The following is a 162113-nucleotide window of genomic DNA, read 5'->3' on the forward strand; positions in this document are numbered from 1 at the left end:
TTGATGAAGTCCTTGACGAGCGGCTGGATCGCGTCGACCATCTCGTCCAGGTACGCGGGCTCGTACTTGAGGACCGAGGGCTCGCTCAGCCGGCCGAGCATCTCGACCCGGTAGAAGCGGCGCAGCAGCCGGTCCCGGAACTCGCCCGGCTCGGTGTTGTCGACGACGACGTCGAGCACCTCGCGGAGGTTGCCGTAGTAGCCGGACGGTACGAGCTTGGCGGAGCCGGCGTTCTGGCCGTCGTCCCGCTTCGAGTAGTAGTAGCAGGTGTAAGTCCCCAGGATCGACACGACCTTGGCGGGGAAGTACGTCTGCATCATGTAGAGCTGGTCTTCAAGGCGCCGCTTGCCCTCGGGGTACGCGATGTTGTTCTCGCGCAGGAACTCCGTACGGAACATCTTGTGCGGGGTGAGGCTGTCGTACAGGGGCGCGTTGGTCAGGTCGCACTTCTCGCGGTTCGACTTGAACACGCCGTGCGGGACGCCGCGGAAGTTCGAGGCGACCTTGCCGATCACGATGTCCGAGCCGTTGCGGTGGCCCATCTCGTAGAGCCGTCGCAGCGCGTCCGAGGCCATGTGGTCGTCCTGGTCGACGAACTGGACGTACTCGCCCTTCGCCTCCGCCACACCGATGTTTCTGGGCTTCCCGGGCCACCCCGAGTTCGGAATATGGATCACCCGGAAGTGCGGGTGCTCGGCGGACAGCTTGTCCAGCCGCGCGGGGGTGTCGTCCGTCGAGCCGTCGTTGACGAAGAGCACCTCGAAGTCCGCCGCCGGCAGCGTCTGGGCCAGCAGTGAATCGATGCACGGATCGATGTACTTACCCGGGTTGTACACCGGAATGACGACGCTCACTTTTACTGGCATTACTTGAAGGCCCATCTGTGTTGTCGGTGCACGGGGTGCGGTGCGAGTGGGGGGAGGCGCGGCCATCGGCGGAGGGGTGCGGGCGCCGGGCTGCCAGCTTATCTCCGCGGGGGGCTCACGATGTTTCCCGACCGTTCTTACACCTGACAGACTGCTGTCAGGTGTCTCCGGTTGCACCGGCGGCGCGGATTGACGCCGTGTTTCCCGGTCGCCGGGCGGGATCGCCGCCGCCCCTCCCGCGCTCGTCCCGGCGTCGCGGCCCCTCACCTCAGGGGTGTCCCGGCCCCTCCACCTCAGGGGTGTCCCGGCCCCTCCACCTCCGGGTGTCCCGGCCCCTCCACCTCCGGGTGTCCCGGCCCCTCCACCTCCGGGTGTCCCGGCCCCTCCACCTCCGGGTGTCCCGGCCCCCCACCTCCGGGTGTCCCATCCGCTCGTACCCGGGTGTCCCAGCCCCTGAAATGATCCGCCGCCCCGGACGGCCCGCGCGTAGGCTGACCGGCGGGGACATACACCGGTGGCGGGACCGGAGCCCGGTGGCGAGAGCAGAGGCAGAGCGCGTGGCAGCGGCACGGCAGCAAGTGGTGGCACGGCAGGACGCGGTCGAGCGGGCCCGCAGGATCGTCGTCAAGGTCGGCTCCTCCTCACTCACCACCGCCGCGGGCGGGCTCGACGCCGACCGGGTCGACGCCCTGGCCGACGTGCTCGCCGCCGTACGCACCACCGGCGACCGGGAGGTCGTGCTCGTCTCCAGCGGCGCCATCGCCGCCGGGCTCGCCCCGCTCGGGCTCGACCGCCGCCCCCGGGACCTGGCCCGCCAGCAGGCCGCCGCCAGCGTCGGCCAGGGGCTGCTCGTCGCCCGCTACACCGCCTCCTTCGCCCGCTACGGGGTACGCGTCGGCCAGGTGCTCCTCACCACGGACGACACCAGCAGACGGGCCTCCTACCGCAACGCGTACCGCACCCTCGACCAGCTCCTCGGCATGGGCGCGCTCCCCGTCGTCAACGAGAACGACACCGTCGCCACCGACGAGATCCGCTTCGGCGACAACGACCGGCTGGCCGCGCTCGTCGCCCATCTCGTACGGGCCGACCTGCTCGTCCTGCTCTCCGACGTCGACGGGCTGTACGACGGCGACCCCAGCAGGCCCGGCACCTCCCGGATCGCCGAGGTGCGCGGCCCCGCCGATCTGGCGGGCGTCACCATCGGCAGCACGGGCCGGGCCGGGGTCGGCACCGGCGGCATGGTCACCAAGGTCGAGGCCGCCAGGATCGCCGCCGCGGCCGGCATCCCCGTCGTCCTCACCTCCGCCAGCCGCGCCGCCGACGCGCTCGCTGGGCGCGACACCGGCACGTACTTCCACCGCACGGGACGCCGCTCCGCCGACCGGCTCCTGTGGCTCGCGCACGCCTCCACCCCGCGGGGCGCCCTCACCCTGGACGACGGTGCCGTACGGGCCGTCGTCGAGCGCCGCACCTCGCTCCTGCCGGCCGGGATCGCCGCCGTCGAGGGCGAGTTCGGCGCGGGCGACCCGGTGGAGCTGCGGGACACCGAGGGCCGCGCGGTCGCCCGCGGGCTGGTCAACTTCGACGCCAAGGAGATCCCCCAGCTCCTCGGCCGCTCCACCCGCGAGCTGGCCCGCGAGCTGGGTCCCGCCTACGAGCGCGAGGTCGTACACCGGGACGATTTGGTCATCCTGCATCCCTGACCCGCCCCTGAAACGGCTGAAACTCCGGCCATTGAACTGGGACCTTTACCAAAACCGCCCCATCTACCGCCCGGGACTGGTCAACTCTGTCCCAGGGGTTCGAGCGGGTTACAGCACGACGACGCAGCAAACAGGAGGCCGCTGGTGAGACGAGCGCGCCCGGGGGCGGTGCCCCGAGGGACCGGGGGAAGCCCCCACGCCCGGAGGGCCACAGGCGGGCAACGAGCCCTGATCAGCGTCGAAGTGGGGGATCCCACCGATGACACCGCCGCCGGCGCCGACGGTACGGCGGACACCTCCGGCGCGGCCGGGGAGCGGCGCCAGGGGGACACCGCGGCGACGGCGGACGCGCGCCAGGTCTCCAAGCTCTGGCACATCACCCTCAGCGTCTCGGGCCCCGAGAGCCCGCTGACGGAGGTCAGGCGCGGCCTGGAACAGCTCGCGCACGACCATCCCTTCCTGCTGACGAGCAGGTACGCCACCGACCACGCGGAGATCCGCTACTGGGAGGAGGCCAGGGACCTGCACGACGCCGCCGCGGTGGCGCTGCGGCTCTGGGGCGAGCACCGGTCGAGCGCCCAGCTCCCGCCGTGGGTGATCGTCGGGCTGGAGGTCATCGACCGGGAGACGTACCACCAGCGCATCGCGGAGGGGTACGGTCCGCCGCCGGCGGCGCCGGTGGGCGTCCATCCCTTCTGAGACCCATCCCTTCTGAGACCCATCCGTTCTGAGCCCCATCCGTCCCGGGGCCCGGCCGTCCCGGGGCCCATTCGTCCCGTACGGCCTGCGAGGGCGCCGCACGGCGTCTCGCAGTGCGGAATACGTGCGGAATGCCCGCAGGGCGCGCACTACCCTGCGGGCATGACCTCGCTCTCGCCGTACGACAATCTCTCCCCGGTCGTCAGGGCCGCCTACCGGTCCCGCTCCGCCGCCGCCGACCTCGCGCCACTGCCGCGCGCGGCCAAGGACGACGCGCTGCTGGCGATCGCGGACGCGCTGGAGGTCCGTACGCACGAGATCGTCACGGCCAACGCCGAGGACGTCGCGCGCGCCAGGGAAGCCGGCACCGCCGAGTCGGTCATCGACCGGCTGACGCTGACCCCGGAGCGGATGCGGGCCATCGCCGCCGACGTACGGGACGTGGCCGCGCTGCCCGACCCGGTCGGCGAGGTCGTCCGCGGCTCGACCCTCCCCAACGGCATCGACCTGCGCCAGGTGCGGGTCCCGCTCGGCGTCGTCGGGATCATCTACGAGGCGCGCCCCAACGTCACCGTGGACGCCGCCGCGCTCTGCCTGAAGTCGGGCAACGCCGTGCTGCTGCGGGGCTCCTCCTCGGCGCTCTCCTCCAACACCGCGCTCGTACGGGTGCTGCGCGACGCCGTGGGCGGCGCCGGGCTGCCCGCCGACGCCGTACAGCTCGTGCCCGGCGAGGGCCGCGACGCCGTACAGGAGCTGATGCGGGCGCGCGGCCTGGTGGACGTGCTGATCCCGCGCGGCGGCGCCTCCCTGATCCGTACGGTCGTCGAGGACTCCACCGTCCCCGTCATCGAGACCGGCACCGGAAACTGCCATGTGTACGTGGACGCCGACACCGACCTCGACATGGCCGTCTCCATCCTCATCAACTCCAAGGCGAGCCGCCCCAGCGTCTGCAACGCCGCCGAGACCCTCCTCGTCCACCAGGACGTCGCCGCCGCCTTCCTGCCGCGCGCGCTGGACGCGCTGGCCGAGGCAGGGGTCACCGTCCACGCCGACGAGCGGGTACGGGCGTACGCGGCCGGGACGAAGGCCACGGTCGTGGCGGCCACCGAGGACGACTGGGAGACCGAGTACCTCTCGTACGACATCGCCGCCGCGGTGGTGGACTCGCTGGACGCGGCCGTCGCCCACATCCGGCTCTGGTCCTCGGGCCACACGGAGGCGATCGTCACCACCTCGCAGGCCGCCGCCCGCAGGTTCACCCAGTTGGTCGATTCGACGACGGTCGCCGTGAACGCGTCCACGCGGTTCACGGACGGGGGCCAGTTCGGCTTCGGCGCCGAGATCGGGATCTCCACCCAGAAACTGCACGCGCGCGGGCCGATGGGACTGCCGGAGCTGACCTCCACGAAGTACATCGTGACCGGGGACGGACACACCCGGTGAGTACCGGAACGGCGCGGCCGGCGTGTGACGAATACGAAGCGGGATAGTTCGGACTCCGCCTGCCCAAAACCACGTCCCAGGTCTACTCTGAAGAGGTGCCGGACGACGTGGGGGGCAGGCCGTTCCCGGACGGCTGGGAGCCCGACGACGACCGCGGAGGCGCGGATCAGGACTTCGCCTCCGTGGTGTTCGACGAGGACTTCGTCAAGGCCGCCACCATCCACGAACCCTCCGCCGTCGAGCGGCTGCTCTCGGCCGCCCAGGCACGCGCCGAGGCCGAGGCGGCCCGCGCGCGCTCCGGCGGAGGAGCGGACGGGGACGAGCTGTACGAGGAGCTGTACGGCCGGGACGGCGCGTACGGCCCCGACCCCGGCTACGGGGAGCACGACCCGGACGACCCCGACGCGTACGCGGGCCCGTACGGCCGCTACGGCGGCACCCTGCGGCCCTACCGGGGCACCGCGCGCTGGCACCGGCCCGTCGCCTGGCTGCTCGCCCTGCTGATGGGCATCGGGATGGTCGCCCTCGCCTTCACGGCCGTCTACCGGGGCGCCTCCAGCAGCCGCGACGACCAGGTGCCGCAGCCCGCCAGCACCGGGATCGACAATCCGGGGGCGATCGGGCCCTCGGCGCCCGCGACCCGGAGCGCGCCGGAGGTCTCCGCGGTGCCGCGGACGCCGTGAGAGGGACGCCGCGCACACCGTGATCGAGGTGCCGCGCACGCCGTGACGGGGCGCCGCGGACGTCACGGCAGGGCCTCCCGATACCCGAACGGCCGAACGGGTGTCATGCGGAACCTGACGGTCGGCCCGGCGTTTACGTTCGCCTCCGCAGACCTACCCTCAAGGTATGGCAGGGCGTGGAGACCCACCCGAGGGGGAGCATCCTGAGGGGCTCCCCGGAGGCGAGGACGACGAGTACCGCTCGGTCGTCTTCGACGAGTCGTTCATCCGGGCGGCCCGGCTCCAGGAGTACTCCGCGCGGGAGCGCATGGGCGATCACGCCCACGCCGTCCGCAGGCTGCCGCCAGGACCGCCGCCCGCCCCCCGGCGCCGGCGGAGGTTCAGGAACGGCCCGCGCCAGTTCCTGCTGCTCCTGCTGATCCTCGCGGTGGCCTTCGGCACCGCGATCTATCTGGGGCTGCGCAACCCGTACCGCCCGCCAGCCCTCCGCGCCGTCGAGCCGGCCCGCACCTCCGTGATCCCGCTCGCCCCCGAGGGACCCGTACCGGGCGGTGCGCCCGCCGACCTCCTCGCCCGTAGCCCCGCCGCGCAGTTCCGTTCCGGCGCGGCGGGGATCACCCTGCCCGCCGCCCGGACGGTCGGGGACTTCGCGGAGGGCCAGGTGATGGCCGCGCTGAGCATCGTCAAGGACTATCTCGTGGCGTCCTCGCTCGACCCCGACGTCCTCGCGGGGCGCTCCCTGCGACCCGTACGGGTACTTCTCGACCCCGAGCAACTCGCCCAGTTCGACCGCAGCTTCACCGACCCGGCCGACGACGGGCGCCACGACCCGATCGGCTGGCTGGTCCGCTTCGACCCGGCGAAGGTGGCGCGCGCCGACGACCAGGTGCGCGTCCACGGCACGTTGCGGTACGAGGAGACGGACCCCGGGACGCTGGAGGTCAGCACGGACCACGTCTTCGTCTATCCGCTGCGGCCCGCCGCCTCGGTCGGCCACCCCGTACGGGACGCCTCGCTGTTCACCGTCCGGCGCGAGATGCGCTTCCGCTTCGGCGTGGAGGACCTGCCCAGGCATCAGGCGCAGGTGGTGACCAGCGAGGTCCAGGCCGGGCCCCAGTCCTGCTCGGCCGAGCCGCCGCGGACGCTGCGCCCGCTGCTCGCGGGCGAGCGCGCCCGGCCGCACGATCCGGCCGTGACCGATCCGTACGCGACGGGCCCGGCGCATACGGCGCTCTGCGGCGCGCTCTCCCGTGCGGCGGAGCCGAGCCCGTCACCCTGACGGAGGCGGTCCCGGGTCAGTCCTTGACCGGCCCCTTGCCGCTGCCGCTGTCACTTCCGTCGTCGTCGCCGTCCGTGGACGCGCCGCCGTTGCCGTTGCCGTTACCGCCGCTGTTGCCGCCGCCCGTGAACCGGTCGCGCAGCTTGCCGCCCAGGTCGCCCGCACCGCCCGCGATGTCGCCCACCAGCTTCATCAGCGGGTCCTTGCTGTTGCGGACCGTGTCCGCGTAGTGCGAGGCGGAGTCCCGGAACGAGTCCGTGACCGAGGTGTCCTTGTCCTCCTCGCGGCGCGGGTAGTGACCGTCCATGACCCGCTGGTAGTCCCGGCTCTCGGACCACTTCTTCAGCTCGGCGGCCCGCACCGTGGTGAAGGGATGAGTGCGCGGGAGCACGTTGAGGATCTTGAGGACGGAGTCCCGCAGGTCGCCGCCCTCCTCGTACTCCTTGGCCTGCTCCAGGAACGCGTCCACGTTCATCTCGTGCAGGTGGTTGCCGCCGGCGATCTTCATCAGACCGCGCATCGACGCCCGCGTGTCCTGGCCGACCAGCAGCCCGGCCCGGTCCGCCGACAGCTCCGACTTGCGGAACCACTCCCGCAGCGCCGTCACGATCGCCATGATCGCGACATTGCCCAGCGGGATCCAGGCGACCTTGACGGCGAGGCTCGTGAGGAAGAGCAGTATCGTGCGGTAGACGGCGTGTCCGGAGAGGGCGTGGCCCACCTCGTGGCCCACGACCGCCCGCATCTCCTCCTCGTCCAGCAGCTCCACCAGCCCGGTGGTGACCACGATGATCGGCTCGTCCAGACCGATGCACATCGCGTTGGGCCGCGGGTCCTGCGTCACGTACATCGCGGGGACCTTCTCCAGGTCCAGGATGTAGCAGGCGTCCCGCAGCATGGTGTGCAGATGGGCGAACTGGGCCTCGCCCACCCGCACCGAGTCGGAGAGGAAGAGCAGCCTCAGGCTGCGCTCCGGCAGCAGCGCGCTGAGCGCCTTGAACACCGTGTCGAAACCGCTGAGCTTGCGCAGGGCGACCAGCGCCGAGCGGTCCGCGGGGTGTTCGTACGCCCGGGAGGAGATTCCCGGGAAGCGTTTACGCTGCCGGCTGGGCACATTCTCGCTGCCCGTCGCCTCGTTGCGGTCTTCGGTCATGGATATCCCCTGTTCGTACGAGTCCAGAATCCAAGGCTCGTCCCCCCTGACGGCCCCCAGCCTAGGCGCTGGGTCTACCGTGTGGCGGGGGCCTGTGGATGAGGTTGCCGGGGCAGCGCCCGGATCTCAGCCGGAAAGAGACCGAGGAGCACCACCGTCATGCCGGAAACCGCCGCCCTGCTCGCCGCCGTCTCCGATCAGCAGGGGGCGGGCAACACGCTGCGGATCGTGTTGGTCGTTCTGCTCGTGGGAGCAGCGCTGCTCGCCTGGTTCCTGCTGCGCGGATACCGCGACAACGACCACAACGACTGAGTCGGCGTGAGCGTGCCCAGGGGGCCCGCATACGATGTGGGCGAAGTCTCCGCAGACCTCAGGAGAGTCCAGCTCTCCGGAGAATCCAGACCCCCGAGGAAAAGGGCCCGTAGAAGATGAGCCTCACCAGCACCGCCGCCCACCTGGTCACGCTCGCCGAGGGCGCCGAGATGGGCGGCAACCACGAAAGCCTGAATCCGGTTCTCGTCGGCGGCGGCGCCCTCTTCGCGCTGCTTCTGCTGCTGTGGATCACCACGCGCTTCAACCGCGACCGCTGACACCGGGCCGTACGCGTGTGCCAGTAGGCTCTGGGCGTATGGGAGACCAGCAAGCGTCGAGCGGTCGCGGACCGGCAGGGCCGGGCGGACCGGAGCAGGGGCCCGGCCCCGGATCCGAGCGCGGCAGGCGCCGACTCGGCGTCATGGGCGGCACCTTCGACCCGATTCACCACGGACACCTCGTGGCGGCCAGCGAGGTGGCCTCGCTTTTCCATCTCGACGAGGTGGTGTTCGTGCCGACCGGTGAACCGTGGCAGAAGAGCCAGCGCGCGGTGTCACCGGCCGAGGACCGCTATCTGATGACGGTCATCGCGACCGCGTCCAACCCGCAGTTCTCGGTCAGCCGGATCGACATCGACCGCGGCGGCGCCACGTACACGATCGACACGCTGCGGGATCTGCGGTCCCTCAACGACGACGCCGACCTCTTCTTCATCACGGGCGCCGACGCCCTCTCGCAGATCCTGAGCTGGCGGGACCACGAGGAGCTGTTCTCCCTCGCCCATTTCATCGGGGTCACCCGGCCGGGCCATGATCTGACGGACGACGGACTGCCCAAGGGCGGGGTCTCCTTGGTGGAGGTTCCCGCGTTGGCCATCTCGTCGACCGACTGCCGTGGGAGGGTCGCGAAGGGCGATCCCGTCTGGTACCTGGTGCCGGACGGTGTCGTGCGCTACATCGACAAGCGGCAGTTGTACCGCGGCGCCTGAGCCACTGAGAGGGGCACCGGTGAACGACCAGCAGCAGCCGTACGACCCGTACGGCCCCTACTACACGCAGCCCCAGATCGTCGGTTACGACGAGTACGGGCAGCCGGTGTACCAGCAGTCCCCGCAGCAGCAGTACGACGCCTACGGGCAGCCCGTGCCGCAGCAACAGCAGGCACAGCAGCAACAGGGTTACGGCTACGACCCGTACGCCCAGCAGCAGGAGCAGCAGCAACAGATCCCGCAGCAGTACGACCCGTACGCGCAGCAGGTGCCGCAGCAGCAGGCGCCACAGCAACAGGCGTACGGCTACGACCCGTACGGGTATGACACCGGCCAGCAGCAGGCCCAGCAGGCCCAGCAGGCCCAGCAGGCCCCGGGGCAACAGCAGCAGGCCGTGCCGGAGGCCCCGGTCGCCGTCGACCGGCCGCCGACCGCTCGGACACCCGAGCCCGCACCCGCCCCGGCACCCGCACCCGCCGAGCCCGCGCGCGGCGCCGAGTCCGAGCAGCCCGCCGTACCGGGGCAGCCCGCCGTACCGGGGCAGCGGCGTCCCGACGGTGAGGAACGCGACTACAAGACCGAGCAGTTCGCGTTCATAGAGGAGCCCGCCGAGGACTCCGAGGACGTCATCGACTGGCTCAAGTTCACCGAGAGCCGCTCCGAGCGGCGCGAGGAGGCCAAGCGCCGCGGACGCAGCCGCGTGGTGGCCCTCGTCGTCGCCCTCGCGCTGGCGGTCACCGGCGGCGTCGGCTACCTCTGGTCCGCGGGCAAGCTGCCAGGCATGTCCTCGTCGGACGCGCCGCAGACCACCGCCTCGGGGACACAGAAGCGCGATGTGATCGTCGTGCACCTGCGCAGCACCAAGCAGAAGGACACCTCCACGGCGCTGCTGGTCAACAACTCCACGACGGGTCAGGGCACCACCGTCCTGCTCCCCAACGTCCTCTCCATCGCGGGCGACGAGGGAGCCTCGACCACCCTCGGCAAGTCCGTCGACGAGGACGGTTCGGACGGCACCCGCGAGGGCATCGGCACCCTCCTCGGCACCAGGATCGCCGGCACCTGGCGGCTCGACACGCCCTATCTGGAGAACCTGGTCGAACTGGTCGGCGGTATCGAGGTGACCACCGACGTGGAGGTGCCCGCCGCCAAGAAGGGCGACGACCCGCTGGTGCCGAAGGGCGAGAAGGAGACCCTCAACGGACGGGCGGCCGTCGGCTACGCCACGTACCGCGCCCCCGGCGAGGAGGAGGCCAAGCAGCTCACGCGCTTCGGCCAGGTGCTCCAGGGCGTCCTGCGGAAGATCTCGGACGACCCGGGGGCCGCCACCGTCACGGTCGAGACCCTGGCGCAGATCCTGGACCCGTCGCTCACCGAGAAGGATCTGGGCGCGGCCCTGGCCAAGCTCGCCGAGCACGCCAAGGTGGGCGACTACAAGACGACGGTCCTGCCCGTCCAGACCAACGGCACGCTCAGCGAGGAGTCGACCGAGAGCGTGGTGAAGGACATCCTGGGCGGTTCGGTGACCGCACCCGAGCAGGGCGACGCCGTACGCGTCGGCGTGAAGAACGCGAGCGGGAACCAGGACGCGGCGGAGTCCGCCAGGATCGCGCTGGTCAACGGCGGCTACAGCTTCGTGGACGCCGGTACGGCCGACGCCGTGACCTCCTCGCGTGTCACCTACGGCGACGCGGCGAAGAAGGAACAGGCGGAGGAGACGGCCAAGACGCTGGGGCTGCCGGCGAGCGCGGTCGAGAAGGGCAAGGCGGCGGCGAACGCCGATGTCTCCGTCGTCCTCGGGCAGGACTACAAGGTCGACTAGGGCCTTTCGTCGAGGGAGGCACGGGAGGCACGGGAGGCACGGGAGACCCCTGCCGGACGGCCACAGGGCAGGTCCCGGGGCCGTCCGGCAGGGGTCTCCCGGGTGTCGGTCCGCGCCCGGGAGAACGGCTGTGCCGGCTGTCGGTGGTCCGTGAGATCCTGGGCATCTCCACGACCCCCGACGAAAGCCTGCCAGTGACCGCTACTGATCGTTCCATCGAGCTCGTCAACGCCGCCGCCCAGGCGGCCGCGGACCGGCTCGCGCACGACATCATCGCGTACGACGTGAGCGATGTGCTGTCCATCACCGATGCCTTCCTGCTCGCCTCGGCGCCCAACGACCGCCAGGTGAAGTCGATCGTCGACGAGATCGAGGAGCGCCTGCAGAAGGAGCTGGGCGCCAAGCCGGTGCGCCGCGAGGGCGACCGTGACGCCCGCTGGATCCTGCTCGACTACGTCGACATCGTCATCCACGTCCAGCACAGCGAGGAGCGTGTCTTCTACGCGCTGGAGCGGCTCTGGAAGGACTGCCCCGAGCTGGAGCTGCCCGAGGACGCCGTCAAGACGCGCGGCAAGGGCAAGGAGCACGCCGAGACGGCGGGCGAGCACACCGGGATCGCCGGTGACCCGGACGGTGAGCTGAGCTGAACGGCGTGAAGGGCGGCCGTGGCCGCCGTATCGTCCTGTGGCGGCACGGCCAGACCGCCTGGAACCTGGAGCGCCGCTTCCAGGGCTCCACGGACATCGAGCTGACCGAGGAGGGCGTCGGACAGGCCCGCAGGGCCGCCCGGCTGCTCGCCTCCCTCAAGCCGGCCGCGATCATCGCCTCCGACCTGCGGCGGGCCGCCGCCACGGCTCGTGAGCTGACCGCCGTCACCGGCCTCGACGTCGCGCACGACGCCGGGCTCCGCGAGACGTACGCGGGCGCCTGGCAGGGCCTGACCCACGAGGAGATCGTGGGGCGGTTCGGCGACCAGTACGCGGCGTGGAAGCGCGGCGAGCCCGTGCGGCGCGGCGGCGGCGAGCTGGAGACAGAGGTCGCGGACCGCGCGGCGCCCGTGGTGCTCCGCCATGCCGAGAAGCTGCCCGACGGCGGCACGCTGGTCGTGGTCAGCCACGGCGGGACGATCCGTACCACCATCGGCCGACTGCTGGGCCTGGAGTCGCACCACTGGGAAGGGCTCGGCGGGCTCTCCAACTGCTGCTGGTCCGTCCTCGGCGAGGGCGCGCGCGGCTGGCGGCTGCTGGAGCACAACGCGGGCACCCTCCCGGAGCCGGTCCTCGGTGACGACGACTGAGCGTCCGGGGGCCGAGTGCTCGGAGGCCGAGCGTCCGGGGGCCGGCCGGCTGACGACCGGCCGTTCGCCGGCGGGGCCACCGGATTTCGCTTTCCGGCAGGTCGCAGGCTAAAGTTCTTCTTGTTCGCAGCGCGCGGCGCGGGGAACACGAGGGGCTATAGCTCAGTTGGTAGAGCGCCTGCATGGCATGCAGGAGGTCAGGAGTTCAATTCTCCTTAGCTCCACAATCACCGTCACGAACCGGATCCCGTCCCCTGCTGGGGGGCGGGATTTCTGCTGTACGGACGCTGTTTCAGGCTGACCGGCAGTCCTCGGCATGGCAGAATCGGACGACCGGATGGGGGCCGGGGACCGGACCGGGAGGGAGAGCGCGATGTCCGCCAGCAGTGTCGGCCGTCCCTCCGGCGACTCGTCCTCTCCGGCTCACGCGCTCGATGGCCATCGCGGACATTCCTACGTGTGCACGGCCTGCTGTGGCCACATCTGGAGCTGATTGATGGGCGCGCACAGGCGTAAGTGCGACTGGTGCGGCAGCGGTACGCCGATCGTTCGGGACATGGACCCGCTCAACCCCGAGTACCAGTACTGGTGCGAGGAGTGCGCGCGGGCCCTGATCATAAAAGGCGACCCCATCGAGACGTACCGCGAGTTGGAGGGCGAGCCGATCTACGGCCGTCTCCTGGAGGAGCACTGCACGCTCAAGCGGTTCTACTCCTTCGCGACCGCATGATCGACGTCCGGCCGAGGCCTGATCGACGCCGGCCGGGGGCCGGGTCGGCCCCGGCGGAATCGATTTGGTGGTGGGGCACAGGGACCGTTAATGTTGGCCATGCCGCCGAGGGGGAAACCCCGGGGTGGTGGAACACAAGGGGCTATAGCTCAGTTGGTAGAGCGCCTGCATGGCATGCAGGAGGTCAGGAGTTCAATTCTCCTTAGCTCCACAGCAAGCAGTGAAGATCACGAGAAGCGGGCCGTCCGAACAGGGCGGCCCGCTTCTCGTCTGTCTGTCTTCCCCTGTCGCCGAAGCCCTGTCTCCGAGCCCTGTCTCCGAGAGGGCGGGTGGACCGGCGGAACCCCTGACGCGGGGCCCGCCGGTACGTAACCCCTCGCTCAGCCGCGGCCCCGGCCCAGCGCCTTGCGCCCGCCGCCCGGCGGCAGCGCCGCGCGCGAGGGCTCCTGGCGCGGCGGCTGCGGGGGCGCCGTCTGCTCCAGCCGGAGCGCCAGCGCCGGGCACCGCCGTACGGCGCGCTGTGCGGCGCCCTGGAGGTGCATCGGGACATCGGCCTTGGCCGGCGTGGGGAAGCCGTCCGGGCTCATCCGGAACAGCTCGGGGAGGATGTCCGCGCACAGGCCGTGGCCCTGGCAGAGCGTCCAGTCGATGGCGAGCCTGCCGCCGCTCGGGATGGACTCGACCTCGTCCTGGTAGCCGGGGTTGGGCAGTGGCAGCACCCCGGTCGTCTCGCGTCCGCAGCCGCCGTTGAGCACATGCGCCGCGAGGTCGTCGGTGAACGCCGACAGGGTGGAGGAGAAGAAGCGCGCGGAGCCGTCGGGGTGCTGGCACGCGCCGCGCTTCTTGACGGACTGGGTGACCGCGCGCAGCGCCTCCAGCGCCGCCTGGCCGCCGCCGTTGATCACATCGGCGAGACCGCCCGCCGCGGCCGGCAGACCGAGCTTGCAAGGGCCGCACTGCCCGGCGGTCTCGGCCGCGAGCCAGTTCGCGACCCGGAGCGCCTCGCCCAGCGGGCAGGTCTCGGGGCCGATCGGCAGGATCGCGCCCGCGCCCAGCGCGCCACCGAACGACTTGAAGGACTCCTTCGAGATCACGGCCTCGTGGGCGGCGATCGCGTCCATCCAGTTGCCGTGGTAGCCGCCGGTCAGGACGCCCTGGGGCATCGGCGGGGCGCCGGCCATCTGGAGGATGTAGCGCAGCGGCACGCCCGAGGGCGCCTCGATGACCATGGGCCGGGCGACCGCGCCGGAGATGGTGAGCATGACCGTGCCGGGCTCGGTCTCCAGCCCGGTGTGGGCGTAGCGGCGGGCGCCGATCCGTGCGCCGACGGCGAGTTGGGCGAAGGTCTCCGCGTTCGACAGCAGCGTCGGCAGGCCGCCGACGCCGGATTCCGCGGCGCGCTCACGGCGGCCGGGCGGCTTGGCGGGGCCGCCGTTGATGGCGCGGATCACGGACGACGCCTCGCCCGAGACCATGCGCTCGGGCGTACGGATGACCTTGGCCCGCAGTTGCTGGCCGCGCCGGTCGGAGAGGCCGCGCTCGGCGAGCGCCGCCCGGATCGAGACCTCGGTGGAGTTCCTGGTCACGGCGATGACCAGGGTGCGCGCGCCCAGGGCCTCGGCGGCCAGCAGCGCGCCGTCGAGGATCAGGTGCGGCGCCCGGTTGAGCATCACCGTGTCCTTGCGGCAGGGCGGTTCGCCCTCACTGCCGTTGACGACGACGACCGGCCGGACCCCGCGGCTGATCGCCGACTTGGCGACGGCCCGCAGTTTTCTGTGGAAGGGGAAGCCGGCGCCGCCGCGGCCGGTCAGGGATATGTTTTCGGCCAACTGGGCCAGCCGCTCGCCGGTCATCGCCTCCAGCGGCCCGTGCACCTTGAGGTGCATGGGCAGGTCGAGGCGTTCGACGAGATCGAATCCCTGGGTGAGCTGGGGGAGGCCGACGACACGGACTTCGGGGACATCGGGGAGAGGGGCGTTCACGGTCGGTCTCCTGCGGGTGCCTGCCAGGGTTCCCCGGCCGGGGGCGGATAGAGGGGGCCCGGGGTGGCCGCCTCGTCGTAGGGGAAGGAGCCCGGTCCGGGCTGACCGGGTCCTGCCTGCGGCCGGCCGTCGTAGGACTGGCCGTCGTAGGCGGGTACGGAGCCGGTGTCGTACGGGGGGACGGCGCCGGTGCCGTACGCCGGGAGCGAGCCCGTGTCGTACGTCGGAGCGGGGCCGGTGCCGTAGGGGGACGCACCGTCGGGCCCGTAGGGGGAGCCGGTGCCGTACGCGGCGGCGCCGCCCGGATCGAACCCGGGGATGGCCCCGGTGTCGTACTGCGGGTTCTGCTGCCCCTGAGGGGCCATCCCCGGGTTGTACTGAGGGATCGCCCCGGTGTCGTACGGCATGTTCTGGCCACCGTTCTGGCCGCCGTCATAGACGGGGGTGGCCCCGGTGTCGTACGGGGTGTTCGTGCCGTAGCCGGCGTTTGCCCCGGGGTACTGGGGGGTCGCGCCGGTGTCGTACGGCTGGTTCTGGCCGCCGTTGCGGCCTCCGTCGTACGTGGGGATCGCCCCCGTGTCGTACGGGGCCGCCGGGGGCTGGGTGAACGCCTGCGCGGGCCGGGGCGGGGACGGTGCGGGCCAGGAGCCGGGCGGACCCATGGGCTCGTCGGAGATGATCGGCAGTTCCTCGGTCATGGGGATGCGCTCGGCGAACGGGACGTCCCCGCCCTGCTGACCTCCGGCCGCGGGGGAGCCGGGGGGTTGCGCGGGCATCCGGGTGGTCGCGTCCATGGACATGGCGCGGTAGCCGGCCGAGAGCCCGGTACCGCTGTCCTGGCCCCGGTCGGAACCCGGCCCTGAGAAGCCGTCGCCGCCCCGTGGGGCGACGAACGTGTCGGCCAGGGGGTCGGGGGCCCTGAACGGGTCCATGGCCGGTGTCGCCTCGTACAGCGGCGGCGACGGGGCGGCGATCCGCGGTGGCGTGCGGCCCCCGCCGAGCGGGGTGGAGAGCGAGGAGGCCGCGATCGGGTCCTGCTGCGGCCTGGGCTGGTACTCGCGCTGCGGGGGGATGCCGCTGGCGCCCGGGAGCGGGGAGGACGAGAGATCGCGGAGACCGCTCCCGGACTCCGTGGTCTCGGTGGCGGCGCCCGACATCGAGGCGATCCGCTCGGCGACGCGCCGCTGGGTCTGGCGGGGGAGCAGACGCAGCGCGACGACGGAGGCGACCCCGAGCACGGTCAGGGAATACATCACAGTGACGTAGGTAGCCGCGGGACGTCCTGTGAAGAGTCCGTGAATCAGGGCGAAACACCACGCCGGATAGGCCACCATGTGGATCGCCCGCCAGCGGGCGGCGTACTTGCCGGGAAGGGCGAAGACGCTCCGCAGGGCGCCGGTCGTACCGGCCACGATCATCAGCAGTGCGGCGAGGGAGCCGAAGCCGATGAGGCCGTTCGTACCGGAGATGCCCAGGCCGAAGGGGAGCAGGGCGCCGATCAGGGCGACCTTGCCAAGAGTGATCTTGATGGTGACATGAAGCAGCAGGAACCCGATCGAGGCGACGGCGGTCGCTCGATGGATGCCCTGGGCCAGGAGGCGCTGTCGCGGCGCGAGGAGCAGCCGGTCGGTGGCTATCAGACCCCAGACGACCGCCCCGGACAGCGACAGCAGTGACAGCACGCCCGCGCCGAAGTCGATGAAGGCCTGAAAAGCGTCGCCTCCTACGACGGCGAGTAGGGGTACCAGTACCAGTGCTGCGGCGGTCGCGATCCCCTGGGTCTTCCGGCTGTTGCCGGACTCAGGGTTGGGCGACGCGCCGGGCTTGTTTTGAAGGTTCATAGGGGGCAACTCCGAAAGGCTCGGGAAAGCGGTCCCGCTGCCGCATGCTAAGTGGAGCCATACCGGGCAGTACCCGGTTTGAAGGTTTAGCCAGGTGAAGGTGAGTTATCCGACTCCGCTGTTGCCCGGATAGGCCCGATACGCGGAGTAAGGCTGACCGTTGAGCCTCGCCGTGCGGTCGCCCGGCCGCCCTCGCGGACCTGCCCCGTGCGCGTGGATCGGGCACTGCGGTACCCTGACGCCATGCGTGCCGTACGCCTTCTGCTTAGCGGGCCGCGCTGACCAGTCCCGACCGATGACCGATCCGGTCGGAGTCAGCGCGGCGTCCCCTCCTGTGTGAGGGGCATTTTTCTTTCGCTGACCGGTGGACCGGTGCGGCCCTGTGTGCCGCCCGGTACGGCCGGCCCCGCTGGCAGAGACGATCGATGGAGCTTCAGGACATCATGAGCGAGACGAATTCCGCTGCTGCTTCCGGCGCTGCCGAGACGGCAGCGCCGCACCGCTACACCGCGGCCATGGCCGCGGACATCGAAGCGCGCTGGCAGGACTTCTGGGACGCCCGGGGCACGTACGAGGCGCCGAACCCGACGGGTGAGCTGGCCGGTGATCCGGAGCTGGCCGCCCGGCCCAAGAAGTTCATCATGGACATGTTCCCCTACCCCTCGGGCAGCGGACTCCATGTCGGGCACCCGCTGGGCTACATCGCCACCGACGTGTTCGCCCGGCACCAGCGCATGACCGGCCACAACGTCCTGCACACCCTGGGCTTCGACGCGTTCGGCCTGCCCGCCGAGCAGTACGCGGTCCAGACCGGCACGCACCCCCGGGCCTCCACCGAGGCCAACATGGAGAACATGAGGGCCCAGCTCCGCAGGCTGGGCCTGGGCCACGACCGGCGCCGCTCCTTCGCCACGATCGACCCGGACTACTACAAGTGGACCCAGTGGATCTTCGTACAGATCTTCAACTCCTGGTACGACCCGGAGGCGGACCGCGCGCGCCCCATCGAGACGCTGGTGGCGCAGTTCGAGAGCGGGGAGCGCGCGACGCCCGACGGGCGCCCCTGGAGTGAGCTGAGCGCCCCCGAGCGCGCCGACGTCCTGGGCGGCTACCGGCTGGCGTACGCCTCCGACGCCCCCGTCAACTGGTGCCCCGGTCTGGGCACGGTGCTGGCCAACGAGGAGGTCACCGCCGACGGCCGCTCCGAGCGCGGCAACTTCCCGGTCTTCAAGGCGAAGCTGCGCCAGTGGAACATGCGCATCACCGCCTACGCCGACCGGCTGCTGAACGATCTGGACGCCCTGGACTGGCCCGAGGCCATCAAACTCCAGCAGCGCAACTGGATCGGCCGCAGCGAGGGCGCGCGGGTCGACTTCCCGGTGACGGACGCCGTCGGCGGGAGCGCCGCCATCACGGTCTTCACGACCCGTCAGGACACCCTCTTCGGCGCCACGTACATGGTCCTGGCGCCCGAGCACGACCTGGTCGAGAAGCTCGTCCCTGCGGCCTGGCCCGAGGGGACGCACGAGGTGTGGACGGGCGGTCACGCGACCCCCGCCGAGGCCGTCGACGCGTACCGCAAGCAGGCCGCGGCCAAGTCCGACGTGGAGCGGCAGGCCGAGGCGAAGGACAAGACCGGGGTCTTCACCGGCGCCTACGCCACCAACCCGGTCAGCGGCGAGCGCCTGCCCGTCTTCATCGCCGACTACGTCCTGCTGGGATACGGCACCGGCGCGATCATGGCCGTACCGGCGCACGACGGCCGCGACTTCGCGTTCGCGCGCGCCTTCGAACTCCCGATCCGCTGCGTCGTCGAACCCGCGGACGGCCGGGGCACGGACGCCTCGGCGTGGGACGACGCGTTCTCCTCGTACGACGCGCCGATCGTCAACTCGACGAACGCGGACCTCACCCTGGACGGTCTGCGGGTGGCCGAGGCCAAGGCGCGGATCACCGACTGGCTGGCCGCGCGCGGCATCGGCGAGGGCACGGTCAACTTCCGGCTGCGCGACTGGCTGTTCAGCCGCCAGCGCTACTGGGGCGAGCCCTTCCCGATCGTCTACGACGAGAACGGCACGGCGCACGCGCTGCCCGAGTCGATGCTGCCGCTGGAACTGCCCGAGGTCGACGACTACTCGCCCCGTACGTTCGACGCGGACGACGCGGACACCCAGCCGGAGACGCCGCTTTCGCGGAACGCCGAGTGGGTGAACGTCGAGCTGGACCTGGGGCAGGGCGAGGGCGTCAAGCGCTACCGCCGCGAGACCAACACCATGCCGAACTGGGCCGGTTCGTGCTGGTACGAGCTGCGCTACCTGGACCCGCACAACGACGAGAAGCTGGTCGACCCGGCCGTCGAGCAGTACTGGATGGGCCCGCGCGAGGGCCAGCCGCACGGCGGCGTCGACCTGTACGTGGGCGGCGCCGAGCACGCCGTACTGCACCTGCTGTACGCGCGCTTCTGGTCGAAGGTGCTGTTCGACCTGGGGCACATCTCCTCGGCCGAGCCGTTCCACAAGCTCTACAACCAGGGCATGATCCAGGCGTTCGTCTACCGGGACAGCCGCGGTATCGCGGTGCCGGCGGCGGAGGTCGAGGAGCGTGACGGCGGCTACTGGTACCAGGGCGGGAAGGTCAGCCGTGTCCTGGGGAAGATGGGCAAGTCCCTGAAGAACGCCGTCACCCCGGACGAGATCTTCGCGGAGTACGGCGCGGACACGCTGCGGCTGTACGAGATGGCGATGGGTCCGCTGGACGTCTCGCGTCCGTGGGACACCCGCGCGGTCGTCGGCCAGTTCCGGCTGATCCAGCGGGTGTGGCGCAATGTGGTGGACGAGGCGACCGGCGGGGTCACCGTCGTCGACACCGACCCCGCCGACATCGACGTGGACACGCTGCGCGCGCTGCACAAGGCGATCGACGGAATCGTCCAGGACATGGCGGGGCTGCGCTTCAACACGGCCATCGCCAAGGTCACCGAGCTGAACAACCACCTGACCAAGACGGGCGCCCCGATCCCGCGCGCGGTCGCAGAGCCGCTGGTGCTGCTGCTCGCACCGCTGGCCCCGCACGTCGCCGAGGAGCTGTGGCACAAGCTGGGGCACACCGACTCGGTCGTGCACCGGGACTTCCCGGTCGCGGACCCGGCGTACGTCGTGGACGAGGCCGTGACCTGCGTCGTACAGGTCAAGGGCAAGGTCAAGGCGCGGCTGGAGGTCTCCCCGTCCATCTCGGACGAGGAGCTGGAGAAGCTGGCGCTGGGCGACGCCGGCGTGGTCGCGGCGCTGGGCGGGGCGGGCATCAGGAAGGTGATCGTGCGGGCGCCGAAGCTGGTGAACATCGTTCCCGCCTGATGGTTGCCGCCTGATGGTTCCCGCCTTGTTGCGCCTGATCGGGCGCACAAGGCTTCGACCGGGGACACAGGGCTTTCCCCTACGGGCAGGTTGGGGGTTCCGATGGAACCCACAGCCTGCCTGTTCCGTTTACGGTGGAAGGGACACGACCGACTGCGAAGGGGCGCGCTCATGGACGACGTCGCGATCACGATCATGGCGTTGCTCTTCGTCGCCTTCATGGCACTGGGGGTGTACGCGGGAGTCAAGGCGGTCGGCGCCGCCAAGCGGGGCGTGGACCGTACGATCTCGCAGGCCCGCCGCACGGTGGAGGACACGGCCCTCCGGGCGAAGAGTCTGGGCCAGCCCGGCACGGCCGGGGAGCTCGCCCAGCTTCGGCTGAGGCTGCGCACCTCGATGCGCGCCACCCAGGACGCGCTCCAGGCGGGCGTGGCCGAGGACGCCTCGCTGTCCGAGTCGATCGCTCTGTTCGAACGGCTGAGTGTGCACGGCCGGGAGCTGGACGAGGAGCTGCGCCAACTGGAGCGGGACCCCGATCGGAGCAGGGTCGGGCAGCGGCTGTCGGAGCTGCGGGAGCGCACGGACCGGATCACGCACTCCGCGGACTCGCTGCGCTGGGCCGCCCGGGACCGCGCGCGGAAGTTCTCCGAGGACGACCTGTCGTCGCTGAGCGCGCAGATCGATGTGGAGTCCGGGGCGCTGCGGCACTGGTCGACGGAGCCCGCGCCGCCGTCCGCCGCGGGGGAGCGGCCCGAGGCCATCGAGCCGTCCGATCCGCGGCTCAGGACCACGTACCCCTGGCAGAAGCAGGCCAGGCCCGAGACCACGAACTGACCGTGTACCAGGGCCGGAACCGACCAGAGGGACGGGGTCGGGCTGCCGCCCCGTGCCGACGACGGGTAACCTCCGGCTCATGTCCCGCCATGTCGCGATCGTTACCGATTCCACGGCCTACCTGCCGCCGCAGACGATGGAACGGCACGGCATCACCGCGGTGCCGCTGACCGTCGTGCTCGGGGACCGCGCGCTGGAAGAGGGCACGGAGATCTCGGCCCGTTCCCTGGCCCTGGCGCTCCAGAAGCGGACGTCCGTGACCACGTCACGGCCGAGCCCCGAGGTCTTCGCCGCCGCGTACCGCGCCGCGGCGGACGCCGGGGCCACGGGGATCGTCTCGCTGCATCTGTCGGCCGAGTTCTCCGGCACGTACGACGCCGCCGTGCTCGCCGCCAGGGAGGCGCCGGTGCCGGTACGGGTGGTGGACACCGGCATGGTGGCGATGGCGCTCGGATTCTGCGCACTGGCGGCGGCCGAGGCCGCGGAGGGCGACGGCACGCTCGACGAGGCGGTGGCCGCCGCCGAGAAGCGGGCCGCGGGCACCACCGCGTATTTCTATGTCGACACGCTGGACTATCTGCGCCGGGGCGGCCGGATCGGCGCCGCCCAGGCGCTGTTCGGCTCGGCGCTCGCGGTGAAACCGCTGCTCCAACTCGACGGCGGGCGCATCGAACTGCTGGAGAAGGTGCGGACGGCGTCCAAGGCGATCGCTCGGCTGGAGGAGATCGTCGCCGACCGGGCCGGTACCGGCCAGGTGGACATCGCGGTGCACCACCTCGCGGCGCCGGAACGGGCCACGGCGCTCGCCGAGCGGCTGCGTGAGCGGCTGCCGGGACTGGTGGACCTGCATGTCAGCGAGGTCGGCGCGGTGATCGGGGCGCACACGGGGCCGGGGTTGCTGGGGGCCGTGATCTCACCGCGCTGACGGTCCCACAGGGCCCCTCATACCCTCGTTCGGGTGGCCGAGTTTTCCACAACCGGCAGGTTTTCCACCGGAATTCGAGGTGCTCGGCGAGATCGGGCCGGGATGCCTACTGTTCTGTGGCATGGCTCTCCGAACACGCTCCGTAACCAGCGGCCCGGGCCGTTCCCCCGGCTCCGACGGCCGTGCCCGCCACGGTCGCTCCCGTTCCCACTCCCGTCCCCGCGCTCGCGCGGCGGTCCTTACCGGGACGCCGGCCCACCTCCGTGCGCGTACGGCGCTCGCGTCCGCGCCCTCATCCGCGTCTACCTCCGCGTCCGCACCCGTGGCCCCGCCCCTCTCCTTGCCCTTGCCCTTGCCCTCGCCTCCGACGGAGCCGCGTCGGCGGGCGGAGGCGCTCTTCCCCGCCGCTCCCGCCGCTCCCGCGCCTCCTGCCGCCCCGGCCGGTGACGGCCCTGTCGCCGCCCCGAAGCCCCCGTCGCCGCCCAAGGCGGAGCGCGGGCGGGCGTGGAACGGGGCGCTGGCGGCGGTGCGGGAGCGGCTGCCGCTGTGGGTTCAGCTCCGGTGCGGTCTGGAGCTGAGGACGCTGGGCGCGCTCGCGGTGGTGCTGGTGGCGGCAGCCGGGCTCGCCGCCCAGCACTTCTGGACCGGGCGCCCGCAGTCCGTCCGGGCGCCCGACACGGTCCGCGCGGACGCCGCCCCTCCCGACGGCGTGCCGAGAGGGCTGTCCGCACCGCTGCCGAAGGCCGTCGAACCCGAGCCGCCGCCCCCGCCGGAGTCGGCCAGGATCGTGGTGGACGTCGGGGGCAAGGTGCGGGAGCCCGGCGTCCTGCGGCTGCCCGCCGGGTCGCGGGTCGCCGACGCACTGCGGGCCGCCGGAGGTGTCGAGCCGGGCGCGGATCTCACCGGGCTGAACCGGGCCCGATTACTGATGGACGGCGAGCAGGTGGTGGTCGACAGCCCCGCACCGCCGGGCGCGGCCCCGGGCGGCGGACCCGGCGGCGGCAGCGGGGGAGCGGTGGCGGGCTTGGCACCCGGCGCGGGCCCCGGCGGACCGCCGGCCGCGCCCATCAGCCTCAACACCGCCACACCGGACCAGCTCGACACGCTCCCCGGCGTCGGGCCCGTGCTCGCCCGGCACATCATCGACTACCGCACCCAGCACGGCGGGTTCCGCTCCGTCGACGAACTTCGCGAGGTCAACGGCATCGGTGACCGCAAGTTCGCCGACCTCCAGCCTCTCGTACGGCCATGACGCGCCCCGCGGTCCACCGGACGGCCGACCACCGCCTGGGCGCGTCCGATCCACGCCAGGAGGGCCCGGCCGACCTCCGGCTCCTGCCGCCCGCGCTGGCGGCCTGGGGCGCGGCGGCCCTGGCCGTGGGCGCCCCGGGCCGCTGGACCGTGCTCGGGGTGCTGGTCTGTCTGCTGGCCGGCGCGCTGCTCCTGGTGCGGTCGGGCGCCGAGCCCGGGCCCCGCCTCACCGGCGTGGCCGCCGCGGGCGTGCTGCTCTGTGCCGCCGCCGGGGCCGCCTCCGCCGGGCTGCACGGCGCGGACGCCCGACGGGGGCCCGTGCCCGGCCTCGCCGACCGATATGCCTCGGTCACCGCGGAGTTGACGGTCACCTCCGACCCCCGGGCCACCCGTCCCCGGCCCGGGGGCGACGGAACGGCCGGGGGCGGGTTCGTCCTCGACGCGGAGATCATCCGGGTGACGCCGGTACGGGGCGGGGCCACCGCGGTCCGTACGCCCGTGCTGGTGATCGTCCCGCCCGGCGAGCACCCCGGCCGCTGGCAGCGGCTGCTGCCGTCCACCCGGCTGCGGCTGACCGGACGGCTGGCGCCCCCGGCGCACACCGACGACCGCTACGCGGCGACCCTGCGCGTCACGGGAAAGGGCGCGCCGACCATCACCGGCGCGCCCACCCGCGTCCAGCGCACGGCGGGCACGCTCCGCGCCGGGCTGCGCGCGGCGACCGAGGGGCTGCCGCCAGATGCCCGCGCCCTGCTGCCGGGGCTGGTCGTCGGGGACACCGCACGGATCACGCCCGAACTGCACGACGCCTTCGCCGCCACGGACCTGCTGCATCTCATGGCCGTCTCGGGCTCCAACCTGACCATCGTCCTGGTCCTGCTGATCGGCCCGCCGGGGCTGGCGGTGCGGGCCGAACGGCGCGGGCTCGCCCCACTTCTGGGGATCTCGCTGCGGACGACCGCGCTGCTCGGCGGGGCGCTCACCCTCGCGTTCGTGGTCGTCTGCCGCCCGGAACCCAGCGTGCTGCGGGCCGCCGCCTGCGGGCTGATCACCCTCCTCGCCATCGGCACCGGCCGCCGCAGAACACTGCTCCCCGCGCTGGCCGCCGCCGTTCTGCTGCTCGTCCTCCTCGACCCCTGGCTGGCCCGCAGCTACGGCTTCCTCCTCTCCGTGCTGGCCACCGGCGCCCTGCTCACCATCGGCCCTCGCTGGAGTGCGGCGCTGACGCGGCGCGGGGTGCCGCCGAGGCTCGCGGAGGCCCTGGCAGCGGCCGGAGCCGCGCAGGCCGTCTGCGCGCCCGTGGTGGCTGTGTTCGCGGCCCGGGTCAGCCTCGTCGCGATCCCGTGCAACCTCTTCGCGGAGCTCGCGGTCGCCCCGGCCACGGTGCTCGGTTTCGCCGCCCTCGCCCTCGCCCCCGTGGCGCTGCCCGCTGCCGAACTGCTGGCCCGGTGCGCGGGCTGGCCGGCCGGGTGGATCGCGTCCGTCGCACGCGGCGGCGCGGCGCTGCCCGGCGCCCAGACCGACTGGCCCGGTGGCTGGCGGGGCGGGGCGCTGCTCGCCGTCGTCACCGTCCTCGTCGTGGTCGCCGCCCGGCGGATCCCGCGCCACCCCTGGACGGCCGCGCTCTGCGCCGTACTCCTGCTGCTCGCGATCGTGCGGCCCCCGCCGTTCACCCGGATCGTCACCGGCTGGCCGCCGCCGGGGTGGACGTTCGCGATGTGTGACGTCGGCCAGGGCGACGCGACCGTACTCGCCGCCGGGGACGGTTCCGCCGTGGTGGTGGACACCGGCCCCGACCCCGGGCCCGCCGACCGGTGTCTGCGGGAACTCGGCATCACCCGGATCCCGTTGCTGCTGATCACCCACTTCCACGCCGACCATGTCGCCGGGCTGCCCGGCGTGCTGCGCGGCAGAGCGGTCGGCGCGATCCAGACCACGACCTCGCCCGAGCCTCCGGAACAGGCCGCGTTCGTACGGCGCGCCGCCGCGGCGGCGCGGGTGCCCGTCGTCCGGGCCGTCCCGGGGGAGCGGCGCACCACCGGGCCGCTCGACTGGCGGGTGCTCTGGCCCCGGGCCGGGGTGCCACCAGCCGCCACCGAACCCAACGACTCCAGCGTCACCCTGTTCGTACGGGTCGCCCGAGGCCCCACACTGCTGCTCCTGGGCGATCTCGAACCGCCCGCCCAGCGCGGCCTGTTGCGGGACCACCCGGCGCTGCCCCCGGTGGACGTCCTCAAGGTGGCCCACCACGGCTCGCCCCATCAGCACCCGGGGCTGCTCAGGGACGTACGCCCCCGACTCGCGCTGATCTCCGCTGGCCGGGACAACCCGTACGGGCATCCCGCGCCCCGTACCGTCGACGCGCTGCGCGCCGGGGGAGCGACGGTGCTGCGTACCGACCGGGACGGGGCGATCGCGGTGGTGGGGGCCGGGGCAGGACTGCGGGCCGTTCCCCGGGGACGGAGTGGCAATCCGTGATGCCCGCGTTCTCTACCTGTCGGTACGTTTGCCCCGAACAGGGCAAGAGTGATCGAATGCTTATTCGTCATGGGTCGCCGTTCCGACGACGTTCCGCGGTGCGGCCCCGTGGAGCCCGAGCGCACAGGGGTACGCACACCATGATCAGCCGCCTTCTCGGCCGACGGACGGCCGCTCATCAGAGGCCCGGTCCGTTCGCCGGACTCTCTGTACCGCCCGGCGCCGGGCTGCTCACCTGCCGTGTCATCGACCCGGTCAACGAGCCTGTCGGACAGGCCGAGTTCACGGTGAGCGACAGCAACGGCCGCAAGATCGTGAGCGGGGAGACCGACCCGTTCGGGATGATGGTGGCGATGGTCCCCCTCGGGGAGTACCGGCTGGCCATATCCGCCGACAGCTTCACCCCGTTCCGGGGCAACGTGACGGTCGGCGACGCTGCCGAGTCCAGCGGCCCGGGTGACATCACCCTCCAGGTGGCCCCGTCGCTGCCGCTGCCCGCGCCCGGCGACTGGGAGATCGAACCGGCCCACTCCCGGATCGGTTTCATCGCCCGTCACATCGGGCTCGCCCGTGTCCACGGCCGCTTCGACAACTTCGCCGGGGCGATCAGGATCGGCGAGACGATGGAGCGGTCGGCGATGCATGTCGTCATCGGCGCCGCGTCGATCGACACCAGCGTGCAGATGCGCGACGACCACCTGCGCTCACCCGACTTCCTCGACGTGGAGAACTATCCGACGCTGGAGTTCTACAGCGACCGCTTCCTCCACCGCGGCGGCAACAACTGGGGGATCGCCGGGGCGCTCACCCTCCACGGCGTCACCCGCACGGTCACCCTCGACGCCCACTACCTGGGCATCGGCAACGGCATGGAGGGCGAGACCCGCGCGGCCGTCCGCGCCAGCACGGAGCTGCACCGCGAGGACTACACCGTCAACTGGCAGTCGATGCTGGCACGGGGCATCGCGGTCGTCGGCTCCAGCATCAAGATCGAGATGGATATCCAGATCGTCCCCAAGACCTGACCGGGCGGTTCACGGTCTCCCGCCGACTGGAAGAATGCGGCCGTGAGCGATGTGAGACACGTACTGGTGCTGCCCGACCGCGACGCGGCGGAGGAGGTGGCGCAGGCGCTCGGCGAGCGGTTCCCGGTGACCGAGGAGCCCCAGCTCGTACGGGACGCCCTGGCCGGCGAGGACGACGCCGAGGACGCGCAGTGGCTGGTGGTCGTGGAGGACCCCGGGGCGCGGCTGGACTCCGCCGCGCTGGACGCGTTTGTGGCGGACTGGGACGGCTGGCGCGAGGCCCCGTAACGTCCCGCGCTGTCCCGGGAGCTCGGGCCCCGTCCCCGGATACGCGCCCCTCGCTGTCGGTGGGGCGTGAGATCGTGGAGCACGATGGCCACCAGAAAAGCTTCCCCCGACGATCCGCTCGCCCCGCTCACGCTCGCCGTGGGCCAGGAGGACCTGCTGCTCGACCGCGCCGTGCAGCAGGTGGTCGCGGCGGCCCGCGCCGCCGACGCCGACACGGACGTCCGCGACCTCACCTCCGACCAGCTCCAGCCCGGCACCCTGGCCGAGCTGACCAGCCCGTCGCTCTTCGCCGAGCGCAAGGTCGTGGTCGTACGGAACGCGCACGACCTCTCCGCGGACACGATCAAGGACGTCAAGGCGTATCTGGACGCGCCCGCCGAGGAGATCACCCTCGTCCTGCTGCACGCTGGGGGGGCCAAGGGCAAGGGGCTGCTGGACGCCGCCCGTAAGGCGGGGGCCCGTGAGGTCCCCTGCCCCAAGACGACCAAGCCGGCCGAGCGGCTGGGCTTCGTACGGTCGGAGTTCCGCGCGCTGGGCCGCTCGGCCACGCCCGAGGCGTGCCAGGCCCTGGTCGACTCGATCGGCAGCGATCTGCGCGAGCTGGCGAGCGCCGTCTCCCAGCTCGCATCGGATGTCGAGGGGACGATCGACGAGGCCGTCGTCGGCCGGTACTACACGGGCCGAGCCGAGGCGTCCAGCTTCAACGTCGCCGACCGCGCCGTGGAGGGCCGGGCCGCCGACGCGCTGGAGGCGCTGCGCTGGTCGCTGTCGACCGGTGTCGCACCCGTACTGATCACCAGTGCCCTCGCCCAGGGCGTGCGGGCCATCGGCAAGCTCTCCTCCGCTCGCGGCGGCCGGCCCGCCGATCTCGCGCGGGAGCTGGGGATGCCGCCGTGGAAGATCGACCGGGTGCGTCAGCAGATGCGCGGCTGGACGCCGGACGGTGTGGCGACCGCGCTGCGGGCCGTCGCCGAGGCCGACGCGGGCGTCAAGGGCGGCGGCGACGATCCGGAGTACGCGCTGGAGAAGGCGGTCGTCGCGATCGCCCACGCGGCCCGCTCCGGCCGCCAGGGCTAGCCTCCGGCCCCCAGGGTTTACCTCCGGCCCCCAGGGTTTACCTCCGGCCCGCGAGGGCCGGTCCCGGATACCGGGTCCCGGTACGTCGAAGGCCCTGGCCCGTTCTGGGAGAACGGGCCAGGGCCTTCGACGTCAAGCTGTGAAGCTCATGAAGCTGATGAACTCGCACCCGCGTGGCGAACGCAGTCGCGTGCGAGTTCGGGGTTCGCCGGTCAGGAGCGGTAGAGAGGGCCCGCTGAGTCCCTTCCGGCGGTCAAATCAAGGAACCGGGGCTCAGCCCTGGAGGGTGGCGACCTTGGAGGCCAGCGCCGACTTCTTGTTGGCGGCGGCGTTCTTGTGGATGACACTCTTCGAGACAGCCTTGTCGAGCTGACGGGACGCCTCGCGAGAAGCCGCGGTGGCCTTCTCGACGTCACCGGCGGCAGCGGCCTCGCGGGCCTTGCGGATCGCGGTCTTGAGCGACGACTTGACAGCCTTGTTGCGCAGGCGTGCCTTCTCGTTGGTCTTGTTCCGCTTGATCTGGGACTTGATGTTCGCCACGTTATGAGCCTTCTCAGCTTTGATGAATTCGTTTGACCCGGTACAGCATCGTCCGAGGACCACCCGGCCCGGAGAGGGCAGGGTGGAGCCGGACGCAGCTTGTCAGGCTAGCAGCGACCCCGCGACCGGCCCAAACCGGGCGCAGTCCCGTACCCGTGGGACCATGGAGCCTACGTATCGATCCGCGTCCACCCGAGACGAGACGCCGCGCGTCTCAAGAATCAGGACCCTGCGTGCCCGCGACCCCTCTCCACGTGCCCGAGCCGAGCCGTACGGACCCGGCGCTGCTCCGCAACTTCTGCATCATCGCCCACATCGACCACGGCAAGTCGACGCTGGCCGACCGGATGCTCCAGCTCACCGGAGTGGTCGACCAGCGGCAGATGCGCGCCCAGTACCTCGACCGGATGGACATCGAGCGCGAGCGCGGCATCACGATCAAGTCCCAGGCGGTCCGGCTGCCCTGGGCCCCCACCACGGGTGAGGGCCAGGGCACCACCCATGTCCTCAACATGATCGACACGCCGGGACACGTGGACTTCACCTACGAGGTCTCCCGTTCGCTCGCGGCCTGCGAGGGCACCATCCTGCTGGTGGACGCTGCCCAGGGCATCGAGGCGCAGACGCTCGCCAACCTCTACCTGGCGATGGAGAACGACCTCACCATCGTTCCCGTGCTCAACAAGATCGACCTGCCGGCCGCCCAGCCGGAGAAGTTCTCCGAGGAGCTGGCGAACCTCATCGGATGCCAGCCCGAGGACGTCCTGCGCGTCTCGGCGAAGACCGGTGTCGGTGTGGACGTTCTGCTCGACAAGGTGGTCAAGGAGGTCCCGGCGCCGGTCGGCGTCAAGGACGCCCCCGCCCGCGCGATGATCTTCGACTCGGTCTACGACTCCTACCGGGGGGTCGTGACGTACGTCCGTGTCATCGACGGCCAGCTCAACAAGCGCGAGCGGATCCGGATGATGTCCACCGGCGCCACCCACGAGCTGCTGGAGATCGGGGTCTCCTCCCCGGAGATGACCCCGGCCGACGGCATCGGCGTCGGCGAGGTGGGCTACATCATCACCGGCGTGAAGGACGTACGGCAGTCCAAGGTCGGCGACACGATCACCACCCTGCACAAGGGGGCGACCGAGGCGCTGGGCGGCTACAAGGACCCCAAGCCGATGGTCTTCTCCGGCCTCTATCCGCTGGACGGCTCGGACTACCCCGAGCTGCGTGACGCGCTCGACAAGCTCCAGCTCAACGACGCCGCCCTGGTCTACGAGCCGGAGACCTCCGCGGCGCTCGGCTTCGGTTTCCGGGTCGGCTTCCTCGGTCTGCTGCACCTCGATGTGATCCGGGAGCGGCTGGAGCGCGAGTTCGGGCTCGAACTCATCGCCACCGCCCCCAACGTGGTCTACCGCGTGGAGATGGAGGACGGCACCGAGCACACGGTCACCAACCCGAGCGAGTTCCCCGAGGGCAAGCTCGACTCGGTGCACGAGCCGGTCGTACGGGCCACGGTCCTCGCCCCGAGCGAGTTCATCGGCGCGATCATGGAGCTGTGCCAGAGCCGCCGCGGCACGCTGCTCGGCATGGACTACCTCTCCGAGGACCGTGTCGAGATCCGCTACACGCTGCCGCTCGCCGAGATCGTCTTCGACTTCTTCGACCAGCTCAAGTCCAAGACCCGCGGCTACGCCTCGCTCGACTACGAGCCCACCGGCGAGCAGACCGCCAACCTCGTCAAGGTCGACATCCTGCTCCACGGCGACAAGGTGGACGCCTTCTCGGCGATCACCCACCGGGACCAGGCGTACGCGTACGGGGTGCGGCTCGTCGCCAAGCTGCGTGAGCTGATCCAGCGCCAGGCCTTCGAGATCCCCATCCAGGCCGCCATCGGCTCCCGGGTCATCGCCCGCGAGACGATCCGTGCCATCCGCAAGGACGTCCTCGCCAAGTGCTACGGCGGTGACATCTCCCGTAAGCGGAAGCTGCTGGAGAAGCAGAAGGAGGGCAAGAAGCGCATGAAGATGGTCGGCAGCGTGGAGGTCCCCCAGGAGGCGTTCATCGCCGTGCTGTCCAGTGACGATTCCGGGGGCAAGGCGAAGAAGTAGCCGTTCTGATGTCGTTCCGACGGCGCTACGGGCCCTCACACCGCGGTGTGAGGGCCCGTAGCGCCGTCCGGGACCCCCGGAACGTCTCCGAACAGGCGCGGCCTCGTTACCACGTGTACGAAGTGGCTGCCCACGGCCTCTTACGCACCGGGCGGGCGGCCTCTACCCTGAGCGCAGATTCGTAGTTACTCGTCGGTTAGTTACTCGTCGGTCGCATTAGTTACTCGCCAGTCACAATTCAGTCGGCACGCCGGCAGCGCTGCCGCGGGCCCGGAGGATGCCGTGAGCGACACCCAGAACTTGATCGAGAACCGGCCGCCCTCCGTGGCGACCCTCTTCATTGAGCGCGTGGCGGCCACGCCGGACGCGGAGGCCTACCGCTACCCCGTACCGGCCGCCGGACAGGGCCCCGACGAGTGGCGCTCGCTGAGCTGGGGCGAGGCCTCGAAGCGGGTGTACGCCGTGGCCGCCGGGCTGATCGCGCTCGGCGTGGAACCCGAGGAGCGGGTAGCGCTCGCCTCCGCCACCCGGGTCGAGTGGATCCTCGCGGACCTCGGGGTGATGTGCGCGGGCGCCGCGACCACCACGGTCTACCCCTCGACCAACACCGAGGAGTCCGCGTACATCCTCTCCGACTCGCAGAGCCGGGTGCTGATCGCGGAGGACGCCACGCAGCTCGCCAAGGCGCGCGAGCGCCGCGCCGAGTTGCCGGGCCTCGCCCATGTCGTGGTGATCGAGGCGGACGGCGCCGTGCCCGCCGAGGGCGACCCGGAGGGGTGGGTGCTCTCGCTCGCCGAACTGGAAGCGCGCGGCGCCGCGTACCTGGCCGAGCACCCCAAGGCGGTCGAGGAGCGGACCGGGGCGATCACCGCCGAACAGCTCGCCACCCTCATCTACACCTCGGGCACCACGGGCCGCCCCAAGGGCGTACGGCTGCGCCACGACAGTTGGTCGTACATGGCCAAGGCGATCGCCGCCACCGGCCTGATCAGCGGGGACGACGTGCAGTACCTGTGGCTGCCGCTCGCCCATGTCTTCGGCAAGGTGCTGACGTCCGGGCAGATCGAGGTCGGCCATGTCACCGCCGTGGACGGCCGCGTCGACAAGATCATCGAGAATCTGCCGGTGGTCCGGCCGACCTACATGGCGGCCGTGCCGCGGATCTTCGAGAAGGTCTACAACGGCGTGGCGGCCAAGGCGCGGGCCGGCGGCCCCGCCAAGCACAAGATCTTCCAGTGGGCGGCCGGGGTCGCCCGCGAGTACGCCGTCGCCGCCCAGGACAACTTCCGGCGTACGGGCACCAGGACCGTGCCGTTCGCCCTCGGCGCCCGCCACAAGGTGGCCGACGCGCTCGTCTACAGCAAGCTCCGCGAGGCGTTCGGCGGCCGGCTGCGCGCCGCCGTCTCCGGTTCCGCCGCGCTCGCGCCCGAGATCGGCTACTTCTTCTCCGGCGCCGGGATCCACATCCTGGAGGGGTACGGGCTGACGGAGACCAGCGCGGCCAGCTTCGTCAACCCGGGCGAGGCGTACCGTACGGGCACGGTCGGCAAGCCGTTGCCCGGCACGGAGGTACGGATCGCGGACGACGGCGAGATCCTGCTGCGCAGCCCGGGTGTGATGGCCGGATATCACGGGCAGCCCGAGAAGACCGCGGAGGTGCTGGAGCCCGACGGCTGGTTCCACACCGGGGACATCGGCGAGCTGTCCGCCGACGGCTATCTGCGGATCACCGACCGCAAGAAGGACCTGATCAAGACGTCGGGCGGCAAGTACATCGCCCCGGCCGAGGTCGAGGGCCGGTTCAAGGCGGTCTGCCCGTTCGTCTCGAACATCCTGGTGCACGGCGCCGACCGCAACTTCTGCACGGCGCTGATCGCGCTCGACGAACCGGCGATCCTCGGCTGGGCCGCCGAGAACGGCATGGCCGGCCGTCCGTACGCCGACGTGGTCGCCTCGGCGGCGGCCGAGCAGCTCATCGACGGATACGTGAAGCGGCTCAACGAGGGCCTTCAGCGCTGGCAGACCATCAAGAAGTTCCGGCTGCTCTCCCGCGACCTGGACATCGAGCACGGCGAGCTGACGCCCAGCCTCAAGCTCAAGAGGCCCGTCGTGGAGCGGGAGTACAAGCATCTGATCGAGGAGATGTACGAGGGCTCCCGCGAGGCCTGACCGGGGGCATGAGGCCTGACCGGGGGCGTGAGGGCAGCGGGTCTGCCCTCACGCCCCCGGCCGGACGCGCCCTGGGGTCTTTCCCTAGTGGTCCCGCCCGCGCCGGAGTTCGCCCAGCGCGTCCTCGATCCGCTCCAAGTGGCGCCGCAGGTCGGCCAGGTGTTCCGGCGCGTCGCTCCGCAGCGCGTCCTCGATCTTCGCCAGCCGGCCCGCGACCTCCCCGAGCTGTTCCTGCTCGCGCGCCAGGGCCCGCTCCAACTGGCGGTTCTTGCGGTGCAGATCGAGGAAGACGCTGACCTTGGCCCGCAGCATCCACGGGTCGAAGGGCTTGGTCAGAAAGTCCGCGGCGCCCGTGGCGTACCCGCGGAAGGCGTAACCGCTGTCGGAGCCGGGCCCGTTCAGGAAGATGATCGGGATGTCCTTGGCCCGGTCGAGCCGCTTGATCCGGTACGCGGTCTCGAAGCCGTCCATGCCGGGCATCCGGACGTCCAGCAGGACCAGCGCGAACGGCTGGCGCAGCAGCGCCTCCACCGCCTCCTCGCCCGAACGCGCCCGTACGAGCCGCTCGTCCAGCGAGGCCAGCACCGCTTCGAGCGCGGTGAGGTTGTCCTCCATGTCGTCGACGAGCAGGATGCCCGCACGTTCCGTGCCGACCGCTGTGCCGTTCATGTGCTGATCATCCTTGTTGCTCCTTGTCCGGCCCGCGTCTTTCGGCCAGCGAGGCAAGAATGCTCTGTCCGGGGCGGTTTCGCACGCGGTTCCGGTGCTTTGGCCCGGCGTTCGCGCCACCGTCGCGCCACCCCTCCCGCGCCGATGCGCCCCCCCGCGCGGTTTCCGCTGTCAAGACCCGGGGGCAATCTCCGGCGACTTCCATGACTCGGTGCGTAGGAACGCGCTCCGTCTGTCACTCTGTCGGGATCGTAAACGGCACAAACGCCAGAGCGGCACAACGCCAGAACCGGATCAGGAGCCGCAGTGGGGCCCATTCCGATCCCGCGCGATGCCCGCCACCGTCCGGCACCCCAGGTGCCGTTACGGAGGGACGCGCGGTCCATCTCCCGTACCAGTCTGCCCGGCAACCCGCTCGCCCCGTCCGCCGCACGTCGCTTCGCACGCGCGGCGCTCGCGGACTGGACCAGCCTCGGGCTGCTCACCACCTGCACCTTCTGCCAAGGGGAGACAGGCTGCTCCCCGGGCACACACAGCACCGACCTCCTCGCCGACGACGCCGTACTGATCGTCGACGAACTCGTCACCAACGCGGTCGTGCACGCCGGCACCACCGTCGAACTGCTCTGCCGGCTCGAAGTCCCCTCCGAGGACCCCTCGGGGGACATCGCGGGCGCCCAGGCACGCGACGAACCGGCCGCGCTCGTCCTCGAAGTCTCCGACCACCATCCCGCGCGGGCCGTGCGCAGCGACCCGGACGGACCGCAGCCGTCCGGCACCCCCGAGTACGGCCGCGGGCTGCAACTCGTCTCCGCGCTCGCCGAACGCTGGGGCATCACCTACCGCTCCGGCCTCAAGACCGTCTGGGCCCGGCTCCCCCTCGCGGGCCGGGACACGGGCCCCGACGGGGCACCGGCCGAACCCGCCCTGCGCCGAGGACTGCGCGCCGCCGAGATCCTGGCACCAGCCCCCCGCCGTACGGTCCGCGGCGACCCGGAGTGGGCCGGCGGAGGGGCCCTCTCCTTCCTCGCCGAGGCGTCCGAACTGCTCGCGGGACAGCTCGACGAGGACCTGGTCGCGGCGCTCGCCGGCCAACTGCTGGTGCCACGCCTCGCCGAGTGGTGCGCGGTCTGGCTGGACGGCGACGGCGCGCAGACGGGCGCGGCGCCCCGGCTCGCCCGCGTCTGGCACGCCGACGAGTCCCGCATCGAGCCGCTGCGCGCCGCCCTGAAGAAGGAGCCGCCGAGGCTCCCGGGACCACCGCACGGCACGCCGGTGCCGGTGCCCTGGCCGGTCTTCGATACGGCGGGGAGCGACGGCGCGGCGCTCGCCTGCCGGCTCGTCGCGAACGGCCGCGCCCTGGGCACGCTCCTGCTCGGCCGCCCCGGGCAGGGCGCCGTCCCCGACGAGGTGACCTCCCTCGTGGAGGACTTCGCCCGGCGCGTCGCCCTCGGCATCGGCGCGGCCCGCCGCTACACCCGCCAGGTCACCATCAGCCGCGTCCTCCAGCGCGGACTGCTGCCCACCCAGGTGGCGCGCATCCCGGGCGTCGCCAGCTCCCTCGTGTACGAACCGAGCGACGAGGGGCTCGCGGGCGGTGACTTCTACGACGTCTTCCCGTGCCCGCCGGGCGACCGCTGGTGCTTCATGCTCGGCGACGTCCAGGGCAGCGGCCCCGAGGCCGCCGTCGTCACCGGCCTCGCCCGCCCCTGGCTGCGGCTGCTCGCCCGCGAGGGGTACGGGGTGGGCGCGGTCCTGGACCGTCTCAACCGGCTGCTGCTCGACGACGCGACGGAGGCGGCCGAGTCGGCGTCCCTGATGGCCGTAGGGGCGGCCGCGGGTCCCGGCGGACCACCGGGAGTGCCCGCAGGCCCCACGGGGTCGCCGGAGGGCCGCCAGGCCCGTTTCCTGTCGCTGCTGTACGGCGAGCTGATGCCCCTGCCGGACGGCGGCGGCGTACGGTGCACCCTCGCCAGCGCCGGCCACCCCCTGCCGCTGCTCCTGCGCCCGGACGGCACCGTGCGGGCGGCGGCGGAGCCGCAGGTGCTGCTCGGGGTGGTGGAGTCCGTCGCGTACGAGAGCAGCTCCTTCGACCTGGAGCCCGGGGACACGCTGCTCTGCGTCACCGACGGCGTCACGGAGCGCCGCTCGGGCCGCCGCATGCTCGACGACGGCGACGGCCTCGCGCGGGCCCTGGCGGGGTGCGTGGGGCTCACGGCGCAGGGAGTGGCGGAGCGGATACGGCGCGCGGTGCACGAATTCGCGGAGACGCCGCCGGGGGACGATCTGGCGCTGCTGGTGCTCCAGGCGGAGTGAGCACGGGCGCGGCAAGGTGCGGGGCGGACCAGACGGCACCCCGCCCCGCACCGTCCGTCGCGTACGGGACACTGGGGGCATGCCTTCCGCACTGCCCGACGGTGACCCCATGCCCGAGACCGGAGCGCTGCCCCGGCACGCCCTGGCGGGCGCGGCGGACCGGCCGCTCGGCTTCTACCTGCACGTTCCGTACTGCGCGACCCGCTGCGGCTACTGCGACTTCAACACGTACACGGCGACCGAGCTGCGCGGCTCCGGCGGGGTGCTGGCCTCCCGTGACAACTACGCCGACACCCTTGCCGACGAGGTCAGGCTGGCCAGGAAGGTCCTCGGCGACGACCCGCGCCAGGTCCGCACGGTCTTCGTCGGCGGCGGCACCCCGACCCTGCTCGCCGCCGGGGACCTCGTACGGATGCTGGGCACGATCCGTGACGAGTTCGGGCTCGCGGACGACGCGGAGATCACCACGGAGGCGAATCCCGAGTCCGTGGACCCCGCGTACCTCGCCGCCCTGCGGGAGGGCGGCTTCAACCGGATCTCCTTCGGGATGCAGAGCGCCAAGCAGCACGTCCTGAAGGTCCTGGACCGTACCCACACCCCGGGCCGTCCCGAGGCGTGCGTCGCGGAGGCCCGCGCCGCCGGGTTCGACCATGTGAACCTCGACCTGATCTACGGCACACCGGGGGAGAGCGACACCGACTGGCGCGACACCCTCGCGGCGGCCGTGGGCGCCGGCCCCGACCACATCTCGGCGTACGCGCTGATTGTCGAGGAGGGCACCCAGCTCGCCCGCCGCATCCGGCGCGGCGAGGTCCCCATGACGGACGACGACGAGCACGCGGACCGCTACCTCATCGCGGACGAGGTGCTCGCCGAGGCGGGCTTCTCCTGGTACGAGGTGTCCAACTGGGCCACCACGGAGAAGGCACGCTGTCTCCACAACGAGCTGTACTGGCGCGGCGCGGACTGGTGGGGCGCGGGCCCCGGCGCCCACAGCCACGTCGGCGGCGTGCGCTGGTGGAACGTGAAGCACCCCGGCGCGTACGCCCAGGCCCTCGCGGAGGGCCGCTCCCCGGGCGCGGGCCGCGAACTCCTCTCCGAGGAGGACCGCAGGGTGGAGCGCATCCTGCTGGAGCTGCGCCTGGCCGACGGCTGCGAGCTGTCCCTCCTGCGCCCGGTCGGCCGGAACGCCGCCGCCCGCGCTCTGGCCGACGGCCTGCTCGTACCGGAGCCGTACGAGGCGGGCCGCGCGGTGCTGACGCTGAAGGGCCGCCTCCTGGCGGACGCCGTCGTCAGGGACCTGGTGGACTGATCACTCGCCGGGGTGAATCCCCGCGGATTCGGGTGTGGCTGCTTAGGCTGTTTCCCTAGTCTGCCGCTAACAGAAGCGGCGGAATGTGGAGGCTCACGGAGATGACCGCTGTGGATGAGCGACCGATCACCGAAACCGCCGCCGAGCGGCACGAGAGCCTGGAGGCTTCCTACAGGAGCCTTGAGGTTCCCGGGAAGCTCAAAGTGGAACTCCTCAGGGATGAAATCGTGATGATGGCCGGGCCCGACTGGGTCCATAACCTGATCGTGCTGTTCGTGGAGCGACAGATCCCGATCGACAACTGGTATCCGGTCCAGACTCAGGACCTCTCGATCCCGGGAGAGCCCGCCGAGCCACAGCCGGACCTCGTCGTGGTCGAGCACGGTGCTTTCGAGGGACCGGGACGTCTGGTCCCCGCCCCGGCAGTCACTCTGGTGCTTGAGGTCGTCTCCAAGAGCAGCATCGACCGTGACTACGGCGTCAAGCGTTCGATCTACGCGGCGGGCCGTGTCCCGGCCTATCTGATCATCGACCCGACGGAGGCGCGTTGCGCGCTGCTCACCGAGCCGACCGGCAGCGGGGAAGACGCGGACTACCGAGTGGAACGGACCGCCAAGTTCGGTGATCCGCTGCCCCTCGACATGCTCGGGATCGAGCTCGACACCAGCAGGTTCGGGACCCTTCCCCCGGTCAGGACTCACCGCCGGCCGTGACGAAGTCGATCAGCTCCTCCACCCGGCCCAGCAGCGCGGGCTCCAGATCCCGGTAGGAGTGCACCCGGGACAGGATCGCCTGCCAGGCCGCCCCCGTGTTCGGCGGCCAGCCCAGCGCCTCGCACACGCCCGTCTTCCAGTCCTCGCCCCTCGGCACCTTCGGCCAGGCCGCGATGCCCACCGAGGACGGCTTCACGGCCTCCCAGATGTCGATGTACGGGTGCCCCACGACCAGGACGTCCGCGCCGGCCGCCGCCGCGGCGATACGGGACTCCTTCGAGCCGGGGACGAGATGGTCGACCAGCACGCCGAGCCGGGCGTCCGGCGCGGGGCCGAACTCGGCGACCACCGCGGGGAGATCGTCGACGCCGCCCAGGTACTCCACGACCACGCCCTCGATACGCAGGTCGTCGCCCCAGACCTTCTCGACCAGCTCCGCGTCGTGCCGCCCCTCCACATAGATCCGGCCCGCCCTGGCCACCCGCGCGCGGGCGCCCGGCACGGCGACCGAGCCCGAGGCCGTACGGGCCTGGGCGGACGGCCCGGAGGCGCCGCCGGGCCGCGGGCGGACCAGCGTCACCGGGCGGCCCTCCAGCAGGAAGCCGCGCGCCACCAGGGGGAAGACACGGTGCTTGCCGAAGCGGTCCTCCAGGGTGACCGTCGGCCCCTCGGCGGTCTTCTCGCAGCGGATCACCGCGCCGCAGAAGCCCGTCGTCACCTCCTCGACCACCAGATCGGGTTCGGCGGGGACCTCCGGCGCGGGCGTGGGCTTCTTCCACGGGGGCGTCAGATCGGGGCTGTAGCTGCGCATGCGGATGACGATATGCGGGGCTCGACGGCAGGGCTACGAGGGCGCCCCCGACCCGCCGAACCGCGCGGCCAGCGCGTCGCGTTGCGCCCGTACGAACGCCGCGTCCACCACCGCCCCGTGCCCCGGCACGTACACCGTCCCGTCCCCGCCGCCCAGCGCCAGCAGCCGGTCCAGGGCGGCGGGCCAGCGCGCCGGGACCGCGTCGGGGCCCGCCTGCGGCTCGCCCGACTCCTCCACCAGGTCCCCGCAGAAGAGCACCGTAGGGGCGCCGGGAGCCCCCGCCTCGCCGCCCGGCCCCGTCCCTGGCCCTGCCGCCGTCCCCGGCACCAGCAGCGCCAGGTCGTGCGCCGTGTGCCCCGGGCCCGCGTTCGCCAGCACCACCCGCCGCCCGCCGCCCAGGTCCAGCGTCAGCTCCCCGGAGACCGCGTGCCCCGGGGCGACCAGCAGATCCACCGCCTCGGCCGCCTCCGCCTCCGCGACCCCCTCCCGTACCGCCTCCTCGTACAGGCTTCCGCCCTTCCCCGCCCCGTCCCCGGCCAGCAGCTCCGCCAGGCCGACCGCCCCGTACACCGCCACCCCCGAGAACGCCGCCGCCCCCAGCACATGATCGAAATGCGGATGGCTGAGTGCGACATGTGTCACGCGCAGGCCGCCGAGCAGCGCCCGCGTCCGTGCCCGGAGTTCGGCGCCCTCCCGGAGCGTCGACCCCGTGTCGTAGAGCAGCGCGCCCCGCTCCCCGACCACCAGACCGACGGTCGCGTCCCACCCCGGCAGGCGTACGCGGCCCACTCCGGGCGCCAGCCGCTCCCACCCGTGCTCTTCCCAACGGACGTCCATACCGGGACGCTACGGGAGACCACTGACATCCGGTCCGAGGATCCCCGGGTACGGTGGTCGGCCGCCCTTGCTCGCTGTACGTCCTGCGGCCGTACACTGAACCGGGAGCCACTGGCACTCCCGCGGAACGAGTGCCAACGAGGGCCGCGGCGGGCGAAGGACGACGGACGACATCGGGAGGTGTGCGCCATGCTCAGCGAACGCAGACTCGAAGTGTTGCGCGCGATCGTCCAGGACTACGTCGGCACGGAGGAGCCCGTCGGTTCCAAGGCGCTCACGGAGCGGCACAAACTCGGCGTCTCCCCGGCGACCGTACGCAACGACATGGCGGTGCTGGAGGACGAGGGCTTCATCGCCCAGCCGCACACCAGCGCCGGGCGCATCCCGACCGACAAGGGCTACCGGCTCTTCGTCGACCGGCTGGCAGGGGTCAAGCCCCTGTCGCTGCCGGAGCGCCGTGCCATCCAGAACCTGCTGGACGGCGCCGTCGACCTCGACGACGTCGTGGGCCGTACGGTACGGCTGCTCGCGCAGCTCACCCGGCAGGTGGCCGTCGTCCAGTACCCCTCGCTGACCCGTTCGACGGTGCGGCACGTGGAACTGCTGGCGCTCGCGCCCGCCCGCCTCATGCTCGTCCTGATCACGGACACCGGACGGGTCGAGCAGCGCCTCGTCGACTGCCCCGCCCCGTTCGGCGAGACCTCCCTCGCGGACCTGCGGGCCCGGCTCAACAGCCGGATCGTCGGGCGCCGCTTCGCGGACGTCCCGCAGCTCGTGCAGGACCTGCCCGACTCCTTCGAGCAGGAGGACCGCGGGACCGTGTCGGCGGTCCTCGCGACCCTGCTGGAAACCCTGGTCGAGGAGACCGAGGAGCGGCTGATGATCGGCGGAACCGCCAACATCACCCGTTTCGGACACGACTTTCCCCTGACCATCCGGCCGGTGCTGGAGGCGCTGGAGGAGCACGTGGTGCTTCTCAAGCTCCTCGGCGAGGCCGCGGACCCCGGCATGACCGTACGTATCGGGCACGAGAACGCCCACGAGGGCCTCAACTCCACGTCCGTCGTCGCGGTCGGCTACGGTTCGGGCGACGAGGCAGTCGCCAAACTCGGCGTGGTCGGACCGACCCGCATGGACTACCCCGGAACGATGGGAGCGGTACGCGCAGTGGCACGTTACGTCGGACAGATCCTGGCGGAGTCGTAAGTGGCCACGGACTACTACGCCGTACTCGGCGTGCGCCGCGACGCATCTCAGGACGAGATCAAGAAGGCATTCCGCAGGCTCGCGCGTGAGCTGCACCCGGATGTCAATCCCGATCCCAAGACGCAAGAGCGCTTCAAGGAGATCAACGCCGCGTACGAGGTGTTGTCGGACCCGCAGAAGAAGCAGGTCTACGACCTCGGCGGTGATCCGCTGTCCTCCGGTGGGGGCGGTGGCGCGGGAGGGTTCGGAGCCGGCGGCTTCGGCAACTTCTCGGACATCATGGACGCGTTCTTCGGCACGGCGTCGCAGCGCGGCCCGCGGTCGCGGACGCGCCGCGGCCAGGACGCCATGATCCGGCTGGAGATCGACCTCAACGAGGCGGCCTTCGGTACGACCAAGGACATCCAGGTCGACACCGCGATCGTCTGCACGACCTGCTCGGGCGAGGGCGCCGCACCCGGCACCTCCGCCCAGACCTGCGACATGTGCCGCGGTCGCGGCGAGGTCTCGCAGGTCACCCGGTCCTTCCTGGGCCAGGTCATGACCTCGCGGCCCTGCCCGCAGTGCCAGGGCTTCGGTACGGTCGTCCCCACGCCCTGCCCCGAGTGCGCGGGCGACGGCCGGATCCGTTCGCGCCGTACGCTCACGGTCAAGATCCCCGCGGGCGTCGACAACGGCACCCGTATCCAGCTCGCGGGCGAGGGCGAGGTCGGCCCCGGCGGCGGCCCCGCCGGTGACCTGTACGTGGAGATCCACGAGGTCCCGCACACGACGTTCCAGCGGCGCGGCGACGACCTGCACTGCACGGTCACGATCCCCATGACGGCGGCGGCTCTGGGCACGAAGTGCCCGCTGGAGACGCTCGACGGCGTGGAGGAGATCGACGTACGGCCCGGCACCCAGTCCGGCCAGTCGATCCCGCTGCACGGGCGCGGCATCACGCACCTGCGGGGCGGCGGACGGGGCGATCTGATCGTCCACGTCGAGGTGATGACCCCGACGAAGATGGATCCGGAGCAGGAACGCCTGCTGCGCGAACTGGCCCAGCTCCGCGGCGAGGAACGGCCCACCGGTCAATTCCAGCCAGGTCAGCAGGGACTGTTCTCGCGGCTCAAGGACGCGTTCAACGGACGGTAGGCGGACCCGGCGCCGGGTCGGGACGCGTCCAACGGGCGGTGCCCGGGGCAGCGTTCGGGCCTGAACGCTGCCTCAACGGGCAGCGGACGGGCCGGTGGGCCAGGGATCCGGGGGCAGTCCCCGGACCCGCCGTCCCGCCCGGCGCGGTGCCGATTCGGAGGTGCCGTGGCTGACATGGCACCATGCGTGCATGTCCTCCGCACTGACCGATCTCTGCCGGTATCCGATCGTGCAGGCCCCCATGGCGGGCGGCGCGTCCTGCCCGCAGCTCGCCGCGGCCGTCTCCGAGGCCGGGGGTCTCGGGTTCCTGGCCGCCGGGTACAAGACGGTCGACGGCATGTACGAAGAGGTCAAGCAGCTCCGGGGCCTCACCGGCCGCCCCTTCGGCGTCAACCTCTTCATGCCACAGCCGCACTACGCCGACCACGCGGCCGTCGAGGTCTACCGCAACCAGCTCGCCGGTGAGGCCACCTGGTATGAGACACCGCTCGGCGACCCCGAGTCGGGGCGGGACGACGCGTACGAGGCGAAGCTCGCGATCCTGCTCGACGACCCGGTGCCGGTCGTCTCCTTCACCTTCGGCTGCCCGACCAGGACGACCCTCGACGCCTTCGCGGGCGTCGGCACGTACACCGTCGTCACCGTGACCACGGCCGAGGAGGCCCAGACCGCCCAGTGGTCCGGCGCCGACGCCGTCTGCGTACAGGGCATCGAGGCCGGCGGTCACCAGGGCACACACCGCGACGACCCCTCCACCGACGGTGCGGGCTTCGGCCTGCTCTCACTGATCGCGCAGGTCAGGGAGGCCGTCGACCTGCCGGTCATCGCGGCGGGCGGACTGATGCGCGGCGGCCAGATCGCCGCCGTACTCGCGGCGGGCGCCGACGCGGCGCAGCTCGGCACCGCGTTCCTCGTCTGCCCGGAGTCCGGGGCCAACGCCCTGCACAAGCAGGCCATGACCAACCCGCTGTTCGTACGCACCGAGCTGACCCGGGCGTTCTCGGGACGCCCCGCCCGCGGGCTCGTCAACCGCTTCATGCGCGAGCACGGCCCGTACGCCCCGCCCGCCTACCCCGAGGTCCACCACCTCACCTCCGGGCTGCGCAAGGCCGCCGCCAAGGTGGGCGACGCGCAGGGCATGGCGCTCTGGGCCGGCCAGGGCCACCGGATGGCGCGCGAGCTGCCGGCCGGCAAGCTGGTCGAGGTCCTCGCGGGCGAACTCGACGCCACCCGCGCCTCGTTCATGCCCGGCCTCGGCAGCGCCCCGTGACCGCTCCCGTCTTCGTCGTCGCCCCCGGCGCGCTGCGCGAGGGCACGGTCACGCTCGACGGACCCGAGGGGCGCCACGCCGTCTCCGTACGGAGGCTGCGGGTCGGCGAGGAGATCGTGCTGACCGACGGCGCGGGCACCGGCGGGTACGGGACGGTCGCGGCGGTCGAGGGCAAGGACCGGCTGGACATCGCGGTCACCGAGGTACGGACCGAGGCGGAGCCCGCGCCCCGGATCACCGTCGTCCAGGCCCTGCCCAAGGGCGACCGGGGCGAACTGGCCGTCGAGACCATGACGGAGACCGGCGTCGACGCCGTCGTCCCGTGGGCTGCCGCGCGCTGTGTCACGCAGTGGCGGGGCGAGCGGGGCGCGAAGGCGCTCGCCAAGTGGCGGGCCACCGCGCGCGAGGCGGGCAAGCAGTCACGCCGGGTGCGGTTCCCCGAGGTCGCGGACGCCATGACCACCAAGCAGGTCGCCGCGCTGCTCGCCACCGCGGACTTCGCGGCCGTCCTGCACGAGGACCGCGCCGCGGACAGCGCCGCGCTGGCCACCGCGGAACTGCCGGTCGCGGGCTCGATCGTGCTGGTCGTGGGCCCCGAAGGGGGAGTGTCGCCCGAGGAGTTGACGGTGTTCGCGGCAGCGGGCGCGCGCCCGTACCGGCTGGGCGCCAGCGTGCTGCGCACCTCCACCGCGGGTACGGCGGCCACGGCGCTGCTGCTGGGCCGCACGGGCCGCTGGTCCTGACCGCACGTCGGCGTACACACGGCCCGCTCGCGCGCTGCCGCCCCGGTCCTGTCGGTGGCGGCGGATACGATGCGTCCGTACGGACCGATCACCGACCGGTCGGTGACCGGTCACCGACTGACACCAGCTCTGCCGAGGAGGCCGGGACCATGGCCGGAGAAGCACAGGCCGACTGCCTGTTCTGCAAGATCGTCTCGGGGGACGTCCCGGCGACCATCGTGCGCGAGAGCGAGACCACCGTCGCCTTCCGGGACATAAACCCGCAGGCGCCGACCCACGTCCTGGTCATTCCCCGCGCGCACTACCCGGACGCCGCCACTCTCGCCGCGGCCGAGCCGGGCGTCGCCGCGGACGTGCTGCGCGAGGCGGCGGCCGTGGCCGCCGACGACAAGGCGGACTCCACCGGCTACCGCATCGTGTTCAACACGGGCTCGGGCGCCGGCCAGACCGTCTTCCACGCGCACGCCCACGTCCTGGGCGGACGCGGCCTCAACTGGCCCCCCGGGTAGCCGCCTTGTCCGTACGAGAACTGGTCGTGCTGGGTACAGCCAGCCAGGTGCCCACCCGCCACCGCAACCACAACGGCTATCTGCTGCGCTGGGACGGCGAGGGCCTGCTCTTCGACCCGGGCGAGGGCACCCAGCGCCAGATGCTCCGCGCCGGGGTCGCCGCGCACGACATCAACCGGATCTGCGTCACGCACTTCCACGGCGACCACTCGCTCGGCCTCGCCGGGGTCGTCCAGCGCATCAACCTCGACCAGGTGCCGCACGAGATCACCGCGCACTACCCGGCGAGCGGCCGGCGCTTCTTCGAGCGGCTGCGGTACGCGACGGCCTACCGCGAGACCGTCGAGCTGACCGAGGCGCCGATCACCGGCGACGGCGTCCTGGCGCGCACCCCCGCGTACACCCTGGACACCCGCAAGCTCTCCCACCCCGTCGAGGCGTACGGCTACCGCCTCACCGAGCCCGCCGGCCGCAGGATGGACCCCGTGCGGCTCGCCGCCCACGGCCTCGCGGGCCCCGACGTGGGCCGGCTCCAGCGCGAGGGCGTGCTGAACGGCGTCACGCTGGAGCAGGTCAGCGAGGTCCGGCGGGGCCAGCGGTTCGCCTTCGTCATGGACACCCGGCTCTGCGACGGGGTGTTCGCGCTCGCCGAGGGGTGCGACCTGCTCGTCATCGAGTCGACGTTCCTGGACGAGGACGAGCGGCTGGCCACCGACCACGGCCACCTCACCGCGGGCCAGGCGGGCCGCGTGGCGGCGGAGTCCGGCGTACGCCATCTCGTGCTGACGCACTTCTCGCAGCGCTACAGCGACCCGGACGCGTTCGAACGGCAGGCGCGGGCCGCGGGCTTCGAAGGCGAACTGACGGTCGCCGCCGACCTCGTACGGGTACCGCTTCCCAAGCGCTGACAGGGGCGGCCGCCCGGCGTGTCCGGCCGGGCCCCGCCGATCGGGCAGACTGTCCGGATCCGCACGCGATCGGGAGCCCGCCGTGATCACACCCAACGGAGACCCGCTGGACCACCTGGACCACCCGGGGCCCGCCGCCCCGGGGCACACCGCGCTGGAACACTCCGCCCACGTCGATCCGCTGGGCGCGCTGCGCGGTCCGGACGACCCGGAGTGCGACGTCTACCTCACGGGCACGGTCTTCCTCGACATCATCTTCACCGGCCTGGACAGCGCCCCCGTACGTGGCACCGAGTCCTGGGCCAGGGGCATGGGATCCAGCCCCGGCGGCATCGCCAACATGGCCTCCGCGCTGGCCCGGCTCGGGCTGCGCACCTCGCTCTCCGCGGCCTTCGGAGACGACCACTACGGCGAGTACTGCTGGGACGCGCTGGAACAGGGCGAGGGCATCGACCTCTCCCGCTCCCGCACCGTCCCCGGCTGGCACTCCCCGGTGACCGTCTCCATGGCGTACGAGGGCGAGCGGACGATGGTCTCGCACGGCCACGAGGCCCCGCCGCCGGAAGGCGCGCTGCCCGAGTGCCCGCCCCGTGCGCGGGCCGCCGTCGCCGCGCTCACGCCGGGCCGGCGCGACGAGTGGATCGCCCACTCCGCGCACCACGGGACCCGGATCTTCGCCGACGTCGGCTGGGACGACACCGGACGCTGGGACCTGGCGGGACTGGCCGACCTGGAGCACTGCGAGGCGTTCCTGCCCAACGCCGAGGAGGCCATGCGCTACACCCGTACGGACTGCCCCAGGACCGCCGCGCGGGTCCTCGCCGAGCGGGTCCCCGTGGCCGTCGTCACGCTGGGCGCGGAGGGCGCGTACGCCGTGGACGGGGCGACCGGCGAGACCGCCGAGGTCCCGGCGATCGCGGTGGCCGCGCTCGACCCGACGGGCGCGGGCGACGTCTTCGTCGCCGGGTTCGTCACCGGCACGCTGGCCGGCTGGCCGCTCGCCGACCGGCTCGCCTTCGCCGGACTGACCGCCGCGCTCTCGGTCCAGGAGTTCGGCGGGTCGCTCTCCGCGCCCGGCTGGTCGGAGGTCGCGGCCTGGTGGAGTTACGTCCAGGGCTCCCCGGACCAGGACCCGGCGGCGCTGCGGCGCTACGCGTTCCTGGCGGAGCTGCTGCCCGCGCCGACCAGGCCGTGGCCGCTGCGCAGGGCCGTACCGACGATCGGTTTCGGCCGCTCGGGCTGAGCCCCGGCGGCCGGGCGCGGGGGGAGGCGCCGGGGATCGTGAGCAAGGCGCGGCGAAAAGCCCTAGGGCCTTGTCAGTGCGGGGTCGTAGGCTGGGACTCCAGAGGTTGTCGAGCGGCGAGAACCCTGCAACGGGAGGTATGTGCAGGCCACAGGGCCGGCCCATGACTCAGACACCTACAGTCCAGACCCCCGCGTCGGAGCAGGCGCGCGCCCGGTGGACCGTCCCCGCCAAGCACCCCATGGTGACGGTCCTGGGCTCCGGAGACTCCCTGCTGCGCGTGATCGAGAAGGCGTTCCCGGCCGCCGACATCCATGTCCGGGGAAACGAGATCAGTGCGAGCGGCAGCGCGGCGGACGTCGCGCTGGTCCAGCGCCTGTTCGACGAGATGATGCTGGTGCTCCGCACCGGTCAGCCGATGACGGAGGACGCAGTGGAACGTTCGATCGCCATGCTCAGGGCGAGCGAGAACGGCGGCGCGGACGGTCCCGAGACGCCCGCCGAGGTGCTCACCCAGAACATTCTCTCCAGCCGTGGCCGGACGATCCGGCCCAAGACCCTCAACCAGAAGCGGTACGTCGACGCGATCGACCGGCACACGATCGTCTTCGGCATCGGCCCGGCCGGTACCGGCAAGACGTATCTCGCCATGGCCAAGGCCGTCCAGGCGCTCCAGGCCAAGCAGGTCAACCGGATCATCCTGACCCGGCCCGCCGTCGAGGCGGGGGAGCGGCTCGGCTTCCTGCCCGGCACGCTCTACGAGAAGATCGACCCGTATCTGCGCCCGCTCTACGACGCGCTGCACGACATGCTCGACCCCGACTCGATCCCGCGGCTGATGGCGGCGGGCACGATCGAGGTCGCGCCGCTCGCGTACATGCGAGGACGCACGCTCAACGACGCGTTCATCATCCTGGACGAGGCACAGAACACCAGCCCCCAGCAGATGAAGATGTTCCTGACGCGCCTCGGCTTCGAGTCGAAGATCGTCATCACGGGCGACATCACCCAGGTCGACCTCCCGGGCGGCACGAAGAGCGGTCTGCGCCAGGTCCAGGACATCCTGGAGGGCGTGGACGACGTGCACTTCTCCCGGCTCACGTCCCAGGATGTCGTACGGCACAAGCTCGTCGGCCGTATCGTCGACGCGTACGAGCAGTACGACAGCGACAACGGGAAGTAGACCAGAGCGCACCATGTCGATCGACGTCAACAACGAGTCAGGCATCGAGGTCGACGAGCAGGCGATCCTCGACGCCGCCCGGTACGCGCTCACCCGGATGCGTATCCACCCGCTCTCCGAACTCTCGGTGATCGTGGTGGACGAGGCCGCGATGGAGCAGCTCCACATCCAGTGGATGGACCTGCCGGGGCCCACGGATGTCATGTCCTTCCCGATGGACGAGCTGCGTCCGCCGGTCAAGGACGACGAGGAGCCCCCGCAGGGGCTCCTCGGTGACATCGTGCTCTGCCCGGAGGTCGCCAAGCGGCAGGGCGAGGAAGCGCCGACGCAGCACTCCATGGACGAGGAGCTCCAGCTCCTGACGGTCCACGGGGTGCTGCATCTGCTCGGCTACGACCACGAGGTGCCGGAGGAGAAGGCCGAGATGTTCGGCCTCCAGGCCGCCATCGTCGACGGCTGGCGCGCCGAGCGGGGGCTCTCGGGCCCGTCGCCCGCGCCCACGGTCTCGTGACCGCGCAACTGATCGTCGGCGCCGTCGCACTGGTCGTCGTCGCCTGGCTCGCCGCGTCCGCCGAGGCGGGCATCGCCCGAGTCTCCAGCTTCCGGGCGGCCGAGGCCGTACGGTCGGGGCGGCGAGGCGCGGCCAAGCTGGCGCAGGTCGCCGCCGACCCCACGCGCTATCTCAACGTGGCCCTGCTGGTGCGGGTCGCCTGCGAGATGGCGGCCGGGGTACTGGTCACGTACGTCTGTCTGGAGCGCTTCCAGGAGACCTGGGCGGCGCTGGTCGTCGCCATCGGCGTGATGGTCCTCGTCTCGTACGTCGCGGTGGGCGTCTCGCCGCGCACGATCGGCCGCCAGCACCCGCTGAACACGGCCACGGCCTCCGCGTACGTCCTGCTCCCGCTGGCCAGGATCATGGGCCCGATCCCCCAGCTCCTGATCCTTCTGGGCAACGCGCTCACCCCTGGCAAGGGCTTCCGCAAAGGCCCGTTCGCCAGCGAGGCCGAACTGCGCGCCATGGTCGACCTGGCGGAGGCGGAGTCGCTCATCGAGGACGACGAGCGCCGGATGGTGCACTCCGTCTTCGAGCTGGGGGACACCCTCGTACGGGAGGTGATGGTCCCGCGCACGGACCTGGTCTGCATCGAGCGGTACAAGACGATCCGTCAGGCGCTCACCCTGGCGCTGCGCTCGGGCTTCTCCCGCATCCCGGTGACCGGCGAGAACGAGGACGACATCGTCGGCGTCGTCTACCTCAAGGACCTGGTCAGGAAGACCCACATCAACCGCGACTCCGAGGCCGACCTGGTCTCCACGGCGATGCGCCCCGCAGCGTTCGTGCCCGACACGAAGAACGCCGGTGATCTGCTGCGCGAGATGCAGCAGGAGCGCAGCCATGTCGCGGTCGTGATCGACGAGTACGGCGGCACGGCCGGGATCGTCACGATCGAGGACATCCTGGAGGAGATCGTCGGCGAGATCACCGACGAGTACGACCGCGAACTGCCCCCGGTCGAAGAACTGGGCGACGGCTCCTACCGCGTCACGGCCCGGCTCGACATCGGCGACCTCGGGGACCTGTTCGGCCTCGACGAGTACGACGACGAGGACGTGGAAACGGTCGGCGGCCTGCTCGCCAAGGCCCTGGGCCGCGTCCCGATCGCGGGCGCGACCGCGACCGTCGAACTCCCCGACGGCCGCACCCTGCGCCTGACGGCCGAATCCCCCGCCGGCCGCCGCAACAAGATCGTCACGGTCCTCGCGGAACCGGTCAAGGAGGAGGCCACGACCCCGTGACCCCGCGCGCCCTGACAGCGGCGACGGTCCGCTCGTACTGCCTGGACCAGAACGGCACCTCCGAGGAAACCCCGTTCCCCCGCAACCCGGGCCTGACGGTCTTCAAGGTCGGCGGCAAGATCTTCGCCTTCTGCGCACTGGAGGAGACCCCCCTGAAGGTCGCCCTCAAATGCGACCCGGAAGAGGCCCTGCGCCTACGGGAGACCCACCAGGCGATCGTCCCCGGCTGGCACCTCAACAAGCGCCACTGGAACACGGTGACGGTGGCGGAACTGCCGGCGCGGATGGTCCGCGAGCTGATCGAGGACTCGTACGACCTGGTGGTGGCCGGCCTCCCGAAGGCGGAACGCCTCCGCCTGGACCGGCCGTAACGGTGCGGGCGGCCCTGCGGGCGTTCAGCAGCCCGCTGTCCGCAGGGATTCCAGGCCGACGACCGTGAACTCACGCAGCCGCATCACGAGCTGTCCGGCCCGGACCCAGTGGATACGGGGATCGTCGAGAGCCACCCCGACGGCATCCACCGGGACCGGGAACGGATACCCGGGCCGGTAGAGCGCGCCCCGCACGCCCATCGGGGCGAAGCTGCGGACGCGCAGTGCCACACACTGTTCGCGCAGATGAGGGCAGCCGGGTACGGATTTCACCGCGCACGGCGCGCACAACGGCGGGTGAGTCGTGACGAGGTCGTCGGGCCAGGAGCCCCGGTCGGCGGGGTCTTCGCCCAGCATCCACAACACTCCGTCCTCGTTGCGGTCGGCGGGACCGCCGCAGACCTGGCACAGCGTCCGGACCATGGCGCGCCGCTGCCGCAGAGCATGGACTCTGCCGAACTCGGGCCGCCCCTTGCCGGGGAGCGAGGGGATGCGTGTCCACAGCACACCGTCCGAATCGCGGTCGTACGGTTGCTCGTCCGCGTAGCCGATGCCGGGCCCCTTCGCGACGACGCGCGGGGCGGGCGCCCGCCCCGCGCTCCATGAGGCGATGCACGGCACCGGTACCGAACGGCACGGCCCGCTGTATGCAGATGCTCCCCGGCGCCCCATCGTCAATCTCACACTCCCGATTCGTTGACATCTCTAGACATCTTGAGTGAAGGCGACATCTCTAGAGATGTCAACTCTGGATGCCTCGGTGAATCGCGCTGTCACACGGAGGAGCGGGCCGGAATGCGCTGGTACACCTGTGCCCTAGGGTGTCCAGAGAAGAGGGAGGCCCCACGTATGTCGACAACTGGCGGCGGCCGTCAGCCGAAGTACCGGCGTATCGCTGACACCCTTCGAGAGGCGATCAGCGCAGGCGAGTACGGACCGGGGGCGCGACTGCCGGGTGAGAACGACCTCATGGCCGCCCACGGCGTGGCCCGTATGACCGCGCGACAGGCACTGGGTGTGCTCCAGAGCGAGGGGATCGCGGAGTCGCGCAAAGGCGCCGGTGTGTTCGTCCGGTCCTTCCGGCCGCTGAGGCGGCGCGGCGTTCAGCGGCTCTCCGGTGAGGTGTGGGGCGGCGGGCGGTCCGTCTGGTCGGCGGATGTCGAGGACCGGGAACTCGTCGTGGACCGGATCGAGGTGACCGAGGAGCCCGCGCCGGAACGGATCGCGCGCGTTCTGGGCATCGCCACGGGTGACGCCGTCTGCGTACGGAACCGGCGCTTCGTGCTGGACGGCAAGCCGGTTCTGCTGGCCACCAGCTCGCTTCCGGCCGCCCTGGTCGCGGGCTCGGCCGTCACCAGGGAGGACACCGGTCCCGGCGGGATCTACGCCCGCCTCGAAGAACTCGGCCTGAAGCCCGTGCACTTCAGGGAAGAGATCCGCTCGCGCATGCCGTCCCAGGACGAGACGGACCTGCTGGCCCTCTCGGCGGGCACGCCCGTCATGCTCGTCTGCCGCACGGCGTTCGCCGCCGAGGGGCGGCCGGTCGAGGTCAACGAGATGGTGCTCGACTCGGCGTCGTACGTGCTGGAGTACGACTTCGACGCCTAGCCGGGCCGGGGGCGAACAGGCCCCTGACCGGGTTGCCTATGCTCGGAGGCATGACACGGATCACCGACAGCTCTGACAGCGTCGACGCCACCGACCTCGATCCCGAGGACCGCAAGATCATCACCCTGGCCCGTTCCGCGCGAGCCAGGAACGGGGTGCCCGAGGGGGCGGCCGTGCGGGACGAGACCGGGCGGACGTATGTCGCCGGGAGCGTGGAGCTGGACTCCCTCAAGCTGAGCGCGCTGCGTACCGCCGTCGCGATGGCCGTGGCCAGCGGGGCCACCTCGCTGGAGGCCGCGGCCGTCGTCACCGACGCCGGGACCGCGTCCGACGAGGACCGCGCGGCCGTACGGGATCTCGGCGGCCCCGCGACGCCGGTCCTGGTGGCGGGCGTGGACGGTGTGCTGCGCGTGACGGTCAGCGCGGGTTGACGACAGGGCGCGGCGGGGCGGGTGGGGTGTTCACGGGGTCGGCTGGTCGGCGGACGGTGAAGGATCGGGGAGAATGGGCGCCATGAGCGCTCGTACCTCCTCTTCCGAGACTTCTCCCGAGTCGGCCGAAGCCCCCCACCGGGCCGGCTTCGCCTGCTTCGTCGGTCGCCCCAACGCGGGCAAGTCCACCCTCACGAACGCTCTGGTCGGCCAGAAGGTGGCCATCACCTCGAACCGGCCGCAGACCACCCGGCACACCGTGCGCGGCATCGTGCACCGGCCGGAGGCGCAGCTCATCCTGGTGGACACCCCGGGCCTCCACAAGCCGCGCACCCTGCTCGGCGAGCGGCTGAACGATGTCGTACGGACGACCTGGGCCGAGGTCGACGTGATCGGCTTCTGCCTGCCGGCCAACGAGAAGCTGGGCCCCGGCGACCGGTTCATCGTCAAGGAACTGGCCGGGATCAAGAAGACGCCGAAGGTCGCCGTCGTCACCAAGACCGACCTGGTCGACCCCAAGACACTCGCCGAGCAGCTCATCGCGATCGACCAGATCGGCAGGGAACTCGGCCTGGAGTGGGCGGAGATCGTCCCGGTCTCGGCGGTCGGCGACCAGCAGGTCGGCCTGCTGGCCGACCTCCTCGTCCCGCTGCTCCCGGAGAGCCCGCCGCTCTACCCGGAGGGCGACCTCACCGACGAGCCCGAGCAGGTCATGGTGGCCGAGCTGATCCGCGAGGCCGCGCTGGAGGGCGTACGGGACGAGCTGCCGCACTCGATCGCGGTCGTCGTCGAGGAGATGCTGCCGCGCGAGGACCGCCCGGCGGACAGGCCGCTGCTCGACATCCACGCCAACGTGTACATCGAGCGCCCGAGCCAGAAGGGGATCATCATCGGCCCCAAGGGCAAGCGGCTCAAGGAGGTCGGGACGAAGTCCCGCAAGCACATCGAGGCGCTCCTCGGTACGCCGGTCTTCCTCGACCTGCACGTCAAGGTCGCCAAGGACTGGCAGCGGGATCCGAAGCAGCTTCGGAAGCTGGGCTTCTGACCGGTCCGAGGACGACGGCCGGAGGCCGGCGCAGCGGCGCGAAGCCGGTGAGGCCCCTGGGCCGATCCGCGCGAGTGGCGCGTCAGGGAGAGGCTCCGAAGCAGCTTCGGAAGCTCGGGTTCTGACTCCGGGCCTCTGGGGGTTCAGGCGCCTTCCTTGAGGACTCTGGAGATCAGTTCGCGCTGCGCGTCCGTCAGGTGCGGGTCCGCGCAGTGGACCGTACGGCCGTCGATCGTGATCGTGTAGGCGAAGCCGTCCGGGACCCCGGCGCGCGGGGCGGGGCCGCCGCCCGTGAGAGCGCGGTGGGCGAGGGCCTGCCAGTGGGCCGCGTCGGGCAGGGCGGTCGTGTCGATCTCGGCCGTTCGCTCGATGCCGGCGAAGCCGCCCGTACGCCGTACTTGGATACGCATGGGTCCTGTCTAGTACGTGACGGGCGGCGGCGGTAGCCGCCGCCGCCGCCCGTGCCGGTGACGAAGGTGAACGGGACGGTCAGGTCGTGGGGACGCCTACCTGGGACCAGGCCTTGACCACGGCCTCGTGCTCCGCCGCGTCCCCGTAGCGCGCCCGTGCCGCCGCGACCGTCAGCTTGGCGAAGTCCGCGAAGTCCGCCTCGACGTCCAGGTCGCCGCCGGTCAGCACGTCGAACCAGATCTGGCCCGCCCGCTCCCACGCCTTGCCGCCGAGCTGGGTGGCCAGCAGGTAGAACGCGTGGTTCGGGATGCCGGAGTTGATGTGCACCCCGCCGTTGTCGCGGCTCGTCCGTACGTAGTCGTCCATCGTGGCCGGCTGCGGGTCCTTGCCGAGGACGTCGTCGTCGTACGCCGTGCCCGGGGCCTTCATGGAGCGCAGCGCGACGCCCTGGACGCGCGGCGCGAGCAGGCCCTCGCCGATGAGCCAGTCCGCCTGGTCCGCGGTCTGGTCCAGGGTGTACTGCTTGACCAGCGTGCCGAAGACGTCCGACACGGACTCGTTCAGCGCGCCCGACTGGCCGTAGTAGGCGAGGTTGGCCGTGTACTGGGTGAGGCCGTGCGCCAGCTCGTGGCCGATCACGTCGACCGGGAGCGTGAAGTCGAGGAAGATCTCGCCGTCGCCGTCCCCGAAGACCATCTGCTCGCCGTCCCAGAAGGCGTTCCCGTAGTCCCGGTCGTAGTGCACGCTGGCGGTCAGCGGCAGCCCCGCGCCGTCCAGCGAGTCGCGTCCGTACGCCGAGAGCAGCAGCTCGAACGTCGCGCCGAGCCCGCCGTACGCGCGGTTGACGGTGGCGTCCTGTCCCGGGTCCGAGCCCTCCTCGCGGACCTTCGTGCCCGGCAGCGCCGTGCCGTTGCGGCAGTCGTGGATGGTGCGGTGGGGGGTGCCCGTCGCGGCGTCCTCCGACGCGGCGGCGGCCCTGAGCGGGCCCCCGGCGATGGTCAGACGGCGGCGGGTGCGCTGCGCGGAGTCCGCCTCAAGGGTGCGGCGGGCGGGGCCGGAGACCGCGGGGTCGTCGGCCTGCGAGAGCTTGTCGAGTACGTGCGGCGGCACGATGGTGCAGAAGACCGGTGTGATGGCGTCCATGACTGCAATGTGGCAGCCCGTCATCATCCTGTCACCCATCGCGACAGTCTTTCCTGAAATAGAGTGATTCGGGCCGGTACGGCCATGGCGCGTTCCGCATGCTGATACGGAACGGCACGCGCGCCGCGCCTCGGTTACGCTGCTACGCATCATGCGTATCGGGCTGCTTCTCCTTAGCTGCCGCGGCGAGGGCCTGTAGTCGTAGGCCGACCCCCTCCCCGCGGAGTCTGGCGTTGCGGTGATCACGTCCCGTCGGCCGTCCCAGTGGACACACGAGGAGCCCCACGCAATGTCTGCATCGTCCGTCGGTCGCCCCACGCCCCTCACCAACGCGACCCACACCCAGCGTCCTTCCGGGATGCCGATCCACAAGTACGGCCGCTACGAGGCCGTGGACATCCCCGACCGCACCTGGCCGGACAACCGGATCACCGTCGCCCCCCGCTGGCTCTCCACCGACCTGCGCGACGGCAACCAGGCGCTGATCGACCCCATGTCACCGGCGCGCAAGCGCGAGATGTTCGACCTGCTGGTCCGCATGGGCTACAAGGAGATCGAGGTCGGCTTCCCGGCCTCCGGTGAGACCGACTTCGCGTTCGTACGGTCGATCATCGAAGAGGGCGCGATCCCCGAGGACGTGACGATCTCCGTCCTGACGCAGGCGCGCGAAGAGCTGATCGAGCGCACCGTCGAGGCGCTGCGCGGCGCCAACCGCGCCACCGTGCACCTCTACAACGCCACCGCCCCCACCTTCCGCCGGGTCGTCTTCCGCGGCACGAAGGAGCAGGTCAAGCAGATCGCCGTGGACGGCACCCGGCTGGTGACGGAGTACGCGGAGAAGATCCTCGGCCCCGAGACCACCTTCGGCTACCAGTACAGCCCGGAGATCTTCACCGACACCGAGCTGGACTTCGCCCTGGAGGTCTGCGAGGCCGTCATGGACGTCTGGCAGCCCGAGGCCGGCCGCGAGATCATCCTCAACCTGCCCGCCACCGTGGAGCGCTCGACGCCCTCCACGCACGCGGACCGCTTCGAGTGGATGTCCCGCAACCTCTCCCGCCGCGAGCACGTCTGCCTGTCCGTGCACCCGCACAACGACCGCGGTACCGCCGTCGCCGCCGCCGAGCTGGCGCTGATGGCCGGCGCGGACCGGATCGAGGGATGCCTGTTCGGCCAGGGCGAGCGCACCGGCAACGTCGACCTGGTGACGCTGGGCATGAACCTCTTCTCGCAGGGCGTCGACCCGCAGATCGACTTCTCGCGGATCGACGAGGTCCGCCGCACCAGCGAGTACTGCAATCAGATGGAGATCCACCCGCGCCACCCCTACGTGGGTGACCTGGTCTACACCTCCTTCTCCGGCTCCCACCAGGACGCCATCAAGAAGGGCTTCGACGCCCGCGAGGCCGACGCCGCCGAGCGTGGCCTGTCGGTCGAAGAGGTCGAGTGGGCCGTGCCGTACCTGCCGATCGACCCGAAGGACGTGGGCCGCTCCTACGAGGCGGTCATCCGCGTCAACTCGCAGTCCGGCAAGGGCGGTATCGCGTACGTCCTGAAGAACGACCACAAGCTGGACCTGCCGCGCCGGATGCAGATCGAGTTCTCCCGCATCATTCAGGCCAAGACCGACGCCGAGGGCGGCGAGGTCACCCCCGCCCAGATCTGGTCCGCCTTCCGCGACGAGTACCTGCCCAACGCCGAGAACGCCTGGGGCCGGATCCAGCTCCGCTCGGGGCAGTCCACGACCGACACGGACGGCAAGGACACCCTGACCGTCCAGGCTGTCGTGGACGGTACGGAGACGGTGCTGGCCGGCACCGGCAACGGCCCGATCTCCGCCTTCTTCGAGGCCCTGGCGGCGGTCGGGGTGGACGCCCGGCTGCTGGACTACCAGGAGCACACCATGAGCGAGGGCGCGAGCGCGCAGGCCGCCTCGTACATCGAGTGCGCGATCGACGGAAAGGTGCTGTGGGGCATCGGCATCGACGCCAACACCACCCGCGCGTCACTCAAGGCGGTCGTTTCCGCCGTCAACCGCGCGACCCGCTGACGCGCCGGGGCGCCGCCCGGCGCCCCGCGCTGACCTGAGCGTTTTCGGACCCCGCCTCGGTACGCGAGGGGCGGGGTTCGGCCATGTCGTGGCGATCTCACGCCACGGTGCTGACGGCACCTCGAAGATGTGGCTAACATCACGTCAACGCGGCGGCTCTGCACCACGATTCCCCGAACAGGGGGCAGGGACGCGGCGCAGTGCAGCGCAAAGAAGCGTTGCAGGGGCGTGACGGAGGTGCGCGACGTGCTGCCAGCTCAAGGACCACGCGGCCGAAAACCGCGCCTCTGCGGCATTCGTACGTCGTGGACCACGGTCGGCGACGGGGAGTTCTTCTGCCCCGACTGCGGGGGCGACCGCAACTACCGCCGCCGTACCGGGCGTCGCCGCTTCACCGTGCTCGGCATCCCGCTGCTCTCGCGCGGCTGCGCGGGCCCCGTGGTCGAATGCGCCGCCTGCCACGCCCACTTCGGCACGGACGCGCTGGACCACCCCACCACCATCCGGTTCTCCGCGATGCTGCGCGACGCCGTCCACACGGTCGCGCTCGCGGTCCTCGCGGCCGGCGGCACCTCGTCCCGTACGGTCCGGGAGACCGCCGTCCTCACGGTGCGCGCGGCCGGGTTCGAGGACTGCACGGAGGACCGGCTGACGGACCTGGTCGAGGCGCTGGCCGCCGACACCGGCCGCTTCGTCATCGACGCGGGCCCCTTCGGCGCCGCGCTCGCCATCGAACTCCACGAGGCGCTGGAACCGCTCGCGCCGCACCTCGCTCCGGCGGGCCGGGAGTCGATCCTCCTCCAGGGCGCCAGGATCGCCCTGGCGGACGGGGTCTACAGCCCGGCGGAGCGCGAGGTGCTGAGCATCGTCGGCGGCGCGCTCCAGCTCCGCGCGGACGACACGGCGCGCCTGCTGCTGGCGGCGTCGGGAACGCCCTCCTGAGGGCGCGGACGCGCTGAGGGCGGGCGGGAGGCCCCGTACCTCCGGTACCACCCGTACGTGCCGGGAAACCGGCGCCCGCGCATGCGGGAGAATGGCGTCATGAGTCTGTTCCGGGACGACGGCGTCGTGCTGCGCACGCAGAAGCTCGGTGAGGCCGACCGCATCATCACGCTTCTGACCCGCGGCCACGGCCGCGTCCGCGCCGTCGCCCGGGGAGTGCGCAGGACCAAGTCGAAGTTCGGGGCGCGGCTGGAGCCGTTCTCCCATGTCGACGTGCAGTTCTTCGCGCGCGGCAGCGAGCTGATCGGGCGCGGCCTGCCGCTGTGCACGCAGAGCGAGACCATCGCTCCGTACGGTGGCGGGATCGTCTCCGACTACGCCCGCTACACCGCCGGCACCGCGATGCTGGAGACCGCGGAACGGTTCACCGACCACGAGGGCGAGCCCGCCGTCCAGCAGTATCTGCTGCTCGTCGGCGGACTGCGGACCCTCGCCAGGGGGGAGCACGCGCCCCATCTCATCCTGGACGCCTTCCTGCTGCGTTCCCTCGCCGTCAACGGTTACGCGCCGAGCTTCGACGACTGCGCGAAGTGCGGGCTGCACGGTCCCAACCGGTTCTTCTCCGTCGCGGCGGGCGGGGTCATCTGCGGCGACTGCCGGGTGCCCGGCAGCGTCGTACCCTCTGCTGAGGCCGTCGGACTGCTCAGCGCGCTGCTGACCGGGGACTGGGCGACGGCCGACGCGTGCGAGGCGCGCCATGTCAGGGAGGGCAGCGGGCTGGTGTCCGCCTATCTGCACTGGCATCTGGAGCGGGGCCTGCGCTCCCTCAGATACGTGGAGAAGAACTAGCTCGGACAGTGAAGAGCTGAGCGAAGAACCGGCTCGGACAGAGAAGCAACGAGGAGACGAGAAGCGCATGGCACGACGCGGAATCCTGGGACGCTCCCGCCGCGAGTACAAGACGCCGGAGCCGCATCCCTCGGGGGCGGTGCCGCCGAGGATCCCCGGCGAGCTGGTGCCGAAGCACGTGGCCTGTGTCATGGACGGGAACGGCCGCTGGGCCAAGGAGCGCGGGCTGCCGCGCACCGAGGGCCACAAGGTGGGCGAGGGCGTCGTCCTCGATGTGCTCAAGGGCTGTCTGGAGATGGGCGTCAAGAACCTCTCCCTGTACGCCTTCTCGACCGAGAACTGGAAGCGCACGCCCGACGAGGTGCGCTTCCTGATGAACTTCAACCGCGATGTCATCCGGCGCCGCCGCGACGAGATGGACGAGCTGGGGATCCGGATCCGCTGGGTCGGCCGGATGCCCAAGATGTGGAAGTCGGTCGTCCAGGAGCTCCAGGTCGCCCAGGAGCAGACCAAGGACAACGACGCCATGACGCTCTACTTCTGCGTCAACTACGGCGGCCGTGCGGAGATCGCGGACGCGGCGCAGGCGCTCGCGGCCGATGTCGCGGCCGGCAAGCTCGACCCGTCCAAGGTCAACGAGAAGACGTTCGCCAAGTACCTCTACTACCCGGACATGCCGGACGTGGATCTCTTCCTGCGGCCGAGCGGTGAGCAGCGTACGTCCAACTATCTGATCTGGCAGAGCAGTTACGCGGAGATGATCTTCCAGGACGTGCTGTGGCCGGACTTCGACCGGCGGGACCTGTGGCGGGCCTGCCTGGAGTACGCCTCCCGGGACCGCCGTTTCGGCGGGGCGCTGCCCAACCAGGAGGCCGACGTGGACATCCCGGAACAGGGCGAGCAGGCCGAGAAGACCGAGCAGTCCGAGCAGGCCTAGCGGAGACGTACGGACCGACAGACAAGCAGACAGACGGATGGGTGGGGCCCCGGTGATCACCGGGGCCCCACCCATCCGTGCGGTTCAGTTCTTGGCGGCGGCCGCCGCGCACTCCGCGCAGGTGCCGAAGATCTCCACCGTGTGCGCCACGCTCACATAGCCGTGCTGGGCCGCGATCGTCTCCGCCCACTGCTCGACGGCGGGCCCCTCGACCTCGACCGCCTTGCCGCAGACCCGGCACACGAGATGGTGATGGTGGTCACCGGTCGAGCAGCGCCGGTAGACCGATTCGCCGTCGTTCGTGCGCAGTACGTCGACCTCGCCCGCGTCGGCGAGCGACTGGAGCGTGCGGTAGACCGTGGTCAGCCCCACCGAGTCACCGCGGTGTTTGAGCATGTCGTGGAGATCCTGAGCACTGCGGAACTCGTCCACCTCGTCGAGTGCCGCCGCCACCGCGGCGCGCTGGCGGGTCGATCGGCCGCGCACGGGGGCCGCGTTCGATCCGCTGCTGGGCGCAGTCGTCACAGGTGCCTCCTTGCCTCTGCCCGTGTCCTCCGGGCGTTGCCCGCTTGTCTACGGGCCCCATTCTGCCAGTCCGGACACCGGCCGCGGTCATGCCGTGGCGTCCTCCGCGGGCCGCCGCGCGCCGGGGACGTCCCCCGCGGGCGCCGACGACGCCCCGGGTTCGGGCGTCTGCACGAGGCCCGCTTCCGCGTTCCTCAGTACGCGGGCCCGGCGTCTGGCCAGCGGTGTCGCGAGCGCGGTGAGAAGCACGAAGACGCCGATCGCGATCAGCACGATCGTCGCGCCGGGCGGTACGTCCTGGTAGTACGAGGTGACCGTGCCGGCCAGCGTCACCGCCGTACCGATCACGACGGACAGCACGAACGTGACCACGAACGAGCGCGTCACCTGCTGCGCCGCCGCCACCGGCACCACCATCAGCGCGCTGACCAGCAGCAGTCCCACCACCCGCATGGCGACCGTGACCGTCACGGCGGCCGTCACCGCGATCAGCAGGTTCAGGGCGCGCACGGGCAGCCCGGTGACCCGGGCGAACTCCTCGTCCTGGCTGACGGCGAAGAGCTGCCGCCGCAGCCCCACCGTGACCAGCACCACGAAACCGGCGAGCAGGGAGATCGCGGTGACGTCGGAGGGCGAGACCGTCGAGAGCGAGCCGAAGAGGTACGAACTGAGGTTGGCGTTGGAACCGTTCGGCGCGAGGTTGATCAGCAGCACGCCGCCCGCCATGCCCCCGTAGAAGAGCATCGCCAGCGCGATGTCGCCGCGGGTGCGGCCGTACGCCCTGATCAGCTCCATCGTGACGGCGCCGACGACCGCGACGAGCGTGGCCATCCACACGGGGCTGGCGGAGAGCAGGAAGCCCAGGCCGACCCCGGTCATCGCCACATGGCCGATGCCGTCGCCCATCAGGGCCTGGCGGCGCTGGACGAGATAGATGCCGACGGCGGGCGCGGTGACGCCGACCAGGACGGCGGCGATCAGCGCCCGCTGCATGAAGGCGGTCTCAAGGATTTCCATGGTCAGGTCAGCAGTCCTGTACGGAGCGGCTCGCCGGCCGCGTGCGGATGAACGTGGTCGTGGCCGGGCAGGGCGTGCTGGCCGACCGCCTTGGGCGGCGGTCCGTCGTGCATCACGCAGCCGTCGCGCAGCACCACCGCGCGGTCGATCAGCGGCTCCAGCGGGCCCAGCTCGTGCAGCACGAGCAGGACGGTCGCGCCGGCCGCCACCTGCTCGCGCAGGGTCGCCGCGAGGATGTCCTGGCTGGCCAGGTCGACGCCCGCCATCGGCTCGTCCATGATCAGCAGCTCGGGCTCGGAGGCGAGCGCCCTGGCGATCAGCACCCGCTGGTGCTGGCCGCCCGACAGGGCGCCCACGGAGTCCTTGGCGCGGTCACCGAGGCCCACGAGCTCGATGGCCCGCTGAACGGCCGCACGATCGGCCTTGGTGGGCCATCCCAGCCGCAGGGGGCTCGTACGGGAGAGGCGGCCGGAGGAGACGACCTCGCGGACGGTCGCGGGCACGCCGCTCGCGGCGGTGGTGCGCTGCGGTACGTAGCCGACGCGCCGCCAGTCGCGGAAGCGGCGCAGGGGGGTGCCGAAGAGCGATATCTCGCCGTCGCCCAGGGGGACCTGGCCGATCACGGAGCGTACGGCGGTGGACTTGCCGGAGCCGTTGGCGCCGAGCAGGGCGACGACCTCGCCGCGGCGCACGGTGAGGTCGATGCCGCGCAGCACGGGGCGCGAGCCGAGCGTGGCGGTGGCGCCGCGGACGGTGATGACGGGCGGCGGTCCGCCGTTGGTACCGGGGTGCGCCGCGGCGCGTTCCGCCGCCCTGGCGTGGTCGCTCTCCACCGTCGCCATGTCAGGCGCCTCCGTTGCTGGTCTCGTCGCTGATGTCGCCGCTGTCAGGGGAACCACCGCTGCCAGGGGAATCGTTTCGCCCGCTCCGTGTCACGTCATCTCATTTCGCGCCGAGCGCGGTGCGCAGGGCGGCGAGGTTGGACCGCATGACCTCGATGTAGTCACGGCCCCTGGTCTTGTCCGTGATTCCCTCGATCGGGTCGAGGACGTCCGTCCTGAGCCCGGAGTCCCCGGCCACCGTCCTGGCGGTCTTGTCGCTGGCGAGTGTCTCGAAGAATACGGTGGTGACCTTGTCGCGCTTCGCGATGGTCTCCAGTTCCTTCACCCGGGCCGGGCTCGGCTCCGACTCGGGGTCGATGCCGGCGATGGCCTCCTGCTCCAGACCGTAACGCTCGGCGAGGTAGCCGAAGGCGGCGTGGGTGGTGATGAAGGTCTTGGTGCCGGTGTCGGCGAGGTCCTTCTTGAACGACGTGTTCAGGCCGTTCAACTTGGTGACCAGCGCGCTGGTGTTCTTCTTGTACGCGGCGGCGTGGTCCGGGTCGGCCTTCTCCAGGGAGGCACCGACGCCCTGGGCGACCTCGGCGAACCGCACCGGGTCGAGCCAGATGTGCGGGTCCTTGCCGTCGGTGTCCGACTCCTCGTGCCCGTGGTCGGCCTCGTCCGTGGCGGCCTCACCGGCGTGGTCGCCGTCGTGACCGTGGTCGTGGCCGGTCTCCGTGCCGTGGTTCTCCAGGGTGGTGAGGGCCGTCGCGTCGATGACCGTCTTCGCCCCGGACTGGTCGATGGCCTTGTCCACGGCGGGCTGGATGCCCTTGAGGTAGAGGATGACGTCGGCCTCGCCGAGCTGGGCGGCCTGCCGGGGCTTCAGCTCCAGGTCGTGCGGCTCGACGCCGGGCTTGGTGAGGGTGGTGACGGAGACGTGGTCGCCGCCGATCTGCTGGGCCAGGTATTCCATGGGGTAGAACGACGCGACCACCGCGAGCTTGCCGTCCCGGCTCTTCCCGCCGGTTTCGGAGGAGGAGCAGGCGGACAGCGCGACCATGCCGAGCGTGAGGGCTCCGGCGAGAGTGGCGGTGGGTATGAGGCGTCGTCGTACGTTCATGACAGTCATTTTCAACAAAAGTGGAAACGATTGTCAACAAGGGGCGGGTAACGGGCCGGAATGTCCCTTGCTCCGCACCGATTTGATCGAAGGGGTGCGCGCGCCGCTAATCTGAAGCATTCGCCGTTCGTCGTCGTCGTAATGAAGAGAGACCCGTGGCCGCCGACAAGATCGACAGCATCGTCAACCTGAGCAAGCGCCGTGGCTTCGTCTACCCGTGCAGTGAGATCTACGGTGGTCAGCGGGCCGCCTGGGACTACGGGCCGCTCGGAGTCGAGCTGAAGGAAAACCTCAAGCGTCAGTGGTGGCGCTACATGGTCACCTCGCGCGAGGACGTTGTCGGCATCGACTCGTCGGTGATCCTCGCCACGGAGGTCTGGGAGGCGTCCGGCCACGTCGCGACCTTCACCGACCCGCTCACCGAGTGCACCTCCTGCCACAAGCGCTTCCGCGCCGACCACCTGGAGGAGGCGTACGAGGCGAAGCACGGCAAGGCCCCCGCGAGCCTCTCCGAGCTGAACTGCCCGAACTGCGGCAACAAGGGCACCTTCACCGAGCCCAAGCAGTTCTCCGGTCTGCTCTCCACGCACCTCGGCCCGACGCAGGACTCCGGTTCGGTCGCCTACCTGCGCCCCGAGACCGCGCAGGGCATCTTCACCAACTTCGCCCAGGTGCAGCAGACCTCGCGCAAGAAGCCGCCGTTCGGCATCGCGCAGATGGGCAAGTCCTTCCGGAACGAGATCACTCCGGGCAACTTCATCTTCCGCACGCGCGAGTTCGAGCAGATGGAGATGGAGTTCTTCGTCAAGCCGGGCGAGGACGAGCAGTGGCAGGAATACTGGATGGAGCAGCGCTGGAACTGGTACCGCGACCTGGGTCTCCGTGAGGAGAACATGCGCTGGTACGACCACCCGGCCGAGAAGCTCTCGCACTACTCCAAGCGCACCGCCGACATCGAGTACCGCTTCCAGTTCGGCGGCAGCGAGTGGGGCGAGCTGGAGGGTGTCGCCAACCGCACGGACTACGACCTCTCCGCGCACTCCAAGGCGTCGGGCCACGACCTGTCGTACTTCGACCAGGAGGCCGGTGAGCGCTGGACCCCGTACGTCATCGAGCCCGCCGCCGGTGTCGGCCGCGCGATGCTCGCCTTCCTCCTCGACGCGTACAACGAGGACGAGGCGCCCAACGCGAAGGGCGTGCTGGAGAAGCGCACCGTGATGCGTCTCGACCCGCGCCTCGCGCCGGTCAAGGTCGCCGTGCTGCCGCTCTCCCGCAACCCGCAGCTCTCGCCGAAGGCCAAGGGCCTCGCGACGGACCTGCGGCGCAACTGGAACATCGAGTTCGACGACGCGGGCGCCATCGGCCGCCGCTACCGCCGCCAGGACGAGATCGGTACGCCGTTCTGCGTCACCGTCGACTTCGACACCCTGGACGACAACGCGGTGACGGTGCGCGAGCGCGACACGATGAAGCAGGAGCGCGTCTCGCTGGACCGCATCCAGAGCTACCTGGGCGAGCACCTGCTCGGCTGCTGACCCCAGAGGCCCAAGAAGCCCCAGAGGCCCCAGAGGTACGGACAGGCCCCCGGTTCCGCGAAGGAACCGGGGGCCTGCCCGCGCTCCACGGCCGGTCCTTGCGGCACACTGGGCGCTCCCCGACAAGAGAGGAACGGATCATGCCGTCCTCCACCACCAGCAAGGTCAGCCGATGGGATCAGCACGGACGGGAGCATGTCGTCCGCGTGCAGAAGGCGGGTGTGCAGCGGTCGTTGATATGTGACACCTGCGGCTGGCAGAAGGGGGCGCAGTTCCTTCCGTGGCTCAAGGCCGAGGAACACCTCACCGAGGCGCACCAGGCCACGGTGGACCCGACGACGGGCTGACGCCTGCCGGTCGGCCGGAGGGACGGAGGCGGGGGCCGGCTCTCCCGGTCAGGGCCTCAGACCGCGCAGCAGCAGATCGGAGACGGCGGTGAAGTCGGCGTCGATGGTGGGCTTGCGCCACTCCGGGGCGTAGCACGGGTCGTGGAAGCGGGCCGTCGCGACGAAGAGCGCCCCGGCCGCGCCCGCCGGGTCGGGCGCCACGAACTCGCCCGCGCGCACGCCCTCTTCGACGATCCGCGTGAGCTGTCCGGTCAGCTTCGTCAGATGCGCGTCCACCGTGTCGCTGTGCTCCCCGGCGAGCACGGAGTACGTGGCGAACAGCTCGGGGTCGTCGCCCGCCTTGTGGCGCTTGGTGTCGAACAGCGCCAGCAGCCAGCCGCGCAGCTTCTCGGGGCCGGGCCCGGCCTCCCCGTCGACGATCTCCTGCAGCACCCGCTCCGTACGGCTCAGCCAGCGCGCCGTGACCGCCTCGCGCAGCGCCGCCTTCGTCCTGAAGTGCCGGTAGACGCTGCCGTGACTGACCCCGAGCAGCCGCGCCACATCCACCACCGTCGCCTTCGCCGGCCCGTAACGGCGCAGCACCTCCTCGGTCGCTTCGAGGATGCGCTCGGCGGTCAGGGTCTCGGGGGACATGGGGCCCGGCCTTTCATGGCTCGTGCGGCTCGTACGGCGGCGGTAGGTGACCTGGCGTGCCAGCGGTAGGTGACCTGGCGTGCCAGGTGACACTACCGGGGACGCCTGGTCGGACAACCCGACGGGGGAGCCGTCGGTGCCGCCCGTCGGGGCCGCGTGCGGTCCTGCCGCGCCGCGGTCACCGCTCGCTGTCCAGGGCCGACATCTGCCCGGTCGGATAGCGGTCGCCCGCCGCGACGTCCGCCGGGAAGGCCTCGCGGAGGGCGTCGAGATCGGCGGCGTCGAGCGTGACGTCCAGGGCGCCGAGGGCCTCGGTCAACTGGTCACGGCGGCGGGAGCCGACGAGCGGGACGATGTCCTCACCCTGGGCGAGGACCCAGGCGATGGCGATCTGCGCGACCGTGGCCCCCTTCCGCTCGGCCATCTCGCGCAGGAAGCCGACCAGCGCCAGGTTGTGATCGAGGTTCTCGCTCTGGAAGCGCGGGCTCGTCGCCCGGAAGTCGCCCGGGCTCAGCTCGCGGTCGCGGGTGAAGTGGCCGCTGATCAGCCCGCGCGAGAGCACTCCGTACGCCGTGATGCCGATGCCCAGCTCACGGACCGTCGACAGGATGCCGTTCTCGATGGAGCGCGAGACCAGCGCGTACTCGATCTGGAGATCCGCGATCGGGGCGACCGAAGCGGCCCGGCGGATGGTGTCGCTGCCCACCTCGGAGAGGCCGATGTGGCGTACGTGGCCGGCCTGGACCAGTTCGGCGATGGCGCCGACGGTCTCCTCGATCGGGACGTCGGGGTCGACGCGGGCGATCCGGTAGACGTCGATGTGGTCGGTGCCGAGCCGCTGGAGGGAGTAGGCGGCGAAGTTCTTGACGGCGGCCGGGCGTCCGTCGTGTCCGCCCCAGCCGTTGTCGGGATCGCGCAGGGCGCCGAACTTGACGCTGGTGAGCGCCCGTTCGCGGGCCCCCGCGGGCGCGGTCCGCAGTGCCTCCGCGATCAGCAGCTCGTTGTGCCCCATCCCGTAGAAGTCGCCGGTGTCGAGCAGGGTGACGCCCGCGTCGAGCGCGGCGTGCACGGTGGCGATGGACTCGGCGCGGTCCACCTCTCCGTACACGTTGGACATGCCCATGCAGCCGAGACCGAGGGCGGAGACCCGGGGGCCCGTGGCGCCGAGGGGGCGGGTGGCGATGGCGTGGGTGGTCATGGCGGCTTCCTTCGTACGTGAATCCGGACACACCAACGATGACATGACGAGTGACAGATTTCAATATCTGTCACTCGTTCATTTGTCCGGCGTGGTCGTCCGGCGCCGCCGGGCCCCGGAAAATGCGTTACCTCCCGGTCGTGCCCGGTGGTAGCGTCTTGGGCATGTTCTTCCAGATCTACGAGTGAGAGCGCGGCGGCCACCGCACCGCCCCCCACCGACGAATCCGCAGATCACTTCTCATCACTTCGGGAGAACCCCGTGGCAAAGAGCCGCAACAACCTTCTCGGCGTGGGCGGACAGCGCACGAAGCTGACCCGCACGGACCCGCAGTCCAGCGGTCCCGCCCGCGACGCCAACCGCAAGGCCTCCGCCGACCAGAAGCAGGAGCTGCTGCGCAAGATGCGGGAGCGCGCGGCGGCCCAGGGACAGGAGCAGGCCGGTCAGGACGCGGAGCGGAGCGACGCGACCGCCACCCCGGCCACCGGCGAGGACGCGGCGCAGGCCTGACGCCGCCCGCCCGCTGCCGAACAGCGCGTGTGTGGGCCCGGATCACCTCGTGATCCGGGCCCACACCCCTGTCACCGTCAGCCCCCTGTCGCCGTCAGCCGATCGCGCACCCTCAGCCGATCGCGCGCGGCAGCCGCAGGCTGAGCGCCGCCGTCAGGATCACCGCCCCGAGCTGCACCAGCAGCGTCACCGCCAGCGCGTCCCGCATCCCCACCGAGGACGTCAGGGTCAGGAAGAGCGAACCCAGCGTCGCCACTCCCAGCGCCAGCGCGGACTGCTGGGCCGTGACCATCACCCCGCTGCCCACACCGGCCCGTTCGGCCGGTACGTCCGAGAGCACGATCCGGATGATCACCGGGAGCTGGAGCCCCTGGCCGAGACCGGCCAGCGCGATCCCCGGCAGCAGTTCCACCGTGCCGATCGCGGGCCAGTCGCCCCGCACGGTGAGCACCAGCAGCGCCACACCGACCGCCTGGAGCATCGCGCCCGCCGTCACGACGAGGCTGCCGTACCGCCGGATCAGCCGCGGCCCGGCCAGCGACGCCCCGAAGAACGCGACCGCCATCGGCACCAGCGCCACCCCGGCGGCCACCGACCCCATCCCCAGACCCTGCTGGAGCGCGACGGCGATCACGAACATGAAGCCGCCGAAGCCGATCGAGAACGGCACGACCAGCGCGAGCCCCCGCCGCAGCGAGACCAGCGCGAACAGGCTCGGCGGCACCAGCGGCGTACGCCCCCGCCGGTCGGCCCGCCGCTCCACGCGCAGGAAGACGTACGCCACGACCGGGAAGGCCGCCAGCGAGACCCAGGTCCACAGGGGCCAGCCGGCCGCCCGGCCCTCGGTGAGCGGGGCGAGCAGCGTGATCAGGGAGAGCGCCAGCAGCAGCGTCCCCGGTACGTCGACCGGCGCGGGCCGCTGCGAGCGCGTCTCGGGCACCGAACGGAACGCCAGCACCAGGCCGGCCAGCGCGACCGGCACGTTCACCAGGAAGATCGCCCGCCAGCCGGTGCCCGCCAGGTCGGCGGCGACGAGCACGCCGCCGAGGATCTGGCCCGCCACCATCGCCAGCCCCGCGGTCGCCCCGTACAGGCTGAGCGCCTTGGCGCGGCGCGGTCCGGTGGTCGAGGCGTGGATCGTGGCCAGCACCTGCGGCAGCATCAGCGCCGCCGCCGCGCCCTGCGCGACCCGCGCCCCGACCAGCGTCCAGGCGGTCGGCGCGAGTCCGCAGGCCAGCGAGGTGAGGCCGAAGGCCGCCATGCCGGCCAGGAAGAGCCGCCGTCTGCCGAACATGTCCCCGAGCCGGCCGCCCAGGACCAGGAGCACGGCGTACGACAGCCCGTACCCGGCGACGACCAGCTCCAGCAGTGCGGGTCCCGCCGCCAGATCGCGGTCGATGGTCGGCAGGGCGACATTGACGATGAAGAAGTCGATCAGGGGCAGCGCGGCGCCGAGGAGCACGGTGAACAGCCCGAGCGGTCCGAGGACGGAGCCGTGATCGCGTACGACGGGTGCCACCGCGCCGGCCGGGGTGGTGCCGGTGGCGGTGGACGGGGTCGGGAGGGAGGTGGATGATCTGCTCACCTCATCGAGGGTGCTCCTTCTGCGAGCCTGGTACCAGAGTCTCCTTATTCCGGTACCGGTACTACCTGGCAACGGGATGGGCCGTGCGGCACCCTGGAACCATGAACACCCTCGCGCAGACCTCGGCGGACGGACAGGCGACCGACATCCGGCGGCATGAACTCGCGGGGTTCCTGCGGAGCCGCCGGGAGCGCATCACGCCCGAGCAGGTCGGACTCGACCGGGGGGCCCGGCGCCGTACCCCCGGACTGCGCCGCGAGGAGGTCGCCCAGCTCTCCGCCGTCGGGGTCACCTGGTACACGTGGATCGAACAGGCCAGGTCCATCCAGGTCTCCGCCCAGGTCCTGGACGCCCTGGCCCGCGCCCTGCTCCTCGACGCCGGCGAGCGCGCCCACCTCTTCTCGCTGGCCGGTGCGGTCGATCCCGCTCCCGGGACGCCCTGCCCGACCATCACCCCCGCCCTGCGGGAGATGCTGACGCGGCTCGACCCCTTCCCGGCGTGCGTGCAGAACAGCCGGTACGACATCCTCGCGTACAACCGGGCCTACAGCCTGCTCATGTGCGACCTGGACGCCGTGCCGCCCGAGGACCGCAACTGCATGCTGCTCGCCTTCACCAACGAGGAGTGGCGCTCCGCGCTGGGCAACCGGGACGAGACCGTCCGGATCATGGCGGCCAGGTTCCGGGCCGCCATGGCCGAGCATCTCGCCGAGCCGCCGTGGAAGACGCTCCTGGGGCGGCTGCGCGCGGCCTCGCCCGAGTTCCGGGAGATCTGGGAGCGGCACGAGGTGGTGGCCCCGGTGGGCGACCGGACCAAGCGGTTCGTCAACGCGCGCGTCGGCCGGCTCGACCTGGAGCACACCAACCTCTGGCTCGGGCCCGCCTCGGGGCCCCGGCTGGTCACGTACGTACCCGTGGACGAGGAGTCCAGGCTCCGACTGGAGAAGCTGGCGCGGATCCCGAAGGCCCCAGCGGCCCCGAAGGCCCAGGAGGTTCAGGACTCCGCTCCGGTGTCCGCCGGGGTCTGAGCCTTCACCAGGTCCGCCGGAGAGGGCTCGGCCTCCAGGCGTCGCGCCGCGCGCAGCGCAGTCCCCCGCGCCCAGGCGCCGCTGGTCAGCGCGCCCACCAGCAGGACACAGAGCCCGCACGCCGTGATGATCCACCATGCCGTGCCGCTCACGTCGGCGAACCCGCTGCGGTACGCGGCCGAGCCGACCCCGCCCGCCGCGCTCGCGGCGACCCCGCCCGCCAGCACCGCGCCGATCACCGCGACCCCCAGCGTCTGGCCGATCTGGCGGCTCGTGGAGGCGACGGCCGCCGCCACACCCGCCTGGGCGCGGGGCATCCCGGAGACGGCGGTGTTGGTGATGGGGGCGTTCAGCATGCCGAAGCCGAGCCCGAAGAGCACGTACCCGGTGAACATCAGCCCGGTCGTCGTCTCGGCGTCCAGCGTGGCGAAGAGCAGCCCGCTCGCCGTCATCGCCGTACCCGCGACCAGCAGGGACAGCCGCGGGCCACGGCTGCCGACCAGCCGGCCCGACAGCGGGGCGCAGAGGAAGGTCAGGGCCGCCATGGGCAGCATGTAGAGGCCCGCGTGGAGGGCGGACAGGCCGCGGACGTTCTGGAGGTAGAGCGTGTTCAGGAAGAGGAAGCCGCCCAGCGCCGCGAAGCCGCACACGGCGATCACGGTCGCCCCGCTGAACGGCGCGCTGCGGAAGAAACGCAGGTCGATCAGGGGCTCGGCGCGCCTCGGCTCGTACAGGACCAGCCCCACCAGACAGAGGGCGGAGAAGGCGGCGAACGACACGATCAGCGGCGAGGTCCACCCCTCCGCGGGCGCCTCGATGATCGCGTACGTCAGCGCCCCGAGGACGCCGATGACCAGGAGCTGCCCCACCGGGTCGGGGCGGCGCGGCTTCGGCGCACGGGACTCGGGGACGTACCGCCAGGTCAGCAGGAGGGCGGCCAGCCCGATCGGCAGGTTGATCCAGAAGATCGACCGCCAGCCGACCGTGTCCACCAGCACCCCGCCGACCAGCGGGCCCGCCGCCATCGAGATGCCCACGACGGCGCCCCAGACACCGATGGCGCGGGCGCGCTCACGCGGTCCCGTGAAGGTGTTGGTGATGATCGACATCGCGACGGGGTTGAGCATCGAGCCGCCGATGGCCTGAATCATGCGGAACACGACGAGCGAGGTGAGGTTCGGCGCGAGGGAGCAGAGCGCCGAGCCGAGCGTGAAGAGGACGAGACCGGTCTGGAAGACCCGGCGGCGGCCGATCCGGTCGGCGGTGGAGCCCGCGAGCATCAGCAGCGACGCGAGGACGAGGGTGTACGCGTCGATCGTCCACTGCATCCCGGAGACCGAGGCGTGCAGCTCGCGCTGCATGGAGGGGAGGGCGACATTGAGGACGGTGTTGTCCAGGCTGACGATCAGAAGACTCAGGCAACATATCGACAGCACCAGCATTTTCCGCCGGGAACTCAGCTCGGGCATGCCTCGATGGTACGACTGAGTAGTACGGCTAACTAATGAATCCCCCGGTGCGCGACAATGGCCGGATGACCGCCCCACTCACCATCGGCCCGTACCCCGTGACCCCGCCCGTCGTGCTCGCGCCCATGGCCGGAATCACCAATGCCCCCTTCCGCACCCTCTGTAGGGAATTCAGCGGGGGGAAGGGGCTGTTCGTCAGCGAGATGATCACGACCCGGGCCCTGGTCGAGCGCAACGAGAAGACCATGCAGCTCATCCACTTCGACGCGACCGAGACGCCGCGTTCGATCCAGCTCTACGGGGTGGATCCGGTCACCGTCGGCAAGGCGGTCCGCATGATCGTGGACGAGGATCTGGCCGACCACATCGACCTCAACTTCGGCTGCCCGGTGCCCAAGGTGACCCGCAGGGGCGGCGGCTCCGCCCTGCCGTACAAGCGGCCCCTGCTGCGCGCGATCCTGCACGAGGCGGTCTCGAACGCGGGCGATCTGCCGGTCACGATGAAGATGCGCAAGGGCATCGACGACGACCACCTCACGTTCCTGGACGCGGGGCGCATCGCGGTCGAGGAGGGCGTGACGGCGATCGCGCTGCACGGCAGGACCGCCGCGCAGCACTACGGCGGCACCGCCGACTGGGAGGCGATCGCGCGCCTCAAGGAGCACGTGCCGGAGATCCCGGTGCTCGGCAACGGCGACATCTGGTCGGCCCGGGACGCGCTGCGCATGGTGCGCGAGACCGGCTGCGACGGGGTGGTCGTGGGGCGCGGCTGCCTGGGGCGGCCGTGGCTCTTCGGCGACCTGGTGGCGGCGTTCGAGGGTACGGGGACGGTCGCGGCGCCGACGCTGCGCGAGGTCGGCGCCGTCATGCGGCGCCATGCCCAGCTCCTGGGGGAGTGGATCGGGGACGAGGCCCGCGGGGTGATCGACTTCCGTAAGCACGTGGCCTGGTACCTGAAGGGCTTCTCGGTCGGGTCGCAGCTCCGCAAGCAGCTCGCGATCACCTCGTCGCTCGCGGAGCTGGACGAGCTGATGGCCGGGCTCGACCTGGACCAGCCGTGGCCGGACGGTGCGGACGGGCCGCGCGGGCGTACGTCGGGGAACAACCGGGTCGTCCTGCCGGACGGCTGGCTGAAGGATCCGTACGACTGCGCGGGCCTCGGCGCGGACGCGGAGCTGGACACGTCCGGCGGCTGAGCGCTCCGCACGGGGGCGAGGCGTGGGGTGACGCGTGGAGGGCGCCTGCGGAGTGCGGCCGGTGCGTGGGGGCGTCCGCCGAGCGCGGTCGGTGCGTTATCGAAACGTTATATTCCGGTCCACGGATCATCACACTGTCGCAGCAGCGTTCGTCTTTCTCCGACTCTCCGATGAGAAAGACGGGCAGCTTCCATGCGCAGACCCAGCAGACCCCCCGGCTACCGGGCGGGCGCCGTCGCCGTCGCGGTGGCGCTCGCCGCCGGCCTCGCGACCACGGCCGGCGCCGCGACACCGGCGGCACCGGGAGCATCCGCCGGTGGCCAGGCATTAAACCGCGACTCCGCACCCGGCGCGGCCACGGTCACGCTGATCACCGGCGACCGGGTCGACGTGGACCGCCGCGGCAATGTGGCCCAGGTGCGTCCCGCCGAGGGCCGCGAGAACGTACCGATGTCGGTGCGCCGGGAGGGCGACCGTACGTACGTGATCCCGACCGACGCCCAGCGGCTCGTCGGACAGGGCACGGTGGACCGGCGGCTGTTCGATGTGACCGGCCTCGTCGAGGCGGAGTACGACGACGCCCACCGCGACACCCTCCCGCTGATCGTCTCGTACAAGAAGGCAGGCGCCGGTACGGCGAAGTCGCGCGTCGCCGCGGCGGGCGCGAAGGCCGGGCGGAACCTCCCCGCCGTCGACGGCCAGGCCCTCGCGGCGGCCAAGGACGGCACCGACGGCGTGTGGCAGGCGCTGACCGCCGACGCGGGCAAGGCCGAGGCGCGGATCGCGGCCTCCGGCATCAGCCGCGTGTGGCTCGACGGCAAGCGCAAGGTCGACCTGGACAAGAGCGTCCCGCAGATCGGCGCGCCCACCGCGTGGGAGGCCGGGTACGAGGGTGACGGGGTGAAGGTCGCCGTCATCGACACCGGCGTGGACCAGACCCACCCGGACCTCGCGGGTGTGGAGGTCGAGGAGAAGAACTTCTCCGGCTCGGCCGACGCCGTGGACCGGGCCGGGCACGGCACCCACGTGGCCTCGACCATCGCCGGCAGCGGCGCCAAGGCCGGCGGAACGTACCAGGGCGTCGCGCCCAAGGCGCGGATCCTGGACGCCAAGGTCTTCGACGACGACGGGTACGGCTCCGACTCGGCCATCCTCGGCGCGATGCAGTGGGCGGCCGACCAGGGCGCCAAGGTCGCGAACATGAGCCTCGGCGGCTACGACGGCGCGGAGATCGACCCGCTGGAGGAGGCCGTCGACTCGCTCTCCGAGAGCAGCGGCATCCTCTTCGTCGTCTCGGCGGGCAACGCGGGACCCGGCGAGGGCACCATCGGATCGCCCGGCAGCGCGGCGGCGGCCCTCACGGTCGGGGCGGTGGACCGCGAGGACGCCATCGCCGACTTCTCCTCGGTCGGACCGTCCGCCGACGGATCGCTGAAGCCGGACATCACCGCGCCGGGCGTGGACATCGTCGCGGCGAAGGCGGCCGAGGGAACCCTCGGCTCCCCGGCGGGCGACGGCTACGTCGCCATGAGCGGTACGTCGATGGCGGCGCCGCATGTCGCGGGCGCAGCGGCGATCCTCGCGCAGCGCCACCCCGACTGGAGCGGCGAGCGGCTCAAGCGGGCCCTCACCGCCTCGGCCGTCGCCACCCAGGGACTGACGGCGTTCCAGCAGGGCACGGGCCGCACCGACGTGGCGAAGGCGATCACCCAGACCGTCGTCACCGAGGAGACCTCGATCGGGTTCGGCACCCAGCTCTGGTCGGAGGAGGGCGCGGAACCGGTCACCAAGGAGGTCACGTACCGCAACGAGGGGACCGCGGACGTCACCCTCGATCTGGCGGCGGAGGCCGTCGGCCCCGACGGCAGTCCCGCACCCGCCGGGCTGGCCACGACCGGGACACGGCAGGTCACCGTGCCCGCCGGAGGCACGGCGAAGGCCGCGCTGACCCTGGACACCCGCGTCAGCGACCAGTACGGCGCCTTCTCCGGCGCGCTGGTGGCGAAGGAGGCCGGGGCGGCGAAGGCCGGTGGCCAGAGCCTGCGCACGGCCTTCGGCGTCACGCGTGAGGCCGAGTCGTACGACGTCACGGTGAACCTGCTGAACAGGAACGGCGACCCGGCCGAGGCGTCCGTCGCGTTCATCAACCGCGCCACCGCCGCGCAGGCCGGAGCGTGGACCGGCGACGGCAAGGTCACCCTCCGCGTGCCCAAGGGCGACTATCTCGTGGACGCGCCGATCATCACCCCCAAGGACGGCCGGGACGCCGAAGTCTCCCAGTTGATCCAGCAGAAGCTGAGCGTCACCGAGGACATGAGCATCGACTTCGACGGGCGCGACGCCAAGCCGCTCTCCGTCACGGCCCCGGTGGCCACCGAGCCGGTGCAGGCGTCGGTGTCCTGGAACCTCGACATCGGCGACGGCGGCACCTACGGCCTCTTCCTCCTGGACTCGCTGGACGCCTTCTCGACCGGATCGGTCGGCGCGAGCGTGTCGGGCAAGGAGTTCCAGGCCCAGGTCGGCACCATGCTGGCGGACGGCGGGGACACGTACAGCCTGCTCTACACGCGTGACGGCAGCATGTACGACGGCTTCACGCACCAGGCCGACAGGAGTGAACTCGCCGAGATCGAGGCGCTGGTGGGCGCCCCGGCGCCGGGCAAGGTGGGATCGGTCCACCCCATGTGGTGGAACGACTTCATGGGGATCGGCGGAGCGGGCAACCATGTCCCCCTCCCGTACACCTCGAAGCAGTACGTCACCACGCCGCCCGGCTACCGCTGGTCCTTCGGCGTGGGGCAGGCGCCCGCCGACGAGCCCTTCGACGGCGCGTACGAGGTCCTCTACGACCGGGACCAGGGCCGCAGGTACGAGGCGGGCGAGCGCTACGGCGTCACGCTCAACGTCGGTGTCTTCTCGCCGGACGCCCGGGCCGGGGACCTGTTCCGTGTCCAGGACTTCGCGGTCGTCTGCCAGCCGGTGTTCACCGACACCTCGGGCCGCCCGGGTCACTCCGGGCTGGCCGGCGTGAAGGCAACGGTGACGGTGGACGGGGAGATGTTCCAGGAGGGCAATGACCCCTGCGTCCAGATGTCCGGGCTGCCGGCCAAGTCGTCCGCGTACACGGTGAGTATCGAGGCGTCGCGCAAGCCCGAGGTCTCCCGGGTCTCCACCCGGGTCAGCGCCGAGTGGACGTTCACCTCCGCCTCGCCGGGGAACACGCTGGTCGCACTGCCGCTGTCCACCCTCGGCTTCGCCCCGAAGCTGACCCTGGCCAGCTCCGCCGAGGCGGGCACGACGCTGCGGGTCCCGCTCGTCGTCCAGGGCCACGCGGCCAGGAAGGGCATCGGCTCCCTGACGGTCAAGGCGTCCTACGACGGCGGTGCCACCTGGCGGAAGGCGCCCGTCACCACCGAGAACGGTGAGCGCGGCATCACGCTGGACCACCCCGCGTCCGCCACCTCGGTCTCGCTCAGGGGCGTCCTGAAGGACACCGAGGGCAACGGGTACAAGGTGACGGTCACGGACGCCTACCTGCTGACGCCGCAGGCCTCCTGACACCTCCTCCGCACCACCCCTGTGTCCCCGGAGCCCCCGCGGCTCCGGGGACACACCTGTTATGCCCGAGGGAGGAGGCCGATCTCGGGGTGCTGGGCGGGGTGCTGCGCGCTGTGCTGGGCGCGGCGCGCCCGGGAGGCGTGTCGAGGGCGTGATTCTCGCCACGTTTGATGAAGGGGAAGCTCAGATGAGCGGATCTTGAGTGGTGGCGTGATGGCTGTACCTCTGGAAGGGGTGGCACGCCGTGCCACCCCTTCTGTCTTCAAGAAGTGAACTCAGACGTCGATGTCAATGCTCATCTGAGCGCGGGAAGTCATGTCCGGGTCATGCCCGCTTCGAGGCGTGAAGGAGCGGCGCGCGCCCCGTCGCCGCCGGGGCGCTTTCGATCCGGTGGCGGACGGGCGGTTAAGGCCGTATGACAGTTAAGTGGCCGTACCCAGGCACCTTCGATCTGGGTATGTTCCTCGCCAGCCAGGTCAGCCACCGCGTCGTCGAGGAGTCGAGACCGTGCCGGATAACAGTGATTCCCACGTAGCCGCCTCGGAGCGGACAGCCGAACGCTCCGACAAGTACGTCTACGACTTCACCGAGGGCAACAAAGACCTGAAGCATCTCCTCGGCGGCAAGGGCGCCAACCTCGCCGAGATGACCAACCTCGGGCTGCCCGTCCCGCCCGGCTTCACCATCACCACGGAAGCCTGCAACATCTACCTCGACAGCGGTACGGAACCGGCCGCCCTGCGCGACGAGGTCAGCGCCCATCTCGACGCCCTCGAAGCCCGGATGGGCAAGAAGCTCGGCCAGTCCGACGACCCGCTGCTCGTCTCGGTGCGCTCCGGCGCCAAGTTCTCCATGCCCGGCATGATGGACACCGTCCTCAACGTCGGCCTCTCCGACGCCTCGGTCGCCGGGCTCGCCGCCCAGGCGGGCGACGAGCGCTTCGCCTGGGACTCGTACCGCAGGCTGATCCAGATGTTCGGCAAGACCGTGCTCGGCGTCGACGGCGCGCTCTTCGAGGACGCGCTCGACGAGGCCAAGCAGGCCGGGCAGGCCGCCACCGACGTCGATCTGCCCGTGGCCGACCTGCGGAAACTGGTCGAGCACTTCAAGAAGATCGTCACGCGCGAGGCGGGCCGGGACTTCCCGCAGGACCCGCGCGAGCAGATGGATCTCGCGATCCGCTCGGTCTTCGAGTCCTGGAACACCGACCGCGCCAAGCTCTACCGCCGCCAGGAACGCATCCCCGGTGACCTCGGCACGGCCGTCACCATCTGCTCCATGGTCTTCGGCAACCTCGGCCCCGACTCGGGCACCGGCGTCGCCTTCACCCGCGACCCGGCCAGCGGCCACCAGGGCGTCTACGGCGACTACCTCCAGAACGCGCAGGGCGAGGACGTCGTCGCGGGCATCCGCAACACCGTCCCCCTCGCCGAACTCGCCACCATCGACAAGGCGTCGTACGAGCGGCTCCTGGCCATCATGGAGACCCTGGAGACCCACTACCGGGACCTGTGCGACATCGAGTTCACCATCGAACGCGGCCAGTTGTGGATGCTCCAGACCCGCGTCGGCAAGCGCACCGCCGGGGCCGCCTTCCGTATCGCCACCCAGCTCGTGGACCAGGGGCTGATCGACGAGGCCGAGGCGCTCCAGCGCGTCAACGGCGCCCAGCTCGCGCAGCTCATGTTCCCGCGCTTCGACGAGGCCGCCAAGCGCGAACTGCTGGGGCGCGGCATCGCCGCCTCGCCGGGCGCCGCCGTCGGCAAGGCCGTCTTCGACTCGTACACCGCCATCAAGTGGTCGCGCTCCGGCGAGAAGGTCATCCTCATCCGCCGCGAGACCAACCCCGACGACCTCGAAGGCATGATCGCCGCCGAGGGGATCCTCACCTCGCGCGGCGGCAAGACCTCGCACGCCGCCGTCGTCGCCCGCGGCATGGGCAAGACCTGTGTCTGCGGCGCCGAGGAGCTGGAGGTCGACACGAAGGCGCGCCGGCTCACCGCGGGCTCCACCGTCATCGAGGAGGGCGACGTCGTCTCCATCGACGGCTCGACCGGCAAGGTCTACCTCGGTGAGGTCCCCGTCGTGCCGTCGCCCGTCGTGGAGTACTTCGAGGGCCGGATGCACGCGGGCGCCGACGACGCCGACGAACTGGTCGAGGCCGTCCACCGGATCATGGCGTACGCGGACCGCCGCCGCCGGCTGCGCGTACGCGCCAACGCCGACAACGCCGAGGACGCCCTGCGCGCCCGCCGCTTCGGCGCCCAGGGCATCGGGCTCTGCCGTACGGAGCACATGTTCCTCGGCGAGCGGCGCGAGATGGTCGAGAAGTTGATCCTGGCCGACACCGAGGACGAGCGGGAAACGGCACTGGGTGCCCTGCTGCCGCTCCAGAAGAAGGACTTCATCGAGCTGTTCGAGGCGATGGACGGCCTGCCGGTGACGGTCCGGCTCCTCGACCCGCCCCTGCACGAGTTCCTGCCCGACATCACCGAGCTGTCGGTACGGGTCGCCCTCGCCGAGGCCCGCAAGGATCACAACGAGAACGATCTGCGCCTCCTCCAGGCCGTGCACAAACTCCACGAGCAGAACCCGATGCTCGGGCTGCGCGGGGTCCGGCTCGGCCTGGTCATCCCCGGGCTCTTCGCCATGCAGGTACGGGCCATCGCGGAGGCCGCCGCGGAGCGCAAGAACGCCAAGGGCGACCCGCGCCCCGAGATCATGATCCCGCTCGTCGGCACGGTCCAGGAGCTGGAGATCGTCAGGGACGAGGCCGAGCAGGTCATCTGCGAGGTCGAGCGCGCGACCGGCTGCGAACTCAAGCTGGCGCTCGGCACGATGATCGAGCTGCCGCGCGCGGCGCTGACCGCCGGGCAGATCGCGGAGGCCGCCGAGTTCTTCTCGTTCGGCACGAACGACCTCACCCAGACCGTCTGGGGCTTCTCCCGCGACGACGTGGAGGCCAGCTTCTTCACGGCTTACTTGGAGAAGGGCATCTTCGGGGTCTCGCCGTTCGAGACCATCGACCGCGACGGCGTGGGCGCGCTGGTACGGAGCGCCGCCGAGGCGGGCCGTGCCACACGCCCCGGGCTCAAGCTGGGCGTCTGCGGGGAGCACGGCGGCGACCCGGAGTCGGTGCACTTCTTCCACGAGGTCGGCCTCGACTACGTCTCCTGCTCGCCGTTCCGGATCCCGGTGGCGCGGCTGGAGGCGGGGCGCGCGGCGGCGGAGTCGGCCGGCAGCGACTCGCGGTAGGGACCCGGGGCCGCCGTGGCCCCGTACCGGACACCGGGGCCGCTTCCGCGGCTCATCCCTCACCCTCGCCGGGCCGGCGGGGCGGCCCCGGGGTACAGAGGGGGCGGGCGTGCTGTGCGGTGCGCCCGCCCCTGTGACGTCTCCGCTGACGTCCCCGCAGACGTCTCCGTTGACGTCTCCGCAGACATCCCCGTTGACGTCCCCGCGCGGGGAATTCGACAGCGGTTCCCGCACGGCCGGTGAACACGGCCCGGCGTTGGCGGCGTTGAATAACAATCAGCGGAGAGGGGCACGGCCGGAGGATCCCCACCCACCGGCCGTGCCCATTACGCGAGCCGGGCATGGAGCCGCAACCCGTACCGACCGCCGCCGAGCGCGCAAAGCCCCCCACGGCCTTCGTCACGCCTTTTCGGTCGTTCAGGTTTCATGCCCGACGAGGTACAGCTTTTCGCTGGACGAGGGGCCTCCGCGACGCGTTTCAACTGTGGCTGAAACACCGTGGTAACAGCAGGTGATGGCATGCATACTCAGTGATGGGGCGCGATGGTGGACGCAACAGGTGGGGATGAGAAGTGCTGCGTATTCATTTCACCGGCAAAGACCTGGGTGGGGTCAGGATGGCTGCCGGGCCCGATCCGCTGTGGGAGACGATTCTCAGTTTTCATCGAATACGGGATCGGCGCGGACCGCTTGTCTACGGGCAATGGCGCGAGGAAACGCGTACCAGGTTGAAAGGTGAAACAAGCCTGCTCTCGGCGCTCGTTCCGCAGCGTGGCTATTTCCCGGATTTCCTCACCCCCGCGCAAGGCCGCCTCGGCATGGAGGCGGGCCTCGAAGCGCTGCGCGCGACCCCGCAGGAGCGGGTCCGTGCCGAACTGGCCCTGCTCGCCGTCGGCGGAGCCCGCCCGGCGCGCAAGGATCCCGGCCGTCGCCTCGCCCCGCTCGCCGACGGCGGCCCCGGCTGTCTCGCCCGGCTCGTGGAGGTGCTGCGTACGTACTACCGCGTCGCCGTCGAGCCGTACTGGCCGCAGATCCGGGCCAGGGTCGACGGTGACCGCGCGCTGCGCGGCCGGGCCCTGCTCGACGGCGGCGCGGGCCGGCTGCTCGCCACGCTCCCGCCGATGCTGCGCTGGTCCGGCCCCGTCCTGGAGGCCGACTATCCCGTACAACGCGAACTGCGCCTGGACGGACGCGGGTTGCTGCTCCAGCCGTCCTTCTTCTGCCGCTCCACGGCGGTGGTCCCCCGAGATCCCGGGCTGCCGCCCGTGCTGGTCTACCCGGTCACCCACTCCGACGCGCCCGCCGCCGCGGAGCGCTGCGGCCCCACCCTCGGCCGGCTCCTCGGCCACACCCGCTCCGCGGTCCTCCAGGCCATCGAGCAGGGCGCGACCACCAGCGAACTCGCCCGCAGGACAGGCGTGTCGCTCGCCTCGGCCAGCCAGCACGCCTGTGTGCTGCGGGAGTCGGGCCTCGTCGTCACCCTGCGCCACGGCAACGCCGTGCTGCACACGGTGACCCCGCTGGGCACGGCCCTCCTGCGAGGCCGTGCCACGGCGGACGGGCTCTACGCCGGGGGGCCGGTCATCTCGTAGGCGATCCCGCCGGAAGGCCGGAAGGCCGGAAGGCCGGGGAGCCGGTGAGGGACGATCGTGAGGAATCTCCGCGCCTTGACCGGACCCGGCCCCGGAGCCCGTGCCCTCGCGGCGGCCACCGTCAACGCCGCGAGGCGCGGTGCCAGGGCACGCGAGCCCAGCAAGATCCAAACGAGGAGCGGCGGCAACACCGCCCCGGGCGCCTTCACGCTCAACGGCACCGCCTGCACTACGGCGTAGCGGCCACCAGCGCCTCGTCCCGTACCCCCGCCCGTACCCGTACCTCGTACGCCTGGACGGCGACCTCCTCGTCGTCCAGGCAGCGGCCGGTCGCCAGCTCGAAGCGCTGCTTGAGCAGCGGGGACGCCACGAAGAACCGCCCCTCGTGCGTGCCGGTCAGGCCCCGGGAGAGGACATACGCTCCGGAGAACGGATCCCGGTTGGATACGGCGTACGGCCGCCCCGTCCGGTCCAGGAACAGCGCCACCTGACGGCCGTCCGGCAGCAGCGCGGCCACCCCGCGCCCCGGGGTGAGCGTGGACACCCCGCAGACCGGGAACCACGTACCGTCCACGAGCAGTACTTCCAGCGTGTCTGATGCGGTCATCGGGCGGTCGCCCCTTCCAGGGTGAGGAAGACCAGGTCCGGCTTGACCTGATCGCGTTCCGGTACGAACTTCACCGACGGGTCCGGCGCGTCGGGCGCGTTGACGAACGAGACGAACCGCCGCAGTCGCTCCGGGTCGTTGATGGTCTCCGCCCACTCGTCGCGGTACCCGGCGACATGCGCCGCCATCAGCGACTCCAGCTCCGCGCAGAGCCCCAGCGAGTCATGGACCACCACGTCCCGCACATGGTCCAGACCGCCCTCGATCCGCTCCAGCCAGGCGGACGTACGCTCCAGCCGGTCGGCGGTGCGGATGTAGAACATCAGGAACCGGTCGATCAGCCGGATCAGCCCGTCGTCGTCGAGGTCCTGCGCCAGCAGATCCGCGTGGCGCGGGTCGGCGCCGCCGTTGCCGCCGACGTACAGGTTCCAGCCGCTCGCCGTGGCGATGATCCCGAAGTCCTTGCCGCGCGCCTCCGCGCACTCGCGCGCGCACCCCGACACCGCCGACTTCAGCTTGTGCGGCGAGCGCAGCCCCCGGTAGCGCAGCTCCAGGTCGATGGCCATCTTCACCGAGTCCTGGACGCCGTAGCGGCACCAGGTCTGCCCCACACAGGACTTGACCGTACGCAGCGACTTCCCGTACGCGTGCCCCGACTCGAAGCCCGCGTCCACCAGCCGCGTCCAGATCAGCGGCAACTGGTCCACGCGGGCGCCGAACAGGTCGATCCTCTGGCCGCCGGTGATCTTCGTGTAGAGGCCGAAGTCCCGGGCCACCTCCCCGATCACGATCAGCTTCTCCGGGGTGACCTCGCCGCCGGGGATCCGCGGCACGATCGAATACGACCCGTTGCGCTGGATGTTGGCGAGGAAGTGGTCGTTGGTGTCCTGGAGCGCGGCCTGTTCGCCGTCCAGCACATAACCGCTCACCCCCAGCGCCGGGGCGAGCGAGGCGATGATCGAGCCGACGGTCGGCTTGCAGATCTCGCAGCCGTCACCGCCGCGCGCCCCCTCGCGGCCGTGCGAGTCGAGCAGCCCGGCGTACGAGGTGACCCGCAGGGTGCGGACGATCTCGTACAACTCGCTCCGGGTGTACGGGAAACAGCCGCACAGCCCCTGGTCGGCAGGCCCGTTGCCGCTCGCGGCCAGCAACTGGCCGATCACCTTGACGCAACTGCCGCACCCCGTACCCGCCTTGGTGCACTTCTTCACCTCGGGGAGTGATGAACAGGCACAGATGGCGCCCTTGCTGACGTTGTGACAGCTACAGATCACCGCCTCGTCCGGCAGCGCCTCCGGGCCCATCGCCGCCGGTGCGCCGATCCCGGCCGGCACCACCAACTGGGCGGCGGGGACCGGCGGAACGCTCCCGGTGAGCGGGCGCAGCATGCCGTACGCGTCGGCGTCCCCGACGAGCACCCCGCCGAGCAGGGTGCCCGCCCCGTCCACCACCAGCTTCTTGTAGACACCGGCCTGCGGGTCGGAGTAGACGACGTCCAGGGAGCCGGGGGCGGCGCCGTGCGCGTCACCGAACGACGCCACGTCCACGCCCAGCAGCTTCAGCTTGGTCGACAGATCGGCGCCGGTGAAACCGCCCCCGTCCGCGCGGGCCCCGTCCGCCGCGAGGACGTCCGCGACCGTCGTCGCCATCTCGTACCCGGGCGCCACCAGCCCGTACACCCGGCCGTCCGACGCCAGCGCGCACTCGCCGATCGCGAAGACGGCGGGGTCGGAGGTACGGCACTGTGCGTCGACCGCGACCCCGCCGCGCTCGCCGACCGTCAGACCGGCGTCGCGGGCGAGCTGGTCGCGCGGGCGCACGCCCGCCGAGAAGACGACGAGATCGGTGTCGAGCGAGGTGCCGTCCGACAGCGCCATACCGGTGACGGTCCCGTCGGCGTCCGTCGTCACCTCCTGCGTCCCCACGCCCGTGTGGACGGTCAGCCCCATCGACTCGATGGTGCGCAGCAGGGCGGCCCCGCCGCCGTCGTCGATCTGCACGGGCATCAGCCGGGGGGCGAACTCCACGATGTGTGTGGCGAGTCCGAGCCCCTTGAGCGCGCCCGCCGCCTCCAGACCGAGCAGCCCGCCGCCGACGACCGCGCCGGTGCGGGCCGTCATCGCGTACTCCTCGATCGCGAGCAGATCCTCGATCGTGCGGTAGACGAAACAGCCGGTCGCTTCCTTGCCCGGCACCGGCGGCACGAAGGGGTACGAGCCGGTGGCCAGCACGAGCGAGTCGTAGGAGAAGACCCGCCCGGCCCGCGAGGTGACCGTGCGCGCGGCGCGGTCGACGCTCTCGGCCGGGTCACCGACATACAGCTCGATGGAGTGGCGCTCCATGAAGTCCGGCTCCGCGAGGGCGAGGTCCTCGGGCGTACGGCCGTCGAAGTACGAGCTGAGCCGCACCCGGTCATAGGCGGGGCGCGGCTCCTCGCACAACACCACGACCCGGGCCTGCTCGGTCACGCCGCGCTCGGCCAGGGCCTCCAGGAACCGCTGGCCGACCATTCCGTGGCCGACGACCACGATCGTGGGGGTGGACATCTCGGGGGCCTCCATCGGTAGGTCGTGGCTGGAAGCCTGCGCGGCGGCTGTTACCCGGCCGCATCGCCGCCGTTTCCCGGACGGAACGCTGCGCTCAGCGCGGTCGGCGCGCGGGTGTGAGGGCAGGAGTGGGAGGAGGTGGCCGCGGATGTCGTTGGACAGGGCACGTACCCCCTTCATAAGGTCACGACCATGCCCGACATATCGCTGACCGTGCTCGTCCTGCTCTGCCTCGCCGCCGCGGCGGCGGGCTGGATCGACGCCGTGGTCGGTGGGGGAGGGCTGCTGCTCCTGCCGGTGCTGCTGCTCGGCCTGCCGCACACCTCCGCCGCGCACATCCTCGGTACCAACAAGGCCGTGGCCATCGTCGGCACCACGGGCGCGGCGGTCACGTACGCGCGCCGGGCGCCGGTCGATGTGGGGACGGCGGTACGGATCGGGCTCATGGCCCTCGCCGGGTCGATGGCCGGCGCGTTCTTCGCGGCCGGGATCAGCAGCGAGACGCTGCGGCCGGTGATCATGGTGGTGCTGCTGGGAGTCGCCGCCTTCGTGATGCTGCGGCCGTCGTTCGGCCGGGAGCAGGCGGGCGCCCCGGTGGGGCGGCAGCGGACGATCCTCGCGATCGTGCTGGTGGGCGGCGGGATCGGCTTCTACGACGGACTCTTCGGGCCGGGTACGGGAACGTTTCTCGTGCTGGGGCTCACCGCCGTCCTCCATCTGGATCTGGTGACGGCGTCCGCCACCGCGAAGATCGTGAACGTCTGCACCAACGCCGGGGCGCTCGCCATGTTCGCCTACCAGGGCACGGTGCTGTGGCAGCTCGCCGGACTGATGGCGCTCTTCAACCTGGCGGGCGGGATGTTCGGCGCGCGCATGGCGCTCCGCAAGGGCAGCGAGTTCGTCCGCGGGGTGCTGCTGGTGGTGGTGTTCTCGCTGGTCGCGAAGCTCGCGTTCGACCAGTGGACGGCGTGAGGGCGCCTGCTACGGCCGACCTCTGTCGTGGCTCAGATCCGGTCCCACGCCACGCCCTCGTACACCTCGCGCACCGTCTTGACCAGCGCCTCGTCCCCCGGCAGGACCGTCCCGTCGATCCGGTCGACCGGCGCGATTCCGTGCGAGTTGGTGACGAACGCGGCCCGGAACGAGGAGAGCTCAGCGAGGGTGACCTCACGGCGTACGGAGCGGAGCCCGGTGGCCGGGAGCAGCGGCTCCACCAGCGCCATGGTGATGCCGCTCAGGGCCGGGGCGTCCGGCCAGACCACCGAAGTGCCGTCCCAGAAGGCGACATTGGCGATCGCGGTCTCCGACACCACCCCGGCCGCGTCGACGAGCAGCGCGTCGTCGAAGCCCGCGCGCCGCGCCAGCCGCCCGTAGTGGATCTGGGCGAAGCTCCCGAGATGCTTGATGTGCGGAACAGGGCGCTCGTACGTGACGGACGTCAGGCCCTGCGCCCGCTCGGCCAGGTCCACGGGCGGCCGTACGGTCACCATCAGCGTCGGTTCGGGCGTGCCGTCCTGCTGGTGGACGTACACGCGGGCCGAGGCGTCCCGTACCGTGCCGAGCGCGTGCCGCAGCAGCTCCCGTACGCGCTCTCCGTCCAGCCCGGTGTCGAACAGCTCGCGGGTCGCGGAGTCCAGCCGGGCGAGGTGCCGGGCGAGGCCGCGGGTCCTGCCGTCCCTGACCTGGAGGGCGGTGAAGTGCCCGTACGAGTCGAGCGCGCGCAGACGCAGGTCGTCGGCGGTGGCGGGCCGTCCGTCGACCTCGGTCACCAGCAGGGGCGGAGGCGTCGTCATACCCCCACCGTATGCCGGACGTGGCCATGGCCCGACCTCACTCCTGGTCGAGGCGACGGGTTCCCCCGTGGCTACGGAACGTACCGGCCGACCGCGACCGTACGGGCGTGGTCCAGCGCCTCGGTCACCCCCGGTTCGGCCGGCCCGAGGAACGTGGGCTGCCGGTCCGTGGCGGCGTCGGCCGCCGCCTTCCCGGAGGCGAAGATCTCCCGTACCGCGCCGTAGTACCACGTCACGTTGCGCGGCTCCGCGACCCCGACGCCGTACACGTCGATCCCCGCCGTACCGCAGAGCGCCACCGCGCGCCGGACATGGAAGCTCTGCGTCACCAGCAGCGCCCGCTCGACCCCGAAGATCTTCTTGGCCCTCACGCACGAGTCCCAGGTGTCGAAACCCGCGTAATCGCTGACGATCCGCCGGTCGGGCACGCCGCGCTCCACGAGGTAGGCGCGCATGGCGTCGGGCTCGTCGTACTCCACCCGGCTGTTGTCGCCGGTGACCAGCACGACCTTCACCCGGCCCGCGCGGTACAACTCGGCGGCGGCGTCGAGCCGGTGGGCCAGATACGGCGAAGGACGGCCCTCCCGCAGCCCGGCGCCGAAGACCACGGCGACGTCCCTGGCCGGGGCGTCCGCGACCGTACGGACACGGCTGTCCGCGACCGCGTGCATCCAGCCCGCGGGCGCCAGCGCGAACACACAGGCCAGCATGGCGGCCTGCACGGCGCGCCGCCGCAGGCGTGGCTCACCCAGCAGTGCCTTCAGCCCCGCCGGCTTCAGCCCAAGCGGCTTCAACCCACGCAGCTTCCGCCCACGCACTTTCAGCCCACGCAGCTTCCGCCCCGTCAGCGCCTTCACTGCCGTGAGCGACTTCCGCGCCTTCGCCGGTCTCGGCAGCGGCATGTTCCCCCCAGAGGTGGTCCCGAATCGGTGTCCCGGGCCGGTGGTCCCGGCTCGGTGGTCCCGGGCGGCCACCTTCCTGTACGACGATCAGCGGCGGCGAATGGTTCGCGCGAGGACTTACCCTGGCTGAAGGGAAGCGTCGCGGCTTCAGCGCCGGCGATCATCAGCAGCGGACGCGGGGCGATCTTGTCGACGTCGGCGTAAGCGTCGAACTGGTCGAGCTGGTCGACGCTGCGCAGCACGTACGTGTTGGTCGCGCGCGGGTGGTGGGCGCGCGGCGTCTTGTAGTAGTCGTGGAACTCCCGGACCAGCGCAGGGGTCGAGTCGTCGACCGACTCGGGCACCATGTCGACCAGCTTCTGGGCATACAGGGCGGAGGTCTGCTCCTTCACGCCCGTGGTCGGGTGCCCGACCACGATGGCGGGGCGGCGCCGGCCCTCGGCGGCACCGTCCGGCGTGTAGAGGCGTCCGGCGAGCTTCAGGCTGTTGGCGAGGAAGGCGATGTCCGTCTTCAACCCCTTTTCCTCTTCTTTCGTGGGGAGGGTAAAATCGTGGAGGTAGTTTCACGTGCCTGCCGCAGGGTCGGAAAATGAATTCCAGAAGGCCGAAACGCAGGTATCCCGCGGTCGCGTCATTCAGATTCACGCACGTCGCGCTTCCGTAGGGCCATGCTCCGCAGGGAAGCCGGACGCAATCCACAGGACCAGCGCATGGTACGTCTCGTGGGTGAGCTTTCCCTGGCGGACGACGACTTCCGCCGCTGGTGGGGCGACCACCACGTCGCCGGCCGCACCAGGGGAAACAAGGTGCTGCGCCACCCGATCGCAGGCGACCGGTGGGTCCCGCCCGCCCGGTCGGTCCCGTCGGCCCGGCTGGTCCCGTCGGCCCGGTTGGTCCGGGAGGTCAGCCGACGGATATCTCCGGCGGTGACCAGGCCGCCAGCAGCAGCGTTTCGGTCGCCGCAGCCGTGTACACCGACGCCGCGAGCCAGGCCAGGGCGAAGCCCTCGGGATCGGCGGGGAGCAGCCGCCCCAGCACGTCGTGGCGGCGGTCCGCCGCCGCCTCGGCCAGGGCGAGGGCGCGCTGCGCGCCGGTGGTCAGGCCCACGGCCCGCAGCCGGCGGGGCAGTTCGTCCGCCACCGCGGCGGCGGAGACCGCGCGCCCGCCCGCCACGGCACGGTCCACGGCCCGGCGCAGCAGATCCAGCTCGACGGGGAGCGCTGACGGCGCGGCCGGCGTGGGTGAAGCGGGCCGCGCGTCCCGTACGGCGGGGATGTGCGAGCGGTTGAGCCGGCGCAGCCCCAGGTCCGCGCGGACGGGCTCCCCGTCGTGGCCCGTCCAGGACGCGGCCAGTACGTGCACGACGTCGGGGCGGTCCGGTACGACCCGGGCGACGAGCCGCAGCGCGAGCCCGGGGCGGGTGGCGAACAGCGCCAGGTTCTCCGCGTAGGGCAGCTCGGGCCGCTCGTCGGGGGCCGCCAGCCGCAGGACGGGCCCACCGGACACGGCGAACCCCGTGCCCGCGCCGCCGTGCCCAGGCCCGGTGACAGTGACGGTGCCGTCGAGGAACAGCAGATCGCCGCCCGCGCCACGGGAGTCGAAGGGATCGGCCAACCAGGCCAGCGCCGAGGCCAGTTGCGCCGCGGGAGGCCGCTCCCAGAGCGCGGCGAGCGGCGCCTCCCGCCACCCCGCCCCCGCGGCCCGTACGGAACGCACCTGCCCGCCCCCGCCGATCCGCCCGTCCGGCGAGACGGTCGGCGAGTTCAGGATCACCCCGCCGCCGTCGCCCAACTCCCGCAGCGTGAGCGCGCAGCCGCCGGGCAGCGGTGTCCCCGATGCCTGGAGGGCCCGGCCGGGCCCGCCGGGAGCCACGTCCGAGCGGGTACGGAGCGCGCCGTCCGGGGCGAGCGCGTACACCGTCGCGCCCGCGTAGCCGGACGCCGTGACGACCGGCTCGGTGAACAGCCCGTACAGCCGCAGCGGCCCCTCGGACCGGTAGTCGCGTCGGGCGGGCGCCGCCGCGTCGGCCGGGCGGCGTACCAGATCGAGCAGTTCGGCGAGTTCGCCGGAGAGCGCGGACAGCCGGAACGCCGGGTCGTCGGAGCGGGCCTCACCGAGCTGCCGGGCGATCCGGACGGCGGTGGCGGCGGGCCGGGACAGCCCGGCCAGGCGCGCGGAGTGCGCGGCGTGCAGCAGCTCGGCGCGGTGCACGGCGCCGGACCCGGCGACACCCGAGACGAGCACGGCGGTCGCGGCTTCGCGCAGGGCGCCGAGCGCGTCGGCCTGGCCGGTGGTGAGCCGAGACGGCCCGCCCCCACCCGTCGCGCCAACTTCGGCCGTCTCAGCTCCCTCCACCTCAACTCCGGGCTCCTCCGAGACGGATCCGCCGGGGCCCTCCGCGCCCTCCTCCCCGTCTTCCGCCGCCCCGCCCCCCAGGGCGAGGGGCGCGCTGGACAGCACGGCCGCGCGGTGCAGACAGGCCGGGGCCAGCAGGCAGTCGCACACCGCGCTCCCCGCGTCGGCGACGATCCCGCCCGTCACCCGCAGCGTGACGGCGGTGTCCTCCGCGACCCGGACGAGAACACCCTCCTCGGTCGCCTCCACGGGCCAGCCGACCGCCTTCGCGACCGCCCCGTCCACCCGCTTGCGCAGCCGGGCGGGCAGCAGATCGAGCGCCCCGGCCGCGACCTCGGCGGCCACGGGCGGCAGTACGGCCGCGGAAACCGCGGGTCCAGTGGCGGAATCCGTCATCGGTGTGCCCCTCCTACTTGTTCGCCGACCCAGCGGGCCAGCTCCAGCGGGCTCAGCGCCGCGACCGGCATGCCCGCCCCCACCAACTGGCCCGCCACGCCCGTCGAATAGCGCGGCCGTCCCGCGTCGTCCAGTGAGGCGCAGCCCAGGACCCGGCACCCCGAGTCGACCAGCGCCCGTACCTCGGCGAGCAGCGGGGAGACCGGGCCGCCCTCCTCGAAGTCGCTGATCAGCACGGTCAGCGTGCGGGACGGCACGGTCATCAGCTCACGGGCGTGCCGCAGTCCGCGCGCGATGTTCGTGCCCCCGCCGACCCGGACCTCCAGCAGCAGGTTCAGCGGGTCGTCCACCTGGTCGGTCAGATCGATCACTTCGGTGGAGAACGCGACGAAGTGCGTACTGACCGCCGGTACCCCGGCCAGTACGGAGGCGGTGAGCGCCGCCCAGATCGTGGACGCCTCCATCGAACCGGAGACGTCCACGACCAGGATCAGCCGCCAGTCCGCCGACTTACGGGCCCGGGTGCGGAAGACGGGCCGCTCGGGCAGGACCGTCACGGCGCCCGTCTCCGGGTCCCGGCGGGCCGTCGCCAGATTGGCGCGCAGCGTACGGGAGAGGTCCAGCGGGCCACCGGGGCGCCGGGTCGGGCGCGGATGCGCCAGCCCGGTCAGCGCGGGACGCATCCGGTTGGCGAGCGCCTCGGTCAACTCGGCGACCAGCCGCGCCACCAGGGGCCGCAGCCGGGCGAGCTGGTGCTCGGGGAGACCGCCCGCGTACGACAGGACGGTACGCAGCAGCTCCACGGAGGGCCGGGCCGCCGCCGGGTCGAGTTCGAGGGCGGCGTCGAGCCGGCCTGCGTCGGCCGCCGCGGCGAGCACCTCCTCGCGAATGCCGGGCCCGAACAGCGCGGACAACTCCTCGGACCAGGACCGCACATCGGGGTACGAGTTCCCGCTCCCGCCCCTGTTCCCGTCTCCGTCCCCGGTCCGCTCCTCGCCCCGGGCGCCCTCGCCGCGCCCGTATCCGTACAACTCGTCGAGCGCCCCGGCGATCCGTCCGGCGTGTCCGCTCAGCCCCCGCCCCTTCCCGAGCAGCAACCGCCACCGTTCACCGGCGCCGAGAGCCGACCCCGTGTCCACGGAGGCGTCCTCCGAAGCGTCCTCCGAGGCGACTGCCGGAGGGCCTTCGGGGGCACCCGCCCCGGTGAGCCCCGCGGCCGCGGAAGGCCCGCGCCCCGGCCGGCCGGCCGCCGCGCCCGCCCGCTCCTCGGGGTCCGCCGTCGTAGCCGTCGTACCGCCCAACCCCCTCGCCGCCAGGGCCTCCCGGCCCGCCAGGTCCGCCGAGGCGAGGAGGGCCAGCGCCGTCGGGTCGGAGAGGGCGGACGGGAGGGTGCCCGCGGCGAGGCCCGTACGGTCCCGCACCGCGCTCAGCAGGCGGGACCTGGCCGCGGGGGAGAGGATGTCGAAGCCCGCCCGCAGCGCGGGCAGCCGGTCGAGGAAGGCACGGTCGGGCAGCGACACGACCCGCTCCAGCAGCGGGTCCAGCGCGCGGCCCGTCTCCAGCAGCGGGCCCGCCGCGAGCAGCGTCCCGCGCAGGAAGCCCGCCAGATCGGCGCGGAGCTCGGGTGTGGTCGCGCCGTCCACCCGGGACGCCACCCGGACGCCGAACTCCGGCGCCTCCCGCTGCCCCAGCAGCACCCGGGCCGCCCCCGCCGCGCCCCGGATCAGCGGTGTCCCCTCGGTGTCGAGCCGCCGTAGCGCCGCGTCGAGCCGTAGCCCTCCACCGCCGCCGCCCCCGCCCGGGGCGAGCGTCGCCGTCGCCCGGTCCGCCAGCGACACCAACGCGCGCGCGTCCGCCGGGTCCGTGGAGCCCGCCAGCCCGTCGAGCGCGCGCACCCCGGCCGTGGCCAGCTCCTCGTACGCCGCGTCGAGCGCCACCCGTTCCCACCCCGCCGGCAGCCCGGGCAGATGGCCCGACCTGATCCGGTCCAACAGGGCAAGCCCCGCCAGCAGTTCGGGCAGGGTGCCGGACTCCGGCAGCAGTGCGGCCGTCTCCGTCAGCCGCTCCGCCGCGAGTTCGGGCAGCCCGCAGCGCGCCGCCTCCGTCAGACCGGCCAGCACCTCGGCCGCCGTCGGCCCGCCCGCGCGCTGTTCCGCCGCGCGCCGGCGGCGCAGTATCCCGGTCGTCGCCTGATCGAGCGTCACCCCGTGCACACCCGCCAGATCGAGCATCGCGGCCGTCGACGGGGTCCAGGCCGCCACCCAGCGCGTGGTGAGCGGGGCCGCGTCGCCCACGCCCGCCACCTCGCCCTCCTCCCCGTACGGGATCCGGCAGGCGGCCAGCCGGCGCAGACACACCTCCCGGCGCCGGTCCAGTTCGCCGCGGTGCGCGTCGAGGCGCAGCTCACGGGGGCCGGGGTCGGCCGGATCGGGCAGCGACAACGCGCCGAGCAGCGCCTCGACGGCCGGTCCCAGCCCCGAACGCGGAGTGCCGGGGGCCGTCCTGCCCTGCCGCGAGCCGACCAGGACCTTCTCCATGGCGGCGGCCACGACCCGGCCCCGCCCGAGCATCCGGCCCTGGGTGAGCACGGTCTGCACCGCCTCCACCAACTCCCCGCGCCCGGCGGCGGGCAGCCCGCGCAGCGCCGCCAGGTCCCTCGCGACCCGAACGACCTCACGGGCGTCGACAGGCCCGCTCGGATGCCCGGCGTCCCGTACGGCCGCGCAGATCCGTACCGCGCTCGCCGTCAGCAGGTCGTCCAGCAGCGCGCGATCCCCGGCGGCGAGAAACACCCCGCGCTGCCACTCGGGATCCCGGATCCCCGCCGGGTAGCCGGACCGCTCGTCCAGCAGGGCGTACGTGTACGGCACGAGCGAGGTGACGACCTCCCCGGCACCCCCGCCCCTCGCCACGCCCTCCACGGCCCCGTCCGTGTCTGCCCCGCGCGTGTCCGCCGGGTCCGCCCCGGCGCCGCCCGGCAGCAGCGCGGGCGCGTGGAAGGCGCCGATCACGGCGGCCGTACGGCGACCCCGGTGCTCGGCCAGCCGCCGCCGCATGTTCGCCTCACGCCGCAGGTCGTACGGGTCCACCGCGCCCGCGTCGGCCCGCAGCGCCCAGCCGACCAGCAGCGCGGCCCGGCGCAGCGCCTCCGCGCCGGACCCGGGGGCCGTGGCCTCGACGAGCCGGTCCCACAGGTCGTCGCCCGACCGTCCCCCGGCCCGCGCCCGCAACGCGGCGGCGAGCGTACCGGGGGCCGCACCGGACCCCCGTCCCCGCGTCCGCCCCTCCTCCGCTTCCCCTTCCCCTTCCCCTTCCCCTTCCTTTTCCTGGCCGCGTGCCGGTGCGCGCGCCGCCAGCGGCAGGTCGAACGCGACGACCTCCACCCCCGCCTCCCGGGCCCAGCGGATCGCCGCCAGCTCCGGCGAGAACTCCGCGAACGGCAGGAACACCAGGCCCTCGCCCATCCCGTCGCCCGAGCCACCCGTTCCGCCCGAACCGCCCGTGGCACCCGCCAGCGCGACCGGTGGCACCGTCTCCGGGTCGGCGAGATACGGCAGCCACGGCCCGAACTCCTCCGGCAGCTCGACGAGCAGCACCTCCGGCGCCGCCTCCGCCAGCATCGCCGGTACGGCCGCCGCCAGCGCGGGGGAGTGGTGCCGTACCCCGATCAGATACGGCTCCCGGCACCCGGCGAGCGCGTCCAGCGCGTCCGTGACCCCCGCCCCATCGGCCCCCGCCCCATCGGCCCCCGCCTCATCGACCCCCGGCTCAACCCAGTTCATCGCGCAGCTCCCACAGCGTCCGCCACAGCGGGGCCCCCGCCTCCGCACGGCGCCGGACCGGGCCGTCCCAGTACCCCAGCAGCCGTGCGTGGTCGGCCGGGTCGTCCTTGCGTACGGTGCCGAGCAGATGGCCCGGCAGCGTCCGTACGACGTCCCGGCCCCCGCCGAGGTAGGCCGCGCCCAGCCCCATCGACGTGGCCACATGGACCGCCTCGGCCGTCGACATCACCGTCGAGGGGCGCTCGATCTCCCACCCCTCCGCGCTCCGGCCGGTCCGCAGCTCCCGGAACGCTGTCACCAGCGCTTCGAGCACCGTGTCGTCCACCAGGAGCTGTGTGCCGCTGCGCTCCAGTGCCGCCGTAGCCTGGGCGCGCACCAGCGCCGTCTCGGCCTCCAGATCGTCGATCGGGCCGACCGTCTCGAAGTTGAACCGCCGCTTCAGCGCGGCGGACATCTCGGAGACGCCCTTGTCCCGGAGGTTGGCCGTGGCGATCAGGGTGAAGCCGGGCACCGCGTGCACCGTCCCCTCCGCGCCGTCTCCGCCCGCCAGTTCGGGCACCGACATCCGTCGCTCGGAGAGCAGCGAGACCAGCGCGTCCTGCACCTCCGGCAGCATGCGGGTGACCTCTTCGACCCGGGCCACCGCGCCCCGCGTCATGGCCGTGAGGACCGGGGAGGGCACCAGGGCGTCCCTGCTCGGGCCCTTGGCCAGCAGCATCGCGTAGTTCCAGCCGTACCGGAGCTGGTCCTCGGTGGTGCCCGCGGTGCCCTGCACGGTGAGGGTGCTGGAGCCGCAGACGGCGGCGGCCAGCAGCTCGGAGAGCATCGACTTGGCCGTGCCCGGCTCACCGACGAGCAGCAGCCCGCGCTCGCCCGCCAGTGTCACCACACACCGCTCCACCAGCGACCGGTCGCCCACGAACTTGGCGGGTACGACGAGCTGTTCGCCGCCCGGGGAGCGCAGCGGCTCGCCGCCCGAGCCGCAGATGAACTGCACCACCGCGCGCGGCGTCAGCCGCCAGCTCGGCGGTCGCGGTCCGGTGTCGTACGCCGCCAGGAACGCCAGTTCCGCCGCGTACCGGTCCTCCGGGAGCTCCACCTGGCGCCCCGGCCCCGCCCCAGGACCCGTCTGCGCGTGCCGCGCGGTGTCCGTACCCACGCCCCCGCCCGTCTCCGTACCCATCTCTCCGCCGTCCCTCTCCGTGCCCTTGCCCGACCCCATGCCACTCGTCGCCGCGTCCGTCATCGCCGGCCTCCCCGGCGCCCGCGACCGCCGCGGCCCTGGAACTCCTCGTAACCCGGCGTGTCCCCCTCGGCGACCCGCCGCCACGCGGCCTCGAACATCCGCTCCACCGACCGGTGGCCGACCACGAACCCCGGCATCTCCCACGCCAGCAGCGTCGTCTTCCAGCTCTCCGAGGGAAGCCGCGGAGTGGATGCCTCCAGCCAGCCCCCGGGCAGGAACAGCGACCGCCCCGCCCTGGCCCGCTTGGCCTCCACCACCAGGTCGGTGGCGGCCAGTTCGGCCCGCGCCTTCTTCATCCGGGCGGGCTTCCAGCCGGTCCAGGCCGTCTGGTTCCTGTCGGTCGGATCGGGCAGCGCGAGCAGCATCAGATAGAGCGCCGCCGCGTCACCGGAGAGCCCGAACCGCTCGGCGACCTCCGCCACCAGCTCCGGCACGCTGTGGCACGGATTCTGCTGTGCCCCCGGCGCGCCGCCCGCCGAGGCCAGCTCCATGAACTCCTCGCTCAGCACCGCCCGCAGCGCCACCAGCGCGGGCGCGTCGCCCGCCGTCGCCGTCAGCAGCTTCAGATCGGGATGGTCGGGCCCGCCCGCCCCCCTGCCGCCGGGGCCTTCCGCGTTCGAACCGCCGTCCCCGGCCGCCGCCCAGGCCGCCGGCAGGACGGCCGCCGGGCGCACCCAGATCGCATCCGTGCCCCGGTGGTACCGGTCCGGTGCCAGCACCAGCGCCGGGGTCAGCTCGAACAGCTCCTTCTCGTCCGTCCCGCGCTTCGGCGTCACCCCGTGGGCCTCGCGCAGCCGCGGCGACACCGCGTCCCACGCCGAGTCCCGGTCGACGCCCAGGCGCAGCAGCAGACCCGGGTCGGCGAGCCGTTCGCGCACCATCCGCACCGTCGTCGGCAGGACGGCGCGCAGCGGGTCGCCGTACGGCAGCCGGTACGCCAGCCAGCGCACCGCGTCGACCAGCTCGCGCAACTTCTCTCCTGTCAGCAGCCGGTGCTCGTCGGCCGCTTCCAGCTCCCCGTCGACCATGCGCTGTTCGGTGCGGCCCGTCAGCGCGGCCAGCAGCTCGGGGTTGAGCGCGTCGTTCACCGCCGTGCCGCCGCCGTCCTCGGCCACCATCCGCCGGATCAGCGACGCCGGTGTCGCCCGACGCCGGCCGCGCGCGGCGATCCACGCGTCCGCCACCGGCTCCACCGCGAAGCCGTCCGTCCACAGCTCCGCCACCCGCGCCGGATCCCCGGGCAGCAGCAGCGCGGTGTACGTGCGCGATTCCTCCTTGCTCAGCGTGCCGAGCGCGGCGCGCCCCACCTGGACCTCGGCGCTCTTCGCGGCCAGCGGCTCCAGATACTCGGCGGTCAGGGCGTCGCCCCCGCCCTGGTAGCCGCTCCGCCCGGGGGAGCCGAGCTGGAGCAGGGTGGCCGCGACGGACGTCGTCCCGACCCGGTCCGCGAAGTCCACGGCCCACTCGGGCCGGTACGGCATCGGCCCGCGCTCCCGCACCAGCTCCACCAGACGCCGCACCACGGGCGCCCGCGGCGGGTCGTCGGCCGTGCCCAGCACCGCGGACGCGACGACCGTCCAGCCGTCCCAGCCGCCGAAGGCCCCCGTGGGGTCGTACTCGACGGCGTGCCAGAACGCGTCCTCGTCGTCGTCGCGCACATGGCCGAGGACCAGCAGCCGCCGCGCTCCCGCGTGCCGTACCTCTCCGCGGGACGCCTTCGCGTCCCCCTTCGCCGGGGCGCGCAGTTCGACGGTGCGCAGCCGGCCGCGCGGGTCGATCAGCAGGGCGTCACCACCGGCCTCACCACCCGCCCCACCATTGGAGGCCGCGGCGCCCCCGGCCTCCACGGACAGTGCCGTGTCCAGGAACTCCAGCAGCGCGGCGCGCCGTTTCTCGTCCGTGGTGGGCGAAGCGGCGCGCACCGCGAGCGCGGCCATGCCCACCCCGCCCAGCGTCGCCCACCCCACGTTCGTCTCCTTCAGGCCCGTACGCCCGGCGACCGCGCCCGGCGCCGTCATCTCCCGCATACGCCGGACCTGTTCGACGACCGCCGTGTTCGCCCCCGGCCTGAACCAGTAGTGGGAGTACGGGTCCAGGACGAAGCCGTTGAACGCCTGGCTCAGCACGTCGTCGGTGGCGTGCAGCACCTCCGGCTTCCGCTGCCCCTCCGAGGCGTCCCCCGCGGCCCGCGCCGCGAGGGTCCGTACGCGCCTGCCCTGGCGTGCCGCCTCCACCAGCAGTCCGGCGACGCCCGCCACGAGCGCCGGGTGCGAGATCCCGGGCAGCAGTTCACGCACGGCCGCCCCGGCCTTCGCCTCCGTCTCCGCGTGCGTTCCCTCGCCGACCGCGGCCAGCAGCGCCGCAGCGTCCTCGTCGGTCACCGCGCGCAGCACGGCCGAGCCCCGCTCGTCACGGGGGCGCAGGGCGTGCCAGTGGTCCAACGGCGCCACCAGCGGGGTCCCGGCGGCGTGGACGCCGCCCTGAGCGCCCTCCTCCACCTTGGCGAGATGGATGCCCTCCGCGTCGTACAGACTGATCCCGGAGCGGTATCCGGTCGACTCCCGCGGGTGCAGTACGGCGCCGCCGGGCAGCCGCAGCGGCGGTACGGGAAGTCCGGCGCGGGCATGCTCCGGCGGCGTGCCCGCCGGCAGCGGCACGGCCGGGCTGCGGCTGCCGTCCACCGAACAGGCCGTCAGCGTCCCCGCCTTCGGGTCGTGGACCATCCACCACCCCACCAGCCCGTCCTTGGTGCCGAACGGCGAGGACTCCTGACCGGGCCCTGCGGGAAGCAGCCGGCACGCGCGCTCCACAAGTTGTACGCCGCCGTCCGCGAGCGCCGAGTCGAAGAAGCCCGGCACTGAGGTCCGGCCCCTGCGGGCGGACTCCGGGTCGTACTCCCACCACCGGTTCTCGTGCAGCACCCAGACGGAGATGCCGTCCGAGGCGACCGGGCGGTGCTCCGAAGCGAACGAGGTGTCGCCCGCGTACACCGGCCGGCCGCCGTAGCAGCGTCCGCCGTCGGGCAGTTCGAGCGACGGCCGGATGTCGAGCCAGTGGTCGGACAGCCCGCCCGAGGGCGTGAACACCTCGGCGGGACGCCCGGACCACACGGCCCGCCGGTCGTCACCGTGCCCTTGGGCGACCAGCCACTGGCCGCCCACGTAGTGGACCGCCGTCCCGCTCCAGTCGCCGGACGACGTGGTCGGCAGGGTGAGGGTCCGTCGGTCGACGACCTCGGTGGGCCCCACGGCCACGGCCTCCGCGTTGAGGCGCACCAGCAGGGTGGGCCACGCGTCCCGCACCCGGTACCAGTCGTCCACCCCGTAGCTGTACCGCCGGCCCGACGACTTCGGTTCGACCTTGCCGAGCCCCGGCAGGGCCTCCTCCAGCGCGGGCCAGCCCAGCTCGTCCAGGATGCCCGCGCGCAGCGTCCTCGCCAGGGCGGAGGCGGGCGAGACCGCCGTGATCCGGGCGACCGCCTCCGGCGCGGAGGCCAGCACCTGGCGGGACGAGAAGCGGCTCAGCCGCCGCAACTGGTCGTCCAGCCCCGGAAGTCCGAAGGGCCGCGACAGATCGTCCGCCCGGTCACCGAGCCACCCCACGAGCGCCGTGCGCAGCGCCGGGTGGTCGGCGATCCTTCCGAGCTGCTCCGTGGCGTCGCCGTTGTCCGCGGCCTCCTCCACACCGGCCCGCAGCAGCGGGGCGAACCCGGGGTCGGCGGCCAGCGCCGCCAGGTCCCGGCCCCCCTCGGACCGGTCGGACAGCCATTCGCCGAGGTGGAGATGGCGGGCGTCCGCGGCGGGAGGGGCGACGGGCACACCCCACGCCAGACACGCGTCGAGCAGATCCAGGTCCGCCATGACGCGCCGCCCGCGGTTCCTCAGCAGCCGCACCGGCGTGCCGTCCGCCACCAGCCGGTCCACCAGCCGCTCCACCAGCGCCAGTTCGGCGGGGATCCGCCGCGTGTCACGCCAGCCGCGCCCGCGGTGTCCGGCCCACGCCGACAGCCACTCGGCGGCCGGAACCGTGCCGTCCACCAGCAGTTCGACCGCGCCGCACCGGTCCAGCAACTCCAGCCAGGAGGCGTCGAACTCCTCCGGACGGTCGCCGCCCGCGGACGGCGTCAGCGCCAGCAGCCGTTCCCGCACCGAGCGGTCCTCGGCCGCGACGGCGGTCAGCGCGGGCAGCGCCGACTTCCAGAAGCTCCCGGCCGCCCGGTTCATCGGACCCGTGTGGATGATCTCCTGGAGCAGCGACCGCTCCTCGGACGCCACGTCCAGACCCGCGCCCTTCGCGAGCCGCCGCAGGTCCTCCAGCATCCCCGCGTACGGGGCGAGTCCGGCCGCGCACCGCTCCAGCGAGACCGCCCGGAACTGTCCGTACGCCTCCTGGGCCGACAGCCGGACCGTCAGCGCCTTCGCGTGCTCACGCAGCGCCTTGCCGCTCAGCGCGCCCGCCCCCGCGAACTCCAGGAACACCTCACGCAGCCGCTTCTCGTCCACCTCCAGCGCGTGCCGCTGCTCCGCCGCCCGCGCCTTGCCGAAGAACACCGAGGCGTGCTGACGGGACTCGACGCCCAGGAAGAGCCGCGCCACCTGCTCGTAGTAGGTGGGCAGGAAGTGCGGTACGGAGCGGTCGAGCCGCTCGCCGATCTCGTCGAACCCCTCCTTCGCCAGCCCCGGCTTGGTGGCGACGAGCCGGGTCAGCCGCTCCATCTCCTTGACCACGGCGAGCGCGTGATGCCCGTTTCCCGGATCGTTCACCAGCGCCCAGGCGGGGAAGCCCAGCGACTGCCGCCTGACCCGGCCGACCGGCTCCGCCCGCGCCGCGCCGAACCCCAGGTACTCCAGCGACAGGTCCTCGGCGGCCCCGATCGCCTCGGGCACCAGCCGGACCACCGCGCGCCCGTCCAGCGCCGGGTGTGCGTAGGCCCGCGCCGTGAGCACATCGCCCTCCGCGCCGGCCCCGTACGGCAGGACCCCTCCGGCGTCCAGCAGCACCTTGACCGGCTTCCCGGCGGCACCGGCCGACCCGGCCGGCTCGCCCGGAGCCTGATTCCCCTGCGGTCGTGCGTCGCTCACAGCGCCTTCTCCTCGTCACTCTCGACCACGCGGCCCGCGTACACCAGCGCGGCCATCCGCTCGCCCTCGGACCAGGCGACCGGCCCCACCTCGGCGAGCGGCAGCCGCCGCCCCGCCGCGTCACGCCACTCCAGCGCACCCGTCACGGTCTCCCCGTCGGGGTAGTCGTCCCCCAGCCAGTACGCCGCCTCCAGCGCGCGGCCGTCCTCCACCAGCGGACAGATCGCCTGGCCGCCCCGCACCCGGTAGCCGAGCTGGACCGCGCGGGCCGTGGCGTGCCGGAGCTGCGTGAACTTCCCGTCGGCGTACGCGCGCCACACCTCCGCCCCGGCGGCCCCGGCAGCTCCGGCCCCCTCGGGGGACCCTCCGGCCCCCGCGAGGTCCGGGCGCCGCCACACTTCGCGGAAGAGCTGCTCAGCCCCCTGCTCCACACCCAGCTCGGCGGCGAACTCCCGCAGCTCCGAGAGGTCTTCGAGGAGAACCGGGTGGGGGAGCAGCACCGTCTCCACCTCCGCCGGATCCAGCCGCACCGAGTCCCCGTCCAGATCGACGATCCCCAGCCCCCGCACCGGATCCGCGTCCCGCAGGAAACCGGCGCGCGCGGTGTCCGCCGAGCCGTCCGCGGCCACCGGCGCCACCACCAGATCGCGCAGCACCGCCAGCCACGCCGCATCCGGCCACACCCGCGCCAGCAGTGCCACCGGGACCGGCAGCGACCGCACCAGCCAGCCGTCCACCTGCTCCCGGCACTCCCGCTCGTGCCGCTCCAGCCACTCGGCGAGCTGCCGCAGCCGCACCACCTCGGCATCGTCCTTGAGCTTGGGTGGCACCTGCTTCAGCGCCCGCCCCGCGGCATTGCGGCACACCACCTTCGTGCCGTCCAGCGCGACGGCGTAGCCGCCCGTCGTTTCGATCCAGCCCATGGCAGGACCCCCTCCCCGACCTCTGGTTTCCGAACTGAGATCACAGTAGGTGACGGGTCTGACAACGCCCCCGCGGCGTCTGTGAGGTGGTGGAAAACACCCGTCACCGCCGCGCAACCACCCGGCAACCCGGGTCCGGCAGTATCGGCTCATGACGGAGTCGGCGCACCACCGCATGCCACCGCCGCGGCCACACCCCGGCAGCCCGCCGGACCCGCACCGCGCGGACCCCGCGGGCCCGCACCGCGCCGGCCTCGCGAAGGCGCCGCTGCCCGACAGCGCCGCGCAGCTCTTCGGCCGGATCACCGCCCAGCTCGGTCACCAGCTCAGCCACGTCACACGGAACGGAGCCCGCAGGAGCATGCGCCACCCCACCCTCGTCGTCGTCGCCCACGGCAGCCGCGACCCGCGCGCCCTGCGCACCGTCACGACACTGCTGGACCGGGTACGCGAACTGCGCCCGGGCGTGGACGTACGCCTCGGCCACATCGAGATCGAGGAACCGCTCCTGTCCGACACCCTTGCCTCCCTCGCCACCGGCCGGGCCGTCCTCGTACCGCTGCTGCTGAGCCGCGGCGTCCACATCAAGCGCGACCTGCCCGCGTTCGCCGCCGCCGCCGCGCCCCGGCTGGAGACGCGCGTCGCGGCCCCGCTCGGCCCGCATCCGCTGCTGGTCGAGACGCTGTACGACCGGCTCCTCGAAGCCGGCTGGCACGCAGGCCCCGGGCATCCGCCGCACCTCACGCCCCCGGCGGACCCCGGCCCGTACCACCGCGCCGCCGCCGGCGTCGTCCTGGCCGCCGCGGGCTCCCGCGACCCGGAGTCCGCCGCCGACACCCGCCGTACGGCAGACCTCCTCAGCGAGCGCCTCGGCGGCGTCCCGGTCCTGCCCGCGTACGCCTCCGCCGCCTCGCCCACCGTCCCCGAGGCGCTGCGCGCCCTCGCCGCCCGGGGCCGCCACCGGACCGCGATCGCCTCGTACTTCACCGCGCCCGGACACTTCGCCACCCGCAGCGCCGCCGACGCGCCCTGGATCGCCGCCGCCCCGCTCGGCGCGCACCCCGCGATGGCCCGGCTGCTGCTGCACCGCTACGACGAGGCGCTGGCGACGGCGCACGGCACGGCGGGCCGCCGCCTCCTCGCCCCCGCGTAGCGCGCCGTCCGGTTACGGTCGGTGCATGGCAGGCACAGGCACAGGCACCACCGGAATCACCCCACCGCACCCCTCGGCACCGGCGAGCGCGTACGACGACCGGGCCACCGAACGCTGGGACGCCGAATCCGACAAACGCCCCGGCCGCACCGCGTTCCAGCGTGACCGCGCGCGTGTGCTGCACTCCGCCGCCCTGCGCCGGCTCGCCGGGAAGACCCAGGTGGTCACCCCCGGCTCGCGCAGCCAGGAGTGGGACGCCAGTCCCCGTACCCGTCTCACCCACTCCCTGGAGTGCGCCCAGGTGGGCCGCGAGCTGGGTGCGGCCCTCGGCTGCGATCCCGATCTCGTAGAGACCGCGTGTCTGGCCCACGACATGGGCCATCCGCCGTTCGGCCACAACGGCGAGCAGGCCCTCAACGACTTCGCCGCCGACTGCGGCGGCTTCGAGGGCAACGCCCAGTCGCTCAGGCTGCTGACCCGGATCGAGCCGAAGCGTTTCGTCCGGTCCCCGGAGAGCGGCGAACTCGTCAGCGTCGGCCTCAACCTCACCCGCGCCGCACTCGACGCCGCGACCAAGTACCCGTGGCCGCGCGGCGCGCACCCCACCCAGCCCGGTTCGGTGAAGTTCGGGGTGTACGAGGACGACCTGCCGGTCTTCCGCTGGGCCCGCGCGGGCGCCCCGGCGGACCGGATCTGCTTCGAGGCGCAGGTCATGGACTGGTCCGACGACGTGGCCTACTCGGTCCACGACTTCGAGGACGCGCTCCATGCCGGCCACGTCGACCCCGCCGCCCTCTCCTCGGAGGCCGAACGGAGCGGGATCTGGGCGGTCGCGATCGGCCGTTACGTACCGGCGGACACCGACCTGGGCGAGCTGGCCGCCGCCCTCGACCGGCTCATGGCGCAGGAGTGGTGGCCGCACGGCCACGACGGCTCCGCCCTCGCCCAGTCCCGCCTCAAGGACGCCACCAGCCAGCTCATCGGCCGCTTCTGCGAGGCCGCCGAGGGTGCCACCCGGCGGGCATACGGTACGGGCCCGCTCACCCGGTACGCCGCCGAACTCGTGGTCCCGCGCGCCGCCCGCCACGAGTGCGCCGTCCTCAAGGCCGTCGCCGACCGCTACGTCATGCAGCGCGCCGAACAGGAGGTGCTCCGCGCCGACCAGCGCGTCGTCCTGGCCGAACTGGCCCGGGCGCTGACGGATCAGGCCCCGCGCGGGCTCGACCCGCAGTTCCGCGCGCTGTTCGCCACAGCGGGCGACGACCGGGCGCGCAAACGCGTCATCGTCGACCAGATCGCCTCGCTCACGGACGCGGCGGCCCGCTCGCTCCACGCCGAACTGACCCGTTCCACCTGAGGCGAATGAGCGACCCGCGCCCCTCATGGCGCACACCTTCCGACGCGGGCGTGTACGAAGTAACCGGTAACCGGATCACCTCAGCAGAACCTCGGTAACCGGATCACGTCGGACCCTGTCGGATCCGGCCGAGAGTCAGGCCCGTGGAGCGCTCCCTCTTTCGCCATCACGCTCCGTGCGGGACGCTCGCAGATGGCGGCAGCAAGAAGAGGAGGCATCAAGTGGTCGACGCACATCGGACATTTGTCATCGTCGGCGGAGGGCTGGCCGGGGCGAAGGCCGCGGAGACCCTCCGTAAGGAGGGGTTCACCGGCCGGGTGATCCTCATCGGTGACGAGCGTGACCACCCCTATGAACGCCCACCCCTGTCCAAGGGCTATCTGGCCGGCAAGGAAGAGCGCGACAGCGTCTTCGTCCAGGAGCCCGCCTGGTACGCGCAGGCCCAGGTGGAGCTGCACCTCGGCCAGAGCGTCACCTCCGTGGACCGCGACACCAAGTGCGTGCACCTCGGCGACGGCACCTCGCTGCGGTACGACAAGCTGCTTCTGGCGACCGGCGCCGAGCCGCGCAGGCTGGACGTCCCCGGTACGGATCTGGTGGGCGTCCATCATCTGCGCCGGATCGCCCACGCGGACCGGCTGCGCCAGGTCCTGACGGCCCTCGGCCGGGACAACGGCCATCTCGTGATCGCGGGCGCGGGCTGGATCGGCCTGGAGGTCGCCGCGGCGGCCCGCACCTACGGGGCCGAGGTCACCGTCGTGGAACCCGAGGCGACTCCGCTCCACCGGGTCATCGGCCCCGAACTGGGCCAGCTCTTCACCGATCTGCACCAGGAGCACGGCGTACGGTTCCACTTCGGCGCCCGGCTCACCGAGATCGTCGGCCAGGACGGCATGGTCCTGGCGGCCCGTACGGACGACGGCGAGGAGCACCCGGCGCACGACGTGCTCGCCGCGATCGGCGCGGCCCCGCGCACCGCCCTCGCCGAGGCCGCCGGGCTCACGCTCGCCGGCCGGCCCACGGGCGGCGGCATCGCCGTGGACTCCGCCCTGCGCACCTCCGACCCCGACATCTTCGCGGCCGGGGACGTGGCCGCCGTCCCGCTGCCGGGGTGGGGAGCCGCGCTCGGCGTCGACCGGGTGCGCGTCGAGCACTGGGCGAACGCGCTGAACGGCGGCCCGGCCGCCGCGCGCGCGATGCTCGGCCTGGACGTCCGTTACGACCGTGTGCCGTACTTCTTCTCCGACCAGTACGACCTCGGCCTGGAGTACTCGGGCTGGGCGCCGCCCGGCTCGTACGACCAGGTGGTCGTACGCGGCGACGCGGGAAAGCGGGAGTTCGTCGCCTTCTGGCTGAAGGACCGCACGGTGCTCGCCGGGATGAACGTCAACGTCTGGGACGTCACCGAGGACATCCAGCGCCTGATCCGCTCCGGCGCCCGCCAGGACCTGGAGGCCCTCGCCGACCCGGGCGTCCCCCTCGCGTCCCTGGGCACCTGACAGCGGGTATCCGCCACCTCACCCCCGACATCCGACGGAGGCAGAGGCGGGACGGGTGTCCGAGACTGTCGGTGGATCCCCGTAGAATTCACGCGTGGCAGGCAGGATCAACGATGACGACGTGAAGGCGGTTCGGGACGCGGTCCCGATCGACGCCGTCGTGTCCGAGTACCTCCAGCTACGCAGCGCGGGCGGCGGCAATCTGAAGGGGCTCTGCCCCTTCCACGACGAGAAGTCCCCCTCCTTCCAGGTCAGTCCGAGCAAGGGTCTCTTCCACTGCTTCGGCTGCCAGGAGGGCGGGGACACCATCGCCTTCGTGATGAAGATCGACCATCTCTCCTTCTCGGAGACGGTCGAGCGGCTCGCCGCCCAGGCGGGCGTCACGCTGCGGTACGAGGAGGGCGGGTACAACCCCGCGAGCCAGCGCGGCGAGCGTACGCGGCTGGTCGAGGCCCACAAGATCGCCGCGCAGTTCTACGCGGACCAGCTCTCCGGGGACGAGGCCGCCGTCGGCCGGACATTCCTCGCCGAGCGCGGCTTCGACCAGGCGGCGGCCGAGCACTTCGGCGTCGGCTACAGCCCGGTCGGCTGGGACCACCTCACCCGCTTCCTGCGCGGCAAGGGCTTCACGGACAAGGAGCTGATGCTCTCCGGGCTCTCCCAGGACGGCCGCCGCGGCCCCATCGACCGCTTCCGCGGCCGGCTGATGTGGCCGATCCGCGACATCTCCGGCGAGGTCGTCGGCTTCGGCGCGCGCAAGCTCCGCGACGACGACAACGGACCGAAGTACCTGAACACCCCCGAGACGGCGATCTACAAGAAGTCCCAGGTGCTGTACGGCGTCGACCTGGCCAAGAAGGACATCGCCAAGTCCAGCCGCGCCGTCGTCGTCGAGGGGTACACGGACGTGATGGCCTGCCATCTCGCCGGGGTCACCACCGCCATCGCCACCTGCGGCACGGCCTTCGGCGGCGACCACATCAAGATCCTCCGACGGCTCCTGATGGACAACGGCAGCGCCCGGGTGATCTTCACCTTCGACGGGGACGCGGCCGGCCAGAAGGCCGCGCTGCGCGCCTTCGAGGACGACCAGAAGTTCGCCGCCGAGACCTACATCGCCATCGCCCCCGACGGCATGGACCCCTGCGACCTACGCCTCGCCAAGGGCGACGCCGCCGTCCAGGACCTGGCGGAACCCCGTACACCGCTCTTCGAGTTCGCGATCCGCCAGATCGTCTCCCGGTACGACCTGGAGACCCCGGCGGGCCGCGCCGCCGCGCTCGACGAGGCCGCGCCGATCGTGGCCCGTATCAAGAACGGCTCGTCGCAGCACGAGGTCGCCGTCCAGCTCGCCGGCATCCTGGGCATCCTCGACACCCAGTTCGTCGTCAAGCGTGTCGCGCAGGTGGCCCGCTGGGCGCGCGACCGCGGCGGCCGGGGCCCGTCGGCCGGTCCCGAGCAGCGCGCGCGACAGCCGTACGAGACCGAGGCGCGGCAGGCCCCCTCCGGCCCCGCGCTCACCCTCCGCAGCCCCGCCCACCGCACCGAGCGCGAGCTCCTCAAGCTCGCCCTCCAGCGGCCCGAACTGGTCTCCCCGGCCTTCGACGCCTACGGGGAGGACGAGTTCACCGCCCCGCCCTACGCCGCCGTACGCCGCGCGATAGAGGACGCGGGCGGCGCCGAGTCGGGCCTCCAGTCCGCCCCCGAGTATCTGGCCCGGGTCCGTGAGGCCGCGCCGAACGACGCGGTGCGCGCCATGGTCACGGAGCTGGCGGTGGAGGTCTTCCGGGGCAAGACCATCGACGAGGTGTACGCGGGACAGCAGCTCGTCCACGTCAGGCTGCGCGCCGTGGACCGCCGTATCCAGGACGTCACGGGCACGCTGACCCGACTGGGCAGCCAGGGCGACCCGGAGCGGTATGAGGCCGTCCAGAAGGAGCTGTGGGTGCTCCAGCAGTACGGTCAGGCGCTGCGCGCACGCGGCGCGGAAGCGCTCTGACAGCGGCGCCGCGCCCGACCGGGCCCGCCGGGGGCCCGCACGGGGCCGCCCCGGCCGTACCCCTGTAACGGCCCGGTTACGGACCGGACTCAGAAAGTCCCCGCACGCCCCTCGTGGCGGCGATATCCCGTGCCCCACACTGGGGTGCGGTGCCTGAGTCCTCGGAGCGCGGCCCGTCCATCGGCATGGACACCCCACCCCCGCGGATCCGCTCATCGTGTACGGGACGGAAGGCGGCCCGGCCGCCCCCGCCCCGCTGCCGTACGCCCCCGAACCGGCAGCGATCACCCTGGAGGTCGCCCCCCGTGCAGACCCAGACCCTGACCGAGACGCCGGCCGAGACGCCGGACGTGTCCACCGCCGGACGCGTCGGCGCCGTACCGCCGCAGAGCCGCGCCACCCACCACCCCGAGACGCTCCTCCCCGGAACATCCGTGGAGCGCGGCGAACCCGAGGACCCCACAGCTCACCCGGACCCCACCGCACACCCGAAGTCCCCAGAGCCCTCGGCGTCCCCGGAGTCTCCGGAGCCCCTTGATTCCCTCGGGCCCCTCACCGAGCACCCTGTGGAGGAGTCCCTCGTGCCCGAGCGCGCGGCACGGCGGGGCAGCCGCGCCGACACCGGCGGGCCCTCGTCCGACCTCTTCCGGCAGTACCTGCGGGAGATCGGCCGTATCCCGCTGCTCACCGCCGCCGACGAGGTCGACCTCGCCCGCCGCGTCGAGGCCGGTCTCTTCGCCGAGGAGAAGCTGAGCGCCGCCAGCGACCTCGACAAGGAACTCGACTCCGAACTCGCCCTGGACCTCGACCGGCTGGTCGTCCTCGGCCGGATGGCCAAGCGCCGCCTCATCGAGGCCAATCTGCGCCTCGTCGTCTCCGTGGCCAAGCGGTACGTCGGCCGCGGTCTGACCATGCTCGACCTCGTCCAGGAGGGAAACCTGGGCCTGATCAGGGCCGTCGAGAAGTTCGACTACGCGCGCGGCTACAAGTTCTCGACGTACGCGACCTGGTGGATCCGCCAGGCGATGTCCCGGGCCCTCGCCGACCAGGCCCGTACGATCCGCGTGCCGGTCCATGTGGTCGAGCTGATCAACCGGGTCGTACGGGTCCAGCGCAGGATGCTCCAGGAGCGCGGCCACGAGCCGGCCCCCGAGGAGGTCGCCGCCCAGCTCGAACTGACCCCCGACCGCGTCAGGGAGGTGCTGAGGCTCGCCCAGGAGCCCGTCTCCCTGCACACCCCGGTGGGGGAGGAGGACGATGTCGCGCTCGGGGACCTGATCGAGGACGGCGACGCCGCGTCCCCCGTCGAGTCGGCGGCCTTCCTGCTGCTCCGCGAGCACCTGGAGGCCGTGCTCTCCACGCTCGGCGAGCGCGAGCGCAAGGTCGTGCAGCTGCGCTACGGCCTGGACGACGGCCGGCCGCGCACCCTGGAGGAGATCGGCAGGATCTTCGGCGTGACCCGCGAGCGCATCCGCCAGATCGAGTCGAAGACCCTCGGCAAACTCCGCGACCACGCCTACGCCGACCAGCTCCGCGGCTACCTGGACTGATCCGTACGGCCGGTACGGACCAGACCCCGAAGCCCCGCCGCCTCCTGCACCGCTGTCAGTCGACCTCGACCACCGCCTGGGCGAACTGCGCCTGGTAGAGGCGGGCGTAGACGCCGTCCGCCGCCAGGAGCTGGTCGTGCGTGCCCTGTTCGACGATGCTGCCGTTCTCCATGACGAGGATGACGTCCGCGTCGCGGATGGTGGAGAGACGGTGCGCGATGACGAAGCTGGTCCTGCCGTGGGCCAGCCGCGCCATGGCCTTCTGGATCAGCACCTCGGTACGGGTGTCGACCGAGCTGGTCGCCTCGTCCAGGACCAGGATCACCGGGTCGGACAGGAAGGCGCGGGCGATGGTGATGAGCTGCTTCTCACCGGCGCTGACGCCCGAACCCTCGTCGTCGATGACGGTGTCGTAGCCGTCCGCCAGGGTCCGTACGAACCGGTCCGCGTGCGCGGCCCGCGCCGCCTCCTCGATCTCATCACGCGACACCTCGCGCGATGCCCCGTACGCGATGTTCTCCGCGATCGTCCCGCCGAACAGCCAGGTGTCCTGGAGGACCATGCCTATCCCGGACCGCAGCTCCTCCCGCGACATCCGCGCCACATCCACGCCGTCCAGGAGGATCCGGCCGCCGGTCACCTCGTAGAACCGCATCAGCAGATTCACCAGCGTCGTCTTGCCCGCCCCCGTCGGACCCACGATCGCCACCGTCTGCCCCGGCTCCACGGCCAGCGACAGGTTCTCGATCAGCGGCTTGTCGGGCTCGTACCGGAACGAGACGCCCTCCAGGACGACCTGGCCCCGTGCCCCGCGCAACCGCTCCACCGCCGGGGTGTCCGCCTCCTGCTCGTCCGCGTCCAGCAGCTCGAATATCCGCTCGGCGGAGGCGACCCCGGACTGTACGAGGTTGGCCATCGAGGCGACCTGGGTCAGCGGCGTCGAGAACTGCCGGGAGTACTGGACGAACGCCTGGACGTCGCCGATCGACAGCGTGCCGGAGGCGACCCGCAGCCCGCCGACCACCGCGACCAGCACATAGTTGAGGTTGGAGATGAAGAACATCAGCGGCTGCATGATCCCGCTGTTGAACTGCGCCTTGAACCCGGCCTCGTACAGCTTGTCGTTCTGCTCACGGAACATCTCGGCCGACTCGTCCTGCCGCCCGAAGACCTTCACCAGGGAGTGCCCGGTGTACATCTCCTCCACATGCGCGTTGAGCGAGCCGGTGACCTTCCACTGCTGGACGAACTGGGGCTGCGACCGCTTGCCGACCTTCGCCGCCACGAGCACCGACAGCGGCACCGTCACCAGCGCGACCAGCGCCAGCAGCGGCGAGATCCAGAACATCATCACCAGCACGCCGATGATCGTCAGCAGGGAGTTGACGAGCTGGCCCATCGTCTGCTGGAGGGTCTGCGAGATGTTGTCCACGTCGTTCGTCGCCCGGCTGAGGACCTCGCCGCGCGGCTGCCGGTCGAAGTAGGACAGCGGCAGCCGCGACAGCTTCGCCTGGATGTCCTCGCGCATCCGGAACACCGTGTGGTTGATGACCCGGATCGAGAGCCGGCTCGACACGAGCATCAGCAGCCCGGCGCCGACGTACACGGCCAGCGCCGTCAGCAGTACGGTGCCGATCGCGCCGAAGTCGATACCGTGCCCCGGGGTGAAGTCCACCCCGGAGAGCAGATCCGCGAGCCCGTCGTCCCCCTTGGCCCGCAGCCCGTCGATGGTCTGCTCCTTGGTGACGCCCGCCGGGCTCTGCCGGCCGATCACCCCCGCGAAGATCAGGTTGGTCGCGTGCCCGAGGATCTTCGGGCCCCACACCGAGAGCCCGACGCTGAGCACGCCCGCGCCGACCATCCACCACAGCGTGGCCCTCTCCACCGCCAGCCGCCGCAGCAGCCGCTTCCCCGACCCCTTGAAGTCCATGGACCGCTGCGTCGACGCGGCACCGGCCATCATCATGCGTCCGCCAGGACCGCTCATCAGGCAGCCTCCGCCTCGGTCAGTTGGGAGAGCACGATCTCCCGGTATGTCTCGTTGTCCGCCATCAGCTCGTGGTGGCGGCCCTCGCCGACGACCCGGCCCTCGTCCAGGACGACGATCCGGTCGGCGTCGCGGATGGTGGAGACCCGCTGGGCGACGATCAGTACGGTCGCCTCGGCGGTCTCCCGCGTCAGAGCGGCCCGCAACGCCGCGTCCGTCGCGTAGTCCAGCGCCGAGAACGAGTCGTCGAAGAGATAGATCTCCGGCCGCCGCACCAGCGTGCGCGCGATGGAGAGCCGCTGCCGCTGCCCGCCGGAGACATTGGTGCCGCCCTGCGCGATGGGCGCGTTCAGCCCGCCTTCCAGCGTGGTGACGAACTCCTTGGCCTGCGCCACCTCCAGCGCGTGCCACAGTTCCTCGTCGGTCGCGTCCGGGTTGCCGTACCGCAGATTCGTCGCGACCGTCCCGGAGAACAGATACGGCTTCTGCGGTACGAGGCTCACCGTCCTGGCCAGCAGGGCGGGGTCGAGCCCGCGTACATCGGAACCGTCCACCAGCACCTCCCCGTCCGTCGTGTCGAACAGCCGGGGTATGAGCCCGAGCAGCGTCGACTTCCCGCTGCCCGTCGACCCGATGACGGCGGTCGTCTCGCCGGGCCGCGCGGTCAGCGAGACCTCCCGCAGGACGGGCTCCTCGGCACCCGGGAATCGGAACTCGGCGTTCCGTATCTCCAGATGTCCGTGCCGGCGCAGCTCCCGCACCGGGTTCTCGGGCGGCACGACGCTCGACCGGGTGTCCAGCACCTCCTTGATGCGCTCGGCGCACACCTCGGCGCGCGGCACCATCATGAACATGAAGGTGGCCATCATCACGGCCATCACGATCTGCATCAGATACGCGAGGAACGCGGTCAGCGCCCCGATCTGCATCCCGCCGCTGTCGATCCGGTGCGCGCCGAACCAGACGACGGCGATCGACGACAGGTTCACGACCGTCATCACGGTCGGGAACATCAGCGCCATCAGCCGGCCGGTCGACAGCGCGACATCGGTCAGCTCGGTGTTGGCGCCCTTGAAGCGCCCCTTCTCGTACTCGTCCCTGACGAACGCCCTGATCACGCGGTTGCCGGTGATCTGCTCACGCAGCACCCGGTTGACCGTGTCCAGCCGCGTCTGCATCGTACGGAACAGCGGCCGCATCTTCTTGACGATCAGGCTCACGGAGATCCCGAGGACCGGCACCACCGCGAGCAGCACCGCCGACAGCGGCACGTCCTGGCCGAGGGCCATGACGATGCCGCCCACACACATGATCGGCGCGGACACCATCAGCGTGAACGACATCAGGACCAGCGTCTGCACCTGCTGGACGTCGTTGGTCGTACGGGTGATCAGCGAGGGGGCCCCGAAGCGGGCCACCTCACGGGCGGAGAAGCTCTGCACCTGCCCGAAGACGGCGGCCCGCACGTCCCGGCCGAGGGCCGAGGCGGTCCGCGCGCCGTAGTACACGGCTCCGATGTTGCAGATCACCTGGACGACACTGACGGCGATCATGATGCCGCCGAACCGCAGGATGTAGCCGGAGTCCCCCTTCACCACACCGTTGTCGATGATGTCGGCGTTGAGGGTCGGCAGGTAGAGGGTGGCGATCGTCTGCAGAAGCTGGAGCGCCACCAGCAGGGCTATCGGTTTCTTGTACGGGGCGAGATGGGCTCGCAGAAGTCGTAGCAGCACACGCAGTCTTTCGGACTCGGCTCGGATTCGGCTGGGCCGAACGGCGAAGACCGGTCGGCGAAGATCAGGGGGGTCCCGACCCTCCATCTTGCGGTACGCCACCCGCCGAACCCCAAGGGTTTAAGTCCAAGGACGGGTCAAGAACGTTCCGAGCAGACACGCGTCGCAGCACTCCACCTTCCCCGCGTGACTCCCGGGATCAGCCTCCCCGCGCCGAGCCGTGCCCAGCCCCCGAGCGGCCCCTGAGGCGCCCCGGATTCGACCCCCGAGCGCCCCCGATCGCCGCCCCTGGCCTCCTCAGCCGCCGAGCGGTCCCTGCCCGAGCGCCCCGGGCCCGAACGCCCCCGGGTGGACCTGCTCCCGTGTGGCCCGGTACTGATGCCGTACGGCCGCCCCCACCGCCGTGTCGTCACCCGGCTCGAACACCTGCGCGGCCGCGCCCTGCCAGGCCGGCGGGTGCTGCGGCGAGTGCGTCCCCTGCGCGACCCCGAGCGCCCACGCCGCCTGCCGCGCCGCCCCCAGCGCCGCGTAGTCCGCCGGCTGCGGTACGACGACCTGCGCGCCGAAGATCGACGGCGCCAGCGCCTGCACGGCGGGCAACTCGGCCGCGGCGCCCAGCAGGAACACCCGGCGCACCTCCACCCCCCGCGCGCGCAGCACGTCCATTGCGTCGGCGAGCGAGCAGAGCATCCCCTCGAACGCGGCCCGCGCCAGATGCTCCGGCTTCATCGACTCACGCCGCAGCCCGGTCAGCGTGCCCGCCGTGTGCGGGAGCTGCGGGGTCCGCTCGCCCTCCAGATACGGCAGGAACACGAGCCCCGAGGAGCCCGGCGTGGACTTCAGCGCCAGCGCGGACAGCTCACTCAGATCCGCCGTCCCCAGCAGCTCCGCCGTACCGCGCAGCGCTCTGACCGCGTTCAGCGTGTGGACCACCGGCAGATGCATGCCCGTGGCGTCCGCGAAGGAGGTGATCAGCCCGGACGGGTCGGCCGCCGCCTCGTGGTGCACGGCCATCACGGAACCCGAGGCGCCCAGCGACACCACCGCGTCCCCGATCCCGACCCCCAGGCCGAAGGCCGCGGCCATCGTCTCGCCGGTCCCCGCGGAGATCAGCAGCCCCTCCGGAGTGGTCCCCGCCGCGTCGGCGGGACCGAGCACCTCCGGCAGCGCCGCCTGGTGCCCGAGCGCCAGCTCCACCAGATCCGGCCGGTACGCCCCCGTACGGGCCGACCAGTAGCCCGTCCCGGACGCCGCGCCCCGGTCGGTCGTCCGGCGCGCGGGACGACCCAGCAACTGCCAGACCAGCCAGTCGTGCGGCTGCAGCACCAGCGCGGTGCGGTGCGCCGCGTCCGGCTCGGTCCGCGCCATCCAGCGCAGCTTCGCCACGAGCCGGCTCGACTGCGGTACGGACCCGACGGCCTCGGCCCACGCCTGCCGCCCGCCCAGCGCGTCGATCAGATCGGCGGCGGCAACCTGCGCGCGCTTGTCGTTGCCGATGAGCGCGGCCCGTACGGGGTTGCCCTGCCGGTCCAGCGCCACCATGCCGTCCTGCTGCGCCGACACGCCGATGGCCTGCACGCCCTCCAACAGCCCGCCCGAGGCGGCCTCACCGAGGGACAGCAGCCACACCTGAGGGTCGACCTCGGTGGCTTTGGGTTCGACGGCGTGGTGCGCGTACCCCTGGCGGAGTACGGCACCTGTGTCCGCGTCGCAGACGACGACACGTGTGAACCCGGACGAACTGTCCAACCCGGCGACTATTCCCATGACACCCGATTCTGCCGCACGCGCGCCATGAACAGCGCGCGGCCGGGGTGATCAGGTATTGCTGGTACCCCAGTCGTCGAGACCGTTCTGGCTCCGCTCCCGCAGGGAGCGGACGCGCTGGGCGACGGAGTCGGGCACCTTGTCCCCGAGTTTCTCCCCGACCACGCCGTTCACGGAGTGGTACGCCCGGCCCGCGACCTCGCGGCCGGTCTGCGCGGCCGACTCGGCGGCGTTGCGCACCGCCGGATTCTGCGAGACCTGCCGCGCGGACTTCTTGATCTGCTCGTAGCGCTCACGGCCCGCCCGCGTTCCGAGAACGTATCCGCAAGCGAGTCCGGCGATGAACGTGAGGCGGTACCGCATGGCTGCCCAGCCTTCCTTGATGTCGGCGTCCCGTGCGCCGGCGTCGGACCGTCGGTCTGTGCCCTCCGCCTACCCCGTCCCGGCCCGGCATCACCCGAGGTGACCCGGCTCGATACCGATTGGCGGAGCACCCCCCTGCTTGCGCTAATGTATGTGTCGCAGCGAACGCGCGCCGCCCGGGAGGACCGGGGTAGGTACGTTCGGTGCACACGCAGCAATCCCCTGTAGCTCAATTGGCAGAGCAGCCGGCTGTTAACCGGCAGGTTACTGGTTCGAGTCCAGTCGGGGGAGCGCGGTCCCCTGTAGCTCAATTGGCAGAGCATTCGGCTGTTAACCGGAGGGTTGCTGGTTCGAGTCCAGCCGGGGGAGCGAGAAAGACGGAAGGGACCCTTAGGGGTCCTTTTTCGTTATGTCCGCTTTCGCTGCGTTTCCCCTGCGATCGGCCCGTAATGGTATCCACGCGACACCTTCAGGTCCCTCGTACGGCTGTACCCAGACGTTCGTGGAACCGGGCGGCGCGCGGCGAAGTCTTCATGGTCAAGTGATGCCGACCATCCGAAGCAGGAGATCGTATGAGCGGCTATGCTGCGGCAGACGGCGCGCACAAATGTGCGCGACGCGCCGTTAGGGGCGGTAGCTCAGCCGGTTAGAGCAGCGGACTCATAATCCGTCGGCCGTGGGTTCGAGTCCCACCCGCCCCACCCCAGCAGAAACGTCGTGACCTGTGGGAACGCCGTTTGAACGCTAACACCGGCGAGGTGTTCGCCACACGGTCGCCACACCGAAGTCCCGTACGATTTTTTTCAAGGCTTCGATCAAGACCTGTCACCGGAAGTCCGGAGACCCCTCTTGCAGCGTCGTGTGGTGAGCCGGCGTCTCCCGCACCGGGGACCGGTGCCGCGAGACCTTCGATGATGACAAGCAGACCGACCGCTTCCGCGACCTCGTCAACGGTCACGGACAGCGATGGCCACCGGGGTCGGTCAAGGGAGAAGGATTCGTCGAGCCGAGCGAGCCGTCGCTGCCGGATACGGGAAGTTCCCGGTCTGTGCTCATGCCCACGTACGGCTCTTGACGGAAATATCCGAGCGCACCAGAACCAACTGCACCAGGTTCATCGGCAACCACATGGTCCCGTGGTTCGGCGAGATGTCCGTCTCCACTCGGGGAGCGGTCGACGCCGAACCAGCAGGCCAGGACGTCGTGCGTGACGCCGTGGCGGAGGTGGACGAGCGTGGCCAACAGGCGGTCGATGAAGACCAGTTTGCGCTTCGCCCCGGCATCCATCGCCCCGTGGCGAGGACGCGCGGTGAGTACGGCCTGGTGCCGCTCGTGCCACAACGGCCCTGTCTCGGTGATGAGTTCAGCGATCCCGTCGGACGTCAGCCCCGTAGTTCGCTGACTACGGATGATCACTGCACGAGCCGGTTCCCCACCGCACAGACCATGACCAACGATCGCCGTCTCCACGCGCCGCCGCCCACCACGCGTGAGCTCGTAAGGGTTGTCCCGTAACTGCCAAGCGGTGGGCGACGGCTGGGCTCGGCCTTCGTCGTGGTCCGCTGCGGCGTCCCAGCGGCGGATGTGCTGGTCGGGGTGGGTCTGGGCGGACGAGAGTGGGCTCTCAAGCGGTTTGTGCAGGCGTGCCGCTCCGTGGACAGTCGACCCATGCCGCCATCACACGGCGGCGTCCGAGTGTGTAGAGCGCCGGCCTTCACGAGGTCGTCGAGCGCGGGGATTGTCTCGATCTACGGGGAGGGGCGCGTCCCGGTCGTCATGGGTGTGGTAGAGGTCGATCCGGTCGGTACGCAGTCGCCGATGATGGTCTCGGACTGGCGCCGGCTGGTTCCTGCTTGCGTACCGCAGAGCGGCAGATGAGGAGGAGGGGGCGGGCCCATCACCCGTCGGGTGTGGTCACAGCCAGTCGTGTTCGCGGGCGTACCGCGCCGCTTCGTGCCGGGTCTGGGTCTGGGTCTTCCGCATCGCATTGGACAGGTAGTTGCGGACGGTGCCCTCGGCGAGGTGGAGTTGACCGGCGATGTCGACGGCGGAGTAGCCGTCGGCCGTGGCGCGCAGGACGTCGATCTCGCGGTCGGTGAGGGGACAGTCGTCGATGAGGGCGAGCGCGGAGACGTCCGGGTCGATCCAGCGCCGTCCCTCGTGCAGGGTCGCGATGACGGACGCGATGTGCGCCGGTTCAGCGGACTTGGTGACGAATCCCTGGACACCGAGCTTCAGTGCCCGGCGCAGTACCCCGGGCCGGGCGTGCCTGGTCAGCATGAGGATCACCTGGTCCGGCCGGACGCTGCGGATCGCCGAGACGGCGCTGAGCCCGTCGACGCCGGGCATCTCCAGGTCGATGACGAGCACGTCGGGCCGGTACCGCAGGGTGGCGCGGACGGCGTCCTCGCCGTCCTCGGCCTCCGCGCGCACAACGATGTCGCCCTCAAGCGGCAGCAGCGCCGCGAGCGCCTTGCGCAAGAGTGCCTCGTCGTCGGCGAGTACGACTGTGGTCATCGAGCCTCCTGTGCCTCGGGACCGATCGACGGGAAGTCGGCGACGGTCAGGAAACGCCCGTTCTTCTGGTCCACCGTGAGCTTTCCCCCGTTGTCGGCCACGCGTTGTTCGAGAACGGCGAGACCACTGAGTTCTGGGAGCGGCTTGTCCGGCACGCCGTCGTTCACGATGGTGATGCCTGACTCGGACAACGTGATCCGGACTTCCCGGGCCTGGGCGTGCCGCAGGATGTTGGTCGTTGTCTCGCGCAGGACCTGGCCGAGCAGCTCGCCCGCGCGACCGTCCGCGTCACCGACGCGGCGGATGTGCACCTTGATGCCGGCGGCCTCGAACAGGTTCTTCGCATTCTCCAGCTCAGCGGGGAGGTTGAGCCGACGCTGTGCGTAGACGAGCTCCTTGGTCTGGCTGATGGTGTCGCTGACGAGCGAGCGGATCTCGCGCAGCTCCTGCTCCGCCCGGCCGGGGTCGCGGTGCACCAGCTTCTGTGCAAGGGCGACCTTGATCTTCACCACGTGCAGGGTGTGACCCTGGATGTCGTGCAGGTCGCTGGCGAACCGCATACGCTCACGCACCACGGCCAGCTCCGCCTCACGCCGACGCGACTCCTCCAATTCGTGGACGACGTCGTAGAACTGCTTGTTGGGGAACATCAGCCCCGTCACGATGGCGGTGAGGCCCGCGGGGACGATGACGTAACTGATCAGCACCTGACGCGGGTCGTCATCCGTCATCAGGAACCGTGCCGCTCCCACGACGGCGACGTAGGCGACCAGGGTGACGGCGGCCGCGCCACGATGGTGGCGCAGCCGCGGCACGACCAACGGGCCCACGACGGACAGGCCGAAGATCGCCTTCCCACTCCCGGCCACCAGCACCCCGAAGAGCCAGACGCCCGCGGTGAGGACCAGGCACGGCACGGCGACCCGGGCCAGGGTGCCTGCCGCCCAGGATACGAAAGCCACCAGTGTCGCGACCACACCCAGGCCCAGGACCACAGCGTCGGACCAGGACTCGGCGTCCAGCGCCACCAGGTACACCCCACCGACAGCGACCACCGGGAGCAGCATGGTCAGGTTGAGTCGGCGCAGCCGTTCCTGTGTCGTCGCCTCGGTGATTTCAGACATCGTTCAGCCAGTATCCGTGCGGAGCTTCCGGTACACCAGTGACACTGCGTCATGCCTGGCTCCCAGGAATGTCATGGCGTGGACGTGATGCGAAGCCACTACCGGGAGCGCGTCACGGCCGGTGGAATCAAGGAATGTCCACCACAGCAGTCATCGAGGTCACGAATCTCAACGTCCGCTACGGCGATTTCCATGCCGTGAAGGACCTGTCGTTCCAAGTGGGGCGTGGCGAGTTCTACGCGCTGCTCGGCACGAACGGCGCAGGAAAGACCTCGACCCTTGAGGTCATCGAGGGACACCGGCCGGCCGAGTCGGGCACCGTCCGCGTCCTGGGGCAGAGCCCGCGCGACCGCGCCGCCGTGCGCTCACGGATGGGCATCATGCTGCAAGAGAGCGGATTCTCTCCGGATCTCACGGTGAAGGAGTCGGTCCGGCTGATCGGCACGCTGACCCGGCGGCACGACGACGTCGACCGCGTTCTGGGCGTCGTGGGTCTGACCCGCAAGGCGGGCACCAAGGTGTCGCAACTCTCCGGCGGCGAGAAACGCCGTCTGGACTTCGCCACCGCCGTGTACGGCGGGCCCGAGCTGGTCATCCTGGACGAGCCGACGACCGGCCTGGACATCCAGTCCCGCGACGCGCTCTGGGCCGCCGTGGACAGGCTGCGCGACGAGGGATCCACGGTCGTGCTCACCACTCACTACCTGGAGGAAGCACAGCAACGGGCCGATCGCATCGGGCTCATGCACCAGGGGACCTTCCACCGCGAGGGGACCGTCGTCGAGCTGACGCAGACCCTGCCGTCGGTGATCACCTTCGCCCTCCCGGCCGGCGCTCCCGAACCGCCAACGGGAGCTCTGCACGTGGACGGGACCTTCCGCGTGGAGACCTTCAGCCTGCAGGAGGACCTCTACCGCCTGCTGGGCTGGGCTCACGACGCCGGGGTGGACTTCCGGGAACTGCAGGCCGGTCCGACCCGCCTCGACGATGTCTTCCGCGCCATCACCGGCGGCTGAACCCACCAACGCTCTGCCACGAAGGGACCCCACCCCATGTTCGCGATCGCTCGCAGTGAGCTGATCCAGATCTTCCGGAACCGACTGGTTCTGGTCACCGGTCTTATCGTGCCGGTCGCCGTCAGCGCGTACTTCGTCTACCAGCACGAGATCTTCGAGGATGTGGCCGGCCTCGGCTACATCGCGGCGATCGTGATGTTCACCGTGATGGCCTTCGGGCTCTACACCACGGCCGTGACCACGCTGGCCTCGCGTCGGCAGAACCTCTTCCTCAAACGGCTGCGCTCCACCGCCGCAGGCGACGTCGGCATCCTCACCGGGCTGCTCCTGCCCGTCACCGTCATCGCGCTGGTCCAGGTGGTCGCGATCCTGATCGTGCTGGGCGTGGTCGCCACCGAACCGTCCCAGATCCCGCTCCTCGCGGCTGCGGTCCTGGCCACGCTGACCATGATGGTCGGCCTGGCACTCGCCACGGCGGGGCTCACGAACTCGCCGGAGCACGCTCAGGTGACCACGCTACCCGTCAGCCTGTCGGTGATCGCGGTCGCCAGTTGGGTAGGCCTCACCGGCACTGAAAACCTCGCCCTGGTCAAGCGGCTGCTTCCCGGCGGCGCCGCCACCGAACTGGTCGTCAACGCCTGGGACGGCGACATACCCGTCGCGGACTCCCTGATCCTGCTGGTCCCCACACTGGGCTGGGTCGTCGTCGCCGTCGGGCTGGCCTCCCGCCTCTTTCGCTGGGAACCACGCCGCTGAGCCCGGCCGGGCGCCGCGGGCCTGCGGCGCCCGGCGACGAGGCCGTCACTGGTGTCGACATGACAGACGACCCGGAAACCGGGCCACACCAGCACGAACGTGTCGTACTGAGATCAACACACTGGTCGTCCGCCACTCCACCGTCGGTCTTGCCGCCGTGCAGGTCGTGACCGTGGCGGCGAGTGCCGCTACCGCCGCCCGTTCCAAGGACACCTTCCGTGACCGGCCGCAAGCCGTGAGGCGAAAAGGGTGCCGACGCCCACAGCGCACCAGACATTCCGGGCATCGATCGGAATTACCCACGTCAACGGGATAGATGAGCTGTCAACGTTCTCGTTAGACTCCCTCCATGAACGCAACGCCTCACTGGCTGACCTCGGAGCAGAAGGCTGCCTGGGACAGTTTCATCCGCATGCAGGAGACGCTCATCGGGCGACTCTCCCGCCGACTCCAGGCTGATTCCCGTATGTCCGCCTCCGACTACATCGTGTTGGTGAGTCTCACCGAGAGGGGCGATGGCCGGATGCGCTTCCTGGACCTGGCCAAGTCGGTGGAGTGGGAGAAGAGCCGCATGTCCCACCAGGTCGGGCGGATGACGAAGCGCGGACTCCTGGCCAGGGAGGAATGTCCTGACGACGGACGCGGAGCGTTCATCGTCGCCACCCCGGCCGGCTACAAGGCGATCGAAGATGCCGCGCCCATGCATGTCGCACAGGTTCGCCGACTGTTCATCGACGCCCTCACCCAGCAGGAACTCGACACGCTCGCCCGGATCTCGAACCGCGTCCTCGCGCATATGGAGACGCAGCCCGACTGACCGAATCAGGGTTTCGGCGAGTCCGTGGCCGGGTGAAGCCGGCCCCGCATCGGCTCGGTGCGCGCATTTCTGATGTGCGGGCTGCCGGTCAATGTTTCCCCGCGCTGCCCATGGCCGCACGGTGGGACGCGGACCTAGTTGATTTATCAACCGCCACGGTAGGGCAATGTCGCCGACTCGTCAACCGTGGGCTCCATGGTGGCGCCGCACGCCAGGGGCGGGGGCTTTCGCCGGAGCGGCGGAGGCGCCGCGGCGGGAATACCCGCACCCGGCATCACGTTCGCCGTGAGAGTTGATACATCAACCATACAGGGATGGGTGTTATGCAGTTCGGGATCTTCACCGTCGGTGACGTGACACAGGACCCCATCACCGGGCGGACGCCGACCGAGCATGAGCGGATCAAGGCCATGGTCGCCATCGCGCTGAAAGCCGAGGAGGTCGGGCTCGATGTGTTCGCGACCGGCGAGCATCACAACCTGCCGTTCGTTCCCTCCTCTCCCACCACCATCCTGGGCTGGATCGCCGCGCGCACCGAACGCATCATCCTGTCCACGTCCACCACGCTGATCACCACCAATGACCCGGTGAAGATCGCCGAGGACTACGCGATGCTCCAGCACCTGGCCGACGGCCGGGTGGACCTGATGATGGGCCGCGGCAACACCGGCCCCGTCTATCCCTGGTTCGGCAAGGACATCCGCGAGGGCATCAACCTCGCCATCGAGAACTACGCGCTCCTGCACCGCCTGTGGCGCGAGGACGTCGTGAACTGGGAGGGCAGGTTCCGTACGCCGCTGCAGTCGTTCACGTCCACGCCCCGGCCGCTGGACGGTGTACCACCCTTCGTGTGGCACGGCTCCATCCGCTCGCCCGAGATCGCCGAGCAGGCCGCCTACTACGGCGACGGATTCTTCGCCAACCACATCTTCTGGCCCACGGAACACTTCCAGAAGCTCATCGGTCTCTATCGTGAGCGGTACGCGCACTACGGCCATGGCACCCCCGAACAGGCCATCGTCGGGCTCGGTGGACACATCTACATGCGGGCCAACTCCCAGGACGCGCTGCGCGAGTTCCGCCCCTACTTCGACCGCTCACCGATCATGGGCGGCGGGCCGTCGCTGGAGCGGTACATGGATGAGACACCGCTGACCGTCGGCAGTCCCCAGCAAGTCATCGACAAGACCCTGACCTTCCGCGAGCACTTCGGCGACTACCAGCGCCAACTGTTCAACGTGGACGGCGCGGGCGTGCCGCTGAAGGCCGTACTGGAGCAACTCGACCTCCTCGGCGAGGAGGTTCTGCCCGTCCTGCGCAAGGAGTTCGGCAAGAACCGGCCGGCCGACGTGCCCGACGCTCCCACCCACGCCTCACTGGTCGCCGCCCGCGTCACCGAGCAGGCATCCTCCACCGGGACGACCGTCTGAGGCGCGGCGACCGAGGATGTCGCGGGTGCCGTCCACGGTCACCGCCATGGCGTGGAGACGGTCTGCTGGGACACCTCGGCGTCGTACACCTGAGCGTCGTACACCTCGGTGAGATGGGCCGATATCTCCCCGTGGGTGAGGCCTTTGCGGACAGCGACAGCACCATCTCGTCGACTTCGCTCAGCCGCCGCTGCCGCTTCTTCACGAGCTGTGGCTCGAACGAGCCCGAGGCGAAACGCGGGAGCTTGATGTCTCTGCCGTGATCGTCGGATCCGCCGTTGGATTCGCCCTCCCCCAGGGCTAGTTGACGTGTCAAGGGTCGGCGTTTAGTGTGGGTGACGCGTCAACCAAGTGGTTGGGGGCCGCCGGCCGGTCAGGCCGCAGTCGGCTCACTGAAGGCATCGAGGATTCGGTGCGCTGCCTGAGGCCCGTGGACGCGAAGCTCCAGCAAGGGAATCCTATGAGCACTGAGAACAAGGCCGGACTCAACGCGCTGCTGACGCCCGAGGAGAGCATTCTCGTACTGATCGACCACCAGCCGTTCCAGGTCGCCAACCTGCACAGCCACGAACCGACGATGGTCATCAACAACACCGTCGGGCTCGCCAAGGCCGCCAAGACGTTCGACGTCCCGACCATTCTGACGACCGTTCTGGAGGAGCGCGGCGGCCTTCTCCTCCAGGGTCTGCAGGATGTGTTCCCGGAGCAGAAGCCGATCAACAGGACCTTCATCAACACCTGGGAGGACGAGCGCGTCGTGGATGCCGTCAAGGCGACCGGACGCAAGAAGCTGATCATCGCCGGCCTCTGGACGGAGGTCTGTGTGGCCATGCCGGCGATACAGGCGGCGGGCGAGGGCTTCGACGTCTTCGTCGTCACCGACGCGTCGGGCGGTGTCTCGAAGGAGTCCCACGACATGGCGGTGCGGCGCATGATCCAGGCGGGCGTGACCCCGATCACCTGGCTTGCCGTGATGTCCGAGTGGCAGCGCGACTGGGCCCGTGAGAAGACCGTACCGGGCACCGTCGAGGTCATGGCGCAGCACGGCGGTGCCAGCGGTGTGGCCTACGCCTGGGAGTTGCAGCTCCTGGCCACGCCCACCGGAAGCGAGGCCTGACATAGCTACGGCGCCGGCTCCCGTCCGTATCGGGTACTGCCTGTCGCTGACCGGTTCCCTCGCGGACAACAGCCGGTCGGCCCGTCTCGCCCATGAGATCTGGCGCGAGGACATCAACGCTCGCGGTGGACTGCTGGGCCGTCCTGTCGAGTTCGTCCGCTACGACGACCAAGGGAACGCCGACCTTGTTCCCGGGATCTACGAGCGGCTGATCGACGAGGACGAGGTGGATCTCGTCATCGGTGGTTACGGCACCAACACTCTGCTGCCGGCCATGCCGTTGATAGTGGAGCGGGAGCGCTTCTTCGTCGGGCTCATGGGCCTCGGCGTCAACAACGCGCTCAACTATCCGAACTACTTCGCCATGATCCCCACCGGGCCGGACCCGAACGCCGCACTCACCGAAGGGTTCTTCGAACTCGCGGCAGAACAGAACCCGCGGCCGACCACCGTGGCGCTGGTGTCCGCCGACGCCGAGTTCTCGCGCAATCCCCTTCTCGGCGCCGAGGCCAATGCCGAGAAGTACGGGATCAAGGTCGTTCACGAGGCCACGTATCCGCTGTCGACCGAGGACTTCACGCCGCTCGTCGACGCCGTCGCGGAAAGTGGCAGTGATCTGTTGTTTCTGTGTTCGTACCTGGCCGACTCGATCGGCCTGGTACGAACCATCCGGTCGCACCACTACCGGCCGAAGATGGTCGGCGGTGCCATGATCGGTCCGCAGAACACATCGGTGAAGACGGCACTCGGTCCGTCGCTCAACGGTTTCGTGAACTACGAGTACTGGGCGCCGGTGCCCAAGATGATGTTCCCGGGCGTTCAGGAACTACTGAACACCTACCAGGAACGGGCCGGCGAAGCCGGTGTCGACCTCCTGGGGCACTACATGGTGCCACTCGCCTACGCCCAGATGCAGGTGGTCGCCCAGGCCGTCGAAGCGACCGGCGGTTTCGACGACGCGAGCCTCTCGGCGTATGCACGGGAGAAGACCTTCCCGACCGTCATGGGCGATGTCAGGTTCGGAGTCAAGGGCGAGTGGTCGGAGCCGCGCGTTCTGCAGGTCCAGTTCCAGGGAATTACCGGCCATGAGCTCGGTCAATTCCAGAACGGGTCGAGGCAGATCGTCGTGTCCCCACCGGAGTCTTCCTCCGGCGAGCTCATCTTCCCTTACGCGGAAGCGCTCGCCGACGAGTGAAGGAGGCCAACCGCAGCCCTGCGGCAACGGGTCGCCGGACATTCCGGCGACCCGTCATCGATTCGCCCAGGCCTTGAGGGCGGCCGTGACGCGGTCCGCGATCGGCGTACCCGCCAGGCGATCAGCCGGACCATGTCGCCGGTCGGCTTGTACGCCGAGTTCGTGTTGCCCTCGCCGTGGCCATCGCCATGGCCCTCATCGATGAACAAGTTGATGCGTCAACCGGATTGGGCTAGTGTGGAACGAGACTCACGCGGAGGAATCGAAGGAGGACACATGGCAGTGGAAGTGAGCGACGCTCCCGGAGCCAAGCGGTACGAGGCCCGGGTCGACGGGAAGACCGAGGTCGCGGGCGTCGCGGAGTACATCCGTACCACTGAGCTGGTCGCGTTCGTACACACCGAGGTCTCGCCGGAGTACGAGGGCAGGGGAGTCGGGGCAGCACTGGCCCGCACCGCCCTCGACGAGGCGCGTGCCGCGAACCTGCGGGTGCTGGCCACGTGCCCGTTCTTCACCGGGTGGATCGCCCGGCACCCCGAGTACCAGGACCTGCTGTACCAGTCCCGCAGCAAGGTCAGTGACTGAACAGCCAGGCATGGCAGCGACGGAGGCCGGCATGAGCAGCGGAACCGAGAAGAAGGCGTACGAGGGCCGGTCGATCACCGTGACCTTCGAGGCCGGGCGGTGCTTGCACGCCGCCGAATGCGTCCACGGCCTGCCGGAGGTCTTCGACACGGGCAAGCGCCCGTGGATCCGGCCCGACGGAGCCGAGGCCGAGCGTCTGGCCGAAGTGGTGCGTCGCTGTCCCTCGGGCGCGCTGCAGTACGAACTCGTGGACGGCGGGGCGGAGGCCCTCCGAACCGGCCCACGCGGATCACGCGGATCACACGCAACTCCATCGGGCAGTTGATCGCGCACCAGGTACGGCTCACGGTGCGGGCCGCGGGTGTCAACCCGATCGACTGGAAGATCCTGCATGGCTGCATGGCTGCATGAGCCAGGTGATGCCCTCGACCTCCCGGGTGGTCTCGGGTCCGACGTGGCCGGTGTGGTCGACCAGGTGAGGGAAGGCGTGACCGCCTTCGGCGTGGGGGACGAGGTGCTGGGAGCCTCCATCACCCCTTCCTGCACCCAGTTCGCGCTCGCCGGCCCGGCCGCCCTGGTCGCCGAGCCGGCCTCGGTGAGATCCCGGACTCCATCGAACTCGCCGGCGGCCCGGCGCGTGTCCTCTCCCTCGCGGTCTTCGACGCGGCCGGGAGCGGTATCCGGATCCACATGACCGAGCCGGGAGCGGACGGGCCCCAAGCGCTCAGGGGCATCCTCGCCCTCATCGAGGCGGGGCGGCTGCGGGTGCCGATCCAGCGGACGTACCCCCTCGGCGAGGTGGCTACCGCACTGGAAGTCAGCCGGTCGGGGCACTTGGGCGGCGAGCTCGTACTGCTCCCCGCGTAAGGGCACGACGTCCCGCGAACAACGACAGCACGCCCTCACGAGTTCCATGGCTGCACAGGGGCGGACGTCCACTCAACAGTCGGCGGTCCGGCAACAAGATCGAAGGAAACGCCATGACCGAGTATGTGGTCGGCAAGAGCTACAAGTTCAACCTGGGCGCACTGAAGGTGCGGTTCACCTTCGACTCGCAGACGCAGGGCAGCTTCGTCGTCGAGAAGGGCGGCGGGCTCGCGCCCGACGGTCACGCGGAGACCGTAGAGCTCGATCTGAAGAAGATCCGTGACGGTGTCTACCTGAACTCGTGGACCGAGGCCGGCGGTGCCACCGTCACCCACGTCGAGGACTTCGCCAACGGGACGCTGTATTCCAACGTGACTGTCGGCGGCACTCTCCACAACTTTGTCGGAACTATCGAGGAAGCATGACCATGACCGGAAATACCGCGGCTGACCAGGCCCAGGGCAACACCGAAATCGTGCTTACCGCCATGCGCGAGCTCTTCAAGGAGAAGGACATCACCGCGCTCGACCGGTACTGGGCTGAGCCCTACGTGCAGCACAGTCCCCAGATGCCCAACGGTCTGGACACGCTCCGTGCTGTGGTGCCGACCCTGGAGGGCTTCTCGTGGGAGCCGAGGCGGATCGCCGCGCAGGGCGACCTCGTATTCACCCACAGCATCGTCCACGGCTGGGCGCCGAAGCCTGTCGTCATCGTCGACATCTTCCGGCTGGACAACGGCCGTATCGTCGAACACTGGGACGTCATCCAGGACCTCACCTTCCCCGACGCGACCGTCAGCGGCAACCCGATGGTCTGACAACAGGCAGGCAGGCGGGCAGGCGGGAGCGTGGCGCGCCGCTCCACCCTGCTGAGCTGATGCGGTGGACCGCGATCCGAAGATGGTGGGTCTGGAGGCCCGGCCGGCTTGTCGTGCGTCACGCTGTCGGTCGGCGAAGGCTCGAAAGCGGATGTGCGCCATCGGCGCCAGTCCAAGAACAAGCATGGAACATAGGGGATCTGATCCTCTGGGCCTCGACGCCCACAGCGACTAGGAAGGGACGAGTAAATGGGGTACATCACCGTAGGAAATGAGAACAGCACGCCGGTCGAGCTCTACTACGAGGATCAGGGTGCGGGCCAGCCCGTCGTCCTTATCCACGGATATCCACTGGACGGTCACAGTTGGGAGCGTCAGACGCGAAATCTGCTGGCCGCCGGATACCGCGTCATCACCTACGACCGTCGGGGCTTCGGCAAGTCGTCAAAGGTGAACTCCGGGTATGACTACGATACCTTCGCCGCAGACCTGAACGCTGTGCTGGAGACGCTCGACCTTAGCGACGTCGTCCTGGTGGGCTTCTCGATGGGTACGGGCGAGGTCGCCCGTTACGTCGCGCAATTCGGGCATGAAAGGGTCGCCAAGCTCGCGTTCCTGGCCTCGCTGGAGCCTTTCCTCGTCGCCCGGGACGACAACCCCGAGGGTGTGCCGCAGGAGGTCTTCGACGGAATCGAGGCAGCGGCGAAAGGTGATCGGTACGCCTGGTACACGCAATTCTTCTCGAACTTCTACAATCTTGAGGAGAACCTTGGCAGTCGGATCAGCCAGGAGGCCGTCACCGCGAGCTGGAACGTGGCGACGTCGAGTGCCCCCGTGGCGGCCTACGCGGTCGTTTCCGCGTGGATCGAGGACTTCCGCACCGACGTCGAAGCGGTCCGCGACAGCGGCAAGCCAGCTCTGATCCTGCATGGCACAGCCGACAGGATCCTCCCCATCGACGCTACCGCCCGCCGCTTTCGGCGAGACGTGCCCGAGGCGCAGTATGTGGAGATCGAGGGCGCCCCACACGGGTTGCTCTGGACGCACGCGGATGAGGTCAATGCGGCCCTGCGCTCCTTCCTCGGCCAGATCCGCGACGAGAGCGGAAAGCATTCGTCATCGGCCGTTGACCACTGAGGTGCGGTTCCTTACTCACGGCGCACCCCGATCCGGCTCGTCCACGACCGACCGGACTCGGTCCCGCCTGGAGCCCCTTGCCGGCTCCGGCGGCCCTGTCCGCCCCACGGCGGGTGGGCGTCGCGCATCCGAAGCCACGCTGACCGACGACCGGCGGCTTCCCGTCGGCCGTGTACTTCGCCCCCGGCGTCGCGAGATCCGTGACCCGCTCTTCAACGGCCTCGGCGACCTCGGCACGGTCGCACTCGGCGACATCAGCGCAGCGCATCTTCGAACACACCGTGGTCTTCGATGAGTTCGAAGGTCGCGGTCTCGCCGGCATCCATAACTCCACCGCTCTGAACACCAGCGTCCAGGCGGGACATCGCATCGTGGCCGTCTGCCCCTACGTCAAGAGGTGCCTCTCCACACACCGCGACTTCGACGACGCCACCGGCCCGGTGAACCCGGAGCACCTCCGAGCTCTGCGCTGAACCGCATAAGCGCGCACCGAAGCCACCGGCCGCGACGCCTCTCCCGCGTGCGACAGAAGGACCTGCCTCATGAAGACTCCCGTGCCCGACTACCTGGACGAAGTGCTCGACAGCCTGCGTGACGACACCAGCGGCGCCAACGCCGACTACATCCCGGAGCTCGCCGAAGCTGATCCGGAACGTTTCGGCATGGCGCTGACCACGACGCTCGGTCGCACTTACGCCGCCGGCGACGCGGACACGGAGTTCACCATCCAGTCGATCTCCAAGCCGTTCGCCTATGCCGCCGCCATCATCGATCGTGGCCTCGACCGCGTCCTGGATGCCGTCGGGGTCGAGCCATCAGGCGAGGCCTTCAACGAGCTCTCCCTCGAAGGGGACACCCACCGGCCCAAGAATCCCATGATCAACGCCGGAGCCATCACCACGCATGCGCTCCTGGTCGGCGCGGAGGCCGGCCAGGACGATCGCGTCGACCGTGCCGTGACGTTCTTCTCCCGCCTCGCGGGCCGGGATCTGCAGGTCGACGAGCGTGTGTGCGCCTCAGAGCTGGTCTCCGCGCACCGCAATCTTGCCATCGCCTACATGCTGCGCACCTACGGCATTCTCGACGGGGACGTGCCCTCCGTCGTCGAGGGATACACGCGCCAGTGCTCGATCCTGGTCAGCGTCCGGGACCTCTCCGTGATGGCCGCGACGCTCGCTACCGGAGGTATCCAGCCCGTCACCGGCGAACGGGTGATGGACCCCGCCATCGCCCAGCACGTCATGGCCGTGATGGCCACGGCCGGGATGTACGACGCGGCAGGCGACTGGCTCACCCGCGTGGGAATCCCCGCCAAGAGCGGCGTCGCCGGGGGCATCGTCGGCGTCCTCCCCGACCGGGTGGGCATCGGAACCTTCTCCCCGCGCCTGGACTCCTACGGCAACAGCCGGAGAGGGCGTCTCGCCTTCGAGCGGCTCTCCCAGGACATGGGGATGCACCTGTTCTCCTCCGATCGGGGCCGGCTCGATACCGTCGACATGAGCGAGTCACGGGGCACGGTCACCTTCGCCCTGCAGGGCAACGTTCAGCTCACCGCCGCTTCGGAGCTCCTGGACCTGATGGCCGACTCGGACGGCGCGGCCGACGTGGTTCTGGACGTCACCAGGGTGCATTCCTTCTCCGACGTCGGCCGTCGCATGTCGCTCGAAGGGCTGCGCCGACTGCGGCTGGACGGACGCAAGGTCGCCGTCCGCGACCCCTCGGGCGTGCTGCCGGACCCTGATCTGGGTGACGGCAGTTACCCGGACGCCTTCTGACCGGCCCCATCCCCCTGGATCCGCAAGGTCGGCCGCGGGCCAGGGCGATCCTGGTCGATGGGTGAACGGTGAGTTCGCGGTACGCGCCCTGACACGCAACGCGGCGTCGGAAAAGGCTCGCGAGCCGGCCGGGCAGGGTGCCGAGGTGGTTGTGGCCGACGTCTGGAACGTGGGCAGTCCGGCGAAGCGTTCGAGGGGGCGTACGGCGCGTTCCTCGTGACCAGCTTCTGGGACCAGGACGGCGCGCCGGTCCTGGCGCCGGCGGCAGCCGCACCCGTTCCCGGTTCCTCGGCCGGTCGAACACCGCTCGCAGGTTCACGTTCAGCACCGCGTCGAAATCGGCGAGCGGGAATTCGGCCGCGGGGTGCCGGACCTGGAGGCCCGCGTTGTTGACCAGGACGTCCACGTCGGTGGATGCGAGCAACTCCGTTGCCCGCGTGGCGATCGCCGCCGGATCCGCGAGGTCGAGCTCCACCAGGGAGACCGAGCGGCCGAGGCCTTGGGCGTACGTCGTCAGGTCGTCGTCGAGCGGACTGCGGGCCAGGACGACCACGTCCGCGCCGGCCGCCGGCAGGCTCTCGGTGATGCCGCGGCCCAGGCCGCGACCGCCGCCGGTCACCACGGCGGTCCGGCCGTGCAGGGAGAACGGGTTCTCGGCAGGTATGGGGGTTCCCTTCGGGTGGGCGGAGAGCGCCGGGAACGGTGCTGTGCAGTATGTGCACAAGGTGTGCGCAGGGCGCTTCGGGTGAGGTTAACGTAGCCGAAACACCTTGGGCGGCACCGGCCCTTGCGGCGCCGCAGCGTCGTACGAGCGGCCCTGCCCCGCCCCGTGCAAAGGAGCACGCATGGCAGACCTCCGGCCGACCACACCCCCCGACGCCGATCCCCAGGCAGCCTCACGCAAGCGCAATGCCCTGGCAGCCGTGGTGGGATCCGTACTGGAGTGGTACGACTTCTTCCTCTTCAGCACGTCCGCGGCGCTGGTCTTCAACAAGATCTTCTTTTCGGGTGAGTCGGAGTACGTGGCGACACTGGCGTCGTTCGCCACCTTCGCCGTGGGGTTCGCGGCGCGCCCGATCGGCGGGCTCGTCCTGGCCCACCTGGGCGACCGGTGGGGCCGTAAGCCGGTCCTCCAGATCACCCTGGTGCTGATGGGGGTGGGCACGCTCGCCATCGGGCTGCTGCCGACGTACGAGCAGATCGGCATCTGGGCGCCCGTCCTGCTGGTGTTCTGCCGCATCCTCCAGGGGCTCGGCGTCGGCGCGGAGCTCGGCGGCGCGTACGTGTGGACCACCGAGAGCGCCAAGCCCACCCAGCGCGGTTTCTACGCGGCGCTGCCCGGCGGCGGCGAGTTCCTGGGGGTGGTGGCCGCGTCCGGTGCGATGGCGATCGTGTCGTCGATGGACGAGGACAAGTTCCTGAGCTGGGGCTGGCGGCTGCCGTACCTCGCCTCGGTCGTCGTGGTGATCGCCGGCTTCGTCCTGCGGCACATGGCCGACGAGAGCGAGACCTTCAAGGAAGCCGTCGCCGACGGCAAGAAGGAGAAGGCGCCGCTGGCCGCCGCCGTGCGCGGTCATGGCAGGACCATCCTGCTGATGATCGGCGCGGGCTGCGCCACGTCCGTGGCGTCGTACTCCATCCAGGGGTACCTCCCCGCGTACACCACCCAGCAGTTGGGACTGCCGGCGAATGTCGCGGTCATCGCGATCACCATCGCCGCCGCTGTCTCCGTCTTCGGCATACCGCTCTGCGGCTGGCTCTCCGACCGGTACGGGCGGAGGCCGCTGATGATCGGCGGCGGGATCGCGATCGCCCTGTTCGCGGCGCCGTTCTGGCTGCTCGTCGGGACGAAGTCGCTGCCGGTGATCTCCCTGGCCGTCTGCCTCGCGTTCGCCGTGATGCTCAACTCGATGATCTTCGGCCCCGCGGGCTCCTTCTACTCCGAGCTGCTGCCGACGGAAGTGCGGTTCAGCGGGCTGGTGCTCGCCCGCGAGAGCACGGCCGTGCTCTTCTCCGGGACCGCCCCGTTCATCGCCACCGTGCTGGTCCACGCCGGAGGGGGCAGTCCGTGGCTGCTCGCCGGTTACATGGCACTCTCGGGAGTCATCACCGCCCTTTCGGTGATGCTGCTGCCGGAGACCGCGCCCCGCGCGCTGCGCCGCACGGCGATCAAGTCCGGGGCCAGTGACGGCAGCACTCCGATCGACGTCGAATACGCAGAGGTGTAGAAGAAGTGTCAGACCACGAAGTCCTGTGCCTCGGGGAGGCCATGGTCCTGGTGACACCCCGGCAGGGCCAGCGGCTCGCCACGGCCCGCGAAGCGACCCTCTCGGTCGCGGGCGCCGAGTCGAACGTCGCACAGTACCTCGCCGATCTGGGCCACCGGGTGGCGTGGGCGAGCCGCGTGGGCGGCGACCCGCTCGGCGACAGGGTGCTCATGGCGGTCGCCCGGCCCGGGGTGGACGTGCGCCACGTCGAGCGGGACCCGTCCGCTCCGACGGCTGTCTACTTCAAGGACCCTTCCCGCGAGGACGGCACCCGGGTGCACTACTACCGGACCGGGTCCGCGGCCTCCCGGCTCACCCCCGCGTACCTGGACACGCTCCCGATCGCCTCGGCGCGTCTGGTGCACCTGTCGGGAATCACCGCCGCGCTGTCGGAAGGCTGCGCCCGTACCGCCACCGCCTTGTTCGACCACGCGCGCGAGGCCGGGGTCCTGCGCTCGTTCGACGTCAACTACCGTCCGGCGCTCTGGAGTACCGAAGACGCCCACGCGCCGCTGCTGGCCCTGGCCCGGCAGGCCGACGTCGTGTTCGTCGGGCTCGACGAGGCGGCGGAGGTCTGGGGCACCACGACCGCCGAGGACGTACGCGACCTGATCGGCCCCTCCGTGAGCGTGGTGGTGAAGAACGCGGAGGTCGGCGCGGTGCTGTTCGAACCCGGAGCGGAAGCAGGCACCTTCGTCCCCGCCGAGCCGGTCGACGTCGTCGAACCGGTGGGCGCGGGAGACGCGTTCGCGGCGGGCTACCTGTCGGCCTGGCTGCGGGACGAACCCCCGGCCGAGAGGCTGCGTCTGGGGCACCGGGTCGCCGCCTTCGCGCTCGGCTCGGTCGAGGACCACGCCGACGCCACGTCGCTGCGCCGCGACCCGGAGCCGGATACCGCCCCGCCCCGCCCGGCACTCGACCTGGACGGAACGGCCCGATGAGCCAGGCGGTCGAACGGGCCATCCAGATCCTGGAGATGCTCAGCACAGGCCCGCAGCACCCGGCCGCGATCGCCGAACGGTTCGGTGTGCACCGGACCACCGCGCTGCGGCTGCTCCAGGATCTCTGCCAGGGCGGTCTCGCCCGTAAACGGGAGGACGGCACCTTCGCCGTCGGATACCGTCTCGCCGGACTGGCGGCAGCCGCCCTGGAACAGTTCGATCTGCGGGCGAGCGCGCACCCGTTCCTCACCGAGCTCGGCCGCAAGCTCCGGCTCACGGTGCACATCGCCACCGTCGAGAACGGGCGCGTGATCTATGTCGACAAGGTCGAACCGCAGGGCACCGTACGGCTGTACTCGCAGATCGGAAAGCCGGTCGTGCTGCACAGCTCCGGTGTCGGCAAGGCGATCCTGGCGTTCATGCCCGACCACGAACGGGTCTCGCTGCTGGACGGTTACGTCTACGAGCGGTTCACCGACACCACACCGACCACGGCCGACGCGTTCGCCGCCCGGCTGCGCGAGGTCAGGGCGCGCGGCTGGGCCGAGGACGACGGGGAGTACGAGTCGTTCGTCAACTGTGTCGCCGTACCGGTGAGGGACGGCACCGGAACGGTACGCACGGCCATCTCGGTGACGGCGCTGAAGGCACAGACCGACCTCACCGTTCTGCACACGCATCTCCCGGCCATCAGACACACCGCACAGGCCATCTCTCGCACACTCGGGTGGACCCAATGAGCCCCATGACCCCAATGAACCCCACGAACCCAATGAACCCCATGCCCCCCTTGAATGCCGCGTCCGGACAACTGTTCCAGGACGCCTTCGACGCGCTGCCGCTCATGGCCATCCTGCGCGGCTTCGACGTCGCACGCACGGTGGAGGTGAGCCGACGGGCGTGGGACGTCGGTATCCGGCTCGTCGAAGTGCCCGTACAGAACGAGACCGCGGTGGCCGCGCTGCGCGCCGCGGTCGAGGCCGGTGCGGAGCGCGGAGCCGTGGTGGGCGCCGGCACGGTGACCACCGTCGAGCGGGTCGAGCGGGCGGTGGAGGCCGGCGCGGGCTTCACCGTGGCCCCCGGCTTCTCCCGCGAGGTCGCCGAGGCGTCTCTCGCGGCGGGCCTGCCGCACCTGCCGGGCGTCGCGACCGCCTCGGACATCCAGCGGGCCGAGGCCCTCGGGCTCACCTGGCTCAAGGCGTTCCCCGCCGCTGAACTCGGTCCGGGCTGGATCGCCGCGATGCACGGCCCGTTCCCCCAGGCGCGCTTCGTCGCGACCGGCGGCATGAACCTCGCCAACACCATGGAATTCCTCGGCGCGGGGGCCGCGGCGGTGTCACTCGGGTCGGCACTGGCCGACCCCGACCAGTTCGCACAACTGCCCGGACTCATCGAGTCGATCACAGGCACAGGAAAGAAGGCAGATCAATGAAGATCGTGGCACTGGAGACCTTCTCCGTCGCACCCCGCTGGCTGTTCCTGGCCGTACGCACCGACGAGGGCATCACCGGATGGGGCGAGCCGGTCGTCGAGGGACGTACGGCGACGGTCGCCGCGGCCGTCGAGGAACTCTCCGACTACCTCATCGGCCAGGACCCGTTCCGTATCGAGGACCACTGGCAGGTGATGACGAAGGGCGGCTTCTACCGGGGCGGGCCCATCCTCTCCAGCGCGGTGGCCGGCATCGACCAGGCTCTGTGGGACATCAAGGGCAAGGCCCTCGGCGTGCCCGTGTACGAACTGCTCGGCGGCGCGGTACGGGACCGGGTGCGCACCTACTCGTGGATCGCCGGCGACGAACCGGACGGGGTCGCCGACCACGCGCTGGAACGGATGCAGCAGGGCTTCGACGCGGTCAAGATGAACGGGACCGGCAAGGCCCGCGCACTGGAGTCCAAGGCCGAACTCGACCTGCTGGTAGGGCGCGTGGCCGCCGTACGCGAGGCGATCGGTGACGCGGCCGACATCGCCGTCGACTTCCACGGGCGCCTCTCGCCCGCGGTCGCCCGCGAGGCGTTGCGCCTGCTGGAGCCACTGCACCCGCTGTTCGTCGAAGAGCCGATCGTGCCCGAGCTGACCGCCGACTTCGGGCGGATCTGCTCCTCCACGACCGTGCCGATCGCCACCGGGGAACGGCTCTACTCGCGCTGGGACTTCCGCGACCTGCTCGGTTCGGGGATCGCGGTCGCACAGCCGGACCTGTCCCACGCCGGCGGTATCTCCGAGGTGCGCAGGATCGCCGCGATGGCGGAGGCGTACGGTGTGGCGCTCGCCCCGCACTGCCCGCTCGGCCCCATCGCGTTCGCCGCCAGCCTCCAGATCGACTTCGCCAGCCCCAACGCGCTGATCCAGGAGACCAGCCTGGGCATCCACTACAACACCGGAGGCGGCTCCGATCTCCTCGACTACCTGGTCGACAAGAGCGTCTTTGACTTCTCCGACAGCCACATCAGCCGGCCGACCGCGCCGGGACTCGGCATCGAGGTCGACGAGACCGCCGTACGCAAGGCCGCCGAGGTGGGCCAGCGTTGGCGCAATCCCGTGTGGCGCAACACCGACGGATCACTGACCGAGTGGTAGGCCGAGCGGCAGGGGAGGAGCGCAGGGGAGGAGTGCAGGGGAAGAGACATGAAAGCCCGGGCCGGGCCTCACGGGCAGTCGTCCGACCCGGGCATCCTTCGGTGTTCGGCCCGCACGCCGCGGATCACACCGGGCTCGGTGTGACGGCACGCTTCCCTGCGGGAACTTCCGTGTCGGTGCCGGGGGAGTGTCAGACCTGGGCTGTGGGGCGGATGATGATTTCGTTGACGTCGACCTCGACGGGCTGTTCGATCGCGAACCGGATGCTTCGGGCGACCGCCTCGGGCGGGATGGCCATCGCTTCCTTCGACTCGTTCAGGCTCGCGCGCAGGTCAGGGTCGGCTACGGATTCGATGAAGTCGGTGGCCACGAAGCCCGGCGAGACCATGGAGACCCGGATCGACGGGCCGGCCTCCTGGCGCAGGCCTTCGGTGAGGGCGTGGGCGGCGGACTTGGAGGCGGAGTAGACCGCCTGGGCGGGGACCGTCTTGTGGGCGGAGGTCGACAGGGTGTGCACGAACTGGCCGTGCCCCTGGCTCCGGAAGACGGGGAGGGCCGCGGCGATGCCGTGGAGGAGCCCCTTCACGTTGACGTCGATCATCGCGTCCCAGTCGTCCACCCGCAGTTTGTCGAGCAGTGACAGCGGCCCGGTCCCGGCGTTGCCGACCAGGACGTCCAGGTGGCCGAACCTGTCCTGGGCGAGCGCCACCAGGCCGGCCAGATCCTCGCGACGGCGGACGTCGACCGCCCGGAACGCGATGTCGCAGCCCTTGGCCCGGAGTTCGTCGGCCAGGTCGGCGAGTCGTTGCTCACGGCGCGCCCCGAGTACGAGCTTCGCCCCGCCCTGGGCCAGCAGCCGCGCGGTGGCGGCGCCGATCCCGCTGCTCGCTCCGGTGATCGCCACGACCTTGCCCTCGATGCCTGACATGCGGTACCGCCGTTCTAGAATCGGATAAGCGGACATGTGGCCGGTGTGATTTCACGATAGCGGACATGTGTCCGGATAGGCAATGGGGCTCGCCACGGCCCGGATCGGAGCACCAGGTGGATCAGCCCCGTCGACGCGCGACGCGTTCGGACGCCGAGGACAACCGCGCGCGCATCATCGAGATCGCGCGCACCACCTTCACCGGCAGCCCCGACGCGACGCTGCAGTCCATCGCGAAGACGGCCGGGGTCGGCCAGGGGACCATGTACCGGCACTTCGCGAACCGCGAAGCCCTGCTTCTGGCCGTCTACCGGCACGATGTCGAGGCGCTCATCGACGCGGCTCCCCGCCTTCTCGAAGAACACGAGCCGCTGGAGGCGCTCCGCCGCTGGTTCGACCAGCTCGCCGCCTACGGCCGCATCAAACACGGGGCGTCCCTGGCCATCGAGGCCGCCACCCGCGCGGACCTCGGCAGCCAGTACTACCCGCCCGTCATCGCCGCGCTGGACCAACTGCTCACCGCCTGCAAGGCGGCGGAGCGGCTACGGGCCGATGCCGACGCCGACGAGGTCCTTCTGCTCGTGTCGTTCCTGTGGAGGACCGACAGCGGACCGGACTGGCAGGAACGCACCGGGCACATGCTCGCCATCGTCATCGACGGGCTGCGCGCCGGAGCGTGTGGCTGAGACCCCCACCGCCGGGGGCGATGTGGCCGAGGATCGCGTGCATGTGCCCCTGCCCTCCCAAAGGGGAGCAGGGGCACGGGCGGGGCGGCCGGATTCGAACCGGCGTCCTCCTTCACGCTGAAAAGGCGCACTACCTCTGTGCTACGACCTCGCCGTGGAGTGATCGTAGCCGCGGCGCGGGCCGCGGCCCATCGAGTAACGGGCGGTTGCGAGCGGGGAGTTCCTCCGGCGGTCCCCTCCGGCGTTCTCCTTCGGCGTTCTCCTCCGGTGTGCTCCTTCGGTGTTCTCCGCCGGGCCTGTCGGACCCGTCCGATCGCGGGTGGGAACGTGAGTACGGGTACTCAGGTGGCCGCGACCCCGTGGCGCGATGGTTGAAGCCGACACATTCACGCTCTCCAGGAGTTCCGACATGGCTGCTTCACCGCGCTCCCTCTCCGCGACGTTCCGTCATTACCTCCTGAACCCGCTGGCGTTGGGGTATCTGGCCGTGGTGGCCGCCGTACTGGTGTGGGTGGCCGTCGACGGTCTGTTCGTCGAGCACCAGGACGCCAGTTTCGCCGGGGTGTGGACGTTCTTCGTCACTGCCCCGACCTCGCTGCTGTTCGTGACGATTCCCGGCCCGCTGGCCTGGATCGGCGTTGTCTTCGGGGCGGTCGTCCAGGCCGTCGCCCTCGGTGCCGCGTACCAGTGGTTCGCCAACCGCTCGCAGCACGGCGCCGGCACCAGCAACGCCTGAACGACGTCCGACGTAACGACCCAGGGGTGGGGGAGAGTTGCCCAGAATCAACAGACGAGCGGGCGCGGCCGTGGTGGCCGCGCTGCTCACGGCAGGGCTCATGGCCGGGTTCACGTCCGGGACCGCTTCGGGGGAGACGCACAGCGGTCAGGCGTACGGGGAGACGGCGCGGCAGGCGCGCGGGGAGCCGCGGGTGGTCACCCTGATCACCGGTGATCAGGTGCATGCGGACGCCGAGGGCCGGGTCACACGTGTGCGGTACGGCAAGGGGCGCGAAGGCGTCCGGATGTCCGTCAAGCGGGTCGGGGACGACACCTATGTTCTGCCGGCCGACGCCTCGCTGCTGGTCGGTCAGGGCAGGCTCGACCGGCGGCTGTTCAATGTGACGGGGCTCATCAGGGCGAAGTACGACGACGCGCACCGCTCCACGCTGCCGCTGATCGTCTCGTACACGAAGGAGAAGGCCGCCGCGAAGAGGGCCATCTCCGCGGCGGATGTCTCGGTACGCGGCAGCCTGCCCGCCGTCGGCGGTGAGGCCTTGACCGCGCCCAAGCGCGACTCGGCCGAGGTGTGGCAGGCGGTCACGGCGTCCACCGCGCGCCGCGGCGTCGACCGTACGGTGGCGCCGGGCATCGCGCGGGTGTGGCTGGACGGCAAGCGCAAGGCCGCGCTGGACCGGAGCGTCCCGCAGATGGGTGCGCCCACCGCGTGGCGGGCCGGGTACGACGGCAAGGGTGTGAAGATCGCCGTTCTGGACACCGGAGTCGACCAGACGCATCCCGATCTCCAGGGTGTCGAGGTCGCGCAGAAGGACTTCTCCGGCTCGGGCAACACCGTCGATCATGTCGGGCACGGGACGCATGTCGCGTCGACCGCCGCGGGTTCCGGTGCCAAGTCCGGTGGGAAGTACAAGGGGGTCGCGCCCGGCGCCAGGATCCTCGATGCCAAGGTGCTCGACGACGACGGGTCCGGTCAGGACTCCGGCGTCATCGCGGGCATGCAGTGGGCCGCCGACCAGGGGGCCAAGGTGGCCAACCTCAGCCTCGGCGGCGGGGACACGGCGGAGGTCGACCCGCTGGAGGCGGCGGTCGACAGGCTCTCCGCCGAGAAGGACATGCTCTTCGTCGTCGCCGCGGGCAACGAGGGCCCCATGGACGAGACCATCGGCTCTCCGGGCAGCGCGACCTCCGCGCTCACCGTCGGCGCGGTCGACCGTAAGGACGCGATCGCGGACTTCTCCAGTGTGGGTCCGACGGCGGACGGTTCGCTCAAGCCCGACCTCACCGCGCCCGGCGTGGACATCGTCGCGGCGAAGGCCGCCCGGGGTGTCATCGGCGACCCCGCCGCCGACGGCTACGTGGCGATGTCCGGTACGTCGATGGCGACTCCGCATGTGGCGGGCGCCGCGGCGATCCTCGCCCAGCAGCACCCGGAGTGGAGCGGCCGGCGGATCAAGCAGACGCTGACCGCCTCCGCCACGCCCGGCACCGGCCTGACGCCGTTCCAGCAGGGCACCGGCCGCGCCGATCTGGCCAGGGCGATCACCCAGAGCGTGGTCAGCGAGCAGACCTCGGTGAACTTCGGCACCCGGCGGTGGCCGCATACGGATGACAAGCCGGTGAGCCGGCGGATCGTCTACCGCAACAGCGGTACGGCGGACGTCGTCCTCGATCTGTCGCTGGAGACCGTCGGTCCCCGGGGCAAGCCCGCCCCGGCCGGTTTCTTCACGACGGGCGCGGACCGCGTCACCGTCCCCGCCGGCGGCACCGCGAGCGTCGCGCTGACCTCGGACACCCGGGTCGGCAGCCTCGACGGCACGTACTCCGGCGCGCTCGTCGCCAAGGCGACCAAGGGCGGGACCAAGGGCGGCCAGAGCGTCCGCACGGCCTTCACCGTTCTGCGCGAGGAGGAGTCGTACGACCTCACCCTGAAGTTCATCGACACCAAGGGCAGGCCCTCGCAGTCCGGTTCCACGGTCTACGGCCACGACCTCGACTTCTGGGACGAGCCGTACGACACCGACGGCGACGGCGTCGTACGGACGCGGGTGCCGAAGGGTACGTATCTGATCGAGGCCCCGGTGCAGACCCCCAAGGGGGCGAAGGCCGACCCGGACATCGCGCTGATGGTGCGGCCGAAGATCTCCCTGACCAGGAACTCCACGGTGACCTTCGACGCCCGCAAGGCGAAGACGGTGCGCATCACCGTGCCGGAGTCCGCGAAGAGCGCCCAGGTGTACGCGCGCTACAACCTCGAATCGCCGGACCACTTCTACTCCAACGCCATGGTCCTCGGATCCTTCGCCGGATTCCGCACCGGACAGGTCGGCCCGGCGCTGCCGGCGAAGCGGTTCAGTTCGCAGGTGGGCGGCACCTGGCAGAAGGGCAGTACCAGCTACAACCTGCTCTACGCCCGCGCCGGTTCGCTCCACACCGGCCTCACCCACAAGGTCGTCAGGAGTGAACTGGCCCAGGTGAACCTGAGGATCGGCGCCTCCGCCAAGAACCGCGAGGGCGCGATCAGTCCGACCTGGGAGATGGAATCGGGGATCGGGTACGAGACGGTCACCGAGCCGTTCCCCCTGCCCGCCACGGCGAAGACGTACCTCTCGGCGCCCAAGGGGGTCGCGTGGTGGTTCAACGTGGGGCAGAGCACCGAGAGTGGCGGCCCCGACCTCGACGTCGTCTTCGCGGAGGACGCGCCCACGGTCTTCCAGCCGAAGAAGACGTACGAACGGACCTTCAACGTCGGTGTGTTCAGCCCGAAGGTCGACGCGTACAACAAGGCCGTGCGGCTGGGGAACGGGATCAGCGTCTGCGTACCGGAGTTCACGGACGGCGCCGGTCACATCGGCGACTCGGTGACGACGAGGCAGCGGTCGGTGATCTCCGCCGACGGCAAGAAGCTCCTCGACGTCAAGGGCCCGCTGTGCGAGGAGGCCGACGGTCTGCCGGCCACGTCCGCCGTCTACCGGATCAGTACGGAGGCGACCCGCTCGACCAGGGTCGCGGGTGTCACCACGCGTCTCCTCGCGGCCTGGACGTTCACCTCGAAGAAGCCCTTGGGGGACGACACCACGACCCTTCCGCTCTCCACGGTCCGCTTCGCCCCGAAACTCAGCCCGGCGAGCACCGCCCCCGCGGGCGGGAAGTTCACGGTCCCGCTCTCCGTCCAGGGACCGGCGGCCAAGAAGCTCAGGTCCCTCTCCGTCCGGGTCTCCTACGACGGTGGCAAGAAGTGGTCCAAGGCTCCGGTCACCACCCGGAACGGTAAGCGGAGCCTGTCCCTGAACCATCCGAAGAAGGCCACGTCGGTCTCCTTCAAGGCGAAGCTCACGGACAAGAACGGCAACACCTACGACGTCACCGTCGAGAAGGCGTACCTGCTCACGTTTACGCACGGGTGACGCACGCGGTGCACGTACACGGTTCACGCACGCGGTTCACTACGCGCTTCACGTACACGGTTCACGTACAGGTGATGCGAGGGTGACGCATGCGGAGGATAACCGCCCGGAAACCGCGCGGCTGTTCCCCGGAAAGCGTGCGAGAAACACAGGAAAAAATGTGTGTAGCGGGAATCCGGCGGGGCACGCGGTGTTTCGGAGGTTGATAACTATGGTTCCCCTGCTTCTCGTCCTGCTTCTGGCCGTGGTCCTTTTCGGTGCGGGCTTCGCACTCAAGGCCCTGTGGATCGTCGCGGTCATCGTGCTGGTGCTCTGGGCGCTCGGTTTCGTCATGCGTTCCGCCGGGACCGGCGGCCGGCGCGGCCGGTGGTATCGCTGGTAGGCCCCGGAATTGCCGGGGGCCCCGGTAGGGCGGGGTATCGATCGATGCCCAGGTGGGGCCCGGACGCCGAGCGTCCGGGCCCCATACCCATGAACCCCGCACCCATGAACCCCCATACCCATGAACAGGGAAAATCGGAACGTGGTGCTCCCGGTTGTTTCTGAGCGTGTTGTGTGAAGCGTGGGAACCGGGGCACGAGAGTCGGAGAGAAACAGTTCGCCGGAAATTGCGGATGCTGTTTTCTGAAGGAAAATCTTCGATCGAGGAGCCGTATTTCATGAGTGACATCTGGGGCTACCAGCCGACGACCGGCCACACCGCGGGAAATACCCTGACCGGGTACAAGGTGGAGGCGACCGACGGAAGTATCGGCAAGGTCGACAAGCACTCCGACGAGGTCGGCTCTTCCTATCTGGTCGTGGACACCGGGGTCTGGATCTTCGGCAAACACGTACTGCTGCCCGCCGGCACCGTCAGCCGTGTCGATCCCGCCGAGGGGAAGATCTACGTCGATGCCACCAAGGCGGAGATCAAGGACGCGCCCGAGTTCGACAAGGAGAAGCACATCGGAGACGCGGGCTACCACGGACAGGTGGGCGAGCACTATGGCCGCCACCGTCGGGTCTGAGCGGCACGCGCGCATACGGGTGGGGTCGGCCAGGGAATTCCGGCTGACCCCACCCGTATGTGTGCGTGGCGTCCGTCCGTGAACCGATGGAGATCGTCCCGCTGATGCTTCGTCATATCATCTTGAAAATAAGGGAATTGGAACCATGGCGCCGTCGGCCGTATCTGGGTACACACCAGTAGGAGTTACTGGATCCTCGGCGAAGAGGGGCCCATCCGATGGCGCTCTACACCTACGGCGGTACGCCCTCCGACGTCCTGACCACCACGGGCGGCGAGGCCCTGCCCGACTGCCCGGTCACCCTGCGCGTCGCCGGGGGCGGGGGTGCGGTGACCGGCGGTGTCTTCGAGGCGGACGGGACGACGCCGATCCCCGTGCTGCTCAGCAACGGCCCGGGGTCCTCGGCGCCCGGGGCGCTGCGGACGTTCCTGGTGGCGGGCGTCCCGGCCATCGAGTACGAGTACCCCGACGCCGCCGGCCGCGTCGTACGGCGGTACCGCGCCGCCCGGGAGACCGCGGAGTCCACGACGCCGGAGACCGTGTCCGCGCGGACCCCGCCCCCGGGATCCGGGGCAGGGCGGGAGGCCGTCCTGCCGCTGACCGAGCCGGTCGACCTGTCCGGGCAGCGGATCTTCAACCCGATGCTGTTCGGCGCCCTCGGGGACGGGGTCGCCGATGACACCGACGCCGTCCAGGCCGCCTTCGACGCCGCCTACGCGGCCGGCGGCGGCATCGTCTTCTTCCCGCCCGGCGGCACGTACAACGTGTTCACGTTCGTCGTCTGCCGGGCCAACACCACGGTCGTCGCCCACGGCGCGACCATCCGCTCGATCCACGCCACGACCGGCTGCTTCCGTAACTTCTACGGGGACGACTCCTTCCCCGCGTACGCGGGACACTCCCACATCCGGGTGTACGGCGGCACCTGGGACGGCAACGCCCGTCGCGCCGCCGACGGCAGCGGTGTCGTCACCGGGACGACGAACATCATGACGTTCATCCACTGCTCGGACATCCTCGTCAAGGACGCCGTCTTCCGCGACTGTTCCGGCGCCCACGGCATCGAGGTCAACGCCGTCGACGGGTGCCGGATCGTGGACTGCCGCTTCGAGGGGTTCACCGACAACACTCCGGACCAGTCCAGGCTGACGTCCGAGGCCGTCCAGATCGACATCGCCAGGACCGGGTCCAGCGCCATCGGCGAGTTCGACGGCACCGCCTGCCGGGACATCCAGATCACGGGATGCTGGTTCGGCCCCTCCGCGCGCCTCGGCGACTGGGGCCGCGCGGTCGGTACGCACGCCAGTGTGGCGGGCTCGTACTTCGACCGGATCACCGTGCGGGACTGCGAGATCACCGGCGCCTACGACACCGGGATCCTCGCCCTGTACTGGCGGGACTCCGTCATCTCCGGCAACCGTATCTCCGGTACGGGCGCGGCCGGCATCCGCGCGGCCACCGCCTCCTCGGCCCCGCAGGGCTGCCGCTGCCTCACCGTCACCGACAACATCATCGACGGCTCGGGATCCGACGCGGGGATCCGGGTCGCGGGGCTGCCCAACGCCCTCTGGAGCGACGTCGTCATCCGCGGCAACACCGTGCGCGCGGGCACCGGTTACGGGGTACGGACCGACTACGCGTCCGGCACGGTCATCGAGGGCAACCGCGCCACCGGCACCGGCGCGGGCGGCATCCTCGCGCAGCGCAGCGACCGTGTCACGGTCACCGGCAACTCGGTGACGGCGGCCGGGTCGAACGGGATCAACATCGCGGGCTGCTCGGGCGCCCTCGTGGCGAACAACCTGGTCGACGGCACCGCCGCCAACCACGGGATCATGGTCGGCGTGGCGGGCGCGCCCGGCGGGAACGTCACGGTGTCCGGCAACACGATCCGCGCCGCCGCGTCGGCCGGTATCCGGCTGACCTCCCCCGGCTGCCTCGTCACCGCCAACCAGATCAGGAAGGACGGCGGTACCACCGTCACCGGTGTCTCGGCCGCCGCGACCGCCACCGGCTGTGTCATCGCGGGCAACGACCTGACGGGCAACGGCTGGACGGCCGGGACCGCCCTGACCGTGGTCGGCGTCGCGACGCTCGACTGGAGCGGATCCACCGTCAGTCCCGGGCACAACCTCCTCTGAGCGGTGGGGTGATGGGCCGGACCGTCCCGACCCGGGCGGCCAAATGACCGTCGATCATGTGGAGTTGACGTGATCGAAAGGTGCGCCCATGGTGCGCGTTCGTCTAGGTTGGTGATCCCTGGCCCGCTGCCGTGTCCGCCCGAGGAGGCGCCTTCCGTGTCCGACCGTGATTCCCGCTTCGAGTCCGCCGCCGCCGTCCGGGCGCGGATCGACACCGGCAAGCCGCACTCCGCGCGCTTCTGGAACTACTTCGTGGGCGGCAAGGACAACTACGACGTCGACCGCGCGGTGGGCGACCACATCAAGGAGATCTTCCCCGGCCTGGTCGACGTGGCCCGGACGAGCCGCCACTTCCTCGGCCGCGCCGTCCGGTACCTCGCGGTGGAGCAGGGCGTACGCCAGTTCCTGGACATCGGGACGGGCCTGCCGACCGCCGACAACACCCACGAGGTCGCCCAGCGCGTCGCCCCGGACTCGCGGATCGTGTACGTCGACAACGACCCGCTGGTGCTGGCCCACGCCCGCGCCCTGCTGACCAGCACGCCCGAGGGCAGGACCGACTACCTCGACGCCAACCTCTACGAGCCCGAGGAGATCCTCAAGGCCGCCGGGGGCACGCTGGACCTCTCGAAGCCGGTCGCGCTGATGATCCTCAACACGCTCGGCCATGTCGCCGCGTACGAGGAGGCCCGCTCGCTCGTCACCCGGCTGATGGCCGGGCTGCCGTCCGGCAGCTACCTGGTGATCAGCGACTCCACCTCCACCAGCGAGGGGATGATCGCGGCGTCGGACGCGTACAACAAGAGCGGGGCCATCCCCTACTACGTGCGCGGCGTCGACGAGATCGGCGGCTTCTTCGACGGTCTCGACCTGGTGGGGCCCGGCGTCGAGCAGGTCACGCGGTGGCGCCCGGAGGCGGACACCGTGGCCGTGGAGGTCGACGCTTACGGCGCAGTGGGCCGCAAGCCGTAGCACCCCCTGACGGCGTGGCGCTGCCGGTGCCGGTGCCGTGACGACGGCACGGGTACGGGTACGGGTGCGGGACGACGGCACGACGGCACGGCGTACGGGACGACGGTCATCGCGGGGCCTCCCAGGTCACCGTCGTCCCCCCGGCACCGCCGTCCTCACGCGTCCCGTCGTCCGTCACCACCAGCCGTACCCCGTCCGCGCCGTCCTCCAGCCGGGCCGTCGCGTCGACCTCCACCTCGATCGCCGTCACCCCGTCGCGCCGGTGCGCGGCGGCGAGCGCGCCGCGCAGCGCGGCCAGCAGTTCCCTGGTGACCCGCGGGGCCACCAGGGTGTCCACCGCGCCGCTGAAGCGCACGGACGGCCGGAAGCCCAGCAGGACCGCGGCGCCGGCCGTCTCGCGCAGGACCGTGGCGCGTACGCCCGTCGGTCCGTCGGCGGGCGGCTGCTGGAGGGCGAAGATCGTCGTCCGTACCTCCTGGATGGTCGAGTCCAGCTCGTCCACCGCGCGCCCCAGCAGCCCGTCCAGGGACGGTTCCGACACCCGCCGCCGGGTCGACTCCAGCATCATCTCCGTGGCGAACAGCCGCTGGACGACCAGGTCGTGCAGATCGCGGGCGATCCGGTCGCGGTCCTCGTACACCGCCAGCCGCTCCCGGTCGTGCTGGGAGTCCGCCAGTACGAGCGCGAGCGCCGCCTGTGAGGCGAACTGCGTGGCCAGCAGCCGGTCCACCGCGCGGTACGGCCTCCCGCCGCGGCGGCGCGGCAGGGCCAGCGTCCCGATCAGCTTGCCGCCGCTCTGGAGCGGCAGCATCATGCTCGGCCCGAACCGCGACCGTACAGGGGTGGTCATCCGGGGGTCGGACGACGAGTCCTCGATGAACACCGGTTCCCCGCCGAGCAGTTGGACGAGGATGGGGGAGCCGGGGGCGATGGTGGTGCCGACGATGTCGCCCGGGTCGTCGGACGTGGACGCGGCGACGATCTCCATCCCGCCCTCGCCGGTCGGCTGGAGGACCACGCCCGCGAAGGCGTCGGCGAGCACCCGGGCCGACTCGGCCACCGTCGTCAGCGCGTCCGTCGCGTTCACGCCGGTCAGCAGCGCGTTGGTCACCGCGGCGGCCCCCGAGATCCACCGCTCGCGCTGGCGGGCCGTGCCGTACAGGCGGGCGTTGCCGATCGCGATGGCCGCCTGCGAGGCCAGCACCCGCAGCAGGTTCTGGTCCTGCTCGGTGAAGGAACCCGCCCGCTTCTCCGTCAGACGGAGATGGCCGAGGACCTCCTCGTCGAGCTGGACCGGCACCCCGAGGAAGGAGCGCACCGGGGGACGGCCCGGCGGGACCCCCGCAGAGTCCGCTTCGCCCGTCCCCGTGGTGAACAGCTCGGCCGGCCCGCCGCGTTCGGGATCGACCACACCGAGCGCGCCGTACCGCGCGCCCACGAGTGCGGCGGCGGTGTCCACGATGTGCTGGAGCGTGGTGCGGAGTCCGAGGTCGTCGCCGATGCCGAGGACGTCCTCCAGGCGTACGGTCGGCCGGGCGTCCACTCAGTGGGCGCCGGCCAGCGGGTTCAGGACCATCGGCTGGATCTTGCCCTCCAGCATCGCCCCGAGGCCGAGCACGGCGCAGACGTCCGGGCGTTCCGCGATGGCCACCGGCATCCCCGTCGCCTTGCGCAGCATCCCGTCGAGCCCCGGCAGCAGCGCGCTGCCGCCGACCATCATGATCCCGCTGTCCGCGAGATCGGCCACCAGGTCCGGCGGGCAGTCCCGCAGCACCTTGCCGATGCCGTCGAGGACCGCGGTCAGCGGCGTGTAGATCGCCTCGCGTACGGCGGCGGTGTCGACCAGCACGGAGCGGGCGACGCCGGTGGCCACGTCCCGGCCGTGGATCTCGGTCCTGGCGGGGCCGTCCGGGCTCAGGCCGTTGCCGCTGAGGGCCAGTTGCAGCGGGCGTACGGACTGGCTCGGCAGCATCAGCTGGTGCTGGTGGCGCAGGTGCTGGATCACCGCGTGGTCGATCGCGTTGCCGCCGACCGGGATCCGCTGCGCGGTGACGATCGCGCCGAGCGAGAGCACCGCGACCTGGGTGGTCGCCGCCCCGCACACCATGATCATGGTGGCGGTCGGCTGCTCCACGGGCAGGCCGCAGCCGACGGCCGCGGCGATCAGCGTGTCGACCAGTTCGACGCGGCGGGCGCCGAGGCCGATCAGGGTCTCGATGGTGGCGCGCTGGGCGAGCGGATCGGCGTCGTGCGGGGTGGACGCGGCGGCGCGCAGCCGGGGCTTGCGGCGGAGCTGCCTGCGGAGCTTGTCGCCGATGAGGTGGCGCAGCATCCGCTGGGCCATCTCGATGTCGACGACCGTGCCGCCGGTGACGGGGCGGGCGACCCGGATGTAGTCGGGGGTGCGGCCCGTCATCCGCTCGGCGAGTGTTCCGACGGCGATGAGCGCGCCCGTACGGGTGTTCACCGCGGCGGCGCTCGGCTCGTCGACGACGAGCCCGGCACCCTTCACGAACACCCTGGTTCTCGCGGCCCCCAGGTCGACGGCGATGTGGCAACGGCGCAACTGCTCAAGACTGACGGTCACGGCAGGGTCTCCCGAGAACGCTGATGTGGTGCACCGGCGGCGCCGGCCCTTGTACGCATCGTGCGGCCCCTCGGCGCGCCGCGCGCGCCGGGCTGCTCCGGTCGGGCGTCGGCACCGTGCCCCGCCGCCCCCTGCCGACCCCCGCCGCCACTCCGGCCGGCGCCGCGACCGGCTCCCGTCACCGCGTCCGCTGTCACCGCGTCCGCTGTCACTCCGTCCAGCGCTGCAACAGGCCCCAGGTGAACTCCGCGACCGCGGTCCCGCCGCCGGGCAGCGTGAACCGCAGCCCCGTCCTGGTCGGCGCCGTTCCCGGCAGCGGCCGGGCCGGCGGGAACGCCCGCGCGACCTCGTCCACCGTGCACGACCAGGGCCGCAGATCCTCCGCCGTACGCGGCTCGGGGCCGGCCTCGCCCGGGGCGCGGACCAGCCACTCGTTCCACACCGCCCCGCCGGGCGCGGTCATCACCTCGAAGCGAAGGGTGGGCCAGAGGACCACCGGCCAGCGCAGCGCGTCGCACTCCAGATCGCCGATCCTGTGTCGGGTGACGCTCTCCGGCTCGCCGAGCACGGAGCGGTAGCGGGCCACCGCCGAGCGGGAGCGCGGCGAGCGCACCATGGCCTGCCAGCGGCGGTTGGCCTCGCGCATACCGGCCAGGGACACCCCCAGCTCGTGGCGGGCCTCGTCGACCAGCTCCGGCTGGTGGTCGGCCATCCGGCGCAGCAGGACGAGCTGGAATTCGATCGGCCCGAACGGCCCGTTGGACGTCATGGCGCCATCCTGCCCGGTGTCCGCGCGTACGGTCCCGGTGCCCGCGCGTACGGTCCGCCGGTCCAGGCCCGCCACCGGCCCCGCCGTTCCGCACAGGACCCTCACAGAGTCGACATCAGCACCCTCCCGGAGCCGCATAACCTTCGGACGCCATGGACTACTGCCACCCGTGCCGACGGCACCTCAACGGAGCACTGACCTGCGCCGGATGCGGTACGCCCGCCGAGAGCACGGGCGGTTACGGAGAGTCCGGCCCCGTGATCGACGGTGACATGGGGCTGATCGGCCACACTCCCGACCCTGGACCCGGCGCCCGAGCCGACCGCCGTCCCGGATCCCGTACGGAGAGCCGCGCCGCCGGCCGCCGCAAGCCGTCGCGCCGCAATACGCCGAGCCGTGAGCCGTCGAGCCGCAAGCCTTCGCGCCGGGCCCCGCGCAAAGCGCCTCCGCAGGGCCGCCGGGCCCGGGACCGGCGCGGGCGCAGGGTGCTGATCGGCGCGCTGGGTGTGGTGCTCGCGGCGGGTGTGCTCAGTCTGGCGCAGCTCGCGTTCGAGGGGCCGGGCCGGGACGACGCGTCCTCGGTCAAGGAGGACTCGTCCGTCCTGCCCGACGGCGGTTCCCGCGACACCGGCCGCCCGGCCGTGCCCGACGACCCGGGTCCGCCGGCGTCCCCGGGCTCCGGTTCGGCCTCCGGCGACGGTGCGGGCCCGAGCGTGGACGGTTCGGCGGTCCCGGCCGGCAGCGGCGACCCGGACGCGGACCGGTCCCCCGGGGAGTCGGCGCCCGCCTCGCCCGATGCGCCGGACGCGCCGGACGGCGACGGTACGGACCCGGCCGATCCCGGTTCCGGCGGTCCCGAGCCCGGCGGATCCGGTACGACGGGCCCCGGTGACCCGGCGGGCGGCCCCTCGGGGGAACCCACCGGGGAGCCCGACCCGGCCACGCCGACCTCGGCGGCGCCGCCACCGCCCGCGCCGGAGCCCGAGCCGTCCGAGACCTGCACCCGGTTCCTCTGGTGGTGCACCTGAGGCGGGCCTCAGACCACGTCCTGGCCCAGCATCCGCTTCAGCAGATCACGGAGCACCGTCCGCTCCTCCTCGGACAGCCCGGCGAGCGGCGCGCGGGCGAAGCCGAGCGAGTCCCGCAGCAGGGCCGCCGTCGAGAGCCCCTTCTCCGTCGGCGCGGCGAGCTTCACGCGCCGGTCGGCCGGGTCCGGGCGGCGCTCCACCAGACCGCGTGCTTCGAGCCGGTCCACGATGCCCGTGACGTTGGACGGCTCGCATTTCAGGTTCTGCGCGATCCGGCGCATGGGCATAGGTTCCAGGGACAGCAGCCCGAGGACGCGCGCCTGCGCACCCGTGAGGGAGTGCTCGGCCGCGGCCAGGTCGTATTCCTCGTAGTAGCGCGCCACGACAGTGCCGATGAGTTCGAGGACTTCGACGGTCAGCGGGTCTCTGCGCGTGGTGGTGGCCATGGCTACCAGGGTACCCACATATTTGACAACATGAAATATTCAGGAGCATGGTTGTTTCAGGTGGTGAAGCTTTCCCCATGGCATCCGGCTCATCCGGGTCCGGCTCACCGCCGCAGAGCTGTCCGAGGAGGACCCCGCCATGACCGCACTTCCCGCGTCCGGCCGCGCCTGGCATCTCGTCGCCCGCCCCAACGGCTGGCCGGAGTCCGGTGATGTCGCCCTGCGCGACGTTCCGGTGACCGAGCCGGGCGAGGGCCGGATCCTCGTCCGCAACCTGTACTTCTCGGTCGACCCCTACATGCGGGGCCGGATGAACGACGTGAAGTCGTACGTACCGCCGTTCCAGCTCGACCGTCCGATGGACGGCGGCGCGGTCGGCGAGGTCATCGCCTCGCGCGCCGAGGGGTTCGCGGTCGGCGACCATGTGCTGCACGGTCTGGGCTGGCGGGAGTACTCCGAGGTCCCGGCGGAGCAGGCCACCAAGGTCGACGCCTCGGTCGCCCCGCTCTCCGCGTATCTGAGCGTGCTCGGCATGACCGGTCTGACCGCGTACGCGGGCCTCTTCGAGACCGCCTCCTTCAAGGAGGGCGACACGGTCTTCGTCTCCGGCGCGGCCGGCGCCGTCGGCAGCCAGGTCGGCCAGTTCGCCCGGCTCAAGGGCGCCTCACGCGTCATCGGTTCCGCGGGCTCCGACGAGAAGGTCAAGCTCCTCGTGGAGGAGTACGGCTTCGACGCGGCCTTCAACTACAAGAGCGGCCCGGTCAAGGACCTGCTCAAGGAGGCGGCGCCGGACGGGATCGACGTCTACTTCGACAACGTCGGCGGCGAACACCTCGAAGCCGCCATCGGCGCGCTCAACCTGCACGGCCGTGTCACCGTCTGCGGCATGATCGCGCAGTACAACAGCACCGAGCCGACGCCCGGGCCGAGCAACCTCGCCCTCGTGATCGGCAAGCGGCTGCGGATCCAGGGCATGCTCGTCTCCGACCACTTCGGGCTCCAGTCGCAGTTCGTCAAGGACGTCGGGGGCTGGCTCGCCGCCGGTGAGCTGAAGTACAACGAGACCGTCGTGGACGGCATCGAGAACGGCTTCGACGCGTTCCTCGGCCTCCTGCGCGGCGACAACACCGGCAAGATGGTCGTGTCGCTCGGCGGCTGACCGGCCGCAGGCCGAAGATCGACGGCCGAGGGTCGCATGCGGCACGCCGCACGCCGTGGGCCCGTGGGCCGCACCCCCGCCGGGGTGTGGCCCACGGGTCTTTTCTTGCGCGAGGGATTGACTCGTCCGCTCTTCGACCATAGTTTCCGGTTCGAAGTTACGGTCGCCGTTCGGTATTTCGGACAATGCGGGGCGGTGCCGTGGGAGGACGACAGAATCGAGCCGTCATGCCACCATCGCTCCCGAGCCGCCGCGGCGTGCTCGGCGGACTAGGAGCGCTCGCCGTCGCCGGCAGCTTCGGTCTGGCCGCCGCAGGGACCGGCGCCTCCGCACTCACCTCGACCGCGGACGTCCGCCTCCGCTACTGGAACCTCTTCAGCGGCGGCGACGGCGCCAACATGATCGCCATGCTGGACGCCTTCCGCCGGGCCGAACCGGTCATCGACGTCAAGGACTCGACCCTCCAGTGGGGCAACCCCTACTACACCAAGCTCGCCATGGCGGCGGCCGGCAACCGCGCACCCGACCTCGGCGTGATGCACCTCGGCCGGGTCACCGGCTTCTCGCCGGGCCGCCTCCTGGACCCCTGGGACGTGGACCTGCTCGCCAAGTACGGCGTCAAGGAAGCGGACTTCAACCCCGCGCTGTGGAAGCGCGCCGTCGTCGACGGCACGCTCTACGCCCTTCCGCTCGACATCCACGTACAGCTCTGTTACTACCGCAAGGACATCCTGAGGAAGGCGGGCCTGCTCGGGGACGACGGCCGGATGGTGCCGGTGACATCGACCGACGAGTGGTTCGACGTGCTGAAGGAGGCCAAGAGGGCCACCAAGAAGGGGCTGCAGACCATCGGCTTCTGGCACAGCGACCAGAACTTCCAGTGGTGGTTCTTCGTAGCCTTCTACACCCAGCTCGGCGGCACCTGGTTCGACGCCGACAACGCCGAGGTCACCTTCGACGTCGACAAGGCCACCCAGGTCCTGGAGTTCCTGCGCCGGCACATCACCGACGGGTACGCCAACCCGGGGTACGGCGGCACAGCGGGAGCCGAACAGTTCCTCAACGGCTCCCCGTTCGCCTGGGAGGGCAACTGGTCCGTGCCCGTCTTCGACGGTGCGAAGGTCGAGTACGGCGCGACACCGCTGCCGCCCGTCTTCGGCAAGCGGGCCACCCACGCCGAGTCGCACTCCTTCGTCCTGCCGCACCGCTCCGACCGCGGCGGGCCCGCCAACGAGGGCGCGCACCAGCTCGCCGCGTACGTGGTCAAGCACGCCCTGCAGTGGGCGGCCGGCGGCCACATCCCCGCCTACACACCGACGTTGTCCACGCCCGCGTACCAGAAGCTCGAACCGCAGCACGAGTACGCGAGCGCCATGGACCACCAGGCCACCGAGCCGAAGGTGTGGTTCGCCGGCTCCACCGGCATCCTCGCCCAGGAGGTCGGCGCGCTCGTCGTCTCCTCGACGACGGGCTCCGCCAAGCCGGCCGTGGCCGCCGGGCGGATGAGGGGACAGCTCGCCAGGCTGCTCGCCATGAAGAACCCGATGGACGGCAGGACCGCCGCGCAGGGAGGTGCGGTCGCATGACGACGACCAGCGCCGCGAGCGTCATCGCCCCGGCGCGCGCGAGGACCGCCGCCGACAGCGCCACGGTCCGCCGCAAGCAGGGCTTCCAGCACGGGGGCTGGTTCGTCGCCCCGTTCCTGTCGCTCTTCGTCCTGTTCGTGATCTGGCCGCTGCTGCGCGGCGTCTACCTCAGCTTCACGGACGCCAACATCTCCGGCGACAGCACGAACTTCATCGGTCTCGACAACTACCGCGAGGCCCTGCACGACTCGATGATGTGGGAATCGCTCGGCCGCAGCGCCTACTTCACCCTGCTCGTCGTGCCGTGCATCACCGTCCTCGCCTTCCTGCTCGCCATGCTCGCCCACCACATCGAGCGCGCGAAGTGGCTGTGGCGGCTGTGCTTCTTCATGCCGTTCCTGCTGCCGTCGACCGTCGCCGGCAACCTGTGGCAGTGGCTGTTCAACCCCGGCACAGGCATGATCAACTACGTCTTCGGGATCGACACACCCTGGCTGACCGACCAGGCGTACGCCATGCTCGCCGTCGTCATCCAGACCCTGTGGTGGACGGTCGGCTTCAGCTTCCTGCTCTACCTCGCCGCGCTCCAGGGCATCCCCGGCCACCTGTACGAGGCCGCGAAACTGGACGGCGCCAACGCCTGGCACCGCATGGTCCACATCACTCTGCCGCTGCTGCGCACCATCACGGGTCTGGTCATCGCGCTCCAGATCCTCGCCTCGCTGCAACTCTTCGACCAGGCGGTGGTGATGCAGGACTTCGGCCCAGGGCCCGAGAACAGCACCAGGTCGTTCGTGCAGTACACCCTCGAACAGGGCTTCACCAGCTATCGCGTGGGTTACGCCTCCACGATGTCCATCATCTTCTTCGTGATCATCGCGGCCGTCGCCCTGGGACGGATGTGGCTGCTGCGCAAGAGTGAGGAGGGCGCGCGATGACGATCGCCACGGTCCGTGAGAAGCGGCCGACGGAGAGGGAGAGGCCGACGGGCAGGAGGAAGCCGGCGGAGAGGAAGAAGTGGACGCCCGGCCAGATCGTGCTGACCGCGCTCGGCGCCGCGTTCTCCGCGGTCTGGACGGCGCCGCTGCTGTGGGCGCTGTTCACCTCCCTCAAGTCGGAGGCGGAGGCCGTCGCGCTCCCCGTGCGATGGCTGCCGCAGGAGTGGACGACCCAGGCGTGGACGGCCGTCTTCGAGTCGGGCAACCTGCCCAACTGGTTCGTCAACTCGTTCGTCGTCTCGGTCTGCGTCACCTTCGTCGTGGTGCTGGTCTCCGCCCTCGCCGGGTACGGCTTCGCCCGTACCGAGTTCCGCGGGAAGAACGCGCTGCTCGGCCTCGTCATGACCGGTCTGATGGTGTCGCCCGCGGTGCTGGGCGTCCCGCTGTTCACCACCGTCCAGTCGATGGGCATGGTGGACACGTACTGGGGGATGATCCTTCCGCAGTGCGCGCCCGCCGCGATGGTCTACATCCTCTACAAGTTCTTCCAGTCCATCCCGAAGGAACTGGAGGAGGCGGCCTTCATCGACGGCGCCGGGCGGTGGCGGGTCTTCTTCACCGTCGTGCTGCCGCTGTCGCGGCCCTCGCTCTCCGCCGTCGGCATCTTCACCTTCATCGCCTCGTGGAACAACTTCCTGTGGCCCTACATGGTGACCAACAACCCCGACCTGATGACCATGCCGAACGGCATCGCCACCGTCATGAACTCCTACGGCATCCAGTGGGCGCAACTGATGGCCGGCGGGTTGATGGCGGGCCTGCCCCTCGTGATCGTCTTCGTCTTCTTCCAGCGGCAGATCGTCAGCGGCGTGGCCCACACCGGACTGGCGGGCCAGTGAACCCGGGAACCGGCCGACGCCTCGGTCGAAGCGCTTCCGCGCCCCTCCGTGCCCTCGCGTTACTCCGCTGAACGGCGGCCCCGGTCTCCCCGCCCCCGCCGTTCTCCTGCTCTCATCGTTCCCGGGCCCACGTGCACGTCCGCGTCCGCGTTCCCGTTTCCGTTCTCACCGTTCCATCGTCAGTTGAGGAAGTCATGACCCGTTCCGCACGCTTCACCCTGCACCCCGACTTCACCGTCGGTGAGGTGAACCCCCGTCTCTTCGGCTCCTTCGTCGAGCACCTGGGCCGCTGCGTCTACACCGGTCTCCACGAGCCGGGCCACCCGACCGCCGACGAGGCGGGGCTCCGCGGGGACGTCCTCGACCTGGTCAGGGAGCTGGGCCCGACGGCCATCCGCTACCCCGGCGGCAACTTCGTCTCCGGCTACCGCTGGGAGGACAGCGTCGGCCCCGTGGACGAGCGGCCCCGCCGGCTCGACCTGGCCTGGAAGAGCACGGAGTCCAACCGCTTCGGGCTCTCCGAGTTCATCGACTTCGTCCGCAAGGCGGGCCCCGAGGCCGAGCCGATGATGGCCGTCAACCTCGGCACCCGCGGGGTGGCCGAGGCCATCGAGCTCCAGGAGTACGCCAACCACCCGGCCGGCACGGAACTCTCCGAGCGGCGCAGGGCGCACGGCGACAAGGACCCGTACGGCATCAAGCTGTGGTGCCTCGGCAACGAGATGGACGGGCCCTGGCAGACCGGCCACAAGACCGCGGAGGAGTACGGGCGGATCGCCGCCGAGACCGCGCGGGCGATGCGCCAGATCGACCCGGACGTCGAACTGGTCGCCTGCGGCTCCTCCGGCTCCGGGATGGCGACGTTCGCGGAGTGGGAGGCCACCGTACTGGCCGAGACGTACGACCTCGTCGACCACGTCTCCCTGCACGCCTACTACTGGGAGACGGATGGCGACCGCGACTCCTTCCTGGCCTCCGCGGTCGACATGGAGGCCTTCATCGAGAAGGTCGTCGCGACCTGCGACCACGTCGGGGCCCGGCTCAAGTCGAAGAAGAAGATCAACCTCTCCTTCGACGAGTGGAACGTCTGGTACATGGAGAAGCCCAACCCGCACCAGGTCGAGGAGTGGCAGGAGGCCCCCCGTCTCCTGGAGGACGTCTACTCGGTGACGGACGCCGTCGTCTTCGGCTCCCTGCTGATCGCCCTCCTCCGCCACGCGGACCGGGTCGCCGTGGCCTGTCTGGCCCAACTGGTCAACGTGATCGCGCCGATCATGACCGAGCCCGGCGGACCCGCCTGGCGGCAGACCACCTTCTTCCCGTTCGCGCAGGCGGCGAAGTACGGCCGCGGCACGGTCCTGGACGTACGGGTCGACTCGCCGTCGCACGAGACGAAGAAGCACGGCGAGACGGATCTGCTGCACGCCACCGCCGTACGGGCCGACGACGGCACGGTCACCGTCTTCGCCGTCAACCGCAGCCAGACGCAGGCGCTGCCGCTGGAGGTCGCTCTCGCCGGTCTCGGCGTGACGGAACTGGTGGAGCACTCCGTGCTCGCCGACGCCGACCCGGAGGCGAAGAACACCCTGGAGGACCAGGAGCGGGTCGCCCCGCACGCGGGGGAGGGCACGGTGCTCGCCGACGGCGCGCTGACGGCGACGCTGGAGCCGCTGTCCTGGAACGTGATCCGGCTGCGCTGACCCGCCGCCGTACGGCGCCCGGCCCCCGGTGGAGCGGTTCCACCGGGGGCCGGGTGATGCCCGGGGCGGCCGGACGGGATGGGGCGTCGGGTGGGGCGTCGGGTGGGGAGCGTGACGAAGTATGCGCGAACCGTTGACGCGGAAGCGCTTCGACTCTAGCTTCCCGTCCGAAGTGACGATCACAGTTCGACATACCGAACAGCCCGAACAGCCCGAACAGTCCGAACGGTTTCCCCGCACGCCGTAAGGAGAATTCGCGTGAGCCGCACCCTCCGCACCCCCCACGCCCCGCGCAGGTCCCGGACGTCCCGCAGAGCCACCCTCCTCGCCCTGCCCGCCGCCGTCCTCCTCGCCCTCGTCCCGAGCAGCGCCTCCGCCTACCCCAACCCCGGCCGGGTCACCGGCGACATCGTCGTCCACGACCCGACGATGCTGCGCACCTCGTCCGGCCAGTACCTGCTCTACTCCACCGGCGACGGCCTCCAGGCCCGTACCTCCACCGACCGGATCGCCTTCGGCCGCAGCAGCTCCGCCTTCACCACCCCGCCGGGCTGGTGGTCCACGTACTCCTCCGCCAAGGACCCCTGGGCGCCGGACATCTCGTACCGCGGCGGCAAGTACCTGATGTACTACGCCGTCTCGTCCTTCGGCTCCAGCACCTCCGCCATCGGGCTGGCCGGCTCCACCACCGGGCAGCCCGGGAGCTGGAGCGACTACGGCATCGTCTACACGTCCAACGCGAGCAGCGACTACAACGCCATCGACCCCAACCTCTTCGTCGACGACGACGGCAAGTGGTGGCTCTCCTTCGGCTCCTGGTGGACCGGCATCAAGATGATCAGGATCGACCCGGCCACCGGCAAGCAGTTCGCGGGCGACACCGCGCGCCGCTCGCTGGCCTCGCGGCCGACCGGCACCAAGGCCGTCGAGGCGCCCGTCGTGGTCAAGCGGAACGGCTACTACTACCTGTTCGCCTCGTACGACACGTGCTGCGCCGGGACCAGCTCCACGTACAAGATCAAGGTCGGCCGGGCCACCAGCGTGACCGGTCCCTACGTCGACAAGAACGGCGTGAACATGATGAACAACGGCGGCTCGCCCGTGCTGGAGAGCCACGGCCGCTACATCGGCCCCGGCGGCCAGTCGATCATGCCGGACAGCGACGGCGACCTGCTCGTCTACCACTACTACGACGGCCAGGACAACGGCACACCCAAGCTCGGCGTCAACCTGCTGAACTGGTCCGGCGGCTGGCCGACGGCGTACTGACGGGGCCGGTCATGACACCCACCTCTCGGACCGGGCGGACCCGCCGCGTCCTGGTCTTCCTGCTGCCCCTGCTCCTCGCCGTGTTCGCCGCCCAGCTCTCCGGGGCCGCCGGCGCGGCGGAGGGGCGCCCGTACACCAACCCGGTCAAGGCGCAGAAGGGCGCCGACCCGTGGATCCAGTACCACGACGGCAACTACTACCTGATCACGACGTCCTGGACGTCCGAGCTGACCATGCGCAAGTCGCCCACCCTGGCCGGACTGTCCACCGCCCCGAGCGTCCAGGTGTGGTCGGACTCCACCTCCTCGCGCTGCTGCAACATGTGGGCGCCCGAGATCCACTTCTGGAACGGCCACTGGTACCTGTACTACGTGGCGGGCCAGGGCATCGTGGACTACAACCCCACCCAGCGCGTGCACGTCCTGGAGAGCGCCGGCGCCGACCCCATGGGCCCGTACACCTACCGGGGACAGCTCGGCTCCGGCTGGATGCTCGACGCCAGTCTGCTCACCCTGAACGGCTCGCTGTATCTGCTGGGCAGCGCGAACGGCGGCGGTACGCAGAACCTCGTCATCGCCCCGATGAGCAACCCGTACACGCTCAGCGGGTCCTTCTCCACGATCTCCACGCCGACCCTCGCCTGGGAGCGGTCCGGCGGTACGGTCAACGAGGGCCCCGAGGTGCTGCAACGCGGCGGCAGGACCTTCATCGTCTACTCGGCGAGCGGCTGCTGGACACCCGACTACAAGCTCGGCCAGCTCAGCTACACGGGGACCAACCCGCTGAGCGCGTCGTCCTGGACCAAGAAGTCCACGCCCGTCTTCAGCCGTAACGACGCGGCCGGGGTGTACGGCCCCGGCCACAACGGGTTCTTCACCTCGCCCGACGGGACCGAGAGCTGGATGGTCTACCACGCCAACGACGGGGCGGGCGAAGGCTGCGACAACGGCCGCACCACCCGCGCCCAGAAGTTCACCTGGAACGCCGACGGCACCCCCAACCTCGGGACCCCCGTCGCGCTCGGCGCCACTCTCGCCGGGCCCTCCGGGGAGAGCGCGGCCACCCCGTCGGCGTACACCGTCGTCAACCGCAACAGCGGCAAGTGCCTTGAGGTGGAAGGGGGTTCGACGGCGGACGGTGCCAACGTACGGCAGTGGACCTGCAACGGAGCGGCCCAGCAGCGCTGGCGCTTCGAGGATCTCGGCAACGACACCAGCAGGCTCGTCAACGCCGCCACCGGCAAGGTCCTGGACACGGCGGACTGCTCCGTCGCCGACGGCGCCGATCTGCGCCAGTGGTCCTGGCTGAACAACCTCTGCCAGGCGTTCCGGGCGGTCGTGACCGAACAGGGCGGCTGGGTACGGCTCGTGAACGCGCGCAGCGGCAAGGTCGCGGACGTCGCCAACTGCTCCACGGCCGACGGGGCGGACGTACGGCAGTGGTCCTGGCTGGGCAACACCTGCCAGCAGTGGCAGATCAGGCCCGCCTGACGCACAGCACGACAGAGGGGCCGTTCCTCCCTCACGTATACGGAGGAACGGCCCCTGAGCGCTCAGGATCCGGGCCCGGTCAGCCCGCCGCCGCCAGCAGCGCGCGGCCGACCTGGGGGAACAGCCCCTTCGGGTGGTCGCGGAAGAGCGGCTCCGTGCCGAACAGCGTCACCCGCGCGCCCGTCGCTGACGTCCCGCTGACGACCGACGCCCGGCCCGCCGCGTCGCCCGGGGCGCCCGTACCGTTCTCCGTCGCGCGCCAGTGCCCCGACACCAGCGGGTTGCCGGTCCCGTACGCCTGGTCGACGCGCACCCCCGAGCCGAGCTCCGTGAACCAGAGCGGCGAGTAGACGAACGAGTGCGCCGGGGCGCCGCCCGTGACGGTGCCGCCCGTGTTCACCACCCGGACCACCCCGTTGGCGTCGCCGTTGCCCGCGACCGCCGTGGCGGGCAGCAGCCCGGCGGCGGTGTTGAAGGCGGCCCCGGCCGCGCCGAGGGCGACCAGGCCCCCGCCGTTGCCCGTACCGGCGTTCGCACCCGTGCCGAGGAAGGAGCCCAGGGCGGTACGGGCCGCCGCGTCGAGGTCGGCGTACCGCAGTCCGGACGAGACGAACAGGACGTCCACCGACGACCAGTCGAAGCCCGCGTTGAGCGTGGCCGCCGACACCGGCACCACCTCGAACCCCATCTCCCGCAGGGCGAACACCTCACCCGAGGTCACGGCCGCCGCGACCCGCGTACGGTGCAGCGCGCCCGTGCCCTTCTCCTTCGTGGCGGTGAAGGCGACCCCGTGACGGTCCGCGAGGACGGCCGCCCGCTGACGCGCCGACGCCGGCACGATCGCCGAGCCGTCCGCCGCCCGCCGTACCTTCACGCCCTGCGCGAGCAGGGAGTTGAGCGCGGCCAGCTCCTTCGGGTCGTCCAGCCGCAGCCGCAGATCACCGGCCGGGCTCACCTGCCCGGTGGGGGCGGCGGCCGACACCGTACGCGCCGGGACCAGCCCCGGCGCGTACGAACCGCCGCTCACCTTCCGCACCTTGTCGACGCTCGCGCCCCACAGCAGCCCGAGGCTCCACCCCGAGATGTCGTACATCGTGGAGACGTCCGCGCTGATGTCCCGGCCCGCGTCCAGGATCACATTGGCCACACCGCGCTTGGCCTGGTGCATGTCGACCACGTACGAACCCGCCGGGTACCACGTCCCCGCGAGCCGGAAGCCGGAGCTCGCGCGCCGCACCCGTACGTCGTTGGCGACGAGATGGTCCACCAGCCGGGCCGCCGCCGTCGCCGAACGCTGCCCCGCGCCCGCCGGGATCACATACGCGCGGGGGAAGTCGGTGGTGTACACGTCCTCGGGGCCGATGCCCGGCACCCCCGGCACGGTCTGCTCGGAGACCGGCCGCTGGGCCTCGCCCGCCGCGCCCCGCCGAAACGTTTCGATCTGGTCCGCGAGCACCGAAGTCCGGTGTTCTCCGGTCCACTTGAGGGTCGCGCGCATCACCGCGCCGGCGATGTCCGTGTTGATCGCGGAGCGCCGGCGCAGCTCGGTGACCGGGAGGGAGTCGTACGAGCTGTTGTTGACCCGCATCGGGAACTCGACGGTGTGCGAGGCCACCGCGCCCTGGAAGGCCATGTACTGCGGGGTGAAGATCGGCGGCCAGTCGTCCCAGCCCTCCTGCTGGTCACGGAAGGGGATGACGGCCGGGTTCACGCCGTCCTTCCCGGACGTGTAGCCGAGGCCGTTCACCGCCTTCTCCATGCCGAGGGCGTTGGCGTAGGCGTTCTTCAGGAAGAGGTCGTACTCGTAGTTCTCGCCGTGCGGCGGTGTCGTCGGCTCGATCAGCGTCCCGTTGACGTAGCCGTGCAGATCGAGCATCACGGCGGGCTGCTTGTCGATGCCGATCCGCCGCACGGCACGCGACTCGGGCTGCGAGCCGGTGATGAAGTCCCGGTTGAGGTCGAAGCCGTTGGAGTTGGCGCGGGTCCCGGCGATCCGGCCGTCCGGGTTGGCGGTCACATTGAGGTAGATACGGTTCGACGCGAGCAGCCCGGCCGTCCCGCTGTCCTTGGCCTTGGCCAGCTCCTCGATGAGCTTCAGGGCGGCGTCCGTGCCCTCCCACTCGTTGCCGTGGATGTTGTTGTTGATGAACACCGGTGTCTTGTAGGAGGACTTGATGCGGCGGTCCTTGGCGGCCAGCGCCGGCGCGCTCTCGATCAGCTCGCGCATCCGCCGCTGCTCCCGCACCTCCCGCGCGCTCTCCGGCGCGGTGACGGTGACGAGATACAGCTCGTGCCCGCCCGCCGAGCGGCCCGCGACCTCCACACTCACCCGATTCCCCAGCTTCTGGAGGGCGTTGAGCCGGGGAGCGAGGGAGTGGTACGGGGCCAGGCCCAGCTTGATGGACCGGTCGGCCGGATTCTCCGGCGGGGTGTCCAGGACGGTACGGCGCGGATAGGCGCGGCTGTCCGGAAGTGCGGCGCCGCCCCCGCTGCCGGTGGCCGTCGTGCCGGTACGGGCGGCGGCGTCCGGCTGGGTGCCGCGCTCCCGTACGGGATGGGGCCGCGGCGCGTCCTCCCGTACGGGAGCGGCGGAGGCGGGCAGCGGCGCGAGCAGCAGGGCACCGGCCGTGACGGCGGTGGTCAGCAGGAGCGGTCGGGGTATCCCCATGCGTGGGTTTCCTCCAGTGAGGTGGACGGGGGAGGGCGATCGACGCTGATCGGTACGCAGGGGTCTACAGGGTGCGCCCCGCCACGGCAAGGGGGGTCTCCCGCCTCGCCGCTGGATGAGTCATCGCGTCCAGGCCGCCGGCGGCGAGGACCGTCCGCACCTCGGACTTCGGCGCATGGTTGCCGTTGCGGGGCTTCGACCCGGGCCGGCTCTATGAGCAGGCGGTGGCCGGTGAAGTGGCGTCGTCCGCGGCCCGGGAGGGATTCAGGTCGTCTGTCTCGGTGTCCGGCTCGCTCGGCCGGTCACGGCGAGGGCGAAGCACAGTCAGCGCGCGGCCGAAGGCCCGTGCGTGAGCCTGACGGCTGTGAACGACCGTCGGCGCGTTACCGCCACGCAGTGGCTTCGGTGGCATGGACGCAGTAGGTTCCATAGGTGCTTTCGCCGCTTGATTCCGGGATCGCGCAGGCCGATACCTGGAATTCGCCATCCGGGGTTGCCACCATGTTGGTGAACTTGTCATTCCCGTATTCGATCTCCGCGGTCCGTTTCGTGCCGCCGTCGACCTTCACGGTGACCAGATCTCCTTTGCTTCCCTGCTGAATCCTTGCCCAGACGGCCTTGCAATCCTCGCTGTAACGAATCTGGAGGAGGGCAGGGTTATCGGCCGTCGGTTTGAACGTGCGAGCGTCCTCCGCGCACCCCTGGTTCTGTGGACTCTTGCCCTCACACGCTTCGCCGGGACAGGTCGGGTCGTCGAGAAGGGCCTTCATCCAGTGATCCCCGAGCGGAGTCAGAACGGCCGCCGATACCGCGCCCACAGCGGCAGCGACCAAGGCCAAGGCCGCAGCGTTGCGGTTGAGATTGAGCCGGAAACGTCTACCCGAAACGGGTGAGGGGGGCGCAGGATCGGGGGGGGGGGGGGGGGGGGGGGTCCCCCCCCCCCCCCCAGGGGGGCACTCGCAGGCATGGATTCCCCCAGTCTAGTGGCCGGGGTAATTTTGGGTGTTGGGGTAACAGTGGTATTCAAGGGGCGGGG

General features: G+C 71.3%; 135 protein-coding genes, 6 tRNA genes and 3 pseudogenes (1 of these 144 cut by a window edge). 98 read left to right on the plus strand and 46 right to left on the minus strand.

Annotated features, from left to right (window positions below; translation table 11 throughout):
* Positions 1–854, minus strand: the 5' portion of a protein-coding gene (locus ACIBJC_RS19660) for a glycosyltransferase family 2 protein (RefSeq protein ID WP_399293879.1). Its footprint begins 1189 nt before the window's first position; 854 of the gene's 2043 nt are visible here — the first part of the coding sequence; the start codon lies at positions 852–854; its stop codon lies beyond the left edge, outside the window.
* A gap of 569 nt (positions 855–1423) precedes the next feature.
* On the opposite strand from ACIBJC_RS19660, the gene proB reads away from it, so the two are divergent.
* The 5 genes from proB (at position 1424) to ACIBJC_RS19685 (ending at position 6679) form a co-directional block, all read left to right on the plus strand.
* A complete protein-coding gene (proB, locus tag ACIBJC_RS19665) occupies positions 1424–2572 on the plus strand; it encodes a glutamate 5-kinase (protein ID WP_399293882.1) in 1149 nt (382 codons plus the stop codon).
* A 144-nt stretch (positions 2573–2716) separates the two neighbouring features.
* Positions 2717–3271, plus strand: a complete 555-nt coding sequence (locus ACIBJC_RS19670) for a hypothetical protein (protein ID WP_399293885.1) — start codon at positions 2717–2719, stop codon at positions 3269–3271.
* A 162-nt stretch (positions 3272–3433) separates the two neighbouring features.
* On the plus strand, positions 3434–4717 hold the full coding sequence (locus ACIBJC_RS19675) for a glutamate-5-semialdehyde dehydrogenase (protein WP_399293888.1): 1284 nt from the start codon (positions 3434–3436) through the stop codon (positions 4715–4717).
* A 95-nt stretch (positions 4718–4812) separates the two neighbouring features.
* Positions 4813–5400 (plus strand): hypothetical protein, encoded by a 588-nt coding sequence (locus ACIBJC_RS19680; RefSeq protein WP_399293890.1) that lies wholly within the window; start codon positions 4813–4815, stop codon positions 5398–5400.
* Between the two features lie 166 nt (positions 5401–5566).
* The gene (locus tag ACIBJC_RS19685; protein WP_399293893.1) at positions 5567–6679 is read left to right on the plus strand and encodes a hypothetical protein; all 1113 of its coding nucleotides are present in this window, start codon (positions 5567–5569) and stop codon (positions 6677–6679) included.
* Positions 6680–6695: 16 nt separating this feature from the next.
* Here the strand turns inward: ACIBJC_RS19685 and ACIBJC_RS19690 are convergent, their stop codons facing one another.
* Positions 6696–7832: a M48 family metallopeptidase gene (locus ACIBJC_RS19690; protein ID WP_399293896.1), complete on the minus strand. Its 1137-nt coding sequence runs from the start codon at positions 7830–7832 to the stop codon at positions 6696–6698.
* 159 nt (positions 7833–7991) lie between these two features.
* On the opposite strand from ACIBJC_RS19690, the gene ACIBJC_RS19695 reads away from it, so the two are divergent.
* The 9 genes from ACIBJC_RS19695 to ACIBJC_RS19735 all read left to right on the plus strand — a co-directional run bounded on the left by ACIBJC_RS19695 (position 7992) and on the right by ACIBJC_RS19735 (position 13192).
* Complete coding sequence (locus tag ACIBJC_RS19695) at positions 7992–8144, plus strand: hypothetical protein (protein ID WP_329827137.1); 153 nt, start codon at positions 7992–7994, stop codon at positions 8142–8144.
* Positions 8145–8260: 116 nt separating this feature from the next.
* Positions 8261–8422, plus strand: coding sequence for a hypothetical protein (locus tag ACIBJC_RS19700; RefSeq protein ID WP_399293899.1), 162 nt, complete (start codon positions 8261–8263; stop codon positions 8420–8422).
* A 38-nt stretch (positions 8423–8460) separates the two neighbouring features.
* Positions 8461–9132, plus strand: a complete 672-nt coding sequence (gene nadD / locus ACIBJC_RS19705) for a nicotinate-nucleotide adenylyltransferase (RefSeq protein ID WP_399293901.1) — start codon at positions 8461–8463, stop codon at positions 9130–9132.
* 19 nt (positions 9133–9151) lie between these two features.
* The gene (locus ACIBJC_RS19710) at positions 9152–10954 is read left to right on the plus strand and encodes an LCP family protein (RefSeq protein ID WP_399293903.1); all 1803 of its coding nucleotides are present in this window, start codon (positions 9152–9154) and stop codon (positions 10952–10954) included.
* Positions 10955–11148: 194 nt separating this feature from the next.
* Positions 11149–11601 carry a ribosome silencing factor gene (rsfS, locus tag ACIBJC_RS19715; RefSeq protein ID WP_329827140.1) on the plus strand — a complete coding sequence of 151 codons (453 nt, stop codon included), beginning with the start codon at positions 11149–11151 and terminating at the stop codon, positions 11599–11601.
* Positions 11598–12251, plus strand: a complete 654-nt coding sequence (locus ACIBJC_RS19720) for a histidine phosphatase family protein (protein WP_399294262.1) — start codon at positions 11598–11600, stop codon at positions 12249–12251. The genes rsfS and ACIBJC_RS19720 overlap by 4 nt, the downstream gene beginning before the upstream one ends.
* A 151-nt stretch (positions 12252–12402) precedes the next feature.
* Positions 12403–12475 (plus strand) — tRNA-Ala (locus ACIBJC_RS19725).
* A gap of 272 nt (positions 12476–12747) precedes the next feature.
* Positions 12748–12981, plus strand: a complete 234-nt coding sequence (locus ACIBJC_RS19730; RefSeq protein ID WP_329827141.1) for a hypothetical protein — start codon at positions 12748–12750, stop codon at positions 12979–12981.
* Positions 12982–13119: 138 nt separating this feature from the next.
* A tRNA-Ala gene (locus tag ACIBJC_RS19735) sits at positions 13120–13192 on the plus strand.
* A gap of 169 nt (positions 13193–13361) precedes the next feature.
* Here the strand turns inward: ACIBJC_RS19735 and ACIBJC_RS19740 are convergent.
* Both ACIBJC_RS19740 and ACIBJC_RS19745 read right to left on the minus strand, forming a co-directional pair.
* Positions 13362–14963: a ferredoxin gene (locus ACIBJC_RS19740; protein WP_399293908.1), complete on the minus strand. Its 1602-nt coding sequence runs from the start codon at positions 14961–14963 to the stop codon at positions 13362–13364.
* On the minus strand, positions 14960–16804 hold the full coding sequence (locus ACIBJC_RS19745) for a hypothetical protein (protein ID WP_399293911.1): 1845 nt from the start codon (positions 16802–16804) through the stop codon (positions 14960–14962). Before ACIBJC_RS19745 ends, ACIBJC_RS19740 begins: the two co-directional genes overlap by 4 nt.
* Positions 16805–17247: 443 nt before the next feature.
* Between ACIBJC_RS19745 and leuS the strand changes: the two genes are divergently transcribed.
* The 8 genes from leuS (at position 17248) to holA (ending at position 28035) form a co-directional block, all read left to right on the plus strand.
* A complete protein-coding gene (leuS, locus tag ACIBJC_RS19750) occupies positions 17248–20157 on the plus strand; it encodes a leucine--tRNA ligase (RefSeq protein WP_399293914.1) in 2910 nt (969 codons plus the stop codon).
* Between the two features lie 171 nt (positions 20158–20328).
* Positions 20329–20991 (plus strand): hypothetical protein, encoded by a 663-nt coding sequence (locus ACIBJC_RS19755; protein ID WP_399293917.1) that lies wholly within the window; start codon positions 20329–20331, stop codon positions 20989–20991.
* 79 nt (positions 20992–21070) lie between these two features.
* A complete protein-coding gene (locus ACIBJC_RS19760) occupies positions 21071–21916 on the plus strand; it encodes a DegV family protein (RefSeq protein WP_399293919.1) in 846 nt (281 codons plus the stop codon).
* A gap of 352 nt (positions 21917–22268) precedes the next feature.
* Complete coding sequence (locus tag ACIBJC_RS19765) at positions 22269–23168, plus strand: helix-hairpin-helix domain-containing protein (RefSeq protein ID WP_399293921.1); 900 nt, start codon at positions 22269–22271, stop codon at positions 23166–23168.
* Positions 23165–25645 carry a ComEC/Rec2 family competence protein gene (locus ACIBJC_RS19770; protein WP_399293924.1) on the plus strand — a complete coding sequence of 827 codons (2481 nt, stop codon included), beginning with the start codon at positions 23165–23167 and terminating at the stop codon, positions 25643–25645. Before ACIBJC_RS19765 ends, ACIBJC_RS19770 begins: the two co-directional genes overlap by 4 nt.
* Positions 25646–25785: 140 nt before the next feature.
* The gene (locus tag ACIBJC_RS19775) at positions 25786–26670 is read left to right on the plus strand and encodes a YceI family protein (protein ID WP_399293927.1); all 885 of its coding nucleotides are present in this window, start codon (positions 25786–25788) and stop codon (positions 26668–26670) included.
* Positions 26671–26712: 42 nt separating this feature from the next.
* Positions 26713–26958 carry a hypothetical protein gene (locus ACIBJC_RS19780; RefSeq protein WP_329827154.1) on the plus strand — a complete coding sequence of 82 codons (246 nt, stop codon included), beginning with the start codon at positions 26713–26715 and terminating at the stop codon, positions 26956–26958.
* Between the two features lie 84 nt (positions 26959–27042).
* A complete protein-coding gene (gene holA, locus ACIBJC_RS19785) occupies positions 27043–28035 on the plus strand; it encodes a DNA polymerase III subunit delta (protein WP_399293930.1) in 993 nt (330 codons plus the stop codon).
* A 273-nt stretch (positions 28036–28308) separates the two neighbouring features.
* On the opposite strand, the gene rpsT is transcribed toward holA, so the two are convergent.
* Complete coding sequence (gene rpsT, locus ACIBJC_RS19790) at positions 28309–28575, minus strand: 30S ribosomal protein S20 (RefSeq protein WP_399293933.1); 267 nt, start codon at positions 28573–28575, stop codon at positions 28309–28311.
* A gap of 233 nt (positions 28576–28808) precedes the next feature.
* Here rpsT and lepA point away from each other — a divergent pair, with 233 nt between their 5' ends.
* Positions 28809–30677, plus strand: coding sequence for a translation elongation factor 4 (lepA, locus tag ACIBJC_RS19795; RefSeq protein ID WP_399293935.1), 1869 nt, complete (start codon positions 28809–28811; stop codon positions 30675–30677).
* Between the two features lie 282 nt (positions 30678–30959).
* Positions 30960–32846, plus strand: a complete 1887-nt coding sequence (locus tag ACIBJC_RS19800) for an AMP-dependent synthetase/ligase (protein ID WP_399293938.1) — start codon at positions 30960–30962, stop codon at positions 32844–32846.
* Between the two features lie 84 nt (positions 32847–32930).
* Here ACIBJC_RS19800 and ACIBJC_RS19805 read toward each other — a convergent pair whose 3' ends face one another.
* Entirely contained in the window at positions 32931–33515 is a 585-nt protein-coding gene (locus ACIBJC_RS19805) for a response regulator (protein WP_329827159.1), read from the minus strand.
* Between the two features lie 306 nt (positions 33516–33821).
* Here ACIBJC_RS19805 and ACIBJC_RS19810 point away from each other — a divergent pair, with 306 nt between their 5' ends.
* The 3 genes from ACIBJC_RS19810 to ACIBJC_RS19820 all read left to right on the plus strand — a co-directional run bounded on the left by ACIBJC_RS19810 (position 33822) and on the right by ACIBJC_RS19820 (position 37856).
* Positions 33822–35831, plus strand: coding sequence for a SpoIIE family protein phosphatase (locus ACIBJC_RS19810; RefSeq protein ID WP_399293941.1), 2010 nt, complete (start codon positions 33822–33824; stop codon positions 35829–35831).
* 79 nt (positions 35832–35910) lie between these two features.
* The gene (hemW, locus tag ACIBJC_RS19815; protein WP_399293944.1) at positions 35911–37143 is read left to right on the plus strand and encodes a radical SAM family heme chaperone HemW; all 1233 of its coding nucleotides are present in this window, start codon (positions 35911–35913) and stop codon (positions 37141–37143) included.
* Positions 37144–37244: 101 nt separating this feature from the next.
* Positions 37245–37856, plus strand: a complete 612-nt coding sequence (locus ACIBJC_RS19820; RefSeq protein WP_399293947.1) for a Uma2 family endonuclease — start codon at positions 37245–37247, stop codon at positions 37854–37856.
* On the opposite strand, the gene ACIBJC_RS19825 is transcribed toward ACIBJC_RS19820, so the two are convergent.
* A complete protein-coding gene (locus ACIBJC_RS19825; RefSeq protein WP_399293950.1) occupies positions 37834–38667 on the minus strand; it encodes a DUF3097 domain-containing protein in 834 nt (277 codons plus the stop codon). The two genes, ACIBJC_RS19820 and ACIBJC_RS19825, sit on opposite strands and share 23 nt — an antisense overlap.
* Before the next feature lie 33 nt (positions 38668–38700).
* On the minus strand, positions 38701–39504 hold the full coding sequence (locus tag ACIBJC_RS19830; protein ID WP_399293953.1) for an MBL fold metallo-hydrolase: 804 nt from the start codon (positions 39502–39504) through the stop codon (positions 38701–38703).
* Between the two features lie 189 nt (positions 39505–39693).
* On the opposite strand from ACIBJC_RS19830, the gene hrcA reads away from it, so the two are divergent.
* The 11 genes from hrcA to ACIBJC_RS19885 all read left to right on the plus strand — a co-directional run bounded on the left by hrcA (position 39694) and on the right by ACIBJC_RS19885 (position 49871).
* Positions 39694–40710, plus strand: coding sequence for a heat-inducible transcriptional repressor HrcA (gene hrcA / locus ACIBJC_RS19835; RefSeq protein WP_329827165.1), 1017 nt, complete (start codon positions 39694–39696; stop codon positions 40708–40710).
* Positions 40711–41847, plus strand: a complete 1137-nt coding sequence (gene dnaJ, locus ACIBJC_RS19840) for a molecular chaperone DnaJ (protein WP_399293956.1) — start codon at positions 40711–40713, stop codon at positions 41845–41847. It abuts the gene before it with no gap.
* A gap of 190 nt (positions 41848–42037) precedes the next feature.
* Positions 42038–43117: a nitronate monooxygenase gene (locus ACIBJC_RS19845; RefSeq protein ID WP_399293959.1), complete on the plus strand. Its 1080-nt coding sequence runs from the start codon at positions 42038–42040 to the stop codon at positions 43115–43117.
* Positions 43114–43860: a 16S rRNA (uracil(1498)-N(3))-methyltransferase gene (locus ACIBJC_RS19850; protein WP_399293962.1), complete on the plus strand. Its 747-nt coding sequence runs from the start codon at positions 43114–43116 to the stop codon at positions 43858–43860. Before ACIBJC_RS19845 ends, ACIBJC_RS19850 begins: the two co-directional genes overlap by 4 nt.
* 149 nt (positions 43861–44009) lie before the next feature.
* Entirely contained in the window at positions 44010–44369 is a 360-nt protein-coding gene (locus ACIBJC_RS19855; protein WP_399293965.1) for a histidine triad nucleotide-binding protein, read from the plus strand.
* 5 nt (positions 44370–44374) lie between these two features.
* Positions 44375–45277: a ribonuclease Z gene (locus ACIBJC_RS19860; protein ID WP_399293968.1), complete on the plus strand. Its 903-nt coding sequence runs from the start codon at positions 44375–44377 to the stop codon at positions 45275–45277.
* Positions 45278–45392: 115 nt separating this feature from the next.
* Positions 45393–46520, plus strand: a complete 1128-nt coding sequence (locus ACIBJC_RS19865; RefSeq protein WP_399294265.1) for a carbohydrate kinase family protein — start codon at positions 45393–45395, stop codon at positions 46518–46520.
* Positions 46521–46683: 163 nt separating this feature from the next.
* On the plus strand, positions 46684–47703 hold the full coding sequence (locus ACIBJC_RS19870; protein ID WP_399293970.1) for a PhoH family protein: 1020 nt from the start codon (positions 46684–46686) through the stop codon (positions 47701–47703).
* Positions 47704–47716: 13 nt separating this feature from the next.
* Entirely contained in the window at positions 47717–48214 is a 498-nt protein-coding gene (ybeY, locus tag ACIBJC_RS19875) for an rRNA maturation RNase YbeY (protein WP_329827173.1), read from the plus strand.
* Positions 48211–49500: a hemolysin family protein gene (locus tag ACIBJC_RS19880; protein ID WP_399293974.1), complete on the plus strand. Its 1290-nt coding sequence runs from the start codon at positions 48211–48213 to the stop codon at positions 49498–49500. Before ybeY ends, ACIBJC_RS19880 begins: the two co-directional genes overlap by 4 nt.
* Positions 49501–49511: 11 nt before the next feature.
* A complete protein-coding gene (locus ACIBJC_RS19885) occupies positions 49512–49871 on the plus strand; it encodes an MmcQ/YjbR family DNA-binding protein (protein ID WP_399294268.1) in 360 nt (119 codons plus the stop codon).
* A 24-nt stretch (positions 49872–49895) separates the two neighbouring features.
* Here ACIBJC_RS19885 and ACIBJC_RS19890 read toward each other — a convergent pair whose 3' ends face one another.
* On the minus strand, positions 49896–50492 hold the full coding sequence (locus tag ACIBJC_RS19890; protein WP_399293977.1) for a hypothetical protein: 597 nt from the start codon (positions 50490–50492) through the stop codon (positions 49896–49898).
* A gap of 228 nt (positions 50493–50720) precedes the next feature.
* Here ACIBJC_RS19890 and ACIBJC_RS19895 point away from each other — a divergent pair, with 228 nt between their 5' ends.
* The 3 genes from ACIBJC_RS19895 to era all read left to right on the plus strand — a co-directional run bounded on the left by ACIBJC_RS19895 (position 50721) and on the right by era (position 52955).
* The gene (locus ACIBJC_RS19895; protein WP_399293980.1) at positions 50721–51479 is read left to right on the plus strand and encodes a GntR family transcriptional regulator; all 759 of its coding nucleotides are present in this window, start codon (positions 50721–50723) and stop codon (positions 51477–51479) included.
* Positions 51480–51529: 50 nt separating this feature from the next.
* Positions 51530–51910 (plus strand): cytidine deaminase, encoded by a 381-nt coding sequence (locus tag ACIBJC_RS19900; protein WP_399293983.1) that lies wholly within the window; start codon positions 51530–51532, stop codon positions 51908–51910.
* Positions 51911–51983: 73 nt separating this feature from the next.
* On the plus strand, positions 51984–52955 hold the full coding sequence (gene era / locus ACIBJC_RS19905) for a GTPase Era (protein ID WP_399293986.1): 972 nt from the start codon (positions 51984–51986) through the stop codon (positions 52953–52955).
* Between the two features lie 143 nt (positions 52956–53098).
* Here era and ACIBJC_RS19910 read toward each other — a convergent pair whose 3' ends face one another.
* Both ACIBJC_RS19910 and ACIBJC_RS19915 read right to left on the minus strand, forming a co-directional pair.
* Positions 53099–53365 carry a protealysin inhibitor emfourin gene (locus tag ACIBJC_RS19910; protein ID WP_399293989.1) on the minus strand — a complete coding sequence of 89 codons (267 nt, stop codon included), beginning with the start codon at positions 53363–53365 and terminating at the stop codon, positions 53099–53101.
* Positions 53366–53444: 79 nt separating this feature from the next.
* Positions 53445–54509 carry a M4 family metallopeptidase gene (locus tag ACIBJC_RS19915; RefSeq protein ID WP_399293992.1) on the minus strand — a complete coding sequence of 355 codons (1065 nt, stop codon included), beginning with the start codon at positions 54507–54509 and terminating at the stop codon, positions 53445–53447.
* A gap of 289 nt (positions 54510–54798) precedes the next feature.
* Between ACIBJC_RS19915 and leuA the strand changes: the two genes are divergently transcribed.
* The 4 genes from leuA (at position 54799) to ACIBJC_RS19935 (ending at position 59287) form a co-directional block, all read left to right on the plus strand.
* Positions 54799–56559 (plus strand): 2-isopropylmalate synthase, encoded by a 1761-nt coding sequence (leuA, locus tag ACIBJC_RS19920; RefSeq protein ID WP_399293995.1) that lies wholly within the window; start codon positions 54799–54801, stop codon positions 56557–56559.
* Between the two features lie 246 nt (positions 56560–56805).
* Positions 56806–57501, plus strand: a complete 696-nt coding sequence (locus tag ACIBJC_RS19925) for a TerB family tellurite resistance protein (protein ID WP_399294271.1) — start codon at positions 56806–56808, stop codon at positions 57499–57501.
* Positions 57502–57600: 99 nt separating this feature from the next.
* Positions 57601–58350, plus strand: a complete 750-nt coding sequence (gene recO / locus ACIBJC_RS19930) for a DNA repair protein RecO (RefSeq protein WP_399293998.1) — start codon at positions 57601–57603, stop codon at positions 58348–58350.
* 67 nt (positions 58351–58417) lie between these two features.
* On the plus strand, positions 58418–59287 hold the full coding sequence (locus ACIBJC_RS19935; RefSeq protein ID WP_399294001.1) for an isoprenyl transferase: 870 nt from the start codon (positions 58418–58420) through the stop codon (positions 59285–59287).
* 84 nt (positions 59288–59371) lie between these two features.
* Here ACIBJC_RS19935 and ACIBJC_RS19940 read toward each other — a convergent pair whose 3' ends face one another.
* From ACIBJC_RS19940 to ACIBJC_RS19955, 4 genes are all read right to left on the minus strand, one after another.
* Entirely contained in the window at positions 59372–59812 is a 441-nt protein-coding gene (locus tag ACIBJC_RS19940) for a transcriptional repressor (RefSeq protein WP_329827188.1), read from the minus strand.
* 87 nt (positions 59813–59899) lie between these two features.
* Positions 59900–60829, minus strand: coding sequence for a metal ABC transporter permease (locus ACIBJC_RS19945; protein ID WP_399294004.1), 930 nt, complete (start codon positions 60827–60829; stop codon positions 59900–59902).
* Between the two features lie 2 nt (positions 60830–60831).
* Positions 60832–61671 carry a metal ABC transporter ATP-binding protein gene (locus ACIBJC_RS19950; RefSeq protein WP_399294007.1) on the minus strand — a complete coding sequence of 280 codons (840 nt, stop codon included), beginning with the start codon at positions 61669–61671 and terminating at the stop codon, positions 60832–60834.
* A 100-nt stretch (positions 61672–61771) separates the two neighbouring features.
* Positions 61772–62773: a metal ABC transporter substrate-binding protein gene (locus ACIBJC_RS19955; protein ID WP_399294010.1), complete on the minus strand. Its 1002-nt coding sequence runs from the start codon at positions 62771–62773 to the stop codon at positions 61772–61774.
* 155 nt (positions 62774–62928) lie between these two features.
* On the opposite strand from ACIBJC_RS19955, the gene ACIBJC_RS19960 reads away from it, so the two are divergent.
* Complete coding sequence (locus ACIBJC_RS19960; RefSeq protein ID WP_329827193.1) at positions 62929–64308, plus strand: glycine--tRNA ligase; 1380 nt, start codon at positions 62929–62931, stop codon at positions 64306–64308.
* A 140-nt stretch (positions 64309–64448) separates the two neighbouring features.
* Positions 64449–64655 carry a hypothetical protein gene (locus ACIBJC_RS19965; RefSeq protein WP_399294015.1) on the plus strand — a complete coding sequence of 69 codons (207 nt, stop codon included), beginning with the start codon at positions 64449–64451 and terminating at the stop codon, positions 64653–64655.
* A 48-nt stretch (positions 64656–64703) separates the two neighbouring features.
* Here the strand turns inward: ACIBJC_RS19965 and ACIBJC_RS19970 are convergent, their stop codons facing one another.
* Both ACIBJC_RS19970 and ACIBJC_RS19975 read right to left on the minus strand, forming a co-directional pair.
* Entirely contained in the window at positions 64704–65288 is a 585-nt protein-coding gene (locus ACIBJC_RS19970; RefSeq protein WP_399294018.1) for a TetR family transcriptional regulator, read from the minus strand.
* 178 nt (positions 65289–65466) lie between these two features.
* Entirely contained in the window at positions 65467–66486 is a 1020-nt protein-coding gene (locus tag ACIBJC_RS19975) for an aldo/keto reductase (RefSeq protein WP_399294021.1), read from the minus strand.
* 261 nt (positions 66487–66747) lie between these two features.
* Here ACIBJC_RS19975 and ACIBJC_RS19980 point away from each other — a divergent pair, with 261 nt between their 5' ends.
* The gene (locus ACIBJC_RS19980; RefSeq protein WP_399294024.1) at positions 66748–66996 is read left to right on the plus strand and encodes a DUF6243 family protein; all 249 of its coding nucleotides are present in this window, start codon (positions 66748–66750) and stop codon (positions 66994–66996) included.
* A gap of 112 nt (positions 66997–67108) precedes the next feature.
* On the opposite strand, the gene ACIBJC_RS19985 is transcribed toward ACIBJC_RS19980, so the two are convergent.
* Complete coding sequence (locus ACIBJC_RS19985) at positions 67109–68581, minus strand: MFS transporter (protein WP_399294027.1); 1473 nt, start codon at positions 68579–68581, stop codon at positions 67109–67111.
* 101 nt (positions 68582–68682) lie between these two features.
* Here ACIBJC_RS19985 and ACIBJC_RS19990 point away from each other — a divergent pair, with 101 nt between their 5' ends.
* On the plus strand, positions 68683–69609 hold the full coding sequence (locus ACIBJC_RS19990) for a helix-turn-helix transcriptional regulator (RefSeq protein ID WP_399294030.1): 927 nt from the start codon (positions 68683–68685) through the stop codon (positions 69607–69609).
* On the opposite strand, the gene ACIBJC_RS19995 is transcribed toward ACIBJC_RS19990, so the two are convergent.
* A complete protein-coding gene (locus tag ACIBJC_RS19995) occupies positions 69576–71078 on the minus strand; it encodes an MFS transporter (protein WP_399294033.1) in 1503 nt (500 codons plus the stop codon). The genes ACIBJC_RS19990 and ACIBJC_RS19995 overlap by 34 nt on opposite strands.
* Before the next feature lie 65 nt (positions 71079–71143).
* Here ACIBJC_RS19995 and dusB point away from each other — a divergent pair, with 65 nt between their 5' ends.
* The 4 genes from dusB (at position 71144) to ACIBJC_RS20015 (ending at position 80679) form a co-directional block, all read left to right on the plus strand.
* Complete coding sequence (dusB, locus tag ACIBJC_RS20000) at positions 71144–72274, plus strand: tRNA dihydrouridine synthase DusB (protein WP_399294036.1); 1131 nt, start codon at positions 71144–71146, stop codon at positions 72272–72274.
* Positions 72275–72466: 192 nt separating this feature from the next.
* Positions 72467–75832, plus strand: coding sequence for a S8 family serine peptidase (locus ACIBJC_RS20005; protein ID WP_399294039.1), 3366 nt, complete (start codon positions 72467–72469; stop codon positions 75830–75832).
* A 507-nt stretch (positions 75833–76339) separates the two neighbouring features.
* Entirely contained in the window at positions 76340–79087 is a 2748-nt protein-coding gene (gene ppdK / locus ACIBJC_RS20010; protein WP_399294042.1) for a pyruvate, phosphate dikinase, read from the plus strand.
* A 572-nt stretch (positions 79088–79659) separates the two neighbouring features.
* Entirely contained in the window at positions 79660–80679 is a 1020-nt protein-coding gene (locus tag ACIBJC_RS20015) for an ArsR/SmtB family transcription factor (RefSeq protein WP_399294045.1), read from the plus strand.
* A gap of 229 nt (positions 80680–80908) precedes the next feature.
* Here the strand turns inward: ACIBJC_RS20015 and nirD are convergent, their stop codons facing one another.
* Together nirD and nirB are read right to left on the minus strand one after the other, a co-directional pair.
* Positions 80909–81286, minus strand: coding sequence for a nitrite reductase small subunit NirD (gene nirD / locus ACIBJC_RS20020; RefSeq protein ID WP_399294047.1), 378 nt, complete (start codon positions 81284–81286; stop codon positions 80909–80911).
* Positions 81283–83832 (minus strand): nitrite reductase large subunit NirB, encoded by a 2550-nt coding sequence (gene nirB, locus ACIBJC_RS20025; protein ID WP_399294050.1) that lies wholly within the window; start codon positions 83830–83832, stop codon positions 81283–81285. The genes nirD and nirB overlap by 4 nt, the downstream gene beginning before the upstream one ends.
* 192 nt (positions 83833–84024) lie before the next feature.
* Between nirB and ACIBJC_RS20030 the strand changes: the two genes are divergently transcribed.
* On the plus strand, positions 84025–84804 hold the full coding sequence (locus tag ACIBJC_RS20030) for a sulfite exporter TauE/SafE family protein (RefSeq protein ID WP_399294053.1): 780 nt from the start codon (positions 84025–84027) through the stop codon (positions 84802–84804).
* Positions 84805–84836: 32 nt separating this feature from the next.
* Here the strand turns inward: ACIBJC_RS20030 and ACIBJC_RS20035 are convergent, their stop codons facing one another.
* The 3 genes from ACIBJC_RS20035 to ACIBJC_RS20045 all read right to left on the minus strand — a co-directional run bounded on the left by ACIBJC_RS20035 (position 84837) and on the right by ACIBJC_RS20045 (position 87042).
* On the minus strand, positions 84837–85625 hold the full coding sequence (locus tag ACIBJC_RS20035; RefSeq protein ID WP_399294055.1) for an aminotransferase class IV: 789 nt from the start codon (positions 85623–85625) through the stop codon (positions 84837–84839).
* A gap of 71 nt (positions 85626–85696) precedes the next feature.
* Positions 85697–86335, minus strand: coding sequence for a vancomycin high temperature exclusion protein (locus ACIBJC_RS20040; protein ID WP_399294274.1), 639 nt, complete (start codon positions 86333–86335; stop codon positions 85697–85699).
* Between the two features lie 143 nt (positions 86336–86478).
* Positions 86479–87042, minus strand: a complete 564-nt coding sequence (locus ACIBJC_RS20045) for a hypothetical protein (protein WP_399294057.1) — start codon at positions 87040–87042, stop codon at positions 86479–86481.
* 102 nt (positions 87043–87144) lie between these two features.
* Between ACIBJC_RS20045 and ACIBJC_RS20050 the strand changes: the two are divergent.
* A pseudogene (locus ACIBJC_RS20050) lies at positions 87145–87348 on the plus strand (transcriptional regulator); the annotation flags it as partial.
* Between the two features lie 82 nt (positions 87349–87430).
* Here ACIBJC_RS20050 and ACIBJC_RS20055 read toward each other — a convergent pair.
* The 5 genes from ACIBJC_RS20055 to ACIBJC_RS20075 are packed head-to-tail and all read right to left on the minus strand — an operon-like array spanning position 87431 to position 100310.
* Complete coding sequence (locus ACIBJC_RS20055) at positions 87431–89278, minus strand: hypothetical protein (RefSeq protein ID WP_399294059.1); 1848 nt, start codon at positions 89276–89278, stop codon at positions 87431–87433.
* Entirely contained in the window at positions 89275–93060 is a 3786-nt protein-coding gene (locus ACIBJC_RS20060) for a DUF5682 family protein (protein WP_399294062.1), read from the minus strand. Before ACIBJC_RS20060 ends, ACIBJC_RS20055 begins: the two co-directional genes overlap by 4 nt.
* Positions 93047–94243, minus strand: coding sequence for an AAA family ATPase (locus ACIBJC_RS20065; protein WP_399294277.1), 1197 nt, complete (start codon positions 94241–94243; stop codon positions 93047–93049). The genes ACIBJC_RS20060 and ACIBJC_RS20065 overlap by 14 nt, the downstream gene beginning before the upstream one ends.
* Before the next feature lie 59 nt (positions 94244–94302).
* Positions 94303–99387, minus strand: coding sequence for a hypothetical protein (locus tag ACIBJC_RS20070; protein ID WP_399294065.1), 5085 nt, complete (start codon positions 99385–99387; stop codon positions 94303–94305).
* Positions 99384–100310 carry a DUF4132 domain-containing protein gene (locus ACIBJC_RS20075; RefSeq protein WP_399294068.1) on the minus strand — a complete coding sequence of 309 codons (927 nt, stop codon included), beginning with the start codon at positions 100308–100310 and terminating at the stop codon, positions 99384–99386. The genes ACIBJC_RS20070 and ACIBJC_RS20075 overlap by 4 nt, the downstream gene beginning before the upstream one ends.
* Before the next feature lie 151 nt (positions 100311–100461).
* Here ACIBJC_RS20075 and ACIBJC_RS20080 point away from each other — a divergent pair, with 151 nt between their 5' ends.
* From ACIBJC_RS20080 to ACIBJC_RS20100, 5 genes are all read left to right on the plus strand, one after another.
* Complete coding sequence (locus ACIBJC_RS20080) at positions 100462–101463, plus strand: sirohydrochlorin chelatase (RefSeq protein ID WP_399294071.1); 1002 nt, start codon at positions 100462–100464, stop codon at positions 101461–101463.
* A gap of 25 nt (positions 101464–101488) precedes the next feature.
* Positions 101489–102820 (plus strand): deoxyguanosinetriphosphate triphosphohydrolase, encoded by a 1332-nt coding sequence (locus ACIBJC_RS20085; RefSeq protein WP_399294074.1) that lies wholly within the window; start codon positions 101489–101491, stop codon positions 102818–102820.
* Between the two features lie 221 nt (positions 102821–103041).
* Entirely contained in the window at positions 103042–104319 is a 1278-nt protein-coding gene (locus tag ACIBJC_RS20090; protein ID WP_399294077.1) for an NAD(P)/FAD-dependent oxidoreductase, read from the plus strand.
* A 94-nt stretch (positions 104320–104413) separates the two neighbouring features.
* Positions 104414–106318 carry a DNA primase gene (gene dnaG / locus ACIBJC_RS20095; protein WP_399294080.1) on the plus strand — a complete coding sequence of 635 codons (1905 nt, stop codon included), beginning with the start codon at positions 104414–104416 and terminating at the stop codon, positions 106316–106318.
* A 305-nt stretch (positions 106319–106623) separates the two neighbouring features.
* Positions 106624–107868, plus strand: a complete 1245-nt coding sequence (locus tag ACIBJC_RS20100) for a sigma-70 family RNA polymerase sigma factor (RefSeq protein WP_399294083.1) — start codon at positions 106624–106626, stop codon at positions 107866–107868.
* A 55-nt stretch (positions 107869–107923) separates the two neighbouring features.
* Here the strand turns inward: ACIBJC_RS20100 and ACIBJC_RS20105 are convergent, their stop codons facing one another.
* The 4 genes from ACIBJC_RS20105 to ACIBJC_RS20120 all read right to left on the minus strand — a co-directional run bounded on the left by ACIBJC_RS20105 (position 107924) and on the right by ACIBJC_RS20120 (position 113718).
* Positions 107924–109855, minus strand: a complete 1932-nt coding sequence (locus ACIBJC_RS20105; RefSeq protein WP_399294086.1) for an ABC transporter ATP-binding protein — start codon at positions 109853–109855, stop codon at positions 107924–107926.
* On the minus strand, positions 109855–111588 hold the full coding sequence (locus tag ACIBJC_RS20110; protein WP_399294089.1) for an ABC transporter ATP-binding protein: 1734 nt from the start codon (positions 111586–111588) through the stop codon (positions 109855–109857). The genes ACIBJC_RS20105 and ACIBJC_RS20110 overlap by 1 nt, the downstream gene beginning before the upstream one ends.
* A gap of 297 nt (positions 111589–111885) precedes the next feature.
* Positions 111886–113355: an FGGY family carbohydrate kinase gene (locus ACIBJC_RS20115; protein WP_399294092.1), complete on the minus strand. Its 1470-nt coding sequence runs from the start codon at positions 113353–113355 to the stop codon at positions 111886–111888.
* Positions 113356–113406: 51 nt separating this feature from the next.
* Positions 113407–113718, minus strand: a complete 312-nt coding sequence (locus tag ACIBJC_RS20120; protein WP_329827234.1) for a YtxH domain-containing protein — start codon at positions 113716–113718, stop codon at positions 113407–113409.
* Between the two features lie 218 nt (positions 113719–113936).
* On the opposite strand from ACIBJC_RS20120, the gene ACIBJC_RS20125 reads away from it, so the two are divergent.
* The 3 genes from ACIBJC_RS20125 to ACIBJC_RS20135 all read left to right on the plus strand — a co-directional run bounded on the left by ACIBJC_RS20125 (position 113937) and on the right by ACIBJC_RS20135 (position 114419).
* Positions 113937–114009, plus strand: a tRNA-Asn gene (locus ACIBJC_RS20125).
* A 5-nt stretch (positions 114010–114014) separates the two neighbouring features.
* Positions 114015–114087 (plus strand) — tRNA-Asn (locus ACIBJC_RS20130).
* A 258-nt stretch (positions 114088–114345) separates the two neighbouring features.
* A tRNA-Ile gene (locus tag ACIBJC_RS20135) sits at positions 114346–114419 on the plus strand.
* A gap of 253 nt (positions 114420–114672) precedes the next feature.
* On the opposite strand, the gene ACIBJC_RS20140 is transcribed toward ACIBJC_RS20135, so the two are convergent.
* From ACIBJC_RS20140 to ACIBJC_RS20150, 3 genes are all read right to left on the minus strand, one after another.
* The gene (locus tag ACIBJC_RS20140) at positions 114673–115188 is read right to left on the minus strand and encodes a transposase family protein (RefSeq protein ID WP_399294095.1); all 516 of its coding nucleotides are present in this window, start codon (positions 115186–115188) and stop codon (positions 114673–114675) included.
* Positions 115189–115632: 444 nt separating this feature from the next.
* Positions 115633–116235 carry a response regulator gene (locus ACIBJC_RS20145; protein WP_399294098.1) on the minus strand — a complete coding sequence of 201 codons (603 nt, stop codon included), beginning with the start codon at positions 116233–116235 and terminating at the stop codon, positions 115633–115635.
* Entirely contained in the window at positions 116232–117359 is a 1128-nt protein-coding gene (locus tag ACIBJC_RS20150; protein WP_399294101.1) for a sensor histidine kinase, read from the minus strand. The genes ACIBJC_RS20145 and ACIBJC_RS20150 overlap by 4 nt, the downstream gene beginning before the upstream one ends.
* Positions 117360–117493: 134 nt before the next feature.
* Between ACIBJC_RS20150 and ACIBJC_RS20155 the strand changes: the two genes are divergently transcribed.
* From ACIBJC_RS20155 to ACIBJC_RS20170, 4 genes are all read left to right on the plus strand, one after another.
* A complete protein-coding gene (locus ACIBJC_RS20155; RefSeq protein WP_399294104.1) occupies positions 117494–118375 on the plus strand; it encodes an ABC transporter ATP-binding protein in 882 nt (293 codons plus the stop codon).
* Between the two features lie 36 nt (positions 118376–118411).
* Entirely contained in the window at positions 118412–119131 is a 720-nt protein-coding gene (locus ACIBJC_RS20160) for an ABC transporter permease (protein ID WP_399294107.1), read from the plus strand.
* A 349-nt stretch (positions 119132–119480) separates the two neighbouring features.
* The gene (locus ACIBJC_RS20165; RefSeq protein ID WP_399294110.1) at positions 119481–119948 is read left to right on the plus strand and encodes a MarR family winged helix-turn-helix transcriptional regulator; all 468 of its coding nucleotides are present in this window, start codon (positions 119481–119483) and stop codon (positions 119946–119948) included.
* A 323-nt stretch (positions 119949–120271) separates the two neighbouring features.
* Entirely contained in the window at positions 120272–121378 is a 1107-nt protein-coding gene (locus tag ACIBJC_RS20170) for an LLM class flavin-dependent oxidoreductase (protein ID WP_399294280.1), read from the plus strand.
* Between the two features lie 53 nt (positions 121379–121431).
* Here the strand turns inward: ACIBJC_RS20170 and ACIBJC_RS20175 are convergent.
* A pseudogene (locus ACIBJC_RS20175) lies at positions 121432–121628 on the minus strand (transposase); the annotation flags it as partial.
* A 210-nt stretch (positions 121629–121838) separates the two neighbouring features.
* Between ACIBJC_RS20175 and ACIBJC_RS20180 the strand changes: the two are divergent.
* The 11 genes from ACIBJC_RS20180 to ACIBJC_RS20230 all read left to right on the plus strand — a co-directional run bounded on the left by ACIBJC_RS20180 (position 121839) and on the right by ACIBJC_RS20230 (position 128871).
* Positions 121839–122495 carry a hydrolase gene (locus ACIBJC_RS20180; RefSeq protein ID WP_399294113.1) on the plus strand — a complete coding sequence of 219 codons (657 nt, stop codon included), beginning with the start codon at positions 121839–121841 and terminating at the stop codon, positions 122493–122495.
* Positions 122437–123690, plus strand: a complete 1254-nt coding sequence (locus ACIBJC_RS20185; RefSeq protein WP_399294283.1) for an amino acid ABC transporter substrate-binding protein — start codon at positions 122437–122439, stop codon at positions 123688–123690. The genes ACIBJC_RS20180 and ACIBJC_RS20185 overlap by 59 nt, the downstream gene beginning before the upstream one ends.
* A gap of 276 nt (positions 123691–123966) precedes the next feature.
* Positions 123967–124275, plus strand: coding sequence for a GNAT family N-acetyltransferase (locus ACIBJC_RS20190; RefSeq protein ID WP_399294116.1), 309 nt, complete (start codon positions 123967–123969; stop codon positions 124273–124275).
* A 31-nt stretch (positions 124276–124306) separates the two neighbouring features.
* The gene (locus ACIBJC_RS20195; protein WP_399294119.1) at positions 124307–124600 is read left to right on the plus strand and encodes a (4Fe-4S)-binding protein; all 294 of its coding nucleotides are present in this window, start codon (positions 124307–124309) and stop codon (positions 124598–124600) included.
* Positions 124601–124666: 66 nt separating this feature from the next.
* Positions 124667–124969: an alcohol dehydrogenase catalytic domain-containing protein gene (locus tag ACIBJC_RS20200; protein WP_399294122.1), complete on the plus strand. Its 303-nt coding sequence runs from the start codon at positions 124667–124669 to the stop codon at positions 124967–124969.
* A complete protein-coding gene (locus ACIBJC_RS20205) occupies positions 124888–125142 on the plus strand; it encodes a zinc-binding dehydrogenase (protein WP_399294286.1) in 255 nt (84 codons plus the stop codon). Before ACIBJC_RS20200 ends, ACIBJC_RS20205 begins: the two co-directional genes overlap by 82 nt.
* 113 nt (positions 125143–125255) lie before the next feature.
* A complete protein-coding gene (locus ACIBJC_RS20210) occupies positions 125256–125567 on the plus strand; it encodes a MoaF-related domain-containing protein (protein WP_399294125.1) in 312 nt (103 codons plus the stop codon).
* 2 nt (positions 125568–125569) lie between these two features.
* Positions 125570–125959, plus strand: a complete 390-nt coding sequence (locus ACIBJC_RS20215) for a nuclear transport factor 2 family protein (RefSeq protein WP_399294128.1) — start codon at positions 125570–125572, stop codon at positions 125957–125959.
* A 249-nt stretch (positions 125960–126208) separates the two neighbouring features.
* Entirely contained in the window at positions 126209–127096 is an 888-nt protein-coding gene (locus ACIBJC_RS20220; RefSeq protein ID WP_399294131.1) for an alpha/beta fold hydrolase, read from the plus strand.
* Between the two features lie 200 nt (positions 127097–127296).
* Positions 127297–127569, plus strand: a complete 273-nt coding sequence (locus tag ACIBJC_RS20225; protein WP_399294134.1) for an N-acetyltransferase — start codon at positions 127297–127299, stop codon at positions 127567–127569.
* 69 nt (positions 127570–127638) lie between these two features.
* Entirely contained in the window at positions 127639–128871 is a 1233-nt protein-coding gene (locus tag ACIBJC_RS20230; RefSeq protein ID WP_399294137.1) for a glutaminase, read from the plus strand.
* Positions 128872–129178: 307 nt separating this feature from the next.
* On the opposite strand, the pseudogene ACIBJC_RS20235 reads toward ACIBJC_RS20230, so the two are convergent.
* Positions 129179–129493: pseudogene (locus ACIBJC_RS20235) on the minus strand (SDR family NAD(P)-dependent oxidoreductase); the annotation flags it as partial.
* Between the two features lie 223 nt (positions 129494–129716).
* Here ACIBJC_RS20235 and ACIBJC_RS20240 point away from each other — a divergent pair.
* From ACIBJC_RS20240 to dgoD, 5 genes are read left to right on the plus strand one after another with little or no spacing between them, the layout of a single operon-like run.
* Positions 129717–131099: an MFS transporter gene (locus ACIBJC_RS20240; protein ID WP_399294140.1), complete on the plus strand. Its 1383-nt coding sequence runs from the start codon at positions 129717–129719 to the stop codon at positions 131097–131099.
* 5 nt (positions 131100–131104) lie between these two features.
* Positions 131105–132079 (plus strand): sugar kinase, encoded by a 975-nt coding sequence (locus tag ACIBJC_RS20245; protein ID WP_399294143.1) that lies wholly within the window; start codon positions 131105–131107, stop codon positions 132077–132079.
* Positions 132076–132819, plus strand: coding sequence for an IclR family transcriptional regulator (locus ACIBJC_RS20250; RefSeq protein ID WP_399294146.1), 744 nt, complete (start codon positions 132076–132078; stop codon positions 132817–132819). Before ACIBJC_RS20245 ends, ACIBJC_RS20250 begins: the two co-directional genes overlap by 4 nt.
* 41 nt (positions 132820–132860) lie before the next feature.
* Positions 132861–133511: a bifunctional 4-hydroxy-2-oxoglutarate aldolase/2-dehydro-3-deoxy-phosphogluconate aldolase gene (locus ACIBJC_RS20255; protein WP_399294149.1), complete on the plus strand. Its 651-nt coding sequence runs from the start codon at positions 132861–132863 to the stop codon at positions 133509–133511.
* Complete coding sequence (gene dgoD, locus ACIBJC_RS20260; RefSeq protein WP_399294152.1) at positions 133508–134659, plus strand: galactonate dehydratase; 1152 nt, start codon at positions 133508–133510, stop codon at positions 134657–134659. The genes ACIBJC_RS20255 and dgoD overlap by 4 nt, the downstream gene beginning before the upstream one ends.
* Positions 134660–134849: 190 nt before the next feature.
* Here the strand turns inward: dgoD and ACIBJC_RS20265 are convergent, their stop codons facing one another.
* Positions 134850–135587 carry an SDR family oxidoreductase gene (locus ACIBJC_RS20265; protein WP_399294155.1) on the minus strand — a complete coding sequence of 246 codons (738 nt, stop codon included), beginning with the start codon at positions 135585–135587 and terminating at the stop codon, positions 134850–134852.
* A gap of 116 nt (positions 135588–135703) precedes the next feature.
* Between ACIBJC_RS20265 and ACIBJC_RS20270 the strand changes: the two genes are divergently transcribed.
* Positions 135704–136273 carry a TetR/AcrR family transcriptional regulator gene (locus ACIBJC_RS20270; RefSeq protein WP_399294158.1) on the plus strand — a complete coding sequence of 190 codons (570 nt, stop codon included), beginning with the start codon at positions 135704–135706 and terminating at the stop codon, positions 136271–136273.
* A gap of 78 nt (positions 136274–136351) precedes the next feature.
* Here the strand turns inward: ACIBJC_RS20270 and ACIBJC_RS20275 are convergent.
* Positions 136352–136426, minus strand: a tRNA-Leu gene (locus ACIBJC_RS20275).
* A gap of 256 nt (positions 136427–136682) precedes the next feature.
* Here ACIBJC_RS20275 and ACIBJC_RS20280 point away from each other — a divergent pair.
* The 6 genes from ACIBJC_RS20280 (at position 136683) to ACIBJC_RS20305 (ending at position 144538) form a co-directional block, all read left to right on the plus strand.
* Positions 136683–137009, plus strand: coding sequence for an SCO4225 family membrane protein (locus tag ACIBJC_RS20280; protein WP_399294161.1), 327 nt, complete (start codon positions 136683–136685; stop codon positions 137007–137009).
* Between the two features lie 37 nt (positions 137010–137046).
* Complete coding sequence (locus tag ACIBJC_RS20285) at positions 137047–140415, plus strand: S8 family peptidase (RefSeq protein ID WP_399294164.1); 3369 nt, start codon at positions 137047–137049, stop codon at positions 140413–140415.
* A gap of 211 nt (positions 140416–140626) precedes the next feature.
* On the plus strand, positions 140627–140797 hold the full coding sequence (locus ACIBJC_RS20290) for a DUF5670 family protein (RefSeq protein ID WP_399294167.1): 171 nt from the start codon (positions 140627–140629) through the stop codon (positions 140795–140797).
* Between the two features lie 277 nt (positions 140798–141074).
* Positions 141075–141425: a PRC-barrel domain-containing protein gene (locus ACIBJC_RS20295; RefSeq protein WP_399294171.1), complete on the plus strand. Its 351-nt coding sequence runs from the start codon at positions 141075–141077 to the stop codon at positions 141423–141425.
* A gap of 218 nt (positions 141426–141643) precedes the next feature.
* Positions 141644–143566, plus strand: a complete 1923-nt coding sequence (locus ACIBJC_RS20300; RefSeq protein ID WP_399294173.1) for a right-handed parallel beta-helix repeat-containing protein — start codon at positions 141644–141646, stop codon at positions 143564–143566.
* Positions 143567–143722: 156 nt separating this feature from the next.
* Entirely contained in the window at positions 143723–144538 is an 816-nt protein-coding gene (locus tag ACIBJC_RS20305) for an SAM-dependent methyltransferase (RefSeq protein ID WP_399294176.1), read from the plus strand.
* Between the two features lie 106 nt (positions 144539–144644).
* On the opposite strand, the gene ACIBJC_RS20310 is transcribed toward ACIBJC_RS20305, so the two are convergent.
* The 3 genes from ACIBJC_RS20310 to ACIBJC_RS20320 all read right to left on the minus strand — a co-directional run bounded on the left by ACIBJC_RS20310 (position 144645) and on the right by ACIBJC_RS20320 (position 147894).
* Complete coding sequence (locus tag ACIBJC_RS20310; protein WP_399294179.1) at positions 144645–146081, minus strand: GAF domain-containing protein; 1437 nt, start codon at positions 146079–146081, stop codon at positions 144645–144647.
* On the minus strand, positions 146082–147125 hold the full coding sequence (locus ACIBJC_RS20315; protein WP_399294182.1) for a rod shape-determining protein: 1044 nt from the start codon (positions 147123–147125) through the stop codon (positions 146082–146084).
* Positions 147126–147333: 208 nt separating this feature from the next.
* Positions 147334–147894 (minus strand): hypothetical protein, encoded by a 561-nt coding sequence (locus ACIBJC_RS20320; RefSeq protein WP_399294185.1) that lies wholly within the window; start codon positions 147892–147894, stop codon positions 147334–147336.
* Between the two features lie 257 nt (positions 147895–148151).
* Here ACIBJC_RS20320 and ACIBJC_RS20325 point away from each other — a divergent pair, with 257 nt between their 5' ends.
* The gene (locus ACIBJC_RS20325) at positions 148152–148922 is read left to right on the plus strand and encodes a hypothetical protein (protein ID WP_399294188.1); all 771 of its coding nucleotides are present in this window, start codon (positions 148152–148154) and stop codon (positions 148920–148922) included.
* Positions 148923–148930: 8 nt separating this feature from the next.
* Here the strand turns inward: ACIBJC_RS20325 and ACIBJC_RS20330 are convergent, their stop codons facing one another.
* Positions 148931–149368, minus strand: coding sequence for a MarR family winged helix-turn-helix transcriptional regulator (locus ACIBJC_RS20330; RefSeq protein ID WP_399294191.1), 438 nt, complete (start codon positions 149366–149368; stop codon positions 148931–148933).
* A gap of 139 nt (positions 149369–149507) precedes the next feature.
* On the opposite strand from ACIBJC_RS20330, the gene ACIBJC_RS20335 reads away from it, so the two are divergent.
* The 7 genes from ACIBJC_RS20335 to ACIBJC_RS20365 all read left to right on the plus strand — a co-directional run bounded on the left by ACIBJC_RS20335 (position 149508) and on the right by ACIBJC_RS20365 (position 158409).
* On the plus strand, positions 149508–150527 hold the full coding sequence (locus ACIBJC_RS20335; protein WP_399294194.1) for an NADP-dependent oxidoreductase: 1020 nt from the start codon (positions 149508–149510) through the stop codon (positions 150525–150527).
* 227 nt (positions 150528–150754) lie between these two features.
* Complete coding sequence (locus ACIBJC_RS20340) at positions 150755–152113, plus strand: extracellular solute-binding protein (RefSeq protein WP_399294197.1); 1359 nt, start codon at positions 150755–150757, stop codon at positions 152111–152113.
* Positions 152110–153051 carry a carbohydrate ABC transporter permease gene (locus ACIBJC_RS20345; protein ID WP_399294200.1) on the plus strand — a complete coding sequence of 314 codons (942 nt, stop codon included), beginning with the start codon at positions 152110–152112 and terminating at the stop codon, positions 153049–153051. The genes ACIBJC_RS20340 and ACIBJC_RS20345 overlap by 4 nt, the downstream gene beginning before the upstream one ends.
* Complete coding sequence (locus ACIBJC_RS20350) at positions 153048–153950, plus strand: carbohydrate ABC transporter permease (RefSeq protein ID WP_399294204.1); 903 nt, start codon at positions 153048–153050, stop codon at positions 153948–153950. The genes ACIBJC_RS20345 and ACIBJC_RS20350 overlap by 4 nt, the downstream gene beginning before the upstream one ends.
* A 194-nt stretch (positions 153951–154144) precedes the next feature.
* Entirely contained in the window at positions 154145–155650 is a 1506-nt protein-coding gene (locus ACIBJC_RS20355) for an alpha-N-arabinofuranosidase (RefSeq protein WP_399294208.1), read from the plus strand.
* A 258-nt stretch (positions 155651–155908) separates the two neighbouring features.
* A complete protein-coding gene (locus tag ACIBJC_RS20360) occupies positions 155909–156919 on the plus strand; it encodes an arabinan endo-1,5-alpha-L-arabinosidase (protein ID WP_399294211.1) in 1011 nt (336 codons plus the stop codon).
* Positions 156920–156930: 11 nt separating this feature from the next.
* Positions 156931–158409, plus strand: a complete 1479-nt coding sequence (locus tag ACIBJC_RS20365; protein WP_399294214.1) for a family 43 glycosylhydrolase — start codon at positions 156931–156933, stop codon at positions 158407–158409.
* 79 nt (positions 158410–158488) lie between these two features.
* On the opposite strand, the gene ACIBJC_RS20370 is transcribed toward ACIBJC_RS20365, so the two are convergent.
* On the minus strand, positions 158489–161077 hold the full coding sequence (locus ACIBJC_RS20370; RefSeq protein WP_399294217.1) for a M14 family zinc carboxypeptidase: 2589 nt from the start codon (positions 161075–161077) through the stop codon (positions 158489–158491).
* Positions 161078–161460: 383 nt separating this feature from the next.
* Entirely contained in the window at positions 161461–161916 is a 456-nt protein-coding gene (locus tag ACIBJC_RS20375; RefSeq protein ID WP_399294220.1) for a DUF2690 domain-containing protein, read from the minus strand.
* Between the last annotated feature and the right edge of the window lie 197 nt (positions 161917–162113).

The sequence above is a fragment of the Streptomyces sp. NPDC050509 genome (assembly GCF_044457965.1).
Lineage (GTDB): Bacteria > Actinomycetota > Actinomycetes > Streptomycetales > Streptomycetaceae > Streptomyces.

Bases quoted from the DNA above. Each gene is read 5' to 3' on its own strand.
- ACIBJC_RS19675 (WP_399293888.1), top strand. From the start codon at position 3,434: ATGACCTCGCTCTCGCCGTACGACAATCTCTCCCCGGTCGTCAGGGCC.
- ACIBJC_RS19685 (WP_399293893.1), top strand. From the start codon at position 5,567: ATGGCAGGGCGTGGAGACCCACCCGAGGGGGAGCATCCTGAGGGGCTC.
- ACIBJC_RS19690 (WP_399293896.1), bottom strand. From the start codon at position 7,832: ATGACCGAAGACCGCAACGAGGCGACGGGCAGCGAGAATGTGCCCAGC.
- ACIBJC_RS19695 (WP_329827137.1), top strand. From the start codon at position 7,992: ATGCCGGAAACCGCCGCCCTGCTCGCCGCCGTCTCCGATCAGCAGGGG.
- ACIBJC_RS19700 (WP_399293899.1), top strand. From the start codon at position 8,261: ATGAGCCTCACCAGCACCGCCGCCCACCTGGTCACGCTCGCCGAGGGC.
- nadD (WP_399293901.1), top strand. From the start codon at position 8,461: ATGGGAGACCAGCAAGCGTCGAGCGGTCGCGGACCGGCAGGGCCGGGC.
- ACIBJC_RS19730 (WP_329827141.1), top strand. From the start codon at position 12,748: ATGGGCGCGCACAGGCGTAAGTGCGACTGGTGCGGCAGCGGTACGCCG.
- ACIBJC_RS19745 (WP_399293911.1), bottom strand. From the start codon at position 16,804: ATGAACCTTCAAAACAAGCCCGGCGCGTCGCCCAACCCTGAGTCCGGC.
- leuS (WP_399293914.1), top strand. From the start codon at position 17,248: ATGAGCGAGACGAATTCCGCTGCTGCTTCCGGCGCTGCCGAGACGGCA.
- ACIBJC_RS19755 (WP_399293917.1), top strand. From the start codon at position 20,329: ATGGACGACGTCGCGATCACGATCATGGCGTTGCTCTTCGTCGCCTTC.
- ACIBJC_RS19760 (WP_399293919.1), top strand. From the start codon at position 21,071: ATGTCCCGCCATGTCGCGATCGTTACCGATTCCACGGCCTACCTGCCG.
- ACIBJC_RS19770 (WP_399293924.1), top strand. From the start codon at position 23,165: ATGACGCGCCCCGCGGTCCACCGGACGGCCGACCACCGCCTGGGCGCG.
- ACIBJC_RS19775 (WP_399293927.1), top strand. From the start codon at position 25,786: ATGATCAGCCGCCTTCTCGGCCGACGGACGGCCGCTCATCAGAGGCCC.
- holA (WP_399293930.1), top strand. From the start codon at position 27,043: ATGGCCACCAGAAAAGCTTCCCCCGACGATCCGCTCGCCCCGCTCACG.
- ACIBJC_RS19805 (WP_329827159.1), bottom strand. From the start codon at position 33,515: ATGAACGGCACAGCGGTCGGCACGGAACGTGCGGGCATCCTGCTCGTC.
- hemW (WP_399293944.1), top strand. From the start codon at position 35,911: ATGCCTTCCGCACTGCCCGACGGTGACCCCATGCCCGAGACCGGAGCG.
- ACIBJC_RS19820 (WP_399293947.1), top strand. From the start codon at position 37,245: ATGACCGCTGTGGATGAGCGACCGATCACCGAAACCGCCGCCGAGCGG.
- ACIBJC_RS19825 (WP_399293950.1), bottom strand. From the start codon at position 38,667: ATGCGCAGCTACAGCCCCGATCTGACGCCCCCGTGGAAGAAGCCCACG.
- ACIBJC_RS19830 (WP_399293953.1), bottom strand. From the start codon at position 39,504: ATGGACGTCCGTTGGGAAGAGCACGGGTGGGAGCGGCTGGCGCCCGGA.
- hrcA (WP_329827165.1), top strand. From the start codon at position 39,694: ATGCTCAGCGAACGCAGACTCGAAGTGTTGCGCGCGATCGTCCAGGAC.
- ACIBJC_RS19845 (WP_399293959.1), top strand. From the start codon at position 42,038: ATGTCCTCCGCACTGACCGATCTCTGCCGGTATCCGATCGTGCAGGCC.
- ACIBJC_RS19855 (WP_399293965.1), top strand. From the start codon at position 44,010: ATGGCCGGAGAAGCACAGGCCGACTGCCTGTTCTGCAAGATCGTCTCG.
- ACIBJC_RS19870 (WP_399293970.1), top strand. From the start codon at position 46,684: ATGACTCAGACACCTACAGTCCAGACCCCCGCGTCGGAGCAGGCGCGC.
- ybeY (WP_329827173.1), top strand. From the start codon at position 47,717: ATGTCGATCGACGTCAACAACGAGTCAGGCATCGAGGTCGACGAGCAG.
- ACIBJC_RS19895 (WP_399293980.1), top strand. From the start codon at position 50,721: ATGTCGACAACTGGCGGCGGCCGTCAGCCGAAGTACCGGCGTATCGCT.
- ACIBJC_RS19900 (WP_399293983.1), top strand. From the start codon at position 51,530: ATGACACGGATCACCGACAGCTCTGACAGCGTCGACGCCACCGACCTC.
- era (WP_399293986.1), top strand. From the start codon at position 51,984: ATGGGCGCCATGAGCGCTCGTACCTCCTCTTCCGAGACTTCTCCCGAG.
- ACIBJC_RS19910 (WP_399293989.1), bottom strand. From the start codon at position 53,365: ATGCGTATCCAAGTACGGCGTACGGGCGGCTTCGCCGGCATCGAGCGA.
- ACIBJC_RS19915 (WP_399293992.1), bottom strand. From the start codon at position 54,509: ATGGACGCCATCACACCGGTCTTCTGCACCATCGTGCCGCCGCACGTA.
- leuA (WP_399293995.1), top strand. From the start codon at position 54,799: ATGTCTGCATCGTCCGTCGGTCGCCCCACGCCCCTCACCAACGCGACC.
- recO (WP_399293998.1), top strand. From the start codon at position 57,601: ATGAGTCTGTTCCGGGACGACGGCGTCGTGCTGCGCACGCAGAAGCTC.
- ACIBJC_RS19935 (WP_399294001.1), top strand. From the start codon at position 58,418: ATGGCACGACGCGGAATCCTGGGACGCTCCCGCCGCGAGTACAAGACG.
- ACIBJC_RS19945 (WP_399294004.1), bottom strand. From the start codon at position 60,829: ATGGAAATCCTTGAGACCGCCTTCATGCAGCGGGCGCTGATCGCCGCC.
- ACIBJC_RS19950 (WP_399294007.1), bottom strand. From the start codon at position 61,671: ATGGCGACGGTGGAGAGCGACCACGCCAGGGCGGCGGAACGCGCCGCG.
- ACIBJC_RS19955 (WP_399294010.1), bottom strand. From the start codon at position 62,773: ATGAACGTACGACGACGCCTCATACCCACCGCCACTCTCGCCGGAGCC.
- ACIBJC_RS19965 (WP_399294015.1), top strand. From the start codon at position 64,449: ATGCCGTCCTCCACCACCAGCAAGGTCAGCCGATGGGATCAGCACGGA.
- ACIBJC_RS19970 (WP_399294018.1), bottom strand. From the start codon at position 65,288: ATGTCCCCCGAGACCCTGACCGCCGAGCGCATCCTCGAAGCGACCGAG.
- ACIBJC_RS19975 (WP_399294021.1), bottom strand. From the start codon at position 66,486: ATGACCACCCACGCCATCGCCACCCGCCCCCTCGGCGCCACGGGCCCC.
- ACIBJC_RS19990 (WP_399294030.1), top strand. From the start codon at position 68,683: ATGAACACCCTCGCGCAGACCTCGGCGGACGGACAGGCGACCGACATC.
- ACIBJC_RS19995 (WP_399294033.1), bottom strand. From the start codon at position 71,078: ATGCCCGAGCTGAGTTCCCGGCGGAAAATGCTGGTGCTGTCGATATGT.
- dusB (WP_399294036.1), top strand. From the start codon at position 71,144: ATGACCGCCCCACTCACCATCGGCCCGTACCCCGTGACCCCGCCCGTC.
- ACIBJC_RS20005 (WP_399294039.1), top strand. From the start codon at position 72,467: ATGCGCAGACCCAGCAGACCCCCCGGCTACCGGGCGGGCGCCGTCGCC.
- nirD (WP_399294047.1), bottom strand. From the start codon at position 81,286: ATGACCGCATCAGACACGCTGGAAGTACTGCTCGTGGACGGTACGTGG.
- nirB (WP_399294050.1), bottom strand. From the start codon at position 83,832: ATGTCCACCCCCACGATCGTGGTCGTCGGCCACGGAATGGTCGGCCAG.
- ACIBJC_RS20030 (WP_399294053.1), top strand. From the start codon at position 84,025: ATGCCCGACATATCGCTGACCGTGCTCGTCCTGCTCTGCCTCGCCGCC.
- ACIBJC_RS20035 (WP_399294055.1), bottom strand. From the start codon at position 85,625: ATGACGACGCCTCCGCCCCTGCTGGTGACCGAGGTCGACGGACGGCCC.
- ACIBJC_RS20040 (WP_399294274.1), bottom strand. From the start codon at position 86,335: ATGCTGGCCTGTGTGTTCGCGCTGGCGCCCGCGGGCTGGATGCACGCG.
- ACIBJC_RS20055 (WP_399294059.1), bottom strand. From the start codon at position 89,278: ATGACGGATTCCGCCACTGGACCCGCGGTTTCCGCGGCCGTACTGCCG.
- ACIBJC_RS20060 (WP_399294062.1), bottom strand. From the start codon at position 93,060: ATGAACTGGGTTGAGCCGGGGGTCGATGAGGCGGGGGCCGATGGGGCG.
- ACIBJC_RS20065 (WP_399294277.1), bottom strand. From the start codon at position 94,243: ATGGGTACGGAGACGGGCGGGGGCGTGGGTACGGACACCGCGCGGCAC.
- ACIBJC_RS20075 (WP_399294068.1), bottom strand. From the start codon at position 100,310: ATGGGCTGGATCGAAACGACGGGCGGCTACGCCGTCGCGCTGGACGGC.
- ACIBJC_RS20080 (WP_399294071.1), top strand. From the start codon at position 100,462: ATGACGGAGTCGGCGCACCACCGCATGCCACCGCCGCGGCCACACCCC.
- ACIBJC_RS20085 (WP_399294074.1), top strand. From the start codon at position 101,489: ATGGCAGGCACAGGCACAGGCACCACCGGAATCACCCCACCGCACCCC.
- ACIBJC_RS20105 (WP_399294086.1), bottom strand. From the start codon at position 109,855: ATGAGCGGTCCTGGCGGACGCATGATGATGGCCGGTGCCGCGTCGACG.
- ACIBJC_RS20115 (WP_399294092.1), bottom strand. From the start codon at position 113,355: ATGGGAATAGTCGCCGGGTTGGACAGTTCGTCCGGGTTCACACGTGTC.
- ACIBJC_RS20120 (WP_329827234.1), bottom strand. From the start codon at position 113,718: ATGCGGTACCGCCTCACGTTCATCGCCGGACTCGCTTGCGGATACGTT.
- ACIBJC_RS20145 (WP_399294098.1), bottom strand. From the start codon at position 116,235: ATGACCACAGTCGTACTCGCCGACGACGAGGCACTCTTGCGCAAGGCG.
- ACIBJC_RS20150 (WP_399294101.1), bottom strand. From the start codon at position 117,359: ATGTCTGAAATCACCGAGGCGACGACACAGGAACGGCTGCGCCGACTC.
- ACIBJC_RS20155 (WP_399294104.1), top strand. From the start codon at position 117,494: ATGTCCACCACAGCAGTCATCGAGGTCACGAATCTCAACGTCCGCTAC.
- ACIBJC_RS20160 (WP_399294107.1), top strand. From the start codon at position 118,412: ATGTTCGCGATCGCTCGCAGTGAGCTGATCCAGATCTTCCGGAACCGA.
- ACIBJC_RS20165 (WP_399294110.1), top strand. From the start codon at position 119,481: ATGAACGCAACGCCTCACTGGCTGACCTCGGAGCAGAAGGCTGCCTGG.
- ACIBJC_RS20170 (WP_399294280.1), top strand. From the start codon at position 120,272: ATGCAGTTCGGGATCTTCACCGTCGGTGACGTGACACAGGACCCCATC.
- ACIBJC_RS20180 (WP_399294113.1), top strand. From the start codon at position 121,839: ATGAGCACTGAGAACAAGGCCGGACTCAACGCGCTGCTGACGCCCGAG.
- ACIBJC_RS20190 (WP_399294116.1), top strand. From the start codon at position 123,967: ATGGCAGTGGAAGTGAGCGACGCTCCCGGAGCCAAGCGGTACGAGGCC.
- ACIBJC_RS20195 (WP_399294119.1), top strand. From the start codon at position 124,307: ATGAGCAGCGGAACCGAGAAGAAGGCGTACGAGGGCCGGTCGATCACC.
- ACIBJC_RS20200 (WP_399294122.1), top strand. From the start codon at position 124,667: ATGGCTGCATGGCTGCATGAGCCAGGTGATGCCCTCGACCTCCCGGGT.
- ACIBJC_RS20210 (WP_399294125.1), top strand. From the start codon at position 125,256: ATGACCGAGTATGTGGTCGGCAAGAGCTACAAGTTCAACCTGGGCGCA.
- ACIBJC_RS20215 (WP_399294128.1), top strand. From the start codon at position 125,570: ATGACCGGAAATACCGCGGCTGACCAGGCCCAGGGCAACACCGAAATC.
- ACIBJC_RS20220 (WP_399294131.1), top strand. From the start codon at position 126,209: ATGGGGTACATCACCGTAGGAAATGAGAACAGCACGCCGGTCGAGCTC.
- ACIBJC_RS20230 (WP_399294137.1), top strand. From the start codon at position 127,639: ATGAAGACTCCCGTGCCCGACTACCTGGACGAAGTGCTCGACAGCCTG.
- ACIBJC_RS20240 (WP_399294140.1), top strand. From the start codon at position 129,717: ATGGCAGACCTCCGGCCGACCACACCCCCCGACGCCGATCCCCAGGCA.
- ACIBJC_RS20250 (WP_399294146.1), top strand. From the start codon at position 132,076: ATGAGCCAGGCGGTCGAACGGGCCATCCAGATCCTGGAGATGCTCAGC.
- ACIBJC_RS20255 (WP_399294149.1), top strand. From the start codon at position 132,861: ATGCCCCCCTTGAATGCCGCGTCCGGACAACTGTTCCAGGACGCCTTC.
- dgoD (WP_399294152.1), top strand. From the start codon at position 133,508: ATGAAGATCGTGGCACTGGAGACCTTCTCCGTCGCACCCCGCTGGCTG.
- ACIBJC_RS20265 (WP_399294155.1), bottom strand. From the start codon at position 135,587: ATGTCAGGCATCGAGGGCAAGGTCGTGGCGATCACCGGAGCGAGCAGC.
- ACIBJC_RS20280 (WP_399294161.1), top strand. From the start codon at position 136,683: ATGGCTGCTTCACCGCGCTCCCTCTCCGCGACGTTCCGTCATTACCTC.
- ACIBJC_RS20290 (WP_399294167.1), top strand. From the start codon at position 140,627: ATGGTTCCCCTGCTTCTCGTCCTGCTTCTGGCCGTGGTCCTTTTCGGT.
- ACIBJC_RS20295 (WP_399294171.1), top strand. From the start codon at position 141,075: ATGAGTGACATCTGGGGCTACCAGCCGACGACCGGCCACACCGCGGGA.
- ACIBJC_RS20300 (WP_399294173.1), top strand. From the start codon at position 141,644: ATGGCGCTCTACACCTACGGCGGTACGCCCTCCGACGTCCTGACCACC.
- ACIBJC_RS20320 (WP_399294185.1), bottom strand. From the start codon at position 147,894: ATGACGTCCAACGGGCCGTTCGGGCCGATCGAATTCCAGCTCGTCCTG.
- ACIBJC_RS20330 (WP_399294191.1), bottom strand. From the start codon at position 149,368: ATGGCCACCACCACGCGCAGAGACCCGCTGACCGTCGAAGTCCTCGAA.
- ACIBJC_RS20335 (WP_399294194.1), top strand. From the start codon at position 149,508: ATGACCGCACTTCCCGCGTCCGGCCGCGCCTGGCATCTCGTCGCCCGC.
- ACIBJC_RS20340 (WP_399294197.1), top strand. From the start codon at position 150,755: ATGCCACCATCGCTCCCGAGCCGCCGCGGCGTGCTCGGCGGACTAGGA.
- ACIBJC_RS20345 (WP_399294200.1), top strand. From the start codon at position 152,110: ATGACGACGACCAGCGCCGCGAGCGTCATCGCCCCGGCGCGCGCGAGG.
- ACIBJC_RS20350 (WP_399294204.1), top strand. From the start codon at position 153,048: ATGACGATCGCCACGGTCCGTGAGAAGCGGCCGACGGAGAGGGAGAGG.
- ACIBJC_RS20355 (WP_399294208.1), top strand. From the start codon at position 154,145: ATGACCCGTTCCGCACGCTTCACCCTGCACCCCGACTTCACCGTCGGT.
- ACIBJC_RS20365 (WP_399294214.1), top strand. From the start codon at position 156,931: ATGACACCCACCTCTCGGACCGGGCGGACCCGCCGCGTCCTGGTCTTC.
- ACIBJC_RS20370 (WP_399294217.1), bottom strand. From the start codon at position 161,077: ATGGGGATACCCCGACCGCTCCTGCTGACCACCGCCGTCACGGCCGGT.